Origin of the sequence: Nocardioides euryhalodurans (assembly GCF_004564375.1) — a bacterium.
GTDB lineage: Bacteria > Actinomycetota > Actinomycetes > Propionibacteriales > Nocardioidaceae > Nocardioides > Nocardioides euryhalodurans.
The window spans coordinates 577,501-802,172 of sequence record NZ_CP038267.1 but is presented as its reverse complement, the minus strand read 5'-3'; the positions used below and the strand labels follow the sequence as shown (position 1 = coordinate 802,172).

The following is a 224,672-nucleotide window of genomic DNA, read 5'->3' as shown; positions in this document are numbered from 1 at the left end:
GCGGCTCGGAGCCCTTGTGAGCTCAGATGTCGTAGTAGAGCTCGAACTCGTGCGGGTGCGGCCGCAGCTGCACGGGCGCGATCTCCTGGGTCCGCTTGAAGTCGATCCAGGTCTCGATCAGGTCCGGGGTGAACACGTTGCCCTCGGTGAGGAAGTCGTGGTCGGCCTCGAGGTTGTCGAGCACGGCGTTGAGGCTGGTCGGCACCTGGTCGATCTCGGCCATCTCGTCCGGCGGGAGCTCGTAGATGTCCTTGTCGATCGGCTCGGCCGGCTCGATCTTGTTCTTGATGCCGTCGAGCCCGGCGAGCATCAGCGCGGAGAACGCGAGGTAGGGGTTCGCCGACGGGTCGGGGAAGCGGGTCTCGACCCGCTTCGCCTTCGGGTTGGCGCCGGTGATCGGGATCCGCACCGAGGCGGAGCGGTTGCGCGAGGAGTAGACCAGCGAGATCGGCGCCTCGAAGCCGGGCACCAAGCGGTGGTAGGAGTTCACGGTCGGGTTGGTGAACGCCAGCAGCGACGGGGCGTGCTTGAGGATGCCGCCGATGTAGTGGCGGGCGGTGTCGCTGAGGCCGGCGTACCCGGTCTCGTCGTAGAAGAGCGGCTCGCCGTCCTTCCAGAGCGACTGGTGGACGTGCATGCCTGAGCCGTTGTCACCGAAGATCGGCTTCGGCATGAAGGTGACCGACTTGCCCTGCTCCCAGGCGGTGTTCTTGATGAGGTACTTGAACTTCATCACGTCGTCGGCGGCCTTGAGCAGGGTGTCGAACCGGTAGTTGATCTCGGCCTGGCCGGCGGTGCCGACCTCGTGGTGGGCACGCTCGACGAGGAGCCCGCTGGCCTCGAGGTTCTTGACCATGTCGGCGCGCAGGTCGCTGTAGTGGTCGTACGGCTCGACCGGGAAGTAGCCGCCCTTGAACCGGGTCTTGTAACCCTTGTTGTTGTCGTCCTCCTTGCCGGAGTTCCACCACCCCTCCTGGGAGTCGATGTGGTAGAACCCCTCGTTCTCGGAGGTCGAGTAGCGCACGCTGTCGAAGATGTAGAACTCCGCCTCGGGGGCGAAGAAGGCGGTGTCGGCCACGCCGGTCGACTCGAGGTAGGCGAGCGCCTTGCGGGCGATGTTGCGCGGGTCGCGCGAGTACGCCTCACCGGTGATCGGGTCGTGGATGAAGAAGTTGACGTTGAGCGTCTTCGACTTCCGGAACGGGTCGAGGTACGCCGTCGTCGGGTCCGGGAACAGCGACATGTCGGACTCGTTGATCGCCTGGAAGCCGCGGATCGACGAGCCGTCGAAGTTGAGGCCGTCGTCGAAGACGGTCTGGTCGAAGGAGGACACCGGGACGGTGAAGTGCTGCATGATCCCCGGCAGGTCGCAGAACCGGACGTCGATCATCTCGACGCCCTCGTCCCTCACGAACTTCAGCAGCTCGTCGCTGTTTGCGAACATTCGTCCTCCTCGGCCTGCCCGACGGGGCAGCCTGTGCGATTTCAGTGCGGAACAAGATCCCGGTGCGGCGCTGCATCGGTTGGCCCGAACCTAGGCGCAACCGGTTTCCCGACCGTATCCCGTTTGTTTCAGCCGTGTAACGGGTGTCCGGGGCCGACGTCTACGCTGGCGCGGTGATCGAGACCGCGTCCTGGGCCCGTCGCGCCCTTGCCCTGGCCGTCGACTGGTTCGCCTCGACCTTGGCGGTCATCGCCCTGATCGGCCCCGCCGGCTGGCTGGACGACCCGAACTCCGGCTTCTACGTGATGGGCGTCTTCGCCCTCGAGTCAGCCGTGCTCACCTCGCTGGCCGGTGGCTCCTTCGGCAAGCTCGCCACCCGGCTCCGGGTCGTGCGCAGCGACGGCAGCGGACGGCCGGTCGACCTCCTGCGCAGCCTCGCGCGGGCGCTGCTGGTGTGCCTCGTCGTGCCGCCGCTGGTCTTCCGACCCGACGGGCGCGGACTCCACGACCTGGCCGCCGGGACTCAGACCGCGCTGCTTCAGGACCTGCGGGGCGCCTGACCCTCGGCGCGCACGGTCGGCGGGCGGACCCGCTCGGCGACGCCGCGTCGGGCCGCCGACGCGAGCACCCGGACCACCACCCCGAGCACCACGAGGTCGAGCAGCATCTGCGCGGTGACCAGCAGCCGCATCGGGTTGGTGTCGGCCACGATGTCCCCGAACCCGACGGTCGCGAAGCAGGTGACGGAGAAGTAGAGCGCCCCGGTCCGGTCGAGGACCTCGGTGAAGGACGACGGGTCGCTCAGGGACGCCGACAGGTAGGCCCGCGCGAAGACGAGCAGGAAGGTCGGCACCGCGAGCGCGAGCGTCTCCGTGGCACGGATGACGGGGTGGGGGGAGCGCACGATGATCGGCACCTGGATGCCGACCACCACGGCGAAGACGGCCAGCGCGAGGAGCAGCCACGGCACGTCCGAGCCGGCGCGGTAGTCCCGTGCCGGGATCAGGTAGTACGCCGCGAACAGGGCGGTCAGCGACAGCGTGATCCGCAGCCCGGTGAGGAGTCCGAGCCGCCACGGCCGCGGCCGGTGGAGGAGGGCGTCGTCTGGCTGCGGCATCCGGCCACGCCCCTCACTGCCGGGCGATGGCGACGCGGAGCAGCTCCTCGGGGGAGAGGTGGTGGTCGGCGTCCCGGGCGTCCTCGCCGACGTCGATCTCCACCCAGTGCACCTCGCCGGTGAACTGGTTCGGGGTCGGGTAGTCCTCCGCGACCAGGGCGCCGTCCTCGCGCCCCACGTCGCAGGTGTCGTCCGCGGAGAAGATCATGGCGGCGGTCGCCGCCACCGGGCCCTCGCCGACCTGGACGCCGTCCACGAACAGGGTCACGGTCCCGCCCTTGCCGAGGCCCGGGCCGTCGTACGCGAACTCCATGCGCACCTGCCGGGTCCCCGGCTCGAGGACGGCCTCGGAGCCGACGTAGAACCGCTGCACCCCGAAGAGGTTGTAGCAGTAGCGCAGCCGGCCGTCCTTCACGTAGAGGCTCCAGCCGCCGATCGACCCGCCCTGGGCGATGACCACGCCCTGGGCGCCGCCGTCGGGCACCGTCAGCTCGGCCGTGACGGCGTGCGAGGCGTTCTTGATGCTCACCACCGAGTGCTCCGAGAGCCGGCCCATCCCGGCGTACAGGCGCTGCCGGTTGCCGGTGACCAGCTGTGGTCGACCGCTCACGACGGGGTCGATCCGCTCCGCGGCCCGGTCGTCGAGGGGCAGCACGTTGTTGCGCGCAGCCTCGATCAGGAACAGCCGCTGCAGCTCGTGAAGCTTCTGCGGGTGCGTCGCCGCCAGGTCCTCGCTCTGCGACCAGTCGTTGTCGGTGTCGTAGAGCTCCCAGACGTCGTCGTCGAAGGCAGGCACGTCCTCGCCGACCAGGAGCCACGGGGTCTTGTGGCGGGTCACCGCCGTCCAGCCTCGGTGGTAGACGCCCCGGTTGCCGAACATCTCGAAGTACTGCGTCTCGTGGCGCTCTTCGGCCTCCTCGTCGTCGAAGGAGTAGCGCATGCTGACGCCCTGCATCGGCGTCTGCTGGACGCCGTGGACGTACGTCGGCTCGGGCAACCCGGCCGCCTCCAGGATCGTGGGGGCGATGTCGATGACGTGGGCGAACTGGTTGCGCATGCCGCCCCGCGAGGTCATCCCCCGGGGCCAGTGGACGATCGCCCCGTTGCGGGTGCCGCCGAAGTGGGAGGCGACCTGCTTGGTCCACTGGTACGGGGTGTCCATGGCGTGCGCCCAGCCCACGGAGTAGTGGTTGTAGGAGTCGGGCCCGCCGAGTCCGTCGAGCGTGGCCAGCAGGAACTCCGGCGTCTCGAGCGCGGCCGCGCCGTTGAAGTTGATCATCTCGTTGTAGGTGCCGTTCATCGTCCCCTCGGCCGAGGCGCCGTTGTCGCCGATGACGTAGTAGACGAGGGTGTCGTCGAGCACGCCGAGGTCCTCGAGGGCGTCGAGCAGCCGCCCGACGTGGTGGTCGGTGAACTCCAGGAACGCGGCGTACACCTCCATCTGCCGCCGCAGCACCGGCTTCAGCTCCTCGGGCATCTCGCTCCAGGCGGGGATCTCGGCGGGGCGGGCCGTCAGCTTCGCCTCGGGCGGGATCACGCCGAGCTGCTTTTGCCGGGCGAAGATCTCCTCGCGCAGGGCGTCCCAGCCCTCGTCGAAGCGTCCCGCGTATCGGTCGATCCAGTCGGCCGGGACGTGGTGGGGAGCATGGGTCGCGCCGGGTGCGAAGTAGGCGAAGAACGGCTTGTCGGCCATCAGCGACTTCTGGCGCCGGACCCAGCCGATGGCCTTGTCGGTCATGTCGCCCATGAGGTGGTAGCCCTCGGCCGGGGTCCGGTCCGGCTCGACCGGCGTCGTCCCCTCGTAGAGAGCCGGGTAGAACTGGTGGGCCTCACCGCCGATGAAGCCGTAGAAGTACTCGAAGCCGCTACCGGTCGGCCAGTTGTCGAAGGGCCCCAGCGGGCTGGTCTCCCAGACCGGCACCTCGTGGCACTTCCCGAACTGGGCGGTCGAGTAGCCGTTGAGCTTGAGGATCTCCGCCAGTGGCGCGCAGGTGTTCGGGCGGCGCGAGTCGTAGCCCGGGGCGGACGTGGCGATCTCGGTGATGCCCCCCATGCCGACCATGTGGTGGTTCCGGCCACTGAGCAGCGCCGCCCGGGTCGGCGAGCAGAGGGCCGTGGTGTGGAACCGGTTGAACTTCAGCCCCGACGCCGCCAGCCGCTCGGCGTGAGGCGTGTGGATCACCCCTCCGAACGCGCTGGAGGCGCCGAACCCGACGTCGTCGAGCAGCACGACCAGCACGTTGGGCGCCGATTCAGGGGGCCGTACGGGCGTGATCGCCGGAAAGGTGGTGTCCGGGTCCTTCGCGTCGTACGTGACGAGGCCACCCGGCGGGCGGTCCGGGACCGGCAGCACGTCGCGCCGGGCAGTCTCGTGCGGTGTCGCCATGGTGCGAGGTCCCTCCGTCGGTGGCGCGGTTGCTCACATCTGGCCGAGGATCTTGGCCTTCTGGGCAGCGAACTCCTCGTCGGTGAGCGTCCCCGCGTCGTGCAGCCGGCCGAGGTCGGTCAGCAGCGCGATCGGGTCCTGGGCGGGTGCTGCCGGTGGCGGTGCCGCCGGCGGCGGGGCAGCCGCCTGCTGGGGTGGCGGAGCCTGCTCCGCCCACCTGCTGGCCTGTCGGCGCGACACCCTGTTGGAGACGGCCGTCGCGGTCCCGGCGACGACCGCGGTCCTGGCGACGCCCCTGATGAGTCCCGGCATGGTTCCACTCCCTCTCGTGCGTGTGTGGTGCGACGTGGGTCGGGCCGGTCTCAGCCGGCTGCCTCCGCGAGGTCGAGTGCCTCGGTCAGCTGGTCGTGGGGGACGTAGCCGGCGGCCACGAGCTCGGCGCCCGACCGGCGCAGGGCGCTGACCATGGGCGCCGCCCAGGTGTTCTCGAAGAGCAGCACGGCCGCCGCGCTGTCGGCAGCCAGCGCGCCGCCGGCCTCCTCGAGGTCGTCGGGCCCGAGAAGGTCGGAGGACGCGCCCTCGAACACCATGAGGTCCAGCTCCCCGTCCCCGTCGATGTCGGAGATGTCGAGGGCGGTCACCGTGCCGTCGGCGCCCTTCATGACGAACGCCAGGTCCAGCACCCGTACGGTTCCCTGCTCGGTCAGCCGCACCAGCTCCTGCAGCCCCTCGCCGGTCATCCGTGCGCCGGGGAACTCCACGACCAGATAGCTGATGGGTCCCAGCTCGGCCTCGTCCATGACGACCCTTCCTCTCCTCGGTGGCCGCCCGCGCGGCCCGGTCCCGTACACCCGCCACGCTAGGAGCCCGCGCGGCGCCTTCCCTCATCCCCTGCAGACGAAAGAACCGGCTCCGACCGCGCGGCCGACGGACTCCATTTCGTCTGCCCGTGACGATGTCCGGGAGCCTCGGGTCGAGCAGACTCCCGTCACCGGAGTGCGACGGGGACCCCGCGGTGAGGGATGGCGGATGATGGAGGAAGACCAAGTGTTCGAGGTCCGGGTCACCGGGACCGTCCCGGACGACGTCCTGGCCGAGCTCGCGCCCGTGGACGTCACGGACCAGGAGATGCGGACCTCGCTCCGGGGGCACTTCCGCGACCAGGCCGAGCTGCACGGCTTCCTCGCGCGCCTGCGGGCGCTGGGCCTCGACGTCGTCGAGGTGCGCCGGCTCCCGCAGGAGGGCGGCTCCGACCACGAGGAGGTGTCCGGCCCGTGAGCCGAGCGCCTGAGCGCGGGGGAGCGGACTTCGAGCTGACGGTCCACGGTCGGCTCGGTCCGGTGCTGCGCAGGGCGCTGCACCCGAGCAGCGTGGTCGAGACGAGGACCTGCACGACCATCCGGTCGGTGTCGAGCGCGGACCTGCCCGACCTCGTCCGGTTGCTCGACTCCCACGGTCTGCGGATCGAGGGCGTGTGGCGGGTCCCGCGAGGCCGACCTGGCGCCGGCTGAGCGTGGGACTCACCCGTTGGGGTGGGAGTTTCACACGATTCGCGTGAGATCTCGGCTGCCCAGGCGTCCTACCGTGCCACCCGTGAGGGAGAGCCACGTGGACTCGACGAGCGCGCACGACGGTCAGGGCGACGGTCCTGAGGACGACGTACCGCTCGGCACGGCTGGCTGGGCGGGCATCCCGGACCGGCCCCGACAGTTCCTCAGTCGGCCGCGGCTCCTGGACCTCCTCGACCGTGACGACCGGTGTCGCCTGCTGCTGGTGAGCGCTCCCGCCGGGAGCGGCAAGACGGCGCTGGTGGTCGACTGGGTGAGCGACCGGCCGACCGAGCGCATCGAGTGGATCACCTTCGACGGTGACGACCCGTTCTGGCCCGGCTTCGTCGGCTGCCTGGAGCGGCTCGGCGTCCCCGTGCCGCCGACGACGGCCCTGCCGACCGACGCGGTCGGCCTCGACCTGCGGGTCAGGCGGAGGATCGCCTCGGCGCTGGCGTCCGAGCCGAGCGACGTGACCGTGGTCCTGGACGGCTACGAGGTGGCCTCGGCCGGAGTGGGGGCCGACCTCGACTACCTGCTCCGGCACGCGGGCAGGCGGCTGCGGATCGTGCTGGTCACCCGGGCCGACCCCGTCATGCCGCTGTACCGGTACCGCCTGGAGGAGGCCGTGACCGAGGTCCGGATGTCCGACCTCGCCCTGTGCGACCGGGAGGCCGGTGACCTGCTGAGCATGATGGGGGTCGCCCTGGCCCCGGAGTCGGTGACCAGGCTGAACGCGCGCATCCGGGGCTGGGTCACCGGGCTGAGGTTCGCCGGCCAGATGCTGGCCGACCGCGACGACCCCGACAGCGCCGTCGAGCAGGTGGCCGGTGACCGGGGCAGCATCGCCGAGTACCTGATGGGGGAGGTGCTCGCCTCCCACCCGCCGGAGGTCCGCGAGCTGCTCATGGCGACGAGCATCCCCGACACCATCCTGCCGGGCCTCGCCGAGGCGCTCGGCGGACGGTCGGCCGCCCGGACCCTGGCCCTGCTGGTGCACGTCAACGTGTTCATCGAGCAGGTCCCCGGTCATGCCGATCACTACCGCTACCACCCCTTCTTCCGTGAGCTGCTGCGGGCCGAGCTGGCCTACGGCCAGCCGGAGACGATGCGGACCCTGCAGCGGCGCGCCGCCGAGTGGTTCGCCGGGCACGGCCAGCTGGTGCCGTCCGTACGCCACTTCGCCTCGCTGGGCGCCTGGTCCGAGGTCACCCACCAGGTGGTCGCCAACCTGGCGGTGGGCCAGCTGATCCTGGACCAGGGGTCGGGTGCGCTGTCCCGGACGCTGAAGGACCTGCCTCCCGAGCTGGAGGACCCGGCGGCCACCGTGGTGCGGGCCACCCTGGCCCTGGTGGACGGGGACACCGAGCTGTTCAGCGAGCAGCTGGCCCGGGTCCAGGAGCAGCTCGATGCCACGACGCCCGACGACGCCGCGGCGATCGCCCTCGCGGTCGCGGTGCTGCTCGCGATCCGCGCCCGGTCCTCCGGGGACGCGGCCGAGGCCCAGGTGCTCGCCGAGGCGGCCGGGGCGGCCCTGCGCGGTCAGGAGACGCGACGACGGATGGAGGCGCACCCGGAGCTCGTCGCCCTGGTGCTCACGGCCAGGGGGATCGCGGCCATCCGCCAGGGCCACCTCGACGAGGCCGAGGAGACCTTCCGTGCCGGCTCCGAGGCGGCGACCGAGGCGAACGCGGACTCGCTCGTCGTGGAATGCCTGGGCAACCTCGCGGTCCTGGCCTGCGTGGCCGGCGACGTCGCCCGGGCCGAGGGCCTGGCGAGCCGCGCGCTGCGGGTGGCCGACGAGGCGGGGATCCCCGTCGGCGACCGCTCGACCGCAGCACAGGTTGCCCTCGCGTGGGTCGACATGGAGCGCTACGAGCTGCGAAGCGCCGCCGAGCACGTCCGCTCCGCGGAGCAGTCCGTCCTCATCCTCGGAGACCCCGTCCCGCGCACCCTGCTCGCCCTCGTCAAGGGGCGGCTGCAGATGGCCCACGGCGACCGTGCCGGCGGGCTGGCGCAGGTCGACGAGGCGGCCGTCGCGATCGTCGAGCCGGACAGCTGGCTGGTCGGGCGGCTCCGGGTCGAGACCGGCCACCTCGAGGTGGCCGGCACCGAGCAGGAGGAGCCGGCCTCCGAGGACCTCGTACGTCACTCCTCCCCGGCGGTGCGCGCCTGCGGCATGCTCGTCGACTGCGCCCGGCAGCTGCGGCTGGGGGCGACGAGCCAGGCGCGCGAGACGCTGCGCACCGCGTTGCAGCTCGCAGCTCCTGCCCGGCTTCGGAGACCCTTCCACGAGGCCCCTGCCCAGGTCCGCCAGCTGCTCGTGCAGGACCGGCTGCTGGCGACGGAGCACGCGTGGCTCTTCGAGGTCACCGGGACGGGGATGCCCCGTCCCCGGCCGCGGAAGGTGGCGGCCGTGGTGGCCACGCCACGGACGACGCCGGTCGAGAAGCTGACCGAGAAGGAGCTCGAGGTGCTCGGTCACCTCGCGGATATGCTGACGACCGAGGAGATCGCCGCTGTCATGTACATCTCGGTCAACACCGTGAGGACCCACGTCCGCAACATCCTGCGCAAGCTCGGGGTGTCGCGGCGCAACGCCGCGGTCCGCGCGGCCCGCGAGTTCGAGCTGCTGCCCACGTGAGCGGGCGGTGCTGTCCGTGAGCGACGCGGGTTCCTCCCCGTGCTGCGCCCCGGGGGCCGCCGCGCGTCCCGGACCACGGCCGGAGGCCGACCCACGACGTCGCGCGACGCCCCGGGAGGTGGAGCAGGTCCGGGTGCCCGGGGGAGTGGCCTTGCTCGGTGACAGCTTCGGCGAGGGCGTCCCCGGAGACGGCGAAGGGCCGGTGCACGAGGTGCACGTGCGCGACTTCACGCTCGACGCGACCGCGGTCACCAACGCCGCGTTCGCCGCGTTCGTCGGTGCGACCGGCCACGTGACGGACGCCGAGCAGCTGGGGGTCTCCGCGGTCTTCCACCTGCTCTACCGGGGGAGTGCACGCCACGTGGTGGGCAGCGCCGACGGCGCGCCCTGGTGGCTCGCCGTGGAGGGGGCCACCTGGCGCTCCCCCGAGGGACCGGGTTCGGACCTGTCAGACCGCTCGGACCACCCGGTCGTCCACGTCTCGTGGTTCGACGCGCAGGCCTACTGCGCCTGGGCCGGGACCCGGCTCCCGACCGAGGCGGAGTGGGAGTACGCCGCGCGGGGCGGACTCGACCGGGCCCGATACCCGTGGGGTGACGACCTGCTGCCCGACGGGCGGTGGCCGCTCAACATCTGGCAGGGCACGTTCCCGGTCGTCAACCACCTCGACGACGGCTACCTCGGGACCGCACCGGCGCGGTCGTTCGAGCCCCACGGCTTCGGGCTGTGGAACATGGCCGGCAACGTGTGGGAGTGGTGCGCCGACTGGTTCGACCCCGGCTACTACCGCACCGCTCCGCGGGACTCGCCCCCCGGTCCGGAGCGGGGGACGGCGCGCGTGATGCGCGGCGGGTCGTACCTGTGCCACGACTCCTACTGCAACCGCTACCGGGTCGCAGCCCGCTCGGGCAACACCCCGGAGTCGGCCACCGGCAACCTCGGCTTCCGGTGCGCCGGCGTCCAGGTCGGCTGAGGAACCTCAGCGGCCGCGCATCTGGCCGCGCATGCCCTTCATGCTGGTCGGCACCGGTCCCTTCGGGATCGGCAGGTTCGACCTGTTGGCGTCGATCGCGCGGAGCCGACTCAGCAGGTCCGTGAGCTCCTGGCCCTTGACCGACTTGCCCAGCTTGCTGACGTGCTTGACCAGCTTGCGCAGCGGCACCTGGCCCTCGCCGTCACCCACCAGCACCTGGTGGATCGGGACCTCGGAGGCGACCCGGGCGTGACGGCGCTCCTCGGCGGCCATCAGCCCGCGCAGCCGGTTGGGGTTGCCCTCGCCGACCAGCACGATGCCCGGAGGGCCTACGACCCGGTGGACCATGTCCTGCTGCTTGTTGAACGCGATCATCTGGTCGGTCTTCCACCCGCGGCGCAGCGTGGACAACGCCCGCGCGCCGCCACCGATCTGCCCCTCCATCTGGTCGTACGCCGACTTCTGCGCGCGGCGGCCGAAGAGGACCACGGTCGCGAGCAGGCCGAGCATCAGCGCACCGACGATCGCCAGGACAAGGCTCAGCACGCCCGACCCGGGCAGCAGCGTGAACAGGGCGTACCCGACGGCTGCGCCGAGCACGAAGGCTCCGAGCAGCCAGAGACCGATCCGCGGGTCGGTCCGCTTGGTCATCTGGTACGTGGCCACCATCTGCTGGCGGCGGGACATCTCCGAGGGGTCAGGCGTGGACATCCGGTGCTCTCTGTCGTGCTCTCTGTGGAGGTCGGTCAGCGGTGGTCAGCTGGTGGCGCGCGCGGTTCGGCGCTCCACGGCCTGACGGTACAGCCGCCCGGCCCGGTAGGACGAACGGACCAGCGGTCCCGACATCACCCCGGCGAAGCCGATCTCCTCGGCCTCGGCCGCGAGCTCGACGAACTCCTCGGGCTTCACCCACCGCTCGACGGGGTGGTGCCGCACCGAGGGGCGGAGGTACTGGGTGATGGTGATCAGCTCGCAGCCCGCGTCGTGCAGGTCGTGCAGCGCCTGGCTGACCTCGTCACGGGTCTCACCCATGCCGAGGATCAGGTTGGACTTGGTGACCAGCCCGAAGTCACGGGCCTGGGTGATCACGTCGAGCGAGCGGTCGTAGCGGAAGGCCGGCCGGATCCGCTTGAAGATCCGCGGCACCGTCTCGACGTTGTGCGCCAGCACCTCGGGCCGCGACTCGAAGACCTCCTGCAGGAGCTCGGGCTTGCCGTTGAAGTCGGGGATCAGGTTCTCGACCCCGGTGTCGGGGTTGAGCTCGTGGATCACGCGCACCGTCTCGGCGTAGAGCCAGGCACCGCCGTCGGGCAGGTCGTCGCGGGCGACGCCGGTGATGGTGGCGTAGCGCAGCTGCATCTTCTGGACCGACTCCGCCACCCGGCGGGGCTCGTCACGGTCGAGCGGCTCGGGCTTGCCGGTGTCGATCTGGCAGAAGTCGCACCGACGGGTGCACTGGTCGCCGCCGATGAGGAAGGTGGCCTCGCGGTCCTCCCAGCACTCGAAAATGTTGGGACAGCCGGCTTCCTGGCACACGGTGTGCAATCCCTCGCCCTTGACGAGGTTCTGCAGCTCCTTGTAGGCCGGGCCCATCTTCGCCCGGGTCTTGATCCACTCCGGCTTGCGCTCGATGGGCGTCTCGGCGTTGCGGATCTCGAGACGGAGGAGCTTCCGGCCTTCAGGTGCGGGGGCGGTCGTCACGTCAGCAAACACTACGCCGAGGTGGGTGACCGCCCGAATCGGCCGGTCACGGCACGTCGCGACGGCGGAAGGACCACACGGACGCCGCGATCGCCGCCACGAGCAGCACGCCGAGGTTGCGCACGCCCTGCCACACCGTGAGCGTCTCGAACTCCCGGCAGTCGACGCCCTCGGGCGGCCGTGGGCCGGCGAAGCAGACGTCCGGCGGGTAGGCGTAGTAGCGGGTCCCGTCCCAGATCACGGCGCCGAGGTTCTTGTTGGGGAACCAGGCCTCGCTGATGCCGAGCATCGCCATCACGATCGTGGCGCCCACGACGACCGCGAACATCGCACCGAGGGTGAAGACGGTGCTGCGGACGAGCATCGTGACGGCGTACGCCCCGAACGCGGCAGCGCCGATCAGGAGCGCGGCCCGCCAGGAGCTGCCCCAGACGAGGTCGACGACCTCGGGCAGGGTGCTGATGTCGCGGCTGGCCGCGAGCCAGGACATCGCCGCCCAGAAGGCCCCGAGCATCGCCGCCGCGGTGACGACCGCGGCGGTCACGACCGCCGCCGCCTTGGCGAACCACACCCGCGTCCGGCGGGGCTCGAAGAGGAGTTGGTTGCTCATCGAGCCGGAGTTCCAGTCGGCGCCGGCGAACGTGGTCCCGGCGAGCATCAGCAGCCCCATCAGCACCGTGATCAGGCCCAGCCCGGAGCTGCGCAGCGCCTCGCCCATCCGCAGCTGGGGTCGGCCGAGGAACCACTCGACCCGGGGGCCGACGCTCGTCGCGCAGGCGGCCGAGTCGCGCGCGCCGTAGCGGTCGGGGTTGCGCTCGCAGCGGGCGATCTGCCGCTTCATGTAGGGCTGCGCGAGCTCGCGGTCGACCTGCTCCTGTGCCTGCTGCAGCTCCGCGTCGGAGACCGGCCGGGTGCTCCAGGCGGTGCCGGCGAAGATCACGACCGTCGCGAGGACGCAGGCGAGGAGCAGCAGCACGATGGCGCGGCGCGAACGGAGCCGGGTGAGCTCGGCGAGGTAGAGCCTCATCGGTCACCGCCCAGGGTCTCGTCGCGGGTGAGGTCGAGGAAGAACGACTCGAGGTCGGGCCGTACGGGCGTCAGCTCGGAGAGCCACAGGTCGTGACGGGCCAGCTCGCGGGTGATCGTCTCGGGTGGTTGCTCGGTCTCGACGAGGAGCCCCCGGGGCTCGCGGGTGACCGCGAAGCCCGCCGCCTCGAGGTGGCCGACGGCGGTGTCGGGGTCGGGGACCGCCACGCGGTAGCCGGTGCCGGAGCCCGCGAGGAGCTCGTCGACCCGGCCCGAGGCGAGCATGCGTCCGCTGCCGATGATGGTCGCGGAGGTGCACACCTGCTGCACCTCCGCGAGGATGTGGGAGCTGAGCAGCACGGTCACCCCGGACTCGCCGAGGGAGCGGATGGTGTCGCGGATCTCGCGGATGCCGGCCGGGTCGAGGCCGTTGGTGGGCTCGTCCAGGATCAGCAGCTGGGGGTCCTTGAGGAGCGTCGCCGCGATGGCGAGGCGCTGCTTCATGCCCAGCGAGTACGACTTGTAGCGGTCCTTGTCGCGTCCGGTGAGGCTCACCGTCTCGATGGCGGCGTCGATCCTCGAGGACGGGATGCCGCGGGACCGGGCCAGCATCGCGAGGTTCTGCCTGCCGGTGAAGTTGGGCGCGAACTTCGGCATCTCGACGACCGCGCCCACCCGGTCGATGACGGCGGGCAGCCGGGCGGGGACGGGCTCGCCGAAGAGCGACATGGTGCCCTTCGTGGCGCGTGCCAGCCCCAGCAGCATCCGGATGGTCGTGGTCTTGCCCGACCCGTTGGGCCCGAGGAAGCCGTGGACACCCCCGGCCGGCACGGCCAGGTCCAGTGACTGCACCGCCACCCGTCGGCCACCGCGCCGGTTCCGGAACTCCTTGCGCAGCCCGGACGTCTCGATCACCAGGTCCCCCGTCATGGATACGGAGTATGTAGTACCACCTCGCCGGCGGGGTCGCGACACGCTCAGGCGAGCAGCAGCCTGACCAGCGAGTCGGCCCACCACCTCTCGACCCTGTCCGGAGTCCAGCCCCGCTCGCGGGTCAGCACCAGGTAGACGTCGACGTTGCAGAGCGCGGCGAAGGTGTCACGGGCGTCCTGCGGTGTGACTCCCTCGCGCAGCGTCCCCGGCGGCCAGGCGTCGAAGACCGCCACCCGCAGCTTCTCGCCGCGCCCGCGCCCCTTGGCGATGACCTCGGCCACCTCCGGCTTGGAGGAGGCGGCCTCCCGGATCACCAGGATCGCGTCCGCGCCGTGCTCGAAGAGGCGCCGGTCGAAGGCCGCCATCGCGGTGAGCTGGCCCGCCGGGTCGCCGCGTGCGGCCCTGACCTCCGCGACCTGGCGGGGGACGTCGGCGGCGCCCTCGAGGGAGTCGAGCAGCGCGGTGACCAGTCCCGCCTTGCTCCCGTAGACGGCGTAGACGGTCGGCTCGGAGACGCCTGCCTCCCGGGCGACGTCCTTGACCCGGGTCCCCGCCCAGCCCTTCTCCATGAAGAGCCTGCGTGCGGCATCGGCGATCAGGCGCCGGGTCTGCTGCGCCTGGGCGCGCCGGGTGGGGGAGTCGTAGGCACGGCTCTTGCCAGATTCGCTGAGTCCATCTATATTCATTGAGTCAGCCTAAACCAAAAGTGTGGGAGCGTCACCATGAACCTGTCGTCCATCCGCGTCGGCGGCCTCGCCGGTCTCGGATTCGTGCTCGTCGTCGTCACCGTCAACCTGATGCTCGGGAGCGCCGGCCAGCCGCGCGCCGGCGCGTCGCCGGAGGAGGTGCAGGCGTACTTCGCCGGGAGCCCGGTCGCCGTCGACGTCGCCTCCGCCCTCGCGCCGCTGGCCTGGATCTGCCTGCCGCTCTTCGCCGGGGGTGTGCTTGCGGCCACCCGCGCGCGGTCCGCCGAGCGCAGTGACGCGTGGCCCTGGATCGGCCTCGGTGCCGTGTTCATGCAGAACGCCGTCTTCACCGGGGTCGCCGCCACCCAGGTCGCCCTCGACGCCGGTGGTCTCTCGCCGGAGGTGACCTGGGGACTCTGGCAGCTGCACAATGCGCTCTTCGTGCTGAACCTGGCCGGGCTGTCGATCATCATGCTGGCGCTCACCGTCGCCGGTGTCCGCACGGGACTGGTCGCCCGTCCGCACGCCCTGGTCGGCGCGGCTGCCGCGACCCTGACCGCGACGGCGGCCGTGACCACCTCAGCCGGCATGGCCGGGGGACCGGTCGAGCTCGTGGGTCTGGCCGGGTTCGTGCTGTGGCTCGGCTGGCTGACGACGTACGCGGTGGTGCTGCTGCGCGCGTCACGTCCGGTCGCGGTGGCCGCCGTGGCTCCCGTCGAGCGGGTGACCCAGCCGGCCTGAGCGTGGCCGATCACCCGGTCAGGCGCCGGCCGGCGTGACCAGCCGGATGCGCCCCGGCTCGGGCCGGGGCTCGTAGTCGGGGGTGGCGTCGTAGGGCCCCCAGGCGAGGTACGCCGACAGGTGCTGCTCGACGAGCGGGAGCACCTCCTCGACCGTCACGTCCCGGCCCAGCTCGGCCGACAGCGTGGTCACCCCGGCGTCGGCGATCCCGCAGGGGACGAACCGGTCGTACCACCCGAGGTCGACGTCGCAGTTGAGGGCGAAGCCGTGCATGGTCACTCCGCGGCTGACCCGGATGCCGAGGGCCGCGATCTTGCGCTCCGGTCCGCGGTCGTCGGCCTGCAGCCAGACGCCGCTGCGGCCGGGGACCCGGGCGGTGGTGACGCCCAGGTCGGCGCAGACGCGGATCAGGGCCTCCTCGACGCGGCGGACGTAGTCGACGACCTTGACGTGGTCGGGGAGCGTCACGATGGGGTAGCCGACCAGCTGGCCGGGGCCGTGGAAGGTGATCTTGCCGCCGCGGTCGACGTCGATGACCGGCGCGCCCCCGGGGTCGAGCGGCTTCTCGTGCTCGTCGGTGCGCTTTCCGCAGGTGAAGACCGGTGGGTGCTCCAGCAGCAGCACCGTGTCGGGGGCGCCGTCGACGACGGCCGCGTGGACGTCGCGCTGGAGGTCCCAGGCTGCGAGGTAATCGACCGCCCGGTCACCCAGGCCTGCGATGCGGTAGTCCGGAGCCACGCCTCGCAGCGTACCCCTGTGGAGGAGCGCCGCCGCCGGAGCCGCGGACGCGGTAGGAACGAGGGGTGCTCGCCGTCACCGCCCATCCTCTCGCCCGCCGCCCCTTGGTGCTCGGCGTGCTGCTGGCCGGGGCGCTCGTCCTCACGGCCCTGCTCGTGCCCGCCGGCCCGGAGCCGGTCGCGCCCCCGGGCCGCGCCCTGGCCGCGGACCGGACCGCGCCGCTGGAGGTGCTCCGGGGCTGGGACCGTGACCGCGCCCGGGCCTGGCGACGAGGTGACGGGGAGGCGCTGGCGGAGCTCTACGTCCCGGGTTCGCGGGCCGGGCGGGCCGACGCCGCGCTGCTCGAGGCGTACGCCGGCCGCGGGCTGCGCGTGACCGGCGTCCGGATGCAGCTCGCGGCGGTCGAGGTCGTTGCCCGGACCGGCGACCGGCTCGAGCTGCTGGTGACCGACCGGCTGGGGCGGACCGTGGCGCGGGGTGGGGGCGGCAGCTTCAGCCTGCCCGGGGACGACTGGTCGCGACGCCGGGTCGTGATGGTGCGGTCCGGGACGCGGTGGCAGGTCGCCGAGGTCCGGGACCGGGCTCAGGCCAGGCCCGAGGCAAGCACCGCCGACACGTCCGGGTCCTCGAACCGGTAGCCCAGCGAGAGCAGCGCCGCGGGTCGCAGGTCGAGCGAGCGAAGGAGCTCGGGGGCCGCCGGTCCCGCGCCGACGGAGAGCACTCGGCGAGGCGCGGCGAGGAACGCCGGTCGGTGCACCGAACGGGCAAAGGTCGCCGTGAACTCCGCGTTGGTCGGCGTCACCGGGCTGCACAGGTTGATCGGCCCGCTGGCAGTCGGGTGCTCGGCGAGCATCGCGACCGCTGCGACCCAGTCGCGTCGCGAGATCACGGGAAAGAACTGCTCACCCCTGCCCAGACGCGCGCCGAGTCCCAGCTTGAAGAGAGGCTCCAGCAGCTTCATGGTCTCGCCGCCGCGCGACATCACGGGCGCAGTGCGCAGGACGCAGACCCTCGCTCCCGCCTCGAGGGCGGGGTCGGCGGCGGCCTGCCAGTCCCGCGTCACCTGCGTCATGAACGCGTCGCCGCGCGAGTCCGAGTCCTCGGTCACGGGGTCTGCGCCGTGGTCGCCGTACCAGGAGCTGCCGTTGCCGGCCAGGAAGGCGGGCGGCTCGTCGGCGCGGGCGATCGCCTCCGCCAGGACCCGGGTGGTCACGATGCGGCTGTCCCGGATCGACCGCTTCCACTTCTCGGAGTGGGGGTTGCCGAGGAGCCCCGACCCGGCCACGTTGACGACCACGTCGGCCTGTCCGATCACCCCTTGGTCGAGGCGACCGCCGTAGGGGTCCCACGTCGACTCCTGCTCGCCCCCGGACGCCCGGCGTGTGAGCACCGTGACCGTGTGTCCACGGTCCCGCAGGTGAGCAACCAGGGGGGACCCGAGGAAGCCGGACCCCCCGGCGACGACGACGCGCATCAGACCTCGTCAGACTTCAAACTGACCGGACTCCAGGCGCTGCTTGACCTCGCGCAGGAAGCGGCCGGCGTCGGCGCCGTCCACGAGCCGGTGGTCGTAGGTGAGCGACAGGTAGACCATGTGGCGCACGGCGATCGTCTCGCCGAGGTTCGGGTCGTCGATGACCACGGGCCGCTTCACGACGGCACCGGGACCGAGGATCGCCACCTGCGGCTTGTTGATGATCGGGGTGTCGAAGAGCGCCCCGAAGCTGCCGAGGTTGGTGATCGTGAAGGTGCCGCCCGACAGCTCGTCGGGGCCGATCTTGTTGGTCCGGGTGCGCTCGGCGACGTCCGCGATCTTCTTGGCCAGACCTGCGATCGAGAGGTCGCCGGCGTCCTTGACCACCGGCGTGAGCAGGCCCTTGTCGGTGTCGACGGCGAAGGCGACGTGCTCGCGGTCGTAGTAGGTGACCTCGCCCGCCTCGGTGTCGATGGTCGCGTTGAGCGCCGGGTGCTGCTTGAGCGCGTCGATGGCGGCCTTGGCGAAGAACGGCAGGTAGGTCAGCTTTACGCCCTCGCGCGCCAGGAAGTCCGCCTTGGCGCCCTCGCGCATCCGCGCGATCCGCGTGACGTCGACCTCCATCACCTGGGTGAGCTGGGCCGAACCGTGCAGCGACTCGACCATGCGCGAGGCGATGATCTTGCGCAGCCGCGACATCGGCTCGGTCTTGCCGCGCAGCGGGGACGGGCTCGCGGGGGCCGGGGTGGAGGCCGCCGGTGCGGCCGCGGCGGGAGCCTCGGCCGGGGCGGCCGCCTGCTTGGCCTTCTCGGCCGCGTCGAGGACGTCCTGCTTGCGGATCCGGCCGCCGACCCCGGTGCCGGTCACCGACGCCAGGTCGACGTCGTGCTGGGCGGCCATCTTGCGGACGAGCGGGGTGACGTACGTCGACGGCTCCTCGCGGTCCTTGGCGGGCGCCGGCGGCTCCTGGGCGGCCGGCTCGGGCTGCTTCGCGGGCTCCGGCTCCTTCTCCGGCTCGGGCTCGTCCTTCTCGGACTCAGGCGTCTCGTCGCCGGCGGGGAGGTCGCCCTTCTCCTCGGCGATCTCCTGCTCCTGCTCGGCCTTCTTCTCGGCCTGCTCCTCGTCGGCGGGCTGTGCCTCGGGCTCGGCCTGGGCGGGCGCGTCCCCGCCTGCGTCACCGGACCCGATGACCGCGAGCTCGGCGCCGACCTCGACCGTCTCGTCCTCGGCGACCTTGACCTCCAGCAGGGTGCCGGCGACGGGGGAGGGGATCTCGGTGTCGACCTTGTCGGTGGAGACCTCCAGCAGCGGCTCGTCGACGGCGACCTCGTCGCCGACCTGCTTGAGCCAGCGGGTGACCGTGCCCTCGGTGACCGACTCGCCGAGTGCCGGCAGCGTCACCGACGTGCCTGAGCCACCACCGGACCCGGAGCCGCCCGAGGAGTCATCGGAGGAGGGGTGATCGTCCGCCGGCTCCTGCTCCGAGGGTGCCTCGCCGCTGGAGTCCTTCTCCTCGGCCTCGGCCTCGGCCCGCTCCTGCTCGAGGTCCTCGCCGCCACCGCCGCTCTCCTCGGTCTCGTCGCCGGACTCCTCCTGCTCGTCCTGGCCGGAGTCCTCGCTGCCGGAGTCGCCACCGGACTCGCCCTCGTCACCGACCAGCGCCAGCACCGCGCCGACCTCGACGGTGTCGTCCTCGTTCGCCTTGATCTCCAGCAGGGTGCCGGCGACAGGAGAGGGGATCTCGGTGTCGACCTTGTCGGTGGAGACCTCCAGCAGCGGCTCGTCGACCGAGATGGTGTCGCCGACCTGCTTGAGCCAGCGGGTGACGGTGCCTTCGGTGACGGACTCGCCGAGTGCCGGGAGGGTGACTTCGGTGGCCAATGGACTTCCTTCGCTCGCGGTGTCGATGAGGGGTCGGGTCAGGAGTGGGCGTGCAGCGCCTTGCCGGCGAGGGCCAGGTGGGCCTCGCCGAGCGCTTCGTTCTGGGTGGGGTGCGCGTGGACCAGCGGGGCGACGTCCTCCGCGTACGCCTCCCAGCTGTAGATCAGCTGCGCCTCGCCGATCAGCTCGCCCACGCGGTCGCCGACCAGGTGGACACCCACGACGGGGCCGTCCTTGCGGCGGACCAGCTTGACGAAGCCGGAGGTGGCGAGGATCTGGCTCTTGCCGTTGCCGCCGAGGTCGTAGGTCAGCGACTCGACCTGGTCGACGCCGTACTGCTCGGTGGCGGCGGCCTCGGTCAGCCCGACGGAGGCGACCTCGGGGTGGGAGTAGGTGACGCGGGGGATCCCGGTCTCGTCGATCGGGGTGGGATCGAGACCGGCGATGTCCTCGGCCACGAAGATGCCCTGCTGGAACCCCCGGTGGGCCAGCTGCAGGCCCGGCACGATGTCGCCCACGGCGTACAGGCCGTCGACCCCGGTACGGCAGCGCTCGTCGGTGACGACGAAGCCACGGTCGAGGGTGACGCCCTGCTCGGCGTAGCCGAGGCCGTCGGTCACCGGGCCGCGACCGACGGCGACGAGCAGCAGCTCCGCCTCGATCACGTCGCCGCCCTCGACGGTGACGGCGACCCCGGACTCCGTCGTCTTCACGCTCTGGAAGGGCGTGCCCGTGCGGAAGGCGATCTTGCGCTTGCGGAAGGCCCGCTCGAGGGCCTTCGAGCTGGCCTCGTCCTCGGCCGGGACCAGTCGGGGGAGCGCCTCGAGGATCGTGACGTCGGCGCCGAAGCTCTTCCAGACGCTGGCGAACTCGCAGCCGATGACGCCGCCGCCGAGCACGATCACCGACTGCGGGACGTGCTCGAGGCGCAGCGCGTGCTCGGAGGTGATGACGCGCTCGCCGTCGACCTCGAGGCCAGGCAGCGAGCGGCTGTAGGAGCCGCTGGCCAGCACGACGTGGCGCCCGGTGTGGGCGGTCCCGTCGACGGTGACCTCGCGGGGCCCGGTCAGCCGGCCCTCGCCCTCGATGACGGTGATGCCGCGACCCTTGATCAGGCCGGTGAGCCCCTTGAAGAGCCGGTTGACGACCCCGTCCTTGTAGGCGTTGACGCCGGGGACGTCGATGCCCTCGAGCGAGGCCGTGACGCCGAACTTCGCGGAGTCGCGCGCCGAGTCGGCGACCTCGGCCGCGTGGAGGAGCGCCTTGGTGGGGATGCAGCCGACGTGGAGGCAGGTGCCTCCGAGCTTGCCCTTCTCGACCAAGCCGACCTTCAGCCCGAACTGGGCGGCGCGGAGGGCACATGCGTAGCCTCCGGAACCGGCCCCGAGAATGAGTACGTCGTAGTCGGCCTCGGCCACTGTGCTCCCTCCGGGTCGCGGGTCGCGCCGTTGCGACCGCGGCTCCATCTTTGCACTTCTCGTGCACGAGTCGACACCACCCCGTGAGGCGACCGGGCACACTGGGGGCATGGGGTTGCTCGACCGGTTCCGCAGACGACCGAAGATGCGCCGTCCGTCACGGGACGCGACACGCACCGGCTCGACGACCGTGCGTGCGTCCGACCGCACGGACGAGGCGCACCTGCGCACCTTCGTCACGAGCAGGCGCGGGGTGGAGGGCTTCGTGGAGCCGCGCACGGCCGTCAGCGACGTGACCCTGCTGCTCGTCGCCCACGACGGCGAGTGGACGCGGCGGCGGGTGCCGTCGGTGCAGTGGGCGCACGAGTTCGCCAACAAGCACCACGTGCCGTCGTACGACGCGGCCGTCGTCGGCGTGCCGCAGCGGATGCGTGACTACAACCGGCGGAAGAAGAGCGGCGAACTCTGAGGCCCGCTCACTCCAGCAGGCCGCGACGCCGCGCCACGGTCGTGGCCTCGGTCCGGCTGGCCGCGTCGAGCTTGGCGAGGATGTGGGACACGTGGACCGAGACCGTCTTGGTGCTGATGAACAGCTCGGTGCCGATCTGGCCGTTGGTCCGGCCCTCGGCGACCAGGGCGAGGATCTCGCGCTCGCGCGGGGTCAGTGAGGTCGGCGACCCCGGGGGAGAGGCCCCGTCGAGCAGGACGTGGGCCTGACGAGCCACCTCCTCGACGTCTCGCACGATCGGCGCCGCACCGAGACCGGCGGCGACGTCCTTCGCGTGCCGCAGCGCCGAGGCGGCGTCCGCGCGGGACCCTCGCTCCGCCAGCAGCGCCCGGCCCAGCTGGTACGACGCCAGCGCCTCGTGCCACACCATGCCTGCCTCGGCGCACGTCGTCACGGCCGTGCGCCACAGGTCGGCGGTGTCGGTGTCGCCGTGGCACCGGGCGCGGTCGGCAGCGAAGAGGGCGCCCCGCGCCGGGTGGACGAGGTCCTCGGGGCCGGTGCACTCGAAGCCCGGGTGGTCCGGCCCCCGCAGCTCCACGATCTCGTCGAGCAGGGAGATCGCCTCCGCGCGCCCGCGCGGGTCCTCGCCCAGGTCGCCGGCCGCTCGGGCCGCGATGACGAGGAGCTCGTCGGCATCCATCGGAGTGGCGCTCACCTGCGCTGGCATCAGCCGGGCGGCGAGCGTCAGCGCCTCCCGTGAGTCCCGCAGGTCGGCGAGAGCCTCGATCTCCAGGAGCTCCAGGATGTCGCCGGCGGCACCGTGCCGAGGCCGCAGCTCCCGTGCCCGGGTCAGGTGGCTGCGGCCAGCGGCGGCGTCACCCGTCCGGACAGCCATCAGTGCGGCCACACCCCGGGTGACAGCACCCATGGCGGCGGAGAGTCGATGGCTGAGCAGCAGGCGGAGCACCTCACGGGTCTCCTCCCACCGTCCGAGCTCGAGCAGGTACGCCGCGCCGTAGGCAGGGCTGGCGTGCATCGCGTCGTGGACCGAGCCTGCGGCGACGAGGTGCCGGAACGTCGTCAGCAACACGTCGCACACTTCTTCGTCGCGACCGACCACGCCGAGGCGGTTGGCCAGCCTGGTGGCGGCCCAACCCGTGAGCCGGGGGTCGCCGACCTGGTGGGCGAGATCGAAGGCGCGGGTCGCGTCCTCGAGGGCACGGTCCCAGGGTGGAGTCTCCGACCGCATGGCGAGAGCCCAGGCGAGCGCCTCGGTCGATCCGGTGCGACGCGCCATCTTCACGGCGGTGGCCGCGTGCTGGACAGCTCCCCAGTCCTGGACCCATGCCTCGGCGTGCACCAGGAGGGCGAGCGCCTGCACGTGTTCCGGCGACCCGGGGCAGCGCGCCTCGGCCAGCTCCACGACGCGGCGCCTGTCCTCGACTCCGTCCCGGGCATCGAGCCCGCAGCCGATCCGCCACTCGGACAGGGGCAGCCGCAGCCGCATGGCCAGGACCGGGTCGTCGCCCTCGTCCTGACGGAGGATCGCGTCCTCGCGAAGGCGGATGGCGAGCAGGTGCTCGCCGGCACTCCACTCGCTGTTGCTGGCGCGGAGCCACAGGTCGGCGCGTCGACCAGCCCTGCCGCGCGCCTCCTCACCGACCTCCTCCCAGAGCCCGCAGGCGCGGTGCAGGTGCTCGAGCTCCTCGGCGTACCCGCGGACCGCTGCCGCCTCGTCCGCGGCCCGCAGCGACCACACGAACGCGTCGTCGTGATCGCCGGCTCCGTGGTGGTGGAGAGCGAGGTGCGATGCGCGCGACGCGGTCGCGAGATCCGCGGAGGACTCCAGCACCTCGACGTACTCACGGTGCACCCGGGTGCGTGCCTCGGTGGTGAGCGTGCCGGCGACCACCTCCGCGACCAGCGGGTGGTGGAACCAGGCCTCCCCACCGGTCGCCACGGTCGTCAGTCCGGACGCCGTGGCCTCGGCCAGGGAGGGCGACACGCTGTCGGGGTCACCGCCGCGGGCGGCGACGAGTCGTTCGAGGACGTCCACGGCGACCGGACGCCCGCCGATCGCCAGCAGCTGCAGCAGCTCGCGGCCTTCGGGCCCGAGGCGGTGCCACGAGCCGAGCAGGACCTGCTGCAGGCCCTCGACCTGTCCACCACCGGGGTGGTCGGCGGCGCCGTGGACCAGGAGCTCGGTGTAGTACGGGTTGCCGCGCGCCTCGTCGAAGATCCGGTCGACCAGCGGCCCCACGGCGACCTCGCTCCGCAGCCGGATCACCAGCTCCTCGACGTCGGCGAGCCCGAGCCGCTCCAGCCGCATCGTGGAGACCGAGGGCAGACGCGCCACGTCGGCCAGCCAGCCGTGGAGACGGTGGCCCTCACCGAGCTCGGTGTCGCGGTAGGTCGCCACCACGCACAGCCGCTGCCCCTCGCCGAAGCCCGCGACCAGGTAGGCGAGCAGGTCCAGCGACGAGCCGTCGGCCCACTGCACGTCGTCGACGACGAGCACGACGGGTCCCGCCTCCGCGATCCGGTCGACCACGGCCGCGACCAGCGGCACGATCCGGGAGGCATCGGCCTGCCCCGTGGTCGCGCCGACGGCGGGCGCGATGGTTGCGAGGTGCTCCGCGCCGGTCAGCACCCGCGCCTTCTCGGACGGCTCCGCCCCACGGCACCACTGCGCCAGCAGCTGCCCGATGGGGAGGTACGGCGAGGAGTCTGCCGCGAACCGCATGCAGTGACCCCACAGCACCTGGTGGCCCGTCGCGGCCGGCCCCGAGGTCGCCTCGGCGACCAGGCTGGTCTTGCCGATCCCGGCCTCGCCGCTGACCAGGACCGCGCGAGGACGCCCCGCCGCCGAGTCGTGCAGGGCGGAGGCCAGCTCCTCCCGTTCGGGACGCCGGCCGACCTGGAGGCCTGCGGCTCCCACGGAGCCATTGTGCACCCCGTCAGCCCTCGGGGATTCCGTCCTCCGGAGGGTACGCGCGGTTCACGGCCCACGAGCCCGACGGCCTCGGCCCCACCACCGCCGCGAGCCGATCTGAGGGGTGTCGTGCGTGCATCTGAGGGGTGCTGTCCGATGCCCGGACGCCCGTGGGCCGCGACGCTGGAGGAGTCAGCCACCACCGTCTGGAAGGAGCCGGTCACCATGAACACCACGACCCGCACGATCCTCTCGACCACCGCTGCGGCAGGCATCCTGTCGCTGGCCGCCGTCGCGCCCGCCTCCGCCGAGCCCGACTGGGGCGTCCCCGGGAGCAGCGGGACCGCCACCTCGACGAGCGGCCAGGGTCCGCAGACAGTGATCCGCGAGGTCTTCGTCGACGACGACTCCCTGGAGTACCTCCAGATCGGACTGGCCGCGCTGGCTGGCATGGCCGTCGCGGGAGCCGCGGCGGTCGGGGTGCGACGTCACGAGCACCACGCGGCGCACCCGGCGTGACAGGGGCCCAGGGGGCGACCCGGGCATGGGTCTACCCTGCGGCCTGCGGTCACGGGCGCCGGCGTGCCAGCTCGGCGAGCTCGACGCGACTCGACGTACCGGTCTTGCGGAGCAGGTTCGACACGTGGACACTGACAGTCTTCTCGCTGATGAAGAGCGCGGCCGCGATCTCGGCGTACGTGCGCCCCGCCAGCAGGGGTGACAACACCTCGCGCTCGCGCGGTGTCAAGGCAGGGAACGCGTCCGGCCACGGATCGACCGACTCGATCGGTGGCGGTTCCACGAGAACGACATGCGCCTGCTGGGCCAGGGCCTCGATCGCGCCGAGGACACCAGTGGCCCCCAGGCCGGTCGCGACCTGAGCGGCGTGCCGGAGGACCGATGCGGCCTCCCTACCTCCCCCTCGACTCGACAGCAGGGCCCTGGCCAGCTGGTGGGACGAGAGCGCCTCGTCCCACACCAGACCGGCCGCCCGACAGGCCGCCACCGCAGAACGCCACAGAGGGGCCGGGTCGGGCTCATCGTCACAGCGGGCGCGTTCCGCTGCGTAGATGCGGCCCCACGCGGGGTGGAGCAGATCATCCGGAACGGCAGGCGTGAACCGGTCGGGCTCGGTCCCGCGGACCCGCTCGACACGGTCCAGCAGCGTCTGCGCCTCGGTCCTCCTCCCTGGCTGTTCGGCGAGGTCAGCGGCGATGCGCGCAGCGACCGGGAGGAGCTCGTCGCCGATGGTCGCGTCAACCTGGGTCAGGTCCTTCATCAGCACGGTTGCCCGAGAGAGCGCCTCTGGGAAGTCCCTGCCGACCCACAGTCCCTCGATCTCGGCCCAAGCGAGCAGGTCCTTGAACTCCGGCAGACCGGGCAGCAGCTCGTGGGCTCTGGCCAGGTGCGCATGACCGGCGGCGAGACGCCCGCTGCGGAGAGCGAGAGTCGCTGCTTGGCCGCGGACATCGGCTGCGTGGCTCGGCGGGTATCGACGGCTGAGCAGCTCGTGGAGCATGTCGCCCGCCTCGTCCCATCGTCCCAGCGCGATGAGCAAGGCTGCACCGAAGCTCGGGTTGGCCCACATGGCGTCGTGGGCCGATCCGCTGCCGAGCAGTCGACGGAAGGTCGTGAGCAGCAGCTCCGCGGCATGGACGCGTCGGCCGAGCCGCTCGAAGCTGTTCGCGCCCTGCCCCGCGGCTACACCCATGAGCTCCGGGTCTCCCACGTGGTTCGCGAGGGTGACGGCTTCCAAGGCCTCGGTGAGAGCCGCCTCGGCGTCGAGGCGGGTCTCCGACCGCACGGACAGGGCCCAGGCGAGTGCCTCCGTCGACCCGGTGCGGGTGGCGATACTCACCGCTTCCGAGGCATGCCGGGCTGCGCTCGCCTGATCGTCCCCCGAGAGCTCGGCGAAAGCCAGACGAGCGAGTGACTGCGCGTGCTCGGGAGTCCCCGGGCACAGATGGGTGGCGAGGTCCGCGACCCGGCTGGCTGACTCCGTCAGGGCGGCACCAGCCTCGAGCCCACTGGCCTCGCGCCAGTGGGGAAGGGGCAGACCGAGGCGGACGGCTCGCACCGGGTCGACGCCTGGGTCGACCCTGGTGACTGCCTCCTCTCGGAGGCGAACGGCCAGGACGTACTCACCGGCGCTCCAGGCGCTGTCACTCGCGCGACGCCACAGGTCGACGCGGTCGCCCGCCAGAGCACGGATGTCGTCACCGACGTCGTCCCAGAGTCGACAGGCGCGGTGCAGGTGCTCGCACGCCTCGGCGTACCCCCGCACCGCGACCGCTTCATCCGCTGCCATGACCGACCAGACGAAGGCTGGGTCGGCGTCCCCGGCGCCATCGTGGTGCAGGGCGAGGTGCGCGGCCCGCGACGACAAGGGAAGGTCGACGGCGGCCTCGAGAACCTCGACGTACTCCTCGTGGACGCGGCGCCGTGCGGTTGGCGTGAGGGTGGAGGCGACGACCTCGGCGATCAGGGGGTGGTGGAACCAGGCGTCGCCGTCTCCCATCAGGTACACCATCCCCGCCCCGCTCGCCTCGGCAAGGGAGACGGACGCCTGGTCGGGCGTGCCCCCGCGGGCCCGAACGAGTCTCGTGAGGACCTCGACCGCGACAGGACGGCCGCCCACGGCGAGCAGTTGCAGCAGCTCTCGAGCGTCCACGCCGAGGCCGTGCCAGGAGCTGAGCAACGCCTGCCTGAGGGATCCGTCCCGCTCGGTTCTGAGCCCGGCGTTCGCGTCCCGGACCAGCAGCTCGGCGTAGTAGGGGTTGCCCGAGGACTCCTCGTAGACCGCAGCGGCGTCGTCGCCCCCGCTCGCACCGGTCAGCCGTGAGCAGAGCTCCTCGACGTCCGCGAACCCGAGACGCTCGAGCCGCATGCTGCTGACGGAGGGAAGCCGCAGGACGTCGGCGAGCCATCCGTGCAGCCGATGACCCTCGGCAAGCTCCGTGTCCCGGTAGGTGAGCAGCAAGGCCAGCCGCTGGCGGTCGAAGCCGGCCAGCAGGTAGGCCAGCAGGTCCAGGGAGCTGCCATCGGCCCACTGCACGTCGTCCACCACCAGCACCAACGTCGCATGCTGCGTCATTCGATCGAGCGTTGCGGCGACGAGCGGCAGCATCCGGTTGCTGTCCGCTGGTCTCGTCGGTACACCGAGCGAGGGCGCGATCGTGCTGAGGAGATCGGCGCCCTCGAGCACCCGACGACGTTCGGCCTCCTCGGCCTGTCGGTGCCACTGCGTGAGGATCTGGCCGAACGGCAGGTACGGCGTGGAGTCGGCCCCGAACCGGAGGCAGCGCCCCCACAGGACGAGGTGGCCTTCCGCAGTCGGGCGGGAGATCGCCTCGGTCACAAGGCTGGTCTTGCCGATGCCGGGTTCGCCGGCCACCAACAATGCCGAGGGCCGGCCGGCTGCGGCGTCACGCAGCAGGACCCCGATCCGCTCGAGCTCGGGATCACGTCCGACGAGGCCCCCCGCCTCCATGGAGGCATTGTGCACCCGAGTGCGGGGTGGGGGCGGGCTCAGCTGGCGCTCAGCCTCCGGGCGTACGCGACCAGGGTGGTGACCGCGAAGCCGGTGCCGCCCGGGGTGACGTGCCCGTACGCCGAGCCGGAGTGGAACGACGGCCCGGCGATGTCGAGGTGGGCCCACGGGAGGTCGTCGGTGAACTCGCGCAGGAACGCGCCGGCGTAGAGACCGCCGCCCCAGCGCACCCAGTCGTGCTGGAGGAGGTCGGCGATCTTGCTGCTGCGGACCCGCTCGGTCATCTGCTCCGGCAGCGGCATCGGCCAGTGGGACTCGCCGGCCTCGCCGGCCGCGGCCAGGACGGCGTCGACGACCTCGTCGCTGCCCATCACGCCCCCGACGCGGTCGCCCAGCGCCAGCACCATGTGGCCGGTGAGCGTCGCGACGTCGAGCACGACGTCGGGCTTGGACTCGGTGGCGCGGACGAGGGCGTCGGCGAGGATCAGCCGGCCCTCGGCGTCGGTGTTCATGATCTCGACGGTCTTGCCGCCGTACATCCGCAGCACGTCACCGGGTCGGGTGGCCGAGCCGGACACCATGTTCTCGGCCATCGGGACGAAGGTGCTGACCTTGACCGGGAGCCGCAGCGCGGCGATCGCCAGCGTCGCCTGGACGACGGCGGCGGCGCCCGCCATGTCGGACTTCATGTCGGACATGCTCTGGGCTGGCTTGATCGACAGCCCGCCCGAGTCGAAGGTGATGCCCTTGCCGACCAGCGCGAGGTGGGTCCTCGCGCCGCGCGGGCTGTAGGACAGCTCCACCAGCCGCGGGGGAGCGTCGGAGCCCTGGCCGACGCCGAGGATGCCGCCGCAGCCGAGCTCGGCGAGCTGCTTCTCGTCATGGACGGTGACCTTCACCTTGGCCTTGCCGCGGCCCTTGCTCGCCTCGGCGGCCGCGTCGGCGACGGCGTCCGCGAAGGCGGGCGGGCGCAGGTCGCCCGGTGGCGTGTTGACCCAGTCGCGGGTGGTCGCGACCGCCCGGGCCAGCACCTGGGCGGACTCGAAGGCCTCGCTCGCCTCGTCCTTGCGGGCGATGCTGCTGAGCACGGTGACGGTCCCGGGCGCGGTGCTGCCTCCGGAGTCCTTCTTGTACGTCGTGAACGTGTAGCCGCCGAGGTGCCATCCCTCGGTCACGGCGCGGACGAGCGCCGGCGTACCGGCCGGCAGGGCCAGCGCGACGGAGGCGGCGTTGGTGACCGACCGGGCCGCGGCGCCGGCGGCACGCCGGACGGAGACCTGGTCGGCCTCCTCGCCGAGCCCGACGAGCACCAGCAGCGGGGAGGAGAGGGTGCCGCCGGACGGCACCTTGTGCACCTCGCCGGCCTTGCCGGTCACACCCAGGGAGGCCAGCAGCGGACGGAGCTTGCGGCCGTACGCCTTGGCGACGTCGTCGCCCCCCTCGGCCAGCTGCGCCCCCGACTTGTGCTCGAGGACGCCGACGACGACGGCGTCGGCGCGGGTCTTGGCGGGGTTGGCGGAACGCAGCTGGTAACTGATCACCGACGCAGGATAGCCACCCGGTCACACGCCACCGCTGCGGTAGGTTCGCCCGCATGAGCGAGACCGACCTGCGGCAGTCGCCCCTCCACGAACGACACGTCGCCCTCGGGGCGAAGCTCGCCGCGTTCGGGGGCTGGTCGATGCCTGTCGAGTACCCCTCCGGCACCGTCAGGGAGCACACCGCGGTGCGGACCGCGGTCGGCGTCTTCGACGTCAGCCACCTCGGCAAGGCGATGGTGACCGGTCCGGGGGCCGCGGCCCACGTCAACGCGACGCTGACCAACGACCTCGGCCGCATCGGCCACGGCCGGGCGCAGTACACGCTGTGCTGCGACGACGCCACCGGCGGCATCGTCGACGACCTGATCGCCTACTACCAGGACGACGAGCACGTGCTGCTCGTCCCGAACGCCGCCAACACGGCCGAGGTCGTGCGCAGGCTGCGCGCCGACGCGCCCGAGGGCGTCCAGGTCATCGACCACCACACCGAGTACGCCGTGCTCGCCGTCCAGGGCACGAAGTCCGACGAGGTGCTGACCCGGGTCGGGCTGCCGGCCGGCCACGACTACATGTCCTTCATCGAGGGCACGTTCCAGGACGCGGGCGTCGTGGTCTGCCGCACCGGTTACACCGGCGAGCGGGGCTACGAGCTGATCGTGCGCAACGAGGCCGCCGGCGCGCTCTGGGACGCGCTGCTGGCGGCGGGCGAGGAGTTCGGGATCCTCCCGTGCGGCCTCGGCTCGCGCGACACGCTCCGCACCGAGATGGGCTACCCCCTCCACGGCCAGGACATCACCCTCGACGTGACCCCGGTGCAGGCCCGGCTCGGGTGGGCGGTCGGGTGGAGGAAGGACCGCTTCTGGGGCCGCGACGTGCTGCTCGCCGAGAAGGAGGCAGGCCCCCAGCGGCTCCTCCGCGGCCTGGTCGCGACCGGACGGGGCATCCCACGGCCCGGCATGCGGGTCTCGCTCACCCACGACGTCCCGCTCTGCGAGATCACCTCGGGGACCTTCAGCCCGACGCTCAAGAAAGGCATCGGCCTCGCACTGGTGCCCACCATGGTCGATGCCGACGCGGAGGTCGGCGTCGACGTGCGCGGGCGCCGCGAGGTCTTCCAGCTCGTCAAGCCCCCGTTCGTCGACACCAGCGTCCGGGAGGCCTGATGTTGCCCGACCAGCCACCCACCTTCCGCCAGCCCGACCCGGCCGAGCGGCCGTGGTGGTGGCGCCTCGAGGACTCCGCCGGCAGTGAGGTCGAGGTGGCCGGCGAGCTCGCGGGGCAGCGCTTTCCCAGCCAGGCGGACGCCGAGTCGTGGGTCGGGGAGATCTGGGCGGACCTGGCAGCGGAAGGTGTCGACCAGGTGACGCTCTTCGAGCAGGACCGGCAGGTCTACGGCCCGATGTCGCTGCACGCCTGACCCGGTCGTCCCACATCCGGACCGGCTGCGGCTCCGAAGCCCTCAGGACCGCGACCCGCGAGGCCGGGACACGGCTGTGCCGGCAGGGTGAGGATGGGAGACATGCGCCGAGGACGTGAGTTCGCCAGCTGGCTGGTGGCCCGGTGGCCGGCGCTGGTGCGGACCCTGGTCTTCCTCGGGCACCGGCAGGCCGAGGCCGAGGAGATCGCGGTCGAGGGCCTGGCCCGGGCCCTGCCCGGGTGGGAGCGGGAGCAGCGCGACGGCGACGTCGAGGTGCACGTCTACCGCGCCGTCCTCGACGCCCGGGCCCGCGTGCTCCGCCGTTCCGGCGACCGGCCGGTCCCCGATCCCGAGCCGGTGGAGCTGCCTCCCGGGCTCACCGACCGGCTCGAGCGGCGCCGGGCGCTGGAGACCTGGCTCGCCGAGCTCTCACCGGAGGACCGGACCCGGCTGGTGCTGCTCCACGTGGCCGAGCTGTCCGAGGACGAGGTGGACGACGTCGCCGGCGGTACGGGCCCGCTCCCGCCGATGCCGTTCCCCGGGCCCGACGTGCGCGACGCCTGCGAGGCCGTGCCCGTCCCTCCCGCGCCGGTCGCCGTCGTCGCTGCGCGGGCGCGTCGACGGCGCCGGGACGCCTGGACCCGGGGCCTTGCCGCCGCCGCCGTGCTCGCCGTGGTGGCCGGGGCCGTCACCTGGTGGGCGGCCCGGCCCGCCGAGGACGGCCAGGGCGACGTACGGCCGGCGAGCAACCCGCTGCCCCTCCCGTGGTACGCCGACGGGACCCTCCACCTGGCCGACGTGGTCGTGGAGACTCCCGAGGTGCTGCAGCTGGCCGACGTGCCGGACGGCGTGGTCCTCAGCGACGCCGACGGCCACGTCGTCCACGTCGACGGGTCCGGCGACCAGCAGCGGATCGGCGAGACCGTCGCCGGCTCGCGGCTGGCGGTGGACCACGACAACGGCTGGGTGGCCTGGGCCGACCCTGGCGACGGCGACCCCCAGCTGGTCGTCCACGACACGCTCGCCGGCGAGGAGGTCGGTCGCCGCTCCCTGGCCGGGTCGGCCGACGGCGGTGGTCAGCCCGTGGGCGACAGCGAGCCGATCGCCCTCGAGGGCGAGCGCGTCTACTACAGCTCGCCCGACGGCGACTTCGCCTGGGAGCCGCTGCTCGACATCTCCTTCGCGCTGGCGGGGAGCATGGTGGACACCGCCGAGGGAGCCCGCATCTCCCGCTTCGACGACCAGCTGCGGATGACGCCGATCCCGCTGGGCAGCGGCGTGGTGGTCGACGCCGAGGACGCCCGGCTCACCCCTGACGGTCGCTACGCGTTCGTGGTCAGGGACGGGCAGCTCGCGGTCTACGACGTGGCCACGGCCGAGCCCATCGACCGGATGTACTCCCCGAGCGACGAGGCCGTCTCGTGGGCGTACCGCGAGGGCACCTTCGTCTTCGCCGTGCTCCACATGCTGCAGGACAAGACCTACCAGGACATGCTCCAGATGCCGTCCGAGGGCAACTACCGTCTCTACGCCTGTCGACCGGAGCTCGCCACCCCTTGCCGGAAGCTGGGCGAGGTGCCGGAGGAGGTTCCCGACCCGCCCGTCTTCGCACAGTGACCTCGACGGACTCCACTAGCGTGGACCCGTGCGCAGCTTCCGGCAGGTCGACGTCTTCTCCCACGTCCCCGTGGGCGGCAACCCCGTGGCGGTCGTCCACGACGCGGAGGGGCTCGACGAGGCCCGGATGCAGGCCTTCGCCCACTGGACGAACCTGAGCGAGACGACCTTCCTGCTGCCGCCGACGACCCCCGACGCCGACTACCGGCTGCGGATCTTCACGCCGGCGGAGGAGCTCCCGTTCGCCGGCCACCCCACGATCGGCTCCGCGCACGCCTGGCTCGAGGCGGGCGGTACGCCGGCCTCGTCGGACCGGGTCGTCCAGGAGTGCGGCGCGGGCCTGGTGACGGTGCGGCGGTCGGGCCGGCTCGCCTTCGCAGCACCGCCGCTGACCCGGTCGGGCCCGGTCGACCTCGCCGACCGCGCGCGCATCGCCGTCGCGCTCGGGGTCGACGAGTCCGAGCTGCTCGAGCTGGCGTGGATCGACAACGGCCCCGGCTGGGTGGGCGTGCTGCTGCGCGACGACCGCGCTGTCCTCGACCTCGATCCCGACTGGAGCCTGTTCGGCGAGCTCAAGATCGGCGTGGTCGGCCCGCGCGCCGAGGGCGACACGGCGTGCGAGGTGCGCGCCTTCTGCCCCGGGTACGGCATCCCGGAGGACCCGGTCACGGGCAGCCTCAACGCCGGCATCGCCCAGTGGCTCGCCGGGACCGTGCTGCCGACGGCGTACGTCGCCGCCCAGGGGACGGTCCTCGGGCGCACCGGGCGGGTCCACGTGGAGCGTGACGGCGACACGGTCTGGATCGGCGGCGACGCGCGGACGGTCGTCCGGGGCGACGTCTCGCTCGACTGAGCCGGCTGCGGAGCCGCGGCTTCCTCCTGGTCTGCAGCGAGGGGCATGCGACTGAGTGGGTCGATGGGGCCACGCGACGCAGCAACGTGGCGCCAACGACCCACTGGCCCAGAGGTGGGTGGTGGCGGGCGGTGGGTGGTCCCTGCGTTCATCCGTGCCCGCGGCAGGGGAGCCAGGCCCGGCGAGGGCATGCGTTGGACTGCGTCGATGGGGCCACGCCACGCAGCGAGGTGGCGCCACCGACCCACCGGCCGGAGCGGCCCAGCGGGAACTTCTCGCCGAACGAGGCGACCTGCCGAGCCGCGTCGCGGACTCCCGCGTGGCGCTCGACTAGGCTCGACACATGCAGGCGTACCTGGACCTCCTCCAGCGGATCCTCGACGAGGGCGCCGACAAGGGAGACCGCACCGGCACGGGCACGCTGAGCGTCTTCGGCCACCAGATGCGCTTCGACCTCACCGAGGGCTTCCCGCTGGTCACGACCAAGAAGGTCCACACGCGGTCGGTCTTCGCCGAGCTGCTGTGGTTCCTGCGCGGCGACACCAATGTGAAGTGGCTGCAGGACCGCGGCGTGACGATCTGGGACGAGTGGGCCGACGAGGACGGCGACCTCGGCCCGGTCTACGGCTACCAGTGGCGGTCCTGGCCGACGCCCGACGGCCGCCACGTCGACCAGGTCGCCCAGCTCGTCGACAACCTGCGAGCCGACCCCGACAGCCGGCGCCACATCGTCTCGGCCTGGAACGTCGCCGACATCCCCCAGATGGCGCTCGCCCCGTGCCACGCGTTCTTCCAGTTCTACGTCGCCGAGGGCCGACTCTCCTGCCAGCTCTACCAGCGCAGCGCCGACGTCTTCCTCGGCGTGCCGTTCAACATCGCCTCGTACGCCCTGCTCACCCACATGGTCGCGCAGGTCACGGGGCTCGAGGTCGGTGACTTCGTCCACACCCTCGGCGACGCCCACCTCTACACCAACCACCTCGACCAGGCCCGGCTGCAGCTCACCCGGGAGCCGCGGCCGCTGCCCCGGCTGGTGCTCGACCCCACCGTGACCGACCTCGACGGCTTCGACCTCGAGCACATCGCGGTCGAGGGCTACGACCCCCACCCCGGCATCAAGGCGCCGATTGCGGTCTGAGCAGCGGGTCGTCCTGATCGCGGCGGTCGCCGCCAACGGGGTGATCGGTGACGCCGGCTCCATCCCGTGGCACCTCCCCGCCGACTTCGCCCACTTCAAGGCGACCACGCTCGGCCACACGCTGGTCATGGGCCGGGCGACGTACGACTCCATCGGGCGCCCGCTCCCGGGTCGCACCACCGTGGTGCTGACGCGTGACCCGGCCTGGTCTGCCGGTGACGAGCGGGTGCTCGTGGCCGGCTCGCTGGAGGAGGCGCTCCGGCTCGCCGCCGACCTGCCGGGGGACGTCTACGTCGCCGGTGGGGCGCAGGTCTACGCCGCGGCCCTCCCGCTGGCGGACGCGCAGGTCCTCTCGGAGGTGCACGCCTCGCCCGAGGGCGACACCGTCTATCCCTCGTTCGACCGGGCGGAGTGGCGGGAGGCCTCCCGCGAGCCGGGGGACGGGTTCGACGTCGTCCGCTGGGAGCGCAAGCCGTAGGGTCCGCCCCATGCCTGCCAGCCAGCCGACGATCCTCGCCACCTCGGGCGGCTACGTCGTCCCGGAGCGGGGCGACCTGGCCTTCGGCGGTCTGGTCCACCACGCCGTCGCGCTCGCGCAGCCGACGGGGGAGCCCCGGATCTGCCAGGTCGGCACGGCCTCGGGCGACCAGCGGTGGTGGAACGCCCGTTTCGACGAGGCCGCCTTCCGGGCCGGCTACCGCGCCAGCCACCTCAACCTCTTCCCGATGCCCGGCTACGACGACGTCGAGGCCCACCTGATGGCGCAGGACGTGGTCTGGGTCAACGGCGGCTCGGTGGTCAACCTGCTGGCGGTCTGGCGCGCCCACGGCCTCGACGAGATCCTCCGCCGGGTCTGGCAGGCCGGGGTGGTGCTGGCCGGGATCAGCGCCGGCTCCATCTGCTGGTTCGAAGGCGGAACCACCGACTCGTACGGCCCCCGGCTCGACGCGGTGACCAACGGCCTGGGCTTCCTGCCCTACGGCAACGGCGTCCACTACGACGTCGAGGAGCGGCGCCGTCCCCTCGTGCACCGGCTGGTGGCCGACGGCACGCTGCCGACGACCCACTGCACCGACGACGGCGTCGGTCTGGTCTACCGCGGGACCGAGCTCGTCGAGGCGGTGGCCGAGAACGGCCGCGGCTGCGCCTACGTCGTCAGCCGCGGCCCGGACGGCCGGGCCGTCGAGGAGCCGCTCGAGACCCGGCGGCTGTGACCCGGACGGTGCGGTGCGTCAGGCTCGAGCGCGGGTCACGACACGGCAGCCGGCGCCAGGCACGCAGAGGGTGGGCCCGGCCCTGCGGCCGCTCCACCGTCCGTGGGGGAGGTCCCGGCCGCTGACGACGTCGCGGCCCCAGGCGAGGCTGCGCAGGTCGAGCTCGGTGCACACGGCACGGTCGTCGACGTTGCGGCAGAAGGCGACCCCGCGCGGTGCGGAGACGAACGCCCGCGACAGCGGGTCGCCGGGGCGGGTGCGCGGCTCCGTGGTGCGGGTCCTCCAGCCCCGCTCGACGAGCGTGGCGCAGGAGGCCCGGTCACCGAGGGTGCCGCAGCGTGAGGGCCCCACGTCGGTCGCGACCCAGGTGGCGTACGCCGGCTGCTCCCGACGTGCGTCGACCCGGTCGAAGCCCCAGCTCCGCGTGGCGAGGTCGAGCGGGACGCAGGCGGTGGCGCTGGTCCCGCCGGGCAGGACCCTGCAGAACCAGACGCGCCCCTGGTCGTCGGGGAGGAACGTGCGGGTGCCCTCGAGGCCCCACGGCACGTGCCGCCCGGTCCGGACGGTGTGCCAGCCGTCGAGGGTCCGCAGCCGGCAGCCGACGCGCTGGTCGCGCTCGGTGCCGAGGCGCCCGCAGACGGCAGTGCTGTCCCCGGCCGCGACGACGACGCCGCTGCCGTCGAGGAAGCGGCCCTGCATCCGGCGCGACGCGGGTTCGCCCTGGGAGCGCGCCGCCGTGGCAGGCCCGGAGACGTTGCCGGCGGCGTCGAGCGCAAGCACGGTGTAGGTGTAGGCGTGGTCGGGGGAGGCCTGCCGGTCGACGTACGCCGGAGCTTCCGTCTCGGCGACCTGCACGCCGTTGCGCAGCACCCGGTAGCCGGTCACGCCGATGTCGTCGGCGGGGACCTTCCAGGTCACGGCCACGGCGTCGTCGGCCGAGACGGCCCGCACCGGTTCGGGTCGGTCCGGCGCGGTGTAGTCGACGGGGACGATGTCGGCGAGGTGGAGGAACTTGTCCGGCCAGCTCGAGTCGCCCGGATAGACGGTGGTGACGTGGAAGCCGTTGTGGCCGTCGGTGTTCATCTCGGAGATGACGACGCTGCCGTCGCTGTTGACGTCCTCGACGTAGGACACGTGGCCGCGGGCGTACCAGCCGACCGCGCCGACTGCCGGGACCTCGTTCGGCTTGTAGCCCTGGCCCCGGGCGACCTTCGCCCACTCCGAGGCGTTGCCCCAGTGCCGGCCCTCGAACCAGTTGCTGAAGGCGAGCCCGTTGCGCTGCCCGAGCCGGTAGGCCACCCACGAGGTGCACTGGCCCTGGAAGAACCCGAGGCCGTCGTTGACGCAGCCGCCCGAGCCGACGTCGCTCTCGTCGCAGTCGGGAGCGGCCGGCCAGGGGTAGCCGTAGCTGTCATGGGCGAGGTTGGTGCCGGGCACGCCGGTCCACACCGGCTCCTTCTCGGGCTTCTGGTCGGCCGGGCCTGCCTGCCCGGGCTGCTTCGGCGGGGTGGGTGCCGCCGGCGCCGGCGGCACCACCAGCAGCAGCGCCGCCGTCACGACGAGGAGCGCGAACGGCGTGCGCCACCGACGCGAGTCCGTGTGGTGGTTGGCCACGATGTCCCTCCCGCAGAGCCGGAGCGCCCGTCCTGCCCCGTGACCACGGGCGCTGCGCCATCGTCAGCCAGGCCGGACGGGGCGCGGAGCCGAACGGCGAAACATGACCCAGACGGACTACTCGGGCGTGGTCAGCGGATACCCTGACCGCATGAGTGCCGCACCCGCCCCCGAGGTTCCGTTCGGCCGGATGCTCACCGCGATGGCCACGGCCTTCCACGCCGACGGCTCGGTCGACCTCGAGCAGACCGCGGCGATCGCGTCCCACCTCGTCGACCACGGCCACGACGGGGTCGTCGTGAGCGGCACGACGGGGGAGTCGGCCACCACCTCGGACGTCGAGAACGCCGACATCCTGCGCGCCGTGCGCGACGCCGTGGGCGGCCGGGCGAGCGTCGTGGCGGGGGTGGGCACCAACGCCACCCCCCACTCGGTGGAGCTGGCGCGACAGGCCGAGAAGCTCGGCGTCGACGGGCTGCTCCTCGTGACTCCCTACTACAGCAAGCCCTCCCAGGCCGGCGTCCTTCACCACTTCACCGAGGTCGCCCGCGCCACGGAGGTGCCGGTGATGCTCTACGACGTGCCCGGCCGGACCGGCACCACGATCTCCCTGGCGACCTACGAGGGGGCAGCGGCCCTCGACACGGTGGTCGCGGTCAAGGACGCCACGGGCGACTTCGCGCGCGGCGTACGCCTGCTCGACCTGGGCTACGCCGTCTACTCCGGCGACGACCACGCCCACCTCGGCTGGCTCGCCCACGGGGCCTGCGGCTTCGTGTCGGTCGCCGGCCACGCCTGCGGCCGTGAGCTGGCGTCGCTGGCCGAGTCCTTCCTCGCCGGCGACCACACCGGGGCGCTGGACCTCTACCGCCGACTGCTCCCGACCTTCGACGCGATGATGTCGGTGCCCAACTACGGGGCCACCACCGCCAAGGCTGCCCTGGAGCTGCTCGGCGTGATCGACAACCGCCACGTGCGGTCCCCCCTGCTCCCCCTGGACGAGACGGAGGTCGCCGCCCTGCGCGACGGCCTCGCGGCGTCCGGGCTCCTCTGACGGAAGCGAACACATGTCCCACCCCCATCCCGAGCTGACCGCGCCCGCCGACCTCGCACCCGGAGGCCTGCGGATCACCCCTCTCGGGGGGCTCGGCGAGGTCGGCCGCAACATGACGGTCTTCGAGTACGACGGACGGCTGCTGGTCGTCGACTGCGGCGTGCTCTTCCCTGAGGAGCACCACCCGGGCGTCGACCTGATCCTTCCGGACTTCGAGCCGATCCGTGACCGGCTCGACGCGATCGAGGCCCTCGTGCTCACCCACGGGCACGAGGACCACATCGGCGCCACGCCCTTCCTGCTGCGCGAGCGGGGTGACATCCCGCTCGTCGGCTCGGAGCTGACGCTGGCCCTGCTCGACAGCAAGCTGCGCGAGCACCGGCTGCGCGAGACCGTCCACCACAAGGTCAAGGAGGGCGACCGGATCACGTTCGGGCCCTTCGACCTCGAGTTCGTCGCGGTCAACCACTCGATCCCCGACGCCCTGGCCGTTGCGATCCGCACGGGCGCCGGCATGGTGCTCCACACCGGCGACTTCAAGATGGACCAGCTCCCGCTGGACGGACGGATCACGGACCTGCGCGCCTTCGCGCGGCTCGGCGAGGAGGGGGTCGACCTCTTCCTCACCGACTCGACCAACGCCGAGGTGCCGGGCTTCACGACTTCCGAGAAGGAGATCTCGCCGGTCCTGGAGCGGGTCTTCCACGAGAGCCGCCAGCGGATCATCGTCGCCTGCTTCGCCTCCCACGTGCACCGCGTGCAGCAGGTGCTCGACGCCGCCGTCGAGCACGGCCGCAAGGTCGCGTACGTCGGCCGCTCCATGGTCCGCAACATGGCGATCGCGCGCGACCTCGGCTACCTCACCGTGCCTGCCGGCGTGCTGGTGGACGCCAAGGAGCTGGCCGACCTCCCACCGGAGCGTCAGGTGCTGATCTCGACCGGCAGCCAGGGGGAGCCGCTGAGCGCCCTGAGCCGGATCGCCCAGCGCAACCACAACTTCGTGCACATCGAGGAGGGCGACACCGTCGTCCTCGCGTCCTCGCTGATCCCCGGCAACGAGAACGCCGTCTTCCGGGTCATCAACGGGTTGGCCCGCTGGGGGGCGAACGTCGTCCACAAGGGCAACGCCCTGGTGCACGTCAGCGGCCACGCGTCGGCCGGCGAGCTCCTCTACTGCTACAACATCGTCAAGCCGCGCAACGTGCTCCCGGTCCACGGCGAGATCCGGCACATGCTGGCCAACGCCGCGCTGGCGCGCGCCACCGGCGTCCCCGCCGAGAACGTCGTGCTCGCCGAGGACGGCGTGGTGGTCGACCTGGTCGACGGCCGCGCCCGCGTGGCGGGCAAGGTCGAGTGCGGTTACGTCTTCGTCGACGGCTCCTCCGTGGGCGACATCACCGAGTCCGACCTCAAGGACCGGCGAATCCTCGGCGAAGAGGGGTTCATCTCTGTCATCGTGGTCGTCGACTCCGTCACCGGAAAGGTGGCGGGCGGTCCGGAGATCCATGCCCGGGGATTCGCGGAGGACGACTCGACCTTCGACGACATCCGGCAACCGATCATCGACGCACTGGACCGCGCCGTGGCCGACGGGGTCGCCGACTCCTACCAGCTGCAGCAGACGGTGCGGCGGGTCGTGGGTCGGTGGGTCAGCAACAGGCATCGTCGTCGGCCGATGATCATCCCCGTGGTGATCGAGGCCTGAGCAGGGCGGGAGGGGACATGGCGCGGTCCGACACGTTCCACGCCGACGGAGTCCGACGCCTCTACGAGGTCACCCGCCGCGTCATCGGCTCGACCGACCTCGCCGAGGTCCTCGAGGAGATCGCGCAGGGGGTCGTCGAGGGGCTGGGCTACGGCGTGGCGGCGATCGCCCGGCTCGAGGGCGACACGCTGGTGATGACCGCCTGCGCGGGACCTGAGGACGTGCGCGAGCAGATCATCGGCCGGCGTACGCCCGCGTCGCTCATCCTGGAGGAGTTCCGGATGGCCGACCACTGGGGGATCCTGCGCTTCCTGCCCCACGAGCGGCTCCCGTCGGAGACGGTCGAGAGCCTGTGGGTCCCGTCGCTCTCGGTGAGCCCGGACCCCGAGGCGTGGCACCCGCTCGACACGCTCTACGCCCCCCTCTACTCCTCCAACGGCGAGCTCCTCGGCAACATGGCCGTCGACCTGCCGCCGGGCAACAAGGTTCCCGACCAGCAGGGTCGCGAGCTGCTCGAGATGTTCGTCGTCCAGGCAGGTCTGGCCCTGGAGCACGCGCAGCGCCGCGAGCAGCTGAGCCGCCAGGTCCGCCTCGGCGAGGCGCTCAAGACGCTGGCGTTCTCGGTCCACCGCGACCTCGACGACGGACTCCGCGGTGCGGCGCAGGCCCTGTCCGAGGCCCTGGACTCACCGCAGGTGACGGTGCGGTGCTTCGCCGACAACGCCGCCGACCCGATCGAGTCCTCGGCCGGCTTCCCCGACGACCCTCGCGCCCCGGCCGGGACGGTCGAGGCGATCCGGTCCGCGCTGACGCGCCGGGCGGGGGAGGGGCTGGTGCGCCCCTACACGATCGCGGCGATGCCGGAGCCGGGCGAGGAGGGTGACGCCGCCGTCGACGTCGTTCGCCCCCACCTCGCGGCCCACCACTGGGGTGGCTGCCTGCTCGCGCCGATCGGGGTCGACCGCGAGGTGCTCGGCTACCTCGTCGTGCTCCGCCGGCCCGACCAGTCGCCCTTCGAGGAGGAGGAGCTCGACGCGGTCCACGAGGCCGGTCGCGAGCTCGGCCGCCTGGTGCGCGACGCCCGGCTGCGGCGGACCGAGCTGCGGCTGGTCTCCGAGCTGCGCGAGCTCGACCGCTACAAGGGCGAGCTGATCGCGACCATCAGCCACGAGCTCAAGACGCCGCTCACCTCGATCATGGGCCACACCGAGCTGCTCGCCGACGCGGGCGTGCAGCCCACCTCCGTCGACGCCATCGCCCGCAACGCGGCGCGGCTCGACCGGCTGGTGACCAACCTCCTCAACTACTCCCGCATCCAGAGCCGACGTGAGATCGAACGCGTCCCCGTGGACCTTGCCGAGCTGTGTCGCGCGGCCGCGGAGATGCTCCGGGTCCAGGCCGACGGCGCCGGGGTCGAGATCCGGCTGGAGCTTCCGGAGGCTCCGGTGGTGGTCCTGGGCGACCGGGAGGACCTCCCCAAGGTCGTCGACAACCTCTGCAGCAACGCCGTCAAGTACACCCAGCGCGGCGGGCAGGTGACCATCCTGGTCCACGCCGACGACGGGGCGGCGCGGGTGGTGGTGAGCGACACCGGGCTCGGGATCTCGCGCCAGGACCAGGTCCACCTCTTCTCTGCCTTCCACCGCTCGACCAACCCCGACGCCCTCACCATCCCGGGCACCGGGCTGGGGCTCGCCATCTCCCGGACCATCGCCGAGGCGCACGGCGGGACCATCGAGGTCGAGTCCGACCTGGGCAAGGGGAGCACCTTCGTGCTGACCGTGCCGCTGGCCGGGGAGTGAGCCCGCAGCCGACACGCATCGTGTGGTCCGTGTGACTGGTGTGACTGTGGCCTAGCCTTCACACCATGGCGACCCGTACGTCTTCCCCGCCGGGGTCGCGGAGCAAGAGCACGTCCTCGTCCCGGTCCTCCGGGAGCTCACGAGGCGGCTCGACCTCCCGACCACGGAGTACCCGCAAGGGCACCAGCAGCCGCAGCGCGTCCTCGTCCAGGAGCGCGGCGGCCAAGAAGCGCACCTCGACGAAGAAGCGCCGTCCCGCTCCTCGTGCCGTCCGCTCCGGGCAGGGCCCGGTCTCGCGGGGCTTCGGCGCGCTCGGTCGGGGCGTCGCGGCGACCTGGATGGCCGCCGCCCACGGCGTCGGCGCCGGCGCGCGCCGGATCGGTGGTGCCGCCCGTGACCTCGAGCCCGAGCAGCGCCGCGACGGCGTCGGGCTCTTCCTGATCGGGCTGGCGGTCGTCGCGGCGGCCGCCGTGTGGTGGCAGCTTCCCGGCGGCGCCATGGACGTGGCCCGGACGGTCGTCTCCGGCTCCGTCGGCAAGGTCGGCTGGCTGGTCCCCGTGATGCTGGTGCTGATCGGCTGGCGCAACATGCGCGACCCCGAGCACAACGGTCCTGCCGGACGGCAGGTGATCGGCTGGCTCGCGCTCGCCTTCGGCTCCCTCGGGATAGTCCACATCGCCAGCGGCAACCCGCAGCCCGAGCTCGGTGACGCCTCGCAGCTCCAGTTCGGCGGCGGGGCGGTCGGCTTCGTCGTGTCCAGCCTGCTGCTCGACCTGCTGCGCTCTCCCTACGTCGTGGTGCCGCTGCTGGTGCTGATCGCGGTCTTCGGCGTCCTGGTCATCACCGCGACGCCCGTCTACCAGGTGCCGGTCCGGCTCGCCGAGCTGCGCGACCGGATGCTCGGCCGTACCCCCGTCGAGGAGCCCGGAGCCGACGACACCACCCAGCCGATGCGCACCCGGCGCGGGCGGGCGCTCGACGACGTCGACCCCGAGATGGGTGACCCGGCCTACGACTCGCCCGTGCTCGAGGAGCGCGAGCGGAAGTCCCGCCGCAAGAAGGTCGAGCCCCTCGCGGAGGAGCCGCCGACCGAGCCGACCCCGGTCGTCGACCCGCGCGCCGACCTCGAGCCGCCGCCCCACACGCCGATCCCGCAGCGGGTGGAGCAGCTCGCCCTCTCCGGTGACATCACCTACTCGCTGCCCGACAACGCGATCCTCAAGCCCGGGTCCGTCCACAAGGCGCGCTCCAAGGCCAGCGACGCGGTCGTCGACCGACTCACCCAGGTCCTCGAGGAGTTCGGGATCGACGCCCAGGTCACGGGCTACACCCGCGGACCGACGGTCACCCGCTACGAGGTCGAGCTCGGACCGGCGGTCAAGGTCGAGAAGGTCACCGCCCTCTCCAAGAACATCGCCTACGCCGTCGCCTCCGCGGACGTGCGGATCCTCAGCCCGATCCCCGGCAAGTCGGCGATCGGCATCGAGATCCCCAACCTCGACAAGGAGATCGTCTCCCTCGGCGACGTGCTCCGCTCCGGCGTCGCGCGCGGCGACCACCACCCGATGGTGGCCGGCCTCGGCAAGGACGTCGAGGGCGGGTTCGTGGTGGCCAACCTCGCGAAGATGCCCCACCTGCTGGTGGCCGGCGCGACCGGCTCCGGCAAGTCGTCGTTCATCAACTCGATGATCAGCTCGGTGCTGGTGCGCTCCACGCCCGACGAGGTGCGGATGATCCTGGTCGACCCCAAGCGGGTCGAGCTCAACGCCTACGAGGGCATCCCGCACCTCATCACCCCGATCATCACCAACCCCAAGAAGGCCGCCGAGGCGCTGCAGTGGGTCGTGCGCGAGATGGACATGCGCTACGACGACCTCGCCAACTTCGGGTTCCGCCACATCGACGACTTCAACAAGGCGGTGCGCGGGGGCAGGGTGGAGCTGCCGGCGGGGAGCGAGCGCGAGCTGTCGCCCTACCCCTACCTGCTGGTGGTCGTCGACGAGCTGGCCGACCTGATGATGGTCGCCCCGCGCGACGTCGAGGACTCGGTGGTCCGGATCACCCAGCTGGCCCGTGCGGCCGGCATCCACCTGGTGCTCGCCACGCAGCGGCCCAGCGTCGACGTGGTGACCGGCCTGATCAAGGCCAACGTCCCGTCGCGGCTCGCCTTCGCCACCTCCTCGCTCGCCGACAGCCGGGTCATCCTCGACCAGCCGGGTGCCGAGAAGCTGGTCGGCCAGGGTGACGGGCTGTTCCTGCCGATGGGCGCCTCCAAGCCGGTGCGCGTCCAGGGCTCCTGGGTGACCGAGGCCGAGATCCACCAGGTCGTCGGCCACTGCAAGCAGCAGCTCGAGCCGACGTACGTCGACGAGGTGACCGCTCCGGCGCAGGCCAAGCGCGAGCTCGACGACGACATCGGCGACGACATGGAGCTCGTGGTGCAGGCCATCGAGCTGGTCGTCTCCACGCAGTTCGGGTCGACCTCGATGCTGCAGCGCAAGCTCCGGGTCGGTTTCGCGAAGGCGGGCCGGCTGATGGACATCCTCGAGAGTCGCGGGGTGGTCGGACCCAGTGAGGGCTCCAAGGCCCGTGACGTGCTCGTGAAGCCCGACGAGATCGACGGCGTGATCGCCACTGTGCAGGGGGAGGCCTGATGAGCAGCCTGGAGTCCGCACCTGTCCTCGACGACAGGGCAGACGGGAACGACGAGACCGAGGACGGCAACCGGACGGCGCTGACGCTGGCCCCCGACGCCGTCGAGGTACGCCGCAACGCCGGCCTCGCCGCGCTGGTCGGTGGCCTCGCGTCCGCGGTGGCCATCGCCTACCTCGCCCGGGCCTCCGCCACGGGCGCGACGCTCGACTGGGTGCTGGCCGGCGTGCTGGGCCTGCTCGGGGTCGCACACCTGGTGGCGCTGGTCGACGCCCGTACGCCCCTGCTCGTGGCCGACGCCCAGGGCGTCCGGTTGCGGCTCGGTCGTGACTGGCGCGGCCTGCCCTGGGGCGCCCTGAGCCGGGTCGAGCACACGCCGCGCCGCGGACTGCTGCGCGACGGGCGGCTGGCGATGGTGGTGCACAACCCGGCCCGCCTGGTCGAGGAGCTCGACCGCAGCGGCCGGCGCCAGTCGCGGCTGAGCCAGCGGCTCTACGGCGCGCCGTTCGCCGTGCCGCTCGGGCTGACGACGCGCGTCACCGGCGCCGGTGACGACCTGACCGCGGCGCTGGCCGTCCTCTCCGGAGGCACCAGCCGCGTGGTCGAGATCGCCCCCGCGTCGACGACCGAGGAGGAGGTCACCGACGAGCCCCAGGGTGCGGTCGCTGCTCCCGCCGAGGTGGCTCCGGTCCCGGAGCCCGAGGTCGCGGTTCCGGTCGAGACGGTGCCCGACGACGCCGGGGCCGAGGCGTTCGAGGGGCACGACGGGGAGCCGCTGCCGACGTCCGGTCCGCGACCCCGGATCGCCCACGCCATCTTCCGGGTCTCCGGCTGGCGCCAGCGTCGCCGTGACGAGCAGGACGCGGAGCTCGACGACGTCGAGCCCGTCGACGAGGTGGACGAGCCCGCGGAGCCGGAGGGCCCGGTCAGCGCCACGCCCAGCCCGCTGCGCGAGCACACCCCGGCGGTCCGCGCCGAGGTCCGTCGTGAGGCCGAGACCGAGGACGAGGAGCTCGCCGGGCGCGAGCAGCGCCGGCCCGGCAGCGTCAGCCTGGTCGAGGACACCGTGGTCTGGGGCGAGCGGGTCTCGCCGATCGCCAGGGCCGGCCACGCGGTCGAGCCGCTGCTGATCAGCGACCCCGGCGTGGAGCCGGCCGAGGACCCGGTCATCGGACCGGAGTTCGCGGCCGCCCGGACCCGGCTCGGGCTGACGGTCGACCAGCTGGCCGACCGGACCCGGATCCGTCCCCACGTCATCGAGTCGATCGAGGTCGACGACTTCGCCCCGTGCGGCGGTGACTTCTACGCTCGCGGCCACCTGCGCACGCTCGCCCGGGTGCTCGGCGTGGACGTCGCCCCGCTGCTCTCGACGTACGACGACCGCTACGCCGACGCCCCGATCAACCCCCGCCGGGTGTTCGAGGCCGAGCTCGCCACCGGTGCCCACGGCTCGATCCGCGGCACCCGCGGCGGACCGAACTGGTCGGTGCTCGTCGCCGTGGTGATGGCACTCGTGCTCGCGTGGTCGGTCGTGCGCCTGATCACCGACAGCCCGGTCGAGCTGCGCAGCGACACCCCGGTGCTCAACGGCTCCGCGGGCGTGGACAACGGGCAGGGGAGGGCGGCGCCGAAGGTGCCGGTGCTGCTGACCGCCGAGGGCGGCGGCGCCCAGGTCGTGCTCCGCGACGGGACCGGCACGGTCGTCTTCGACGGCGGCCTGGCCTTCGGGGAGAGCCGCACGTTCCAGGTCTCGCCGCCGGTGAGGATCCAGACGTCCGACGGTTCGCTGACCGCCACCGTGGACGGCGAGGAGCGGGGCGCGCTCGGCGTGACGGGGGAGCGGGCGACCGACATCTTCACCGTCACGGGGTGACCAGGGTCACCGGCCGGACCCGCCGAGGCGGGGTTGCCGGGCCGGAGGCGGCATACTCGTGAGGAGCATGAGCACTCCCACGCGCCGTCCCGAGCCCGCCTCCCTCCCCGACCAGCCGCTGTCGGTCGCCCTGGTGACCCTCGGCTGCGCCCGCAACGAGGTCGACTCCGAGGAGCTCGCCGGGCGGCTCGCCGCCGACGGCTTCATGCTCGTCGACGACGCCGGGAGCGCCGACACGGTCGTGGTCAACACCTGCGGGTTCGTCGAGGCGGCCAAGAAGGACAGCGTCGACACGCTGCTCGAGGCGGCCGACCTGAAGGCCGCCGGGACCACCCAGGCCGTCGTCGCCGTGGGCTGCCTCGCCGAGCGCTACGGCAAGGACCTGGCCGAGTCGCTCCCCGAGGCCGACGCCGTGCTCGGCTTCGACGACTACCCCGACATCGCGGCCCGGCTGCGGTCGATCGTCGCGGGCGAGACGCACCACCCCCACACCCCGCAGGACCGGCGCAAGCTGCTGCCGATCAGCCCCGTCGACCGTGCGACCTCCGTCGACGACATCAGCGTCCCGGGGCTGGGTGGGCCACGTGCCGTGCGCCGGCGGCTCGACGGCGGACCGATGTCGCCGCTCAAGCTGGCGAGCGGCTGCGACCGGCGCTGCTCGTTCTGCGCCATCCCCAGCTTCCGCGGCTCGTTCGTGAGCCGTCGCCCCTCCGACGTGCTCGGCGAGGCGGTGTGGCTGGCAGGCCAGGGCGTCCGCGAGGTGTTCCTCGTGAGCGAGAACTCCACGTCGTACGGCAAGGACCTCGGTGACCTGAGGCTGCTCGAGACGCTGCTGCCCGAGCTCGCCGCGGTCGAGGGGATCGACCGCGTGCGGGTGTCCTACCTCCAGCCCGCCGAGACCCGGCCGGGCCTGGTGGAGGCGATCGCGACCACGCCCGGTGTCGCCCCGTACTTCGACCTGTCGTTCCAGCACGCGAGCGCCGACGTGCTGCGCCGGATGCGCCGCTTCGGCGACCCGGAGTCCTTCCTCGGGCTGCTCGACCAGGTGCGTGCGCTCGCGCCGGACGCGGGCGTGAGGTCCAACGTGATCGTCGGCTTCCCCGGGGAGACCGAGGCCGAGCTGCAGACGCTGTGCGACTTCCTGGTCGCGGCGCGGATGGACGTCACCGGGGTCTTCGGCTACTCCGACGAGGACGGCACCGAGGCCGCGTCCTACGGCGGCAAGCTGGACGAGGACGAGATCCGGGCCCGGACCGAGCACGTCACCAACCTCGTCGAGGAGCTCACCGCCCAGCGGGCCGAGGAGCGGATCGGCGAGACGGTCGAGGTGCTCGTCGAGCACGTCGACGACGACGAGGTGGTCGGTCGGGCCGCACACCAGGGGCCGGAGGTCGACGGGTCGACGTACCTCGTGGGGTCCGCCGCCCGGGTCGGCGACCTGGTCAGGGCCGAGGTCGTGGCCACCGAGGGCGTGGACCTGCACGCGAAGGAGTCGCCATGAGCGGCAGCAACAGCCTGGCCGGACGACAGCGGGGCAACCTGAACCTGCCCAACATCCTCACCGCGCTGCGCATCGTGATGGTGCCGTTCTTCGCGTGGGCGCTGCTCCAGGACGGTGGCGACTCGATCACCTGGCGGCTGGTGGCCTTCGCGATCTTCGTGGGCGCCATGATCACCGACAAGATCGACGGCGACCTCGCCCGCAAGCACGACCTGGTGACCAACTTCGGCAAGATCGCCGACCCGATCGCCGACAAGGCGATCACCGGCATGGCCTTCATCGGGCTCTCGATCGTCGGCGACATCTGGTGGTGGGTGACCATCGTGGTGCTGCTCCGCGAGTGGAGCGTGACGTTGCTGCGGCTCTCCGTCCTGCGCCACGTGGTGATCGCCGCGGCCAACAGCGGGAAGATCAAGACCACCCTGCAGGCCATCGCGCTCGCCGGCCTGACCCTGCCGCTGCCGCACGGCGACGCCCACGGGGGCGCCTTCGACCAGTTCGGCGTCGCCGGCGAGATCCTCTTCTACGCCGCGCAGCTCGCCCTCGCCGGTGCCGTCGTGATGACCCTGTGGTCGGGCTACGAGTTCTTCCGCGACGTGTGGCGCCAGCGACACCAGATGGGCTCCGAACGCACCGGCAACTGATCACAAGATCGTCACCGGATCTTCATCATGTCCTGACGCAGGACCGGCCAGACCCCGGGTTAGGGTGACCGCGCTTCCCCGCATCTGTCGCCTGGATCACTGACCCAGAAGGGGCCTTACCGCACCGTGTTCTCAACTCCATCACGCCGACGCCGGGGTCTGATCTCCGCCAGCGTCCTCGCGCTGACCGCAGCGCCACTCGCCGTCCTCACCGCCGCGCCGGCCCAGGCCGCACCGGTCACCGTCACCATCCTGGGAACCAACGACTTCCACGGCCGGCTGCTGCCGGACCGTGACATCCCCGGCGCTGCCGAGTACGCAGGGGCCGTCGAGCAGCTCAGGTCCGAGAACCCCAACACCCTCTTCGCCGCTGCCGGCGACCTGATCGGGGCGACGACCTTCGAGTCCTTCATCCAGGACGACAAGCCGACCATCGACGTCCTCAACGAGATGCAGCTCGATGTCTCCGCGGTGGGCAACCACGAGCTGGACAAGGGCTACGACGACCTCGTCAACCGGGTGATGGCCCCCGAGTCCGAGGCCAACCCCCGTGGCGGAGCCGAGTGGCAGTACGTCGCCGCCAACATCGACGAGCCCGCTGGCGCCGACCTGATCCCGCCGTCCTACACCCAGGACGTCGCAGGCGTGACCGTCGGCTTCGTCGGCGCGGTCACCGAGGACCTTCCGAGCCTCGTGTCGCCCGACGGCATCGAGGGCCTGACCGTGACCGACATCGTCGACGCGACCAACGCCGAGGCCGACCGGCTGGTGGCGGAGGAGGGCGCCGACCTGGTGGTGATGCTGGTGCACGAGGGCGCTCCCGCGACCGACTGCACCACCATGGCCGACCCCGACACGGCGTTCGGAGCGATCGTGAACGGCGTCGACGACGACGTCGACGCGATCATCTCGGGCCACACCCACCTGGCCTACAACTGCGCCCTGCCCAAGCCCACTGCCGGCACCCGGCCGGTGGTCTCCGCAGGTCAGTACGGCGCCAACCTGAACAAGCTCGACTTCGTGGTCGACGACGTGACCGGTGAGGTCTCCGGGGTCACCCAGAGCCTGATCAACCTCAACACCGCGGTCTACGAGCCGGACGCGGAGGTCGCGGCCATCGTCGAGACTGCCCGGATCGAGGGCGACGAGCTCGGCGCCGTCGAGCTCGGCGAGATCGGTGGGGCCTTCAAGCGGGCCGAGCGTCCTGCGCCCACCACGGAGGACCCGGACGCCGTCGCCGAGAACCGGGGCGGGGAGTCGACGCTGGGCAACGAGGTGGCCGAGGTCCAGCGCTGGGCGACCGACACCCAGATCGCGTTCATGAACCCGGGCGGTCTCCGGGCCGACATGGTCGGGAACCCGGTGGACCCCGAGGCCGAGGAGCCGGTCTTCGACTACCCGACCGAGCTCACCTACAAGCAGGCCGCCGTGGTGCAGCCGTTCGCCAACACGCTGATCACGATGGACATGACCGGTGCCCAGCTCAAGACCCTGCTCGAGCAGCAGTGGCAGCCGGGCCAGTCGCGGCCGTTCCTCAAGCTCGGCGTGTCCGACGGGTTCGAGTACACCTACGACCCGGCGGCTGCCCAGGGCGAGCGCATCGACCGGATCATGCTGGACGGCCAGGAGGTGGCGGCCGACGAGACGTACTCGGTCACCGCGAACTCCTTCATCGCCAGCGGTGGTGACAACTTCGCTGCGTTCACGCAGGCGACCAACAAGCGCGACAGCGGTCAGGTCGACCTCGAGGCGATGGTGGACTACATGGAGGAGTTCGCCTCCTCCTCGCCGCTGCGGCCCGACTTCGCGCAGCGTGCGGTGGGCGTCGACTGGCCCGAGGACGCTCCGTCGTCCTACGGCACCGGTGACACGGTCTCCGTCGACCTGTCCTCGCTCGCGATGACCGGGCCCGGGGACGTCCAGGACCGGGCGCTGCGGATCCTGTTCGCCGGCAAGCGGATCGGCTCGACCCCGGTCGACAACACGGTGGCCGACAACCAGGCCTTCGACGAGTCCGGCACGGCCTCGGTCGAGGTGGTCCTGCCTCGCTACGCCGGCAACCCGAGCCAGATCACCTTCGTCGGGCGCCGGACCGGCACCCGCCTGACCCTGCCGCTGGCGACGCGGACCCAGTCGAAGTCGTCGGCGACGATGACGCTGGGCGTCCGGCCGGACCGCGTCGTGCGCGACAGGACCCGGCCCCGCATCATCGTGCGGGTCCGCGCCGACGGTGAGCCGGCGGCCGGACGAGTCCTGCTGCGCGGCGCCGGCCAGACGGTCGTCACGAAGCTCGACGACCGGGGTCGTGCCGTGGCCCGCTTCGCCCCGATCCGCAGCCTCGGCCGGAAGACGGTGCGTGCTCGTTACCTCGGTGACGACGCGACCCGCGAGGTCGGCCAGCAGATCAGCTTCCGCGTCTTCAGGAAGTAGCAAGCAGCCGTGAGGGGCCTGTCCAGGCAGGCCCCTCACGACCGCACCGTCACCCCCAACCCGCCCCACTCCGTCCGGAGGCACCACGCATGCGAACCTCCCGTCCCGCCGCCCTGATCGGCGGCCTCTCCCTCGTGGCCGGCGGCCTCTCGGCCGCCCTCATCGCCACGCCCGCCGCCGCCGTACCCGGCGCAGGCTCAGCCGTGTTCGTCAACGAGATCCACTACGACAACGACGGCACCGACGCCGGCGAGTTCATCGAGATCGCGAACCCCGCCGGCGCCGATCTGACCGGCTGGAGCGTCGTGCTCTACAACGGCAGCAACGGCGCGACGTACGACACCGACGCCCTCAGCGGCACCGGCCAGGTCCAGGCGCTGACCTACGCCGCCAACGGGATCCAGAACGGCTCTCCGGACGCCGTGGCGCTGGTAGATGCGGCGGGCAGCGTCGTGCAGCTCCTCTCCTACGAAGGCACCCTGACCGCGACCAACGGACCCGCGGCCGGCCAGACCAGCACCGACATCGGGCTCAGCGAGGCGGGCTCGGAGCCGCTCGGCCAGTCCCTGCAGCTGACCGGCACCGGGGCGACGTACGGCGACTTCACGTGGACCGGGCCCGCTGACGACAGCCCCGGGACAGCGAACACGGGTCAGACGTTCACCGGTGGCGGTGGGCCGGCCCAGCCGGTCGCCGACTGCGGTGACGGCCCCCTCGCCGTCGACACCGACGCGAGCGGGTCCCGCGAGGTCTCCGCCGTCGACGCCGACAGCCGGATCGTCACGGCCGAGATCACCTCCGACGCGGTCCAGGGCATCTCCCTGGACGGATTCACCGCCTCCGCCGCCGACGGCGAGCCGGCGACCGCCACGCTGAACGTCGCCGACACCACGCCGGACGGCACCTACGAGGTGGACATCGAGCTCACCACCGACGACGACCCGGCTCAGACCGCCACCTGCAGCGTCACCGTCGTGGTCAGCGACCAGGACGCGGTCACCCCGATCAGCACCATCCAGGGGGACGGTGACGCCTCGACGCTCGTCGGCGAGCGTGTGAACGTCGAGGCGGTCGTGACCTCGGTGATCACCGCCAACGACGTCACCGACGGCTTCTTCCTCCAGGAGGAGGACGCCGACGCCGACACCGACCCGGCTACCTCCGAGGGCATCTACGTCTTCTGCCGGAACGCCTGCCCGGATGACCTCGCGGCGGGTGACCGTTACCGGGTCTCCGGCGAGGTCGCGGAGTTCAACACCACCACCCAGGTCGCAGCAGCCTTCGGCGACGGGAGCTTCGAGCTCCTCGAGTCCGGTGCGCCCCTGCCGACCGCGGCGGTCGTGGAGCTCCCGGCGGACGCCTCGACCGAGGACCCCACGACGTTCGAGGACGTCGAGGGCATGCGGACGACGATCTCGACCACGCTGGCCGTGAGCGAGTACTTCAACCAGGCCCGGTTCGGCGAGATCGTGCTGACGGCCGAGGAGCGGCCCTACCAGTTCACGCAGCTGAACGAGCCCAGCGAGGCCGGGTACGCCGCCCACCTCGCCGACGTGGCGACCCGACAGATCATCCTGGACGACGACAGCAACAGCCAGAACGCGGCGACCTCCGGCCCCGAGAACAACGAGCCGTACTACTACCCGACCCCGGGCCTGAGCACCGGCAACTTCTTCCGGGGTGGCGACACCATCACGGAGCTCACCGGCGTCTTCGAGTACGCCTTCGGTGCGTGGAAGGTGCGTCCGGTCGCCGGCGCTGACTACACGTTCGAGAGCGCCAACCCACGGCCGGCCGGCCCCGACGAGGTCGGCGGACGGATCCAGGTCGCGTCGTTCAACGTGCTCAACTACTTCACGAGCATCGACGACGGCGCCGACACCTGCGGCCCCGCGGCCGACCAGGAGTGCCGCGGCGCGGACTCCCAGGCCGAGCTGGACAACCAGCGCGCCAAGATCGTGGACGCGCTCGCCCGGATCGACGCCGAGGTGGTGGGTCTGATCGAGATCCAGAACGACGGCGACGACGCCTCCGTGGCCGACCTGGTCGCGGCCCTGAACGAGCGGGAGGGAGCCGGCACCTACGCCTACGTCGCCACCGGTTTCATCGGGACGGACGCGATCAAGCAGGCCTTCATCTACCAGCCTGCTGCCGTGCAGCCGGTCGGCGACTTCGACCTGCTGACCAGTGCCGACGACCCGCGCTTCGACGACGAGAGCAACCGGCCGGCCCTGATCCAGACCTTCGAGGAGGTCGAGACCGACGAGCGCCTCACGATCGCGGTCAACCACCTCAAGAGCAAGGGCTCGGGTTGCGGGGCGGGCGACGACTCGCCGCTGGACGGGTCGGGCAACTGCGACGGCACCCGCACCGCGGCGGCGCAGGCACTGGTCGACCACCTCGCGAGCGACCCCACCGGCAGCGGTGACCCGGACACCCTCATCATCGGCGACCTGAACTCCTACGCCATGGAGCGGCCGATCAGCACCTTGCGCGAGGCCGGCTACACCGACCTCCTGCAGCGGTTCGAGGGCGACGACGCCTACGGCTACCTGTTCGACGGACAGCTCGGCACGCTCGACCACGGGCTGGCCACCGCCACCCTCGACGAGCAGGTCACCGGCGCCGGCGGCTGGAAGATCAACGCCGACGAGAACCCGCTGTTCGACTACAACGACACCGTGCACGACACGGCGGGCGAGCCGGACTTCGAGCGCAAGTCGACTGCCCTGCCGCTCTTCGAGCCGAACGCCTTCCGGTCCAGCGACCACGACCCGGTGGTCATCGGGCTCGACCTCGGCGACCCGCGCGAGACGGTGCAGATGGACATCGACCTGAGGCCGGGCAAGGTCGAGGTCGGCAAGACCCGCCCGCGGCTCGTGGTCGAGGTCGAGGACGACGACGACCGCCGCCAGGTCGTCTCGGGAGTGGTCCAGGTCTCCTTCGAGGACGAGGTCCGCACCGAGACGTTGCAGCGGGGCAAGGCGCTGTTCGAGCTCGGGACCTTCGACACGCCGGGTGAGGTGGTGGTGACCGTCGAGTACCTCGGGAGCCAGACGCACGCCCCGAGCACCGAGACCTTCACCTTCGAGGTCCGCGAGGGCAAGAACCGCGGCAGCGACTGAGCCTCAGAGCTGGTGCAGGCGCAGAGCCGCCTGCACCAGCGCGAGGTGGCTGAACGCCTGCGGGAAGTTCCCCGCCATCCGCTGCCCGGCGACGTCGTACTCCTCCGCGAGGAGGCCGACGTCGTTGGGCAGCTCGCACAACCGGGTCATCAGGGCGTGGGCGTCGTCGGTCCGCCCGGCGGCGGCGTACGCCGAGACCATCCAGAAGGAGCACGCCAGGAACGGGTGCTCGTCGCCGGCGAGCCCGTCGACCCCGGTCTCGGTCCGGTAGCGGAGCAGGAACCCGTCGCGGACCAGGTCCTCCTCGATCGCGCGGATCGTCCCCAGCACCCGTTCGTCGTCGCCCGGGAGGAACCCCACCAACGGGATCATCAGCAGGCTGGCGTCGACCTCGGTCGTGTCGTAGTGCTGGGTGAAGGTGCCGCGCGCCGGGTCGAAGCCCTTCTCGAGCACCTCCTCGCGCACCTGGTCGCGCAGCTCCCGCCAGCGCTCCACCGGCCCCTCGTGACCGTGCACCTCGACCGCGCGCACCGCGCGGTCGAAGGCGACCCACACCATCACGCGGGAGTGGGTGAAGTGGCGCTGCGGCCCGCGGATCTCCCAGAGGCCGTGGTCGGGCTCCTGCCAGTGCTCGGCGAGCTCCTCGACCAGCGCGCGCTGCAGCGACCAGGTGTGGCGGTCCTCGTGGATGCCGGCCGCCCGGGCCTCGTCGAGGGCGACCATCACCTCGCCGAGGACGTCGGCCTGCCGCTGCCCGGCCGCGCCGTTGCCGATCCGGACCGGACGGCTGTCCGCATAGCCCGGCAGGTGGTCGAGGGTGCGCTCGGCGAGGTCACGGCTGCCGTCGACCGCGTACATGATCTGGAGGTCGCCGGGGTCACCCGCCACCGCCCGCAGCAGCCAGCCGCGCCACTCGCGGGCCTCCTCGGTGAACCCCGCCGCAAGCAGCGACTCCAGGGTGAGGGCGGCGTCGCGGAGCCAGCAGTAGCGGTAGTCCCAGTTGCGCTCGCCGCCGAAGTCCTCGGGCAGGCTGGTCGTGGGCGCCGCGACGATCCCGCCGGTCTCGACCAGCGTCATCATCCGGAGCGTGACCAGGCTGCGGATCACGTGGTCGGCGTACGGGAGGTCGTCGCTGCAGAGCGAGGCCCACTCCTCCTGCTCGACCCGGGTGGCCTCGATCCGCTCGTCCCAGCCGATCGGCTCGGGCAGCCCTCGCCACGACTCGTGCCACGTCGTCGCAAAGGTGAGCTGCTCCCCCTCGGAGACGTCGAACTCGTCCTGGTGGCGCCCGTCGACCGCGTGCGGGAGCCGCGGCCCGCGCAGCATCAGCTGGTCGGGGCCGGCGACGGCCACGATGACCTCCACGCCGGCGAGCCGGCGGCGGGTCACCCAGGGCCGGACCTTCCCGTAGTCGCACCGGACGATCCACTCGTGACGCATCCTGACGGTGCCGGAGACGCCCGTGACCCGGCGTACGACGTCGGCGCGGCCGTCGCCGGTCGGCATCACGTCGAGCAGCGTCACGCTGCCGGTGTCGGTCGTGAACGTCGTCTCGAGCAGGCTCGTGCGACCGACGTAGCGGCGCGTCACCCGCGCCTCGTCCCGCGGCCCCAGCAGCCAGCGTCCGTTGGTCTCGTCGCCGAGCAGCGCGGCGAAGCACGCGGGGGAGTCGAAGCGCGGCAGGCACAGCCAGTCGATCGACCCGTCCTTGCCCACCAGGGCGGCGGTGTGCCGGTCGCCGACCAGCGCGTAGTCCTCGATCGGCAACGGCATGCGCTCCATCATGACCTACGGTCGGTGACATGGACCTGCCACTGCTGCTCGACACCCTGGCCGGGCGAGGAGACACGCTCGCCACGGCCGAGTCGCTCACCGGGGGTCGGCTGGCGGCGCTGGTGACAGGGGTGCCGGGTGCCTCGCGCGTCTACCTCGGCGGGATCGTCGCCTACGCCACGGAGGTCAAGCAGGGGCTGCTCGGTGTCCCGGAGGAGCTGGTGGCGCAGCACGGCGTCGTCTCCGCGGCCTGCGCCCGTGCCATGGCCGAGGGCGTGCGCGCCGGCCTCGGGTCGACCTGGGCAGTGGCCACGACCGGGGTGGCCGGGCCCGACGAGCAGGAGGGCAAGCCGGTCGGGACGGTGTACGTCGGCCTCGCCGGCCCGGACGGGAGCACGGTCACCGCGCTGGAGCTGGTCGGGGACCGCGCGGCGATCCAGGAGCGGACCTGCCGCGAAGCCGTGTCGGCTCTTCGCGCAAGACTGCACGGGGAAGAACCTGCCCTCGGGTAGCGTTGGGCCCCACAGGTCCGACGGGTCAGGAAGGGAGACGCTCATGGTGCTGTTCCGGCGACTGCTCGGCGACGTGCTGCGCGCCAAGCGGATGCAGCGGGGCATGACGCTGCGCGAGGTCTCCGCCGAGGCCCGGGTCTCGCTGGGCTACATCTCCGAGATCGAGCGCGGCCAGAAGGAAGCCTCCTCCGAGCTGCTGGCCTCGCTGTGCGCGGCGCTCGACGTGCCGCTCTCCGAGATCCTCCACGACGTCTCGTCGCTGGTCGCGCTCGAGGAGACCGCCACGCTCACCACGACGAGCGGACCCGAGGTCGTCGCCTCCGCGGCCTGACCCGGTCCGGCTCAGCGACGCGGCTGGCACGAGGGGCACCAGTACGACGCCCGCTCCTGCCCGGGCTCGCCCCGCATCGCGACCTCCACGGTGGTGCCGCACCGCAGGCAGGGCTGCTGGTCGCGCCGGTAGACCCACATCCGACGTCCCTGCCTCAGGTCGCCGGTGGTGGTCTGCTGGGACCGGTCCTTGTTGAGGTCCAGCATCTGCTGCGCGCGGCGGACCAGGCGCGTCAGGTCGGCCACCTCGCCCACCGGCGTCGTGGGGTGGAGCCCGGCCACGAAGCACAGCTCGGCCATGTACATGTTGCCGATGCCGGCGAGCATGGTCTGGTCGAGCAGCGCCTCGGACAGCGGGCGGTCGGGGTCGGTCTGCAGCCGGCGTACGGCCTCGGCCTCGTCCCAGTCAGGGCCGAGCAGGTCGGGGCCGAGGTGGCCGACCACCTCGTGCTCGTGCTCGCGTGGGAGGAGCTCGACGATGCCGAGCGAGAAGCCGACGGCGATCCGGTCGGCGGTCGTCAGCACCACGCGCGCCGTGTGGGGCGGCCGCCGCCACCGCTGGCCGGGGAAGTAGCTCTGCCACGACCCCTCCATCTTGAGGTGCGTGTGGAGCGTCCACGGCCGGGAGGCGTCGATGCGCGTCAGCAGGTGCTTGCCGCGCGACCAGGTGCCGAGCACCCGGCCGCCGGTGAGGTCGGTGGTGGCGAGCTGCGGCACCCGGAAGTCACTGCTGCGCAGCTCGTGGCCGGCGAGCGTCCGGTCGAGCAACCGCGCCGCGCGGAAGACGGTGTCGCCCTCAGGCACGGAGCCTCAACCCCCGGGGCGTCGCGACGAAGCCGGCCGCCGCCAGAGCCTCGCGCAGCGGCGTCTGGCCGGAGCCGAGCAGCTGGGCGCCGTCGGCCTTCTCGACCGTCAGCCGGCCGAGCTGTCCACGCCGGGCGGCGGTGGCGAGCGCCTCGGTCGCCGGCGTGAGCAGGTCGGTGTCGTCGGTCCAGGTGAGGAGGGTGCGGCCGCCGCGCTCGACGTAGAGGGTGAGGTCGCCGTCGACCAGGACCACCATCGCGCCCGCCTTGCGCCCTGGCCGGTGTCCCTCGCCCTCCGGCCACGGCAACGCGGCGCCGAACGGGTTGGCGGGGTCGGTGGCGGCCAGCGCGGTCGCGACCGGCTTGTCGTCGGGTCGGGTGTCGGCGTACGTGCGGAGCCGGTCGACCGACCCGGCGGTGCCGAACTGTGCGGCCCCGAGACCCTCGACGAAGTAGCCGCGCCGGCAGCGCCCGGAGTCCTCGAAGGCGGAGAGCACCTTGTAGACGGCTGCGAAGCCCCCCGGGGTGCCCTCGCTCTGCACCGCGCCGCGGGTGACGACGCCGTGGCGGTCGAGGAGCCGCTCGGCGGCCGCGTGGGCTCGACGCGTCGGGTCGGTGTCGAGATCGGGGAGCAGCGCCCAGCGCCCGGCGGTGTGGGGTGGTCCGCTGCGGAGCACGCGGGGGCCGGGCCGGCGCGACTTGTGGCTGCCGCGGCCGGTGCTGACAAGCGAACGGAGCGGGGCGAGGGTGTCGTTGCCCACCCGTCCCGCCCAGACGAGGTCCCAGAGCGCGCCGGCGAGGGCGGCGTCGGTGGGGTGGCCGACCGCCTGCCCGAGCTGGCGGAAGAACCACGCCCCGCCGGGCGCCAGCGCGTCGAGCACCGCCTGGTGGAGCTCGGAGTGCTCGAACGGCGTGTGGTCGGGCAGCGTCAGCGGCGCCTGGTCGGCGAGGTGGAGTGAGACCCAGCCGTCGGTTCCGGGGAGCGCACCGTGGCCGGCCCACAGGACCTCGCCGGTGCTGGTGAGCTCGTCGAGGTACGACGGCTCGTAGTCGGCCACCCGCGAGCCGAGCACCAGCGGCTCCAGGGCGCTCGCGGGGACCGGGCAGCCGGCGAGCTGGCTGATCACGGTCAGCACGCCGTCGACGCCGCGGGGACCACCGCCGCGCTGGGTCGAACCTGACGGGACCACGTGCTGCCACGACCCGAGGAACCGGGCCAGGGCCTGCGGCTCGACCGGCTCGATCTCCTGGCGGAGCCGGGCCAGCGACCGGCGCCGCAGCCGGCGCAGCACCTCGGCGTCGCACCACTCCGTGCCGGAGCCGGCAGGTCGGAACTCGCCGTCGAGGACGCGGCCCTGGGCGGCCAGCCGCTCGAGCGTGTGGCGGACGACGGCCACGCCCAGGCCGAGCCGGGCGGCGACCTGCTCGGTGGTGAACGGCCCGTGGGTGCGTGCGAAGCGCGAGACCAGGTCGGCGAGCGGGTCCTCGACCGGGTCGGCGAAGACCTCGGGGGTGCCCGGCGGGACCGGGACGCCGAGCCCGTCGCGCAGCCTGCCGACGTCCTCGACGACCGCCCAGCGCTCCACGCCGGCGACGCGCACCTCGACGATCCGCCGGGTGTCGGCGAGGCTGGCCAGCCAGCCGCTGACGTCGGCACCGTCCACGGCGCGCTCGCGGACCTCCTCGGTGGAGAGAGGGCCGATGGTCCTCACCAGGTCGACGCCGCCCTCGGCGTCCCTGGCTCGGCGGTCGGGGGCCACGCGCTGCAGCTCCGCCTCGACCTCGGCCAGCACCTCCGGGTCGAGCAGCTCGCGCAGCTCGGCGCGGCCGAGCAGCTCGGCGAGCAGGCCCTGGTCGAGGCTGAGCGCGGCGGCGCGACGCTCCGCCAGCGGTGAGTCGCCCTCGTAGACGAACTGGGCGACGTAGCCGAACAGCAGGCTCCGGGCGTACGGCGACGGCTGCGTCGTGGCCACGTCGACGACCGCGACCTCGCGCCGGTCGACCCGGCGCATCAGGCCGACCAGCCCCGGCAGGTCGTAGACGTCCTGGAGGCACTCGCGGACCGCCTCGAGCACGATCGGGAACGAGGGGTAGCGGGCAGCGACCTCGAGCAGCTGGGCCGACCGCTGCCGCTGCTGCCACAGTGGGGAGCGGCGTCCGGGGTCGCGGCGGGGGAGGAGCAGCGCCCGCGCGGCGCACTCGCGGAAGCGGCTCGCGAAGAGCGCGCTCCCACCGACCTCGGTCGTGACGATCTCCTCGATCTCGTCGGGCTCGAAGGCCACGATCTCGCCGGTGGGTGCCTCGGCGTCCGTGTCCGGGATCCGCACCACGATGCCGTCGTCGGAGGCGACCGCCTGGCCGTCGATGCCGTAGCGCTCACGGAGCCGGGCGTTGATCGCCAGCGCCCAGGGCGCGTGGACGGGCGTGCCGTAGGGGGAGTGGACCACCAGCCGCCAGTCGCCCAGCTCGTCGCGGAACCGCTCCACGAGGACGGTCTGGTCGCTGGGGAGGGTGCGGGTCGCCTCGACCTGCTCGGTGAGGTAGGTGACGAGGTTGCTGGCGGCGTACGCGTCGAGGCCGGAGGCGCGGGCGGTGCGCTCGGCCTCGGCCGGCGGCATCGCGGCGAGCTCCCGGGTGAAGGCGCCCACGGCCTGGCCGAGCTCGGCGGGCCGGCCGAGCGCGTCCCCCTTCCAGAACGGCAGCCGGCCCGGGATGCCGGGCGCGGGGGTGACGATGACGCGGTCGTGGGTGATGTCCTCGATCCGCCAGCTGGTCGCGCCGAGCGCGAACACGTCGCCGACGCGCGACTCGTAGACCATCTCCTCGTCGAGCTCGCCCACCCGGCGGCCGGTGCCCTCACCCACGAGGTAGACGCCGAAGAGGCCGCGGTCGGGGATGGTGCCGCCGCTGGTGACGGCCAGTCGCTGGGCGCCGGGGCGGCCGGTGAGCCGACCCGTCACGCGGTCCCAGACGATCCGGGGTCGGAGCTCGGCGAACTCGTCGGAGGGGTAGCGCCCGCTCAGCAGGTCGAGCGTGGCGTCGAAGGCGCTCCGGGGGAGCTGTGCGAACGGTGCGCTGCGGCGGACGAGCGCGTGGAGCTCGTCGACGTCCCAGGCGTCGATCGCCACGGCGGCCACGACCTGCTGGGCGAGGACGTCGAGCGGGTTGGCCGGGATCCGCAGGCTCTCGATGGCACCCTCGCGCATCCGGTCGACGGCGACCGCGGTCTGCGCGAGGTCTCCGCGGTGCTTGGGGAAGAGCACCCCGCGGCTGGTCTCGCCCACCTGGTGGCCGGCGCGGCCGACCCGCTGCAGGGCGCTGGCCACGCTCGGGGGCGACTCGATCTGGACGACGAGGTCGACGGCGCCCATGTCGATGCCGAGCTCGAGGCTGCTGGTGGCGACCACGGCCGGCAGCCGTCCGCGCTTGAGGTCGTCCTCGATGAGGGCGCGCTGCTCCTTGGAGACCGAGCCGTGGTGGGCCATCGCGAGCACCGTGGGCGCGCCGTCGGAGCGGCCCGACTGCGCCATGACCTCGGCCGGCGGGGCGCCGTCGTCGCCGGTGTCGACGCCGGCCCGGTCGGCGGCGATCTCGTTGAGCCGGGCGGTGAGCCGCTCGGCGAGCCGCCGGCTGTTGGCGAAGACGATGGTCGAGCGGTGCTGCTCGATCAGGTCGGCGACGTGCTCCTCGACGTGGGGCCAGATCGACTGGCTCCGGCCCGGGTCGCCGTCGGTCTCGTCGTAGTCCTCGGGTGCGGTCATGTCCTCGACCGGGACGACCACCCGCAGGTCCCACGCCTTCTCGCTGGGCGGCGACACGATCTCGACGGGAGCCTGGCCGCCGAGGAAGCGGGCCACCTCCTCGTGGGGACGCACCGTCGCGCTGAGCCCGATCCGCTGCGCCGGCCGGTCGAGCAGCGCGTCGAGCCGCTCGAGGCTGAGGGCGAGGTGGGCGCCGCGCTTGGTCCCGGCCACCGCGTGGACCTCGTCCACGATCACGGTCTCCACGCCGCGCAGCGACTCACGCGCCTGGCTGGTGAGCATCAGGAAGAGCGACTCGGGCGTGGTGATGAGGATGTCGGGCGGGGTGGTCGTGAGGCGCCGCCTGTCGGCCGCGCTGGTGTCCCCGCTGCGGAGCCCGACCGTCACCTCGGGCAGGGAGGTGCCGAGCCGCTCGGCGGTGTGGCGGATCCCCGTGAGTGGCGCCCGCAGGTTGCGCTCCACGTCCACGGCGAGCGCCTTGAGGGGTGAGACGTAGAGGACCCGGCAGCGTCGCCGCTTCTCGGGCGGGTCGCTGGTGAGCAGGCGGTCGAGCGACCAGAGGAAGGCACTCAGCGTCTTGCCCGACCCGGTCGGAGCGACGACGAGGGCGTGGCGTCCACCGCTGATCGCCTCCCACGCACCGGCCTGGGCGGCGGTGGGCTGCGCGAAGGCTGCCCCGAACCACTCGCGGGTCGGTGCGCTGAAGCGCTCGAGCGGGTCCACCGGGACATCCTTGCACCGCCGGGTGACACGTGCCCCGGCACAAACCCGGTGGCAGGGCGGCTCGGGGGGGCCGACAGACTGTGCCGGTGCGATTCCCCGACGACGTCCCCACCCTGACCGACGGCACCGTGACGCTGCGAGCCCACGCCGTGCCCGACCTGCCCCGGATCGTCGAGCAGTGCCGCGATCCCGAGTCGATCGCGTGGACGACCGTGCCCACGCCGTACGACGAGCAGGACGCCCGTGACTGGATCGGGACCGTGGTCCCGGCCGGCTGGGAGGGCGACTCGACGTACTGCTTCGCGATCGAGCACGACGGCTGCTTCGCCGGTTCGGTGGACCTGCGGATGAAGGGCGGGGGAGAGGGCGAGCTCGGCTTCGGGCTCCACCCGGACGCCCGCGGCGACGGGCTGATGCGGCGCGCGCTCATGCTGCTGCTGGACTGGGGTTTCGAGCGTCACGGTCTCGCCGTCGTGCAGTGGCGGGCGTTCACGGGCAACTGGGCCTCGCGCCGGACCGTGTGGGGGCTCGGGTTCTCCTTCGGCCCCACCGTCCCGCAGCTGCTGCCGCACCGCGGTGAGCGCCGCGACGCCTGGACGGGCTGGATCGGTGCCGCCGACGCACGTGAGCCGGTCGAGCCGTGGCTGGTGCCCCCGGTGCTCGAGGCGGACGGGGTGCGGCTGCGGGCGTGGTGCGAGACCGATGGGCCGGGCCTGGTCGAGGCGGCGAACGACCCGACCGTGCGGCAGTGGATCCCCGACTCCCCGTTGCCCCGGGAGCCCGGCGAGGTGCCCGGCTACCTGCTCCGGGTCCACCAGGCTGCCGCCACCAACGCGCGCATGGCGTGGTGCGTCGCCGATGCCGAGAGCGACGCACCCCTCGGCAACGTGGCGCTCTTCGAGTTCGAGGAGGACGGCGACGACCTCACCGCGCAGGTCGGCTACTGGTCGCTGCCGGCCGGGCGGGGACGCGGTGCGATGACCACGGCCTTGCGGACGGCGACCGACTGGGCGCTGCGTCGTCGCGGGGACGGCGGCTTCGGCGCCCGGCGGCTCTACCTGCTCACCTCGCCCCGCAACCTGCCGTCCCGGGCGCTGGCCGAGCGCGCCGGCTTCACCCACGTCGGGACCGAGCGGGGCTCCGGACCGCTCGCCGGCGGCGGGTACGAGGACAGCGCTCTCTACGACAGGCTGCGCGACGCTCCGGAGGGGTGACCGCAGTTCCGCCGTCCTGGGGGTGACAATCCACCATGACCGGGACCTGGGAGCTCGTCGGCGGCGACGTGACCATCGTCGACGACCTCGTGCTGAGGCCCGCGCGACCCTGGACGGCCACCGTCCACGCCCTGCTCGCCCACCTGTGCGCCGAGGGCCTGGACTGCGTCCCCGAACCGGTCGGCATCCGCGACGGGGTGGAGGCGCTGACCTGGGTGCCCGGCGACGCGGGCCCCGAGGCCTGGCGCCACCACGTGGACCTCGACGGGCTGCGGTCGGCCGCCGCACTGCTGCGCCGCATCCACGACGCCACCGAGGGGTTCGTCCCGCCCGAGGGTGCCGACTGGGCGTTCCCGCCCGTGCCCGGCGCCACGGTCGTCACCCACGGCGACCCCGGGCCCTGGAACTTCGTCTGGCGGGAGGGCGTCGCCGTCGCCCTCATCGACTGGGACTACGCCTCACCCGCGCCCGCGATGGACGACGTGGCGTACGCCCTCGAGACCTTCGCTCCCTTCCGGCCCGACGAGGAGGCGATGGAGTCGCACGGGTTCGTCTCGCCCCCCGACCGCGCCGAGCGGGCCCGCGCGTTCTCCGAGGCGTACGGCCTCGGTGGCACCGCGGGGCTCGTCGACCGGGTGGCCGGCCGGCAGGAGGTCACGGTCGACCGGATCGCCGCGCTCGCCGAGCGCGGGCTGGAACCCTGGGCGGCCTGGGTGCGCGCGGGCTACCTCGACGAGCTGCGGGGTCGGGTGCGCTGGACGCGGGGGCACCGGCAGCTGCTGGAGTGACCTCGCGTCAGGCGGGGCGGTTCGGGTCCTGGTAGGGCGGCGGGTAGCCGTAGTCGTAGCCGTGTCCGGGAGCGGGCGGGTGGCCCTGAGGCGTGTCGTACGGCCCGGGCTGCGGGTCGTGCGGCGAGGGTCCGTAGCGGTTGGGGCCGGGGGTGCTGGGCAGGCACATCAGCACGACGGTCGTGACGAGGGCACCGAGGCCGAGCACGATGTCCAGGCCGAACAGGGCCACCCACGCCTCACTGCGGCCGAGCACGGCGATCAGGCCGGCGAACATCAGGAGGATCGCCAGCACGATCGGGACGACGGTGGCCAGCAGCCACCACGCGGACCTGCCGGAGTCGTGGAGCCGTCGCACCGTGACGGCCAGCGACGGCAGGAGGAGCGCCAGGGAGGCCAGGTTGCTGAGCGAGTCCGTCCCCAGGGCCGATTCGAGGATCCCGGTCACGATGCTGACGAGGATCGTGAAGAGGTAGAACCACCAGTACTCCGAGCGGCTGGCGCGGCCGCGCCAGATGACGTACTGCCTCAACGAGCTCTGCACTGCGTCTGGGAACGACATCGGACTCCTCGAGAAGACTGGCCAGGCCCCCGTGGCCGCAGCGGCGGGAACCGTAGCAACGGGAGGGGCGCGCGGTCCGGGAGTTCGGGGGAATGACGGGTTGCTGCCCTGAGTGGATAGTCCGCCGCCGCATGCGCCACTTCCCGGGCAATCGAGACGCATCGGGCGGCGGACTATCGCACTCGGGCACCCTGAGCCCCACCGAAAACCGCTCGACAGCCACCCACGGACCCACGAGGCTCGCCCGCATGACCAGCAGTGACCTGTGGGACGAGGAGACCGCCCACGCTACGACGACCCCGCGGACCCGATGTTCACGCCGGAGGTCCTCGACCCCACGGTGGACCTCCTGGCCGAGCTGGCAGGCGAGGGCCGCGCGCTCGAGCTCGCCGTCGGGACCGGCCGGGTCGCGTGTCCGCTGCTCGCCCGCGGTGTGCCCGTCGCCGGCATCGAGCTGTCGGCGCCGATGGTGGCCCGGCTCCGGCGCAAGGCGGAAGAGCAGGTGCTGCCGGTGACCCTGGGCGACATGGCGACCACCCGGGTCGCCGGCGAGTTCTCGCTCGTCTACCTCGTCTACAACACCATCGGCAACCTCCGCACCCAGGACGAGCAGGTGGCGTGCTTCGCCAACGCCGCACGCCACCTGGCGCCCAGGGGCCGGTTCGTGGTCGAGGTCGGGGTCCCGCCGCTGCGGCGGCTGCCGCCCGGACAGGTCGCGGTGCCGTTCGACGTCAGCGAGGGCCACCTCGGCTTCGACACCTTCGACCTGGTCGGCCAGCAGGGCACCTCCCACCACTACTGGCCCGCCGACGACGGCACCACCCGCTACGGCGCCCACCACTACCGCTACGTCTGGCCCGAGGAGTGCGACCTGATGGCCAGGCTCGCCGGCCTGGAGCTCGAGGCCCGGTACGCCGACTGGGACCGCTCGCCGTTCACCGCCGACAGCGAGCGCCACGTCTCGGTCTGGCGCAGGCCCTGACTCACTTCGGCGGCAGCGAGCGCGCGACGTCGAGGCCGACCCGTACCCAGTCGCGCAGCCGGTTGTCCGTCTCGAGGGCCGGCGCGGTGACGTGCAGCCAGCCCGCCATCGACCGCCCACCCATCGCGAAGCGGGTCACCACGTCACCGTCGAGCAGCTCCTCCGCCCGGGCCGGTTCGGCGCGGAGCAGCAGGCCGCCCTGGCCGCTCGCGGCGACGGCCATGTGGCCGCCGACGAAGAACGCCAGGCCGCCGAACATCTGCTTCTCCGTGACGCCGGGCTCGTCGGCCAGCACGTCACGCACCCGGTCCGCGAGGGCGAGGTCGTAGCTCACGCAGACGATCGTGCCACCTCCGGATATCCAGTAGGAGTCTGTCGGTGGCAGTTCGTAGGATCGCCCATCGTGAGCGAAACGATGATCTCGGCCGTCGGACTGCGCAAGTCGTTCGGGGAGTTCGAGGCGGTCAAGGGCATCGACGTCGACGTACGCCGGGGTGAGGCGTTCGGCTTCCTCGGCCCCAACGGCGCGGGCAAGTCCTCCACCATGCGGATGATCGCCGCGGTGAGCCCGGTCGGTGGGGGAGAGCTGCGGATCCTCGGCATGGACCCCGCCACCGACGGCCCCGCGATCCGCGGCCGGCTCGGCGTCTGCCCCCAGGAGGACACGCTCGACAACGAGCTCAACGTCTACGACAACCTCTACATCTACGGCCGCTACTTCGGCATCGACAAGGCGACCGTGCGCGAGCGCACCGACGAGCTGCTGACCTTCGTGTCGCTGACGGAGAAGGCCAAGTCGAAGGTCGAGGACCTCTCCGGTGGCATGAAGCGGCGGCTGACCATCGCCCGCAGCCTGATCAACCAGCCCGACCTGCTGCTGCTCGACGAGCCCACCACCGGCCTCGACCCACAGGCCCGTCACGTCCTCTGGGACCAGCTCTTCCGCCTCAAGCAGGCCGGGGTCACCCTCGTCATCACGACCCACTACATGGACGAGGCCGAGCAGCTCTGCGACAGGCTGGTCGTGATGGACAAGGGCCTGATCGTCGCGGAGGGCAGCCCGCGGGAGCTGATCGACGCCCACTCCACCCGCGAGGTCGCCGAGCTGCGGTTCGGCGTCGGCGAGCACGAGGCGCTCGCCGCCAAGGTCGAGGACCTCGGCGACCGGGTCGAGGTGCTGCCCGACCGGTTGCTCGTCTACAGCCACGACGGCGAGGAGGTCATCGCCAAGGTCCACGAGCGGGGGCTGCAGCCCGCCGCGGTGCTGGTGCGCCGCTCCACGCTCGAGGACGTCTTCCTCCGCCTCACCGGCCGGACCCTGGTCGACTGATGGCGACCCTGACCCTCGGCGAGGCGGTCGGCCGCCAGTACGACTACTGGTGGACCGTCTACAAGCGCACCTGGAAGGCCAGCGTGGTCTCCAGCTTCGTGAGCCCGATCTTCTACGTCCTCGCGATGGGGGTGCTGCTCGGCGGGTTCATCGCGGGCGATCCCGACCAGCTCGAGGGCGCGACGAGCTACCTCGCGTTCGTCGTCCCGGGCCTGGTCGCCGCCCACGCCATGCAGACCGCCGTGAGCGAGACCACGTACCCCGTCATGGGCATGATCAAGTGGCAGAAGATCTACGACTCGATGGTCGCGACGCCACTGCGGATCCGCGACATCGTCGCGGCCCACCTGCTCTTCGTGCTGTTCCGCCTCGCGACGACCTGCGCGGTCTTCATGCTGGCGCTCGCGCCCTTCGGCGTCTTCGAGACCTGGTGGGGGCCGCTGCTGGCCTTCCTCTCGCAGGTGCTCTGCGGCATGGCCTTCGCCTCGCTCGTCTACGGCTGGAGCGCCAGGCTTCGCAGCGAGGCCGGCTTCGGTGTGCTCTTCCGGCTCGGCATCTTCCCGCTGTTCCTCTTCTCGGGAGCGTTCTTCCCGATCGCCAACCTGGGCGAGGCCGGTGCCTGGGCGGCGCGGCTGACGCCGCTGTGGCACGGCGTCAACCTCTCGCGGATGTTCTGCGTCGACAACGTCGACTGGCCGCTCGCCCTGGTCAACACGGCGGTGCTGGTCGCCCTGCTGGTGGTCGGGTGGTCCTGGTCGGTGACCGGCCTGACGAAGCGGCTGGTGAGCTGATGAGCACGGTCACGCCCCTCGGCCCGTTCCAGGCCCTCCAGGTGCTGGTGCTGCGCAACTACATCACCTACCGCACCGAGTGGAAGCTCTTCCTCACCGGCTTCCTCGAGCCGGTCTTCTACCTCTTCTCCATCGGCATCGGCGTCGGCCAGCTCGTCGAGGGCTTCGAGTTCAACGGCGAGCCGATCTCCTACGCCGCCTTCGTCGCGCCCGGCATGCTCGCGGTCTCGGCGTTCAACGGCGCGCTCATGGACTCCACCTTCAACGTCTTCTTCAAGCTGAAGTACGACAAGCTCTACGACCAGATGCTCGCCACCCCGCTCACCACCGCCGACATCGCCCGCGGCGAGATCACCTGGGGCCAGCTGCGTGGCGCGAGCTACTCCGCGGCCTTCCTGCTGGTGATGTGGGCGATGGGGCTGATCGGCTCCTGGTGGGCGCTGCTGGCGCTGCCCGCGGCGCTGCTGATCGGCTTCGCCTTCAGCGCGGTCTGCATGGCGCTGACGACCTGGATGAAGAGCTGGCAGGACTTCGACAAGATCACCCTCGCCCAGCTGCCGATGTTCCTCTTCTCGGCCACGTTCTTCCCGCTGACGGTGTTCCCGACCTGGCTGCAGTGGGTGGTGGAGGTGACCCCGCTCTACCGGGGTGTGGTGCTGTGCCGGGAGCTGACGACCGGCTCGATCACGTGGGCGAGCGGCGTCTCGGTCGTCTACCTCGTCGTGATGGGGCTGGTCGGCCTCGCCGTCGTGCGCCGCCGGCTCGACTCCCTGCTGCTGACGTGACCGGGCTGGTTGGATGTCAGCCATGACGATCGAGCCCGACACCAAGGACTGGACCTGGGTCCTGGAGCGCAGGTGCCCCGAGTGCGGCTTCGACGCCCCGGCGCTGGACCGGGCCGACGTCCCGCAGGCGATCCGCGACAACGCGACCCTGTGGGAGGTCGTGCTCCACACCGAGGACGCCGCGGTCAGGCCCTCGAGCAACGTGTGGTCGCCGCTCGAGTACGCCTGCCACGTCCGCGACGTCAACCGGCTCTTCGAGCAGCGACTGCGGCTGATGCTCGACCACGACGCCCCGGCGTTCGAGAACTGGGACCAGGACGCAGCCGCGCTGGCCGGTGACTACGGCAGCCAGGACCCTGCGGCGGTCGCGGCCGAGGTGGTCGCCGCGGCCGACGCGGTCGCCACGGCGTACGAACAGGTCGGCGCGAGCCAGTGGGAGCGGACCGGGCTGCGCGGCGACGGGGCGGCGTTCACCGTCGACACCTTCGCCCGCTACCACCTGCACGACCTCGTGCACCACGCCCACGACGTCTCCTGGGTCGAGCTCCCGTAGCACTCGCGACCCTGTGCCGCCATCGTCCGTTCGGGTCATGGCGAGATGGCCCGGACGGACCATACGGTGACGCCATCAGAGCCATACGGGGGGTTTGGCGATGGCGCCTCGCGCGCGTCCGGGACACACCGCCCCGGGTCCGGCGCGGGCCCGGTGGGCAGGCCTGGCTGCGCTGGTGGTCCTGGCCGGGGTGCTCGTGGTCGGTCCGTGGTCCGACGCCTGGAGCGCCTGCGACCGGCCGACCATCACCTTCCGCTGGGGCGGTGACCAGGACGCGGCCGGCGAGCCCGACCTGCGGTGGGAGAACCCCACCAACTGGGACGAGGGCAGGGTCCCGTCGACCACCGACCGGGTCTGCGTCCCGGACTGGCCCCACGGGGCACCGGAGGTCCACGGAGCCAGCGCCGGTGGGGTCATCGACGCCAGCCGCACCACCATCACGCTCCGGGGCGGGATCCTGACGGTGGGGGAGTCACTGGCCGCGCGGACGCTCGTCGTGCACGCCGGCGAGCTGCGTGGGCCGGGGACCCAGGACGTCGGGACGTTGCGGATCGCCGAGCCGGCCGTCCTCGACCTCGTGTCGGAGTCGGCCTGCCCGGGACCGGTCCTCCTCAGGTGTGCGTCGGACCCGGCTGGTTGGATGGGAGGCATGAGCACCCAGCCCGACCCCGGACGATGAGGCACACCGAGTTCTGGGCCCGGATGGAGGCGGCGCTGGGCCCGGCGTACGCCCGGACCTGGGCCACCCAGCACGTCATCGGCGCCCTCGGCGGCCGGACGCCCACGGAGGCGCTCGACGACGGGTGGTCGCCCAAGGAGGTCTGGCGGGAGGTGTGGCAGGTGCTCGAGCTCCCCGCGTCCCAGCGATGACCACCCAGGCACGCACCGCGCACGACGTGGCGGCCGTCCACCGGCGGACCGTCGTCACCCTCGTCGTCGCCCAGTCGATCGGAGCGATCGGCATCACGATCGGGGTCGCGACGGCCTCGCTGCTGGCGCGCGACGTGTCGGGCTCGGAGAGCCAGGCGGGGCTCGCGCAGACCACCCAGGTGCTCGGCGCGGCGGTGGCCGCGTACTGGCTCGCCCGCGTGATGTCGCGGCGGGGCCGACGCGTCGGGCAGGTGATCGGGCTGCTGCTCGGTGCCGCCGGGGCCGCCCTCGCGGTGGTGGCGGGCGTGATCGGGTCGATGGCGCTGCTGCTGGTGGGCGCCGGTCTTCTCGGCTTCACCTCCGCGGCCAACGCCGCCGCCCGCTACGCCGCGACCGACCTCGCCCCGGCCGGCAGCCGGGCCCGCTCGCTGTCGCTGGTCGTGTGGGCCACCACCGTCGGCGCCGTCGTCGGCCCCAACCTGAGCGGGCCCAGCGGTGCGCTGGCCGCCTGGTGGGGGATCCCCGAGCTGACCGGGCCGTTCGCGATCGCCGCGATCGGCATGCTGCTCGCGGCCGTGGTGATCGCGGTCTTCATGCGCCCCGACCCGCTGCTCCTCGCGCGCGCCTCGGCGGGCGCGGACGAGACGCCGCCGCCGGGGACCTCGTGGGGACGGGCGGTGGCCGCCCTCCGCGCCAGTCCGCCCCTCGCCGCGGCGGTCCTCGGGCTGGCGAGCGCCCACGCCGTCATGGTGTCGGTGATGATCATGACGCCGCTCCACATGGAGCACGGCGGGGCCGAGCTGAGGGTGATCGGCTTCGTGATCTCGGGCCACGTGCTCGGCATGTTCGCGTTCTCGCCGGTGATGGGGTGGCTGGCCGACCGCTGGGGCCGGCCCGCGATGCTCCTGACCGGCGCCGGCATCCAGCTGCTCGCGCTGCTGCTGGCCGGCGTCTCGCCGGAGGGCTCGTCCTGGCAGATCTTCGGCGGCCTGTTCCTGCTCGGCCTCGGCTGGTCCGCGGCCACCGTGGCCGCCTCGGCGACGGTCGCCGACCTGGCCCCCCTGGCGTCGCGCACGGACGTGCAGGGCGTCGCCGACATGGTGATGTGGCTGACCGCGGCCGGAGGCGGCGCGCTCTCCGGGCTGATCGTCGCCGGATGGGGCTATCCCGCACTCAACGGCTTCGCCGCGGTGCTCTGCGGCGGCGTCGTCCTGGCCGGCGTGGTGACCGCGGCGGCGACCGGCGACCAGGACACGCCTGACAAGGTGGAGGCATGACCGAGGCAGACATCGCCGTCATCGGCGGATCCGGCTTCTACTCCTTCCTCGAGGATGCCGAGGAGCGTCACGTCCCCACCCCGTACGGCGACCCCTCCGGACCGGTCGCCCTCGGGACCGTGGCCGGCCGCCGGGTGGCGTTCCTGCCGCGGCACGGCGCCCACCACGCCTTCCCGCCCCACCGCATCAACTACCGCGCCAACGCGTGGGCGCTGCGGTCCCTGGGCGTACGTCAGGTGCTCGCCCCCTGCGCGGTCGGCTCGCTCACCCCCGACCTCGGGCCGGGGACCGTCGTCGTCCCCGACCAGCTCGTCGACCGCACCCACGGCCGGGCGGCGACCTTCGTCGAGACCGGTGCCTGCCACGTCCCGTTCGCCGATCCCTACTGCCCGCGCGTCTCCGACGCCGTGCTCCAGGCGTCGCCGGACGCGACCCGCGGCGGGACGATGGTCGTGGTCGAGGGGCCGCGCTTCTCGACCCGTGCCGAGTCCCAGCACTACGCCGCGCAGGGCTGGAGCCTGGTCAACATGACCGGACACCCCGAGGCGGTCCTGGCCCGGGAGATGCAGCAGTGCTACGCCGCGGTCGCGCTCGTCACCGACCTCGACGCCGGCCTCGAGTCCGGCTCCGGCGTGTCGCAGGACGAGGTCTTCGCACTCTTCGCCGCCAACCTCGAACGGCTCCGGGGGATGCTCGCCGACGCGATCGCGACCCTTCCCGATCCCGATGGCTGCACCTGTGCCACCTGGGCCGACGGCATCGAGCTGACCTACGAGGTCCCGTGAGGGTCCTCGTCACCGGGTCGGCCGGGTTCATCGGGAGTGCGCTCACGGAGGCGCTGACGGCCCGCGGCGACGAGGTCGTCGGCGTCGACCTGATGCTGCCCGAGGCCCACGGGCCGGCCGACGCACCTGCCGGGACCCACCGGCTCGACGTGCGCGACGCCGAGGCGTGGAGCGACCTGCTCGCGGGGGTCGACGTGGTGTGCCACCAGGCGGCCCTGGTGGGGGCGGGGGTCCGGGTCGCGGACCTGCCCCACTACGCCTCCCACAACGACCACGGGACCGCAGCCCTCCTGGCCGCGATGCACGGCGCCGGCGTACGCCGCCTGGTGCTGGCGTCCTCGATGGTGGTCTACGGCGAGGGGCGCTACGACTGCCCCGACCACGGTCCGCGGCCGGTGCGGCCACGCAGCGTGGCCCGCCTCGAGGCCGGCGACTTCGAGAACCACTGCGACCTGTGCGACGCGGTCCTGCGGTGGCAGCTGGTCGAGGAGTCAGCGGCGCTCGACCCGCGCAGCGCCTATGCCGCCAGCAAGCTCGCGCAGGAGCACTACGCCTCGGCGTGGGCGCGGCAGGCCGACGGCGCCGTGGTCGCGCTCCGCTACCACAACGTCTACGGACCGGGGATGCCCCGCGACACCCCCTACTCAGGGGTCGCGGCGATGTTCCGGTCCTCCCTCGAACGCGGCGAGGCGCCGCAGGTCTTCGAGGACGGGGGCCAGGCCCGCGACTTCGTGCACGTCTCCGACGTGGCGCGCGCCAACCTGGCGGCCGTGCTCACCGTCGCCGGCGAGGCGACGGGCTCGCTGGCCGCCTACAACGTCTGCTCCGGGACCCCGGTCACCATCGGCGAGGTGGCTCGCCTGGTCGCCCGGGGGAGCGGCAGCGCGCTTGCGCCCGAGGTCACCGGTGGCTTCCGGCTCGGGGACGTACGCCACGTGGTCGCGTCACCGGAGCTGGCGCGGCGCGAGCTCGGCTTCACCGCGCAGGTCTCGCCGTCCGCCGGGCTGCCGGAGTTCGCGACCGCGCCGCTGCGCAGCTGAGACGGGCTCACCAGCTCGTGTAGAGCAGGTGCTCCAGCAGCAGTGCGGCGACCAGCTGGAGGGCCAGCCCGGGCCGTCGCCAGGACTCGGGCAGCAGGGCCGTCGACAGCAGCAGCCACGGCACGAAGGGCAGCCAGATCCGCTCCACCTCCGAGCGGCTCATCTGGGAGAGCGTCGCGATGAGCACGGCAGCGGCGGCCGCCGTCAAGAGGAGCGCGACGGCCGGGTCCGCGCGTCGCCGCAGCGCCATCAGGCGACCGAGGCCGGCGCCGAGCAGGGGGCCGGCCGACAGGGTCAGGGCAGCGAGGTTCGCCCACGTCCAGTACGCCCCCGGACGCTCCGAGGCCAGGCCGCGCCAGTAGCGCTCGTGGAGTGCCGGGTAGGCCTCCCACCACGCGAAGCCCAGCGCGGCGAAGCCGACCACGACGCCGAGGGCCGCCGTCGCGGCCAGCGGCAGCGGCCACCACGAGCGGGCCAGGGCCAGGACGGCCAGCGCGAGGAGCCCCAGCAGCGGCAGGCCGTAGGACATCATCACGCAGCACCCGAGCAGCACGCCGGCGAGCAGCGACCACGTCACGGTCACCCCACGGCCGGTCGAGGTCGCTGCCACGGCCAGCACGGCCAGTCCCCAGGCCGCGACCGCCGCGAAGACGGCGTCGGCCGAGACGGACATGAAGATCGCGGCCGGACCTAGCGCCAGGAACGGCGCGGCGCGGCGGGCGGCGCCCTCGGCCCCGAGCCGGCGCAGCGTGAACATCACGGCGGGCGCGGTGCTGGCTGCCACGACGGTCACGGCGAGGCCCATGGCCAGGTCGCTGCCCAGGCCCACCCGGGCGAGCCCGACGAAGAAGAGCAGCGCCAGCGGCGGGTGGCCGGCCACGTGGGTCACGAAGTTGTCGGGGTGGTCGGCATCGATGCGCGGCACCCAGGCCTCGAGCAACGCCGGCACGTCGGTCACGCCGCGCGCGGTGTCGCCGTAGTCGTAGCCGTGGGCCGTCACGTGCGCGATCCCCGACCAGCCGTCGGTGAGGGCCAGCGAGAGCGCCCACGCCAGCGCCACGGCGTACGACGCGAGCAGCAGCCGGCGCCAGGCGAGCCGGTCCGCCAGCCCGGTGGCCCAGCGCCACGACGCCAGGGCCAGGAGGATCGCGGGCAGCGTCCCGGGGCCGAGCCAGACCGGCGACCAGGTGCCGTGGAGCGGGGGGACCGCGATGCCGCCGGCTCCGGCCGAGCGCGAGCGGACCTCCCACCCGGTCAGGGCAGGGAGGAGCACGGCGAGGACCACCAGCAGCACCGCGACCACGAGACCGGTCCACGCCGACCGGGAGCCTGCGGGGACCGCTCGGGACATGCCGTGGACTCTAGGCCGGTGGCGGTGGCAGGGACGCTGGCACGCGCGGACACGTCAGCGATCCGTAAGGTGCCGAGACGCCCGTCGGCGCAGGTCAGGCACCTACTGTGAACGACGTGCCCCCGACCTGCGACCTGATCCTCCCGTGCCGCGACGAGGCCGCGGCCCTGCGGGACCTGCTGCCCCGGATCCCGGCGGAGTACGCCGTCATCGTGGTCGACAACGGGTCCCGCGACGCCACCGCGGAGGTGGCGCTCCGCCTGGGTGCCCGGGTCGTCCCGGAACCGGCTCCGGGATACGGCGCCGCCGTGCACGCGGGGCTGCTCGCCGCCACGTCCGACCTGGTGGCGGTCATGGACGGTGACGGCTCCTTCGACCCCGCCGAGCTGGGGACCCTCGTCGCCGACGTCGCCGAGGGCCGGGCCGACCTCGCCGTGGGCAGGCGGCGGCCGGTCACCGCCGGCGTGTGGCCCTGGCACGCCCGGCTCGGCAACGCGCTGGTGCTGGCCTGGCTGCGCCGCCGGATCGGCCTCGCGGTCCACGACATCGCGCCGATGCGGGTGGTCCGGCGCGCCGACCTGCTGGCGCTCGACGTCCGCGACCGCCGCTTCGGCTACCCCGTCGAGCTGCTCCAGAAGGCGACCGACGCCGGGTGGCGGGTGGTCGAGCGCGACGTCAGCTACCACCCCCGGGCCGAGGGCACCCGCTCCAAGGTGTCCGGATCGGTGCGGGGCACCACCCGGGCCGCGCGCGACTTCTGGCGGGTGCTCTCGTGACCCCGACCCGGCTGCTGGTGGTGGCCAAGGCTCCGCACCCCGGACAGGTCAAGACCCGGCTCGGCGCCGAGGTGGGTCACGAGGTGGCCGCCGACCTGGCGGCGGCCGCGCTGCTCGACACCCTCGCCGCCTGCCGTGGCGCGGTCGGTGGCGGTCGGTGCCACCTCGCGCTCGCGGGCGACCTCGCCGGCGCGGTCCGCGAGACCGAGCTGCGCGACGGCCTCGCCGGGTGGACCGTACGACCACAGCGCGGCACCGGACTCGCCGAGCGGCTGGTGCACGCCCACCGGGACCTCGGCCCCGGGCCGGTCGTCCAGATCGGGATGGACACCCCGCAGGTGGACGCGCACCACCTCACCGACGTCGCCGCAGGGCTCGACGCCGCCGACGCGGTGCTCGGCCCCGCCGTCGACGGCGGGTGGTGGGTCCTGGCGCTGCGGGACCCAGGGCATGCCCGGGTGCTGCACGACGTCCCCATGTCCCGACCCACCACTGGGCGCGACACCCGCGTCGCGCTGGAGACGGCCGGACTGGACGTCGCCGACGCCACCGAGCTGCGCGACGTCGACACGGTGGCGGACGCCGACCTCGTGGCCGCCGACGCACCCCACGGCGCCTTCGCCCGAGCCTGGCACGGGGTGCGGGCCCGATGACGGACGCCGCCTTCACCCAGGTCTTCGCCCGCGCGCTGCAGGGCCACCCCTGCCACGTCGTCGAGGTCGACGGGTACGGCGAGCCGCGCTCGCTGCCCGTCGCCGACTGGGCCCGGGCCGCCGACGAGGCGGACCACCTGCTCCTCGACCGCTGCGAGGGAGCCACGCTCGACATCGGCTGCGGCCCGGGTCGGCTCAGCGCCCGGCTGGCCGAGCTCGGCCACGTCGTGCTCGGCATCGACGTCGTCCCCGAGGCCGTGGCGCAGGCGATCGGCCGCGGTGCGACGGCGCTGCGCCGCAACGTCTTCGAGTCGCTGCCCGGAGAGGGCCGCTGGCGCACCGCGCTGCTGGCGGACGGCAACATCGGGATCGGCGGCGACCCCGCCGCGCTGCTGGGCCGGGCGCGCGAGCTGCTCGACCCGCGCGGGCGGGTGGTGGCCGAGGTCGCACCGCCGGGACTGGGCCTGCGCACCACGTGGGCGGTGCTGACCTGTGGCGACGAGCGGAGCCGGCCCTTCCGGTGGTCGGTCGTGGGGGCCGATGCGGTGCCGGGTCTGGCCGCCGGGGTCGGGCTGCGGCAGACCGGCCTCCACCGGGCCGGCGACCGGTGGTGCGTCGTGCTGGAGGAGGCGCCGTGAGGCCCCGCCCGCCCGCGCCGGAGCACTTCACCAGCCGCCTGCGCAGCCCGGCGGTCGCCAGCCGGGTGGGTGTGCTGCTCGGCATCTCCTTCGGCCTCTGCTTCCTCACCGGGCTGGTGAGCCACTACGCCCAGCTGCCGCAGCAGCCCGTCCCGTTCCCGGCCAGCCCGGCCTGGGGCTACCGGGTCACGCAGGGGCTGCACGTCATCAGCGGGACCGCCGCCGTGCCGCTTCTCCTGGTGAAGCTCTGGACGGTCTATCCGAGGCTGTTCCTGCGCCCGCCGCGCCGGCTCCGCGGGTTGCTCGTGGAGGTTGCCGAGCGTGGCTCCATCGCCGTGCTCGTCGCGTCGGCCGTCTTCCTGCTCGCGTCGGGCCTGGCGAACTCGACCGCCTGGTATCCGTGGGCCTTCTCGTTCCGGACCACCCACTACGCCCTGGCGTGGGTCGCCATCGGGGCGCTCGTGCTGCACGTGGCGGTCAAGCTGCCGCTGATCCGGCAGGCGCTGCGGGCCGACGTCGACGACACCGCGCTCGACCGGCCCACCGCCACCGAACCCGGGGCCCTGAGCAGGCGTGGCCTGCTGCGGACCACCTGGCTCGCGGCCGGCGTGGCGGTCGTCGCGACGGCCGGCAACAGCGTCGGCTGGCTGCGTGAGGTCTCGGTGCTGGCGGTGCGCTCCTCGGACGGCCCGCAGGGGCTGCCGGTGACCAAGTCCGCGCGAGCCGCCGGGGTCCTCGAGACGGCCACCAGCCCGGCGTACCGGCTCACCGTCGAGCACGCGGGCGAGCGGCGCACGTTCGGGCTCGAGGAGCTGCAGGCGCTGCCGCAGGTCACCGAGACGCTGCCGATCGCGTGCGTGGAGGGGTGGAGCGAGAACGCCGAGTGGACCGGGGTCCGGCTGCGCACGCTGCTCGACCTCGTGGGCGCCCCCGCCGGGAGCGCGGTGGTCTTCGAGTCGTTGCAGGAGTCGGGTGCGTTCCGGACCTCCGCTCTGCCCGGCCACTTCGCGGACGACGACCGCACGCTCGTCGCGCTGCGCGTCAACGGGGAGGTGCTGTCGCTCGACCACGGCCATCCCTGCCGGCTGATCGCCCCCAACCGGCCGGGCGTGCGTCAGACGAAGTGGCTGTCCCGGGTGGTGGCGACGTGACCGGCGTGCGCTGGACGCTGGGCGTGGTCGGCGTCGCCGTCGGGGTGTACGGCGGCTGGCTGCTGCTCACCCGCCAGGCCGGTGAGCAGCTGGTCTCCGCCGCCCAGTGGCTGGTCGCCGGGGTGGTGCTCCACGACGCCGTGCTGGTGCCGCTGGTGCTGGTCGTCGTGGCGCTGGCCGGGCGCGTGGCACCCCGGTCCGTCCGGGCGCCGGGCGCGGTGCTGCTGGTCGTGGTCGGTTCGGTGACGCTGCTGGCGGTCCCGGTCCTGGGGGGCTTCGGCCGGCGGCCGGACAACCCCTCCCTCCTCGACCGGGACTACACGGCCGGCTGGCTGGTGCTCGTGGCGACGCTCGTCGTGGCGGTGGCCGTAGGGTCGGTCGTCCAGCGGCGGAGGAGGGCCCGTGGCACAGATCCTGGTCGTTGACGACGACCCCACCGTCAGGGAGGTGGTCGTGTCCTACCTGCGGGCGAACCGGCACGACGTCCGTGAGGCCCGGGACGGCGAGACGGCGCTGGTGATGGCGGAGGAGCAGTCGCCGGACCTCGTCGTCCTGGACCTGATGCTGCCGGGGATCGACGGCCTCGAGGTCTGCCGGAGGCTGCGCGCGGTCGGGCCGGTGCCGGTCATCATGCTCACCGCGCTCGGGTCCGAGACCGACCGGGTGGTGGGGCTGGAGCTCGGCGCCGACGACTACGTCACCAAGCCGTTCAGCCCGCGGGAGCTGGCGCTGCGGGTCGACTCGGTGCTCCGACGTACGAGCGAGCCCGAGCCGGCCGTGCCTGACGTGCTCGAGGACGGCGACCTGGTGCTCGACTCGGTCCGCCACGAGGTGACGCGCGCCGGGTCCCCGCTGTCGCTGACCGCGCGGGAGTTCGACCTGCTCCGCTTCCTGCTCGCCCACCGCGGCGAGGCGTACTCCCGCGAGGACCTCCTGCAACAGGTGTGGGGCTGGTCGTTCGGCGACCAGTCGACGGTGACCGTGCACGTGCGCCGGCTGCGCGAGAAGGTCGAGGACGACCCGACCCGGCCCGAGCGGCTGGTGACGGTGTGGGGCGTGGGCTACCGCTGGGAGGAGAGCGCATGAGTGGTGACGAGCTGCAGGTCATCGGGGTGGCCGCGGCCAGCGCGGTCGGGGTCGGCGCCGTGGGGCTGGGTGTCGCCTGGCTGCTGCGTCGCCGCTCGATCCGCTGGCAGCTGTCGCTGGTCGCGGTCGTCGCGGCCCTCTCGGTGCTCGTGGGTGTCGTGGGTGCGGCGCAGCTGATGTTCATCTCGCAGCACGACTGGAGGGTCGTGGCCCTGGTGGCCGTGGTCGCGGGTGTCGTGTCGCTGGCCGTGGCCCTCGCGCTGGGTGCGGCGATCGCCCACTGGTCCGCATCACTGCGCGAGGACGCCCGCCAGCTCGCCCGGCCCGGTCCGTACGAGGCGCGAGGTCGTGGTCCTGCGGAGTTCCGGGAGCTGTCGGAGGAGCTGACGCGCACCAGCGAGAAGCTGGAGGAGTCGCGGGCGCGCGAGGCCCGGCTCGAGGGGTCGCGTCGCGAGCTGATCTCGTGGGTCTCCCACGACCTGCGGACCCCGCTCGCCGGGATGCGCGCCATGACCGAGGCGCTCGAGGACGGGATGGCTCCCGACCCGGAGCGCTACCGGACCCAGATCCGGGTCGAGGTGGACCGCATGGTGCGGATGGTCGACGACCTCTTCGAGCTGTCGCGGATCCACGCCGGCGTGCTGCGGATCGAGCCCGAGACGGTCCTCGTCGGCGACCTGGTCAGCGAGGCGATCGCCGGGGCCGACCCCGTCGCCCGGGCACGCAGCATCCGTCTGGGCGGCTCGGTGGAGGAGGGGATCGCCATCACCGCGGACCCGGCGGGCCTGTCGCGGGTGATCTCGAACCTGCTCATGAACGCGATCCGCCACACCCCGGCCGACGGCGTCGTCGAGATCCACGGCCGGACCGTGCCGGACGGGGTGGAGCTCAGCGTCACCGACGGCTGCGGCGGCATCGACGCGGCCGACATGGCGCGGGTCTTCGACGTCGCCTGGCAGGGCGAACCGGCACGCACCCCCGCCCAGGAGGAGGACGGGCGGGTGCGCGGGGCCGGTCTGGGGCTCGCGATCGTCAAGGGCATCGTGGAGGCGCACCGCGGCGTGATCGGGGTGGAGAACGTCGAGGCGGGCACCGTCCCGGTGGGCTGCCGGTTCCTCGTCCGGCTGCCGGCGTCCTAGGACGTGTCTCCCGGCTCCATGGCCTGCTGCGACGGCCGAGAACTGAGGGACACGCCCTAGCCGCGACACGCGGGAGGCGCGGATGACCTCGGTCGAACAGTTGTTCGGCTAGGGTTTCGTCCACAGGTGCGACGCGGAGCGAGTTGTCCACAGCCCCGTCCGGACCGGACCACGCTGTCAGTGGCTCGCCCTAGCGTCGAAGGCGCACCTGGACCACACGACACGGAAGGCAACCCACATGGCTGGTGGAGACCGCGAGAAGGCGCTCGACGTCGCTCTCGCCAACATCGAAAAGCAGTTCGGCAAGGGGTCGGTGATGCGGCTCGGCGACGAGGCGCGCGCACCGCTCGAGATCATCCCGACGGGCTCCATCGCGCTCGACGTCGCGCTCGGCCTCGGCGGGCTGCCGCGTGGCCGGGTGGTGGAGATCTACGGTCCGGAGTCCTCCGGCAAGACGACGGTCGCGCTGCACGCCGTGGCCAACGCCCAGCGGGCCGGCGGGATCGTCGCCTTCATCGACGCCGAGCACGCCCTGGACCCCGACTACGCGAAGGCGCTGGGCGTCGACACCGACGCGCTGCTGGTCAGCCAGCCCGACTCCGGTGAGCAGGCGCTCGAGATCGCCGACATGCTGGTCCGCTCCGGCGCGCTGAGCCTGGTCGTCATCGACTCCGTGGCCGCGCTCGTGCCCCGGGCCGAGATCGAGGGCGAGATGGGCGACAGCCACGTCGGCCTCCAGGCCCGTCTGATGAGCCAGGCGCTGCGCAAGATGACCGGCGCCCTCAACGGGTCCAACACCACGGCGATCTTCATCAACCAGCTGCGCGAGAAGATCGGCGTCATGTTCGGCTCGCCGGAGACCACGACCGGTGGCCGGGCGCTGAAGTTCTACTCCTCGGTGCGCCTCGACGTGCGCCGGATCGAGACCCTCAAGGACGGCACCGACATGGTCGGCAACCGGACCCGGGTCAAGGTCGTCAAGAACAAGGTGGCCCCGCCGTTCAAGCAGGCCGAGTTCGACATCATGTACGGCAAGGGCATCTCCCGGGAGGGTGGTCTGATCGACGTCGGCGTCGAGGCCGGGCTGGTGCGCAAGGCCGGCGCCTGGTTCACCTACGAGGGTGACCAGCTGGGCCAGGGCAAGGAGAACGCGCGCAACTTCCTGCGCGACAACCCCGACCTCGCCAACGAGCTCGAGAAGAAGATCCTCGAGAAGCTCGGGGTCGGACCGACCGTCGACGCGCCGAGCGACCTGTCCGACGAGCCCATCGGGATCAATGACTTCTGATCCCTGGCAGGGCGACGTCCGGCTGGGCGTCGAGGCATGGACGGGCCAGCCACCTCCCGAGGACGTGGAGGCGGCTGGCCCGGACGCCGACGCCGAGGAGGTGGCACGCAAGATCCTCCTCGACCAGCTGACCGGACGGGCCCGGTCGCGCAAGGAGCTGGCCGACAAGCTGGCCCAGCGCGGGGTGCCCGACGACGTCGCGACCAGGCTGCTCAGCCGCTTCGAGGAGATCGGCCTGGTCGACGACAGTGCGTTCGCCCACACCTGGGTGAGCGGTCGCCACTCGGCCAAGGGGCTCGCCCCGCGGGCGCTGGCCCAGGAACTGCGCCGCAAGGGCGTCGACGACGAGGTCGCCCGCGAGGCGCTCACGCTGATCGGGGCCGACGAGCAGGAGGAGGCCGCCCGCCGGCTGGTGCGCAAGAAGCTGCGCAGCCTCGAGCGCTTCGACGACGCGACCCGGACCCGACGCCTGGTCGGGATGCTCGGCCGCAAGGGCTACCCCCCCGGACTGGCGTTCGCCGTGGTCCGTGACGAGCTCGGGTCCGCGTCGGAGGAGACCGAGCAGCCGCTCGACTAGCCTCGGCCCCGTGGACGACGCCACGCACCTGACCATCCTCGACCGGGGACACGAGCTCAGCGGCGTCGTCCGACCGGGGGAGTCGTGGGCCGCGGCCGCCCGCCGTACCTGCGCCAGCCTCCACGTGGAACCGACGCCGGTCGACCTCTCCGGAGAGGTCAAGCGGTTCCAGGTCGACCACGACCTCCGGATCGCGCTGCGCGCCATGGGGCGCGGCGACCTCCCCGACGTCGCCCGCTGGCGGGCCAGCGAGCAGGTGCACCGCTGGTGGGCTGCCGACGGCGAGCCGACCCTGGAGCGGGTCACCGAGCAGTACGGACCGGCCATCGACGGCATGGAGAGGACCCGGATGTGGGTGGTCGAGGCCAACGGCCGCTCGGTCGGGTTCTGCCAGGACTACCGGATCCGGGACCACCCCGGCTTCGCGGTGCTGGTGCCCGACCCGGAGGCCGTGGGCGTCGACTACGCCATCGGCGAGCCCCACCTCCTCGGCCAGGGCATCGGCACCGCCATGCTCTGGGCCTGGGTGCGCAGCGCGCGCCACCGCTACCGCGACGTGACGACCTACTTCGCCGCACCGGAGCACACCAACCTCGCGAGCCTGCGGGTGCTCGAGAAGGTCGGCTTCGCGCCCGGCACCTGGTTCGACGAGCCGCGTGCCGACGGGTCGGTGGCGACCGTCGTGGGCTGCAGCCTCGACGTCGCCCGCGTCGTCGGGTGAGCAGCGCGACCGGCGAGACGACATGATGGCGCCATGAGCGAGCTGCGCCTGCCCCCCGGACCGGTCGACCTGCGGGGCCTCCCGTCCGACGCAACACCCGGGTTCACCGGCGACAAGGCCGATGGCCAGGAGGCGCTGGCCGCGCTCGGACCCGAGCTCGCCGACCTGCAGGAGCGGCTCTTCGCCGAGGGCACCACCGGGTCGCACCGACGCGTGCTGCTCCTCCTGCAGGGCATGGACACCTCGGGCAAGGGCGGGGTGCTGCGCCACACGGTGGGGCTGATCGACCCGCAGGGAGTGCGGATCACCAGCTTCAAGGCCCCCACCGAGGAGGAGCGGCAGCACCACTTCCTGTGGCGGATCAAGCGGGCGCTCCCCGAGCCCGGGATCGTGGGGGTCTTCGACCGCTCGCACTACGAGGACGTCCTGATCGGCAGGGTCCGGGGGCTGGCCGAGCCGCGGACCATCGAGAGCCGCTACGGACAGATCAACGACTTCGAGGCCGAGCTCGCCCGCGACGGGGTGGTCCTCGTCAAGTGCATGCTCCACGTCTCCGCCGACACCCAGAAGGAGCGGCTCGCCGAACGGCTCGCCAACCCCGAGAAGCACTGGAAGTTCAACCCGGGCGACATCGACGAGCGGGCCCTGTGGCCCGACTACCGGGCCGCGTACGAGGCGGCGCTGGAGCGCACCAACACCGAGATCGCCCCGTGGTACGTGATCCCCGCCGACCGCAAGTGGTACCGGAACCTGGCCGTCGGATGGCTGCTGCGCGACGCCCTGCACGGGATGAACCCGCAGTGGCCGCGCGCGGACTTCGACGTCGAGGCCCAGCAGCGCCGCCTCGAGCAGGAGGAGCCCGTCTCGTGATCCCGACCGTCGCGGTCACCCGCTACGTCACCCCGCTCCGCGAGGGCGGCTCGCTCCCCGGCATCGTCGAGGCCGATGACCTCGGGACCTACGTCTGCAAGTTCCGAGGTGCCGGGCAGGGGGTGCGCGTCCTCGTGGCCGAGGTCGTCGTCGCGGAGCTGGCGCGCCGGATCGGCCTGCACACCCCGCGGACCGTCGTGCTCGACCTCGACCCCGAGATCGCCCGCTACGAGGCGGACGAGGAGGTGCAGGACCTGCTGAAGGCCAGCGCCGGTCCCAACCTCGGCGTCGACTTCCTCCCCGGAGCCTTCGGCTTCGACGGCGAGGGCTCGCTGCAGCCGGGAGAGGCCGCGAGGGTGCTCTGGCTGGACGCCTTCTGCGCCAACGTCGACCGGAGCTGGCGCAACCCCAACCTGCTGGTGTGGCACGGCGACCTGTGGCTGATCGACCACGGCGCGGCTCTCTACTTCCACCACGCCTGGTCGGGCGGCGTCACCGACCCGGCGCGTTTCGCCGCCCAGCCCTGGGACGCCTCCGACCACATCCTCGGCAGCCACGCGCCCTCGCTCGGCGAGGTCGACGAGGTGCTGCGCGCGGAGCTCGGTCGCGAGGTGTTCGTGGAGGTGCTCAGCCAGGTGCCCGACGTGTGGCTCGAGCCCGTCCCGGGCGCCGACTCGCCCGACGCGCTGCGCGCGGCGTACGTCGACTTCCTGTCCGCCCGACTCGGCACCCGAGCCTGGCTCCCGGGGGAGGTGGCATGACCCGGCTGGCCTACCAGTACGTCGTCCTGCGCTGCGTGCCGCGGCCCGACCGCGAGGAGTTCGTGAACGTCGGTGTCGTGCTCTTCTGCGAGGCGACCGGATTCCTCGAGGTGGCCTGCCGGGTCGACCACGACCGTCTTCGCGCGCTCGACCCCCGGCTGGACCTCGCCCAGGTCGAGGCCGGGCTCGCGTTCGTCGTCGGGGTCTGCGCCGGCGACGAGCGCGGCGGCTCGGCCGCCCGGGCTCCGCTGGGGCAGCGGTTCGGCTTCCTCAAGGCGCCGCGGAGCACGGTCATCCAGCCGGGGCCGGTGCACGGGGGGCTGACCGCCGACCCCGCGCGACAGCTGGAGCACCTGCTGGAGCGCCTGGTCGGATGACCGGCCAGGTCGACCACGCCCTGGTGTCCGCCGTCCGCGAGGCACTGGCCGACCACGCCGATCCCGAGCGGGCGGTCCAGCAGCAGCGCTACATGAAGTCCGTCCTGCCCTTCCACGGGCTCTCCTCGGCCACGCTGAGGTCGGTGCTCCGCCCGCTGCTCGCCGCGCACCGGATCGACGACCGCGCGGTGTGGGAGGGCACCGCCCACGAGCTCTGGGACGGGGCCACCCACCGCGAGGAGTGGTACGCCGTCCTCGCGCTGCTGCGCCACCGGTACTACCGCGGCTGGCAGCAGCCTGACGTGCTCCCGCTCCACCTCCACCTGGTCCGGACCGGGGCCTGGTGGGACGTGGTCGACGAGATCGCGGCACACCTGGTCGGCGGGGTCCTCGCCGGGCACCGCGACGCGGTGACGCCGACGATCCGTGGCTGGGCCGTCGACGACCACCTGTGGGTGCGGCGTACCGCGATCCTCTCCCAGCTCCGCCACGGGGGCGGCACCGACGTCGCCCTCCTCGCCGAGGTGCTGGACCACAACCTCACCGACTCGCGCCACGGCGCCGACTTCTTCATCCGCAAGGCCGTCGGCTGGGCGCTGCGGCAGCACGCGCGCACCGACCCGGCCTGGGTCACCCGCTACGTCGCCGAGCGCGAGCCCCGGCTCAGCGGCCTGAGCCGGCGCGAGGCGCTCAAGCACCTGTCAGCCGAGGACACCTAGACGGGCACCAGCTCGACGGCGCCGACGGCGTACCGGGCCAGCACCGTGCGGGCGAGCTCCGGGTGGGCCCCCAGCGGGTCCGACACGGCCACGGCGCCGGCCTCGAGGGCCAGCTCGCGAGCGCGGTCGGGCAGGAAGCCCGGGGCGAGGAAGAGCGAGGCGACCGCGATGTGGCGCCGACCCTCGCCGCGGAAGGCGCGGACCGCCTCGCCGGTCGCCGGCGGCGCGGCCGAGGCGAAGGCCGCCGTCACCGGGAGCTTGTGGCGGGTGCCCCAGAGCCGGGCGAGCCGGGCGACGGCCTGGTTGGCCATCGCGTCGGAGGAGCCGGCGGCGGCGAGGACGAGCGCGTCGAGCTCGCGGACGCGGGACTGCTTGAGCGCCTCGCGCATCCGCAGGTCGAGGATCTCGAGCAGCCGCGGCTCGAGGCCGAGCACGTCCGTGGTCGTGATCCGGAGACCCTCGTGACGCGCGGTGGCCTCGGCGACGGCCCGGGGGACGTCGACCTTGGCGTGGTAGGCCTCGGTGAGGAGCAGGGGGACGACCACGATCTCGTCGTGGCCCTTGCGGACGAGCCGGTCGACGACCGTCTGGAAGGACGGGCGGGAGAGCTCGAGGAACGCCTTCTCGATGGTGAGGTCGGGGCGCATCCCCTTGACCTCGTCGACCAGCGCCGCGATCGTCTCCGCCGAGCGGGGGTCGCGGCTTCCGTGGGCGAGGGCCACCAGTGCCGGAGCAGTCATGTCAGTTCTTCCTTTCCCGGATCCTCAGTGGATCCCGCACTCGGTCTTGGACGTGCCGGCCCAGCGCCCGCTGCGCGGGTCGTCTCCCGGAGCGACCCTGCGCGTGCAGGGCCAGCAGCCGATCGAGGGATAGCCGTCGTGGACCAGTGGGTTGACGAGGACTCCGAAGTCCTCGACGTACTGCTCCACCTGCTCGTCGGTCCAACGAGCGAGCGGAGACACCTTCACCTTGCCCTTGCGGGCGTCCCAGCCGACGACCGGCGCGATCACCCGGTTGCGGGTCTCGGCACGGCGCAGGCCGGTGGCCCACGCGTCGTAGTTGGCCAGGGTCTTCTCCAGCGGGACGACCTTGCGCAGCCTGCAGCACAGGTCGGGGTCGGACTTGTAGAGGTCGGTGCCGTGGGTCGCGTCCTGCTCCGCGACGGTCTGCTCGGGAAGCACGTTGACGACCTCGACCGGCAGCGTCGCGGCGACGGCGTCACGGGTGCCGATCGTCTCGGCGAAGTGGTAGCCGGTGTCGAGGAAGACGACGTCGACCCCGGGCGCGACCGTCGACGCGAGGTGGGCGAGCACGGCGTCACCCATCGACGACGTCAGGCAGAAGCGGTCGCCGAAGGTCGCGACGGCCCACTCGATGATCACCTCGGCCGGCGCGAGCTCGAGCTCGGCGCCGACGTGGGACACCAGGTCGCGCAGCTCCTCGGGGGAGCGGCCGGCTGTCTCGGTCCCGCGGTTGGCACCCGCCAGGCGTGTGGTGGCGGCCGTCATCGGGCACCACCCCCGGGGCGGACCAGCCCGAGCATCTTCAGGCTGAACGCCCGCAGGCACGCCCGGCACTCCCACGACCCGTGGCCGGCCTCGGACGGCCAGAGGTCGGTCTCCCCGCAGTAGGGGCAGTGGAAGGGCACGGCACGCTCGCTCATGACGCGGCCACCGCCGGCGTCCGCTCGCCGCGCAGCAGCTCCTCGTCGGCACGCTGCACCCACTCGACGAACGACTCACCCTCGGTCCGGTCGGCGAGGTAGTTGGTCACCACGACGGTGACGTAGTCGTCGAGGCCGGCGCTGGTGACCTTGTGGGCACGGAGCTTGCGGCCGAAGTTGGCCAGCAGCCCGGTCGCGCCGCCCAGGTGGACCTGGAAGCCCTCGACCTGCTCGCCGTCGGACATCACCAGCTGGCCCTTGAGCCCGATGTCGGCGACCTGGGTCCGGGCGCACGCGTTGGGGCAGCCGTTGACGTTCACGGTGATCGGGACGTCGAGGTCGGGGAAGCGGCGGTCGAGCTCGGCGACCAGGTCGCGGGCACGGTCCTTGGTGTCGACGATGGCCAGCTTGCAGAACTCGATGCCGGTGCAGGCCATGGTGTTGCGGCGCCAGTTGGAGGGACGGCCGGACAGCCCGATCTCGTCGAGCCTGTCGAGCAGCGGCTCCACGGCGTCTGCGTCGACGCCGATCAGCACGATCTTCTGGTACGGCGTCAGGCGCGCGCCGGCGACGGAGTACTCGTCCATCAGGTCGGCGAGCTGCACCAGCAGGGTGCCGGACACCCTCCCCGCAGTCGGCGCGAGGCCGACGTACCGCTTGCCGTCCTGCTGCTCGTGGACGCCGATGTGGTCGCGGTGGCCGACCGGTGACCGGGGCGACTCGCAGCGCACCAGGGCGCGACCGAGGTACTCGTTCTCGAGCACCTCGCGGAAGGTGTCGGCGCCCCAGTCGGCGACGAGGAACTTCAGGCGCGCGCGGGAGCGCAGCCGCCGGTAGCCGTAGTCGCGGAAGATCCCGGCCACGCCCTCCCAGGCGTCGGCCACCTCCTCGAGCGGGATCCAGACACCGAGCTTCTGGGCGAGCATCGGGTTGGTGGACAGCCCGCCGCCGACCCACAGGTCGAAGCCCGGGCCGTGGTCGGGGTGGACGGTGCCGACGAAGGCGACGTCGTTGGTCTCGGGGGAGACGTCGTGGCTCGGGTGGCCGGTCAGGGCGGTCTTGAACTTCCGCGGCAGGTTGGAGTACGCCGGGTTGCCGAGCACCCGCCGCTTGATCTCGTCGAGCGCCTCGGAGCCGTCGATGATCTCGTCGGCCGCGACCCCGGCCACGGGGGAGCCGAGGAAGGGCCGCGGCGAGTCACCGCACGCCTCGAGGGTGCTCAGCCCGACCGCCTCGAGCCGTTCCCAGATCTCGGGGACGTCCTCGATCCGGATCCAGTGGAACTGGACGTTCTCGCGGTCCGTGACGTCGGCGGTGTCGCGGGCGAACTCCCGGCCGACGGTGCCGAGCGTGCGGACGGCGTCGGGGGAGAGCAGCTGCCCGTCGGAGCGGACCCGCATCATGAAGTAGGAGTCGTCGAGCTCCTCCTCCTCGAGCATCGCGGTCTTGCCACCGTCGAAGCCCGGGGCACGCTGCGTGTAGAGGCCGAGCCAGCGGAACCGGCCGCGCAGGTCGGCCGGATCGATGGAGGCGAAACCCCGCTTGGAGTAGATGTGCTGGATCCGGGCCTGGACGTTGAGCGGGTCGTCGTCCTTCTTGGACTGCTCGTTCTTGTTCAGCGGCTCGGTGTAGCCGAGCGCCCACTGGCCCTCACCGCGCTTGGGTCGCGGGATCTCGGTGCGGGTCGCGGGCTTCGCGGTGTAGCGGAGGTCCGACATGTGTGGGGGAGTCCTTCGGCTGAGGCCGCGCGCATCGTCGAGCGCGGAGGATGAAACGAGGGCGGCGTTTCAGCGAGGCCAACAGATCATGCTGCGCGTGCGCCCGAGGTCCACGTGGCGACGGGCCACGAGGTACGCATGGGTGACGGCGGAGACCATGTCAAGAAGTCTCAGGGGTTGGACACCGCTCCCACAAGGTGAAATCCCAATATGTGGGATTGCTGACCACGAAGTGAGACGCAGCCTCCGTGTCCACGCTCGGCGGCCCGCCGGGTGGGGCGCAGGTCACACGACTACGCTGACCCCCATGAGCGACGCGGTCATCAGCAGTGCCTACTCCCAGATCCTCGACGTGATCGGCTCGGTCGAGCCCCGGATCGCCGCGGCGACGCGCCAGGAGCTCGCCGACCAGCGGGAGTCCCTCAAGCTCATCGCGAGCGAGAACTACGCCTCGCCGGCGGTGCTGCTGACGATGGGCACCTGGTTCAGCGACAAGTACGCCGAGGGGACGATCGGCCACCGGTTCTACGCCGGCTGCCAGAACGTCGACACCGTCGAGACGGTGGCGGCCGAGCACGCGCGCGAGCTGTTCGGGGCGCCGTACGCCTACGTGCAGCCGCACTCGGGCATCGACGCCAACCTGGTGGCGTACTGGTCGATCCTCGCCCACCGCGTGGAGTCGCCGGGGCTGGCGAAGCTCGGCGCGAAGAACGTCAACGAGCTGTCCGAGGCCGACTGGGAGTCGCTGCGCCACGAGTTCGGCAACCAGCGGCTGCTCGGCATGAGCCTGGACGCCGGCGGCCACCTGACCCACGGCTTCCGGCCCAACATCAGCGGCAAGATGTTCCACCAGCAGCAGTACGGCACCGACCCGGAGACCGGGCTGCTCGACTACGACGCCGTCGCCGCCAAGGCCCGCGAGTTCAAGCCGCTCATCCTCGTGGCCGGCTACTCCGCCTACCCGCGCCGGGTGGACTTCGCGAAGATGCGGGAGATCGCCGACGAGGTGGGCGCGACGCTGATGGTCGACATGGCTCACTTCGCGGGGCTCGTGGCCGGCAAGGTGTTCACGGGCGACGAGGACCCGGTGCCGCACGCCCACATCGTCACGACGACGACCCACAAGTCGCTGCGCGGGCCGCGTGGCGGCATGGTGCTCGCCCAGGAGGAGTTCGCGGGCGACGTCGACCGCGGCTGCCCGATGGTCCTCGGTGGCCCCCTCTCGCACATGATGGCCGCCAAGGCGGTCGCGCTCGCCGAGGCCCGGACCGAGGAGTTCCGCGGGTACGCGCAGCGCATCGCCGACAACGCCAAGTCGCTGGCCGACGGGTTCCTCTCGCGGGGTGCCGACCTGGTGACCGGCGGCACGGACAACCACCTCGTGCTGCTCGACGTGTCGTCCTTCGGCCTCACCGGCCGCCAGGCGGAGTCGGCGCTGCTCGATGCCGGCATCGTCACCAACCGCAACTCCGTCCCGAACGACGCGAACGGCGCCTGGTACACCTCCGGCGTCCGCCTGGGCACCCCCGCGCTCACCACCCGCGGCTTCGGCCACGGCGAGTTCGACCGGGTCGCCGAGCTGATCGTCGACGTCCTCGGCTCCACCCAGCCGGGCACCACCAAGGCCGGTGGCCCCTCGAAGGCGTCGTACGTCACCGGCGACGGCGTCGCGGCCAAGGTCAAGGACGCGTCCTCCGAGCTGCTCGACAAGCACCCGCTCTACCCGGGTCTGAACCTCTCGTAGCGAGCGGAGCGAGCCACCGGCGTGGCCTTCGAGCTGACCTGACGGGTTCAGCCGATCGTCGGGGTGTGCCGCTCCACGATCGGCTGCAGGTCGGCCGAGGCGAGCGCGCCGTAGGTGCCGTCGTGTCCCTCGGCGAGCCGTGAGGCGCAGAAGGCATCGGCGACCTCGGCGGGGGCGAAGCGGACCAGGAGCGATCCCTGCAGACAGGCTGCCATCCGACCGGCGAGCCGGCGGGCCGAGCCCTCGTGCCCGGCGGTGTCCCCGAGCAGCGCGAGCGTGTCGTCGACCGCGCGGTCGAGGCGGGCGTCCCCGCCGCGGGCCAGCCCCACCTCGGTGATCCACGCGGCCAGCACCTCCGGCTCGCGGGAGAGCGCCCGGAGCACGTCGAGGGCATTGACGTTGCCGGAGCCCTCCCAGACGGAGTTCAGCGGCGCCTCCCGGTAGAGCAGCGGCATCCCCGACTCCTCCACGTAGCCGTTGCCGCCCAGGCACTCCAGGGCCTCCGCGACCATGCCCGGGGTCCGCTTGCAGACCCAGAACTTCGCCAGCGGCAGGGCGATCCGACGTAGCGCCGCCTCGTGCGGGTCCGACGCGTCGTCCACGGCCGCCGCCAGGCGTACGGCGAGCGCGGTGGCCGCCTCGGTCTCGACCGCGAGGTCGGCGACCACGTTCTGCATCAGCGGCTTGTCGGCGAGCAGCGATCCGAAGGCGGAGCGGTGGGCCACGTGCCAGGCGGCCTCGTTGAGGGACCGCCGCATCAGCGAGGTCGAGCCCAGCACGCAGTCGAGCCTGGTGGCGGCCACCATCTCGATGATCGTCCGCACGCCGCGGCCCTCGTCGCCGAGCCGGTGGCCCAGCGTGCCGTCGAGCTCGAGCTCGCTGGAGGCGTTCGAGCGGTTGCCGAGCTTGTCCTTGAGGCGTACGACGTCGAGGCGGTTGCGGCTGCCGTCCGGGAGGACCCGCGGCACCACGAAGCAGGTGACCCCGCCCTCGGCCTGGGCGAGCACCAGGAAGACGTCGTTCATCGGGGCCGACGTGAACCACTTGTGGCCGTGGAGGCTGTAGTCGCCGTCGGAGGAGGTCGGGACGGCGCGGGTGACGTTGGCCCGCACGTCGGAGCCGCCCTGCTTCTCGGTCATCCCCATGCCGGCGAGCGCGCCGCGCTTCTCGCCGGCCGGGCGCAGGCCCGGGTCGTAGCTGGTCGAGGCCAGCAGCGGGGTCCACTCCTTGGCCAGCGCGTCGTCGGCCCGCAGCGCCGGCACCGCGGCGTACGTCATGGAGATCGGGCAGCCGTGGCCGGGCTCGGTGTGCGACCACGCCATGAAGCCGGCCGCACGCCGCACGTGGGCGTGGGGGGAGTCGGACTCCCAGGGGGCGGCGGCGAGCCCGTGGCCGACCGCCCGCTCCATCAGCCAGTGCCAGCTCGGGTGGAAGGCGACCTCGTCGATCCGGTTGCCGTAGCGGTCGTACGGCGTCAGCGTCGGGTGGTGCTCGTTGGCGAGCATGCCGTGCTCGCGAGCCTCGGCGCTGCCTGCCTGGGCCCCCAGCGCCGCGAGCTCCTCGACCACCTCGGCCGACGCGTGGCGGGTGACGGCCTCCACCAGGGCCTCGTCGGCGGTGACCACGTTGTGCCCGACGAGCGGCGGGGCCTGGTTCGTGCTGGCGCGCAGCTCGCCTGCGAGGTTCGGGGCGGTCATGTGGATACCGTAGACACATGCGGGACCTGCTGTGGCGACTGATCGTCACCACGACCGGGTCGTGCATTCGTTACCGCGTCACGGGGCTGGCCGCGGAGGCCGCGTTCTTCGCGATCCTGTCGGTCCCGCCGCTGGTCTTCGCGCTCGCGGGCGCCATCGGTTACGTCAGCGAGCAGTTCAGCCCCGCCGAGATCGCCGAGGTGCGCCAGGCCGTGATCGACCTGTCCTCGCGGGCGCTCACCGAGGACGCCGTCAACCGGATCATCGTGCCGACCATCAACGACGTGCTGAAGCCCGGTCGCTTCGACGTGATCTCGCTCGGCTTCATCCTCTCGCTCTGGTCCGGCTCGCGCGCGCTCAACGTGTTCGTCGACACCATCACGATCATGCACGGGCTCGGCGGCCACCGCGGGATCGTGAAGACCCGCGCGCTGTCCTTCCTGCTCTACATCATGGCGATCATCACCGGCGTCTTCACGCTGCCGCTGGTCGTGGCCGGGCCGTCGCTGGTGCGCGAGATCCTGCCGCAGCGCTCCGAGTTCGTGATGCAGTTCTACTGGCCGACCGTGCTGGTGCTGACGATCTGCTTCCTGGCCACGCTCTACCACGTGTCGGTGCCCGTACGGACCAACTGGACCTTCAACCTGCCGGGCGCGGTGTTCGCGCTGGCCGCGTGGATCCTCGGCTCGTTCCTGCTGCGGTGGGTGCTCACCGCGACCGCGGCCGAGTCGGGCTCCATCTACGGTCCGCTCGCCGCGCCGATCGCCGTGCTGCTGTGGCTCTACCTGCTCTCCATCGCGGTCCTGATCGGCGCCGCGGTCAACGCCGCCTTCGACTCGATCTTCCCGCAGAAGGAGACCACGCGGGCCCGGCTCGAGCTGGTGCAACGCCTGCGGGACCGGATGACGCCCAAGCCTGCACGTACGGACTAGATTGCTGTCGTGGCCGACGACCTCCTCGACGACGCGGGCCGATCCCGCGGCAAGGTCTACCTTCCCGAGCGCACCCGGTCACCGTGGTGGGAGCTCGGACGTCGGCTGCTGATGGCCCTGGGCATCCTGGTCGGCACCGTCCTGCTGGTCTGGTTCGACCGTGACGGCTACGTCGACAACAACGACCTGCCTGACCGGACCGTGTCGTTCACCGACGCGATCTACTACACGACGGTCACGCTGAGCACGACCGGGTACGGCGACATCGCGCCGGTCACGACGACCGCGCGGATGGTCAACGCGTTCATCATCACCCCGGCCCGCATCGGCTTCCTGGTGCTGCTGATCGGCACCACCCTCGAGGTGCTCGCCTCGCAGGGCCGCGACATGATCCGGGTCTCCCGGTGGAGGAAGAACATGGGCGACCACGTCGTCGTCGTCGGCTACGGCACCAAGGGCCGCAGCGCCGTCGAGACCCTCATCAGCAACGGACAGGACCGCGAGCAGATCGTCGTCGTCGACACCGGCGCGGTCGCCCAGCAGGACGCCCACGCCGACGGGCTGGTGATCGTCAAGGGCGACGCCACCCGGCGCGGCGTGCTGCGCCAGGCCGGCGCCGCCCGCGCCAGCCAGGTCATCATCACGACCGACCGTGACGACTCCAACGTCCTCGTGACGCTGACGGTGCGCCAGCTCAACCCCGACGCGTGGATCGTCTCCGCGGTCCGCGAGCAGGAGAACGCACCGCTGATGAAGCAGTCGGGCGCCGATTCCGTCATCACCTCCTCCGACGCCGTCGGCCGCCTGCTCGGCCTCTCGACGCTGTCGCCCACGCTGGGCTCGGTGATGGAGGACCTGCTGACCTACGGGCAGGGGCTCGAGGTCGCCGAGCGGGACCTGCTCGTCTCCGAGGTGGGCCAGCAGCCGCAGTCATTGCCCGACCAGGTGATCGCCGTGGTCCGGGACGAGAAGGTCTACCGCTACTTCGACCCGGTCGTCACCCAGCTGGCCCGCGGCGACCGGCTGATCGTGGTCCGGCCGGCCAAGGAGCTCCCGTGGGCCCCGAGGCCGGGCACCCACGACGAGGACTTCGCCTCCGACGAGGTCTGACCCGCAGCGACCTTGACAGCCCCCCACCGGCGGAGCAGATTGGGGCGCACTCTCGGGCACTTCCATCAGCCGGCACGGCTCGACGGGGCCGCGCCGTACACGTACGGGGTCCGCGATGCACCGAGCAGTGTTGTCCGTCTTCACCATCTCCGCCCTCACGGCCGGCCTGCTGGCGGCGACGGGCACGGCCGGGGCAGCGCCTCGTGCCCCCGGCGCCGGGGACCGGCTCGACGTCTACGTCGGTGAGCTGAGTGCCGGTCAGGTCTCCGAGGTCGTGGACCTCGGGATCGACCGCCACGAGCTGAAGCTCACCCCGGTCGCGGGCGAGGACGGGGCGAAGGCCCAGGTCCGCGTCGAGGCGATCATGAGCAAGGCGCAGGCCAACCAGCTGCGGCGCGAGGGCGTCGAGATGGAGACCAAGCTGGTCGAGGGCGGCCAGACGGTCGCCCAGCGGGCGACGACGCTGGCCGCCGAGGGCTTCGAGGTGTGGAGCATGTACGGCGGTCCCGGCGGCCTCAAGGAGCAGTACGAGCAGCTCGCCGCCAAGAACCCCGGATCACCAAGCTGGTGAGCATCGGCCGGACGGTCAACCAGCAGGACATCATCGCGCTCAAGATCAGCAAGAACGCCGCCCGGCAGAAGGACGGCAGGAAGCCGTCGGTCCTCTACCTGGGTGCCCAGCACGCACGCGAGTGGATCACGCCGGAGATGAACCGCCGGCTGGCGACGTACCTCCTCGACGGCTACGGCAGCGACCCGGCGATCACGAGGCTGCTGAACGAGAACGAGCTGTGGTTCGTGCCGGTGGCCAACCCCGACGGCTACGACTTCACCTTCACCCCCGGCCAGCGCCTGTGGCGCAAGAACCTCCGCGACAACAACGGTGACGGTGTGATCACGACTGCGGACGGCGTCGACCTCAACCGCAACTTCGCCACCAAGTGGGGCTACGACAACGAGGGCTCCTCACCGAACCCCGCCAGCCAGACGTTCCGCGGTGAGGGTCCGAACTCCGAGCCGGAGTCGCAGGCCCTCGAGGACTTCGTCGGACGGGTCGGCTTCGAGTTCTTCGTCAACTACCACTCCGCGGCCGAGCTGCTCCTCTACGGCACCGGCTGGCAGGTGGCGACCCCGACGCCGGACGACGTCATCTACGAGGCCATGGCCGGCGACGACGAGAACCCGGCCGTGCCCGGCTACGACCCGGACATCTCCGCCGAGCTCTACACCACCAACGGGGACACCGACACCCACATGACAGAGCTGTTCGGGACCCTGGGCTTCACCCCCGAGATGTCGACCTGCGAGGCCGCCTCCGACTCCGTGCCCGACGACGAGTGGGAGGCCGTCGACTGCGGGAGCGGCTTCGAGTTCCCTGACGACGAGGAGCTGGTCCAGGCCGAGTTCGAGAAGAACATCCCCTTCGCCCTGTCGGTCGCCGAGTCGGCCAGCGACCCCGACGACCCGGTCTCCACGCTCGGGCTCACGGCCGAGGACTTCCGGGTCGACTCCTTCGACGTCTCCTACGGCGACCCGCAGACGGTCGCGGTGTGGGCCAAGCGGGCGCTGCGCAACCTGCGGATGCACTACCGCGTCGACGGTGGCCGGACCGTGGTCACCAACGCGCCGGAGTGGGCCGGCGGCGAGCGCTACGGCGACGAGAACGACGACTACTACGCAGAGTTCCGCGGCAGGGTCCGCGGCGCCGACGAGGGCGACGAGGTCGAGGTCTGGTTCCGGGGCGTCAAGCCCGGCACCGGACCGGTCACCAGCGAGTCCTTCACCTACACGGTGGAGGCCGACACCGACGACGACGTCCTCGTGATCGCCAACGAGGACTACACGGGGGTCAACCCGACGTACCCGGCCGGGACCGACGCGCCGAAGTACGCCGGCGCCCACGTCGCGGCGATCGAGTCGGCGGGTTACTCCACCGACGTGTGGGACGTGGACGCGCAGGGGGTCCCGCACGACCTCGGCGTCCTCGACCACTACGACGCGGTGCTCTGGTACCTCGGCGACAACCGGATCACGATGGACCCGGAGGACCTGCTGACCAGCACGCCCTTCGGCCAGCTCCCGGACATCTCCGTGGCCGAGCGGCAGCAGTACCTCACGCTGGCGGTGCGCGACTACCTCAACGCCGGCGGCAAGCTCGTCCACGCCGGTGAGACCGCCCAGTACCAGGGGCTGCCGGGCATCAGCGACGCGGTCGGCGGCCTCTACTACGGGCTCAACGGCGACCCGGAGGCCGAGTGCGTGATCTCCCCGCGAGTCGGCGGCGGCACGGACGGGTTCTTCGAGGACTGCCTGATCCTGGCCGACGACTTCCGGCAGTACTACCTCGGCGCGTTCACCAGGACCGACATCGCCGACCCGACGGCCGTCGAGGGGATCGCGGACCCGCTGACCGGCTACACCGGGAGCCTCGGTGGTCCGGTCGTCGCCGGCGACAACCCGCTGGACGAGGCGGGCGCGCTCCAGCCGACCAGCGACGTGCTGCCGGCGGACGAGTTCCCGCAGTTCACCAGCCAGGGCGCGGCGCGCTACCCGCTCGAGGCGGGAAGCCCGTTCGCCCCGATCGAGGGTGAGCAGTACGCCGGCGCGGTGCACGCCGACTCGTCGTACGTGCGGCTGACCCGCACCGTCGACGTGCCGGCCGGGACGACCGCTGCGGAGCTGCAGTTCCAGCTGTCGGCCAACATCGAGCCCGACTACGACTTCGTGCTCGTGGAGGCCCGGACCGCCGGGGGCGACGACTGGACGACGCTGCCGGAGCTCAGTGGCCTGACCTCGACCGCCTCGCCGGCCGAGTGCGTCGACGAGGGCTCGTTCCTCCTCGCCCTGCACCCGTTCCTCACCACCTACCTGGGCACCGACTGCCAGGGGACGGGCGCGACCGGCGACTGGAACGCGATCCTGGAGAGCACCGGCGGGTGGACCGAGGCGGCCTACGACCTGTCCGGCTTCGCCGGCTCGCAGGTCGAGGTGTCGATCACCTACGTCACGGACCCGTCGACCGGTGGGGTCGGCACCTTCGTCGACGACACCCGCGTGGTCATCGACGGGGCGGAGGACGCCGACGGCTTCGAGGGCGCCACGAGTGTGTGGACCCCCGGTGGCCCGCCGGCCGGTTCCCCGCCGAACGCCGGCGCCTGGGAGATCGGTGGCGTGCTGTTCGAGTCGTTCGCCGGGACCTCGACGGAGGACACGCTGCTGCTCGGGTTCGGGCTCGAGCAGCTGTCCACGGACGAGGAGCGCGCCGACCTCGTCGGCCGGGCCCTGGACGGCCTCATCGACTAGGGGAACAGCCGGTCGGCGGCCGGGCTCACCCGGCCGCCGCGCCGGCGAGCGCAGGCAGCCCGGCTCCCCAGGCGCGCGCACGCCCCTGCTCGTCGGGGGGAAGGGGTCCCTGCACGTCGCCGACGTAGAAACTCGTGCGGTCGACGACGGGGAAGCCCTGGGCCCGCAGGGCGCGGGCGGCCCGCTTCGCGGCCGAGCCGGGAAGGTGCCGCACCTTGTCGACGCGGGTGTCGAAGGCGGCCACCGACGGTCGGGAGGACCGTGACGGGAACGCGGCGTCGAGGGTCGCCAGCCACTCCCGCACACCGGTGATCGCGCGGCTCGCCTCGGCGCCCTGGCGCACCGCGTCCTCGCGGGTGCCCGGGCGGCTGAGGGAGAAGGCGTGCGTGGGCGCGCCGACGACGAGCAGGTCGCAGCCGGACAGGTCCTCCGGACGTGCGTCGCGTACGTCGGTCACGAGGACCTCGGCCCCGGACGCCCGCAACCCGTCGGCGACGTCCGCCGCCAGCCTTTCGGTGTTGCCGAACATCGACTCGTAGACGATCACGCAGCGCACCGGACGTTCACCCCCTGGTCCTCGGCACGGTCGGCACGACAGCGACCGGGCAGGAGGCGTGCTCGACGACGAAGGAGGCCACCGAGCCGAGCAGGACCTCCGAGGCGACCCCGCCGTGGTGGGAGCCGACGACCACGAGGTCCATCCGCTCGGCCATCTCGACCAGCCGCTCGCCGGGGTAGCCGGCCGTCAGCTCGCTGTGGATCGGCACGTCGGGGTACTTCTCGCGCAGCCCGCCGACGGTCTCCCCGAGCAGCAACAGCCCCTCCTCCTCGTCGTGGCGGCCGTGGGGGAGCAGCTGCGCGTGCACGACCGTGAGCGGCAGGCCGCGCTGCGAGGCCTCGCGGCAGGCCAGCTCGAGCGGGTCGCGCGAGCGCTCGGTCCCGTCGACGCCCACGAGCACGCCGAGCCGCACGATCCCGTGCCGGGTCGGCCGCACGACGACGACGGGGCACTCGGCGTGCCGGGTCACGGCGATGCCGACCGAGCCCAGCAGCAGGCTGCGGACCGGTCCGCGACCGCGCGAGCCCAGGACCAGCAGGTGGGCGTGGCGGGCGACCTCGATGAGGGTGTCGCGCGAGTCCGCGACCCGGAGCAGCTCACGCACCTCCAGGTCGGGTGCCTTCCCGTGCGCGACGGACCTGGCGGCCGTGAGGACAGCCTGCCCACCGGCCTCGGCGGCCTCCAGCGCGATCTTCGCGTACTGCGCCGCCTCGGGCGCCACGGCGGCATACGGCGCCACGGCGTGGACCAGGGTCAGTGCCCGCCCGGTCGCCGTTGCCTCCTCGACCGCCCACGTGAGCGCGTGGTCGGAGGACGTGGACCCGTCCACTCCGACGGCCACCGTCCCGACCGTGATCTCGTCGAACTGCATGATCCACCACTCCTTCACTCGCCCTCTTCCTCCACGGTGTCGCGGGGGAGCGGTGGCCGGCAGGGGCCGAGGAACCGGGCCCATGGGTCCAAGGTCCCGTGGGGGACGCCCAACGACCCTGCCCCGGCTTCCGCCGGCAGGCGGACGATGACGGTGGAGAGTCGACGGAGGGAGCCGGACATGGACGACGAGCTGGTCGGGGGAGTGGTCGTCGGGACCGACGGGTCCGCCCAGGGCGGTGCCGCTCTGGAGTACGGCGTCCGCGAGGCGCAGCGACGTGGGACGTCGCTCACCGTCGTGCACGTGGCCACGGACTACGTGCCGGTCGCGCCGATGATGCCGCTCGTCCCGGAGGACCTGAAGGCACTGGGGCGCACCATCCTCGACGAGGCGCTGCAGACGGTGACCGGGTTGGTCCCGGAGCTGGACGTACGCACCGTGCTGCGCTCGGGTGCCGCGGTGCCCGAGCTCGTCCGCGTCTCCGCGGAGGCGTCCGTGCTCGTCCTCGGGCACGAGATGACCCCGGCGTGGCAGCGCCTGTTCACCGGCGCGGTCACCGTCGGCGTGGCCGAGCAGGCCCGCTGCCCCGTCGTCACCGTCCCGACGGCCTGGGAGCCGGCAGCGGCACGTCGTGAGGTCGTGGTCGGCCTCAAGAGCCTGGAGCACGCTCCGGGGCTGCTGTCGCACGCCGTCGCCACCGCCGCGGACAGGGGATCGTCCCTGACCGTGGTGCACACCTGGGAGCTGCCCGTCCGCTACGACGACATCATCGTGCGGCGCACCCACGAGACGGACTGGAACCGGGCCGCGCGGGACCGGGTCGTCCCGCTGGTCGAGGAGGCGCGGGCCTCGCACCCGGAGGTCGAGGTCGCGGTCCGCGTCGAGCACGCGCAGGCCGCAGCCGTGCTGAGGAACGCCTCGGCGAGCTGCGAGCTGCTGGTGCTCGGACGGCGTACGAGGGGCCCGGCCGTCCTCCACCTCGGTGGGACGGGGCGCGCCCTGTTGCACGCCGCGGAGTGCCCGGTCGAGATCGTCCCGCCCGTTCGTGCCGAGGAGCAGGCCCGGCGCCCCGTCCATGCACACGAGACGTCCTCATGAGCGCCACGACGAACCAGGACCTGGCGGCGGCGCCCCCGGGACCGGAACCCGGCCGGCGGGAGTGGGGTGCTGGCCGGGTGACCGCGCTCGTGGTCGGCGTGCTGCTCGTGGTCGTCGGGCTGGGACTGTTGGCCGGTGCAGCGGCGGTACGGGTGACCGACACGGTGTTCCGCGACTCGACCGGCTACCTGATGAGCACGGCGGTCCAGCTCTCCACGTCCCGCCACGCGCTGGTCTCCGAGGACGCGCACCTCGAGGACGGGGTGCCGGCCGTCGACCTGCAGGGACGTTGGCTCGGCACGGTGAAGGTCGAGGCCAGCACGTCTGACCGCGACGGGGTGTTCGTGGGGATCGCGAGGAGCGCCGACGTGGACGCGTACCTCGACGGGGTCGGCCACTCCGTGGTGCGCGAGCTGGTGGACACCGGCGGGGGCTCGCCCCGGCTGGACACCGTGCCGGGTGGGCCGCCCGCGGCCGCCCCGGGAGAGCGCGCCATCTGGGTGGCGTCGGCAGAAGGACCCGGCACCCGCACCCTCACCTGGCCGGTGCAGGAGGGCGAGTGGACGCTGGTGGTCATGAACGCCGACGCAGCCGCACCGGTGGAGGCCGAGGTGGCCGTCGGGACCACCGCCCCGGCCCTGGAGGACCTCGCATGGTCGCTGCTCGTGGCCGGGATGCTCGTGGCGTGCGCGGGGCTGGTGGCGCTGACCGCGGCCCTCGTCCGCCGACGCTGACGTCCGAGCCCATGACCGAGAGGACCGCCTCGATGCTCGACCAGCCTGCCGGGACCGCCGCGGCACCGCCACCTGCCCACCTCCTCCCCGGTGCCATCGACCAGTACCTCTCGACCCGGGTGCCGGTCTGCCTCGCGGAGGAACGAGCCAGCGACATCCGCGCACGACTGGTCGGCAAGGACCACGAGGTGGCGGAGGACGTCGCGGTCTGCGACCGCCTCGAGCCACCGCACCGGCTGGTCGGGCTGATCCCCGTCAGTCGGTTGCTGGCCGCTGACGGCGAACGACGGGCGGCGGACCTCCTGGACGCCGACCCACCCGTCGTGGTCGAGGGGCTGGACCGTGAGCAGGCCGCGTGGAAGGCCGTCCAGCACGGCGAGTCGAGCCTGGCCGTCGTCGCTACCGACGGCGCCTTCCGTGGCCTGGTGCGCTCCCCGACGCTCCTCGGGGTGCTGCTGCGGGAGCACGACGAGGACTTCGCCCGGCTCGGCGGCTACCTCGCCTCCACCCGGTCCGCCCGGCTCGCGGTCGAGGAGCCTGTGGCGCGGCGGCTCTGGCACCGACTGCCGTGGCTGGCCCTCGGGCTGGCCGGCGCCGCCATGTCCGCGTGGCTGGTGGGGCTGTTCGAGGGACGCCTCGTGGCCGACGTACGGCTGGCGTTCTTCATCCCCGGCGTGGTCTACCTCGCCGACGCCGTCGGCACCCAGACCGAGGCGCTGGTGGTCCGCGGGCTGTCGGTCGGCACGCCGGTCCGGACGGCGCTGCGGCTCGAGACCATCACCGGGCCTGCGCTGGGGCTGCTGCTCGGGCTGGTCAGCCTGCCGGCGATCTGGGCGGTGATGGGCGACGTACGGCTCGCGGCCACCGTGTCGATCGCCCTCGTCGCCGCGTGCAGCGTCGCCACGCTGGTCGCGGCCGGCCTGCCGATCCTGCTCGCACGGACCGGGCGGGACCCGGCGTTCGGGAGCGGACCGCTGGCCACCGTGCTCCAGGACCTGCTGTCGCTGGTCATCTACTTCGCCGTCGCGGTGCTGGTGCTGGGGGAGGTGCACCCATGACCGAACCGACCCTGACCTTCCTGGGAGCAGCCGGCACGGTGACCGGGAGCCGTTTCCTCCTCGACAGCCCGCACGCGCGCGTCCTCGTCGACGCCGGGCTCTACCAGGGGGTGCCCACCCTGCGACAGCGCAACTGGGCACCGTTCCAGGTCGACCCCGCGACCATCGACGAGGTCGTCCTCACCCATGCGCACCTCGACCACACCGGCTACCTGCCCAGGCTCGTCCGCGACGGGTTCCGCGGCCGGGTGACGTGCACGGCCGAGACGGCCGCGCTGGCGGCGATCGTGCTCCGGGACAGCGCCCACCTGCAGGAGGAGGACGCGGCGTACGCCAACGAGCTGGGGTTCTCCAAGCACCGCCCGGCGCTTCCGCTCTACGGCGCGGGCGACGTCGAGGACACGCTGCCGCTGTTCGAGCCGCTGCCGCTGCGCACGGCGCGGCGGATCGCGGCCGACACGTTCGTGACGCTGCGACCGGCCGGCCACATCCTGGGGTCGTCGACGGCGACCCTCGAGCTCGACGGCCACCGGGTCCTCTTCAGCGGGGACCTCGGTCGGCGCCACCACCCGTTGCTGCGACCTCCGGCCGACCCGCCCCGGGTGGACACCATCGTCGTCGAGTCGACGTACGGCGACCGCACGCACCCGACCCCGGATCCGTCGATCCTGGCCGACGCCGTGCGCCGTACGGTCGAGCGTGGCGGCAGCGTGCTGATCCCCGCCTTCGCCGTGGACCGCACCGAGCTCGTCCTGCTGGAGCTGCGGCGGCTGATGGAGGCCGGCGACATCCCGCGCGTGCCGGTCTTCGTCGACAGCCCGATGGCGCTAGCCGCCCTCGACGTCTACCGCAGGGCGCTGACGTCGGGCAGCGAGCAGCTCCGCCCCGAGATCCTGGGCCGGCGCGACGTCTTCGACGCCGGCGACCTCCGCGTCACCCGGACGGTCGAGGAGTCACGACAGCTCAATCGGCCGGCCTATCCCAGCATCGTCGTGTCCGCCTCGGGCATGGCCGCCGGCGGCCGGGTCGTCCACCACCTCGCCGAGCAGCTCCCCGACCACCGCAACACGGTCGTCCTGACCGGCTTCCAGGCCGAGGGCACCCGCGGCCGCAGGCTGCTCGAGGGAGCACGGGAGGTCAAGGTCCACGGCCGCTACGTGCCGGTGAACGCCGACGTCGTCTCGGTCCCGGACTTCTCCGTCCACTCCGACGCCGACGAGACCCTCGGCTGGCTACGACGTGCCCCCGCCGCCCCGCGGACGGTCTACGTCGTCCACGGCGAACCCCGCGCCTCCTCCCGGCTCGCCGACCGGATCCGCTCGGAGCTCGGCTGGGTCGCCGTCGTACCGGAGCAGGGAGAGAAGCTGCTGCTCGACTGAGTGCCGCGCCTTGGACAGGCCCTGTCAGAGCAGGTGGTGGTCCCTGATCCATTCGGCAAGGTCGGGGACGTCCAGGTCGCCCGCTGCTGCGTCGAGCATGAGCCGCTCGGCGTCGTCCACGGTGTAGGTCAGGTCGCGCCCGTTGAGGAGGCAGAAGACGCGCGTCGCGGCCCAGGCCAGCCGCTTGTTGCCGTCGACCAGGGCGTGGTTGCGCACCAAGGAGTGCAGCAGGGCTGCTGCCTTCTCCCGGAAGGAGGGGTACGCGTCCTCGCCGAACACCGTGACCTGGGGCCGTCCGGCTGCGGCAGCGAGCAGGCCCGCGTCTCGTACGGGCACCTCACCGAGAACCCCTGCCGCGATCTCGAGCAGATCGTCGACTGTCAGGTGGTCGATGTCCTCCTTGGTCACTTGCTCAGTCGGTCGAGGAGCTCGGCGTCCTCGACCTGTACCCGGTCGATGGCCGCCCGCAGGCGGGCCGGGCGGTCAGCGACGTACTGGGAGATCGCAGTGCGGGCCACCTCCTGCATCGACCGGCCCTCCTGCTCGGCCTTCGCACGCAGCGCCTCGGTCTCGGCTTCGGTGAGTCGGAGATTCATCGCCATCGCGCCATGGTACCGGTCCGGTACCGTCGACGGCCTCTTGATCAATGCGTGACGCCCCCGGCCCATGGTGGCCGAGGGCGTTGCGCAGGTGACTCAGAAGGTGTCGTTGATGGTGATCTTGTCGTAGCTCCTGGGGAGCTTGTCGGCCGCCAGGCAGTCGACCTGCGTGGTCGTGCCGACCTCGATCGGCTCCGTGGTGCAGTCGGTCAGGGCCAGCACCTCTGAGCCCTTCCAGAACTTGATCTCCACCAACGCGCTGTCGCTGCTCTCGCGGTTGTTGGTCACCTTGAGCTTGGACACGTTGATGTAGCCCATGGCGTCCTTGCCGACCCGCCAACCGGCGGCATACTCGAAGCCGCGCACCTCGAAGGCCTCGCCCTCGGTGATCGTGACGGGATTGCTCCGTCCGCCCGCTTCGTTCTCTCCGCGCTCGATGGCCTTGCTGACTTCGTTCGCAGCCGTGCCGACGATGGCCAAGCACCCGCCAACGAAGAGGACGAAGACGGCCGCAAGGATCAGGAGCACGTTGCGAACGGTGTGCTTCTTCTTCGGCGGGGGAGCCTGCTGGTAGCCGTACCCCTGCTGGGGGTGGGGCTGACCCTGGAAGTCTCCCTGGGCGGGGGCGGGGTACTGGGCGGGGGGCTGATGATCAGACACGTGTTGTCAATCCTCGAGAGGTGGTGTGATTGGGGCGGCGTCAAGGTCTCATTCACAGGGAGTCCTGTCCCGGGTTTCGTCCAAGACGCGAGGTGACGGTGGTCTCATGCGGATGCTGGGCCAGACCTGCGGCCGGCCTTGGGTCCACCCGGTCCTCCAGACATGCGAAGGCCCCCGATCCGCGTCTCCGCAGTTCAGGGGCCCTGTGTGCTGGTGGGCGATACTGGGTTTGAACCAGTGACCTCTTCCGTGTCAAGGAAGCGCGCTACCGCTGCGCCAATCGCCCGTGGGTGTTCAGTTGTCGGTGGGTGTTGGAGGTGGGTACGGGATTTGAACCCGTGTACACGGATTTGCAGTCCGTTGCCTCGCCTCTCGGCCAACCCACCATGGAGGCCATTCATCGGGAGAGACCTCTCCGAGCGGACGACGAGGCTCGAACTCGCGACCTCAACCTTGGCAAGGTTGCGCTCTACCAACTGAGCTACGTCCGCTTGCGACCAGGCCCGGGGGCTCGGTGCGGTCAGAACAGTAGCCCATGCCCCGGACGGGTCAAAATCCACCCTGCGCGAGCGTGTCCGCCTCCCTAGAGTGGCTCCATGCGAGCCTGGCTGAACGGTGAGATCCTCTCCGACCCGACCGGCCCCGCCGTCGCGGTCAACGACCACGGCCTCACGGTCGGGGACGGCGTCTTCGAGGCGATCAAGGTGGTGGACGGGCAGCCGTTCGCGCTGACGCGCCACCTCGACCGGCTGGCCACCAGTGCTGCCGGGCTCGGCCTGCCGACCGTCGACGACGCCTTCGTACGCCGCGGGGTGGCCGCCGTCCTCGAGGGTGAGCCGATGGCGCTCGGCCGGATCCGGATCACCTACACGGCCGGGCCGGCGCCGCTCGGCTCCGGCCGGGTCGACGGCCGCCCGACGCTCGTCGTCGTGGCCGCACCGATGGAGCCCGCGTCGCCGACGACCACCGTGGTCACGGTGCCGTGGCCGCGCAACGAGCGGGGGGCGCTGGCCGGGCTCAAGACCACCTCGTACGGCGAGAACGTCCGGGCGCTGGCCGTCGCCGCCGAGGCCGGGGCGACCGAGGCGGTCTTCGGCAACCTTGCCGGCCACCTCTGCGAGGGCACCGGCTCCAACGTCTTCTACGTCGTCGACGGCGAGCTCCGCACGCCCACGCTCTCCAGCGGCTGCCTCGCCGGAGTCACGCGCAAGCTCGTGCTCGAGTGGTTCGGTGGCGAGGAGGTCGACGAGCCGATCGAGGTGCTGGCCGAGGCCAGCGAGATCTTCCTCGTCTCCACCACCCGCGACGTCCAGGGCGTCTCCCGGTGGGACGACCGCGAGCTGCCCGCGCCGGGGCCGGTGACCACGGAGGCGGCCGAGACGTGGCGGACCCGCGAGGCGCAGGACATCGACCCGTGAGACGTGTGCACGGCACCGGGCGGGATGGGGGAGCCCCCAGTAGGCTCGTGCCTGTGGACCGAGGCGAGGGGGGCGGCCGGTGAGCGTACCGGGCGGAGGAACGGCCAAGCGAGTGGTCTTGGAGACCCTCGGCTGGCTGCTGCTGGTGGTGGGGATCGCGGCCCTCGTGCTGCCCGGGCCCGGCCTGCTCGGGGTCTTCGCCGGTCTCGCCCTGCTCTCCCAGCAGTACGACTGGGCCGAGCGTCGCACCGAGCCCGTCAAGCGCCGCGCCCTGCAGGCTGCCGCCGAGGGCGTGGAGACGTGGGTGCGGATCATCGCCTCGCTCGCCGGCGCCGTCGCGCTCGCGGCCTGTGGCGTGCTGTGGATCCTCAAGCCACCGGCCCCGGTCTGGTTCCCGCTCTCGGACACCTGGTGGCTGCCCGGGGGAGTGTGGACCGGCGTCACCCAGGTCGTGTCGGCCTTCATCGCCGTCGGCCTGATCGTCTACAGCTACCGCAAGTTCCACGGCCACCCGGAGGAGGTCGCGAAGGTCCGGCACGCGGTCGACGAAGCCGATGCCGACGCCAAGGAGGCCGTCAAGCGCGACGTCCACCGCGCTTCCTGAGGTCGGTTTCGCCGTGGCGAGCGGCGCCATGTACGGTATGACCGCTCAGGGCGATTGGCGCAGTGGTAGCGCGCTTCGTTCACACCGAAGAGGTCACTGGTTCGAACCCAGTATCGCCCACCCGCTGAGGCTCACGTCCGCTCCTCGCCCGTCTCCGGGATCTCGTGGCCGCCGGTCGATCCCGGTGGTGTCGAGCCAGACCTCGTGAAACCCCGGCGACGGGTCGGCAGAGGACGTATGGTCGTCCTGCTCGGACCGTCACCACACTCGGGGGAACCAATGAAGCGTCGACTTGTCACCGTCCTGATCGCCCTGACCGGCTTCGCCGTCGTCGCGCCGATGGCCCCGGCCACCGCCGACACGCCCTCCTGCGTGAGCCGCTCGGAGTTCCGCAAGGTGCGCCAGAACATGTCCAAGGCGAAGGTGCACCGCATCTTCGACGTCGACGGGCGACGGGAGGCGATCTCCCACTCCGGCGCCTACCACGCCCAGGTCCGGTCCTACAAGGGCTGCGGGCAGGGGAGCTACGTCTCGGTGGCCTTCGACAAGGCGGGGGCGAACCCCTGGAAGCTCTCGGCCAAGTCCGCCTCCTGGGGATGATCGCGGCGCTCGGCCTCGCCCTGGCACCCCACCGGATATCGGGGTGAGGGTGCCCGACGCCGACCGTTAGGCTCAGCGGGGTCAGCCCGACCACCAGCGAGGGAGTCCCCGTGTCCGAGATCAAGATCGCCGTGCTCGCCGCCGATGACGCGCGCGAGGAGCGGACGGTCACGACCGGCACCAAGGTCTGGGAGCTCTTCACCGACGACACCGACGTCGTCGCCGCGCGGGTCGGCGGGGAGCTGCGCGACCTCGCCCACGAGCTCGCCGACGGTGACGAGGTCGCGGCGGTGGCCATCGACAGCCCGGACGGACGCGACATCCTGCGCCACTCCACCGCTCACGTGCTCGCCCAGGCGGTGCAGCAGCTGTGGCCCGAGGCGAAGCTCGGCATCGGCCCGCCGGTCGAGAACGGCTTCTACTACGACTTCGACGTCGAGACCCCCTTCCACCCGGAGGACCTCGGCAAGCTCGAGACCGCGATGCGCAAGATCATCAAGGAGAACCAGCGGTTCGAGCGCCGCGTCACCACCGACGCCGACGCGCTGGCCGAGCTGAAGGACGAGCCCTACAAGGTCGAGCTCATCGGGCTCAAGGGCGGCAGCGGGGTCGAGGACGCGGAGGGCGCCAGCGTCGAGGTCGGCGCCGGCGAGCTGACCATCTACGACAACGTGCGTCGCAACGGCGACGTCGCCTGGTCCGACCTGTGCCGTGGGCCGCACCTGCCGACCACCAAGCGGATCCCCGCCTTCAAGCTGATGCGCACCGCCGCGGCGTACTGGCGGGGGGACGAGAAGAACAAGCAGCTGCAGCGGATCTACGGCACCGCGTGGGAGTCCAAGGAGGCGCTGGCCGAGCACCTCCACCGACTCGAGGAGGCCGAGCGGCGCGACCACCGCAAGCTCGGGCGCGACCTCGACCTCTACTCCTTCCCCGACGAGCTCGGCTCCGGCCTCGCGGTCTTCCACCCGCGCGGCGGGGTGATCAAGCGGGAGATGGAGGACTACGTCCGTCGCCGCCACATCGAGGAGGGCTTCCAGTACGTCGGCACCCCCCACATCTCCAAGGACGGGCTGTTCCACACCTCCGGGCACCTGCCGTACTACGCGGACACCATGTATCCCCCCATGAAGATGGAGGGTGCCGAGTACCGCCTCAAGGCGATGAACTGCCCGATGCACAACCTGATCTTCCAGAGTCGTGGGCGGTCCTACCGCGAGCTGCCGCTGCGGCTCTTCGAGTTCGGCGGCGTCTACCGCTTCGAGAAGTCCGGCGTGGTCCACGGCCTGACCCGCGTCCGCGGCATGACCCAGGACGACTCGCACTCCTACGTCACCAAGGAGCAGGCGCCCGACGAGGTCAAGCACCTGCTCGGCTTCGTGCTCTCGCTGCTCCAGGACTTCGGCCTCGACGACTACTACCTCGAGATGTCGACCCGCGACGACAAGAACAAGGACAAGTTCATCGGCTCCGACGAGGACTGGGCCGACGCGACCCGCGTGCTCGAGGACGTCGCCAGGGAGACCGGCCTCGAGCTGGTTCCCGACCCCGGCGGCGCGGCGTTCTACGGCCCCAAGATCTCGGTGCAGGCTCGCGACGCGATCGGCCGGACCTGGCAGATGTCGACCATCCAGTACGACTTCAGCCAGCCCAAGGGCTTCGGCCTCGAGTACCAGGCGGCCGACGGCTCGCGCCAGCAGCCGGTGATGATCCACTCCGCGAAGTTCGGCTCCATCGAGCGGTTCATCGGCGTGCTCGTCGAGCACTACGCCGGCGCGTTCCCCCCGTGGCTGGCGCCCGTCCAGGTGCAGGGCATCCCGATCGCGGAGCGCCACCACGACTACCTCTACGAGGTCGCCGACCAGATGCGGGTGCTCGGGATCCGGGTCGAGGTCGACGACTCCGACGACCGGATGCAGAAGAAGATCCGCAACGCGCAGGTCCAGAAGGTCCCGTTCATGGTGATCGCGGGTGACGACGACGTCGCCGCCCACGCGGTGTCGTTCCGCTACCGCGACGGCCACCAGGAGAACGGCGTCCCCGTGGACGAGGCGATCCAGCGGGTCGTCAACGCGGTGGCGAGCAAGGGCCAGGTCTAGCGAGGCCCGGTCGGCGCCCCGACGACGTCGAGCATCGCCAGCGACCACCGGTGCACGCGGTCCAGCCCGGCGGCGAACTCCGGGTTGACCTGGGCCGTGCCCGTGAACCAGAGGTCGAAGGCGATCTGCCGTACGGCGATGAAGTCGTCGAGGTGGGTGACGTCGACGTCGCGCTGCGACCGGTAGCCCGCGAGCAGCGCGTCCCGGTAGGGCCCGTAGTCCGGCTCGTCCCGCAGCTCCCACAGGGCGACGGCGAGGTCGTAGAGGCGGTGGCCGTGTCCGCAGTCGTCGAAGTCGATCAACCGGATGCCTCCCCGGTGGAACAACGCGTTGCCGAGGTGGAGATCGGCGTGGATGAGCCCCCAGTCGTCGGACCGATCCATGAGGTCGGCCGTCCGCGCCGCGACCGACTCGAAGCGGGTACGGACGTCGGCGGGCAGGAGCGCCCAGCAGCCGGCGGCCGAGGTCTCGCCGTAGACCATCACGTCACCGAAGAAGGTCTCGTGGTCCCAGCGGATCCGGACGAAGTCGGGTGGCGGCGTCCACCGGTCGGCCTGCTGGTGGAGGCGCGCCATCGCCTCGCCGAGCCGGTGCAGGTGGACCGGGCGGGCGGACCCCTCGTGGATCCTGCCGTCCATCCAGCGCAGCACGGAGCAGACCCGCGTCACGCCGGCCGCGGTGGCCTCGACGACCAGGGCGCCGTCGGCGGCGGCGAGCGGTTCGGGGACCGCGAGGTCGGTCTCGTCCCGAATCGCGAGCAGCCACGCGATCTCCGACCGGATGGCCACCGCCGAGTCGACGTGGCGTCCGTGCCGCTGCGGGCGGTGCACGCGGACGAGGTACGTCCCGGCGGTGCTGTCGTGCCGGAAGGTGGTGTTCTCGCCGTGCGTCACGAACCTGAGCCGCCCCTCCGGCAGGTCGTAGCGGGCGATGGCGGCGACCGCTACGCGCCGGAGCCGGCCGATCTGCGCGAGCCGCGACGTCATCGTCCCGCGGACCGGGAAAGGAACCGGCGTACGGCCTCGCGGGCGCCGTCGCGGATCTCCGGGCCGTGCGTGAAGGCCGCCACCTCGTAGTCCAGCTCGCCCAGCCGGTGGGCTGTCCGCTTCGTCATCGCGAAGTCGGTGCAGAAGGCCTTGACCGGCCAGCGCGGTCGCAGCACGTTGAAGATCGCGTCTCCGGTCACGAGGACGCCCGACTCCTCGTGGAGGAAGGAGCAGTGGCCGGGGGAGTGGCCGGGCGTGTGGACGACCCGCAGTCCGCCGCCGACCGGGATCACCATCTCGTCGGTCAGCTCCTCCGCGACGGGAACGGCGTCGAACCCGGGCTGGGCTCCGAACCGGCGGAGCACCCGGCCGACCCGTGACGACGGGTCGCCCGGCGGTACCTCGCCGTCGCGGGCGTACGCCGCGTCGTCCTCGTGCACCCCGAAGCCGTGTCCGGTCTCCCGCGCGACCAGGGCCGCTCCGCCGGCGTGGTCGGCGTGCGCGTGCGTGAGCAGCAGGCGCGTCACGTCGGTCGGTCCGGAACCGATGCTCCGGAGCGCGGCGAGCACCTTCGGTCCGTGGCGCTCGAGCCCCATGTCGAGCAGCGTGACCTGTCCATCGGAGTCGCGGAAGGCGAACCCGTTGACCCAGTCGCCCAGAAGCGGGAGTCGCCACACGCCGGGGGCCAGCTCCACGGTCGGCGTACGGGCCATCGAGGGCTCCTCGGGTCTGGGCTCCTAGAGTGCGTCCATGGCCGATGATGCCGTCACGCAGGACGGAGCGGGAGCGCCCGACCAGCTGGAGAGACTCTGGACCCCCTACCGGATGGCCTACATCCGGGGCGAGGAGCGGCCCAGCAGCGAGGACGCGGAGCAGTGCCCGTTCTGCAGGATCCCCGGGCTGCCCGACGAGGAGGGCCTGGTCGTCCACCGCGGGGACACGGCGTACGTCGTCCTCAACCTCTTCCCCTACGCGGCCGGCCACCTGATGGTCTGCCCCTACCGCCACATCCCGGACTACACGGACACCTCCGTCGAGGAGGCGGCCGAGATCGCCGCGCTCACCAAGCGGGCGATGACCGTGCTCCGGTCGGTGTCGAACGCGGAGGGCTTCAACCTCGGGATGAACCAGGGGCAGGCGGGTGGCGCCGGGATCCGCGCCCACCTCCACCAGCACGTCGTCCCCCGCTGGCTGGGCGACGCCAACTTCATGCCGATCATCGGCCGGACCAAGACCATGCCGCAGCTGTTGGGGGAGACCCGCCGGCTGCTGGCCGACGCCTGGGCCTGACGCACGAAAATCAGGTGCGTCCCCGACGACGCGGGAGTAGCGTCACGAGACATCTCGGTCGGCCGCCGCACCGGGTGGTCATGGGGGGTCTCCGACCGAACGTGGCAGGGGGGACTCCCATGAGAAGCAAGCACGTGTTGACGCGCGCCGCCGTCGCAGGCGGACTGGCGTGCTGGGCGCTGGTGCCGGCGGCGCCGGCCGACGCCGTCAAGCCCCACAAGGAGCACATCAGCGAGCCGTACGCGTTCGTCGCCGAGGACTACTGCGGACTCGAGGACGTCGTGGAGATCGAGGGCCTCTTCGAGGCGGACCTCCAGATCCACAACCGTCGGGGGCTGGACTACTACATCGAGCACCAGGTGATCACCGAGACCCACACGCTCGGCGACGTCACCCTCACCCGTGTGTCGAAGCCGATGTTCAAGGACCTCAAGGTCGTGGACCTCGGGGACACGGTGAGGATCACCGTGCTCGGCACCGGCCCGGAGTCGACCTACGGGCCGGACGGCAAGGCGATCGCTCGTAACCCGGGTCAGTTCCGCTTCCAGGTGGTCATCGACGAGGCCACCGGCGAGGAGCTGTCCTTCGAGGTGCTCAAGGAGTCGACGGGCCGGACCGACGACTTCTGCGCCATCGTCCTGCCGGTGCTCATGGGCTGAGCTGGTCCGGCGGACCCGCCCTGCCGCGTCAGTCGACGACGCGGTGGGGCGGCGCCTCCGCGCGTCCCTGGAAGGCGAGGATCGCCGGGTTGACCACGACGCCGTCGCGGATCTCGATGGCGCGGGAGAGCGTCTCGTCGGCGTCCCACGCGCCCGACCCCTCGAGCACCGGTCGCAGGAACGGGATCAGGGCCAGGCTGTTCTCCCACGTCGCCGAGTCCCAGAGGTACGACGGGCTGTGGTCGACGCCGTAGTAGTCGACGTTCCCGACGGGGAACATGGGGTCGTCGAAGGTCGTGGGACGGGCCCACTCGAAGCCCATGCCCTCGTCGCACGACACGTCGACGACCAGGCTGCGCGGCCGGAAGAGGGAGGTGTCGGCCGTGCTCAGGTAGGTCAGCGGCGCGGCGGTGTCCTGCAGGGTGCAGTTGACGACGACGTCGCGCTCGGCGAGGAAGGGCGCGATCGGCACCCGCCCCCGCTCGGTGATCACGTGGCTGAGGTGACGGGCGTCGTCGGGGTCCTGGTCGAACTGCAGGATGCGCACCGAGTGGATGGGGGAGCCGACCGCGGCGACCTCGCGGGTCGTGAGCACGCACACGTCGTGGATGCCGTGGGCGTTGAGCGCGGTGACCGCGCCGCGGGCGGTCGCCCCGAAACCGATCACGACCGCCCGCAGCCGACGGCCGTAGTCGCCGGTACGGCCGGTGAGCTGCAGCGCCTGCAGCACCGAGCAGTAGCCGGCGAGCTCGTTGTTCTTGTGGAAGACGTGGAGGCCGACGTTGCCGTCCCGGGTCCAGTGGTTCATCACCTCGAAGGCGATCAGCGTCAGCCGCCGGTCGATGGCGAGCTGGGTCAGGACCGGGTCCTGGACGCAGTGCGGCCAGCCCCAGAGCACGGCGCCCTCGCGGAGCAGGGCGAGGTCGGCGTGCTGCGGCTTGGGCAGCAGCACCACCTCGGACCGGGCGAGGATCTCCTCGCGGGAGGCGAAGCCCGCCACGACCTCGGCGAGGTCGGCGTCCGGGACACCGAAGCGCTCGGCGTACCCGTGCTCGAGCGTGATCCGTCCCCGGAGGTCCGCGTCGAGGCCGGGGAGGTGCTCCGGGTGGAGCGGCAGGCGGTGCTCGTTCTCCTTGGCGGACGTGCCGATGACGCCCAGGTCGAGCAGCGTCACTTCACTTCTTGCCGTCGAGCTTGACGGGAGCCGAGGCCTGGTCCGCCTTGGTGCGCTTCTCGGCGCGCTTCTCCTTGATGGACTTCCCGGACTTCTTCGACATCTGCTGCCGCGGCGACTTGTCGCTCATGGGGCTCCCTGCTCGGAAGCCTGACTGGCTTCGTACCGCCACAGTACGCCGCTGGGTGAGCCGGTAGCCTCGGCGCGTGCTCGACCGGTTCAAGGCCTTCTGGCAAGGCGTCGTCCTCGCCCCCGTCGTCAGGCTCTTCCTGCGCCTCGGCATCAGTCCCGACGCGGTCACGCTCGTCGGCACCCTCGGGGTCGCCGCGGGCGCGCTGGTCTTCTTCCCGCAGGGGATGCTGTGGGAAGGCGTCGTCTTCATCACCTGCTTCGTCTTCAGCGACCTCGTCGACGGCCAGATGGCGCGGGTCAGCGGCCGGGTCTCCACGTTCGGCGCCTTCTGGGACTCCACCCTCGACCGGCTCGGCGACGGTGCGATCTTCGGTGGCCTGGTGCTCTACTTCGCCGGGCCCGGCGACGACTACCTCTATCTCTGCCTGGCCCTCTACTGCTTGGTCATGGGCTCGGTCACCTCCTACTCCCGCGCCCGCGCCGAGTCGCTCGGGATGGACGCCAAGGGCGGGATCGCGGAGCGTGCCGACCGGCTGGTGGCGATCCTCGTGCTCACCTTCTTCGGAGACGTCCTGGACCTGCCGATCCTCTACGAGCTCACGCTGTGGGTGCTGGCCGTGGCGAGCACCTACACGGTGGCCTTCCGCGTGCTCAAGGTCCGACGTCAGGCGCTGGCCGCGGGACCGCTCCCCGAGTAGGGGAGCCCGGGCGTGTCGCCGTAGGATTGGCGGCATGGCCGAGACCACCGACACCACCGCCGAGCCCACTCCGCAGACCGGCACCTCGCGCGTCAAGCGCGGCATGGCCGAGATGCTGAAGGGCGGCGTGATCATGGACGTCGTCACGGCCGAGCAGGCCAAGATAGCCGAGGACGCCGGCGCGGTCGCGGTGATGGCGCTGGAGCGGGTCCCCGCCGACATCCGCGCCCAGGGCGGCGTCTCCCGGATGAGCGACCCCGACATGATCGACGGGATCATCGAGGCGGTCTCGATCCCGGTCATGGCCAAGGCCCGGATCGGTCACTTCGCCGAGGCGCAGGTGCTGCAGTCGCTCGGCGTCGACTACATCGACGAGTCCGAGGTGCTGACCCCGGCCGACTACGCCAACCACATCGACAAGTGGGGCTTCACCGTCCCCTTCGTCTGCGGTGCCACCAACCTGGGCGAGGCGCTGCGCCGGATCACCGAGGGCGCGGCCATGATCCGCTCCAAGGGCGAGGCCGGCACCGGCGACGTGTCCAACGCCGTCACCCACATGCGGACCATCCGGGCCGAGCTGCGCCGCCTGCAGTCGATGGAGCCCGACGAGCTCTACGTCGCGGCCAAGGAGCTGCAGGCGCCGTACGAGCTGGTCAAGGAGGTCGCCGCGGCCGGCAAGCTGCCGGTCGTCCTGTTCACCGCCGGCGGCATCGCCACCCCGGCCGACGCGGCCATGATGATGCAGCTCGGGGCCGAGGGGGTCTTCGTCGGCTCCGGCATCTTCAAGGCCGGCAACCCGGCCGAGCGTGCCGAGGCGATCGTCAAGGCCACCACGTTCTTCGACGACCCCGACGTCGTCGCCAAGGTCTCGCGCGGCCTGGGGGAGGCCATGGTCGGCATCAACGTCGACGACATCCCGGTGCCCCACCGTCTCGCCGAGCGGGGCTGGTGACCGCTCCCACCGTCGGGGTCTTCGCGCTCCAGGGTGACGTCCGGGAGCACCTGCGGATGCTGGAGTCGCTCGGCGTCCGGGCCCTCGGCGTACGCCGGCCGGCCGAGCTCGACCAGTGCGACGCCCTCGTGCTGCCGGGCGGCGAGTCGACGACCATGGCCAAGCTGGCCAGGACGTTCGAGCTCTTCGACGCGATCCGCAAGCGGATCGCCGGCGGCATGCCGACGCTCGGCACCTGCGCCGGGATGATCCTGCTCGCCGACCGGATCGTCGACGGTGCGGCCGGCCAGGAGACCTTCGGCGGGCTGGACGTGACCGTCCGGCGCAACGCCTTCGGCCGGCAGGTCGACTCCTTCGAGGGCGACATCGCGTTCGAGGGCATGGCCGGCTCCGTGCACGCCGTGTTCATCCGGGCGCCGTGGGTGGAGCAGGCCGGTCCCGGGGTCGAGCCGCTCGCCCGGGTGGCCGACGGCGCGGCCGCCGGTAGGATCGTGGCGGTCCGGCAGGGACACCTGCTGGCGACGTCCTTCCACCCGGAGGTGGGCGGCGACGCACGGGTGCACCGTCTGCTCGTGGACCAGGTCCGGTCTCGACCGGGCTCGACCGACGACTGAGAAGGAACGCATGTCCGGCCACTCCAAATGGGCGACCACCAAGCACAAGAAGGCGGTCATCGACGCCAAGCGCGGCAAGATGTTCGCCAAGCTGATCAAGAACATCGAGGTCGCGGCCCGCATGGGCGGCGGTGACCCCGGCGGGAACCCCACGCTCTACGACGCCATCCAGAAGGCGAAGAAGTCCTCGGTCCCCAACGACAACATCGACCGCGCGGTCAAGCGCGGGTCCGGGGCCGAGACCGGTGGCGCCGAGTACCAGACGATCATGTACGAGGGCTACGGACCCTCCGGCGTCGCGATGCTGATCGAGTGCCTCACCGACAACCGCAACCGCGCCGCGATGGAGGTCCGGACCGCGATGACCCGCAACGGCGGGTCGCTCGCCGACCCGGGCTCGGTGTCGTTCCTCTTCAACCGCAAGGGCGTCGTCATCGTCCCCGTGGACCAGGAGGGTCGGACGGTCGACGAGGACGACGTGCTGGAGGCGACGCTCGAGGCGGGCGCCGAGGACGTCAACGACCTGGGCGAGTCCTACGAGGTGATCTCGGAGCCGACCGACCTGGTCGACGTACGCACCGCCCTGCAGGCCGCCGGCGTCGACTACGACTCCGCCGAGGCGCAGTTCGTCCCCGACATGCAGGTCGAGCTCGACGCCGACGCCGCTGCGAAGGTCTTCCGCCTGATCGACGTCCTCGAGGACCTCGACGACGTGCAGAACATCTACGCCAACTTCGACGTCTCCGACGCGGTGATGGCGGAGCTCGACGCCTGAGCCAGCGCCCACTGCGCCGCGTGTGCCTGAGAACGGTCTGACGGCCGGTCTCAGGCACACGCGGCCAAGGTTCTCAGCGCTCGTACACCACCACCACCGACGGACGCGGGAAGCCCTCGCGGTTCGGCCAGGTGCTCGACGGGGTCTCGAAGGTCGCGCCGTTGGTCTCGCCCGGGTGCTGCGGGGCCAGGAACACCGACTTCCCGTCCGGGTGGATGAACGGGCCGCAGCACTCGGCCCCGAACGGCACGGTCGCGAACTGCTGCACCCGGCCGCGCTCCGGGCCCCGGACCGGCACCCGGAACAGGCCGTCGTTGGAGCCCAGCACGTTGCCGTCGGTGGAGATCCAGAGGTTGCCCTCGGGGTCGAAGGCCACGTTGTCGGGGCAGCTGATCGGGCTGACCTGCTCCTTCGGGAAGCCTGCGAAGTACGTCTCCGGGGCAGCCGGGTCGCCGCAGACCAGCATCAGGCTCCAGAAGAAGTCGCGGCCGGCGTGGTTGTCGTTGCCCGGCGTCATCTCCAGGACGTAGCCGTTGCGGTTGCCGCCCTGCGTCACGAGCGGAGCGCCCAGCGACGGGCGGGTCTGGGACTGGAAGAGCGGGTTCGCCTCGTCGGTCTCCTCCGGGGTGTCGCGGTTGGCGTTGTTGGTCAGCGCGCAGTAGACGCGGCCGTTGACCGGGTTGACCTCGATGTCCTCGGGGCGGTCCATCTTGGTCGGCGCGACCTGGTCGGCAGCGAGCCGCGTGTCGATGAGGACGTCGGCCACGCTGAAGCCCTCGACGAAGGACTCGGTGTCCGATGCCAGCGGGATCCAGGTGCCGGAGCCGTCGTAGCGCTCGTCGTCGAGGCCGTCCCCGTCGAAGCGGGCGACCGAGAGCGTGCCGGTGGTGAGAAGCCGAAGGTTGCGGCGACGCGCCCGCCGGGTGCCGGAGGGGTCGTAGGTGCCGGCGGAGACGAACCGGTAGATGTAGTCGAACCGCTCGTCGTCACCCATGTAGACGACGACCTTCCCGTTGTCGGCGATGGTGACGTTGGCGCCTTCGTGCTTCATCCGGCCGAGCATGGTGTGCTTGCGCGGCGTCGAGTCCGGGTCGTACGGGTCCAGCTCGACGATCCAGCCGTGACGGAACGGCTCGTGGGGCTCGACGGCGAGGTCGAAGCGCTCGTCCACCTCGTTCCAGCCGCGGCCGGTCCCGCTGATGCCGTAGCGGGCGTACGACGCGGTGTAGCGCGCGTCGAGCGGTCCGGAGGCGTCGAAGTAGCCGTTGAAGTTCTCCTCGCCCGAGAGCACCGTGCCCCAGGGGGTCAGGCCGCCGGCGCAGTTGTTGAAGGTGCCCAGCACCTCGCGCCCGGTCTCGTCCGCGGCCGTGCGGAGCCGCTCGTCGCCCGCTGCGGGGCCGACGAGCTGGAACTGCGAGCCGACGTGGAGGCGACGGTTGAGGGTGGTCTTGCGCAGCTTCTGCACGTTCCAGGAACCCGCCTTGCTGCCGCGGACGAGCTCGACGACCGACATGCCGTGCGAGGCCATCGCGATCCGCTTGATCGTCGCGGAGTCGTAGCGACCGGTCGGGAACATCAGCTGCTCGTCGGTGTACTCGTGGTTGGTGACGAGCACCCCGCCGCGCCTGTCCTCGGGGTGGGGGAGCACCCCCACGTAGTCGTTGTTGTAGCCGAACTGCTTCGCCGCCGCCTCGGGCGTCTGGTTGTCGACGTCGAAGCGCGGTGCCCCCTTCTCGACCGCGTCGCCCCAGCTGATGAGCACGTCGGCCCTGAACCCCCGGGGCACCGTGACCCGGTCACGGTTGTTGGGAGCGACGGGCTCGAAGCGCCACGTCCCCGCCGTGCGGCCGGCGACCGCGGCCGCCGCCAGGGGCGCGCCGCTCGCCAGGCCCGTGACGGTGAGCGCGCCGGCCCCGGCGCCGATCTTGAGCAGCGAGCGCCGGGCCAGCGCCCGCTCGGCCACCACGTGGAAGTCGGGGTTGTCGGTCGGGTTGGGCACCGGCTGGTCGCAGGCGTTGCCGCAGCGGTACTGGCAGGTCAGGTGGCTGCGGCTGCCGTGGCGCGTGACCGGCGTGATCGGCAGCAGCGTCCGCGCACCGGTGGGGCGGGCAGGAGTGATGGTCATGGGTCCTCCGAGGACGTCAGGGCTGGGCGGTTCCTCCCGCACTGTTGCCACGGCAGGGGGAGAACCGGTGACCTCGAGGTGAACGACACGGGAACGTGTGGCGGGGAGCGGGGGGACCCGCCGGGTCGGCGTGTCGTACGCCGATCGCGCCCCGGTCCACCTAGCGTGGACACGAACACCTGTTCGGACACCCGGCGCGGAAGGAGCGGTGCATGCGCGTGCTCGGGATCGACCCCGGTCTGACCCGCTGCGGCATGGGGGTCGTCGAGGGCTCGGTCGGTCGGCCGCTCCACCTCGTCGACGTCAACGTGCTGCGCACCTCCGCCGACCTCCCCGTCGCCCAGCGGCTGGTGACGATCGAGAAGGGCATCGACGCCTGGCTCGACGAGCACGCCCCCGATGCCGTCGCGGTCGAGCGGGTCTTCGCCCGCTCCGACTCCAGCACCATCATGGGGACCGCGCAGGCCAGCGGCATCGCCCTGGTCGTCGCGGCCCGCCGCGGCCTCCCGGTCGCCACCCACACGCCGAGCGAGGTCAAGGCCGCGGTCTCCGGGAGCGGCCGCGCCGGCAAGGCCCAGGTCGGTGCCATGGTGACCCGGATCCTGCGGCTCGACGCACCCCCCAAGCCGGCCGACGCCGCCGACGCGCTGGCGCTGGCCATCACCCACATCTGGCGGGGCGGAGCCCAGGCCCGGATCGAGGCCGCCGTCGCGGCAGCGAGGAGCAGGTCATGATCGCCTTCGTCCGCGGTGAGGTCGCCGAGGTGGGGCTGACCTCCGCCGTAGTCGAGGTCGGGGGAGTGGGCCTCGAGGTGATGTGCACCCCCGGCACCCTCGCCACCCTGCGGCCCGGCCGCAGCGCGACGCTGCCGACGAGCATGGTGGTCCGGGAGGACTCGCTGACGCTGTTCGGCTTCCTCGACGCCGACGAGAAGACCACCTTCGAGCTGGTGCAGACCGCCTCCGGCGTCGGCCCCAAGCTGGCGCAGGCGATGCTCGCCGTGCTGAGCCCGGACGACCTCCGCGCCGCGGTGGCCTCCGAGGACGTCAAGACGCTGACCCGGGTGCCCGGCATCGGCCAGAAGGGCGCGCAGCGGATCATCCTCGAGCTCCGCGACCGGATCGGCGCCCCGGTGGGCAGTGCCCGCCCCGCCGGCGCTCCCGCACCGGCCGCCGACTGGCGGACGCAGGTCCAGCAGGGCCTCGTCGGCCTCGGCTGGTCGGCCAAGGAGGCCGACAAGGCCGTCGACGCGGTGGCCGACCAGGCGGGCCCGGCGCCCGACGTGGGGTCGCTGCTCCGCTCCGCGCTGCAGACGCTGAGCAGGGCGTGAGGTGAGCATGGACCACCGCTTCGACGCCGCGACCGACGAGCTCTCCGCAGCCGAGGAGGCCCACCTGCAGCGGCTCACGGCCGCGGAGGCCGAGGGCGACGAACGCGTCGTGGAGGCCGCCCTGCGGCCCCGGTCGCTCGACGAGGTGATCGGCCAGTCGCGCGTCCGCGACCAGCTCGGCCTGGTCCTCGAGGCCGCCCGCCAGCGCGAGCGGGCGCCGGACCACGTGCTGCTCTCGGGACCCCCCGGCCTCGGCAAGACCACGCTGGCGATGATCATCGCCAGCGAGATGTCGACGCCGCTGCGGCTGACCAGCGGACCGGCGATCACCCACGCCGGCGACCTCGCCGCGATCCTGTCCGGCCTCAACGAGGGCGACGTGCTCTTCGTCGACGAGATCCACCGGATGTCGCGGCCGGCCGAGGAGATGCTCTACGTCGCGATGGAGGACTTCCGGGTCGACGTGGTGATCGGCAAGGGGCCGGGGGCCACGGCGATCCCGCTGGAGATCCCGCCGTTCACGCTGGTGGGTGCGACGACCCGCGCCGGCCTGCTGCCCGGCCCGCTGCGCGACCGGTTCGGCTTCACGGCCCACCTCGAGTTCTACGAGCCCCACGAGCTCGACCGGATCGTACGTCGGTCCGCGGGACTGCTCGACGTGGAGCTCACCGACACCGGCTCGACCGAGATCGCCTCCCGGTCACGCGGTACTCCCCGGATCGCCAACCGGCTGCTGCGCCGGGTCCGCGACTTCGCCCAGGTCCGGGCCGACGGGGTCGTGACCCTCGACGTCGCCCACCAGGCGCTCGACCTCTACGAGGTGGACCAGTCCGGGCTCGACCGGCTGGACCGGGCCGTCCTCGACGTGCTGTGCCGCAGGTTCGGCGGCGGACCGGTCGGCGTCTCGACCCTCGCCGTGGCGGTCGGCGAGGAGCGCGAGACGGTCGAGGAGGTGGCCGAGCCGTTCCTGGTGCGCAGCGGCCTGCTGGCCCGGACCCCGCGTGGCAGGGTCGCGACCCGGGCCGCGTGGGAGCACCTCGGGATGGCGCCGCCGCAGGGCGTCACCGCCGACCAGTCGCTCTTCGAGGAGTGATGACCGGCCGCCGCCTGGCGGTCGTTACACTTCAGCCTCGGCGGCAGCCCCTGTGCGCGGCCGTGTCCCCTGATCGTGTGTGAGAGGTTGTTGTCCCGTGAACGAGCTCGTCTCGCTCCTGCCCATCGTCGGTATCGCCCTGCTGTTCTGGTTCCTCATCATCCGGCCCCAGTCGAAGCGGCAGAAGGCGCTCGTCGCGCTCCAGTCCTCGCTCACCGTGGGCAACGAGGTGATGCTGACCTCCGGCATCTTCGGCGTCGTCGAGGCCCTCGACGACGAGCGGGTCACGCTGCGGATCAGCGACGGCGTCTCGGTCCACGTCGTGCGCGGCGCGGTGGCCAACGTGGTCCCGCCGGCCGAGCCGGAGACCCCGCCCGCGACGACGGAGGCCTGAGCCCCGTGCCGGAGACCAGCCCGGCGACCGCGCGGGCGACCGAGGCCCTGCAGCGGCTGGTCGTCGACGTCCCGGACTTCCCCGAGCCGGGGATCGTCTTCAAGGACATCAGCCCCCTGCTGGCCGACCACGACGGCTTCGTCGCGGTCATCGAGGCGCTCGCCTCCCACGGGCGCGACGGCGCCGGCGCACCGGTCGTCGACAAGGTCATCGGCATGGAGGCGCGCGGCTTCATCCTCGCCGCCCCGGTCGCGCTGTCGCTGCGCTGCGGCTTCGTCCCGGTCCGCAAGGCCGGCAAGCTGCCGCGGGAGACCCACGCGGTCTCCTACGCCCTCGAGTACGGCGAGGCGACCCTCGAGCTGCACCGTGACGCCATCGAGCCCGGGGAGCGGGTGCTGCTCGTCGACGACGTCCTCGCCACCGGCGGCACCGTCCGCGCGACCGCCGAGCTGGTCGAGCGCTGCGGCGGCGTACCCGTCGGGGTGGCGGTCCTCATGGAGCTCGGTTTCCTCGACGGACGCAGCCTCGTCGGCGACCTGCCGGTGACGAGCCTGATGACGGTCTGAGGGCCTCGCCCCCGGCCGTAGACTGACCAGATGAGCGAGGAGCGGACCACGGCCGTCGAACCGGTCACGACCGCCCGCAGCATGCGCTCCCGGCTGGCCCGGATGGGGACGCGGAGCCAACCGCAGAACCCGGTCCTGGAGCCGCTGTTCCGCGCGGTCCGCACCAACCACCCGAAGGCCGACCTCGCACTGCTCGAGCGTGCCTACCTCACGGCCGAGCGGCTGCACGCGACGCAGACCCGCAAGAGCGGTGACCCCTACATCACCCATCCGCTGGCGGTGACGACGATCCTCGCCGACATGGGCATGACCGAGCCCACCCTGGTGGCGGCCCTGCTCCACGACACGGTCGAGGACACCCCGTACACGCTCGCGGAGCTGACGTCCGACTTCGGCGAGGAGGTGGCGCTGCTCGTCGACGGCGTCACCAAGCTCGACAAGGTGAAGTACGGCGACTCGGCCCAGGCCGAGACGATCCGCAAGATGATCGTCGCGATGTCGCGCGACATCCGGGTGCTGGTCATCAAGCTCGCCGACCGGCTCCACAACATGCGGACGCTGCGCTACGTCAAGCGCGACTCCCAGGAGCGGACCGCCCGGGAGACCCTCGACATCTACGCCCCGCTGGCCCACCGGCTGGGCATGAACACCATCAAGTGGGAGCTCGAGGACCTGGCCTTCGCCACCCTCCACCCCAAGATCTACGACGAGATCGTGCGGCTGGTCGCCGAGCGCGCCCCCTCGCGTGGCCAGTTCCTCGGCCAGGTGATCGCCCAGGTCGAGAAGGACCTCAAGGACGCCAAGGTCAAGGCCAAGGTCACCGGACGGCCGAAGCACTACTACTCGATCTACCAGAAGATGATCGTGGGTGGCCGGGAGTTCTCCGACATCTACGACCTCGTCGGCATCCGGATCCTCGTCGAGGACGACCGCGACTGCTACTCCGCCCTCGGCGTCCTCCACTCGCGCTGGAACCCGGTCCTGGGCCGGTTCAAGGACTACGTCGCGATGCCGAAGTTCAACATGTACCAGTCGCTCCACACGACCGTCATCGGGCCGCAGGGCAAGCCGGTCGAGCTGCAGATCCGGACCTTCGCGATGCACCGTCGCGCCGAGTACGGCGTCGCCGCGCACTGGAAGTACAAGGAGGACGGCCGCAACGGCGTCGACACCGACCGCGCGGGCGACGTCGACGACATGGTGTGGATGCGGCAGCTGCTCGACTGGCAGAACGACGTCGAGGACCCGGGGGAGTTCCTGGAGTCCCTGCGCTTCGAGATCAACCGCGCCGAGGTCTACGTCTTCACGCCGCGCGGCGACGTCGTCGCGCTCCCGACCGGGGCCACCCCGGTCGACTTCGCGTACGCCGTCCACACCGAGGTCGGCCACCACACCATCGGCGCACGGGTCAACGGCAGGCTCGTGCCGTTGGAGTCCACGCTCGAGAACAGCGACGTCGTCGAGGTCTTCACCTCCAAGTCGCCCACGGCCGCGCCCTCACGCGACTGGCTGACCTTCGTGAAGTCCCCGCGGGCGCGCTCCAAGATCCGCCAGTGGTTCACCAAGGAGCGGCGCGAGGAGGCGATCGAGACCGGCAAGGACCAGATCGCCAAGCTGGTCCGCAAGGAGGGCCTGCCGCTCAAGCGGCTGCTCTCCCACGAGACGCTGACCCTGGCGGCCATCCACTTCAAGCTGGCCGACGTGACGGCGCTCTACGCCGCGGTCGGCGAGGGCAACCTCAGCGCCCAGGCCGTGGTCCGCAAGGTCATCGACCTGCACGGCGGCGACGACGGGGCCGCCGAGGACCTCTCGGAGGCCGTGACCATCACGGGTCGCTCCCGCAGCACCGCGGCTCCCGGTGACGCCGGCGTGATCGTGCGCGGCGCCGCCGAGGTGTGGGTGAAGCTCGCGAAGTGCTGCACGCCGGTCCCGCCCGACGACATACTCGGCTTCGTCACCAAGGGTGGCGGGGTGTCGGTCCACCGCAAGGACTGCACCAACGCCGCCAGCCTGCTGAGCCAGCCCGAGCGGCTGCAGGACGTGGAGTGGGCCCCCACCGGGCAGTCGATGTTCCTGGTCAACATCCAGGTGGAGGCGCTCGACCGCGCCCGGCTGCTCTCCGACATCACCATGGCGCTCTCCGACGCCCACGTGAACATCCTGAGCGCCCAGCTCACGACCACGCGTGACCGGGTCGCCAAGAGCCGCTTCAGCTTCGAGATGGCGGAGTCCAAGCACCTCGACAATGTGCTCCGCGCGGTGCGCTCCGTGCCGGGCGTCTTCGACGCCTACCGCGTCACCCAGTAGCCCCTCCGGGTGGGCACCACCGCCGATCGGCCACACCTGCGTCGTTCCGCACCGCGCACCGGTCCCGGCTCCCTAGGGTCAGGAGTGCTCGACCACTGACGTGGGGGCGGGCGGTACGGCGGCGCGGGGTGCCGGCGTACCGCCGGTCGGGTCAGCCGGAGAAGTCCGCCGAGGCCCGCCGGGCCATGTCGAGGAACGACTGGCGCGAGGCGAGGTTCTCCTCGAGGTCCTTGACCAGCTTCTCGTTGCCCGCCGCGCGGGCGGCGTCGAGCTCGGCCTGGATGTCGGCGATCGCGGACTCCAGCTTGGAGACCATGTCGTCGGCACGGGCCGACTTCTCCGGGTCCGTGCGCCGCCACTGCTCCTCCTCGACGGAGCGGATCTCCTGCTCCACCTTGCGCATCCGGCCCTCGAGCTCCTTGATGCGGTCCCGCGGAACCTTGCCGGCGGCCTCCCAGCGCTCGGCGATGTCGCGCAGCCCGCGCTTGGCCGCGGCGAGGTCGGTCACCGGCAGCAGCGCCTCGGCCTCGACGAGCAGCGCCTCCTTGACCTCCGCGTTGGCTGCGAACTCCTGGTCCTGCTCGGCCTGCGCGGCGTCGCGGGCACCGAAGAAGGTGTCCTGCGCGCCCCGGAAGCGCTGCCAGAGCCGTTCGTCCACGTCGCGGGGGGCGGGTCCGGCGGCCTTCCACTGGCGCATCAGGTCGCGGAAGGCTCCCGCGGTCCCACCCCAGTCGGTCGAGTCCGCGAGCGCCTCGGCCTGGGTCGCCAGCCGCTCCTTGACGACCCGGGCGGACTCGCGCTTCTCGCTCTGCTCGGCGAAGTGCGCCTTGCGGCGCCGGGTGTACGTCGTGCGCGCGGACGAGAACCGCCGCCACAGCGCGTCGTCGGAGGCCCGGTCGATGCGGGGCAGCGCCTTCCACTGGTCGAGCAGGTCGCGCAGCTTGTTGGCGCCGTTGCGCCAGTCGTTGCCCTCGGCGATCCTCTCCGCCTCGGCGGCGATGCCCTCCTTGGCGTCCCTGGACTCGGCGGCCTTCTGGGCCTTCTCCTCCTTGCGCGCCTTGCGCTGGCTCGCCAGCACGGGGGAGAGGGCGTCGAGTCGCCCCGAGAGCGAGCCGAGGTCACCCACGGCGTTCGCCTCGACGACCTGGCCGCGGACGGTCTTGATCGCCTCGACCGCCTCGTCGGGTGACAGCACGCCGGCGTTGACCCGCTGCTCGAGCAGCTGGACCTCGAGGGCGAGCGCGTCGTAGCGCCGGGTGTAGAACGCCAGGGCGTCCTCGGGAGAGCCCTCGGGATACTGGCCGACGGCACGTTCGCCGTCAGCGGTCCTGACGTAGACCGTGCCGTCCTCGGCGACTCGTCCCCACTCGTGGCTGGTCACGTGAGTTCCTCTTCGTTCAGTTCGATCCGTGTGATCTCCGGGCGCAAGCCCCCATGCTAGTCACGCGCCGGACGCCGATGCGTCGCCGCTCCACCCTGCTCGATAGTGTGCGGGGGTGTTCATCGCCGGCTTCCCCGCAGGTCCGTGGGGCACCAACTGCTACGTCGTGGCCACCGGCGCAGGCCAGGAGTGCGTCGTGGTCGACCCCGGCAAGGACGCCGCCGAGGGGGTCGCCCAGGTCGTGCGCGAGCACGGCCTCAAGCCGGTGGCGGTGGTGGCGACCCACGGCCACCTCGACCACATCTGGTGCGTCACCCCCGTCTCCGGCGCCTACGACGCGACCGCGTGGATCCACTCGCGCGACCGGCACCTGCTCACCGACCCGCTGGCCGGCATGAGCGACGACACGCGGGCGATGATGCCGCAGCTGCTCGGTGGGGCCGAGCACCAGTGGCTGGAGCCCGACGACGTCCGCACGCTCGACGACGCCAGCACGCTGGAGCTCGCCGGCGTGACCTTCACCGTCGACCACACCCCCGGCCACACCGAGGGCTCGGTCACCTTCCGGATGCCCTACGACGGCGAGGTGTCGCAGGTGCTGTTCTCCGGCGACCTGCTCTTCGCGGGGTCGATCGGGCGTACCGACCTGCCCGGCGGCGACCACCCGACGATGCTGCGCAGCCTGCGCGACAAGGTGCTGCCGCTGGCCGACGACGTCGTCGTGCTGCCCGGGCACGGGGAGCAGACCTCGATCGGGCGCGAGCGGACCACCAACCCCTACCTCCTCGAGCTCGCCGACAGCGGCGAGGCGGGACGAGTCACCCGAGGACTGTGACGCACGCATGGCCACCAGGATCAGCCCGCTGAGCGGGTTCCCCGAGCTGCTGCCCTCGCAGCGCGCCGTCGAGCGCGAGGTGATCGCCTCGCTCTCGCGCACCTTCGAGCTGCACGGTTTCGCCAACATCGAGACCCGGGTCGTGGAGCCGCTCGACCGGCTCGCCAAGGGCGGCGAGATCGACAAGGAGATCTACGTCCTGCGACGGCTCCAGGCCGAGGACGCGGGCGACGACACCGGTCTGGGCCTCCACTTCGACCTCACGGTGCCCTTCGCCCGCTACGTGCTGGAGCACGCGGGTCACCTCGAGTTCCCGTTCCGCCGGTTCCAGGTCCAGCCGGCCTGGCGCGGCGAGCGCCCGCAGGAGGGTCGCTACCGCCAGTTCACGCAGGCCGACGTCGACATCGTCGGCCGTGACGTGCTGCCCTTCCACCACGACGTCGAGGTGATGGGCGTGATGGTGGCGGCGCTGGCCGCGCTGCCGCTGCCGCCGGTCTCCTTCCAGTTCAACAACCGCAAGCTGATCCAGGGCTTCTACCGCGGTCTCGGCATCGCCGACGTCACCGAGGCGATCCGGGTCATCGACAAGCTCGACAAGCTGCCGGCCGAGGAGGTCGCCACCCAGCTCGTCGAGCGGGTCGGGGCCACGCCCGAGCAGGCGCAGCGCTGCCTGGACCTGGCGACCATCCGGGTCCCCGACACCTCGTTCGTGGAGCGGGTCCGGGCGCTGGGCGTCGAGGACGAGCTGCTCGACGAGGGCCTGGCCGAGCTGGCCGCCGTCGTCGAGGGGTGCGCCGCCGGAGCCCACGGTGGTGTGAGCGTCGAGGCGAACCTGCGGATCGCGCGCGGGCTGGACTACTACACGGGCACCGTGGTCGAGATCTTCATGAGCGGTTACGAGCGGCTGAAGTCCGTCGGCGGCGGGGGCCGGTACGACGCTCTCGCGAGCGACGGCAGGACGACGTACCCGGGAGTGGGCGTGTCGTTCGGCGTCTCCCGCACGCTCGTCCCGCTGATCGCCGACGGCGTGCTCTCCGGGAGCCGGCCGGTCCCGAGCGCCGTGCTGGTGGCGCTCACCGACGAGGACGCGCGTCCCGCGAGCGAGTCCGTCGCCCGCTCGCTGCGGGCCCGCGGCATCCCCTGCGAGGTCGCCCCGGCGCCGCAGAAGTTCGGCAAGCAGATCCGCTTCGCCGAGCGGCGCGGCATCCCCTACGTCTGGTTCCTCCCCGTGGCCGGGGGAGAGGGCCACGAGGTGAAGGACATCCGCAGTGGCGACCAGGTCGCCGCCGATCCCGACACCTGGTCACCCCCGGCCGAGGACCTCCGTCCGACCATCGTCACCACCGAGGAGCAGCAGTGATCCGCACCCACGACGCCGGCACGTTGAGTGCCGCCAACGTCGGAGAGACCGTCACCCTGGCCGGCTGGGTCGCGCGCCGCCGCGACCACGGCGGCGTCGCGTTCCTGGACCTCCGTGAGGCCAGCGGCGTGGTGCAGGTCGTCGTGCGCGACGAGGCCGTCGCCCACAGCCTGCGCAGCGAGTTCTGCCTCAAGGTCACCGGGGAGGTCGGCAAGCGCCCCGAGGGCAACGCCAACCCCAACATCCCCACCGGCGAGATCGAGGTCGTCGCCACCGACGTCGAGGTGCTCAGCGCGGCGGCGGCGCTGCCGTTCCCCATCGACGAGCACGTGGAGGTGGGGGAGGAGGCGCGGCTCAAGCACCGCTACCTCGACCTGCGTCGCCCCGGCCCTGCCGCTGCGCTCCGGCTCCGGAGCAAGGTCAACAAGGCCGCGCGGGACGTCCTCGACGGCCACGGCTTCGTCGAGATCGAGACCCCGACGCTGACGCGCTCGACCCCCGAGGGCGCGCGCGACTTCCTGGTGCCGGCACGGCTGCAGCCCGGCAGCTGGTACGCCCTCCCGCAGAGCCCGCAGCTGTTCAAGCAGCTGCTCATGGTGGCCGGCATGGAGCGCTACTTCCAGATCGCCCGCTGCTACCGCGACGAGGACTTCCGGGCCGACCGTCAGCCGGAGTTCACCCAGCTCGACATCGAGATGAGCTTCGTCGAGCAGGACGACGTGATCGCGCTGTCCGAGGAGATCTTGACCGCGCTGTGGCGGCTCGCCGGCCACGAGATCACCACCCCGATCCCGCGGATCACCTACGCCGACTCGATGGCCCGCTACGGCTCGGACAAGCCCGACCTGCGGATGGGCCAGGAGCTCGTCGACTGCACGGCGTACTTCGCGAACACCCCGTTCCGGGTCTTCCAGGCCGACTACGTCGGCGCCGTCGTGATGCCGGGCGGGGCGTCGCAGCCCCGCAAGCAGCTCGACGCCTGGCAGGAGTGGGCCAAGCAGCGCGGCGCGCGCGGGCTGGCGTACGTCCTGGTGCAGGAGGACGGCGAGCTCACCGGGCCCGTCGCCAAGAACATCACCGACGAGGAGAAGGCCGGGATCGCCGCCCACGTGGGGGCGCAGCCCGGCGACTGCATCTTCTTCGGTGCCGGCGCCGTGAAGTCGAGCCGGGCCCTGCTCGGGGCGGCGCGGCTGGAGATCGGTCGGCGCTGCGGCCTGATCGACGAGAGCGCCTGGTCGTTCGTGTGGGTCGTCGACGCGCCGCTCTTCGAGCCGACGGGTGACGCCACCGCTGCCGGGGACGTGGCCGTGGGCAGCGGTGCCTGGACGGCGGTGCACCACGCGTTCACCTCGCCGCAGGACGTCGAGACCTTCGACTCCCAGCCGGGCGAGGCGCTCGCCTGGGCCTACGACATCGTCTGCAACGGCAACGAGATCGGCGGCGGGTCGATCCGTATTCACCGCGAGGACGTGCAGAAGCGGGTCTTCGAGGTCATGGGCCTGGGTGCCGACGAGGCGCAGGAGAAGTTCGGCTTCCTGCTCGACGCCTTCAAGTACGGCGCCCCGCCGCACGGCGGCATCGCCTTCGGGTGGGACCGGATCGTGGCGCTGCTCGCCGGCACCGACTCGATCCGCGACGTCATCGCCTTCCCCAAGTCCGGCGGCGGGTTCGACCCGCTGACCGCGGCGCCGGCGGCGATCACGCCCGAGCAGCGCAAGGAGGCCGGTGTGGACGCCGAGCCCGCTCCCCGCGAGGCTGGCGCCGAGGGCTGAGGACGGCCTCAGGAGCTCCCGAGGACCTCGTCGAGGAGGGCCTGCCGCTGGTCGGACCAGCGCTGCCAGTGCTGCGCCTCCTGCACCTGCAGGGAGCGCAGCTCGGCGAGCGTGGCCTGGTCGGGGGAGGGTCCGGCGTCGCCCCACAGCCGGAACCGGGTGATCGCTGTCTCGACCCCGAGCTGCGCCTCCCGGTGTGCCGCGACGAGGCGCTCGTCGCCGAGCGCGACCTCACCGAGCTGCTCGGAGAGATCGGCCAGCGGAGCCACGACCAGCGCCTCCATCGAGGCCGCGCGGGTGGTGTCGTCCAGGTTCGGGTCGGCCGTGATCTGCTGGGCCTGAGCCGCGGCCCGGGCATAGGTGTCCAGCAGCTGCGGCACGGTCTCCGACTCGTACGCGACCAGCTCGGTCCGGAGCGCCTCCGGCCGCTCATCGGCGGTGGGGTCGGCCACGGTCAGCAGGCCGGCGGGATCCGCGGGGCCGACCAGCACGTCACGTCCTGCGACCGCCGTCGCGCCCCCGGCCAGGGCCAGGGGTAGGCAGAGCGCCAGCGCCAGCAGCGGGAGCGGTCGGGGCGCCGGTGACGCGTCCGGCCGGCGGCGACGTACGGCCGAGGCGACCAGCGCGGCGACCGGAGCCGTGAGCAGGCACGCGTAGAACCCCAGCACCGCCGCGGGACGCAGGAACTCGGCGGCCAGCCGGCCGTCGACCGGCCCGCCGAGGGCGGTGTTGAGGGTCATGAAGCCCAGGAGCGCGCAGAGCACCGCCACCGGGGCGCCCAGCAGCGCCGCACCGGCGCCACGGGTCCGTGCGGCGAGCACCAGCGCCACCAGCACCGCCGCAGCACTGAGTGCGGCCGACCACTGGTAGGCCAGGAACCGCTGGAGCGTGGCCTGGTCGCTCGCCGCGGGGCCGGCGGCGACCCGGTAGGCCACGACCGTCGTGGCGGCCGCGGAGCCGGCCAGCGCGCCGACCAGGAGCGTCCGGACCGCGAGCGAGGGCGCCTCGGGCCACGCCGTCGCCTCGCCCTCCACCAGCCAGCGGGGGGCGGGGCGACCGCCGGGGCGCAGGCCCATCGCAGCCGCCGCCGCGACGGCCAGCACCCCGACGACCGCGACGGCCCACCAGGGGGACAGCGTCGACATCAGTGCCTCGCGCCCGAGCGCCCAGCCGCCGAGGTCGACGGCGCTCTGGAAGACGCTGCAGGCCCACAGCACGGTGCTGAACAGCAGCGAGTTCACGACCAGCGCGACCAGCCAGGCCGGCCGGGCGCGCGGGACGCGGGGGGCGGCGTCGGCCCACAGGTGGGCGAGCCCCGCGCTGACGAGCACCGCGCCACCGCCGGCCAAACCGGTGACGAGCAGCCAGCCGGGGGCGTCCACCCCGGTGAGCGTCCCGATGCCCGCCTGCTGCAGCGAGACCGCCTGGCCCAGGACCAGCCCGACGCCGGTGCCGACCGCCACCCCCGTCGTCGACACGGGCCGCTCCTCGAGGACCCCGTAGAGGATCGCCCGCCACACGCCGAGTCCGACGGAGCCGGCCAGCATCGGGCCGAGGAGGGCAGCGGCGAGCAGGTAGCCGACGACCACCTGCCCGGAGCCGGCGAGTGCAGGGGTGAGGGCAGCCACCAGGAGCGGTAGCGCGGCGGCGGACAGGAACCCGCCGGTGAGGCCGTCGAGCAGTCCGGTCCGGGTGACGAGGGTGGGCGCCTCCAGGGCGGCCACCCTTCTCGGGGGATCGGGATGCTTCGCCAGCAGGCGGCCGAGCGTCGACCCGGTGTGCGGGCGCAGCCGGCGTACGAGCCCCAGGACGGCGTCGGGCCCGTCGAGGAGCTGGGCGGCGCGCAGGTCGGCGTCGTGCTCACGGGTGCGCAGGAGCTGGCTGGAGAGCAGCGCGACGACCACGACCAGCAGGCCGACCCGCCACACGTAGCTGCCCAGGATCGAGTAGTCCTGCACCACGAGGCCGACGACGACGGGCAGTGCCAGCAGCGGGGCCAGCGCCCACCACACGAGGCGGGTCAACCAGGCGAGCGGGACGTCCCGGTGCCGGACGTGCGCCAGCTCGTGGGCCACCAGGGGGTCGAAGACGGCCGGGTCGCGCCAGCGCACGGCCGCCGCGGGCGGAAGCGCCACGCGGTAGTGGCCGGGTGCTCCGAACGTGAAGCCGTCCCGCTGGTCGGTCGCGCCGAGCACGGGGACCACGCGCGCCGTGACGCCGGCGGCACCGGCCAGGGCGGCGAACCGTTCGGCCGCGCCCCCGAGCGCGGGCGGGAACGGCCGCAGTCGACGCCGGCGTACGACCACCAGTGGTGCCAGCCACATCAGGGCGACGGCGGCGGCCGCGACCGTGACCGCACCCAGGGCCGTCACCGCGGCGCGGGTGCGCTCGACGTCGGCGGTGCAGGCGCTGAAGGCACGGCTGCTCGTGACCAGGTCGGTGGAGGTCTCGAGGCCGCTGGTGCGGTTGAGGCAGACCGCCACCGTCTCCTGCCACGAGTCGCCCCACACCATGGTGTGGACGTAGTTGCCCACGAACAGGCCCGATGCGAGCAGTGCGGCCACGAAGACGAGGTAGCGCGACGTCGTGGGGCTGGGATAGCCGAGCACGTCGGGGCGGGCGCCCTCCGGAGCGTCCGGGGGGCGGGTCTCGGCGACCATGGCGCGGCGGTGTCAGGCGGCGGTGACCAGGCCGCCGACGACGGAGTCCGCGAGCAGGCGCGCCTGGTCCTCGGGCAGGCCCAGGTCGCTGGCTCGGGCCAGGGCGACCTCGCGGACCCGTCGTGCCTGCTCGGGGGTGACCGGCGGCACGGTCGGGGCGTCCTTCGGCTCCTCGCTCCGGCCGGCCCGGAACAGCCGCCGGACCAGGTCCGTGATGACCGGCGTCGCCTCGGCCTTGGCGGTGGTGGCCACCGTCTGGACGAGGAACGCCAGGACCGGCGTCGCGACGGCCAGCACGTACGGCGTGAGCAGGGCCAGGTCGAGGCCGAAGCCGACGGACTCGTCGCGGCGGGCGGGGTCGAGGACGGCGTCGGGGTCGCGGAAGTAGTCGGCGGCGGTCTGGTCGAAGAGGACGAGCTCCTCGGGAGCGGCCTGCTCGAGCACCGTCCGCGCGAAGTCGCGCACCAGGTCCTCGTCACGGGCGGGGTCGACGGGGGGAATCTCGGCTGCCACGAGCACCACCTCCGTGGTGTGTCGCTGTGGCGGCCCCGAGCGGGTCGCTCCTCGAGTGTCCCACCGCGGGCCGTGGCGCGCGAGCCTCGTAGGCTGCTGGTCGTGGAAGGCCTCTTCGACGTCCCGGGCGTGCCGGACTCCCGCCAGGGACCCGGGAGCGGATCGCTCGGCGTCAACACCCACTCCTCGGCGCCGTTGCCGGTACGGATGCGACCCCGGACGCTCGACGAGCTCGTCGGGCAGGAGCAGCTGCGGGCCCCCGGCTCGCCGTTGCGGCAGCTGATCGAGGGCGACCAGGCCACCTCCTTGCTGCTCTGGGGGCCGCCGGGGACCGGCAAGACCACGATCGCCGCCATCGTGAGCCAGCAGACCGACCGCCGGTTCGTCGAGGTCTCGGCGGTGTCGGCGGGCGTGAAGGAGGTGCGCGCCGCGATCGACGCGGCCCGCGCGGAGCTGAGCCGGGGCGGCAGCGAGACGGTGCTGTTCGTCGACGAGGTGCACCGCTTCAGCAAGGCGCAGCAGGACGCGCTGCTGCCGGGGGTCGAGAACCGCTGGGTCACGCTGGTGGCGGCCACGACGGAGAACCCGTTCTTCTCGGTGATCTCGCCGTTGCTGTCCCGGAGCCTGCTGCTGCGGCTGCAGCCGCTGACCGACGACGGCGTCCGGGCCGTGATGGAGAACGCGCTGGTCGACGAGCGGGGGCTGGCGGCGGAGTACCAGCTCGACGAGGACGCCCGCGAGCACCTCGTACGACTGGCCGGTGGCGACGCCCGTCGCTCCTTGACCTACCTCGAGGCGGCAGCCCGGGCCGCCGGTGCCCGTGGTGCCGCGACGATCGACCTGGAGTCGGCGGAGGCGGCCGTCGACCAGGCGGCCGTGCGCTACGACCGCCAGGGGGACCAGCACTACGACGTGGTCAGTGCGTGGATCAAGTCGATGCGGGGATCCGACGCCGACGCGGCGCTGCACTACCTGGCGCGGATGATCGAGGCGGGGGAGGACCCGCGCTTCATCGCGCGCCGCCTGGTCGTCCACGCCAGCGAGGACGTCGGGCTCGCCGACCCGACCGTGCTCCAGACCGCCGTGGCGGCCGCGCAGGCCGTGCAGCTGATCGGCATGCCCGAGGCGCGGATCAACCTCGCCCAGGCGACCATCGCGCTCTCGGTCGCTCCGAAGTCGAACGCCGTGATCAAGGCGATCGACCAGGCGATGGCGGACGTCCGGGCGGGCAAGATCGGCACGGTGCCGGCCCACCTGCGCGACGCCCACTACGGCGGGGCCGGCGACCTCGGCCACGGCAAGGGGTACGTCTACAGCCACGACGCGCCGTACGGCATCGCCACCCAGCAGTACGCCCCCGACGCGGTGTCCGGCGCGCGGTACTACCAACCCACCACCCTGGGCGCCGAGGCCGCCGTCGCCGAGCGGTGGGACCGGATCCGCAAGCTGGTGCGGGGCGAGTAGGTCACGGTGCCTGGGCGGCTGGGCGCCGGGCGGGTACTCCCCGAACCTCGTGTCGTCTCCGGTGACGATCAGCGACCGAAGATCCGGGGACTACGCACAAGGCCCACCAGACCGGACCGCCCGCGAATCGCCCGATAGGGTCGGACCCCATGACGTGGGAGTGGCTCGTGCTCGGTGGGCTGGCGCTGGTCGCGCTCGGCCTGCTGGTGGCGCTGGCCCGCCTCCGCGCCCGGACGACCCGCGAGCTGGACCTGGCCCGGGCCGAGGCCGAGGAGCTCCGTCGCCGGCTCGACCGGCTGGAGCTCGAGCGGAGCCGGCCGATGGCCGACGAGCAGGAGTTCCGGATCACCAGCGTCGGTGGTCTCGAGCCGGGAGCAGCCACCAACGAGCCGTCGGAGCCGGTGCAGCTGGAGCGCGCGGTCTTCGCCGACCTGGTGCTGCGGGAGAGCGTCATCAGGCTCGGCTCGCTGGCCCACGGCGTACGCCGGGCGCTGGCTCCCGAGGCACGCCACCGGATCCGCTTCGAGATGAAGCGCGAGGTCAAGCGAGCGCGCAAGCAGCGTCGGACCGAGATGCGCGCCGCCCACCGCGAGTGGCAGGCGCGGCAGCGCGAACAGCTCACCGACGACGACGTCAAGGAGTCGGCATGAGCCGCGGGCTCTGGTTCGTCGCCGGCGCCGGCGCGGGGATCTACGGCATGGTGCGGGGCCGCCGCGCTGCGGAGGCGTTCACCGCCGACGGGCTCCAGGACCGGTTCAACGCGTTGTTCCTCGGCGCCCGGCTCTTCCGCGACGAGGTCGCCCAGGGTGCCGCCGACCGCGAAACCGAGTTGCGGGAGCGCTTCGGCGTCCTGCCTCATGGGACACCACAGCTGCCCACACCGGGACGCTCCCCTTCCGAGCGCTCCACCCCCCAAGAGACTGGAGAGGTCACCACCTGATGGACACCGCGGAGATCCGCCGCCGGTTCACGGCCCACTTCGAGCGCGCCGGCCACACCCCGGTCGCCTCGGCGTCGTTGCTGCTCGACGACCCCAACCTGCTCTTCGTGAACGCCGGCATGGTGCCCTTCAAGCCGTACTTCCTCGGCCAGGAGACCCCGCCCTACGACCGGGCGGTCAGCGTCCAGAAGTGCGTGCGCACCCCCGACATCGAGGACGTCGGCAAGACCACCCGCCACGGCACCTTCTTCGAGATGTGCGGGAACTTCTCCTTCGGCGACTACTTCAAGGAAGGGGCCATCGAGCTCGCGTGGGACCTCGTGACGAAGTCGCGGGACGACGGCGGCTGGGGGTTCGAGGAGGGCCGGCTCTACCCCTCCATCCTCGACGGTGACGACGAGGCGCTCGGGCTCTGGAAGAAGGTCACCGGGCTGCCCGACGACCGGATCATCCGGCTCGGCCCCAAGGAGAACTACTGGTCCATGGGCGTGCCCGGGCCGGGTGGGCCGTGCTCGGAGATCCTCTACGACCGCGGTCCTGCGTACGGCCCGGACGGCGACTTCTCCGCCGAGGACCGCTACCTCGAGTTCTGGAACCTCGTCTTCATGCAGGACGAGCTCAGCGCGGTGAGGTCCAAGGAGGACTTCGACATCTCCGGCTCGCTGCCGAAGAAGAACATCGACACCGGCATGGGCCTCGAGCGGGTCGCCTTCCTGACCCAGGGCGTCGAGAACATGTACGAGATCGACGTCATGTTCCCCGTCATCGAGAAGGCGATGGAGCTGACCGGACGTCGCTACGGCGCCGACCACACCGACGACGTCCGGTTCCGCGTCGTCGCCGACCACGTCCGCTCCTCGATGATGCTGATCAGCGACGGCGTCTCGCCCGGCAACGAGGCCCGCGGCTACGTCCTGCGCCGGCTGCTGCGGCGTGCCGTCCGCTCGATGCGGCTGCTCGGCTTCGAGGACCGCGCGCTGCCCGAGCTGCTGCCGATCTCCCGCGACCGGATGGCGGAGACGTACGCCGACCTCCACCGCGACTGGGAGCGGATCTCGACCATCGCGTACGCCGAGGAGGACACCTTCCGGCAGACCCTGCGCGCCGGCACCGCGATCTTCGACCTCGCGACCACCGAGGTGAAGCAGTCGGGCGGCGCCCAGCTCTCCGGGGCCAAGGCGTTCAGCCTCCACGACACCTACGGCTTCCCGATCGACCTCACCCTCGAGATGGCGTCCGAGCAGGGCCTCAGCGTCGACGAGGAGGGCTTCCGGCGGCTGATGACCGAGCAGCGCGACCGCGCCAAGGCCGACGCGCGTGCCAAGAAGGGCCAGCACCGCGACGCCAGCGCCTACCGCGCGATCGCGGACGGCATGGGCCGCTCCGTGGAGTTCACCGGCTACGCCGAGGTCGTGTCCGAGGGCTCGGTGCGCGGCATCGTCTCGGCCGGCGGCGCCGTGGAGTCCGCGCGCGAGGGCGACGAGGTCGAGCTGGTCCTCGACCGGACACCCTTCTACGCCGAGGGCGGCGGCCAGCTCGCCGACCAGGGCGTGATCGAGCTCGAGAACGGCGCCCGGATCGAGGTGCGCGACGTCCAGTCGCCGATCAGCGGCCTGATCGTCCACCAGGCGAAGGTGCTCTCGGGCGAGGTGGCGCTCGGCGTGGGCGCCCAGTCGCTCGTCGACGTCGAGCGGCGGCGCTCGATCTCGCGCTCCCACACCGCGACCCACATGGTCCACAAGGCCTTCCGGGAGGCGCTCGGCGAGACCGCGACCCAGGCGGGTTCGGAGAACAGCCCGGGCCGGTTCCGGTTCGACTTCTCCGCCACCGGGTCCGTCCCGGCCTCGGTGATGGCCGACGTCGAGGCGCGCGTCAACGCGCTCGTGCTCGACGACCTGTCGGTCCACGCCGAGCTGATGACGCAGGAGGAGGCGGTCAAGTCGGGGGCGATGGCCCTCTTCGGTGAGAAGTACGGCGACCAGGTGCGGGTGATCTCGGTCGGCGACTGGGCCCGCGAGCTCTGCGGCGGCACCCACGCAGGCCGCTCGGGCCAGCTGGGCGTCATCAAGCTGCTCGGCGAGTCGTCGATCGGCTCGGGCGTACGCCGGGTCGAGGCCCTGGTCGGCGGCGACGCCTACCAGTTCCTCGCCCGCGAGCACGTCCTGGTCGCCCAGCTCTCCGAGGCGCTCAAGGTCCGTCCCGAGCAGCTGCCCGAGCGCGTCCACGACATCGTCGAGAAGCTCCGGGTCGCCGAGAAGGAGATCGAGAAGGTACGCGTCCAGCAGCTGCTCGGCGCCGGCGCCCAGCTGGCCGAGGCCGCGGCCGACGTGGCCGGCGTCAAGGTCGTCGCGCACCGCGCCTCCGGCGCCGGGGGCGGCGACGTCCGCCAGCTGGCGCTGGACGTGCGCGGTCGGCTGCCTGCCGACCAGCCCGGCGTGGTGGTCGTGATCGGCACTCTGCAGGACGAGGGGGGCGCCGGCAAGGTCGCGGTCGTCGCGGCGGTCAACGACGCCGCCCGGGGGCGTGGGCTCAGCGCCAACGCGCTCGTGGGCGCGATCGGTCCGCTCGTCGGTGGTCGTGGCGGCGGGAAGGACGACGTCGCCCAGGGCGGCGGCAGCGACACCTCCCGGATCGACGAGGCGCTCGCCCTCGTCCCGACCGAGGTCGGCCGCACTGTCGGCGCCTAGGACGGCTTGATGCGCCACGGCGTACGGCTCGGGATCGATCCCGGTGACGCCCGCATCGGCGTCGCGCGGAGCGACCCGACGGGCTTCCTGGCCACGCCGGTCGAGACCGTGCGGCGGGGCAAGGGCGACCTGGCCCGGATCGCGCGCCTGGTCCACGAGGAGGAGGCGGTCGAGGTGGTCGTCGGGCTGCCCCGCTCGCTCTCGGGCGGGGAGGGCCCTGCGGCGGCCAAGGTGAGGGACTTCGCGGGTCGGCTGGCCCAGCGGGTCGACCCGGTGACGGTGCGTCTGGTCGACGAGCGTCTGACGACGGTTTCCGCTGAGGCTATGCTGCGCGACCGGGGGAAGAAGGGACAGCAGCGTCGGGCCGTCGTCGACCAGGCCGCCGCCGTGATGATCCTTCAGCACGCACTGGACACCGAACGTGCCACGGGAGTGCCCCCCGGGGAACCCGTCGAGAGGGATGGATGAGCGAGATCGACCAGCAGGCGGAGACTCCCGAGGAGGAGTACTACGAAGGCGGTGCGCGCCGACGCAAGAAGCGACGCAGCCTCCCGGGCTGCCTCGCCGTCCTCGTGGCGCTCGCGATCGTGGTGGGCGGTCTCTACTTCGCGGTGAGCAAGGGCGTGGACCTGATCCGCGACCAGTTCGCCGACCCGGAGGACTTCGCCGGGCCCGGTCGCGGCAAGGTCGTCTTCGAGGTGCAGGAGGGTGACTCCGTCGCCGAGATGGGCCGCGGGCTCAAGAACGCGGGAGTGGTCGCGTCCGTCCAGGCCTTCCTCAACGCCGCCACCGCCGAGGGCGAGGCCGCCAACGCGATCCAGGTCGGCTTCTACCAGATGAAGAAGCAGATGGCCGCGGCCGACGCCGTGGACGTCCTGGTCGATCCCGAGAACATCCTCCGCAACTCCGTCACCGTGCCGGAGGGGCTGCGCGTGGACGACATCATCGAGGTCCTCGCCAAGGAGACCGACTTCTCCGCCGCCCAGTACCGCAAGGTGCTCGACAACCCCGCGAAGATCGGCCTCCCCGACTACGCCGAGGGCAACGCGGAGGGCTACCTCTTCCCGTCGACCTACGACTTCGGCCCGAAGGAGACCCCCACCTCGATCCTGCGCACCATGGTCGAGCGCTGGCAGCAGGCCGCGGACGAGAACGACCTCGAGGGGGCGGCCGCCGAGCTCGGCTACACCCCCCACGAGCTGATGACGGTCGCCAGCCTGATCGAGGCCGAGGCCAGCCGTGAGGAGGACCGCGGCAAGGTCGCCCGGGTGATCTACAACCGCATCGAGAACCCCGGCACCGCCGGCACGGTGGGGCTGCTCCAGATCGACGCGACCATCAACTACGCCCTCGACCGCGACCTCGGCTTCGCGATCTCCCCGGAGGACCGCGCCTTCGAGTCGCCCTACAACACCTACGTCAGCGAGGGGCTGCCCCCGGGACCGATCGAGGCCCCGGGTGACGCGGCCATCGCAGCGGCGGGCAACCCGACCGCGGGCGACTGGTACTACTACGTCACGGTCAACCTCCGGACGGGCGAGACGAAGTTCGCGGAGACCTACGACGAGTTCCTCACCTACGACGCGGAGTTCGAGGCCTACTGCGAGACCTCCGACGCCTGCTGAGGCGGCCGGACCATGCGCTGCGCCGTCGTCGGTGACCCCATCGGGCACTCGCTGTCGCCGATCCTCCACCGGGCGGCGTACGCCGCCGTCGGCCTGGACTGGGCCTACGACGCCCACCGGGTCGTGGCGGGCGGGCTCGCGGGGTTCGTGGCGGGTCTCGACGAGACGTGGCGCGGGCTCTCGGTCACCGCACCGCTCAAGCGGGAGGCGCTGGCGCTCGGGGACGTGGTCACCGACCGGGCACGTCTGGCCGGCGGTGCCAACACCCTGCTGCGGAGGGACGGGAGCTGGACCGCGGACAACACCGACCTGCCCGGGGCGGCGGCCGCCGTGCGCGAGCGTTGGGACGGACCGGTCGCGACCGTGACGGTGCTCGGCGGCGGCGCCACGGCGGCGTCGGCGGCACTGGCGATGTGCGACCTCGGGGCCACCTCGGTCCGGCTGCTGGTCCGCTCGGCCGCGCGTGCCGCCGAGACGGCCGCCGCCATCGGCCGGCACCCCTCCGCCCCGGACGTGGAGGTCGGCGACCTCGGTGATGCGGTGGTCGGCGAGGTCGTGGTCTCCACGGTGCCCGTGTCGGCCCAGGACGCGGAGCTGGTCAGCCGCTGCGCGGCCGCGCCGGTGGTCTTCGAGGTGCTCTACGACCCGTGGCCCACCCCGCTCGCCGCCGCCGCAGCCGGTCGGGTCCTGGTCTCCGGACTCGACCTGCTCGTCCACCAGGCTGCCCTCCAGCTGACCCTGTTCACCGGGGAGCCGGCGCCCCTCGCGGAGATGCGTCGGGCGGGGGAGGCGGCACTGGCCGCCCGGGGGAGCAGCGCGTGACCCCGACGATCGTCCTGGGCGCCGCGCTCGCGGCCGGCCTCGGTGGGCTGCTGGTCCCGCGGCTGATCGCGCTCCTGCCCGAGCCCGACCTCGCCGAGGACGCCGAGCCCAAGCCGCCGTACGCCGAGATCGGCGCCCGTCCCGGCCTGGCCTGGCGCGCCGCGCTCGCGTGCACGCTCGCCGGCGGTCTGCTGGGTGCCTCGGTCGGTCGCGACTGGTGGCTGGCGGTGCTGGTGCTGCTCGTCCCGGTCCTGGCCGCGCTGTCGGTCGTCGACTGGCACACCAAGCTGCTGCCGTCGCGGCTGGTGCTCCCGGCGACGGCGTTCGCCGTGGTCGCCGCGCTCGCCGGCTGGGGCGTCACCGGCGACACCGACGACCTCGTCCGGGCCGGCCTGGGCCTGGTCATCGCCCGGTCGCTCTTCTGGGTGCTGTGGTTCGTCCACTCGGCCGGCATGGGCTTCGGCGACGTCCGCCTCGCTGCGCTGCTCGGCATCGCGCTGGGCCACCTCGGCTGGGGCGAGCTGGCGGTCGGCGTCTACTCCGGGTTCCTCGTCTTCGGCATCCCCGGGCTGGTCCTGGCCGTCGTGCGCCGGGACCGCCGGCTGCTCCGCGCCGCCTACCCGTTCGGGCCGTTCATGGTGCTCGGGGCGCTGGTGGGGGTGCTCACCGGGCCGTGGGTCGCCTCGTATCTCGGCTGGGGCTGACCCGCGCAGCCGCGCGGAGGGAGCGTGAAAGACTGGGCCCATGCTGCGCTGGTTGACCGCGGGTGAGTCCCACGGCCCCTCCCTGGTCGCGATCCTCGAGGGGCTGCCCGCCCATGTCGAGGTGACCTCCGACGACCTCGTCGACGCCCTCGCCCGCCGCCGCCTCGGCTACGGCCGCGGCGCCCGGATGAAGTTCGAGCAGGACGAGGTCACCATCACCGGGGGCGTCCGGCACGGCCGGAGCCAGGGTGGTCCGGTCGCGATCACGATCGGCAACACCGAGTGGCCGAAGTGGGAGAAGGTGATGTCCGCCGACCCCGTCGACCCCGTCGAGCTCGAGGCGCTGGCCCGCAACGCCGCCCTCACCCGCCCCCGGCCCGGGCACGCCGACCTGGTCGGCATGCAGAAGTACGCCTTCGACGAGGCCCGCCCGGTGCTCGAGCGCGCCTCGGCACGCGAGACCGCAGCCCGGGTGGCGCTGGGCAGGGTCGCGAGCAACTTCCTCGAGCAGGCGGTCGGGGCGAGCGTCGTCTCCCACGTCGTGGAGCTCGGCGGGGTGCCCGCGCCGTCGGGCGTCGTGCCCGGACCCGACGACGTGGCCCGGCTCGACGAGGACCCCGTCCGCTGCCTCGACCCCGAGGCCAGCGCCGAGATGGTGGCCGCCATCGACCGCGCCCACCAGGAGGGCGACACCCTCGGCGGGGTCGTCGAGGTGGTCGTCCACGGGCTGCCGCCGGGCCTCGGGTCGCACGTCCACTGGGACCGTCGCCTCGACTCCCGTCTCGCCGGCGCGCTGATGGGCATCCAGGCGATCAAGGGCGTGGAGGTCGGTGACGGCTTCGAGCTGGCGGCGACGCCCGGCTCGCAGGCCCACGACGAGATCGTCCCGACCGACGAGGGCCTGCGCCGTACGTCGGGCCGCTCGGGCGGCACCGAGGGTGGCATGTCCACCGGGGAGGTGCTCCGCGTCCGTGCGGCCATGAAGCCGATCGCGACCGTGCCGCGGGCGCTGCGCACCGTCGACGTCGCCACGGGCGAGGAGACCAGGGCCCACCACCAGCGCTCCGACGTCTGCGCCGTCCCCGCGGCCGGGATCGTCGCGGAGGCGATGGTGGCGCTGGTGCTCGCCGACGCGGTCGTCGAGAAGTTCGGCGGCGACTCGGTGATGGAGACCCGTCGCAACGCCGAGAGCTACCTGGACACGCTGAGGTACCGGTGACCCCGGCGGGCGGCCCGAGGGTCGTGCTGGTCGGGCCGATGGGGGCGGGCAAGACGACCGTCGCCGGGCTGCTCGGCGACGCGTGGGGCGTCCCGGTCCGCGACACCGACACCGACATCGAGGCCGCCGAGGGCCGCAGCATCTCCGACATCTTCGTCGACGACGGCGAGGACCACTTCCGGGTGCTCGAGGCCGCCGCGGTCGCCGAGGCGCTCGCCGACCACGACGGCGTGCTCGCTCTCGGCGGCGGGGCGGTGCTCGACGAGAGGACCCGGCGGCTGCTGGCCGGCCACCGCGTGGTCTTCCTGCGGGTCGGGCTGTCCGACGCGGTCAAGCGCGTCGGGCTCGGGGTCGGCCGGCCGCTGCTGCTCGGCAACGTCCGGTCCCGCATCAAGGGTCTGCTCGACGAGCGGACCCCGGTCTACGAGGCGGTCGCCAGGCACGTCGTCGACACCGACGGCCGGACGCCCGAGGAGGTCGCCGCCGACGTACGGCGGCTGCTGGAGGAGGGAGCCTGATGTCCGACACCGTCCTGCACGTGGCAGGGCCGTCGCCCTACGACGTGGTCGTGGGCCGTGGGCTCGCGGACCGGCTCGCCGGGATGCTGGGGGAGTCGGTGCAACGGGTGGCCGTGCTCTTCGCCGACCCGCTGGCCGAGCGGGTGCAGCCTCTCGTCGACGGGCTCGTCGACGACCACGACGTGCTGGCCCTCGGCCTCCCCGACGGCGAGGCCGCCAAGACCGCGTCGGTCGCCCACGAGTGCTGGGACGCCCTGGGCGAGCACGGCTTCACCCGGTCCGACGCCGTCGTGACCTTCGGCGGCGGCTCGGTCACCGACGTCGGCGGGTTCGTCGCGGCGACCTGGCTGCGCGGCGTGCGGGTCGTCCACGTCCCGACGACGCTGCTCGCCATGGTCGACGCGGCCGTCGGCGGCAAGACCGGCATCAACACGGCCGCCGGCAAGAACCTCGTCGGCTCCTTCCACGAGCCGGCCGGGGTGCTCTGCGACCTGGCCGCCCTCGACACGCTGCCCCGCGCCGACCTCGCCGCCGGGCTGGCGGAGGTCGTGAAGTGCGGCTTCATCGCCGACCCCCGGATCCTGGAGCTGGTCGAGCAGTCCGACCCGGCCGACCTCACGCCGGGCTCGCCGGTGCTGAGGGAGCTGGTCGAGCGTGCCATCCGGGTCAAGATCGACGTCGTGGTGGGTGACCTCCGCGAGACAGCGGCCGCGGGGGGTGTGGGTCGCGAGGTGCTCAACTACGGCCACACCCTGGCCCACGCGATCGAGCGGGCCGAGGGCTACCGGATGCGCCACGGCGACGCGGTCGCGATCGGCTGCGTCTATGCCGCCGAGCTCGCCGGGATCGCGGGCGTGCTCGACGACGCCGGTGTCGCGCGCCACCGGGCGGTCCTGCAGCGGGTCGGCCTGCCGACGACGTACGCCAACGCCGGTTTCGACGAGCTGCACGAGGCGATGAAGGTCGACAAGAAGGCCCGCGGCTCGCAGATCCGGTTCGTGGTGCTCCGTGGCCTCGGCAGTCCGGAGGTCCTCGAGCCGACGGAGGCCGACCTCCGCGCCGCCTGGGAACGCATCGGAGGCGGTGCGGCATGAGGGTGCTGGTGCTCAACGGCCCCAACCTGGGCAGGCTCGGCCGGCGGCAGCCGGAGATCTACGGCACGACGACGTACGCGGAGCTGGTCGAGCTGTGCGCGGGCTGGGGGCGCGAGCACGGGCTGGAGGTCGAGACCCGGCAGACCAACCACGAGGGCGAGCTCCTCGACTGGCTCAACGAGGCCGCCGACGCCGGCACCCCGGTCGTGCTCAACGCCGCCGCCTGGACCCACTACTCCCTCGCGCTCTACGACGCGTGCGCCCAGCTGACGGCTCCGCTGGTCGAGGTGCACATCTCCGACCCCCAGCAGCGCCCGGAGGAGTTCCGGCACACCTCGCTCGTCGAGCCGTACGCCGTCGCGACCATCGCCGGGCACGGGATCGACGGCTACCGTCTCGCGCTGGAGCGGCTGAAGCCCTCGACCTAGGAGGGCGCTGCTGCCACACTCCCCGGTACGAAAGAGGGGGGTGGCGGACGTGACGGTGACGGCTGAAGGACCGCGGGGAGTCGCGGAGGGGCTGCGTGAGGACGCGCTGCCGGCGGCCCGCACGCTGGCGACGATCACGCTGGTCGGTCTGGTGTGCGGCTGGCTGGTGGCAGGCGTGCTCTCGCGACTGGCCATGTTGCTCCTGGTCGAGCTCAACCCGGTCGCCGACGGGGTCACGAGCGACGACGGCTTCATCATGGGGCGGTTCACGCTGAGCGGCTCGCTCAACCTGATGTTCGTCGTCGGGACCTTCCTGGGCCTGCTCGGTGCGGCCTTCTACGTGGCGCTGCGCGGGCTGCGGATCGGGCCGCCCTGGTTCCGCCTGCTGTCGATCTCGATCGGCGGAGGCGTCGTGGTCGGCGCCGGGCTGGTGCACACCGACGGGGTCGACTTCCGGCTGCTCGAGCCGGTGTGGCTGGCGGTCGCGCTCTTCGTGGCGGTCCCGGCGACGTACGTCGCGCTGCTGAGCCTCGTCTCCGAGAGGCTGCTCGCCCGCGACCGACCCCTTCCCACCGTGCTCCTGGTCGTGGGGGTCGGGGTCTGGGTGGTGTTCATCCCGATGCTGCCGATCATGCTCGCGCTCGTCGCCGGCTGGCTCATGCTCCGTCTGCTCCGCGGGACCGCCGCGGGGGCGCGGGCACTCGACTCCCCGGTGGGTCCCTGGGTGCTCCGCGGTTGGCTGGCGGTCGTCTTCGCGCTGGCGGTGGTCGACATCGCCCGCGACGTCGCCGTGCTGACCTGATGGCTCGTACGCTGGCGCCATGAGCAGGATGGCGTGGCTGGCCCTGGTCCTGGTGGCCACCGCCTGCGGGGCGCCCGAGTCCGCGACCGACGCGGCGGGAACGCCGACTCCGACCCCTACCTCCTCCGCATCCTCGTCGCCGTCACCGGAGGAGCCGAGCCCGTCGCCGAGCCGCTCACCCCGGCCCGAGAAGCAGCCGGAGCCGGGCACCGTGGTCACGGTGGGGCCGAGCCCCTTCGGGCAGATGCTCTTCGACGACCGCCGGCAGGCGGTCTACCTCTTCGAGCCGGAGGCCGACGGCCGGCCCGCCTGCTACGGCGCCTGCGAGGAGGCCTGGCCGCCGGTGCTGACCGACGGGCCGCCGGTCGCCGACGGAGCCGTGGAGGACCAGCTGCTCGGCGTCGTACGCCGACGCGACGGCAGCCGGCAGGTGACCTACAACGGCTGGCCGCTGTACTTCTACGCCAACGAGGGGCCCGGCGAGGTGCTCTGCCACGACGTGGTGCTCAACGGCGGGCTGTGGCTCGCGCTCGGGGCTGACGGGCGGGCGCTGCCGACCTGAGCGGGTCAGTCCTCCGGCGTGGTGATCGAGGCAAGGCGACGCAGCTCGGCGAGGTGACCGGCGAACGCCGTACGCCCGGCCGTCGTCAGCCGCGCCCACGTCCGAGGTCGACCGCTGAAGCCGCGCTTGGTCATCCGTACGTAGCCCGCCCCCTCGAGTGTCTTCAGGTGCTTGCTGGTCACGGAGTCGGCGATGCCGATCGTGTCGCGCAAGGTCGAGAACTCGGCCTCGGTCACCGCCGCCAGGATCCCGCAGATCTGGAGCCGGGTCGGTTCGTGGATGACGGCGTCGAACTTCGCCTGGGTCACCGCTCGTCCTCGAAGACCACCCGCTGCGTGCGGTGCGCGAACGCAGCGAGCGCCACGGTCGAGACAGCGGCGGTCGTGGAGATCAGCCATGGCTCGTCGTTGCGGATTCCGGTGTAGATGAGGGCGCATTGCGCCAGGAGGAGCGGGGTCACCACCAGCCACTCCGTGAGCGTGGGCCAGGTCAGCGGCGGCCGACGCACCCTGACCCGTCGACGGGAGGAGGCGACGAGCAGCACGGCGAGGAGGAGGAACTGGCCCAGGCCGATCCACCAGCGCGGAGGATCGGGGATCACCGCGATCAACCCCCACCAGTTGCAGGCCAGCGACCAGGCGGCCCAGTACCAGAACGGATAGGCCGCACGCCCGCGCAGGGCTTCCCGGTCGGCAACCAGCAGGTCAAGCTGCTCCTGCGGTGAGGACCGGCTTTCCATGGCGGAAAGCTACAGGATCGTTTCCGCAACGGAAAGCATCAAGGAACCGATCGCCGATCCGCTCCGTCACAGCAGGCATGGAGCGAACAGTCACGGTCAGCGTCAGGGGACTGCTGGTGGCGGGGGTGGCGCTGCTGGCGCTGGTGACCGCGTACCTCCTCGGCGGAGCAGGCGGCGCACCCCCCGCACCTGCCCAGGCATCGACGGCCGCGCCCCAGCCCGCGGTGGAGGGCGACGCCCGCACCCTGCGGATGGTCGGGTCGGGGGAGGCGACGGTGGTGCCGGACCAGCTGACCTTCGCGCTGAGCGTCACCGACCAGGAGGTCGCCCTCGACCAGGCCCTCGCCGACTCCAGCGACACCATGAAGCGGGTGCTGGCCGCCCTTGAGCCGCACGGGGTCCGGGCCGCCGACGTGCAGACGACCGCCCTGCAGATGTACCCGGAGTACGACTACCCGAGCTACGGGCCGCCGGTCCTCACCGGCTACCGGGTGACCCAGCGAGCCCGGGTGACCGTCCGCGACCTCGCCGCCGGCGGCAGGGCCGTGAGCGCCGCCGTCGAGACCGGCGGCAACGGCGTCCGCGCGAGCGACATCCGGCTCGGGGTCTCCGACCCGCAGGCCGGGCTCGCGAGGGCGCGGGACGCGGCTGTCGCGGCGGCGACCGCCAAGGCCGAGCAGTACGCCGCCGCCACCGGGCAGTCCCTCGGCGACGTGCTGGGGCTGCGCGAGCTCGGCGGCGACCGCCCCGTCCGCAGCCGCGACGTGGCCTACCGCGCCCAGGCCGCCGAGCTCGACGCGCTCGCGACGCTCCCGGTCCGGGCCGGCAAGGAGGACCTCACCGTGCGGGTCGAGGTGTTGTGGGCCTTCGAATAGGAGACCGGCGCGGCGGCCCGATATCCTCCGCCCCATGGCGACGACGAACGACCTCAAGAACGGCATGGTGCTCAAGCTCGACGGCCAGCTCTGGCAGGTCATCTGGTTCCAGCACCACAAGCCCGGCAAGGGCGGCGCGGTGGTCCGCACCAAGCTCAAGAGCGTCGAGAGCGGCAAGACCGTCGACAAGACCTTCAACGCCGACGTCAAGGTCGAGGTCGCCTCGGTCGACAAGCGGACGATGGAGTACCTCTACAACGACGGCACGTCGTACGTCTTCATGGACACCGGCACCTACGACCAGCTCGAGATCGCCCCCGACATCGTCGGTGACGCCAAGAACTTCCTGCTCGAGAACCAGGAGGCGATCGTGGCGACCAACGAGGGTCGCGTCCTCTACCTCGAGCTGCCCGCCTCGGTCGAGCTCGAGATCACCTTCACCGAGCCCGGCCTCGCCGGCGACTCGGCGACCGGCCGCACGAAGCCGGCGACCCTGCAGACGGGTCACGAGATCCAGGTGCCGCTGTTCATCACCCAGGGCGAGAAGGTGAAGGTCGACACGCGCGACTCCTCCTACCTCGGCCGTGTGAAGGGCTGACGACCGCTCGTGCCTGCCAGGAGCAAGGCCCGCAAGCGGGCCCTCGACGTCCTCTTCGCCTCCGAGCTGCGGCGTGAGGACCCTGTCGTGGCGCTGGAGCGTGCCATCGCCGAGGGCGAGGGCCCGACCAACGACTACACCGGCTTCCTGATCCGAGGCGTCGTGGAGCACCGCGCCCGCATCGACGAGCTCCTCGAGACGTACGCCGAGGGGTGGTCGCTGGCCCGGATGCCGGCCGTGGACCGCAACGTGCTGCGGATCGGGCTGTTCGAGATGCTGTGGGTCGATGACGTGCCCGACCCGGTCGCGGTGACCGAGGCGGTCGCGCTGGTGCGCGACCTGAGCACCGACGAGTCGCCCGGGTTCGTCAACGGCGTGCTCGGCGGACTGCTGCGCAACAAGGAGTCCCTGAAGGGGTGATCCGTTCGCTCCGGTGTGGCCCTATGGTCAGCACATGACCGACGTGAAGCGCGCCGCGGGCAAGGCGGAGAACAGTGATGCCCTCGACCTCGTGATCCGGGGTGGACTGGTCGCCTACGGAGTCATCCACATCCTGATCGGGTGGCTGGCGGTGCAGATCGCCCTCGGCGAGAAGTCGAAGGAGGCGTCGGGCACCGGAGCGCTCGAGTACCTCGCCAAGCAGCCGCTCGGCGGGGTGCTGATCTGGGTGGTGGCGGTCGGCATGGTCGCGCTGGTGGTCTGGCGGCTGCTCGAGGCGTGGCAGGCCTACCAGCGCGAGGACGGTGCCGACCAGGTCAAGGGCGTCGCCAGCCAGCTCTTCAAGGGTGTGCTGTACGGCCTGCTCGCCTACTCGGCCCTGCAGGTCGCCGCGGGTCAGTCCGGCGGCGGGGGCGGGACCACCAGCATGACCGCCGACCTGATGAAGATGACCGCCGGGCAGCTGCTGGTCGGCGCGGTCGGCGTCGGCGTGCTGGTCTACGGCGCGTACTACGTCTACCAGGGCTGGACCGAGAAGTTCCTCGAGAAGCTCGACGGACGGCCGCAGAACGCCGAGACCAGCTCGGCCTACCGCTGGCTGGGGAAGGCAGGGTTCATCTCCAAGGGGATCGCCATCGCGGTGATCGGTGGCCTGTTCCTCTACGCCGCAGCGACCCACGACCCGCAGAAGTCCGGCGGCCTCGACCAGGCCCTCCAGGAGATCGCCCAGCAGCCCTTCGGACAGCTGCTGCTGACGCTCGTCGGCGCCGGGATCGCCTGCTACGGGCTGTTCGCCTTCGCCCGCGCCCGCCACCTGTCCCGCTGACTCACACCAGCTGCGACACCGCGCCCACCGCGGCCTCCACGTCCGCGGGCGTGGTGACGATGCTCGGGCCGAACCGCAGGTGGGACTGCTGGTACGGCGTGGCGCTGGCCACCACGCCGAGCTCGCGCAGCGCCAGGACGGCGTCGGCCGGGAGCATCCCGCCCACGTCGACGCACACGATCCCGGCCGAGACCTCCGGGGCGGACGGCGTCACGACCGTGACCCCGTCGATACCGGCCAGCCCGTCCTTGAGCGCCGTCGCCTGCTCGACCGTGCGCGCGACGACCCGGCGCCGGCCGATCCGCTCGTGGAACCTGAACGCCTCCGTGAGCGCCCAGCGGTGCTCGAAGTCGTGGTAGCCGCCGGGGGAGAGTCGCGCCCCGCCCTGGGTGCCGGAGAAGGTCGGGATCAGCTCGGTGAGTGGTTCCCAGTCGCGGGCCCACACCAGACCGGTCCCGCGCGGGCCGAAGAGCCACTTGTGGGTGCCGGCGGCGAGGAAGTCGCAGCCGAGGTCGGGCAGGTCGACGTCCACGGCACCGAAGCCGTGCACGCCGTCGACGCAGAGCAGCACCCGGTCGGCCGGGTCCCGACCCCGGTTGAGGTCGGCGAGCGCGGCGCCGTACTCCGCGACCGGCAACCGGACGCCGGTGCTCGAGTGGACCCACGTCACCGCGACGACCCGGGTGGCGGGACCGATCGCGTCCAGCAGCCGTGACGTGAGCTGGTCGACGGTCGCGGCGGACGGGTCGTCGTAGAGGGTGACCCTCCGGACCGTGGCGCCGGTCCGGAGCGAGACCAGCCGCAGCGCGTCGTCGGTGGAGAAGAAGTCGTGGGTCGTGGTCAGGACCTCGTCGCCAGGGCGCAGGTGGAGCCCGCCGTACATCACGGAGATGCCCATCGTGGTGCTGTCGGTCAGCGCGACCTGGTCGGCCGTCCCGCCGGCGTACGACGACGCCGCCCGCCGGACCGCCCCCTCGAGCTGATAGCCGTCGTGCAGCGCCGCGTCGGTGTCGCCGTCGAGGCGGGCGCGGTGGTGGTCGATGGCCGCCGAGACCTGGGCCGTGTGCGGCGACAGCACGAACGCCGCCAGCTGGGCGAGGTCCGTGGTGAGCGGGAACTGGGCGCGGACCGAGGCCCAGTCCCGGGGGTCGAAGTCGGGCACGACGAGGTCGCCGGCAGCAGGGACCGCCGTCTCCGACTCCGTCGGCGACGACGAGGGTGAGGGCGTGGCCCCGACCGGGTCGCTGCGGGAGGTGCAGCCGGCGACGGCTCCGGCGCCGCCGGCCAGTCCGAGGCCGAGCACGGTCCGGCGGCTGGTGGTGGTCATGGCCCATGGTCGCCCAGCCGGCGGATCTTGACGAGGCTGGCAGGGTGAACGCCATGGCGACGCACGAGGTGGACGTGGTGGTGGTGGGTCTCGGGCCCGGCGGTGAGTACGCCGCCCAGAAGCTCGCCGAGGCTGGCCTGGACGTCGTGGGGATCGACCGTGACCTGGTCGGGGGCGAGTGCCCGTTCTACGGCTGCATCCCGTCGAAGATGATGATCCGGGCCGCGGACGCGCTGGGGGAGGCCCGGCGGGTCGACGAGCTGGCCGGCTCGGCCGAGGTCAGTCCCGACTGGAGTGCGGTCGCCACCAGGATCGACAAGCAGGCCACCAACCACTGGCAGGACGACTCCCACGTGGAGCGGCTGGAGGAGGCGGGGGTCCGGATCGTGCGCGGCGACGGCGTCCTCGACGGCCCCGGCACGGTCCGCGTCGGCGAGGACCGGTACGTCGGCGCTCGCGGCGTCGTGCTGAACGTCGGCACGTCGCCCGCGACGCTGCCCATCGACGGGCTCGCCGAGACGCCGTACTGGACCAACCGCGAGATCGTGAAGGTGACCGAGCTCCCCGCGTCGCTGGCGGTCATCGGCGGTGGGCCGATCGGCTGCGAGCTGGCCCAGGCGTTCGCCCGGTTCGGCTCCGCGGTGACCGTGCTCGAGGTGGCCGACCGGCTGCTGCCGCCCGAGGAGCCCGAGTCCGGCGAGCTGTTGGGCCGGGTGTTCCGCGACGAGGGGATCCGGGTCGAGACCGGCATCACGATCGAGCGGGTCGAGCACGACGGCGGCTTCACGATCACCACCGACCGCGGCGAGATCGAGGCCGACCAGCTGCTCGTCGCCGCCGGCCGGCGGCTCAACCTGCACGGCCTCGGCCTCGACACCGTGGGCCTCGACCCCGAGGCCCGGTCGGTGCCGACCGACGAGCGGATGCGCGCCGGTGAGCGGCTCTGGGCCGTCGGCGACATCACCGGTCACGGCCAGTTCACCCACGTGTCGATGTACCAGGGCGACATCGCCGTGCGCGACATCCTCGGCCAGGACGGTCACGGTGCCGAGTACCACGCGGTCAGCCGCGTCACCTTCACCGACCCGGAGGTCGGGTCGGTCGGGATGAGCGAGCAGCAGGCACGGGACGCGGGGATCGACGTCCGGGTCGGCCACGCCGACCTGGCGGCGTCGAGCCGTGGCTGGATCCACCAGCTGGGGGCCGACGGACTGATCAAGCTGGTCGCCGACGCCGACCGCGGCGTGCTGGTCGGAGCCTCCTCGGTGGGTCCCTCGGGTGGTGAGGTGCTGGGCATGCTGGCGCTCGCCGTGCACGCCGAGGTGCCGCTCGACCGGATCGCGTCGATGCACTTCGCCTACCCGACGTTCCACCGTGCGGTGGACGTCGCGGTCGCCTCGATCGTGGCGCCCTGAGCCGGAATCGGTAGTCTGCCGGGGAAGAACACCCTGCCCCCCGGTGCTCTGGAGGTACCCCCCATGTCCTACCTGCCTGCCGATGACGGCCCGAACCATCGCGCGGAGCTGCGCCCACCCACCGACGACCCGCTCGGCGGACCGCTGACCCGCCCGCTGCGTCAGGCCCCGGCGGAGCCCCCGGCCCACCGGACGGTCGAGCCGACCGCGCCGGAGCCCGCGGCGGCGGCAACGGAGCCCGAGCCGGACCGCCCGAGCGACGTACCGTCCGCGCCACGGGTCACCTCGGCCACCGACTTCCTGGAGCGCCGTGCCGAGCACACCGACCACGGGCCGGCGACCTGGGGCTGGCGCGGCAAGGTCCGCAAGTGGACCGGCGGCACCGTGTCGCCGCAGATGGGTCCGGCCGAGATGCAGTACGCCCGCGACCGGCGCGCCATCCAGCGCGACTTCGACGGCCCCCGCACGATCGCCTTCCTCAACCCCAAGGGCGGCGCGGCCAAGACCACCGGCGTGCTGGTCGCCGGCTACACGTTCGGCACCGTCCGCGGCGGCGGCGTGGTGGCGTGGGACAACAACGAGACCCGGGGCACGCTCGGGATCCGCGGCCAGCGCGGAGGCCACACCAACACCACCCGCGAGCTGCTCGAGGACCTCGAGCGCTTCAACGACGTCTACCAGGCGCGGATCGGCGACCTCGGGTCGTTCGTACGCTCCCAGGGCGACGCCCACTTCGACGTGCTCGCCTCCGACGAGCGTCCCGACGTCACCGGCACCATCAAGGCCGCCGACTTCACGGCCGTCCACGGGCTGCTGGAGCGCTTCTACCGGCTGATCCTCGTCGACACCGGCAACAACATGAGGGCCGAGAACTGGCTGGCCGCCGCCGAGACGGCCGACCTGCTGGTCGTCACCACGACCGTCCGCGAGGACACCGGCTACAGCGGCCTGTGGATGCTCGACGCGCTGCAGGACGCGGGCTACGAGGACCTCAAGCGCAAGACGATCACGGTGATCTCGGAGCCGTCCTCCCACGTCGACGAGCAGCTGGCCGAGGACCTGGTCGAGGTCTACGAGCAGCGGACCAAGGCGGTCTTCCGGGTGCCGTACGACCCGGCGCTCGTCCCCGGGTCCGTGGTGCCCTACGAGCAGCTCACCGACGCCACCCGGATGGCGTGGGTGCAGGCCTGCGCCGCGATGGCCTCCCAGCTCTGATTCCCGCCGGCTGCTAGGGTCGCCTCGATCGACATCCTTTAACGAGCCGTCCCGTGAGGCGGAGAAGGAGGTCCGGCAGCCGTGTCACCCGAGCCTGCCCGCCCCGCCGGCGACCCCGGTCAGAGCGACGGACGCACCGTCCTCGACGACACCGACATCGCGCGGGCGCTGACCCGCATCTCCCACGAGATCCTCGAGCGCAACAAGGGTGCGCGCGACCTCGTGCTGCTCGGCATCCCCAGTCGCGGGGTCCCGCTCGCGGAGCGGGTCGCATCGCGGATCGCCTCCGTCGAGGGCTACGACGTCCCCGTCGGCTCGCTCGACGTGACGATGTACCGAGACGACCTGCGCCTCAAGCCCGCTCGGCCGCTGCTGCCGACCGAGATCCCCAGCGGCGGGATCGACGGCCGCACCGTGGTCCTGGTGGATGACGTGCTGTTCTCCGGCCGCACCATCCGGGCCGCCCTCGACGCCTTGACCGAGATCGGCCGGCCCGCGGCCGTGCGCCTCGCGGTGCTGGTCGACCGCGGCCACCGCGAGCTGCCGATCCGGGCCGACTTCGTCGGGAAGAACCTCCCCACCTCGCTGGTCGAGCGGGTGCGGGTCACGGTCGCCGAGATCGACGGCACGGACGCGGTCACGATCGAGGGAACCCCGGCCGAGAGGAGCCCGGCATGAAGCGCCACCTGCTGTCAGCGGCCGACCTGAGCCGCACCGACGCCGAGCTCGTCCTCGAGACCGCGGCCGAGATGCTCGCCCTCGCGGACCGGCCGATCAAGAAGCTGCCGGCGCTGCGCGGACGCACGGTCGTCAACCTGTTCTTCGAGGACTCCACGCGCACCCGGATCTCGTTCGAGGCCGCGGCCAAGCGGCTCTCGGCCGACGTCATCAACTTCGCGGCCAAGGGCTCCTCGATCTCCAAGGGCGAGTCGCTCAAGGACACCGCGCTGACGCTCGAGGCGATGGGCGCCGACGCGGTCGTCATCCGGCACGGCGCCTCCGGTGCACCGCACCGGCTGGCCCACTCGGGGTGGGTGCACTCCAGCGTCGTCAACGCCGGCGACGGCACCCACGAGCACCCCACGCAGGCGCTGCTCGACGCGTTCACGATGTGGCGGCACCTCGGCAACCTGGACGGGCGACGCGTCGCCATCGTCGGCGACGTCCTCCACTCGCGGGTCGCCCGCTCCAACGCACTCCTGCTGCAGACCCTGGGCGCCGAGGTGACGCTGGTCTCGCCGCCCACCCTCGTGCCGGTCGGCGTGGAGGCGTGGGGCGTGGAGACGTCGTACGACCTCGACGCGGTGCTGCCGAAGGCCGACGTGGTGATGATGCTGCGCGTCCAGCGCGAGCGGATGCAGGGCGGCTTCTTCCCGACGCCGCGCGAGTACTCGCGCCGCTACGGCCTCGACGCGCGCCGGATGGCGACGCTGCAGGACCACACGATCGTGATGCACCCCGGCCCCATGGTGCGCGGCATGGAGATCACCGCCGACGTGGCCGACTCCGACCGCTCGGTGATCGTCGAGCAGGTCACCAACGGCGTCGCCGTCCGGATGGCGGTGCTCTACCTGCTGCTCAGCTCCGACTCCCAGGAGGACACCTCCCTGTGAACAGCCCCACCCACCTGATCACGAACGTCTCCGTCCTCGGCGGGGAGCCGACCGACCTGCTGCTGCGCGACGGTGTCGTCGCGGCCGTCGGCCAGATCTCGATCGCCGAGGACGCCGAGGTCGTCGACGGGACCGGCCTGGTCGCCCTGCCTGGCCTGGTCGACCTCCACACGCACCTGCGCGAGCCCGGGCGCGAGGACGCCGAGACCGTGCTCAGCGGCACGCGGGCGGCGGCCAGGGGCGGGTTCACCGCGGTGCACGCGATGGCCAACACCGAGCCGGTCGCCGACACCGCCGGCGTGGTCGAGCAGGTGTGGCGGCTGGGCCGCGAGGGCGGCTACTGCGACGTCCACCCGGTCGGCGCGGTGACCGTGGGGCTGGCGGGGGAGCGGCTCGCCGAGCTGGGTGCGATGGCCGACTCGGCCGCGCGGGTCCGCGTCTTCTCCGACGACGGGCACTGCGTCAGCGACGCGGTGCTGATGCGCCGGGCGCTGGAGTACGTCAAGGCGTTCGACGGCGTCGTCGCCCAGCACGCCCAGGAGCCGCGGCTCACCGAGGGCGCCCAGATGAACGAGGGCGAGCTGTCCGGGCGGCTCGGGCTCGCCGGCTGGCCGGCCGTCGCCGAGGAGGCGATCATCGCCCGCGACTGCCTGCTGGCCGCCCACGTGGGCTCGCGGCTGCACGTCTGCCACGTCTCGACCGCCGGGTCCGTCGAGATCGTCCGGCAGGCCAAGGAGAAGGGCTGGAACGTCACCGCGGAGGCCTGCCCCCACCACCTGCTGCTGACCGACGAGCTGGCGGCGACGTACGACCCGATCTACAAGGTCAACCCGCCGCTGCGCGGTGCCGCCGACGTCGAGGCGCTGCGCGCCGGGCTGGCCGACGGCACCATCGACATCGTCGCCACCGACCACGCACCCCACCCGCACGAGGACAAGGACTGCGAGTGGGCGGCCGCGGCCTTCGGCATGCTCGGCCTCGAGACCGCGCTGTCGATCGTGCAGGAGACGATGGTCGACCCCGGGCTGCTGACCTGGGAGGGCGTGGCGGAGCGGATGTCCTACGCACCGGCGCGGATCGGGCGCGTGGCCGACCAGGGCCAGCCGATCGTCGAGGGCGCACCGGCCAACGTCGTGCTCTACGACCCGTCCGTGCGCCGCACGGTGGAGGCCTCCGAGACCGCGTCGCTCTCCCGCAACACCCCGTACGCCGGGCGCGAGCTGCCCGGCCGCGTCGTGGCGACCTTCCTGCGGGGCCGGCCGACGGTGCTCGACGGAAAGCTCTGTTGAGGGCCGACGGCACTCCCCGCTACCGGGCCTCCGCCTATGTCTGCGGAGCCCTCGGTGCCGCGGACCCCGAGGCGCTGCGGCGACTCGTGGCGGCCTCGCCCTCCCCGCTGGTCGAGGTGGTGTCGACCGCTGACGTCCGCCTGAGTGCCACCCACCGGCTCCGGGCCTGGGGTGAGGGGGAGCCGACCGGCGGCCACCTCTGGAACGCCCTGGCAGAACCGGGCACGGCCGTCGACTCCGCAGCGGCGGCGGCGAACGGGTGGATGGCGGCCGGTCTGACACGTGAGCCCGGGGCAGCCACGCTGCACACCGACGGTCTGGGTCTCGCGGAGGTCTACACCCGCCGCGTCGGGGACGCGGTCTACTTCGCGACCCGGATCGACCCGCTCACACGGATCGTGGACGCACCCCTCACCCAGGACGAGGACGCCTGGGCGAGCCTGCTCGCCCTCGGCGCCCCGGTCGGTGGGGCCACGCCCTTCGAGGAGATCCGGCGGCTGGGGCCCGCGGAGTCGCTCACGGTCCGGGCGGACGGCCACGTACGCCGGACCACCGGCGAGCCGGACTGGCTCGCGACCGACGGCCACGCACCCGAGCCCGGCGAGGTCGTGGAGCTGCTGCGCGCGGCCATCCCGACCGGGGACGACCTGTCCGTCACGCTCTCGGGCGGCTGGGACTCGCGGCTGCTGGCGGTGCTCGCCGTGGGGGAGTCCCGCGACCGGCTGCAGGCCTGGACCACTGACGCGGACACGGGGAGCGACCTCGACCTGCGCCTCGCCCAGCCGGTGGCGCACGCGCTGGGTGCGGAGCACACGGTGGTCCGGCCGGGGCCGCGGGCCTGGGCCCGGCACGCGCCCGCGGCGCGGCGACGGATGCAGTTCCAGTCGTGGATGCACACCTGGCTGATGCCGCTGGCGGGACGGCTGCACGGCAGCCGGCGTACGGTGCTCGACGGCCTCGCGGGTGACGTTCTCCTCAAGAGCCTGTTCGTCGACCGCGTGATCCTGGACGCCCCCGACCCCGCCGCCGCGCTCTGGCACCGGCTCGGCGGGTGGCGGCTGGACCGCGGGTCGCTGCTGGCCCCCGGCACGGCGGTCGAGATGGCGGCTCGCAGCCGCGACGACGTCCGCGCCCTCGTGGCGCCGTACGCCGGCCACCCCGCCGCGGCCGCGCTCTCTGTCCTCGCCACCCGGACCAGCCGGGTCGTCGCCGCCTCCCCGGTGCTGCTGTTCGGCCCCGAGGTCCCGGTGAGCGTGCCCTTCGTGGACCCCCGCGTCCTGGCCGCGGGCCTGCGCGTGCCCGTCGACCAGAAGCTCGGCGGCGAGTTCTACCGCCGGGTCCTGGCCACGGCCGCTCCGGCCGGCGTCACCGGGCTTCCGTCCACCAACGACGTCGCCACCCCGCGGGCCCCCCGGCGTCGCCGACAGGTCCACCCGGCTGCCATCGCCCGGCTGAGCCGCGAGGTCGGCGCGGACCCCGACGTCGTGCGCCGACTGGGCGAGCCGCTGCGCGCACGCATCGACGAGCCGGCCGCCCTGCGGCGGCTCGTGGCCGGTCGCGCCGCACCCCTGGCCGTGCTGCAGTGGGCCGCCCTGATGGCGCAGTGGCGGTCGGACTACCGCGACGTGCTCGTGGCCTGAGCGCCGCTCAGTCGATCACCCCGCAGGCCACGCGCGCGCCGGCGTCCCCCGTGGCCAGGGTGGCCGCGTCCGGACCCGGGACTCCTGCGGCGGAGTAGCGGGTGGGGATGTTGGCGAGGTTGTCGGGTCCGGCGTGCACCATCACGGCCGAGCCGTCGAGGTCGCGCAGCTCGGCCAGTCCGAACCGGTCGGTGACGAACTGGGCCGAGGCCTCCCCGTCGTCCATCACGAGCAGCGGCGGCATGTCGCCCGCGTGGTTGCCGTGGGTGGTGTCGCCCCCGGTGTAGTGACCGCCGGCGCTGGTGAAGGGTCCGGCCGCGGCGGCCGGGTCGCAGATGCCGATGGCGTGGATGTGGAACCCGTGGAAGCCCGGCGTCAGCGCCTCGGCCCGGCCCTTGACGACGACTGTGTCGCCCGTCTGCTTGAGCGTCACCTTGCCGACCTTGCTCCCGTCGGTGCCCCGCAGGACCACCTGCAGGACCGCGTGCCCGTGGCCGGTCGCGTGCTGGTGGGCGGCACCGGCCCCTGTGGTGCCGCTGCTTCCTGCGGAGCTCGTGGCCGCCGTCGCGGCCGCGGCCGTGCAGAGCACCAGGGCTCCTGCGGCTGCGAGCGTGCGTGATCGCGTACGTGTGAACATCTGTCTTCCCCCTCGCCCGAATGGTCGGTGTCCCGGAGGAGCAGCGGTCGCCGACGGGGTCCGCCCCGCGGGGCGGCCGGTGGCTCCCGGACCTCTCGACGTTCCACCTCCCGGGCGGCCGTGTCAAGGGTCGTCGGCGTCGCGGGCGGTCAGACGCGCAGGCGCAGCGCGTGCAGCCGCTCGTACGCCGGCCGGCAGGCCCCCGCCACCGCGGCGTCGTGGGCGCTGAGGTCGGTCTCGCGGGGACGCCACGCGGCGAAGCCGGTCGAGGCCCGCACCGCGTCGTACCAGTGGGGAGCCCAGACGCCGTCGGAGTCGCGCGGCCCGGCCGGCCAGGAGAGCATCCGGTCGGTGAAGGGGATGCCCAGCCAGTCGCACAGCCACCGCAGGTGCGCCTCGGGGTCGCGCAGGAAGTCGCCGGCGTCGATCACCGGCGGCTGCTCGTCCAGCGCGTCGAGCAGCCACACCTGCTGCAGCAGGCCGATGTCCTCGGGCTCGCAGGCCTCGCGGGACCTCACGTAGGACGCCACCACCTCGGCCGGGTCGCGGACCAGCAGCACGGTCCGGAAGTCGCGCACCCACCCGAGGTCCTGGCCGGCGTCGAGGTGGTGGGTCATGTGCTTGGCGTAGTGGACCGTCCGGCCCTCGGGCAGCGGCTCCCGCAGCTGCGCCACGACCTCGTCGGGGTCGGTCGGCTGCGAGGCGATGACCTCGTCGCGGGCGGGGTGGTCGAGGCCGGTCCGGAGCAGGTACGCCGCGTAGAGCGGCTCGTCGACCACGACCGTGTCGGGCCGGTTCTCCCACGCCCGCATCATCGCCGTGGAGATGTTGCGCGGGCCGGACCACATCGCCACGCGGACGGTCACGGCGCGACCCGTCCGGCGACGTCAGCCGTGACGTGCTCGGCGTACAGGCCCTGCAATCGTTCGACGACGGGTCCGCGGGAGCCCGTGCCGATGGTGCGGCCGTCGACGCTGCGGACCGGGACCAGCCCGGCGAAGGTCCCGGTCACGAACGCCTCCCGCGCGCTGTAGACGTCGGTGAGGCTGAAGGTCGTCTCCCGCGCGGTGATCCCCGCGTCGCGGCACACCTCGAGGACGTTGCCGCGGGTGATCCCGCCGAGGCAGAACCGACCGTCCGAGGTCCAGACCTCGGGCTCCTCGGGCGGACCGAGGACGACGAAGAAGTGCGTGGAGTTGCAGGTGGCCACGAAGCCGTGGGGGTCGAGCATCAGGGCCTCGTCGGCGCCGGCGGTGTAGGCCTGGATGCAGGCGGTGATGTCGTTGAGCTTGCTGTGGGCGTTGAGCTTGGGGTCGAGCGTGTCGGGGGTGGCGCGCCGTACGTGGGTGGTGAACAGGGTGATGCCCTCGGAGACCGTCGCCGGCATCGGTTCCTTGTGCTCGGCGATGATGACGACGGTCGCGGGTCCGATCGTCATCCGCGGGTCCTGGTAGGGCGTCGACTTCACGCCCCGGGTCACCATCAGCCGGACGTGCACGCCGTCGTGCATCCCGTTGGCGGCGAGCGTGTCGTAGAGGGCCCGGGTCAGCTCCTCGCGGGTCATGCCGATGTCGAGCATGATCGCGGTGGCGCCCTGCCAGAGCCGGTCGAGGTGGCGCTCGAGGAACGCGGGGTGCCCGTGGTGCACCCGCAGGCCCTCCCAGACCCCGTCGCCGAGGACGAAGCCGGAGTCGAAGACCGAGACCACCGCCTCGGCGCGCGGTCGTAGCCGGCCGTCGACCCAGACCAGGATCTCGTGGTTGCGCGGGTCGTCCGCGTGGTCGTGGGTGCCGGTGGCCATGGGCCCACCCTAGGACGACGGAAGGCACCTCGCGGGTGCCTCCATCTCCAAGGTATAGCGCCCCCGGGGGCTTGCGGCAAGGCCCCGGTCGAGCCTCACCATGGTGCGTCGTGACCACCGTCTTCGCCCTTCCCGACCGTCTGGCTGCCAAGTCCGATCCAGCGCTGATCGCCGGCGACGAACGCCACTTCGCGGCCATCGACACCTCCCTCGAGCACTCCGTCGCCGACCTCGCCGAGCGCCTCGACGCCGCCCGCAAGCAGGCCGGCGGCACCGGTCAGGCGGCCCTGGACCGCGACCAGGAGGTCCACCGGCTCACGTCCCGGCTGCGCGCCCTGCGCCGGTTCGGGCTGGACCTGTGCCTGGGGCACATGGTCGGTGAGGACGACCCCGAGCCGGTGTACGTCGGCCGCCTCGGGCTCACCGACCGGACGGGTCGCCGGCTCCTGGTCGACTGGCGGTCCCCGGCGGCCGAGCCGTTCTTCGGCGCGACCCACGCCGACCCGATGGGCCTGGTCAGCCGTCGTCGCTACCGCTGGACCCTGGGCCGGATCAGCGACTACTGGGACGAGGTGTTCTCCGCGGAGGGGATGGTGGGCCACACCGCCTCCCTCGACGACCAGTCCGCCTTCATCGCCAGCCTGGGCAGCAGCCGCTCACCGAGGATGCGCGACGTGCTGGGCACCATCCAGTCCGACCAGGACGCCGTCATCCGCGCCGGCTCCCGGGGTGCGCTCGTCGTCGACGGTGGCCCCGGGACCGGCAAGACCGTCGTGGCGCTCCACCGGTCGGCGTACCTCGTCTACTCCGACCCGCGGCTGGGCCACCACCGGGGCGGGGTCCTCTTCGTCGGTCCCCACCAGCCCTACCTCGCCTACGTCTCGGACGTGCTGCCCAGCCTGGGTGAGGAAGGCGTGCAGACCTGCACCCTGCGCGACCTCGTCCCCGAAGGAGCGGCGGCGGGCGAGGAGGACGACCCGGACGTGGCGCGGCTCAAGGCGTCCGCGGCGATGGTGAGCGCGATCGAGCCGGCCGTCCGCCTCTACGAGGAACCGCCCACCGAGGGCATGGAGGTCGAGACACCGTGGGCCGACCTGTGGCTCAGCGCCCGCGACTGGGCCGAGGCCTTCGAGTCGCCCGATCCCGGCACCCCGCACAACCTGGCCCGCGACCAGGTCTGGGAGGAGCTCGTCACCATCCTGCTCGACAAGGTCGACGACGAGGAGGTGCCCGACTCTCTGTTGCGCAAGGCGCTCGCCCAGAACGAGGCGCTCGCCGACACCTTCCGCCGCTCGTGGCCGCTCATCGAGGCGACCGACCTCGTGGGAGACCTGTGGGACGTGCCGGCGTACCTGCGCCGGTGCGCCCCCTGGCTGGCGCCCGAGGACGTGCGGCGGCTGCAGCGAGCCGACCCGCAGGCGTGGACGGTCTCGGACCTGCCGCTCCTCGACGCTGCCCGGTTGCGGCTGGGGGACCCGGGCGCCTCGCGACGGGAACGTCGACGCGCCGCGGCGCTCGCGGCGCAGCGGGAGGAGATGTCCCGGGTGGTGGACCACCTGGTCGCGACCGACAACTCCGAGATGCAGGTGATGTCGATGCTCCGTGTCTCCGACGCCCAGAGCATCATCATCGACGAGAGCACCCTCGAGGCGGCCGACCCGGACCTGCTGGCCGGTCCGTTCGCCCACGTCGTGGTGGACGAGGCGCAGGAGCTGACCGACGCCGAGTGGCAGATGCTGCTCCGTCGCTGCCCCACCCGCAGCCTCACGATCGTCGGTGACCGCGCCCAGGCTCGCCACGGCTTCACCGAGTCGTGGGAGGAACGCCTGGCGCGGATCGGGCTCGACCGGGTCACCGTCGCGACGCTCCGGATCAACTACCGGACGCCGGAGGAGGTGATGGCCGAGGCCGAGCCGGTGATCCGGGCCGCGCTCCCGGACGTCAACGTGCCGACGTCCGTCCGCAGCACCGGCGTCCCCGTGCACCACGGTCCGGTGACCGACCTGCCCGAGGTCCTCGACGCGTGGCTCGAGGAGCACGACGACGGGATCGCCTGCGTCATCGGCGTGGGGGAGCCCGGCGGGACATCGCTCCCGGAGAGCGCTCGCGTGCGGTGGCTGACGCCCGAGCTGGCGAAGGGCCTGGAGTTCGACCTCGTCGTCCTGCTCGACCCGGACACGTTCGGCTCCGGTGTCGAGGGAGCCGTCGACCGGTACGTCGCGATGACGCGCGCCACCCAGCGCCTGGTGGTCCTCACCGGTGCTCGCGGGTGACCTGGGGTCAGGCGGCGCGCCGGGCGATCGGGTTGCCGCACCGGGGGCAGTGCCGGCCCGAGCAGGTTTCCAGCGGCTGGCCGCACGGGCAGGTGTCGAGGGTTCGCGACTCGGTCGCGTCGGCGAGGTGCAGCGTGGCCCAGGCGTGTCGTTCACCGGTCATCGTCGTCACCTTCCTCCGGTAGTCGTTCGGTGCGCCGGGCCCAGAGGATTGGACCCGCTGCGTGGGGCAGACTCATCGGCGTGAGCCAGCCCGACGCCCGCCCGGTCGCCGATGCGCTCGTCATGGTCGACGTCCAGCGCGGGCTCGTCTCCGGGCCGCACGCTGTCGGGGGCGCCGAGCCCTTCCTCGACCGTGTCTCCGCGGTGCTGCGCGCCGCCAGGGCCGCCGGCGCGACGGTCGTCCACCTGCAGGACGAAGGCACCGACGAGGGTTCCCTGATCCCGAGGGGGTCGGTCGGCTGGGAGCTGGCCCTGCCGGTGCGCCAGGACGAGGTGGTGGTGCAGAAGGCCCGCGACGACGGCTTCGACAGCACCGACCTCGAGGCGACCCTCCGACGAGCGGGCGCGACCCGGCTGTGCCTGGTCGGGATCCAGTCGGAGATGTGTGTCGCGGGCACGGCTCGCGGGGCCCTGGCCCGCGGCTACACCGTCGTGCTGCCGCGCGACACGCACACGACGTACGACGTCCCCGCCGACGGCGCCGCTCCGGCGGTGCCGGCGCGCCTCGTGGCCCGGGTCGCCGAGTGGTCGTTGGGTGACGGCGTGGTGGCACCGGACCGGGCCTCGGAGGTGGAGTTCGTCGGGGCACAGGGCTGATCCGGGCGACGTCTCGGGGGGCGCGGTGGGTTGCGCTGGGTCATTGGGTCCGGACGTGTGGGCGTCTGGTCCCAGCGCGCCGCTCGCGAAACTCGATCGACCGGCCACGCACCGCGACCTAGGATGGACCCACCATGTGGATCCCTGCCTGACCCGACTCGCGTCCGCGGCCCCGCCCGGCGAGTCCCGTCCAGACCTCCGGACAGGCCCTCCCATGACCGCACCCCTGCAGCCCCTCGTCGTCTCCGACCTCACCGTCGGCTTCCGTGACCGCACCGTCCTGCGCGGCGTCGACCTGCTCGCCCAGCCCGGGCGGCGGATCGGCCTCGTGGGGGAGAACGGCGTCGGCAAGTCCACCCTGCTCCGCGCCGTGGCCGGGCGACTCCCGTCGCGGGCGGTCGTCACCGGGACGATCGAGGCACCGGCAGACCTCGTGCACCTCGGGCAGGAGCCCCCGTTCCCGGACGGGGCGACCGTGGCGGAGGTCCTGGAGGCGACCCTCCGGCCGCTGAGGCAGGCGGTGCGCGACGTGGAGGAGCTCGCGGCACGACTCCCCGGTGCCGAGGAGGCGTACGCCGCCCGGCTCGACTGGGCGCTGGCCCAGGACGCCTGGGACGCCGACCGGCGCGCCGAGGTGGCCGCCCACCGGCTCGGCCTCGAACGGATCGACCCCGGTCGCCGGGTGGGCACGCTGTCAGGAGGACAGCGGACACGGCTCGCGCTGGCCACGATGATGACGACCCGGCCGACCTGCCTGCTGCTCGACGAGCCCACCAACCACCTCGACGACGAGGCGATCGACCTGCTCTCCGGCTTCCTGCGCGACCTGCCCGGTGTGGTGCTCCTCGCAAGCCACGACCGGGTGCTGCTCGACGACGTCGCGACCGACCTCGTCGACCTCGACCCGACCGTCGACACGGCGGACGGCCGGGGGAGTCGCAGGTTCGGCGGCGGGTGGAGCGCGTACGAGGCTCACCGGCGGGAGGCCCGACGGCGGTGGGAGGAGACCTGGGAGGCGCAGCAGGAGGAGCTCGGCCGGCTCCGCGCCGCCACCCGCATCGGCGCCGGGGCGATCGCCCACGGCCGGGGACCACGCGACAACGACAAGTTCGTCCACGCCTTCAAGGGAGCGCGCGTCGACCAGGCGCTGGCCCGTCGGAAGAAGCAGGCTCACCGCCAGCTCGAGGTCGCCGAGCGGGAGCAGGTGCGCAAGCCGCCCGTACCCCTCCGGCTCCGGACACCGCTGACCGGGTCAGGAGCGACCGGGCGGATCGCCCTGGTCCGCGACCTCCACGTGGCCGGCCGGCTTCACTTGGACCGGCTCGACCTCGCCGCCGGTGAGCACCTGCTGGTCACCGGTGCCAACGGTGCGGGCAAGTCCACCCTGCTCGGCGTGCTCGCCGGGCGGCTGGCCCCCACGACGGGCACCGTGCAGGTGGCAGCACGTCGGGTGGCCGAGCTCGCCCAGGACGTGTCCTTCGCCGACCCGCGCCTCGGAGCCGAGCGGACCTACCGGCGGGAGGCGGGTGACGAGGTCGCGGACCTCGCGCCGCTGCAGTCGCTCGGGCTGCTGCATCCCCGCGACCTGGGGCGACCCGTCGGACTGCTCTCGGTCGGCCAGCGACGCCGGCTGGCGCTGGCGGTCGCGGTCGCCGCGGCGCCGGACCTGCTGCTGCTCGACGAGCCGACCAACCACGTCTCCCTGGCGCTGGCCGGGGAGCTGGAGGAGGCCCTGGCGGCCAGCCCCGGGGCGGTCGTCGTGGCCACCCACGACCGGTGGCTGCGCCGCCGCTGGGACGGGGGAGTGGTCCCGCTCAGCCCCGCGAGTGCACCCTGACGTCGTTGCGCGCACCGCGGTCGCGGACCTCGGTCACGCCGACCCTCACCCGCACCTGGTTGCGGTCACCGGTCACGGCGACCTCCTCGAGCCGGCGGAAGGAGGCGACCGTGCGGTCGCCGGCGAGCTCGGCCCGGAAGCCCGTGCCCGCGCGGACCGTGTGGCCGGAACCCTCGACCCGGAGGATGCTGACCTGGTCGGCGCGCAACGTGGCTCCGGAGCGGCCCAGGCGGGCCGACTCGACGAGGCCGTCGACGTCGACGACCGAGCGGGGGGACGCGAGGCGCAGCCGCTGGACCGACACCGGGCGCACGTCGTGACCGCGGCCGCGGACCACGAGCTCGGCGACGGGCTTGGCCACGATCGTGTTGCCGCGGCCGGCGACCACCAGACGTACGGCGGTCGGCATCGACACCGTGGCGTCGTCGGCGGTGACGCGCACCAGCCCGCAGTTCCCGTCGAGGTCGTAGGTCACGTCGTCCCACGCGAGCGTGACCGGGCCGCTGGAGCAGTCGACAGGGATCGCGAGGGTCGCGCGGGCCGGGACGACCGCGGTCGTGGTCGCGGCGAGCAGTCCGGCGGCGACGGCGGCCAGCACGGCGGTGGTGAGGCGGGCGGACGGGCGGAGCGGGCGGGGCACGGAGCACCTCCGGATCGATGGCGTACTGACGGTACGTACTGTCAGTATGCCGAGATCGTGCCCGGCTGTCGTGCTCCGGCGCGGTGACCTCACCCACACCCGGGTGGCTCGCCGGAGGTCAGGCCTCGGTGGCCTCGGTCAGCGGCGCAGCGTCCTCGCCGCCGAGCAACAACGCGTACGTGATCCCGGCGACGGCCCCACCGATCAGGGGAGCCAGCCAGAACGCCCACAGCTGCAGGATCGGGTCAGGACCGGCGAAGAGGGCGGGGCCGGTGGACCGGGCCGGGTTCACCGAGGTGTTGCTCACCGGGATGCTGATCAGGTGGATCAGGGTGAGCCCCAGGCCGATCGCGATCGGGGCGAAGCCCTTGGGAGCACGGGTGTCGGTGGCGCCCAAGATGATGTAGAGGAAGAACGCGGTGAGCAGGACCTCGATGACCAGCACCGACAGGAGCGAGTAGCCGCCCGGCGAGCGGTCGCCGTAGCCGTTGGTGGCGAAGCCCGACTCCTCGGCGCTGAAGCCGGCCACCCCGTCGGCGACCACCCACAGCACCGCGGCCGCGGCGACGGCCGCGGCCACCTGCGTGATCACGTAGGACGGCACGTCCTTCCAGGCGAAGCGGCGCGCCGCGGCGAGCCCGACGGTGACCGCCGGGTTGAAGTGCCCGCCGCTGACGTGGCCGACGGCGTAGGCCATCGTCAGCACCGTGAGGCCGAAGGCGATCGCCACGCCGAGGTACCCGACGCCGACGTCCGGCACCCCGGCAGCCAGGACCGCGGTGCCACACCCCCCGAAGACCAGCCAGAACGTGCCGAGGAACTCGGCTCCCAGTCGCTGCGTCACCGTGTGTTCCCGCATGACACGTCTCCCCTGTGCGTGAGGCGATCCCTGCGGTCATCGTCCTCCTCGAGCCGTGCGGAGGGAAGAGGCACGACCGCTGTCCGCGGGGCCGCCCCTCTGGCAGACTCGTCTCACGTATCCCAGACCGGAGGTGGCGCCATGCGCACCCGTTTCCTCCTCGGCACCGCGCTCACGGCGCTCCTCTTCCCGATGCTGGCCGCCTGTGGCGGCGACAGCGCCGACGACTCCGGCGGCGACGAGCCTGCCGCGTCGGGCGAGGGCGTGTGTGCGGGCGAGACCACCGACCTCCTCGCCGAGATCTGCGAGGAGGGGGTGCTCACGGTCTCCACGGACCCGGCGTACCCGCCGCAGTCCCGGCTGAACGAGCAGACAGGTGACTACGAGGGCTTCGACATCGACGTCGCCACCGAGATCGCCAGCCGGCTCGGCGTCGAGGTCGCGTGGGAGACCCCCGCGTGGGACGTGATCACCGCCGGCAGCTGGAACGGTCGCTGGGACACGACGGTGGGCTCGATGACGCCCACCAACGACCGGCAGGAGGTGCTCTTCTTCACCGAGCCCTACAACTACGTCCCTGCCGTGGTCGTGGTCGGGGCCGACAACGACGACGTCTCCGACATCAGCACCGACCTCGACGGCGCGGCCATCGGGGTCTGCACCGGGTGCACCTACGACCAGTTCCTCAACAAGGAGCTCGACATCGAGGGCTACACCTTCGACTTCGTCATCGACGACGCCGAGGTCTCCGGCTACGACACCGACACCACCGCGCTGCAGGACCTCGCCAACGGTCGGCTCGACGCGGTGATCACCTCGGTCACGACCGCGCAGGGCTACATCGACGAGGGGAACCCCGTGAAGATCGTGGGGGAGCCGGTCTTCAACGAACCCCTCGCGGTGGGCTTCGACCGGAGCGCCGACCCGTCCTCGGAGAGCCTCTACGAGGCGGTCGACGGGATCGTCGCCGAGATGCACGAGGACGGCACCCTCTCCGCCCTGGCGGAGGAGTGGTACGGCCTCGACACCACCAAGCAGGAGTGACGACGCGCATCGTGGACGGGGGGAAGGGGCGCGACGAGGCGCCATGAGCGACGTCTGGGAACGGGTGCAGCTCGCGTCCGCACGGGTGCCCTTCCGGGTGAAGACCGGCGCCGTCTGGGTCGTGCTCTTCGCGCTGCTGGGCTTCTTCGGCAACGCCGCCGGCTTCGACGTGCAGTGGATCCGCGACAACATCCGCTACATCCTCGGCGGGCTGCCCTACACGGCCGCCATCGCCGTGGGCGGCATCGCGCTCGCGATCGTGATGGCGCTGCTCGGCGCCCTGGCGCGGCTCTCGCGCAACCCGGTCCCGTTCGCCGTCGCCGGGTTCTACGTCTCGTTCTTCCGGGGCACGCCGCTGATCGTGCAGATGTTCCTGATCTACCTGGCGCTGCCCCCGGTCGGGCAGAACCTCGCCGAGAAGTACACCTGGCTGCCCGAGGGCTTCGACCAGGCGCTGATCCTCGAGGCCGCGACCGCCGGCACCATCGCCCTCGGCCTCAACTACGGCGCCTACATGACCGAGATCTTCCGGGCCGGCATCCAGTCGGTCGCGGGCGGCCAGGGCGAGGCCGCCGACGCGCTCGGGATGACGTACGGCCAGAAGATGCGCAAGGTGGTGCTGCCGCAGGCGTTCCGGGTGATCATCCCGCCGACCGGCAACGAGTTCATCGCGATGATGAAGGACACCGCCCTGGTGTCGTTCCTCGGGGTGACCGCGGCCAGCGCCGAGATCTTCCGCCGCTCCCAGCTGGTCGGCAAGGCGGACTTCAAGAACCTCGAGGCCTACATCGCCGTCGCCCTCGTCTACTGGGGCCTCACCGTGCTGTTCACGTTCTTCCAGACCCGGCTCGAGGCTCGCGTGGGCCGGGGCTACGACCGTGCCCACGTGGCGCGGGCGATGCAGGCGGCCGGCGAGCACGGCCAGCCGCACGGCGGCGGAGTGCCGGGATGAGCGACCGCGACGTCGTGGTCCGGCTGGACGGCCTGCACAAGAGCTTCGGGCGGCTGGAGGTCGTCCGTGGCGTGGACATGGAGGTGCACCGCGGCGAGGTGGTCGTGGTCTTCGGACGCTCGGGGTCCGGCAAGTCCACGGTGCTGCGCTGCGTGAACTTCATCGACGACCCCAGCGCGGGATCCGTCGAGGTCGCCGGCATCCGGCTGGAGGGCGGGCACCGGACCCGGCGCAAGCGCGAGCAGATCCGCCAGCTCCGGCTGCACGTCGGGATGGTCTTCCAGCAGTTCAACCTGTTCCCGAACATGACGGTCCTCGACAACGTCACCTGCGCACCGCGCTGCGCCGGACGCGGCACCGGTGACGAGATCGTCGAGCGGGCCCGGGACCTGCTCGACCGGGTCGGCCTGTCCGACAAGGCGGAGGAGCACCCGATCCGGCTCTCCGGCGGCCAGCAGCAGCGGGTGGCGATCGCGCGGGCGCTGGCCATGGAGCCCGACGTGATGCTGTTCGACGAGCCGACCTCGGCCCTCGACCCCGAGCTCACCGGCGAGGTGCTGGCGGTGATGAAGTCGCTCGCCACCGAGATGCGGATGACGATGATCGTGGTGACCCACGAGATGGGCTTCGCCCGCGAGGTCGCGGACCGGATGGCGTTCTTCCACGAGGGCCGGATCCTCGAGCAGGGCCCGCCCGACCAGCTGATCACCTCGCCGGCCCACCCGGAGACGCGCGCCTTCCTGGACGCGGTGCTCTGACCACGTGGCGGGTGACCGGTGGGGCGGGCCGGTGCGCTGATAGGGTCGGCCACGCTCGACATCCTTTAACGATCCGTCCCGTGAGGCGGAGAAGGAGGTACGACGCGTGTCCCTGTCTGCACCCAGTGCACAGCACGCTCCCACGCCGGCCCTGCTGGTCCTCGAGGACGGCCGCACCTTCCGCGGCGAGTCCTACGGCGCTCCCGGGGAGACCTTCGGCGAAGCGGTCTTCTCCACCGGCATGACCGGCTACCAGGAGACGCTCACCGACCCCAGCTACCACCGCCAGGTGGTCGTGATGACGGCTCCCCACGTCGGCAACACTGGAATGAACGACGAGGACATGGAGTCCTCGCGGATCTGGGTGAGCGGGTACGTCGTCCGCGACCCCGCCCGGATCCCCTCCAGCTGGCGTTCCCGCCGCACCCTCGACGACGCGCTGCGTGAGCAGGGCGTGGTCGGCATCGCGGGGGTCGACACCCGCGCGCTCACCCGTCACCTCCGGGAACGGGGCGCGATGCGGGTCGGGATCTCCACCACCGAGTCCGACCCCGAGGCCCTCCTGGCACGGGTCCGCGGATCCGGCGAGATGGCGGGTGCCAACCTCTCCGAGGCGGTCTCGACGGGGGAGGCGTACGTCGTCCCCGCTGTGGGCGAGAAGCGGTTCACCGTCGCCGCGGTCGACCTCGGCATCAAGGCCAACACCCCGCGGATGATGGCCGAGCGCGGCATCGAGGTGCACGTGCTGCCTGCGACGGCCACGCTCGAGCACGTGCAGGCGATCTCGCCCGACGGGCTGTTCTTCTCCAACGGCCCGGGCGACCCGGCTGCGACGACCGCGCAGGTCGAGCTGCTGCAGGGGGCGCTCGCGGCCGGCATCCCGTACTTCGGGATCTGCTTCGGCAACCAGCTCTTCGGCCGTGCGCTCGGCTTCGGCACCTACAAGCTGAAGTACGGCCACCGCGGGATCAACCAGCCGGTGATGGACCGCACCACCGGCAAGGTCGAGGTGACCGCCCACAACCACGGCTTCGCGGTGGACGCCCCGCTCGAGGGCAGCACCGCGACGCCCCACGGCGTGGCGACCGTCAGCCACGTCTGCCTCAACGACGACGTCGTCGAGGGGCTCGAGCTGCGTGACGAGGCCGGCGCGCTGCGCGCCTTCTCCGTCCAGTACCACCCGGAGGCCGCGGCCGGACCGCACGATGCCGCCTACCTCTTCGACCGGTTCACCGACCTGATGGAGGCCGCCCGATGACGCAACGGTTGAGATGGGCCGCTGCAACCGTCGAGGTGGGCTTGCGCAACGTCTTGGGCGTTGCAGGGGCCCATCTCAACGTCCCGGTCTCCCGGAGCAGGGCGCGTCAGGGAAGGAGCGTGGCTGATGCCGCGGCGGGATGACATCCAGTCCGTGCTGGTGATCGGGTCCGGCCCGATCGTGATCGGGCAGGCCTGCGAGTTCGACTACTCCGGCACCCAGGCCTGCCGCGTGCTGCGCGCGGAGGGGCTGCGGGTCGTGCTGGTCAACTCCAACCCGGCCACGATCATGACCGACCCGGAGTTCGCCGACGCGACGTACGTCGAGCCGATCACCCCCGAGTTCGTCGAGAAGGTGATCGAGAAGGAGCGACCCGACGCGCTGCTCGCCACGCTGGGCGGGCAGACCGCCCTCAACACCGCCATCGCCCTCGACGAGAGCGGCGTGCTGGAGAAGTACGGCGTGGAGCTGATCGGCGCCTCGATCGAGGCGATCAACCGCGGCGAGAACCGCGAGTCGTTCAAGCGCATCGTGGAGAAGCTCGGTGGCGAGGTGGCGACGTCGGTCATCTGCCACACCATGGAGGACCTGCTCGCCGGTGCCGACCAGCTCGGCTACCCGCTGGTGGTCCGGCCCTCGTTCACGATGGGCGGCTCCGGCTCCGGCATGGCCTACGACGAGACCGACCTGCGCCGCATCGGCGGCGGCGGGCTCGCGGCCTCGCCGACCAGCGAGGTGCTCCTCGAGGAGTCGATCCTCGGCTGGAAGGAGTACGAGCTCGAGGTGATGCGCGACCGCGCCGACAACGTCGTGATCGTCTGCTCGATCGAGAACGTCGACCCCATGGGCGTCCACACCGGCGACTCGATCACGGTCGCGCCCGCGATGACGCTCACCGACCGCGAGTACCAGCACCTGCGCGACCTCTCGATCGGCATCATCCGCGAGGTCGGCGTCGACACCGGTGGCTGCAACATCCAGTTCGCCGTGAACCCCGAGGACGGCCGGGTGGTCGTCATCGAGATGAACCCGCGGGTCTCGCGCTCCAGCGCCCTGGCCTCCAAGGCGACCGGCTTCCCGATCGCCAAGATCGCGGCGAAGGTCGCCATCGGCTACACCCTCGACGAGATCCCCAACGACATCACCCGGGAGACGCCGGCGAGCTTCGAGCCCGCCCTGGACTACGTCGTGGTCAAGGTGCCGCGGTTCGCCTTCGAGAAGTTCCCCGGCGCCGACCCGACGCTGACCACCCACATGAAGTCGGTGGGCGAGGCGATGGCGATCGGGCGCAACTTCACCGAGGCGCTGCAGAAGGCGCTGCGCAGCCTGGAGAGCACGGACGCGCCCTTCGACTGGAGCCACCGTCACGTCGACCTCGACAAGCAGCGGCTGCTGGCGGAGGCGGCCACGCCCCACGACGGCCGGCTGCGGGTCGTCATGGACGCGATCCGGGCCGAGGCGACCCCCGACGAGGTGCACGCCGCCACCGGGATCGATCCGTGGTTCGTCGACCAGCTGTGCCTCCTGAACGAGGTCGCGCAGGCGCTGATCAACGCTCCCGAGCTGACGCCGGACCTGCTGCGCCTGGCCAAGCGGCACGGGTTCTCCGACCCGCAGCTGGGGCGGATCCGTGACATGAGCGAGGCGGTCGTCCGAGGCGTACGCCACGCGCTCGGCATCCGGCCGGTCTACAAGACCGTCGACACCTGTGCTGCGGAGTTCGCTGCCCAGACGCCGTACCACTACAGCTCCTACGACGAGGAGACCGAGGTCGAGCCGCGGGACCGGGCGGCCGTCGTGATCCTCGGGTCGGGGCCGAACCGGATCGGCCAGGGCATCGAGTTCGACTACTCGTGCGTCCACGCCTCGCTGGCGCTGAGCGAGGCCGGCTACGAGACGGTCATGGTCAACTGCAACCCCGAGACGGTCTCGACCGACTACGACACCTCCGACCGGCTCTACTTCGAGCCGCTCACCCTGGAGGACGTGCTCGAGGTCGTGCACGCCGAGCGGGCCGCCGGCCCGATCGCCGGCGTGATCTGCCAGCTGGGCGGCCAGACCCCGCTGGGGCTGGCGCAGGGGCTGGCCGACGCCGGTGTGCCCATCGTCGGGACCACGCCGGAGGCGATCCACCTCGCCGAGGAGCGTGGCGCCTTCGGCCGGGTGCTCGCCGAGGCCGGGCTCCCGGCGCCCAAGCACGGCATGGCCGCCTCCTTCGAGGAGGCCCAGGGGATCGCCCACGAGGTGGGCTACCCCGTGCTCGTCCGCCCGTCGTACGTCCTGGGCGGCCGCGGGATGGAGATCGTCTACGACGACGGCGCACTCGAGTCCTACATCGGTCGCGCGACCGCGATCAGCCCGGAGCGGCCGGTGCTGGTCGACCGGTTCATCGACGACGCGGTCGAGATCGACGTGGATGCGTTGTACGACGGCCACGAGCTCTACCTCGGGGGCGTCATGGAGCACATCGAGGAGGCCGGTATCCACTCGGGCGACTCCTCGTGTGCGCTGCCGCCGATCACGCTCGGCGCGACCGAGATCCGCCGGATCCGCGAGGCGACCGAGGCGATCGCGCGCGGCGTGGGCGTACGGGGACTGATCAACATCCAGTTCGCGCTCGGCTCCGACGTGCTCTACGTCCTCGAGGCCAACCCGCGCGCCTCGCGCACCGTGCCGTTCGTCTCCAAGGCCACCGCGGTGCCGCTGGCCAAGGCGGCGGCCCGGGTGATGCTGGGCGAGTCGATCGCCTCGTTGCGCAGCGCGGGCGTGCTGGCCGCCGAGGGGGACGGTGGCGACCTGCCGCCCGACGCCCCGATCGCGGTCAAGGAGGCGGTGATGCCCTTCAACCGCTTCAAGACGCCCGACGGTCAGACCGTCGACACGGTGCTCGGCCCCGAGATGCGCTCCACGGGCGAGGTGATGGGCTTCGACCGCATCTTCGGCCGCGCCTTCGCCAAGTCGCAGGCGGCGGCCTATGGTCCGCTGCCCACGAGCGGCCGGATGTTCGCGAGCATGGCCAACCGCGACAAGCGGACCATGATCTTCCCGATCAAGCGGCTCGCCGACCTCGGTTTCGAGGTGCTGGCGACCCAGGGGACGGCCGAGGTGCTGCGGCGCAACGGCATCGACGCCCGGGTCGTTCGCAAGCACTTCGAGGGAACCGGTCCGGCGGGCGAGCCGACCACCGTGCAGCTGATCGCGGACGGCGAGATCGACCTCATCGTCAACACCCCGGCCGGCACGGGCACCGGAGGGTCGGCGCGGACCGACGGCTACGAGATCCGGACTGCCGCCGTGCTGGCCAACGTCCCCTGCATCACGACCGTGCAGGGCCTCGGCGCGGCGGTGCAGGGCATCGAGGCCATGCGCGCCGGCCAGATCGGGGTGCGCTCGCTCCAGGACTGGGCACGCCTCGGTGGCTGAGCTGGTCCAGGTCCGCGTGCCGTGCGCTGGACCGGTGGTCGAGGTGCGAGCCGCGCCGGTGGTCGAGGTGCGAGCGCAGCGAGCCTCGAGACCCCTGCACCCGTGCCGGGCGTTGACCACGGTGGTCCGGGCACGGCCCCCGGTTACGGGGTCTCGAGGCTCAGGCCCGCGGGGCCTTCGCACCTCGACCTCCGGGCGGGGCCTGAGTACCTCGACCTCCGGCGGTGGCACCAGATGACGGCGTACGACCTGCTCTTCCGGCACGCACTGACCCGGATCGACCCCGAGCGCGCCCACCACCTCGGGTTCGCGGGCGTCCGCGCCGCACGGCCGGTGCTCGGGCGGTTGTCCCGGCCCGGGCGGCCGGTCACCGCGATGGGGATCACCTTCCCCAACGCGCTCGGGCTGGCGGCCGGCTTCGACAAGAACGCCGTCGGGATCGACGGCCTGGCCGCGCTCGGCTTCGGCCACGTCGAGGTCGGGACCGTCACCGGCCGACCCCAGCCGGGCAACCCGAAGCCGCGGCTCTTCCGCCTCCCCGACGACCACGCGGTCGTCAACCGGATGGGCTTCAACAACGACGGCGCCGCCGTGGTCTCGCAGCGGCTGGCCGCCTGGCGCAGCGGCGACCGGCCCCGGCCGGTGCTGGGGGTGAACATCGGCAAGACCAAGCTCGTGCCCGACGACGACCAGGCGGCGGTCGAGGCCGACCACGTCACGAGCGCCACGCTGCTGGCGCCGTACGCCGACTACCTCGTCGTCAACGTCTCCTCGCCCAACACCCCGGGGCTGCGCGACCTGCAGTCCGTCGAGCGGCTCGGGCCGCTGCTCGACGCCGTGCGTGCGGCCGCGGACCGGTCGACACCCGAGCGCCGGGTCCCGCTGCTGGTCAAGATCGCGCCCGACCTGGCCGACGACGACGTGCTGGCGGTGGCCGACCTCGCCCTCGACCGCGGCCTGGACGGCGTGATCGCGACCAACACCACGATCTCCCGGGACGGACTCCGCAGCGACCCGGCGGCGGTGGCCGCGATCGGCGCCGGCGGGCTGTCGGGTCGGCCGCTGCGAGAGCGGGCCACCGAGGTGGTCCGGATGCTGCGGGAGCGGGTCGGCCCCGACCTCACCCTGATCGGGGTCGGCGGACTCACCACCGTCGAGGACGCCAGGGCCAGGCTCGACGCCGGCGCCACGCTGTTGCAGGCGTACACCGCCTTCGTCTACGAGGGCCCTCTCTGGCCGCGCCGGATCCTGCGGGGCCTGCCGTGAGCGCACCGGCCCCCGAACGGACGCCCCTGCACGTGACGGGCGAGCTGCTCGCGAGCCGCCGCATCGGCGCCCACCACCACCTGACCCTGGTCGCGCCCGGGATCGCCGAGCGGTTCCGCCCGGGGACCTTCGTGGCCCTCGACACCGGACCCGAGCGGCTGGCCCGACGCGCGTTCTGGATCCACAAGGTCAAGACCACCGGCGGCTACGGCGCCACCCTCGAGCTGGTCGTGGAGGCGCGCGGGGCCGGCACCGAGTGGCTGGTCTCCCAGCCGGCCGGCACCCGGCTCGCCGTCACCGGGCCGCTCGGCCGGGCGTTCTCGCTGCCCCGGGAGACCGTGCCCTGCCTGCTCGTGGGGGAGGGCTACGCCGCGGCTCCGCTGTTCCCGCTCGCCGAACGGCTGCGCGAGCGCGACTGCGCGGTGAGCCTCCTGGTCGCGGGGGAGGACGAGGCCCACCTGCTCTCGGCGCTGGAGGCCCGCCGCTCGGCCCGGTCGGTGACGGTGGTGACCCGGGACGGCACGGTCGGCCAGCGGGGCAGCGTCGCCGACGTGGTCGACGAGGTGCTGCAGCGCTCGGGTGCTGCGGTCGTCTACGCCGCCGGCAGCACCCCGACCCTCCACGCCGTGGCGCAGGCGGCCGAGCGAGCCGGCGCGTGGAGCCAGGTGGCGTTGGAGCAGCCGCTCACGTGCGCGACCGGCCTGTGCGGCGGCTGCCCGGTGCCGGTCGTGGGCGAGAGCGGCTCGGCGAGGCTGGTGCGAGCCTGCGCCGACGGCCCCGTGCTGCGCGGTGACCGGGTCCTCTGGGACCAGCTGGCGGGTGCCTCGTGACCCTCGCCCTGACCAGCCCCGTCATGGTCGCCTCCGGCTGCGGCGGGACCGGCCGCGAGCTGGCGGCGTACGGCGCCCTCGCCGACCTGGGCGGCTTCGTCACCCGGTCGATCACGATCGCGCCCCGCGCGGGCGGCCCCGCACCGCGGATCCTGGAGACCCCGTCCGGGCTGGTCCACGCCGTGGGCCTGCAGAACCCCGGCATCGACCAGTTCCTCGCCCTCGAGCTCCCGTGGCTGCTCCAGGAGGGCGCGCGCGTCTTCGTCTCGGTCGTCGGCCGGTCGCTCGGTGAGTACGGCGAGCTCGCCCGCCGGCTCGGGCGGACCCCCGGCATCGCCGGCGTCGAGGTCAACCTCTCCGCGCCCGACGTCGAGGACGGCAGCGTGTTCGACGCGCGCGAGCCCTTCCACGCGGCCTCGGTCGTGGCCGCCGTCCACCGAGACCTGCCGCGCGGCACCCCGGTCCTGGCCAAGCTGCGCACCGACGTGCTGCGCGTCGCCGAGGTGGCTCGGGCGGTGCTCGACGCCGGCGCCGACGCGGTGGTCGTCGGCAATGCGCTCCCCGCGGCGATGCCAGACGGACGGCCGGCGGGGCTGAGCGGGCCCGCGACCGGGCCGCTGGCGCTGCGTTGCCTGACCGAGGTCGTGGCTGCCGCTCCGGGGGCGACCGTGGTCGCCAGCGGTGGGATCGCCACCGTCGACGACGTCCGTAGCGCGCTGCGCAACGGCGCGACCGCTGTCCAGGTCGGCACCGCCCTGCTCCACGACCCCACGACCGCCCACCGGCTGCACGCCGGGATCGGAGAGGATGAGGCATGACCAGCGAGACCTTCGGGGCCCGCGTCCACCACGCCCTGGCCACCCGCGGCCAGTTCTGCGTCGGCATCGACCCCCACGCCGGGCTTCTCGCCCAGTGGGGGCTCCCTGACGACGTGTCCGGCCTGGAGCGGTTCGCGATGACGGTGGTCGAGGCGGTGGCGCCCAGCGCGTCGGTCGTCAAGCCGCAGTCGGCGTTCTACGAGCGCTTCGGCAGCCGCGGCGTCGCCGTCCTCGAGCGGGTCATCGCCGAGTCCCGTGCGGCAGGCGCCCTGGTCCTCCTCGACGTGAAGCGCGGCGACATCGGGTCCACCACCCAGGCGTACGCCGACGCCTACCTCGACCCCGCCTCGCCGCTCGCCGCCGACGCGATCACCGCCAGCCCCTACCTCGGTTTCGGCTCCCTCGACCCGATGGTCGACACGGCCCGCCGCCACGGCGCCGGCGTCTTCGTGCTCGCGCTGACCTCCAACAAGGAGGGGCCGGAGGTGCAGCACGCGCGTGCCGACGACGGCGGGACGGTCGCCGGAGGGGTGCTGCGCCGGCTGGGCGAGCTCAATGCCGGGGCCGAGCCGCTCGGCAGCTTCGGCGCCGTCGTCGGCGCGACCATTGGGGAGACCGACGAGTCCTTCGCCATCAACGGCCCGCTGCTCGCACCCGGCTTCGGCGCCCAGGGCGGCACCCCGGCCGACCTGCGCCGGATCTTCGGGAGCGCGGCCGGCGCGGTGCTGGCCAGCTCCTCCCGGGAGGTGCTGCGGCTCGGTCCGGAACCGCAGGCGATGACCGACGCCGTACGCCGCGGCAACGACGAGCTCGCCGAGGCGCTCGCGTGAGGCGTGCCGCCTGGGCAGCGGCGGCGTTGCTGCTGCCGCTCGGCGCGGCGTGCAGCAGCGACCAGGAGGTCTACTGCGAGGCGGTGCGCGACCAGCAGACCCGGCTCAGCGACATCCTGGCCGGGGGAGAGCCCGACGCCCTGCTGCGGGCGCTGCCGGCCTACCGCCAGCTGCAGCAGGCGGCCGTGTCCGACATCCGCGACGACTGGGCGGTCGTCGTGGACGCCCTGGAGGACCTCGACCAGGCGCTCACCGACGCCGGCGTCGACCCTGCGACGTACGACCCGGCGAAGCCGCCGGCAGGGGTCACGGAGGAGCAGCGGGCCGCGATCGAGCGTGCCGCGGCGGGCCTGCTCGACCCGCGCACCGAGGAGGCCTTCGCCGCCGTCGACCAGCAGGCCAGGGACGTCTGCGGCACTCCCCTGAACCAGTGAGGGAGAGCACCACCGCGACGCGCCCGCCCGATTGCCGCGGGACTCGCTCCGTGACTAGATTGGGCCGCTGACCGCCGACGTCCCTTCCAAAGGAACAACTGACCCGTGGCACTGCCTCCCCTCACACCCGAACAGCGTGCCGCGGCGCTCGAGAAGGCTGCGGCCTCCCGGCGGGAACGAGCCGAGGTGAAGAACCGCCTCAAGCACTCCGGAGCCTCGATCGCGGACGTGCTCAGCGAGGGCGAGCACAACGAGGTCATCGGCAAGATGCGGGTCCTCGACCTGCTGCAGGCGATGCCCGGCCTCGGCAAGGTGCGGGCCCGGCAGCTGATGGAGCGGCTCGGGATCGCGGAGAGCCGCCGGGTGCGCGGACTGGGGGCCAAGCAGGTGGCCGCGCTGCACCGGGAGTTCACCCCGCGGGAGTCCGACGGACGTGAGTGAGTCCGGCCGGCGACCGTCGCGGCTGGTCGTGCTCGCCGGGCCCACCGCGGTCGGCAAGGGCACCGTCGCCGCCGCGGTCCGCGAGCAGCACCCCGAGGTCTGGATCTCGGTCTCGGCGACCACCCGCCCGGCGCGTCCGGGTGAGGTCGACGGCGTCCACTACCGGTTCGTCTCCGACGCCGATTTCGACCGGATGGTCGGTGAGGGCGCGCTCCTCGAGTGGGCCACCGTCCACCAGGTCGCCCGCTACGGCACGCCGCGACGGCCCGTCGAGGAGGCGCTGGCCGAAGGACGCCCGGCGCTGCTCGAGATCGACCTCCAGGGCGCCCGGCAGGTCCGCGCGACCATGCCCGAGGCGCTCTTCGTGTTCCTGAAGCCGCCGTCCTGGGAGGAGCTGGTCCGCCGGCTGACCGGCCGGGGCACCGAGAGCGCCGAGGACCAGGCGCGGCGGCTCGTGACCGCGCGCGAGGAGCTGGCGGCCGAGCCGGAGTTCGACGTGACGATCGTCAACCACGAAGTTCACGCTGCTGCGGAGGAGTTGGTAGCCTTGATGACAACTCATCGGGAGCGCGACCGCTCCTGATCCCTCAACCGATCCAGCGAGGCTTCCGCGTGTCTGCACCCAACATCGCCGCCGAGGGCGTCACCAACCCCCCGATCGACGAGCTGCTCACCAAGACCGACAGCAAGTACAAGCTGGTCCTCTACAGCGCCAAGCGTGCCCGCCAGATCAACGCCTACTACTCGCAGCTCGGCGAGGGCCTGCTGGAGTACGTCGGCCCGCTCGTGGACACCCACGTGCAGGAGAAGCCGCTCTCGATCGCGCTGCGCGAGATCAACGACGACCTGCTGACCTGCGAGGACGTCGACCCCGCCGAGCTGGCCGCCGAGGAGGAGGCCCGCAAGCAGGCGTCGCTGGAGGCCTCCTTCACCCCGGGCACCACCACCGCCGAGTAGTCCCGTGGCCTCGGTCGTCCTCGGTGTGGGCGGCGGTATCGCCGCCTACAAGGCCTGCGAGCTGCTGCGGCTGTTCACCGAGTCCGGGCACGACGTGACGGTGGTGCCGACCGAGGCCGCCCTGCAGTTCGTCGGCGGCGCCACCTGGTCGGCGCTCTCGGGGAAGCCGGTCCACACCGGCGTCTGGGACGACGTCCACGAGGTGCCCCACGTCCGGATCGGGCAGTCTGCCGACCTCGTCGTCGTCGCCCCGGCGACGGCCGACCTGATGGCGAGGGCCGCCCACGGCCTCGCCGACGACCTGCTCACCAACACGCTGCTCACGGCCCGGTGCCCGGTCGTCCTCGCGCCGGCGATGCACACCGAGATGTGGGAGCACCCCGCCACCACCGCCAACGTCGCCACGCTGCGCGAGCGCGGCACCCTCGTGATCGAGCCCGCCGAGGGCCGGTTGACCGGCGCCGACACCGGCAAGGGCCGCCTCCCAGAGCCGGACGAGATCTTCGAGACCTGCCTGGAGGTGCTGGCGCGGGGCGCCCTGCGCCCTGATCTCGTGGGCCGCCACGTCGTCGTGTCGGCCGGCGGCACCCGTGAGCCGCTCGACCCGGTCCGCTACCTGGGCAACCGCTCCTCGGGTCGGCAGGGGTACGCGCTGGCGCGCGCTGCGGTCGCCCGCGGCGCCGAGGTCACGCTGGTCAGCGCCAACGTCGAGCTGCCCGACCCCGCCGGCGTCAAGGTCGTCCGCGTGGAGACCACCGGCCAGCTGCGCGACGCCGTGGTCGGCGCCGCTGCGGCGGCCGACGCGGTCGTGATGGCAGCAGCGCCCGCCGACTTCCGCCCGGTGGCGGTGAGCGAGGCCAAGATCAAGAAGGCCGGTGACGGCTCCGCCCCGGCGATCGAGCTCGAGCAGAACCCCGACGTCCTCGCCGAGATCTCCCACGACCGGCCGCGTCCCGGTGCCGTGGTGGTCGGCTTCGCGGCCGAGACCGGCGACGACACCGGGTCGGTGCTCGACCTCGCCCGCGCCAAGCTGGCGCGCAAGGGGTGCGACCTGCTCGTGGTCAACGACGTCAGCGGCGGCGCGGTGTTCGGAAGCGCCGACAACCAGGCGGTGATCCTCGGGGCCGACGGTGCCGAGGTCGACGTACCCCGGGGGAGCAAGACGGCCCTCGCCCACGTGGTCTGGGACGAGGTCCTGCGACGATTCGGCGGCTGAGACCGGCGTCTTGCATGCTGGTCGCCCGATAGGGTGGACCTCACCTGTCGTGGACCAGAGAGCGAGTTCGACTGTGCCTGGACGTCTCTTCACCTCGGAGTCGGTGACCGAGGGTCACCCGGACAAGATCGCTGACCGGATCAGCGACACCGTCCTGGACTACCTGATGGAGCACGACGCCGACCGCGAGAACCTGCGGACCGCCGTCGAGACGCTCCTCACGACCGGTCTGGTCGTGGTCGCCGGGGAGGTCCGGACCAACGCGTACGCGCCCGTCGCGGAGCTGGTGCGCGCGGCCATCCTCGAGATCGGCTACGACTCCTCCGAGAAGGGCTTCGACGGCACCAGCTGCGGCGTCCAGGTCGCGATCGGCGCCCAGAGCATCGACATCGCCGCCGGCGTCGACGCCGGCCACGAGTCGCGCGTCGGGTCCTCCGAGGACGAGCTCGACCGCCGCGGAGCCGGCGACCAGGGCCTGATGTTCGGCTACGCCAGTGACGACACCCCCGAGCTGATGCCGCTGCCGATCATGATCGCCCAGCGGCTCGCGCAGCGGCTGACCGAGGTCCGCAAGGACGGCACGCTCGACTACCTCCGCCCCGACGGCAAGACCCAGGTGACCATCGAGTACGACGCCGAGGACCGCCCCGTCCGCGTCGACACCGTCGTGCTCTCCACCCAGCACGCCGAGGAGATCGACCACCCCACGCTCGAGGGCGACATCAAGAAGCACGTGATCGACGCCGTGCTCGAGGGCTTCGACATCCCCTCCGCCGACTACCGGCTGCTGGTCAACCCCACCGGCAAGTTCGTGGTCGGCGGCCCGATGGGTGACGCCGGCCTGACCGGCCGCAAGATCATCGTGGACACGTACGGCGGCATGGCCCGCCACGGCGGCGGCGCCTTCTCGGGCAAGGACCCGTCCAAGGTCGACCGCTCCGCGGCCTACGCCATGCGGTGGGTGGCCAAGAACGTCGTCGCCGCCGGGCTCGCCCGCCGGTGCGAGGCCCAGGTCGCGTACGCGATCGGCAAGGCAGCCCCCGTGGGCGTCTTCATCCAGACCTTCGGCACCGGCGTGGTGTCCGACGAGGAGATCCAGCGCGCGGTCCTCGAGGTCTTCGACCTGCGCCCCGCCGCGATCATCCGCGACCTCGACCTGCTGCGGCCGATCTATGCGCAGACCTCGGCGTACGGCCACTTCGGCCGTGAGATCCCGGACTTCACCTGGGAGCAGACCGGCCGCGCGGACGCGCTGCGGGCGGCGGTCGGGGTCTGAGGGTCGGCTGTCGGTTGGGGACGTGGTTTCCCCGGCCGGCCGGGGAAACCCCGGGTTCGTCACGGAGACAACCGTGACGAACCCAGGGACTCGCCCACCAGGTCCGGTCCGTCACCGCCCGCTGGTAGACAACAGCCATGCCCAGCCCCGAGGGAGAGTCCGACATGCTGCCCGGCCTCCGGGCGACGGTCGCGGACTCCCGGGCCAAGGCGGCGGCCACCCGCAAGCGACGGGCGGCGGAGGTCGAGGCCGCCGAGCGTGACCCGGTCGCGCGGGTCCTCGTCGACCTTCCCCTGGCCCACCTCGACCGCCCCTTCGACTACCTCGTCCCCGCCAAGGACGCGGAGTCGGCGGTGCCGGGGGTCCGCGTCAAGGTGCGCTTCGCCGGCCAGGACGTCGACGCGTACGTCGTCGAGCGCGCCGCCGAGTCCGACCACCCGGGTCGGCTCGCCCCGTTGCGCCGGGTGGTCAGCCCGGAGCCGGTGCTGGCCCCCGAGGTGGTCGCCCTCACCGGCGCCGTCGCCGAGCGGTACGCCGGGTCGCGGGCCGACGTGCTCCGGCTGGCCGTGCCGCCCCGTCACGCCACCACCGAGGCGAAGCCGTCGGCGCCGGCCCCCGAGACCGCGTCCGCGGCCACCCGGGAGGCCTGGACCGGCCACGAGCCGGCTGCCGCGTTCCTGGCCCACCTGACCGACGGCGGCTCCCCGCGGGCGGTCTGGTCGGCCGCCCCCGCCACCGACTGGGCCGCCGCGCTGGCCGAGGCCGCCGCCGCGACGTACGCCTCGGGCCGTGGGTCGCTCCTGGTCGTGCCCGACCGGCGTGACGTCGACCGGGTCGATGCTGCCCTGACCCAGGTGCTCGGCGAGGGGCACCACGTCGTGCTCACCGCCGATGCCGGCCCGGCCGCCCGCTACCGCGACTTCCTGGCCGTCTCCCGGGGCGCCCGCCGGATCGTCCTCGGGACCCGCGCGGCTGCGTTCGCGCCCGTCCGCGACCTCGGGCTAGTGGCGATCTGGGACGACGGCGACGACCTCCACGCCGAGCCCCGCGCCCCCTACCCCCACGCTCGTGAGGTGCTGCTGCTGCGTGCCGACCTCCAAGGGTGCGGGGTGCTGGTGGGCGGCTTCGCACGCACGGTCGAGGCCCAGCAGCTGCTCCGGACCGGCTGGGCCCGTGAGATCACCTCCCCGCGGGAGGTGCTCCGAGCGCGGGCCCGGGTGTCCGTCGTCGAGGCGGGGGAGCGGGAGCACGGCGCCCGCGTCCCGCGCGCCGCCTACGACGTGCTGCGCTCGGCGACCGCCGAGGGCCCGGTCCTCGTCCAGTCGCCGCGTGCGGGCTACCTCCCCAGCCTGGCCTGCGAGCGGTGCCGGACCCCCGCGCGCTGCGCCGCCTGCACCGGCCCGCTGCAGCTCTCGGGCCCCACCGACCCGCCCCGCTGCCGCTGGTGCGGCCAGCAGGCGCGCGACTGGGCCTGCGGGGAGTGCGGTCACCGGGGGCTGCGTGCTCCGGTCCTCGGCGGAGCCCGTACCGCCGAGGAGCTCGGCCGCTCGTTCCCGGGGCTCCCGGTGCTGGTCTCCGGCGGCGACCAGGTCCGCGCGACGGTGCCCGACCGGCCCGCCCTCGTCGTGGCCACGCCCGGGGCCGAGCCCCTCGCCGCGGTCGGCTACGCCGCGGTGGTGCTGCTCGACTGCTGGCTGCCCCTCGCCCGCGCCGAGCTGCGGACCGATGAGGAGGCGTTGCGCCGGTGGGCCAACGCGGCCGGGCTGGTGCGGCCCGGGGGACACGTGGTCGCCGTCGGGCCGGCCGAGCACCCCGCCCTCCAGGCACTGGTCCGCTGGGACCCCGCGGGCTTCGCCGAGCGGGAGGCGGCCCAGCGCTCCGAGGCGCACCTGCCGCCGGCGTCCCGGATGGCCACGATCATCGGCACGCCGGGGGCGGTCGACGACATGCTGACGCTCTTCTCGGGCCCGGAGGGGACCGAGGTCCTCGGGCCCGTCCCCGTCGGAGACGACGAGGACGAGGTCCGCGCGGTGGTCCGGGTGCCGCGCCGACTCGGCGCTGCCCTGTCGGGCGCGCTCGGCGAGGTGCAGCGGCTCCGCTCGGCCCGCAAGCTCGAGGCGGTCCGGGTGCAGGTCGACCCTTTCTCCCTGTGACCCCGGCGCAGGTCGCCCAGGCTGCCGCCATGTTCGGGATCGGGGGCGTCGAGCTCGTCGTCGCGGGGGCGGTCGTCGTGGCGGCGATCCTGGTGCTGCGCTTCGCGCGTCCAGGTCAGTGGGTCAGGGTCGACGAGGTCCACCACGTCGCCGTGGAACCCACGGCCCTCGAGATCCCGCTCGCCCGCCTGCTCAGCGACCTGCCGTCGACCGAGCTCCACGCCGGTGGCCCCGCGACCTGGACCCTCTCGGTCCGTCGCGCGCAGCCTTGGACCCTCGTCCCGGCCGTGCTGCTGTTCCGGCTCGGCCTGCTGTTCCTGCTCTTCCGGGAGCACGCCGCCGTGCTGGCGGTCCTGCGGTCCGCGCCGGGCGGCTCCGAGGTGCACCTCCTCGGCACCACACGGGTGGCCGTCCGCACCACCCTCCAACGGGCACTCGCCGAGCTGCCGGCCGCCGCGGCCACGCGTCCGGACGCCACCACCACCTCGTGAGCCGCCCTCACTAGACTCGCCCGGTGGCCATCCAACCCATCCGCCTCTTCGGCGACCCCGTGCTGCGCAAGCCCGCCGTCGAGGTCGTCGACTTCGACCGCGAGCTCCGCACCCTCGTCTCCGACCTCACCGACACCATGCTGGCCGCACCTGGCGCCGGTCTCGCCGCGCCCCAGATCGGCGTCGGCCTCCGCGTCTTCACGTGGTACGTCGACGGCGAGGTCGGCCACCTCGTCAACCCGGTCCTCGACCTCTCCGAGGAGCAGCAGGAGGGCCTCGAGGGCTGCCTCTCGATCCCGGAGCTCACCTTCGAGTGCCGCCGCGCGCTCTCGGTCGTCGCCCGTGGCCGCGACATGTACGGCGAGCCGGTGACCGTCGAGGGCAGTGCACTGCTGGCCCGCGCGATCCAGCACGAGACCGACCACCTCGACGGGGTGCTCTTCGTCGACCGGCTCGACGGCGAGACGCGCAAGGCGGCGATGAAGGCGATCCGCGAGTCGGACTGGTTCGGCCTGGAGAAGCCCACCGTGAAGGTGAGCCCCCACGCCACGCACGGGCTGGGGTTCTGATGCGCCTCGTCTTCGCCGGCACCCCCGAGGTCGCGGTCCCGTCGCTCGACGCGATCGCTGCGAGCGACCACGACCTGGTCGGGGTCGTCACCCGGCCCGACGCCGCTGCGGGGCGGGGGCGCAAGCTGGTCGCCAGCCCGGTCGCCCAGCGTGCCGAGGAGCTGGGCGTACCCGTCCTCAAGCCCGAGCACCCCCGGGACCCCGACTTCCAGGCCGCGCTGCGCGCGCTCGCGCCGGACTGCTGTCCCGTGGTGGCGTACGGCGCACTGCTGCCTCAGAGCGCGCTCGACATCCCGCCGCACGGCTGGGTCAACCTCCACTTCTCCGTGCTGCCCGCGTGGCGCGGCGCCGCCCCCGTGCAGCACGCGCTGTGGGCCGGCGACGAGGTCACGGGAGCGACGACGTTCCGGATCGTGAAGGCGATGGACGCGGGTCCGACCTTCGGCGTGATGACCGAGACGATCCGGCCGACCGACACCGCCGGCGACCTGCTCGCCCGGCTGGCCGAGGGCGGCGCCGGCCTGCTGGTCGCCACCCTCGACGGTATCGAGGACGGCAGCATCGAGGCCCGCGAGCAGCCCGTCGACGGCCTCAGCCTCGCCCCCAAGATCACCGTCGACGACGCCCGGGTGGACTGGAACCACGCCGCCGCCGCGGTCGACCGCCTGGTGCGGGCCTGCACCCCGGCGCCGGGCGCCTGGTCGACCCACGAGGGGGAGCGGATCAAGCTCGGCCCGGTCGTGCCCGAGCCCGGCCACGCCGGCCTGCCGCCGGGGGAGCTCGAGGTCACCAAGCGGGCGGTCCTCGTCGGGACCTCGACGGTGCCGGTCCGGCTCGGACAGGTGAAGGCGTTCGGCAAGAAGGAGATGCCGGCAGCCGACTGGGCCCGCGGTGTACGCCTGGAGTCCGGCGCCCGCTTCGCGTGACCCGGGTCACCCGTGGGTTAGGGTGACGGCGGCTCGTTGAACCTTGGACCGTCTCGGGAGGTACCCATGGCCGTGATGAGCGTGCTCGACCGCGAGCACACCGTCGCCCCGCACACCTACAACCGCTGGCTGATCCCACCGGCGGCCCTCGCCGCCCACCTGTGCATCGGCCAGGCGTACGCCACGAGCGTCTACAAGAACTCGATGGTCGAGCACTTCGGCACCTCGCAGACCTCGATCGGGTTCGTGTTCTCGATCGCGATCGTGATGCTGGGGCTGTCGGCCGCACTGTTCGGCACCTGGGTCGACCGGGTCGGCCCCCGCAAGGCGATGTTCACCGCCGCCTGCTGCTGGGCGTCGGGCTTCCTCGTCGGCGCGGCCGGCATCGCGACCGGTCAGCTCTGGCTGCTCTACCTCGGCTACGGCGTGATCGGCGGCATCGGCCTCGGCATCGGCTACATCTCACCGGTGTCGACGCTCATCAAGTGGTTCCCCGACCGGCCCGGGCTCGCGACCGGCATGGCCATCATGGGCTTCGGCGGCGGGGCGATGGTCGCCTCGCCGGCCTCGCGCCAGCTGATGGGCTTCTTCGACAGCGACTACGACCCGGCCGACGCGGCGTCGCTCGCCGACGGAGGAGCGCTCACCGGGCTGTTCGTCAGCCTCGGGGTCCTCTACTTCCTGATCATGATGATCGGCGTCGCCAACATCCGGGTGCCCCCGCCGGGCTGGAAGCCCGATGGCTTCGACCCCGCCCAGGTCAAGGAGAAGCCGCTCGTCACCGACGCCGACGTCTCGGCCGCCAACGCCCTGCGTACGCCGCAGTTCTGGCTGCTCTGGACCGTGCTGTTCTGCAACGTCACGGCCGGCATCGGCATCCTCGAGCAGGCCGCCCCGATGATCCAGGACTTCTTCCGAGACGGGGTCGGGGGCGCGTCCGCGGTGACCGTGGCTGCCGCCGGCGGCTTCGTCGGACTGCTGTCGCTGTTCAACATGGCGGGCCGGTTCGTGTGGTCCAGCACCTCGGACTACATCGGCCGCAAGCCGATCTACATGGTCTACCTCGGCGTCGGGATGGTGCTCTACGTCTTCCTGGCGCTCAGCGGGTCGACGACCATGGCGGTCTTCGTGCTCATCGCGGCGATCATCATCTCCTTCTACGGCGGCGGGTTCGCGACCGTGCCGGCCTACCTGCGCGACCTCTTCGGCGTCTTCCAGGTCGGTGCCATCCACGGCCGGCTGCTGACGGCCTGGGCGGCGGCCGGTGTGGCGGGCCCACTCATCATCAACGGCTTCCTCGACCGCGCCGGCGGTGCGGGCACGCTCACCGCCGACGCCTACCGGCCCGCGCTCTTCACGATGGTGGGCGTGCTGGCGGTGGGCTTCGTCGCCAACCTGCTGATCCGGCCGGTCGACGCGAAGTACCACGAGGACCTCACCGACCGCCACGCCCAGGCCGAGACCGACCGGCAGGCCGGTCTCGACGCCGAGGCGGAGCTCAGCCCGTCCAGCACCCGCGTGCGGCTGGTGCTGTCGTGGGGTGTCGTGGGCGCGCTGCTGCTGTACGGCGTCTCGCAGACCCTGGTCACCGCGCTCAACCTCTTCTGAGGGCCTCGCTAGCCTGAGCGCATGGGCAGGCCAGCGACCCCGGAGGACGTCGACCGGATCTGCGGGGAGCTCCCGGAGACCGAGCTCGGCATCTCGTGGGGCGACCGGCCGACCTGGAAGGTCCCGCGCGGTGAGAAGGGCAAGGGCTTCCTGCTCTACCGGATGCCCCACCCCACCGCGGTCGACGCCGAGACGGGCGAGATGTACGACGACCTGATCGTGATCACCACGCCCACGGCGGTCGAGAAGCAGGCGCTGGTCGAGGACGGGACCACGCCGTTCTTCACGATCGACCACTTCCGGAACACCGACGCCGTGCTCGTCCGGCTGTCGCGGCTCGGCGAGGTCGACGTCGACGAGCTCCACGGCATCATCACCGACGCGTGGGCCCGGCGCGCCCCGAAGCGGCTGGTGCGGGAGCACCTCGGCGATGACGGCTGAGGCGGGCGGGCGGCGCCCGTCCCGCACCACGGCCGACCCCGCCCGGCTCGCGGCGTACGACGTGCTGCGCGCCGTCCGCACCGAGGACGCCTACGCCAACCTGGTGCTGCCGCAGGTGCTCGCGAAGCACCGGCTCTCGGGGCGCGACGCCGCCTTCGCCACCGAGCTGGCCAGCGGGACGCTGAGGCGCCAGGGAACCTACGACGCCGTGGTCGACGCGTGCCTCGACCGCGGCCGGGTGCAGGGCCGGATCCGTGACGTGCTGCGGCTGGGGACCCACCAGCTGCTGTCCATGCGAGTGGGCACGCACGCCGCGGTGAGCGCCACCGTCGACCTGGCCCGGACCCGGACCGGCCCCCGCTCGGCGGGCCTGGTCAACGCCGTGCTCCGCAAGGTCGCCGCCCACGACCTCGCGACCTGGGTCGCCAGGGTGGCGCCGGACGCGACCGCGGACCCGGTCGGGCACGCCGCGGTCGCCCACAGCCATCCCCGCTGGGTCGTCGAGGAGCTCGCCCTGGCGCTCGGTCCCCGGCGCGACGAGCTCGAGAGGCTGCTGGTCGCCGACAACGCCTCGCCGTCCGTGGTGCTCGTGGCGCGGCCGGGCCGGGCCGAGGTCGCCGAGCTGCCGGGGGAGCCCACCGTGCTCTCGCCGTACGGCGTCGTGCTGCCCGGCGGCGACCCCGGCTCGGTCCCCGCGGTGGCCGAGGGGCGGGCCGGCGTGCAGGACGAGGGGTCGCAGCTGGTCGCGCTGGCCCTGGCCGCCGCCCCGGTGGACGGGGAGGACGGGCGGTGGCTCGACCTCTGCGCCGGCCCGGGCGGCAAGGCCGCGCTGCTGGCGGCCCTCGCAGCGCAGGCCGGGTCCTCCCTGGTGGCCGCCGAGCGGCAGCCGCACCGGGCGGCGCTGGTGGCCCGCGCGCTGGCCGGAGCCGACGGCGTCACCGGCATCCTCACCGCGGACGGGACCACCCCGGCGTGGCGCCCCGGGACCTTCGACCGGGTGCTCGTCGACGCACCGTGCTCCGGTCTGGGCGCCCTCCGGCGCCGACCCGAGTCACGCTGGCGTCGCCAGCCGGGCGACGTCGAGGACCTGGTGCCGCTCCAGCGGTCGCTGCTCGCCTCCGCCCTCGACAGCGTGCGCCGCGGTGGCGTCGTGCTCTACGCGACCTGCTCGCCCGTCGTCGCCGAGACGGTGGGGGTGCTCGAGGCGGTCCTGGCCGAGCGCCCGGACGCACGGCTGGAGCCGGTGCCGCTGGACCTGCCCGACGCCGAGGGTCCGCTCCCGGGAACGGTGCAGCTCTGGCCCCACCGGCACGCCACCGATGCGATGTTCCTGGGGCTGGTGCGACGGGTGTGACCAGTGGGTCGACGGGTGCCTGAAGACTCCGTGAGGATCCCGGGCCCGCCATGGACACGGTCCTGAGCCCTGCGGTGCAATGAAGGACGTGCGGCCCGGCTCGGCGGGCCGACGGGGAGGTAGCGATGCGACGCGTCACCACCACGGTCCTGCTGGCCCTCGCGGGCCTGCTGCCGCTGTCGACGCCGGCCCACGCCGACGAGGTCGTCGTGGTGCCCGGGACCAGCTTCCCCAGCGGTGACACCTACCTCAGCTGGTTCGGCTGCGACGACCTGTTCACGCCTGCGGTCGGCGGCCCGCGGGCCACGATCGGTCTCGAGGAGGCCGCGCCGCTGGGAGCGCGGGCCACACGCCTGGCGCTCGCCGGCGGTGGCACGGCATCCGGGCCGGTCGGCCGGGTCGGGTCCGTCGCCGACGCCACCTGGTCCTGGTGGGTCCGGCCGGTCTCGGGCGGGCAGGGCGTCGCCCACGTCTGGTACGTCTCGAGCGAGCTCGAGGACGGCGAGGTCTGGGTGGGCCGCGCCGACCTCGGCGCCACCGCGGGCAGCTGGCAGCAGGTCGAGCCCGCAGCCGCAACCTTCACGTGGACCAGGCACGTCGCCGCGACCGGCGAGTCGCTCGGGAGCGAGGGCGCCGCCACGGTCGACGCCTTCACGGCCGAGCACGGCGACGGGCCGGGCTACCTGCTGTCCGGCTTCGGCTGCGACGGGGCCGGGTTCGCGGTGGACGCCATCAGCGTCGGCGACCCGGGCAGCGTGACCACCTACGACCTCGAGGGCGTGCCGGTGACGACGACGATCGGGGCCTCGGCCGACCGGGTCGCCGAGGGAGCCGAGGTCGTCCTCACGGGCTCGACGATCGACTCCGGGCAGCGAGCGACCGGGGCGCCGCTGCGGCTGGAGGCCCGCCCGGAGGGCGCTGCCGACTTCGCGCCCGTCCGGGAGGTCGACCCGGCCGGCCCCGACGGTCGGGTCGTCGCAACCGTCTCCCCGGGCCGGACCACCGCCTACCGCTGGTTCATGCCGGCGACCGGCTACGCGGACGCCACCTGGTCGCCGGCCGTCGAGGTACGGGTGACCCGGCAGGGCGACTGAGCCCTCACCGGGCGTCGCGCACCCGGATCGTCTCGGTGCCGATCACGCCGAGCCTGCGGCTGGAGTAGACGCCGCGGACCTCGGCCCGGATCACCTCCACCCCTTCCCGCACGCCGTCGGTCCGTACCGGGATCCGGACCCGCCTGGTCAGCCGGCCGGCCGCGAGGAAGGTGGGGATCCGGGTGCGGTAGCCACCGAGCTCGCGCCCGGGCGGCACGGGGCCGAAGTGCCGCATCGCCCACCGGGCGTTCAGGTCGCCGACCTCGGCCACGTCCTGGCCCGGCGCCTCGACGAAGCGCAGCTGCAGGGAGTAGTAGCGGTCGGAGGCCGCCGAGGCGCGGATCACCCACGCGGCGCGCTCACCCTCGGTGATGGTGCGCGCCGCCGGCTCCAGCGTGAGGGTGGGCGTCGGGTCGTCGTCGCGGATCCGCAGCTCGCCGAGGCTGGAGCTGGGCATCACGTCGCTCACCGGCCGGGCGTCGAGCAGCAGCGACCGCAGGCGTACGTCGTCACGGGTGTCGGACTCGTAGGTGACCGCCAGCGTGCCGCCCGCCTCACCCGGCGCCAGCTGCACCAGCTGGGGCTCCGGCTGCTCGAGCCAGGCCTCGGGGTCCATCACCGTCACCGCGAAGACGGCCGGGCGGGTCAGCGTGCCGTGCACGGTGAAGGGCACGTCCACCTGCTCGGTGCCGTCGCCGTCACCCTCGGGGACGGTCAACCTGCCCATCTCGATCGTCGGGATCCGCTGCGACGGTGGCGGCGGGAGCGTGGCCGGCACCGCGGCGACGTCGAGCAGGAACAGGCCGCCGGTGGGACTGGCGCCGACCAGCTCCACCTCGGTGACCCGGCTCGGGTCGATGCCCGTGAGCGCTTGCGTGGGCACCCGGATGCTCTGGGCGTAGCCGACCGCGGTCCTGCGGTCGGTGGTGGCACCGAAGCGGTCGAGGCGTCGGCCGTCGAGCGGGTCGACCTCCACGGAACGACCGTCGGCGTCGGAGACCCGCACCCGGACCGCGCTGCGCCCCTCGCGGACGTCGCTGATGACGCGGAGGTCGAGCGCGGGCGAGGCGGTGAGGTCGAGCGGGGTGCCGAACGCCAGCCCGCCGGACCCGCCCGTCTGGTCCCACGTGAGGTGGAGCTGCCGGGAGAGCTGCTGGCCCGGCGAGGGCCAGCTCGCCCACGAGGGGGAGGACAGCCTGCTCCGTCCCCCGCAGCCGGCCGCTCCCTGGCCGGAGGCGGCCACGCAGACGCGGGCGCTCGCGTCGACCGCGGGCGTCGGCGTGGCGGCGCTGGTGCCCCGTCCCCCGAGCGCACGCATCGCGCGGCCGCCGTTGACAGCGTGGCTGCGGGCCGGGTTGTCGCCGGTGGAGGCGACGTGGCCGAGCGTGCCGTCGAAGAGGTCGAGGGCGTCGGGCTCGTGCCCGGTCATCAGCCACACCGCGCCGCCGACGTACGCCGTCCCCGCGGCCTGCTGCTCCCGCTTGGTGAGCCGTGTCGGGGTGCCGCGGCCGCAGACGCCCTCGCCGTAGCTGTCGTCCCACGACGGCGCTTGCGAGAGGCCCGGCGTCCACTCGGTGTTGAAGTAGTTGTGGTTGGCGTAGGGGATCAGCACCGAGGACTTGAGCGCGGTGTCGTCGGTGGTGACGTCGCGGGCCACGTCGACGAAGGACTGGCCCTGCAGGTCGGAGACGTCGCCGTCGCAGCCGGGCAGGAGCGTCACCGCCGGCAGGTAGGACGCGGTCTGCGTCGCGAAGTTGGTCGGCGCGATGTAGACCAGCCCGCTGAGGGTGATGTCGGGATCGCTGCCGAGGTCCTGGGCAGCGCGGTTGACCCCCTCGCCGCCCCGGCTGTGGCCGACCAGCACGACGTTGTCGGTGTCCACGGCGTACGTGCCCGAGGCCGACCAGCCCGCCCAGAGGTCGAGGTGGTGACGGACCAGCAGGCTCCGGGCGTCGGCGCCGCCGTCGGCGCTGCGGTAGTCCAGGCCGTTGATCGCGTTGGCGTCGATCGACACGGTGACGAAGCCCTGGCTCGCCAGGGTCTGCTGCAGGTAGTCGTAGCCGAGGTGGCTGGGGATCGGGAGCTCGTCGGGACCGCACGGCCAGCCACCGCCACCGCCCCCGTCGGGGGAGTAGCACACGGAGTGCCGCCCGTGGAGGAACAGCACCAGCGGCCGGTCCCCGGCGACCTCACCGTCGGCCGGGCGGACGACGTGGCCGCGAACCTCCATCGGGGACGGGAACCCGGGGAAGGGGAGGGTCCCCTCGTCGTACTCCTCCGTGACCGTGGCGTACGGACCGGCGACGCCGGGGTCCACGTCGTACGCCGGCCCGAGGTCGAGCGGGGGAGCCGCGGCCGGGACGGGCCCGCGCAGGCCGGCGTCCGGGTCGTCCGAGCGGTCGAGCACCCGCTCGCCCAGCAGCACGTCGAGGGTCCGGGGGTCCGGCCGTCGGGCCGTGGTGACGCTGACGCTGTCGCGGGTGAGCGTCACCGTCCCGACCGGGACGCCGTCGCGCACCACGACGGGAGTGGCTCCGGTGAGGGGCAGCGGGCCGGGCGAGGTCCAGGTGGCGACCCAGCCGGCGGCGGCAGGCACCACGCTCCACCCCTCCGCGAGGCCGCCGGCCGCCCGCGGCGACGCCGGACCGGGCTCCCGGGGGCGGGGTCGGCGGCGGCGCCGAGCGGTGCGACCACCAGCAGGGCGACCAGGGCCGCCACCGTGCTCGTCAGGGTCCTGTGCGACATGCGTGCCCCCTCGTGCTCCCCGGGGTCGGCGACCCCCCTCTCGAAGATAGACGCCTGCCGGGGCCGAAAGGTTTTCCTCCCTCGCTGGGCTCTTCGCTAGGTTGCCGGAGTGGCCTCTCCCTTCACCGAGATCGAGGTGGACGACCGCGTCGTCAAGGTGACCAACCCCGACCGCGTCTACTTCCCGGAGTCAGGGGCAACCAAGCTCGACCTGGTGGAGTACTACCTCGCCGTCGGCGACGGCATCGTCAACGCGCTCTTCGAGAGACCGTGCATGCTGCACCGGTTCCCCAAGGGGCTGGCCGGCGACAAGGTGCACCAGAAGCGGATTCCCGCGGGTGCGCCGCCCTGGGTGGAGACGGTCCGGCTGCACTTCCCCCGCTGGAACCGCACGGCCGACGAGCTGTGCGTGACCGAGCTGGGGGCGGTGATCTGGGCCGTGCAGATGTCGACGGTCGAGTTCCACCCCTGGAACAGCCGGCGAGCGGACACCGAGTCACCCGACGAGTGGCGGATCGACCTCGACCCGGGGCCGCTGTCCGACTTCGCCCAGGTGCAGCGCGTCGCCGGCGTCGTCCACGAGGTGCTCGACGAGCTCGGCGCGGTCGGCTACCCCAAGACCAGCGGCAGCAAGGGGCTGCACGTCTACGTCCGCATCCACCCCGACCACGGCTTCCAGGACGTACGCCGGGCGGCGCACGCCTTCGCCCGGGAGGTCGAGCGGCGGGCTCCCGAGGACGTCACGACCGAGTGGTGGAAGAAGAACCGCGACCCGCACCACCTGTTCGTCGACTACAACCAGAACACCCGGGACCACACGATCGCGGCGGCCTACTCCGTCCGGGGGCTCCCGGACGCCCGGGTCTCGACCCCGGTCCGCTGGGACGAGGTCCCCGACTGCGACCCCCACGACTTCACGATCTTCACCGTGCCGCAGCGCTACGCCGAGCTCGGCGACCTGCACGGGGACATCGACGGGCACGTCTTCGACCTCGCCCCGCTGCTGGAATGGGCGGACCGGGATGCCGCCGAGGGGGCGGCACCTCCTGCCGACCCGGAGGCGGCACCCTAGGATCGCGGCCGTGGGCATCCAGATCACGCCGAGCATCCTCAACGCCGACTTCGCCGCCCTGGGCGCGGAGGTGGCGCGCATCCCCGGTGCCGACTGGGTGCACGTGGACGTCATGGACAACCACTTCGTCCCGAACCTCACCTTCGGACCGACGATGGTGGAGGCGCTGTCCCGGTCGACCGACGTCCCGCTCGACGCGCACCTGATGATCGAGAACCCCGACCGTGAGGCCCTGGCCTACGTCGAGGCGGGCTGCGGCTCGGTGACCTTCCACGTCGAGGCCGCGGCTGCCCCGGTCCGGCTGGCCCGCGAGCTGCGCAGCCACGGCGCCCGGGCGAGCATGGCCCTGAAGCCGGGCACGCCGGTCGAGCCGTACGAGGACCTGCTCCCGGAGCTCGACATGTTGCTGCTGATGACCGTGGAGCCCGGCTTCGGCGGCCAGAAGTTCCTGGACCTGGTGCTCCCCAAGATCAGGCGGGCGCGGGCGCTGCTGGACCGTCACGGCGTGGAGACCTGGCTGCAGGTCGACGGCGGCATCTCCCTGGAGACGATCGAGCGCTGCGCGCAGGCCGGGGCGGACACCTTCGTCGCCGGCTCCGCGGTCTACAGCGCCGACGACCCGGACGCGATGGTCACCGCGCTGCGAGACGCCGCCGCGGCTGCTCGCTGACGCCCACCCTGCGGGCTCCTCGGACGGGTGTGGGAGACCTCACGCAGCCGGCACGGGGACTCTGTGGCAGGCTGGTCACTGCAAGAGCCACTGTGAGAACAGTGCTCGCGTGCTCTGGGGGCGGTGGAACTCCGCACCGGCGGTCACAGTCCGCGACCCGGACGCAGCCAGCGTCCGGTTGACCAGGTGGAACTCCTGGACCGACGGTCATAGTCCGGATGAGAAGACGCACGCAGCGACGACCCCGCCCACCGGGGGCGTCGTCGACGACCTGCCCCGGAGCCCGTGAGCACCGACCGGAGCGAGGGCAGGCCGCCATGACCGTCACACCCGCCGAGAAGGCGGCGATGCGCCGTGCCCTCGAGCTGGCCGCGACGCCCGGCGTCCCGGCCGGTCCCAACCCGCGGGTGGGGTGCGTGATCCTCGGCGCCGACGGCGCCGCGCTCGGCGAGGGGTTCCACCGGGGGACCGGCACCGCCCACGCCGAGGTCGACGCGCTGAGGTCGGCCGGCGAGGACGCCCGCGGCGCGACCGCGGTGGTCACCCTCGAGCCCTGCAACCACACCGGCCGGACCGGACCGTGCGCGCGGGCGCTCGTCGACGCCGGCATCCGGCGCGTGGTCTTCGCACAGGGCGACACGAGTCCCGTCGCCGCGGGCGGCACCGCCACCCTGCGCGCCGCCGGCGTCGAGGTCGAGTCCGGGCTGATGGCCGAGGAGGCCCGGGCACTCAACCGGGCCTGGACGTTCGCCGTCGAGCACGGGCGTCCCTACGTGACCTGGAAGTTCGCCACCACCCTCGACGGCCGCAGCGCGGCCGCGGACGGGACCAGCCGCTGGGTGTCCAGCCGAGCAGCCCGCCGCGACACCCACCGGCTGCGCGGCGAGTGCGACGTGATGCTCGTCGGCAGCAACACGGTCGCCGTCGACGACCCCGAGCTCACCGTGCGCGACGAGGTCGACGAGCCGCTCCCGCACCAGCCGCTGCGCGTGGTGGTGGGGGAGCGGGACCTGCCGACCGACCGGCGGGTCTTCAACGACCGCGCGGAGACCCTCCAGCTGCGGACCCACGACCCGCGCGAGGTGCTCGACGAGCTCTTCGCCCGCGGTCGGCAGCACGTGTTCCTCGAGGGCGGCCCGACCCTGGCGGCGGCGTTCCTGGCCGCCGACCTCGTCGACGAGGTCGTCGCCTACGTCGCCCCCATGCTGCTCGGCGCGGGGCGAGCTGCGGTCGCCGACCTGGGCATCACCACCATCGCCGACGCGGTGCACCTGCCCGTGGCCGACGTGCACGTGCTGCAGGGGCACGACGGCGAGGACACCAACGTCCGCGTGACCATGAGGAGGAGCTGAGTTGTTCACCGGCATCATCGAGGAGCTCGGCACCGTCGCCGGCGTGGAGGACCAGGGCGACGCGGTCCGGCTGACCATCGAGGCGGGAACCGTGCTCGAGGGCACCGTCCCCGGCGACTCGATCTCGGTCAACGGCTGCTGCCTGACGGTGGTCGAGCACGACGGCAGCCGCTGGAGCGCCGACGTCATGCAGGAGACCCTCGACAAGACCTCCCTCCGCGGCGCCGCCCCGGGCGACCGGGTCAACCTCGAGCGGGCCGTCACCGTCGACAAGCGGCTGGGCGGCCACGTCGTGCAGGGGCACGTCGACGGCGTCGGCACGGTCCTGGGCCGGACGCCGAGCGAGCACTGGGAGGTCGTCGAGATCTCCCTCCCCGACGACCTCGGGCGCTACCTGGTCGACAAGGGCTCGATCACCGTCGACGGCGTCAGCCTCACGGTCGTCACGGCCGGCCGCGACCTGTTCACGGTCAGCCTGATCCCCGAGACGCTCGCCCGCACCACCCTCGGGAGCCGGGCGCCCGGCGACCGGGTCAACCTCGAGGCCGACGTGATCGCCAAGCACGTCGAGCGCCTGCTCACCTGGAAGGACGACGCATGAGCACCCGGATCCGCCTCGACCCGGTGGAGCGCGCGATCGCTGACATCGCGGCCGGCAAGGCCGTCGTCGTGGTCGACGACGAGGACCGCGAGAACGAGGGCGACATCATCTTCGCGGCCAGCAAGGCGACGCCGGAGCTGATGGCCTTCACGATCCGCCACTCCAGCGGTGTCATCTGCGTCCCGATGCCGGCCGACATGCTCGACCGGCTCGAGATCCCGCTGATGACCCCGCACAACAAGGACAAGCTGCGGACCGCGTACACCATCTCGGTGGACGCCCGGGACGGCGTCTCGACCGGGATCTCCGCGGCCGACCGAGCCCACACCGCCCGGGTGCTGGCCGACTCGGCGACCGAGCCGTGGGAGATCACCCGCCCCGGCCACGTCTTCCCGCTGCGCTACCGCGAGGGCGGCGTGCTGGTGCGCCGCGGTCACACCGAGGCGGCCGTCGACCTGGCCCGGCTGGCCGGGCTGACCCCGGCGGGCGTGCTGGTCGAGGTGGTCAACGACGACGGGACCATGAAGCGGGGTCCCGAGCTGCGGGAGTTCGCCGACGAGCACGGTCTCGCGATGATCTCGATCGACGACCTGGTCCGCCACCGCCGGCGCCACGAGGTGCTGGTGGAACGGGTCGCGGAGACCCGGCTGCCGACGCGGTTCGGCGACTTCACGGCGTACGGCTACACGATCTCCGTCGACGACGGGGAGCACATCGCGCTCGTCCACGGCGACCTGTCCGGCGACGAGCCGGTCCTGACCCGCGTCCACTCCGAGTGCCTCACAGGCGACGTCTTCGGCAGCCGGCGCTGCGACTGCGGGCCGCAGCTCGAGGAGGCGCTCGAGCGCATCGTGACCGAGGGCCGCGGCGTCGTCATCTACCTCCGCGGGCACGAGGGCAGGGGGATCGGCCTGGTCGCGAAGCTGCAGGCGTACGCCCTCCAGGACGGCGGGCGGGACACCGTCGACGCCAACCTGGACCTCGGGCTCCCTGCCGACGCCCGTCACTACGGGGCGGCCACCCAGATCCTGCGCGACCTCGGGGTGGGCAGCGTCCGGCTGCTCACCAACAACCCCGACAAGTCCACCTCCCTCGAGGAGTTCGGCATCCCCGTCGCGCAGCGGGTGCCGCTGACGCCCCGCCCCAACGACCACAACCTCGCCTATCTGCTCACCAAGCGTGACCGGATGGGCCATGATCTTCCCGACCTGATGGAAGGAACCACCCCGTGAGCACTGCAGGAGCACCCGACCAGAAGCCGTTCGACTGCCACGAGCTGCGGGTCGCCATCGTGGCCTCGAGCTGGCACGACACCGTCATGGACGGGCTGGTCGACGGTGCCCAGCGCGCCTGCCGCGACCACCAGGTGGAGGCGGCCTCGCTCGTCCGCGTCCCGGGCGCCTTCGAGCTGCCCGTGATGGCGCAGGCGCTGGCCGCGCAGGGCTACGACGCGGTGATCGCGCTCGGCGCCGTCATCCGGGGCGACACCCCGCACTTCGACTACGTGTGCAGCGCGACGAGCGACGGGCTCGCGCGGGTCGCGCTGGACCACCAGACGGCCGTCGGCTTCGGCCTGCTCACCTGCGACACCGAGGAGCAGGCCCTCGACCGGGCCGGCTACCTGCAGTCCCGCGAGGACAAGGGCTACGAGGCCACGGCGGCCGCGCTGTCCACGGCGGCCACCCTCAAGGCGGTCAAGCGAGGCTACGTCTAGGCTTTCGGCACGTGAAGACGTTCGAGGAGCTGTGGACCGAGCTGTCCGGGAAGGCCGAGACACGACCGGAGGGCTCGGGCACCGTCCGGCAGCTCGACGCCGGGGTGCATGCCATCGGGAAGAAGCTGGTCGAGGAGGCCGCCGAGTCCTGGATGGCGGCCGAGCACGAGACCCCCGAGCGGGCGGCCGAGGAGATCAGCCAGCTGCTCTACCACGCGCAGGTGCTCATGCTCGCCTGCGACCTGACCCTCGACGACGTCTACGCACACCTCTGAGGACCTGACATGACCGCCACCCCCACCGACCCGCTGCTGCGGGTCGCGGTCCCGAACAAGGGCTCGCTCTCCCAGTCGGCCTCGGAGATGCTGCGCGAGTCGGGCTACCGGCAGCGCCACGACTCCAAGGAGCTGACCCTCCTCGACGCCGAGAACGGCGTGGAGTTCTTCTACCTCCGCCCGCGCGACATCGCGCTGTACGTCGGCGAGGGCACCCTCGACGTCGGCATCACCGGCCGCGACCTGCTGCTCGACTCCGGGGCCAAGGCCGACGAGGTCATGGAGCTCGGCTTCGGCGGCAGCCGCTTCCACTTCGCCGGCCCGGCCGGCCGCTACGCGGGTCTCGACGACCTCGCCGGCAAGCGGATCGCCACGTCCTACACCGGCATCGTCCGTGACTTCCTCCAGCAGCGGGGGATCGACGCGAGCGTCACCCGGCTCGACGGCGCGGTCGAGACCAGCATCCAGCTGGGCGTGGCCGACGTCATCGCCGACGTGGTCGAGACCGGCAGCACGCTGAAGGCGGCCGGTCTGGCCACGTTCGGCGAGGTGATCCTCGACTCCGAGGCGGTGCTGGTCACCCGCGGTGGCGAGGCGCCGGCCGGCTTCGAGGTCTTCTGCCGTCGCCTCGAGGGCGTCCTGGTGGCGCGGACCTACGTGATGATGGACTACGACATCCCGTCCTCGCGCGTCTCCCAGGCCGTCGGCCTCACGCCCGGCATCGAGAGCCCGACCGTCTCCCCGCTGCACCGCGAGGGCTGGGTCGCCGTCCGCGCGATGGTGCCGCGCAACGGCTCGCAGCGGCTGATGGACGAGCTCTACGAGATCGGCGCCCGCGGCATCCTCCTCACCGACATCCATGCCTGCCGTCTCTGAGCCCGCACTGCCCCACACGTGGCGACCACTGGGCGTCCGCATGGCCGGCATCCTCTTCGGAGGCATGCTGCTGGTCGTCTGCGCGGTCGCGTGGTTCAGCTTCGACGCCGAGGTGCGGGCTCGCTTCACGCCCTTCCAGCGCGGCACCCTGGTCGCCCTCGGGCTGATGTTCTTCTCGGCCGGCCATGCCCTCGCGCGCTCCCGCGTGGTCGCCGAGACCGAGCGGCTGGTCGTCGTCAACGGCTACCGCCGCCGGGAGTACGAGTGGGCCGAGGTGCTCGCCGTCCACCTGCCGCCTGGCGCCCCGTGGGCGACCCTGGACCTCGCCGACGGCACCAGCCAGCCGGCGATGGGCATCCAGGGCTCCGACGGCGCCCGGGCACACCGGGCCGTGGCAGAGCTCCGGCTGCTGCTCAGCCACCCGGCCGGCTGAGCAGCCGACCGTCCGCGTCGACGAGCAGGTCGGCGCGCTCCCGGGTGCGGTCGCCGTCGTGCTGCGCTGCCTCGTCACGCAGCCAGCGCTCCTGGTGGGGGAGCATCGCCTCCCCGTCACGGACCCGCCAACGCTCGAGCCGGACGTCGTCCGGGGCCTCCACCCACACCAGCACGGTCGTGAGGTCGGCGTACGCCGGTGAGCCGCTGCCGACGCCGTCGAGCACCAGCAGCCCGCCCGGCGTGACCTCCTGCCAGTCGCCCCAGCCGTCGGCGTACCAGTCCCAACGGCGCCAGCGCCCGGTCTCGTCCCTGGCCAGCGGCCGAAGCAGCGCATCGATGCTGCCCGCCAGCCCCGGCAGGCCCCGCCAGCCCTCGAGCAGGTCGTCGACGTGCAGCAGCCGCGCGTCGGGGAGCAGACCGGCGACCCGGCGCGCGAGGGTGGTCTTGCCCGAGCCGGCAGGCCCGTCGACGCACACCAGCCGCCCGCGGCCCAGGGTCGGCGGACGGCCCAGCGCCAGGTCGACGACCGCGCGCGCGGTCGCTCCGGCCTCGTGCGACATGCCGATCAGGATAGGGCCGAGATGCCGGACGCGGCCGCGGCCGGCGACCTAGACTCGGCGCTCCGGTGCGAGCCCAGTCCCCGTCGAGCGGTGGCGCCGTCGTCCTGTCACCCGAGTCCTCAGGAGGGACCCACCCCATGCTCGCCCACCGCACGCGCCTGGCCGCTGCCGCTGCCGTCCTCGCGCTCGCCGCACCGCTGACCGCCGTCTCGACCGCCGATGCCGGGACCCAGGAGCCCCAGGAGACCCGCACCGTCACCATCAAGGGCATCGAGCCCAACCCGGGTCGGTTCTTCGCCAAGGGGAAGGTCATCCCGCAGTACGCCGAGCGCGGCGCGATCATGCAGCGCAAGCTCCGCAGCCAGTCCCGGTGGCGTGACGACTTCCGCTTCGAGACCAGCGCCACCAGCCGCTACCGCCAGCGGATCAAGCCGCTGCGGCGCGTCGGCACGGTCTGCTACCGGGTGAAGGTCAACGCCAGCAACGGGTTCCGCACGTCGTACTCCGAGCGGGTCTGCATCCGGACCTTCCGGGGCTGACGGATCAGAAGGCCAGGTCGAGGCCGCGGTAGGTCTCGACCTGGTCGACGAACGCGTCGCCCTCGAGCAGGTGAACGGTCCGGGTGTGCTCGAAGACCTCCCCTGACTTGGCGTGTCGGAACCACACCAGGTCGCCGATCCGCAGGTGTGCGGCGCCCGGTCCCGTCAGCGGCGTCTGCACCTCGCCGGCGCCCTCGAGACCGGTGAGGTGCAGGCCCGGGGGCAGCCACGGCGTCGGCAGCCGGTCGCGGCCCGCCGGGCCCGAGGCGACGAGGCCGCCGCCGTGGACGGTCGCGACCTGGGGCGAGGGCCGACGCACGACCGGCAGCGCGAAGAACGCCGCCGGCCGGGGCTCGAAGGAGCGGTAGTGGTCGAACAGCGTCGGCACCAGCAGCCCGGAGCCGGCGGCCACCTCCGTGACGACCGGGTCGGCGGCGGTGGTCTCGACCGATCCCGACCCGCCGGCGTTCCAGAGCTCGAGCTCGACCTCGCGGGCGAGCGCCTCGGCGACCTCACGGCGCCGGACCTGCAGCTGCGACTGCGAGGCCTGCTTGAGGCCGCGCACCACCAGCGACCGGACCTTCTGGGACGGGACGACGTCCTGCAACCCGGCGACCTGGCCCTCGTAGGTCATCACGCCGACCAGCCTGAAGCCCCGGCGCTGCATCACGGCCCGGGCCAGGGCGACCACGTCCTCCGGGTCGTGCAGGGGCGAGCGCTTGGGACCGACGTGCTGGCCGCCGACCCGCAGCCCGGCGTCGACGTCGATCGCGACCCGGACCGGGACGGCCAGCGACCGGCGTACGGAGTCGACGACGTCGAGGTGGGCGACGTCGTCGATCATGAGCGTGATCGCCGCGGCCGCGGCCGGCGAGGCCACCAGCTCGCCCAGCGCGGTCCGGTCGACGGTCGGGTAGGCCATCAGCAGGTCGTCGCTGAGGCCGTGCTCGTGCAGCCAGAGGGCCTCACGGAGGGCGAAGGTGAGCACCCCGGAGAAGGCGTCGTGGCGCAGCACGCGCCGGAGCAGGGCAGGGACCCGGACCGACTTGGACGCCACCCGGATGGGGGTGCCGGCCGCCCGGCGGGCCAGGTCGTCGGCGTTGGCGTCGAAGGCCTCGAGGTCGACCGCCATCAGCGGGGTCGGGAGGGGGCCGGACTTCGCCAGGGCAGCGGCCAGACGGCGCGCCAGCCGGCCGCGCTCCTGGGATGGTGGGGGCATGGCGCTCAGGTGATCCCGCGGCGCTTCAGGATCGCCTCGATGTCGGCGAGGTCGTCGTCGATGACCGGCTCGCCCTTGGTGCCCTTCGACGGCGGGAGCTCGCCTGAGCCCTTCCGGCCGCGGACCTCGCCGCTGCCGGGCTCCTTCGCCCCGCCGGCCGCCCGCTCGCGCAGGGCGGCAGAGGTCCCGAGGAGCACCACGGAGATCCCGGCCAGGACGATGCCCGCCCACACGACTGGGCTGAACACGATGCTGGTGGCCCAGTCGACGACCGAGCTGCCGATCTCGGTGAACATCTCCATCGTCCCGGTCATCCAGGCGGCCGGGGGGAGCAGCGTGAGTCCGGCTCCGCGCAGCCCGGAGGCGGCACCGCGGTTGCGGAACGCGTAGAAGGTCCATGCCGCACCGATGGCGGTCAGCACCGCGGTGAGTGCGGCCCAGGTCACCTCGTCCACGGGTTCAGCGTGGCACATCCGTGGTGGGTCGTCGTCCAGGTGGGAGGATCCGTGGCATGTCGGACTTCGAGGGCGCCCGCATCCCCGACCCCGGGTTCTCCGGCGACGACGGTGCCGCCGACCCCGCGCTGGCGCAGGCGCTCACGGCCTACGCCGCCGACCCGGGCACGTACGTCGACCTCCTCATGGCCCTGCAGGACTGCCGGGTCCTGGTGCCGGTGGTGGCGGTCCTCGGCGAGGTGGAGCTCGACGAGCAGGGGCTCGCCCACGACAAGTCCAGCGACATGGCGGCCGTGCTGATGGCCCGCCCGGACGGCCGGCGGGGACTGCTGGCCTTCACCGGCCTCGCCTCGCTGGCCGTGTGGGACGCCGACGCGCGCCCCGTCCCCGTGACGACGCGGCTCGCAGCCCAGGCAGCGGTGCAGGAGGGCGCCGACGCCCTGGTCCTCGATGTCGCAGGCCCGGTCCGCGTCGCGGTAGAGGGCGACGACCTGCGGGCGCTGGCCTCGGGCTGGGAGCTGGCCCGGGTGGGGGAGCGTGCGGGGTGGATTCGACCGGCGGGGGAATGAGCCGCTAGAGTTCTGCGTTGACCGATCAGTTCGCCGTGCCCGGATCCTCGGGTGCGAGGAACAGATCCTGCAAGCGGAGACCAGCAGCATCACGTCTCCCACCCGCATCGACCGCACCAGGTCGTCGGGTCCGGTCATCGGATGTCACGCCGGTCCGCCGTCGTGGCCCCCGAGGACACCCCGCCGTGGGCGAGGTGCCGCGACTGGCTTCCGCTTGTTGTTCAGCGGGAGCCTTCGTTGATTTCGGAGCCGATGAGCCAGTCGGGTGCCGGAGGTGGCGCAGTGACTCCCGGACGTGGAGAAAACTGGAGGACACATCAGCACCGAGCTGCGCATCAACGACCGGATCCGGGTACCCGAGGTCCGGCTCGTGGGTCCCAACGGGGAGACCGTGGGGATCGTGCCGACCGACCAGGCGCTCAAGCTGGCGCAGGAGGCTGACCTCGACCTCGTCGAGGTGGCCCCGATGGCCCGCCCGCCCGTCTGCAAGCTCATGGACTACGGGAAGTTCAAGTACGAGAACGCCCAGAAGGCCCGTGAGGCACGTCGGAACCAGACCAACGTGGTCATCAAGGAGATGAAGCTCCGGCCCAAGATCGACAAGCACGACTACGAGACCAAGAAGGGTCACGTCGTGCGGTTCCTCAAGGCCGGGGACAAGGTCAAGATCACGATCATGTTCCGTGGTCGCGAGCAGCACCGCCCCGAGCTGGGCTTCCGCCTGCTCCAGCGCCTCGCCGAGGACGTCACGGAGCTGGGCTTCGTCGAGAGCTCGCCCAAGCAGGACGGCCGCAACATGACCATGGTGCTCGGCCCCCACCGCAAGAAGGCCGACGCCAAGGCGGAGGCGCGCGTGGAGAAGGAGAGCCGCGCCGCCGAGCGCGCCGCGTCGGAGGCCGAGGAGGCCGAGTTCCGCGCGGCCCACCGGCCCGGTGGCAAGAAGGAGCGGGGTCGCTCCGAGAACCTCGACCCCGAGATCGAGGCCTGAGACCCGGGCGACCGGCACCACCGGTCGCGTACGACCGCACGACGAGAGAGAGAAGGCACATGCCCAAGAACAAGACGCACTCCGGTGCCAGCAAGCGCTTCCGCGTGACCGGGTCCGGCAAGATCCGTCGCCAGAAGGCGGGCCTGCGCCACAACCTGGAGAAGAAGCCGTCGAAGATGACGCGCCGCATGTCCGGGACCACCGAGGTCGCCAAGGCCGACGTCAAGCGCGCCCGCAAGCTGCTGGGTCGCTGACCCGACCAACCCCCACCGGTGGTCGGACCCGGCCACGAACAGTTTTGAGCAAGGAGTAACGACATGGCACGCGTCAAGCGCGCAGTGAACGCCCACAAGAAGCGCCGTACCACCCTCGACCGGGCCTCGGGCTACCGCGGTCAGCGCTCGCGCCTCTACCGCAAGGCCAAGGAGCAGGTCACCCACTCGCTGGTCTACAGCTACAACGACCGCCGCAAGAACAAGGGCAACTTCCGTCGCCTGTGGATCCAGCGGATCAACGCGGCCGCGCGTGCCCAGGGCATGACCTACAACCGCTTCATCCAGGGCCTCAACCTCGCTGGTGTCGAGGTGGACCGCAAGATCCTCGCCGACCTCGCCGTCAACGACGTGGCCGCGTTCAACGCCCTCGTCGAGACCGCCCGGGCCGCGCTGCCCGAGGACGTCAACGCGCCCAAGGCCTCCTGAGGCTTGACGCAGCACCAGCCCCTGGCCGCGAGCAATGCTCGGGTCAAGGAGGCACGCAGGCTCAGCCGCCGCCCGGAACGAACCGAGCGGCGGCTGTTCCTCGCCGACGGCCCGAAGGCCGTCGAGGGCGCGCTGTCCGTGCCCGGGTGCGTGGTCGAGGTCTTCGCCACCGCGGCTGCCACCGACGAGCTCGCGACCCTGCGCGCCGAGGCCGAGGCGGCCGGCGCCGTCTGGACGCCGGTCGTCGACAAGGCGCTCGCAGCGCTGAGCGAGAGCGTGACGCCTGCGGGCGTGGTCGCCGTGTGCCGCTTCCTCGACCGTCCGGCCGCCCACGTGCTCGACGGCCTCGACCTGGCCGTGCTGTGCGCCGACGTCCGTGACCCGGGCAACGCCGGCACCGTCATCCGTACGGCCGACGCCGTGGGCGCCGGCGGCGTGGTGCTGGCCGGCCACTCGGTCGACGCCTACAACGCCAAGACCGTCCGGGCCAGCGTCGGCAGCATCTTCCACCTGCCGCTGGCCGTCGCCGCGGACCCCGCCGAGGTGGTCGGGCAGGCCCGGGGCGCGGGGATGACCGTGCTGGCCGCGGACGGGGTCGGCGAGGTCGACCTGTTCGACGCCGACGAGCTCCTGCGAGGTCCCGTCGCCTGGCTGTTCGGGAACGAGGCGTGGGGCCTCCCGGCTGAGCTGGCCGCCCTCGCCGACCACCGCGTCGCCATCCCCATCCCCGGGCGCGCCGAGAGCCTCAACCTGGCCACCGCGGCCGCGGTCTGCCTGTACGCAACGGCGCGCGTGCGTGGCTAGCGGCACGGCTTAGGGTGGCGGCGTGCCCTCGCCGCCTGTGACCAGCCGCATCGACCGGTCGAGGGGACGGCTGCGCCAGCTGGCCGACGCCTATCCGGACGGCATCCTCGGCGCCACCTCGGACGGCGTGGTCACGATGCTCAACGAGCAGGCCGCGCGGATGCTGGACGTCCACGTCGACGACGCCGTCGGGGCGCCGCTGGCCGACGTGCTGCGGCTGCAGGACAACGACAGCCGGTCGTGGCTGGAGGTCAACCAGCCCTTCGCCCGCTTCTCGATCCGCCGGGGCGTGCCCGAGCAGAGCTGGCTGACGCCCAGGGGCGAGGAGGTGCTGACCACCGCCAAGCTGCTCCGCGACGAGGCGAGCGGTGAGATCAACGGCCTCGCCGTCAGCATCCGCAGCGGCCGTGGACGCGCGCGGCTCGACCGCGACCGCTCCGACCTGGTCGCCACGCTCGCCCACGAGCTGCGCTCGCCGCTGACCGGCGTGAAGGGTTTCGTGCAGGCGATGCTCAACCGCTGGGACAAGCTCAGCGACGACCAGAAGAAGCTGATGCTCACGACCGTCCACGCCGACTCCGACCGGCTGAGCAGGCTGATCACCGAGCTGCTCGACGTCGCCCGAATCGACACCGGACGGCTCTCGCTCCACCAGCGCCCCAGCGACGCCCACGTGCTCGTGGGCCGGGTCGTGGAGTCGGTGCGCGCCGGGACCGCCCGCCCGATCGAGCTCGACGCGGCCCCGGACCTGCCGCCGGTGGCGGCCGACCCCGACAAGTTCACCCAGGTGGTCACCAACCTCGTCGAGAACGCGGTCCGCCACGGCTCGGGGACGGTGTCGGTCACCCTCGAGCCGCTCGGCCCGGACGCCGACCACGACGGCGTACGCCTGGTCGTCGAGGACGAGGGCGGGGGGATCCCGGAGGAGATGCGGCGCCGGGTCTTCACCAAGTTCTGGACCAGCGGGGTCCGCGGCGGGTCCGGTCTCGGCATGTACCTCGTCAACGGCCTGACCCGGGCCCACGGCGGCAGCGTCACGATCGGCGACGCCGACGGCGGGGGAGCGCGGGTGGTCGTGGACTGGCCGGCCGCGCAGGCGCCGGGCTGACCCAGGGCGAGCGCGGTCGGTGGGTCGTGCCAACCGGGGCCTCGTGCCCGCAGCAACCGTGACGAACCCGGAGACTCGCGGACGAGGCTCGGTCCGGGCGTCACGGTCAGCGGGTCACCGGCGGGGCGTCCGGTCGCCCGGGTACGTGGTAGAGCCGGCCCTCGCGTGACTTGACGGTCGCGACCAGCACGAAGCTCATCGACACCAGCAGTGCCCACGACCCGATCTTGGAGGTGTGCACCGCCTCCCACACCTCGACCTGGCCAGGGTAGGTCCAGGCGCCGAGGAAGGTGGCGACGTTCTCCGCCAGCCAGAGGAACAGCCCGATGAGCAGGAACGCGAGCGGCAACGGCATGCGGTAGCGCGCGTCCCCGACCGTGTAGTGCACCCGGCAGCGGCGCAGCACCAGCAGCATGGCGGCGGCGAGCACCAGCCGCAGGTCCCACCAGTAGTGGTGGGTGAAGAAGTTGGCGTAGATGCCGACGGCGACCACGGTGGTCGGCACCGGCGCGTAGTGCGACACCCGCAGGTCCAGGTTGCGCCAGGCCTGGCAGATGTAGGACCCGACGGCGGCGTACATGAAGCCGGAGAAGAGCGGGACGCCGGCGACGACGAGGACGCCGTCCCCCGGGTAGGACCACGAGCCCTGGCTGACCTTGAAGACCTCCAGCCCCAGGCCGAGCAGGTGGAAGGCCAGGATGACGAGGACCTCGCGCCAGGACTCCAGTCCGAGCGCCCAGAAGCCGAGCGTCAGAGCGACGCACCAGACCAGCAGGAAGTCGTAGTCGGCGACCGGCAGCGGCACGAGCCAGGCGATCGCGAGCCCCGTGAACACGCCGGCCGCGAAGACGCACGATCGCGCCTCGAGCCACGCGAACCGCAGCAGCTGCTCGGTGAACCGGGTGGCCGACATCCGGCGGAGCGTAGCCCGGCACGACATCCGGTTCGTGCCGGGGCGCCGTCGCTTCCTAGACTGCCACCCATGTCCGGACCCAACACCGACTACGACCCCGTGCAGGTCACGCCGCTGGACGAGGAGAACGTCGTCGCGATGCGCGACGCGGCCCTCGCCGCGATCGAGGCCGCCGGGGACCTCGCAGCGCTCAAGCAGGTACGCCTCGAGCACGCAGGGGACCGGTCGCCGCTCGCGCTGGCCAACCGCGAGATCGGCGCGCTGCCCCCGCAGGGACGCAAGGAGGCAGGGCAGCGGGTCGGTCAGGCGCGGGGAGCGGTCAACCAGGCGCTGGCCGCCCGGACCGCGGCGCTGGAGGCCGAGCACGAGGAGCGGATGCTGGTCGAGGAGGCCGTCGACGTGACGCTGCCGGTCGACCGGGCGCCCCGCGGCTCGCGGCACCCGCTGACCACCGGCGCCGAGCTGATCGAGGACATCTTCGTCGCCATGGGCTGGGAGGTCGCGGAGGGTCCGGTCGTCGAGGCCGAGTGGCTCAACTTCGACGCCCTCAACCTCGGCGCCGACCACCCCGCCCGCACCATGCAGGACACCTTCTGGGCCGAGCCGGCCGACCACCACCTCGTGCTGCGCACCCACACCTCACCGGTGCAGGCGCGCACCATGCTCACCCAGGCTCCGCCGATCTACGTGGTCTGCCCGGGCCGCGTGTTCCGGACCGACGAGTACGACGCGACCCACAGCCCGATGTTCCACCAGGTCGAGGGACTCGTCGTCGACGAGGGCATCACCATGGCCCACCTCAAGGGATCGCTCGACCACTTCGCCGGGCGGATGTTCGGCGAGGGCATCGCGACCCGGTTCCGGCCGTCGTACTTCCCCTTCACCGAGCCGTCCGCCGAGGTCGACCTGCGCTGCTTCGTGTGCCGGGGCGTCGACTCCGCGGCGTGCCGCACCTGCAAGGGGGAGGGCTGGATCGAGTGGGGCGGCTGCGGCGTCGTGAACCCCCGCGTCCTGACCGCCTGCGGCATCGACAGCGAGCGCTACACCGGCTTCGCCTTCGGGATGGGCATCGACCGGACGCTGATGTTCCGCACCGGTGCCGCCGACCTGCGCGACTTCTTCGAGGGCGACGTCCGCTTCTCGTCCTCCTTCGGAACGGAGATCTGACCCCGTGCGTGCCCCCGTGTCGTGGATCCGCGACTACGTCGACCTGCCCGACGACCTCGACCCTGCGACGCTGGCCGACGCGCTCACCGACCTCGGCCTCAAGCTCGAGTCGCTGGAGCGACCCGGAGAGGCGATCACCGGCCCGCTGGTGGTGGGCCGCGTGCTCACGATGGAGCCGGAGCCGCAGAAGAACGGCAAGACCATCAACTGGTGCACCGTCGACGTTGCGGACGCCAACGGCACCGGAGAGCCGCAGGGCATCGTGTGCGGCGCCCACAACTTCGCCCCCGGCGACCTCGTCGTCGTCGTGCTGCCCGGTGGGGTGCTGCCGGGCGGCTTCGAGATCTCCGCGCGCAGGACCTACGGGCACGTCTCGGCGGGCATGATCTGCTCCGCCGCCGAGCTCGGGCTCGGCGAGGACCACGACGGCATCATCGTGCTGCCCGCCGACGCCGGGAAGCCCGGAGACGACGCACGGCCGGTGCTCGGGCTCGACGACACGGTCCTCGAGTTCGAGATCAACCCCGACCGCGCCTACGCGCTGTCGCTGCGGGGCGTCGCGCGCGAGGCCGCGCTGGCCTGCGACGCGACCTTCCACGACCCGGTGCTGCGGGAGGTCCCCCCGGCCGACGCTGCCGGCCACCCGGTCCACGTCGAGGACCCCACCGGCTGCCCGGTCTTCGTCGCACGCACCGTCTCGGGCTTCGACGCCGCCGCGCCCACGCCCGACTGGCTGGCCCGGCGGATCCAGCAGGCAGGCATGCGTCCCATCTCGCTGGCCGTCGACGTCACCAACTACGTGATGCTCGAGACCGGTCGCCCGATCCACGGCTACGACGCCGACAAGGTCCGCGGCGCCATCGGCGTACGCCGGGCCCGTGACGGCGAGCGCCTGACCACCCTGGACGGCGCCGACAGGGCGCTGTCGGTCGAGGACCTCGTCGTCACCGACGACTCCGGGATCATCGGGCTGGGCGGCGTCATGGGCGGCGAGGACACCGAGATGTCCTCGACCACCAGCCGGGTCCTGGTCGAGGCCGCCCACTGGGACGCGGTCTCGATGTTCCGCACGGGCCGCCGCCACAAGATCACCTCCGAGGCCGGCAAGCGCAACGAGCGCGGGGTCGACCCGACGATCTGCGAGGCGGCCGCCGACCGCGTGGTCGAGCTGCTGACGACGTACGGCGGAGGCTCGGCCGATCCGGGGGTGACCGTGGTCGGCGAGCCACCGGAGCGGACCCGGATCACGATCCCGTCCGACCTGCCTGCCCGGATCACGGGCATCGACATCGACGCCGACACCGTCGTGGCCGACCTGCGCGCGGTGGGATGCGACGTCATCGAGGACGGTGAGTGGGTGACCGCGACGGTCCCGCCGTGGCGTCCCGACCTCGGCGACCCCTACGACCTCGTCGAGGAGGTCGCCCGCATCGTCGGCTACGACAAGGTCCCGTCGGTGCTGCCCCCGGCCCCCTCCGGACGCGGACTGACCCGTCGCCAGAAGCTGCGCCGCCGGGTGGGCCGCACCCTGGCCGGTGCGGGGCTGGTCGAGGTCGTCAGCTTCCCGTTCGTGGGCGTGCCCGAGCTCGACGCCCTCGGGCTCCCGGAGGACGACGAGCGCCGCACGCTGCTGCGGCTCGCCAACCCGCTCTCGGCCGAGAAGCCGGCCATGACCACGACCCTGCTGCCCGGGCTGCTCGAGGCCGTGGCCCGCAACACGGGGCGCGGCACGAGCGACCTGGCGCTCTTCGAGCTGGCGACCGTCACGCTGCCGCACACCGGGGGCGGCACCACGATCCTGCCCGTCGACCGGCGCCCCACCGACGGGGAGCTGGACGACCTGGTCAAGGCCGTCCCGGACCAGCCCCTCCACCTGGGCGTGGTCGCGGCCGGCGAGCGGGTCCCGTCGGGCTGGTGGGGGGCCGGCCGTGCCGTCGCGTGGTCCGACGCGATCTCCGTGGTACTGGAGGTCGCTGCGTCGGTCGGCGTCGCGGTGGACGTCCGCGCCGCTGCCCGCGCTCCCTGGCACCCCGGTCGCTGCGCGGAGGTCGTGGCCGGCGACGCCGTGCTCGGCTGGGCCGGCGAGCTGCACCCGCGGGTCTGCACCGCGTACGGCGTCCCGGCCCGGACCGTCGCGGCCGAGATCGACCTCGAGCGGCTGCTCGCGCTGGCCCCGGAGGAGACCCGGGCGCCGTCGTTCTCCGACTACCCCGTGGCCAAGGAGGACGTGGCCCTCGTGGTCGACGAGTCCGTCCCGGCCGCGGCGGTCGAGGCCGCGCTGCGCGAGGGGGCCGGTGAGCTGCTGGAGTCCGTACGGCTCTTCGACGTCTACACCGGCGACCAGGTCGGCGGGGGCCGGAAGTCGCTGGCCTTCGCCCTGCGCTTCCGTGCCGCCGACCGCACCCTCAAGGAGGGCGAGGCCGCGGCTGCCCGGGACGCCGCGGTGGCTCTGGCCGCCGAGCGCTGCGGGGCTGTCCAGCGCACCTGACCCGGCTCAGCCGCCGTCGGGTGGGAGCATCCGGCGGACGACCCGGACGAGCCGGGTCGGTGGCGGGGCCCAGGGCTCGCGGTCCCGCGGGTCCCAGGCGTACGTCGGGGTGCGGCCGTCGACGAGGTCGGCCAGCCCCGGGAGGCCCAGCTCGTCGGCCGACCACCGGTAGAGCTCGCCCAGGCGGGGCGTGATCACGCCCAGGTCGAGCACCCGGCCGACGGTGTGCTCGCGGGCGACGTAGCGGTCCAGCTCCTCGGGCAGCGGGTAGCTGTCCGGCAGGACGCGTGACACCGAGAGGAAGAGCCCGGTCATCGCCCGACGCGGGTCGCCGAGCCAGGGCGCCACGGGAGCGAGGCGGCCGAGCGCGAGCCGCGGGGCAGCGACCAGGGCGTGGGCGTAGAGCAGGCGGAGCAGCACCAGGTTGAGGAAGAAGCGCTCGACCCTGAGCTCCTGCTCCGCGAGGTCGCGATGCTCGAGGTAGGCCGACACGATGGTGGTGTTGTGGGCGAGGTACCACGCCCGGGAGGACGGCTCCTCGGCGAACCTGACCGACGCCTCGACGCTGGCCGACGAGGCAGGGCCGGGATGGCCGAGGACGCGCAGCCGGGCCTCGCAGGTGTCCCGCAGCAGCCGCTCGTTGACGGCGCGCCACCACGGGCTGCCGGGCTGCTCATCCTCCAGCGGAGCGAGCAGGCCACGGCGTACCTGCCAGCCCATGAAGGCCATCGCGGCCCGGCGGTAGCGCCGGTGCAGCGGGGGACCACCCGGCAACGGGTCGTAGGAGGAGGAGAGCAGCTCGAGCCGTGCCTGCGGCCGGTCGACGACCTCGGCGACCCGCTCGGCCGCGAGCGTCGCCGCAGGGCCACCGTCCATCGCGTCAGACCTCCTCGGGGAGCTCCAGCGTCTCGCAGACCCAGCGCCACGTCCGGTCGACCTGCCCGGGCGTGCTCCGCGTCTTCGACGTGAGGGCGACCGGTCGGACCCGGCGGTCGTGCCAGAGCGAGCCGCCGGCGGGCGCCGGGCGGACCGCCGAGAGCCAGACGGTGGTGTCGACGCCCTGGTGCAGGTCGCGCAGCACCGGGCTCGTGACCTTGTGGAAGGTCGGCAGCGACTCGAGCACGCCCGGCGTGTCCGCCCAGCCGGGATGGGTGGCGTAGACGTGCAGCCCGGCCCCGGACCAGCGCCGCTGCAGCACCGGCAGCAGCTCGACCTGGACGCGCTTGCTCCGGGCGTACGCGGTGGTGCCGGAGTAGTCGCCGGTGAGGTACTCCGGATCGTCGTCGCGCAGCGGCTGCGCGTACATCCCGCCGGAGGTCACCAGGACGACGCGGGTCGCCTGCCCGGCGAGGTGTGGGAGCAGCCGCTCGGTGAGCAGCACCGGTGCGAGCACGTGGAGCGCCATGCTCAGCTCGTGGCCCTGGGGAGACTCCGTGCGCGTCGCGGGCAGCGCCCCGGCGTTGTGGACGAGCGCCGCGAGCGGGAGCTCCTCGGCGGCCAGCTCGTCGGCCAGCCGCGCCACCGCCTCGAGGTCGCCGAGGTCGCAGGTCCGGAGCGTGAACACCTCGCCCAGCTCGGCCGCCAGCCCGGCCCGCACGGCCTCGCCCTTGGCGCGGTCGCGGACCACCAGCTGCACGTGGGCGCCGAGGGCGGCCAGCTCGCGGGCGGTCTGCGTGCCCAGCCCGGACGACGCGCCGGTGACGAGCACGTGGCGGCCGGCGAGCGCACCCGGCTCGGGGTCCTCCGGCCAACCCGGGAGGCGGCTCCGCACGGCGTACCCGACGCGGCTGTAGCCCGGGGCGATGGTGCGGTCGAGCGCGGTGTCGACCGCACCCGCGAGCCGCCCGGCGAGGCTCATCGGGCGGTCCGGCCGCGCAGCACGGTGCCGTCGGTGTAGGCGACCATCCGGTTGAACACCGACGTGGCGGCCCGGGCGGAGGCAGCCCGGGGCGGCGGCGCCTCCTCGAGGATCTGCAGCAGGTCCCGGGACGAGCCGGACCCGAGGGCGGCGCCGACCTCGGCCGTCAGGACGGCCGTGTCGCGCACCACCCGGCCCTCGACGGTCCACACCGCCTCGAACTGGCGGCCGGCCTCGGTGACGTCGTGCTGACCGGGCAGCTCCCAGGCGACGAGGGCGGCCGTGAGCCCGGGGCCGTCGCAGGCCACGATCCACTCGCGCAGCAGCGGGGAGTCGGGCGGCAGCGCCACCCGGGCAGGCGCCGGAGCGTCGTCGTGCGCCTCGAAGTCGGCCATCACCAGCGCCGCGCGCGCCGTCCGGGCCAGGTCGGCCCACCGGGCCGCGGACTGCCCGAAGTAGCGCTGCTTCTGGAAGGTGCCGACGAGCACGGCGCGGCTGGCCAGTGCGAGGCACTCGTCCTCGATCGCCCACGACAGGGCCAGCAGCGTGCGCTTGGTGAGGGTGTACGTCGCCAGGTCCGGGTGCCGTGCGCACAGCGAGGCGTAGACGGATCCGGAGTCGGCGGCGTTGCCGGCCCGGCGCGCCGCCTCGATCGCGTGCTCGAGGCGGACCCCCCGGTCGCGCTCGGCCAGCACCCGCTGGACGGCGCGCACGTCGTCGTCGGTGTAGCGGCGGTGACCGCTCGGCAGGCGGGTCGGCTCCGGGAAGCCGTGGCGGCTCTCCCAGGTCCGCAGCAGCTCGGGCGTGAGCCCCGTGTGGGCGGCCAGCTCGCCGATGGTGAGCAGCGTGCCGGGCGCGAGGTCGGGGGGTTGCGTGAGGATCGGAGCCGTGCGCATACTTCAACAATAACCTAGACAGGCCGTTCAGGTACGCCGAATCGGCCGGGACACGCAGGAGGCGCACGATGAGCAGCAGCACGGGCGAGACGACGAGCGGAGCCCAGCAGGTCGTCGACTGGAGCGACCTCGGCCGGGAGATGTGGTCCTTCCTGACCGGGCGCCGCGCTGCCATCAACTACGAGTTCGTGGACATGGCGGTCGAGGTTCCGCGTGACACCGGCCCCCGCGCCCCCCGCGCGGTGTGGAAGATCGACGGGACGCTGCGGATCTCGACCGAGGACGACGCCACGCGGGGCGCCGCGTGACGCGACTCCGCACCCAGGTCGCCGCGGACCTCACGTTCCGCATCGAGCTCCCCGGACGCGAGCCGGTGACCGGCGAGCTGAGCGGCAACGGGAGCGACCTGACCCTCTCGGTGAGCGACCCGGCGGCCTTCGCCGGTGGCGCGGACGCGGCGTCCCTGCGCTGGGTGGCCGACGAGCTCGCCGACGTCGGCGTACGCCTGGAGGTGACCGACCCGGCCGGCGTCGCCCTCGTGCGGATCGGGGACGTCCGCGCTCCCTGGTGGCAGCGCCCGTTCACGCGCAGCCCACACCTCCGGGTCGCCGGGGTGCGGGGGCTGCTGGCCGCGGGTCGCGGTCGGATGCGCGACGGCGCCGGCACGCTGCCGGACGCCGGGCTGGTGCCGCCACCGTCGCCGTACCCCCTCGCTCCGACCTTCCTCCGCCGGCCCGTCAAGCGGGTCACCACCACGCACGACCCGGGGCGCGGGGGGCGACCGCGCCTCGTCGAGCTGCCGTCGGCGACCGTGAGGCGCTCCGACCACCCGACCCACTGGCTGCAGCAGGAACGCACCACCATCGGGAGCGACCCGGGCTGCGACCTCGTGCTCCCCGACCTGGCGCCGCTGCACGCGGAGGTGGTCCACGACGAGCAGGACGAGTTCGTCCTCCTGGCCCACCACGTCGACGTCCGGGTCCACGGCCGGCGGGTCACCGAGCAGGTGCTCCGCACCTCGTCCAGGATCGAGCTCGGCGAGCGGCAGCTGACCTTCGTCCGGGAGGAGTACGCCGACCACGGCCGCCCCTACGGCGGCCGGATCGGTGGCGAGCTGGGTCGGCAGCGGCCGCAGCCGCCGCGACCGTCGGGCCCAGGACCCCGGGACTGGGCCGCCCCGGGCAACCCCTAGTTGATCGGCTGGTGCACGACCTGCCGGAACCGGTCGACGATCTCGAGGTTGCCGGCCAGACGGGTGTCACCGCCGTCGCCGCGGCGCCAGAGGCGGAGCAGCAGGTCCTGCGCGGTCCCGCTGATCACCGCGTCCGGCTCGGCGTCCGGGTCGTCGACGACCGAGATGTCGTCCTCGTCGTAGGACGTGCCGCTCTCCGGGTCGGTGCCGGAGAAGCGCCCAAGCCGCACCCAGACCGACTCCCCGGTGTCGGTGGTGTCGACCCGGAGCAGGTGGGGGAGCGGGCTGAAGGTCCCCCAGTCGGGGCAGCCGCCGTACATCACGTCGAGCACCTCCTCCACGCCGTCGGTGGCCAGGGCGGGGTCCAGCGGCGAGGAGACCCCGGCGGTCTGCTCGGCGTCGACCCGGTGCACGAGCGCCTCGAGCGACTGCCGCCGGTAGGTGAACCCCACGGTCTGCTCGGGGGCCCAGCTCCACGCCGCCTCTCCCGGGTCGGCCTCGCCGAGCGCGGTGACCAGCGCAGCCGCGTGCTCGTCGAAGAGCGTGAGCAGGTCGGCGTACGACGTCGGGCGGGCCGGCTCGTCGTAGCCGTCGCGGGGGCTCGCCGGCCGGTGGGCAACGACCCAGGCCCAGAACCCCTGCACCTCGCCGAGGTGCCAGAGCAGGTCGGCGGCGTCCCAGGCGGGGCACCCGGGGACGCGGGCCGCGGGATCGCAGTCGGCGAGCACGTCGCGGAAGCGTCGTGACTCGGTCTCGAGGAGGGCCAGGTAGCGGTCGAACGGGAGCCGGCTCATGCCCTCGAACCTAGTCATCGCGGAGCGACGGCGCACGTGTCCTACGGTGGTCGTGCGGCCCCGGACCCGGGTGGCATGAGGATACGCTCGTCTGTATAGTCATGCACATGTCAGTCACCGTCGCCGTCGCCGGCGCGAGCGGGTACGCCGGAGGGGAGGTGCTGCGGCTGCTGCTGGGTCACCCCGACGTGGAGATCGGTGCCCTCACGGGCGGATCGAACGCGGGGGAGACCCTCGGCGTGCTGCAGCCGCACCTCGGCCCGCTCGCCGACCGCGTCCTCGAGCCCACCACCCCCGACACCCTGGCGGGTCACGACGTCGTCGTGCTCGGCCTGCCCCACGGCCAGTCCGGACCGCTGGCCGCCCAGCTCGGTGACCAGACCGTGGTCATCGACTGCGGCGCCGACTACCGCCTCGAGGACCCGCGGCTCTGGGAGCAGTTCTACGGCGGTGACCACGCCGGCTCGTGGCCCTACGGGCTCCCCGAGCTCCCCGGCCAGCGCGAGCGGCTGCGCGGCGCGACCCGGATCGCGGTGCCCGGTTGCTACCCGACCGTCTCCACCCTCGCGACCGTCCCGGCGGTCGCGGCCGGCCTGGTCGAGCCCGACGTGGTGGTCGTGGCCGCCTCCGGCACCAGCGGCGCGGGCAAGGCCGCCAAGCCGCACCTGCTCGGCAGCGAGGTGATGGGCAACGCGAGCGCCTACGGCGTCGGTGGCGTCCACCGCCACACCCCCGAGATCATCCAGAACCTCTCCCGGGTCGTCGGCGGCGACGTCAGCGTCAGCTTCACCCCGACGCTGGTCCCGATGTCGCGCGGCATCCTCGCGACGTGCTCGGCCCCGCTGCGCGGTGGCGTCAGCGCGGCCGACGCGCGCGCGGCGTACGAGAAGGCCTACGCCGACGAGCCGTTCGTGCGGGTGCTGCCCGAGGGCCAGTGGCCGCAGACGCAGTCGGTCCTCGGCTCCAACGCCGTCCACGTCCAGGTCACCGTCGACGAGGCCGCGCGCCGGTTGGTCGCGGTCGGCGTCGTCGACAACCTCGCCAAGGGCACCGGCGGCGCAGCCGTCCAGTGCCTCAACCTCGCGCTCGGCCTCGACGAGACCACCGGGCTCACGACCGTGGGGCTGGCTCCATGAGCGTCACGACCCCCCAGGGCTTCCGCGCCGCCGGCGTCGTCGCCGGCCTGAAGAGCACCGGCGCCAAGGACGTGGCCCTCGTCGTCAACGACGGTCCCCGCCACGACTCCGCGAGCGTCTTCACGAGCAACCGGTGCAAGGCCAACCCGATCCTGTGGAGCGAGCAGGTCGTCCGGGACGGCGTCGTCCGCGCCGTCGTCCTCAACTCCGGCGGCGCCAACTGCTACACCGGTCCCGACGGGTTCCAGACCACGCACGCGGTCGCGGAGCAGGTCGCGGCCCACCTCGCGATCGGCGCCGGCGACGTGGTCGTCTGCTCGACCGGCCTGATCGGGCTCGCCAACGACCGGGCCGCCGTGCTGGCCGGCGTCGACGCGGCGTACGCCGGCCTCGACCCGGAGGGCGGTGGCGACGCGGCCGCGGCGATCATGACCACCGACTCGGTCAGCAAGCAGGTCGTCGTCGACGGCGGCGGCTGGAGCGTCGGCGGCATGGCCAAGGGCGCCGGCATGCTGGCCCCCCAGCTCGCCACGATGCTGGTCGTCCTCACGACCGACGCCGTGGTGCCGGCCGAGGACCTCGACCGGGCGCTGCGCGCCGCGACGCGGGTCAGCTTCGACCGGCTCGACTCCGACGGCTGCATGTCCACCAACGACACCGTCACCGTGATGGCCAGCGGCGCCAGCGGGATCACGCCGACGCTCGAGGACTTCACCGAGGTGCTCACCCGCGCGTGCACCGACCTGGCGATGCAGCTGCTCGCCGACGCCGAGGGTGCCGACCACGAGATCGCGATCAGCGTCCTCAACGCCGCGACCGAGGACGACGCCGTCGAGGTAGGCCGCAGCATCGCCCGCAGCAACCTCTTCAAGGCGGCCGTCTTCGGCAAGGACCCCAACTGGGGCCGCGTGCTCGCCTCGATCGGCACCACGGGGGCGGCGTTCGACCCCGCCGACCTCGACGTGGCCATGAACGGCGTCTGGGTGTGCCGGCAGTCGACCCCGTCGGCCGACCCGACGACCGTCGACCTCAGCGGCCGGGAGGTGAGCGTGACCGTCGACCTCAAGGCCGGCGACGCCCGCGCCACGATCTGGACCAACGACCTGACCCATGCCTACGTCCACGAGAACAGCGCGTACTCATCATGACCGTGAACCACGTCGGCAGGACCGACCCCCCCGACCCCGCCAAGGCCCGCACCCTCGCGGCCGCGCTGCCCTGGCTGATGGCCTACCACGGCCGGACGATCGTCGTGAAGTACGGCGGCAACGCGATGACCGACGACACCCTCAAGCGGGCGTTCGCCGAGGACATCGCCTTCCTCCGGTACGCCGGCTTCAAGCCGGTGGTCGTGCACGGCGGTGGTCCCCAGATCTCGGCCATGCTCAAACGGCTCGACATCGAGTCGGAGTTCCGCGGCGGCCTCCGGGTGACCACGCCCGAGGCGATGGACGTCGTCCGGATGGTGCTCGTCGGCCAGGTGCAGCGTGAGCTGGTCGGCCTGATCAACGAGCACGGCCACATCGCGGTCGGCCTCTCCGGTGAGGACGCCGGCCTCTTCACGGCGACCGCCGTGGGGACGGTCGTCGACGGCGAGGAGGTCGACCTCGGACTCGTCGGCGAGGTGAGCCGGGTGCGGCCCGAGGCCGTGCAGGACCTGGTGGAGGCCGGCCGGATCCCGGTGATCTCCAGCGTGGCTCCCGACGAGGACGGCACCGTCCACAACGTCAACGCCGACACCGCCGCCGCGGCCCTCGCGGTCGCGCTCGGTGCGGCCAAGCTGCTCGTCCTCACCGACGTCGAGGGCCTGTACCGCGACTGGCCCGACAGCGACGACGTGATCCAGGAGATCAGCCCGGAGGCGCTGGCCGAGCTGATGCCCTCCCTCGCCTCGGGGATGGTCCCCAAGATGGGGGCGTGCCTCAAGGCCGTGCAGGAAGGGGTCCCGAAGGCCACGGTCGTCGACGGCCGCAAGCCGCACGCGGTGCTGCTCGAGATCTTCACCGACGAGGGTGTCGGCACCCAGGTGCTGCCCGGGGTCGAGACCAAGATCAGGACCGCCCACGAGTCACCGGGAGGATCGTCGTGACCACGACCTGGCAGGAGCGCTACGCCGCCTCGCTCATGAACGCCTTCGGACCGCCCAAGCTGATGCTGGTGCGCGGCGAGGGCAGCCACGTCTGGGACTCCGACGGCAACGAGTACGTCGACCTCCTCGGTGGCATCGCCGTCAACGCGCTCGGCCACGCCCACCCGGCGCTGGTCGACGCGGTGTCCGACCAGCTCCGGACGCTCGGACACGTCTCGAACTTCTTCACCAGCGAGCCGCAGGTCCGGCTGGCGGAGCGGCTGCTCGCCCTGCTGGGCGGCACCGGCGGGAAGGTCTTCCTCGCCAACTCGGGCTCGGAGGCCAACGAGGCAGCCCTCAAGCTCACCCGGCGCACCGGTCGCACGAAGCTGGTCGCGGCCGAGGGCGCCTTCCACGGCCGCACCATGGGCGCGCTCGCACTGACCGCCAAGGCCGCCTACCGCGAGCCGTTCGAGCCGCTGCCCGGCGACGTCACCTGGGTGCCCTACGGCGATGTGGAGGCCCTCCGCACGGCCGTCGACGACGAGACCGCGGCCGTCGTGCTCGAGCCGATCCAGGGCGAGGCCGGCGTGGTGCTGCCGCCCGACGGCTACCTCGTGGCGGCACGGGAGATCACCCGCGACCAGGGCGCCCTGCTCTGGGTCGACGAGGTCCAGACGGGGATCGGCCGGACCGGCCACTGGTTCGCCCACGACCCTGACTGCGAGCCCGACGTGGTGACGCTCGCCAAGGGGCTGGGCGGTGGGGTCCCGATCGGGGCGTGCGTGGGGCTCGGCGCGGCCGGCGAGCTCTTCCAGCCCGGCAACCACGGGACGACCTTCGGCGGCAACCCGGTCGCCTGCGCGGCCGCGCTCGCCGTGCTCGAGACGATCGAGGCCGACCAGCTGCTCCAGCACGCGGCCGCGGTCGGGACGCAGCTGCGCGAGGGCCTGGCCGCCGACCCGCGCGTGACCGACGTACGCGGGAAGGGGCTGCTGGTCGGCCTGACCCTGGCCGGCGATCACGCCGCCGCGGTCGTCGGGGCCGCCCAGGACGCGGGCTTCATCGTCAACATGCCCGGCCCCGACCTGATCCGGCTGGCGCCTCCGCTGGTGCTGGCAGCGGACGACGCCGCCGCGTTCCTGGCTGCCTGGCCCGGTATCCTCGACACCGCGTTCGGGGAGGGCTCGTGAACCGTCACTTCCTGCGCGACGACGACCTGTCCCCGGCCGAGCAGGCCGAGGTGCTGGCGCTGGCCGCGGACATGAAGCGGGCACCCTACGACCACCGGCCGCTCGCGGGTCCGCTCACGGTCGCGACGATCTACGACAAGCCGACGCTGCGCACCCAGGCGTCGTTCTCCTCCGGGATCGCCGAGCTCGGCGGCCACTCGATGCTGGTCGACGGGCGGCTGGCCGGGATCGGCGAGCGCGAGTCGGTCGCCGACGTCGCCCGGGTGCTGGGCCGGCAGGCCGCGGCGATCGTGTGGCGGACCTTCGCCCAGGCGGCGATCGAGGACCTGGCACGCCACGCCGGCGTCCCGGTCGTCAACGCGCTGACCGACGACTTCCACCCCTGCCAGCTGTTGGCCGACCTGCTCACGCTGCAGGAGCACACCGGCGCGCTGGCCGGCCGCACGGTCGGCTTCGTCGGCGACGGAGCCTGCAACATGGGCAACTCCTGGGTGCTGGCCGGCGCCACCGCCGGCATGCACGTCCGGATCGGCGCTCCGACCGGCTACGAGCCGGACGCCACCGTCGTCGAGCGCGCCCGCGAGGTCGCGGCCGGCACCGGCGGCTCGGTGACGCTGACCGCCGACGCCCGCGAGGCCGTCGCCGACGCCGACGCGGTGGTGACCGACACCTGGGTGTCGATGGGCAAGGAGGAGGAGGCCGCGGCTCGGACCGAGGTGTTCTCGCCGTACGCCGTCACCACCGAGCTGTTCGCCCACGCGGCGCCCGACGCGATCCTCCTCCACTGCCTGCCGGCCTACCGGGGCAAGGAGGTCGCCGCCGAGGTCATCGACGGCCCCCGCAGCCTGGTCTGGGACGAGGCCGAGAACCGCCGCCACGCCCAGAAGGCCGTGCTGACGTGGTTGCTCGAGCGAGAGGGGAGCGGTCATGAGTGACGCCGCCCTCCGCCCCACCACCAAGAACGCCCGTCACCAGCGGATCGTGGAGCTGGTGACCACCCGCGAGGTCCGTTCCCAGACCGAGCTGGCCGACCAGCTCGCCGACAGCGGTCTCCACGTCACGCAGGCGACCCTCAGCCGCGACCTCGTCGAGCTGCAGGCGGTCAAGGTGCGCGGCGCGTCCGGCGCCCTGGTCTACGCCGTCCCGGGCGAGGGCGGTGACCGACGACCCTCGGCGCCCGGTGCGAGCGCCGCCAGCACCCAGCGCCTGGCCCGGCTGTGCAACGAGCTGCTCGTGAGCGCCGAGGCCACCGGCAACCTGGTGGTGCTGCGGACCCCACCGGGTGCCGCCCAGTTCCTGGCCAGCGCGTTCGACAAGAGCGAGCTCCCCGAGGTCCTCGGCACGATCGCCGGCGACGACACGCTCCTCGTGATCGGCCGCGACCCGGCGGGGGGAGCAGCGCTCGCGCGGCGCTTCCTCTCCCTGGCCAACGACCACCCGCCTGCCGGCTGACGCGGCAGCACCCCCGAACCCCGAAGGAATCCACTGTGAGCAAGGTCCTCACCTCCCTCCCCACCGGCCAGCGGGTCGGCATCGCGTTCTCCGGCGGCCTCGACACCTCGGTGGCGGTCGCCTGGATGCGGGAGAAGGGGGCGATCCCGTGCACCTACACCGCCGACATCGGCCAGTACGACGAGTCCGACATCGAGGGGGTCCCCGGTCGTGCGCTCGAGTACGGCGCCGAGCTGGCACGGTCGGTGGACTGCAAGCCCGAGCTCGTGCAGGAGGGTCTCGCCGCGCTGGCGTGCGGGGCCTTCCACATCCGCTCGGCCGGCCGCGCGTACTTCAACACCACGCCGATCGGGCGCGCCGTCACCGGCACCATGCTGGTGCGGGCGATGCACGAGGACGGCGTCAACATCTGGGGCGACGGCTCGACCTTCAAGGGCAACGACATCGAGCGGTTCTACCGCTACGGCCTGCTCGCCAACCCCGACCTGCGGATCTACAAGCCGTGGCTCGACGCCGACTTCGTCCACGAGCTGGGCGGCCGGACCGAGATGAGCCAGTGGCTCACCGAGCGCGACCTTCCCTACCGCGACAGCGAGGAGAAGGCGTACTCCACCGACGCCAACATCTGGGGCGCCACCCACGAGGCGAAGACGCTCGAGCGGCTCGACGCCTCGCTCGAGGTGGTCGAGCCGATCATGGGCGTGCGCTTCTGGGACCCGGCGGTCCACATCGAGACCGAGGACGTCCGGATCCGCTTCGACCGCGGTCGCCCCGTCGCGATCAACGGCCAGTCCTACGACCCCGTCGCCCTGGTCCACCAGGCCAACCTCATCGGTGGCCGGCACGGGCTCGGCATGTCCGACCAGATCGAGAACCGGATCATCGAGGCGAAGTCGCGCGGCGTCTACGAGGCGCCGGGCATGGCACTGCTGTGGATCGCCTACGAGCGGTTGCTCAACGCGATCCACAACGAGGACACGATCGCCACCTACCACCAGCAGGGCCGGCGGCTCGGCCAGATGCTCTACGAGGGCCGCTGGCTCGACCCGCAGGCGCTGATGCTGCGGGAGTCGATCCAGCGGTGGATCGCCTCGGTCGTGACCGGCGAGGTCACCCTCCGGCTGCGTCGCGGCGAGGACTACACCGTGCTGCGCACCGACGGCCCGGCGTTCTCCTACCACCCCGACAAGCTGTCGATGGAGCGCACCGCCAACGCGGCCTTCGGTCCGACGGACCGGATCGGCCAGCTGACGATGCGCAACCTGGACATCGCCGACTCACGGGCGAAGCTCGAGCTGTACGCCGAGCAGCCGCTCGACCAGGGCCAGGTGCTCGTCGAGCACGGGGTGCTGCTGGGCGAGCTCCCGGCCGGCGGCGCCGCGCGGATCGCGCAGCGGCCCGAGGCCGAGGGCGACCCGGACGACCGCGCGCTCGACGACGCCGCGATGGAGTTCGGGACCGACTGATGGCCGAGCACGAGGGCACCAACCAAGGGATGCTGTGGGGTGGCCGGTTCGCCGGCGGCCCCTCGCCCGAGCTGGAGGCGCTGTCCCGGTCGACGCACTTCGACTGGCGGCTGACGCCGTACGACCTGGCCGGCTCGCGCGCCCACGCCAACGCGCTCCACGCTGCCGGGCTGCTGAGCGAGGAGGACCACGCCGAGCTGCTCCGCGGCCTGGGGGCGCTGGGGGAGCGCCATGCCGCGGGCGAGCTGCAGCCGGCTCCCGGCGACGAGGACGTCCACGGCGCCCTGGAGCGACTGCTGCTCGAGGAGGTCGGCACCGACGTGGGGGGCCGGCTCCGCGCGGGGCGCTCCCGCAACGACCAGGTCGCCACGCTCTTCCGGGCCCTCCTCCTCGACCACGCCCGGACGGTTGCGGCCCTGGTCCTCGACCTGGCCGAGGCGCTGGCCCAGCAGGCACGGGCGCACCTCGACGTGATCATGCCGGGACGGACCCACCTCCAGCACGCCCAGCCGGTGCTGCTCGCCCACCACCTGCTGGCCCACGCCTGGCCGCTCGTGCGGGACGTGCAGCGGCTCGACGAGTGGGCTCGCCGTACGGCTGCCGAGTCGCCGTACGGCTCGGGTGCGCTGGCCGGGTCCAGCCTCGGCCTCGATCCCGAGGCCGTGGCCCGCGAGCTGGGGTTCGCCAGGTCTGCTGCCAACTCCATCGACGGCACCGCGTCCCGTGACTTCGTCGCCGAGTTCGCCTACGTCACCGCGCAGATCGGGATCGACGTGAGCAGGCTGGCGGAGGAGGTCATCCTCTGGGCCACCCGGGAGTTCGACTTCGTCGAGCTCCACGACTCCTGGTCGACCGGGTCGAGCATCATGCCGCAGAAGAAGAACCCCGACATCGCGGAGCTCGCACGGGGCAAGGCGGGCCGCCTGGTCGGCAACCTCGCGGGCGTGATGACCACGCTCAAGGCACTGCCGCTGGCCTACAACCGGGACCTGCAGGAGGACAAGGAGCCGGTCCTCGACTCCGTCGACACCCTCGAGGTGCTGCTGCCCGCGGTCACCGGCATGGTGGCGACCCTCCGGTTCAACGCAGCCCGGATGGCAGAGCTCGCTCCCCAGGGCTTCTCGCTCGCGACCGACGTCGCCGAGTGGCTGGTCCGCGAGGGCGTGCCGTTCCGCGTCGCCCACGAGGTGGCCGGCAGCTGCGTGCGTCGCTGCGAGGAGCTGGGGGTGGAGCTGGGAGACCTCACCGACGAGCAGTTCTCGGAGATCTCACCCGACCTCACGCCGGCCGTTCGCGAGGTGCTGAGCGCCGAGG

220 protein-coding genes, 4 tRNA genes and 1 riboswitch (1 of these 225 running past the window's edge) are annotated in these 224,672 nt (G+C 72.8%); of the genes, 160 read left to right on the top strand and 64 right to left on the bottom strand.

Annotation, left to right across the window (positions count from 1 at the left end):
- Positions 1-22 precede the first annotated feature (22 nt).
- The gene (gene glnA / locus EXE57_RS03790) at positions 23-1,444 is read right to left on the bottom strand and encodes a type I glutamate--ammonia ligase (protein WP_135074147.1); all 1,422 of its coding nucleotides are present in this window, start codon (positions 1,442-1,444) and stop codon (positions 23-25) included.
- 173 nt (positions 1,445-1,617) lie between these two features.
- Between glnA and EXE57_RS03785 the strand changes: the two genes are divergently transcribed.
- Positions 1,618-2,004 carry an RDD family protein gene (locus EXE57_RS03785; protein WP_244246980.1) on the top strand — a complete coding sequence of 129 codons (387 nt, stop codon included), beginning with the start codon at positions 1,618-1,620 and terminating at the stop codon, positions 2,002-2,004.
- Here the strand turns inward: EXE57_RS03785 and EXE57_RS03780 are convergent.
- The 4 genes from EXE57_RS03780 to EXE57_RS03765 are packed head-to-tail and all read right to left on the bottom strand — an operon-like array spanning position 1,983 to position 5,747.
- Positions 1,983-2,561 carry a potassium channel family protein gene (locus EXE57_RS03780; RefSeq protein WP_135074143.1) on the bottom strand — a complete coding sequence of 193 codons (579 nt, stop codon included), beginning with the start codon at positions 2,559-2,561 and terminating at the stop codon, positions 1,983-1,985. The genes EXE57_RS03785 and EXE57_RS03780 overlap by 22 nt on opposite strands.
- Before the next feature lie 13 nt (positions 2,562-2,574).
- Positions 2,575-4,947, bottom strand: coding sequence for an arylsulfatase (locus EXE57_RS03775; RefSeq protein ID WP_135074141.1), 2,373 nt, complete (start codon positions 4,945-4,947; stop codon positions 2,575-2,577).
- Between the two features lie 33 nt (positions 4,948-4,980).
- The gene (locus EXE57_RS03770; RefSeq protein ID WP_135074139.1) at positions 4,981-5,259 is read right to left on the bottom strand and encodes an SHOCT domain-containing protein; all 279 of its coding nucleotides are present in this window, start codon (positions 5,257-5,259) and stop codon (positions 4,981-4,983) included.
- Positions 5,260-5,309: 50 nt separating this feature from the next.
- Positions 5,310-5,747, bottom strand: a complete 438-nt coding sequence (locus EXE57_RS03765) for a DUF6325 family protein (RefSeq protein ID WP_208542957.1) — start codon at positions 5,745-5,747, stop codon at positions 5,310-5,312.
- A 229-nt stretch (positions 5,748-5,976) separates the two neighbouring features.
- On the opposite strand from EXE57_RS03765, the gene EXE57_RS03760 reads away from it, so the two are divergent.
- From EXE57_RS03760 to EXE57_RS03745, 4 genes are all read left to right on the top strand, one after another.
- Positions 5,977-6,225, top strand: a complete 249-nt coding sequence (locus EXE57_RS03760) for a hypothetical protein (RefSeq protein WP_135074137.1) — start codon at positions 5,977-5,979, stop codon at positions 6,223-6,225.
- On the top strand, positions 6,222-6,458 hold the full coding sequence (locus tag EXE57_RS03755; protein WP_135074135.1) for a hypothetical protein: 237 nt from the start codon (positions 6,222-6,224) through the stop codon (positions 6,456-6,458). The genes EXE57_RS03760 and EXE57_RS03755 overlap by 4 nt, the downstream gene beginning before the upstream one ends.
- 82 nt (positions 6,459-6,540) lie before the next feature.
- Entirely contained in the window at positions 6,541-9,138 is a 2,598-nt protein-coding gene (locus EXE57_RS03750; protein ID WP_135074133.1) for a winged helix-turn-helix domain-containing protein, read from the top strand.
- A gap of 10 nt (positions 9,139-9,148) precedes the next feature.
- The gene (locus EXE57_RS03745; protein ID WP_135080589.1) at positions 9,149-10,111 is read left to right on the top strand and encodes a formylglycine-generating enzyme family protein; all 963 of its coding nucleotides are present in this window, start codon (positions 9,149-9,151) and stop codon (positions 10,109-10,111) included.
- A gap of 6 nt (positions 10,112-10,117) precedes the next feature.
- On the opposite strand, the gene EXE57_RS03740 is transcribed toward EXE57_RS03745, so the two are convergent.
- From EXE57_RS03740 to EXE57_RS03720, 5 genes are read right to left on the bottom strand one after another with little or no spacing between them, the layout of a single operon-like run.
- Positions 10,118-10,822, bottom strand: a complete 705-nt coding sequence (locus EXE57_RS03740; RefSeq protein ID WP_135074131.1) for a DUF4191 domain-containing protein — start codon at positions 10,820-10,822, stop codon at positions 10,118-10,120.
- Between the two features lie 45 nt (positions 10,823-10,867).
- Positions 10,868-11,812 carry a lipoyl synthase gene (gene lipA / locus EXE57_RS03735; RefSeq protein ID WP_135074130.1) on the bottom strand — a complete coding sequence of 315 codons (945 nt, stop codon included), beginning with the start codon at positions 11,810-11,812 and terminating at the stop codon, positions 10,868-10,870.
- 46 nt (positions 11,813-11,858) lie between these two features.
- The gene (locus EXE57_RS03730; protein WP_135074128.1) at positions 11,859-12,839 is read right to left on the bottom strand and encodes a hypothetical protein; all 981 of its coding nucleotides are present in this window, start codon (positions 12,837-12,839) and stop codon (positions 11,859-11,861) included.
- Complete coding sequence (locus EXE57_RS03725) at positions 12,836-13,768, bottom strand: ABC transporter ATP-binding protein (protein ID WP_135074126.1); 933 nt, start codon at positions 13,766-13,768, stop codon at positions 12,836-12,838. Before EXE57_RS03725 ends, EXE57_RS03730 begins: the two co-directional genes overlap by 4 nt.
- 47 nt (positions 13,769-13,815) lie before the next feature.
- Complete coding sequence (locus tag EXE57_RS03720; RefSeq protein WP_135074124.1) at positions 13,816-14,457, bottom strand: TetR/AcrR family transcriptional regulator; 642 nt, start codon at positions 14,455-14,457, stop codon at positions 13,816-13,818.
- Positions 14,458-14,493: 36 nt separating this feature from the next.
- On the opposite strand from EXE57_RS03720, the gene EXE57_RS03715 reads away from it, so the two are divergent.
- Positions 14,494-15,198 (top strand): hypothetical protein, encoded by a 705-nt coding sequence (locus EXE57_RS03715; RefSeq protein WP_135074122.1) that lies wholly within the window; start codon positions 14,494-14,496, stop codon positions 15,196-15,198.
- A gap of 18 nt (positions 15,199-15,216) precedes the next feature.
- On the opposite strand, the gene lipB is transcribed toward EXE57_RS03715, so the two are convergent.
- Complete coding sequence (lipB, locus tag EXE57_RS03710; protein ID WP_208542956.1) at positions 15,217-15,936, bottom strand: lipoyl(octanoyl) transferase LipB; 720 nt, start codon at positions 15,934-15,936, stop codon at positions 15,217-15,219.
- 65 nt (positions 15,937-16,001) lie between these two features.
- Here lipB and EXE57_RS03705 point away from each other — a divergent pair, with 65 nt between their 5' ends.
- On the top strand, positions 16,002-16,574 hold the full coding sequence (locus EXE57_RS03705; RefSeq protein WP_135074118.1) for a hypothetical protein: 573 nt from the start codon (positions 16,002-16,004) through the stop codon (positions 16,572-16,574).
- Here the strand turns inward: EXE57_RS03705 and EXE57_RS03700 are convergent.
- The 3 genes from EXE57_RS03700 to lpdA are packed head-to-tail and all read right to left on the bottom strand — an operon-like array spanning position 16,520 to position 20,709.
- Positions 16,520-17,410, bottom strand: a complete 891-nt coding sequence (locus EXE57_RS03700) for a TIGR01777 family oxidoreductase (RefSeq protein WP_135074116.1) — start codon at positions 17,408-17,410, stop codon at positions 16,520-16,522. The genes EXE57_RS03705 and EXE57_RS03700 overlap by 55 nt on opposite strands.
- Before the next feature lie 9 nt (positions 17,411-17,419).
- Positions 17,420-19,291 carry a 2-oxoglutarate dehydrogenase, E2 component, dihydrolipoamide succinyltransferase gene (gene sucB / locus EXE57_RS03695; RefSeq protein WP_135074114.1) on the bottom strand — a complete coding sequence of 624 codons (1,872 nt, stop codon included), beginning with the start codon at positions 19,289-19,291 and terminating at the stop codon, positions 17,420-17,422.
- Between the two features lie 38 nt (positions 19,292-19,329).
- On the bottom strand, positions 19,330-20,709 hold the full coding sequence (gene lpdA / locus EXE57_RS03690) for a dihydrolipoyl dehydrogenase (RefSeq protein WP_244246979.1): 1,380 nt from the start codon (positions 20,707-20,709) through the stop codon (positions 19,330-19,332).
- Positions 20,710-20,818: 109 nt separating this feature from the next.
- Between lpdA and EXE57_RS03685 the strand changes: the two genes are divergently transcribed.
- Positions 20,819-21,178, top strand: a complete 360-nt coding sequence (locus EXE57_RS03685; RefSeq protein WP_135074110.1) for a hypothetical protein — start codon at positions 20,819-20,821, stop codon at positions 21,176-21,178.
- A gap of 7 nt (positions 21,179-21,185) precedes the next feature.
- Here the strand turns inward: EXE57_RS03685 and EXE57_RS20305 are convergent, their stop codons facing one another.
- Positions 21,186-24,095 carry a helix-turn-helix transcriptional regulator gene (locus EXE57_RS20305; protein WP_167305808.1) on the bottom strand — a complete coding sequence of 970 codons (2,910 nt, stop codon included), beginning with the start codon at positions 24,093-24,095 and terminating at the stop codon, positions 21,186-21,188.
- Between the two features lie 150 nt (positions 24,096-24,245).
- Here EXE57_RS20305 and EXE57_RS03675 point away from each other — a divergent pair, with 150 nt between their 5' ends.
- Complete coding sequence (locus tag EXE57_RS03675) at positions 24,246-24,608, top strand: hypothetical protein (protein ID WP_135074105.1); 363 nt, start codon at positions 24,246-24,248, stop codon at positions 24,606-24,608.
- Positions 24,609-24,657: 49 nt separating this feature from the next.
- On the opposite strand, the gene EXE57_RS20300 is transcribed toward EXE57_RS03675, so the two are convergent.
- Both EXE57_RS20300 and EXE57_RS03665 read right to left on the bottom strand, forming a co-directional pair.
- Positions 24,658-27,579, bottom strand: coding sequence for a helix-turn-helix transcriptional regulator (locus EXE57_RS20300; protein ID WP_135074103.1), 2,922 nt, complete (start codon positions 27,577-27,579; stop codon positions 24,658-24,660).
- A 38-nt stretch (positions 27,580-27,617) separates the two neighbouring features.
- Entirely contained in the window at positions 27,618-29,120 is a 1,503-nt protein-coding gene (locus EXE57_RS03665; protein WP_244246978.1) for a leucyl aminopeptidase, read from the bottom strand.
- A gap of 53 nt (positions 29,121-29,173) precedes the next feature.
- Here EXE57_RS03665 and gcvT point away from each other — a divergent pair, with 53 nt between their 5' ends.
- The 7 genes from gcvT (at position 29,174) to EXE57_RS03630 (ending at position 35,359) form a co-directional block, all read left to right on the top strand.
- The gene (gcvT, locus tag EXE57_RS03660; RefSeq protein WP_135074101.1) at positions 29,174-30,283 is read left to right on the top strand and encodes a glycine cleavage system aminomethyltransferase GcvT; all 1,110 of its coding nucleotides are present in this window, start codon (positions 29,174-29,176) and stop codon (positions 30,281-30,283) included.
- Positions 30,283-30,537: a hypothetical protein gene (locus EXE57_RS03655; protein ID WP_167305807.1), complete on the top strand. Its 255-nt coding sequence runs from the start codon at positions 30,283-30,285 to the stop codon at positions 30,535-30,537. The genes gcvT and EXE57_RS03655 overlap by 1 nt, the downstream gene beginning before the upstream one ends.
- A gap of 102 nt (positions 30,538-30,639) precedes the next feature.
- Positions 30,640-32,154: a SigE family RNA polymerase sigma factor gene (locus tag EXE57_RS03650; protein WP_135074099.1), complete on the top strand. Its 1,515-nt coding sequence runs from the start codon at positions 30,640-30,642 to the stop codon at positions 32,152-32,154.
- Between the two features lie 28 nt (positions 32,155-32,182).
- Positions 32,183-33,007 carry a PhzF family phenazine biosynthesis protein gene (locus EXE57_RS03645; protein ID WP_135074097.1) on the top strand — a complete coding sequence of 275 codons (825 nt, stop codon included), beginning with the start codon at positions 32,183-32,185 and terminating at the stop codon, positions 33,005-33,007.
- A 343-nt stretch (positions 33,008-33,350) separates the two neighbouring features.
- Entirely contained in the window at positions 33,351-34,145 is a 795-nt protein-coding gene (locus tag EXE57_RS03640; protein WP_135074095.1) for a thymidylate synthase, read from the top strand.
- Positions 34,135-34,623 carry a dihydrofolate reductase gene (locus EXE57_RS03635; RefSeq protein ID WP_135074093.1) on the top strand — a complete coding sequence of 163 codons (489 nt, stop codon included), beginning with the start codon at positions 34,135-34,137 and terminating at the stop codon, positions 34,621-34,623. Before EXE57_RS03640 ends, EXE57_RS03635 begins: the two co-directional genes overlap by 11 nt.
- A 10-nt stretch (positions 34,624-34,633) precedes the next feature.
- A complete protein-coding gene (locus EXE57_RS03630) occupies positions 34,634-35,359 on the top strand; it encodes a Type 1 glutamine amidotransferase-like domain-containing protein (protein ID WP_135074091.1) in 726 nt (241 codons plus the stop codon).
- 18 nt (positions 35,360-35,377) lie between these two features.
- Here EXE57_RS03630 and EXE57_RS03625 read toward each other — a convergent pair whose 3' ends face one another.
- Entirely contained in the window at positions 35,378-36,973 is a 1,596-nt protein-coding gene (locus tag EXE57_RS03625; protein ID WP_167305806.1) for a CHAP domain-containing protein, read from the bottom strand.
- A gap of 151 nt (positions 36,974-37,124) precedes the next feature.
- On the opposite strand from EXE57_RS03625, the gene dapA reads away from it, so the two are divergent.
- Genes dapA through EXE57_RS03610 form a run of 3 tightly spaced genes read left to right on the top strand, consistent with a single transcriptional unit; the run spans position 37,125 to position 41,534 of the window.
- Complete coding sequence (gene dapA / locus EXE57_RS03620; protein ID WP_135074087.1) at positions 37,125-38,027, top strand: 4-hydroxy-tetrahydrodipicolinate synthase; 903 nt, start codon at positions 37,125-37,127, stop codon at positions 38,025-38,027.
- Positions 38,028-38,040: 13 nt separating this feature from the next.
- The gene (locus tag EXE57_RS03615) at positions 38,041-39,732 is read left to right on the top strand and encodes a ribonuclease J (RefSeq protein WP_135074085.1); all 1,692 of its coding nucleotides are present in this window, start codon (positions 38,041-38,043) and stop codon (positions 39,730-39,732) included.
- 17 nt (positions 39,733-39,749) lie between these two features.
- Positions 39,750-41,534, top strand: a complete 1,785-nt coding sequence (locus tag EXE57_RS03610) for a sensor histidine kinase (protein ID WP_135074083.1) — start codon at positions 39,750-39,752, stop codon at positions 41,532-41,534.
- A gap of 58 nt (positions 41,535-41,592) precedes the next feature.
- On the opposite strand, the gene EXE57_RS20090 is transcribed toward EXE57_RS03610, so the two are convergent.
- Positions 41,593-41,760, bottom strand: a complete 168-nt coding sequence (locus EXE57_RS20090; protein ID WP_244246977.1) for a hypothetical protein — start codon at positions 41,758-41,760, stop codon at positions 41,593-41,595.
- Between the two features lie 112 nt (positions 41,761-41,872).
- On the opposite strand from EXE57_RS20090, the gene EXE57_RS03605 reads away from it, so the two are divergent.
- The 6 genes from EXE57_RS03605 (at position 41,873) to EXE57_RS03580 (ending at position 53,759) form a co-directional block, all read left to right on the top strand.
- Positions 41,873-44,188: an FtsK/SpoIIIE family DNA translocase gene (locus EXE57_RS03605; protein WP_244246976.1), complete on the top strand. Its 2,316-nt coding sequence runs from the start codon at positions 41,873-41,875 to the stop codon at positions 44,186-44,188.
- Complete coding sequence (locus EXE57_RS03600; RefSeq protein WP_135074079.1) at positions 44,188-46,059, top strand: helix-turn-helix domain-containing protein; 1,872 nt, start codon at positions 44,188-44,190, stop codon at positions 46,057-46,059. The genes EXE57_RS03605 and EXE57_RS03600 overlap by 1 nt, the downstream gene beginning before the upstream one ends.
- 118 nt (positions 46,060-46,177) lie before the next feature.
- Entirely contained in the window at positions 46,178-47,560 is a 1,383-nt protein-coding gene (gene rimO, locus EXE57_RS03595) for a 30S ribosomal protein S12 methylthiotransferase RimO (protein WP_208543050.1), read from the top strand.
- Positions 47,557-48,204 carry a CDP-diacylglycerol--glycerol-3-phosphate 3-phosphatidyltransferase gene (gene pgsA / locus EXE57_RS03590; protein WP_135074075.1) on the top strand — a complete coding sequence of 216 codons (648 nt, stop codon included), beginning with the start codon at positions 47,557-47,559 and terminating at the stop codon, positions 48,202-48,204. The genes rimO and pgsA (EXE57_RS03590) overlap by 4 nt, the downstream gene beginning before the upstream one ends.
- A gap of 126 nt (positions 48,205-48,330) precedes the next feature.
- The gene (locus tag EXE57_RS03585; RefSeq protein WP_244246975.1) at positions 48,331-50,634 is read left to right on the top strand and encodes a bifunctional metallophosphatase/5'-nucleotidase; all 2,304 of its coding nucleotides are present in this window, start codon (positions 48,331-48,333) and stop codon (positions 50,632-50,634) included.
- Positions 50,635-50,723: 89 nt separating this feature from the next.
- Positions 50,724-53,759 (top strand): ExeM/NucH family extracellular endonuclease, encoded by a 3,036-nt coding sequence (locus tag EXE57_RS03580; RefSeq protein WP_135074071.1) that lies wholly within the window; start codon positions 50,724-50,726, stop codon positions 53,757-53,759.
- Between the two features lie 3 nt (positions 53,760-53,762).
- Here the strand turns inward: EXE57_RS03580 and EXE57_RS03575 are convergent, their stop codons facing one another.
- The gene (locus EXE57_RS03575) at positions 53,763-55,532 is read right to left on the bottom strand and encodes a glycoside hydrolase family 15 protein (RefSeq protein ID WP_135074069.1); all 1,770 of its coding nucleotides are present in this window, start codon (positions 55,530-55,532) and stop codon (positions 53,763-53,765) included.
- Between the two features lie 29 nt (positions 55,533-55,561).
- Here EXE57_RS03575 and EXE57_RS03570 point away from each other — a divergent pair, with 29 nt between their 5' ends.
- Together EXE57_RS03570 and EXE57_RS03565 are read left to right on the top strand one after the other, a co-directional pair.
- Positions 55,562-56,044: a CinA family protein gene (locus EXE57_RS03570; protein WP_135074067.1), complete on the top strand. Its 483-nt coding sequence runs from the start codon at positions 55,562-55,564 to the stop codon at positions 56,042-56,044.
- 43 nt (positions 56,045-56,087) lie between these two features.
- A complete protein-coding gene (locus tag EXE57_RS03565; RefSeq protein WP_135074065.1) occupies positions 56,088-56,375 on the top strand; it encodes a helix-turn-helix domain-containing protein in 288 nt (95 codons plus the stop codon).
- Between the two features lie 11 nt (positions 56,376-56,386).
- Here the strand turns inward: EXE57_RS03565 and EXE57_RS03560 are convergent, their stop codons facing one another.
- Both EXE57_RS03560 and EXE57_RS03555 read right to left on the bottom strand, forming a co-directional pair.
- Positions 56,387-57,178 (bottom strand): Fpg/Nei family DNA glycosylase, encoded by a 792-nt coding sequence (locus EXE57_RS03560; RefSeq protein ID WP_135074063.1) that lies wholly within the window; start codon positions 57,176-57,178, stop codon positions 56,387-56,389.
- On the bottom strand, positions 57,171-61,661 hold the full coding sequence (locus EXE57_RS03555; RefSeq protein ID WP_135074061.1) for an ATP-dependent helicase: 4,491 nt from the start codon (positions 61,659-61,661) through the stop codon (positions 57,171-57,173). The genes EXE57_RS03560 and EXE57_RS03555 overlap by 8 nt, the downstream gene beginning before the upstream one ends.
- A gap of 86 nt (positions 61,662-61,747) precedes the next feature.
- On the opposite strand from EXE57_RS03555, the gene EXE57_RS03550 reads away from it, so the two are divergent.
- A complete protein-coding gene (locus EXE57_RS03550) occupies positions 61,748-62,875 on the top strand; it encodes a GNAT family N-acetyltransferase (RefSeq protein WP_167305805.1) in 1,128 nt (375 codons plus the stop codon).
- 35 nt (positions 62,876-62,910) lie between these two features.
- Entirely contained in the window at positions 62,911-63,663 is a 753-nt protein-coding gene (locus EXE57_RS03545) for a phosphotransferase (RefSeq protein ID WP_135074057.1), read from the top strand.
- A gap of 7 nt (positions 63,664-63,670) precedes the next feature.
- On the opposite strand, the gene EXE57_RS03540 is transcribed toward EXE57_RS03545, so the two are convergent.
- Positions 63,671-64,225, bottom strand: coding sequence for a DUF805 domain-containing protein (locus EXE57_RS03540; protein WP_135074055.1), 555 nt, complete (start codon positions 64,223-64,225; stop codon positions 63,671-63,673).
- 265 nt (positions 64,226-64,490) lie between these two features.
- Between EXE57_RS03540 and EXE57_RS03535 the strand changes: the two genes are divergently transcribed.
- Positions 64,491-65,207 (top strand): class I SAM-dependent methyltransferase, encoded by a 717-nt coding sequence (locus EXE57_RS03535; RefSeq protein WP_244246974.1) that lies wholly within the window; start codon positions 64,491-64,493, stop codon positions 65,205-65,207.
- Between the two features lies 1 nt (position 65,208).
- Here the strand turns inward: EXE57_RS03535 and EXE57_RS03530 are convergent, their stop codons facing one another.
- Positions 65,209-65,541: a TfoX/Sxy family protein gene (locus EXE57_RS03530; RefSeq protein WP_135074053.1), complete on the bottom strand. Its 333-nt coding sequence runs from the start codon at positions 65,539-65,541 to the stop codon at positions 65,209-65,211.
- A 69-nt stretch (positions 65,542-65,610) separates the two neighbouring features.
- Between EXE57_RS03530 and EXE57_RS03525 the strand changes: the two genes are divergently transcribed.
- From EXE57_RS03525 to EXE57_RS03485, 9 genes are all read left to right on the top strand, one after another.
- Entirely contained in the window at positions 65,611-66,537 is a 927-nt protein-coding gene (locus EXE57_RS03525; RefSeq protein ID WP_425271700.1) for an ABC transporter ATP-binding protein, read from the top strand.
- On the top strand, positions 66,537-67,328 hold the full coding sequence (locus EXE57_RS03520; RefSeq protein WP_135074050.1) for an ABC transporter permease: 792 nt from the start codon (positions 66,537-66,539) through the stop codon (positions 67,326-67,328). The genes EXE57_RS03525 and EXE57_RS03520 overlap by 1 nt, the downstream gene beginning before the upstream one ends.
- The gene (locus tag EXE57_RS03515) at positions 67,328-68,113 is read left to right on the top strand and encodes an ABC transporter permease (protein WP_135074048.1); all 786 of its coding nucleotides are present in this window, start codon (positions 67,328-67,330) and stop codon (positions 68,111-68,113) included. Before EXE57_RS03520 ends, EXE57_RS03515 begins: the two co-directional genes overlap by 1 nt.
- Positions 68,114-68,135: 22 nt before the next feature.
- Positions 68,136-68,666 carry a DinB family protein gene (locus EXE57_RS03510; RefSeq protein ID WP_135074046.1) on the top strand — a complete coding sequence of 177 codons (531 nt, stop codon included), beginning with the start codon at positions 68,136-68,138 and terminating at the stop codon, positions 68,664-68,666.
- Between the two features lie 100 nt (positions 68,667-68,766).
- Entirely contained in the window at positions 68,767-69,345 is a 579-nt protein-coding gene (locus EXE57_RS03505) for a hypothetical protein (protein ID WP_135074044.1), read from the top strand.
- Entirely contained in the window at positions 69,342-69,536 is a 195-nt protein-coding gene (locus tag EXE57_RS03500) for a DUF3046 domain-containing protein (protein ID WP_135074042.1), read from the top strand. The genes EXE57_RS03505 and EXE57_RS03500 overlap by 4 nt, the downstream gene beginning before the upstream one ends.
- Positions 69,533-70,813 (top strand): MFS transporter, encoded by a 1,281-nt coding sequence (locus EXE57_RS03495; protein WP_135074040.1) that lies wholly within the window; start codon positions 69,533-69,535, stop codon positions 70,811-70,813. The genes EXE57_RS03500 and EXE57_RS03495 overlap by 4 nt, the downstream gene beginning before the upstream one ends.
- Positions 70,810-71,598, top strand: a complete 789-nt coding sequence (locus tag EXE57_RS03490) for an S-methyl-5'-thioadenosine phosphorylase (protein ID WP_135074038.1) — start codon at positions 70,810-70,812, stop codon at positions 71,596-71,598. The genes EXE57_RS03495 and EXE57_RS03490 overlap by 4 nt, the downstream gene beginning before the upstream one ends.
- A complete protein-coding gene (locus tag EXE57_RS03485; protein ID WP_135074036.1) occupies positions 71,595-72,638 on the top strand; it encodes an NAD-dependent epimerase/dehydratase family protein in 1,044 nt (347 codons plus the stop codon). The genes EXE57_RS03490 and EXE57_RS03485 overlap by 4 nt, the downstream gene beginning before the upstream one ends.
- 7 nt (positions 72,639-72,645) lie before the next feature.
- On the opposite strand, the gene EXE57_RS03480 is transcribed toward EXE57_RS03485, so the two are convergent.
- Positions 72,646-73,989 carry a hypothetical protein gene (locus tag EXE57_RS03480; protein ID WP_135074034.1) on the bottom strand — a complete coding sequence of 448 codons (1,344 nt, stop codon included), beginning with the start codon at positions 73,987-73,989 and terminating at the stop codon, positions 72,646-72,648.
- A 116-nt stretch (positions 73,990-74,105) separates the two neighbouring features.
- Between EXE57_RS03480 and EXE57_RS03475 the strand changes: the two genes are divergently transcribed.
- From EXE57_RS03475 to EXE57_RS03410, 14 genes are all read left to right on the top strand, one after another.
- Positions 74,106-74,765 (top strand): glycosyltransferase family 2 protein, encoded by a 660-nt coding sequence (locus EXE57_RS03475; protein WP_135074032.1) that lies wholly within the window; start codon positions 74,106-74,108, stop codon positions 74,763-74,765.
- Complete coding sequence (locus EXE57_RS03470) at positions 74,762-75,418, top strand: TIGR04282 family arsenosugar biosynthesis glycosyltransferase (protein ID WP_135074030.1); 657 nt, start codon at positions 74,762-74,764, stop codon at positions 75,416-75,418. The genes EXE57_RS03475 and EXE57_RS03470 overlap by 4 nt, the downstream gene beginning before the upstream one ends.
- Positions 75,415-76,056 (top strand): methyltransferase domain-containing protein, encoded by a 642-nt coding sequence (locus EXE57_RS03465; protein WP_135074028.1) that lies wholly within the window; start codon positions 75,415-75,417, stop codon positions 76,054-76,056. Before EXE57_RS03470 ends, EXE57_RS03465 begins: the two co-directional genes overlap by 4 nt.
- Positions 76,053-77,207, top strand: coding sequence for a molybdopterin-dependent oxidoreductase (locus EXE57_RS03460; RefSeq protein ID WP_208542954.1), 1,155 nt, complete (start codon positions 76,053-76,055; stop codon positions 77,205-77,207). Before EXE57_RS03465 ends, EXE57_RS03460 begins: the two co-directional genes overlap by 4 nt.
- Positions 77,208-77,212: 5 nt before the next feature.
- Entirely contained in the window at positions 77,213-77,632 is a 420-nt protein-coding gene (locus tag EXE57_RS03455) for a hypothetical protein (protein WP_167305804.1), read from the top strand.
- The gene (locus EXE57_RS03450; RefSeq protein WP_135074024.1) at positions 77,610-78,293 is read left to right on the top strand and encodes a response regulator transcription factor; all 684 of its coding nucleotides are present in this window, start codon (positions 77,610-77,612) and stop codon (positions 78,291-78,293) included. The genes EXE57_RS03455 and EXE57_RS03450 overlap by 23 nt, the downstream gene beginning before the upstream one ends.
- Positions 78,290-79,432 carry a sensor histidine kinase gene (locus EXE57_RS03445; protein ID WP_135074022.1) on the top strand — a complete coding sequence of 381 codons (1,143 nt, stop codon included), beginning with the start codon at positions 78,290-78,292 and terminating at the stop codon, positions 79,430-79,432. The genes EXE57_RS03450 and EXE57_RS03445 overlap by 4 nt, the downstream gene beginning before the upstream one ends.
- 238 nt (positions 79,433-79,670) lie before the next feature.
- Positions 79,671-80,720: a recombinase RecA gene (recA, locus tag EXE57_RS03440; RefSeq protein ID WP_135074020.1), complete on the top strand. Its 1,050-nt coding sequence runs from the start codon at positions 79,671-79,673 to the stop codon at positions 80,718-80,720.
- Positions 80,710-81,297 (top strand): regulatory protein RecX, encoded by a 588-nt coding sequence (locus EXE57_RS03435; RefSeq protein ID WP_135074018.1) that lies wholly within the window; start codon positions 80,710-80,712, stop codon positions 81,295-81,297. Before recA ends, EXE57_RS03435 begins: the two co-directional genes overlap by 11 nt.
- 10 nt (positions 81,298-81,307) lie before the next feature.
- A complete protein-coding gene (locus EXE57_RS03430; RefSeq protein WP_244246973.1) occupies positions 81,308-82,018 on the top strand; it encodes a GNAT family N-acetyltransferase in 711 nt (236 codons plus the stop codon).
- A 33-nt stretch (positions 82,019-82,051) separates the two neighbouring features.
- Positions 82,052-82,888, top strand: coding sequence for a PPK2 family polyphosphate kinase (locus EXE57_RS03425; protein ID WP_135074016.1), 837 nt, complete (start codon positions 82,052-82,054; stop codon positions 82,886-82,888).
- A complete protein-coding gene (locus EXE57_RS03420) occupies positions 82,885-83,649 on the top strand; it encodes a HipA family kinase (protein ID WP_135074013.1) in 765 nt (254 codons plus the stop codon). The genes EXE57_RS03425 and EXE57_RS03420 overlap by 4 nt, the downstream gene beginning before the upstream one ends.
- A complete protein-coding gene (locus tag EXE57_RS03415; RefSeq protein ID WP_135074011.1) occupies positions 83,646-84,026 on the top strand; it encodes a DUF3037 domain-containing protein in 381 nt (126 codons plus the stop codon). Before EXE57_RS03420 ends, EXE57_RS03415 begins: the two co-directional genes overlap by 4 nt.
- Positions 84,023-84,745: a DNA alkylation repair protein gene (locus tag EXE57_RS03410; RefSeq protein ID WP_135074009.1), complete on the top strand. Its 723-nt coding sequence runs from the start codon at positions 84,023-84,025 to the stop codon at positions 84,743-84,745. Before EXE57_RS03415 ends, EXE57_RS03410 begins: the two co-directional genes overlap by 4 nt.
- Here EXE57_RS03410 and EXE57_RS03405 read toward each other — a convergent pair.
- Genes EXE57_RS03405 through EXE57_RS03395 form a run of 4 tightly spaced genes read right to left on the bottom strand, consistent with a single transcriptional unit; the run spans position 84,742 to position 88,126 of the window.
- Positions 84,742-85,485: a sirohydrochlorin chelatase gene (locus EXE57_RS03405; protein WP_135074007.1), complete on the bottom strand. Its 744-nt coding sequence runs from the start codon at positions 85,483-85,485 to the stop codon at positions 84,742-84,744. The genes EXE57_RS03410 and EXE57_RS03405 overlap by 4 nt on opposite strands.
- Positions 85,486-85,509: 24 nt before the next feature.
- Entirely contained in the window at positions 85,510-86,253 is a 744-nt protein-coding gene (locus tag EXE57_RS03400; RefSeq protein ID WP_135074005.1) for a phosphoadenylyl-sulfate reductase, read from the bottom strand.
- Entirely contained in the window at positions 86,250-86,408 is a 159-nt protein-coding gene (locus tag EXE57_RS19590) for a hypothetical protein (RefSeq protein WP_167305803.1), read from the bottom strand. Before EXE57_RS19590 ends, EXE57_RS03400 begins: the two co-directional genes overlap by 4 nt.
- The gene (locus EXE57_RS03395) at positions 86,405-88,126 is read right to left on the bottom strand and encodes a nitrite/sulfite reductase (RefSeq protein ID WP_135074003.1); all 1,722 of its coding nucleotides are present in this window, start codon (positions 88,124-88,126) and stop codon (positions 86,405-86,407) included. Before EXE57_RS03395 ends, EXE57_RS19590 begins: the two co-directional genes overlap by 4 nt.
- A gap of 307 nt (positions 88,127-88,433) precedes the next feature.
- On the opposite strand from EXE57_RS03395, the gene EXE57_RS03390 reads away from it, so the two are divergent.
- Positions 88,434-89,870 (top strand): glycine hydroxymethyltransferase, encoded by a 1,437-nt coding sequence (locus EXE57_RS03390; RefSeq protein ID WP_135074001.1) that lies wholly within the window; start codon positions 88,434-88,436, stop codon positions 89,868-89,870.
- Positions 89,871-89,917: 47 nt separating this feature from the next.
- Here the strand turns inward: EXE57_RS03390 and EXE57_RS03385 are convergent, their stop codons facing one another.
- Positions 89,918-91,567 (bottom strand): acyl-CoA dehydrogenase family protein, encoded by a 1,650-nt coding sequence (locus EXE57_RS03385; RefSeq protein ID WP_135073999.1) that lies wholly within the window; start codon positions 91,565-91,567, stop codon positions 89,918-89,920.
- Between the two features lie 17 nt (positions 91,568-91,584).
- On the opposite strand from EXE57_RS03385, the gene EXE57_RS03380 reads away from it, so the two are divergent.
- The 4 genes from EXE57_RS03380 to EXE57_RS03370 all read left to right on the top strand — a co-directional run bounded on the left by EXE57_RS03380 (position 91,585) and on the right by EXE57_RS03370 (position 96,912).
- Entirely contained in the window at positions 91,585-92,499 is a 915-nt protein-coding gene (locus EXE57_RS03380; protein WP_135073997.1) for a YihY/virulence factor BrkB family protein, read from the top strand.
- 111 nt (positions 92,500-92,610) lie between these two features.
- Complete coding sequence (locus EXE57_RS03375) at positions 92,611-93,609, top strand: potassium channel family protein (protein WP_135080576.1); 999 nt, start codon at positions 92,611-92,613, stop codon at positions 93,607-93,609.
- A gap of 115 nt (positions 93,610-93,724) precedes the next feature.
- A complete protein-coding gene (locus tag EXE57_RS19910) occupies positions 93,725-94,180 on the top strand; it encodes a hypothetical protein (protein WP_208542953.1) in 456 nt (151 codons plus the stop codon).
- Positions 94,177-96,912: a M14 family metallopeptidase gene (locus tag EXE57_RS03370; protein ID WP_208542952.1), complete on the top strand. Its 2,736-nt coding sequence runs from the start codon at positions 94,177-94,179 to the stop codon at positions 96,910-96,912. The genes EXE57_RS19910 and EXE57_RS03370 overlap by 4 nt, the downstream gene beginning before the upstream one ends.
- A 25-nt stretch (positions 96,913-96,937) precedes the next feature.
- On the opposite strand, the gene EXE57_RS03365 is transcribed toward EXE57_RS03370, so the two are convergent.
- Positions 96,938-97,459: a flavodoxin family protein gene (locus tag EXE57_RS03365; RefSeq protein WP_208542951.1), complete on the bottom strand. Its 522-nt coding sequence runs from the start codon at positions 97,457-97,459 to the stop codon at positions 96,938-96,940.
- Positions 97,460-97,475: 16 nt separating this feature from the next.
- Complete coding sequence (locus EXE57_RS03360; protein WP_167305802.1) at positions 97,476-98,360, bottom strand: universal stress protein; 885 nt, start codon at positions 98,358-98,360, stop codon at positions 97,476-97,478.
- Positions 98,361-98,522: 162 nt separating this feature from the next.
- On the opposite strand from EXE57_RS03360, the gene EXE57_RS03355 reads away from it, so the two are divergent.
- The 4 genes from EXE57_RS03355 to EXE57_RS03340 are packed head-to-tail and all read left to right on the top strand — an operon-like array spanning position 98,523 to position 102,611.
- The gene (locus EXE57_RS03355; RefSeq protein WP_167305801.1) at positions 98,523-99,440 is read left to right on the top strand and encodes a universal stress protein; all 918 of its coding nucleotides are present in this window, start codon (positions 98,523-98,525) and stop codon (positions 99,438-99,440) included.
- The gene (locus EXE57_RS03350; protein ID WP_135073989.1) at positions 99,437-100,174 is read left to right on the top strand and encodes a hypothetical protein; all 738 of its coding nucleotides are present in this window, start codon (positions 99,437-99,439) and stop codon (positions 100,172-100,174) included. Before EXE57_RS03355 ends, EXE57_RS03350 begins: the two co-directional genes overlap by 4 nt.
- Positions 100,175-100,185: 11 nt before the next feature.
- Entirely contained in the window at positions 100,186-101,232 is a 1,047-nt protein-coding gene (locus EXE57_RS03345) for a magnesium transporter (protein ID WP_208542950.1), read from the top strand.
- Entirely contained in the window at positions 101,229-102,611 is a 1,383-nt protein-coding gene (locus EXE57_RS03340; RefSeq protein ID WP_135073987.1) for an MBL fold metallo-hydrolase RNA specificity domain-containing protein, read from the top strand. Before EXE57_RS03345 ends, EXE57_RS03340 begins: the two co-directional genes overlap by 4 nt.
- Before the next feature lie 24 nt (positions 102,612-102,635).
- Here EXE57_RS03340 and EXE57_RS03335 read toward each other — a convergent pair whose 3' ends face one another.
- From EXE57_RS03335 to EXE57_RS03310, 6 genes are all read right to left on the bottom strand, one after another.
- Positions 102,636-103,019, bottom strand: coding sequence for a type II toxin-antitoxin system death-on-curing family toxin (locus tag EXE57_RS03335; protein WP_135073985.1), 384 nt, complete (start codon positions 103,017-103,019; stop codon positions 102,636-102,638).
- Complete coding sequence (locus EXE57_RS03330; RefSeq protein WP_135073983.1) at positions 103,016-103,213, bottom strand: ribbon-helix-helix protein, CopG family; 198 nt, start codon at positions 103,211-103,213, stop codon at positions 103,016-103,018. The genes EXE57_RS03335 and EXE57_RS03330 overlap by 4 nt, the downstream gene beginning before the upstream one ends.
- A 93-nt stretch (positions 103,214-103,306) precedes the next feature.
- Positions 103,307-103,870 (bottom strand): hypothetical protein, encoded by a 564-nt coding sequence (locus EXE57_RS03325; protein ID WP_135073982.1) that lies wholly within the window; start codon positions 103,868-103,870, stop codon positions 103,307-103,309.
- A 211-nt stretch (positions 103,871-104,081) separates the two neighbouring features.
- A tRNA-Val gene (locus tag EXE57_RS03320) sits at positions 104,082-104,156 on the bottom strand.
- Positions 104,157-104,182: 26 nt separating this feature from the next.
- Positions 104,183-104,256, bottom strand: a tRNA-Cys gene (locus EXE57_RS03315).
- Between the two features lie 32 nt (positions 104,257-104,288).
- Positions 104,289-104,361: transfer RNA gene (locus EXE57_RS03310), tRNA-Gly, on the bottom strand.
- A 105-nt stretch (positions 104,362-104,466) separates the two neighbouring features.
- On the opposite strand from EXE57_RS03310, the gene EXE57_RS03305 reads away from it, so the two are divergent.
- From EXE57_RS03305 to thrS, 5 genes are all read left to right on the top strand, one after another.
- Positions 104,467-105,288, top strand: coding sequence for an aminotransferase class IV (locus EXE57_RS03305; protein WP_135073980.1), 822 nt, complete (start codon positions 104,467-104,469; stop codon positions 105,286-105,288).
- Positions 105,289-105,400: 112 nt separating this feature from the next.
- Entirely contained in the window at positions 105,401-105,892 is a 492-nt protein-coding gene (locus EXE57_RS03300) for a PGPGW domain-containing protein (RefSeq protein ID WP_244246971.1), read from the top strand.
- Positions 105,893-105,940: 48 nt separating this feature from the next.
- Positions 105,941-106,012: transfer RNA gene (locus EXE57_RS03295), tRNA-Val, on the top strand.
- 159 nt (positions 106,013-106,171) lie between these two features.
- The gene (locus EXE57_RS03290; protein ID WP_135073976.1) at positions 106,172-106,492 is read left to right on the top strand and encodes a hypothetical protein; all 321 of its coding nucleotides are present in this window, start codon (positions 106,172-106,174) and stop codon (positions 106,490-106,492) included.
- 110 nt (positions 106,493-106,602) lie between these two features.
- A complete protein-coding gene (thrS, locus tag EXE57_RS03285; protein WP_135073974.1) occupies positions 106,603-108,591 on the top strand; it encodes a threonine--tRNA ligase in 1,989 nt (662 codons plus the stop codon).
- Here the strand turns inward: thrS and EXE57_RS03280 are convergent.
- Together EXE57_RS03280 and EXE57_RS03275 are read right to left on the bottom strand one after the other, a co-directional pair.
- Complete coding sequence (locus EXE57_RS03280; protein ID WP_135073972.1) at positions 108,588-109,577, bottom strand: phosphotransferase enzyme family protein; 990 nt, start codon at positions 109,575-109,577, stop codon at positions 108,588-108,590. The genes thrS and EXE57_RS03280 overlap by 4 nt on opposite strands.
- Positions 109,574-110,290 carry an MBL fold metallo-hydrolase gene (locus EXE57_RS03275; protein WP_135073970.1) on the bottom strand — a complete coding sequence of 239 codons (717 nt, stop codon included), beginning with the start codon at positions 110,288-110,290 and terminating at the stop codon, positions 109,574-109,576. Before EXE57_RS03275 ends, EXE57_RS03280 begins: the two co-directional genes overlap by 4 nt.
- Before the next feature lie 37 nt (positions 110,291-110,327).
- On the opposite strand from EXE57_RS03275, the gene EXE57_RS03270 reads away from it, so the two are divergent.
- Entirely contained in the window at positions 110,328-110,867 is a 540-nt protein-coding gene (locus tag EXE57_RS03270) for an HIT family protein (protein WP_135073968.1), read from the top strand.
- A gap of 119 nt (positions 110,868-110,986) precedes the next feature.
- Entirely contained in the window at positions 110,987-111,526 is a 540-nt protein-coding gene (locus tag EXE57_RS03265; RefSeq protein WP_135073966.1) for a hypothetical protein, read from the top strand.
- 28 nt (positions 111,527-111,554) lie between these two features.
- Here the strand turns inward: EXE57_RS03265 and EXE57_RS03260 are convergent, their stop codons facing one another.
- Positions 111,555-112,700, bottom strand: a complete 1,146-nt coding sequence (locus EXE57_RS03260; RefSeq protein ID WP_135073964.1) for a N(5)-(carboxyethyl)ornithine synthase — start codon at positions 112,698-112,700, stop codon at positions 111,555-111,557.
- A gap of 1 nt (position 112,701) precedes the next feature.
- Positions 112,702-112,830, bottom strand: a complete 129-nt coding sequence (locus tag EXE57_RS20295) for a hypothetical protein (RefSeq protein ID WP_279633189.1) — start codon at positions 112,828-112,830, stop codon at positions 112,702-112,704.
- Positions 112,831-112,906: 76 nt separating this feature from the next.
- On the opposite strand from EXE57_RS20295, the gene pgsA (EXE57_RS03255) reads away from it, so the two are divergent.
- From pgsA (EXE57_RS03255) to EXE57_RS03240, 4 genes are read left to right on the top strand one after another with little or no spacing between them, the layout of a single operon-like run.
- Positions 112,907-113,530 carry a phosphatidylinositol phosphate synthase gene (gene pgsA, locus EXE57_RS03255; protein WP_135073962.1) on the top strand — a complete coding sequence of 208 codons (624 nt, stop codon included), beginning with the start codon at positions 112,907-112,909 and terminating at the stop codon, positions 113,528-113,530.
- Positions 113,531-113,564: 34 nt separating this feature from the next.
- A complete protein-coding gene (pdxS, locus tag EXE57_RS03250; protein ID WP_135073960.1) occupies positions 113,565-114,482 on the top strand; it encodes a pyridoxal 5'-phosphate synthase lyase subunit PdxS in 918 nt (305 codons plus the stop codon).
- The gene (gene pdxT / locus EXE57_RS03245) at positions 114,476-115,096 is read left to right on the top strand and encodes a pyridoxal 5'-phosphate synthase glutaminase subunit PdxT (protein WP_135080572.1); all 621 of its coding nucleotides are present in this window, start codon (positions 114,476-114,478) and stop codon (positions 115,094-115,096) included. The genes pdxS and pdxT overlap by 7 nt, the downstream gene beginning before the upstream one ends.
- 10 nt (positions 115,097-115,106) lie before the next feature.
- The gene (locus EXE57_RS03240) at positions 115,107-115,871 is read left to right on the top strand and encodes a YebC/PmpR family DNA-binding transcriptional regulator (protein WP_135073958.1); all 765 of its coding nucleotides are present in this window, start codon (positions 115,107-115,109) and stop codon (positions 115,869-115,871) included.
- A 73-nt stretch (positions 115,872-115,944) separates the two neighbouring features.
- On the opposite strand, the gene EXE57_RS03235 is transcribed toward EXE57_RS03240, so the two are convergent.
- Entirely contained in the window at positions 115,945-117,996 is a 2,052-nt protein-coding gene (locus tag EXE57_RS03235) for a PhoX family protein (protein ID WP_135073956.1), read from the bottom strand.
- A 212-nt stretch (positions 117,997-118,208) separates the two neighbouring features.
- Between EXE57_RS03235 and ruvC the strand changes: the two genes are divergently transcribed.
- The 6 genes from ruvC to EXE57_RS03205 all read left to right on the top strand — a co-directional run bounded on the left by ruvC (position 118,209) and on the right by EXE57_RS03205 (position 123,686).
- Positions 118,209-118,730: a crossover junction endodeoxyribonuclease RuvC gene (gene ruvC / locus EXE57_RS03230; RefSeq protein WP_135073954.1), complete on the top strand. Its 522-nt coding sequence runs from the start codon at positions 118,209-118,211 to the stop codon at positions 118,728-118,730.
- Positions 118,727-119,326: a Holliday junction branch migration protein RuvA gene (gene ruvA / locus EXE57_RS03225; RefSeq protein ID WP_135073952.1), complete on the top strand. Its 600-nt coding sequence runs from the start codon at positions 118,727-118,729 to the stop codon at positions 119,324-119,326. Before ruvC ends, ruvA begins: the two co-directional genes overlap by 4 nt.
- Before the next feature lie 7 nt (positions 119,327-119,333).
- The gene (ruvB, locus tag EXE57_RS03220; protein ID WP_135080570.1) at positions 119,334-120,419 is read left to right on the top strand and encodes a Holliday junction branch migration DNA helicase RuvB; all 1,086 of its coding nucleotides are present in this window, start codon (positions 119,334-119,336) and stop codon (positions 120,417-120,419) included.
- 97 nt (positions 120,420-120,516) lie between these two features.
- Positions 120,517-120,813, top strand: a complete 297-nt coding sequence (gene yajC, locus EXE57_RS03215) for a preprotein translocase subunit YajC (protein WP_167305800.1) — start codon at positions 120,517-120,519, stop codon at positions 120,811-120,813.
- A 5-nt stretch (positions 120,814-120,818) separates the two neighbouring features.
- On the top strand, positions 120,819-121,379 hold the full coding sequence (locus EXE57_RS03210) for an adenine phosphoribosyltransferase (RefSeq protein ID WP_135073948.1): 561 nt from the start codon (positions 120,819-120,821) through the stop codon (positions 121,377-121,379).
- 81 nt (positions 121,380-121,460) lie between these two features.
- A complete protein-coding gene (locus tag EXE57_RS03205; protein ID WP_135080568.1) occupies positions 121,461-123,686 on the top strand; it encodes a RelA/SpoT family protein in 2,226 nt (741 codons plus the stop codon).
- Between the two features lie 151 nt (positions 123,687-123,837).
- On the opposite strand, the gene EXE57_RS03200 is transcribed toward EXE57_RS03205, so the two are convergent.
- Positions 123,838-125,067, bottom strand: a complete 1,230-nt coding sequence (locus EXE57_RS03200; RefSeq protein WP_135073946.1) for a DUF349 domain-containing protein — start codon at positions 125,065-125,067, stop codon at positions 123,838-123,840.
- Between the two features lie 115 nt (positions 125,068-125,182).
- Here EXE57_RS03200 and EXE57_RS03195 point away from each other — a divergent pair, with 115 nt between their 5' ends.
- The 3 genes from EXE57_RS03195 to aspS are packed head-to-tail and all read left to right on the top strand — an operon-like array spanning position 125,183 to position 129,034.
- Positions 125,183-125,902 carry an MBL fold metallo-hydrolase gene (locus EXE57_RS03195; RefSeq protein ID WP_135073944.1) on the top strand — a complete coding sequence of 240 codons (720 nt, stop codon included), beginning with the start codon at positions 125,183-125,185 and terminating at the stop codon, positions 125,900-125,902.
- A 7-nt stretch (positions 125,903-125,909) separates the two neighbouring features.
- On the top strand, positions 125,910-127,262 hold the full coding sequence (hisS, locus tag EXE57_RS03190) for a histidine--tRNA ligase (protein WP_135073942.1): 1,353 nt from the start codon (positions 125,910-125,912) through the stop codon (positions 127,260-127,262).
- Entirely contained in the window at positions 127,259-129,034 is a 1,776-nt protein-coding gene (aspS, locus tag EXE57_RS03185) for an aspartate--tRNA ligase (RefSeq protein WP_135073940.1), read from the top strand. Before hisS ends, aspS begins: the two co-directional genes overlap by 4 nt.
- Before the next feature lie 8 nt (positions 129,035-129,042).
- Here aspS and EXE57_RS03180 read toward each other — a convergent pair whose 3' ends face one another.
- Positions 129,043-131,694: a M48 family metalloprotease gene (locus tag EXE57_RS03180; RefSeq protein WP_135073938.1), complete on the bottom strand. Its 2,652-nt coding sequence runs from the start codon at positions 131,692-131,694 to the stop codon at positions 129,043-129,045.
- 12 nt (positions 131,695-131,706) lie between these two features.
- Positions 131,707-132,207: a hypothetical protein gene (locus EXE57_RS03175; protein WP_135073936.1), complete on the bottom strand. Its 501-nt coding sequence runs from the start codon at positions 132,205-132,207 to the stop codon at positions 131,707-131,709.
- 96 nt (positions 132,208-132,303) lie between these two features.
- On the opposite strand from EXE57_RS03175, the gene EXE57_RS03170 reads away from it, so the two are divergent.
- The 14 genes from EXE57_RS03170 to EXE57_RS20085 all read left to right on the top strand — a co-directional run bounded on the left by EXE57_RS03170 (position 132,304) and on the right by EXE57_RS20085 (position 145,072).
- A complete protein-coding gene (locus EXE57_RS03170) occupies positions 132,304-133,671 on the top strand; it encodes a replication-associated recombination protein A (RefSeq protein ID WP_425271709.1) in 1,368 nt (455 codons plus the stop codon).
- Positions 133,672-133,820: 149 nt separating this feature from the next.
- Entirely contained in the window at positions 133,821-134,321 is a 501-nt protein-coding gene (locus EXE57_RS03165) for a hypothetical protein (protein WP_135073934.1), read from the top strand.
- On the top strand, positions 134,318-134,611 hold the full coding sequence (locus EXE57_RS03160) for a DUF6167 family protein (protein WP_208542949.1): 294 nt from the start codon (positions 134,318-134,320) through the stop codon (positions 134,609-134,611). The genes EXE57_RS03165 and EXE57_RS03160 overlap by 4 nt, the downstream gene beginning before the upstream one ends.
- Complete coding sequence (alaS, locus tag EXE57_RS03155) at positions 134,611-137,298, top strand: alanine--tRNA ligase (protein ID WP_135073932.1); 2,688 nt, start codon at positions 134,611-134,613, stop codon at positions 137,296-137,298. Before EXE57_RS03160 ends, alaS begins: the two co-directional genes overlap by 1 nt.
- Before the next feature lie 9 nt (positions 137,299-137,307).
- The gene (gene ruvX / locus EXE57_RS03150; RefSeq protein WP_135073930.1) at positions 137,308-137,766 is read left to right on the top strand and encodes a Holliday junction resolvase RuvX; all 459 of its coding nucleotides are present in this window, start codon (positions 137,308-137,310) and stop codon (positions 137,764-137,766) included.
- The gene (gene mltG / locus EXE57_RS03145) at positions 137,763-138,923 is read left to right on the top strand and encodes an endolytic transglycosylase MltG (RefSeq protein ID WP_135073928.1); all 1,161 of its coding nucleotides are present in this window, start codon (positions 137,763-137,765) and stop codon (positions 138,921-138,923) included. The genes ruvX and mltG overlap by 4 nt, the downstream gene beginning before the upstream one ends.
- A gap of 12 nt (positions 138,924-138,935) precedes the next feature.
- A complete protein-coding gene (locus EXE57_RS03140) occupies positions 138,936-139,745 on the top strand; it encodes a shikimate dehydrogenase (protein WP_135073926.1) in 810 nt (269 codons plus the stop codon).
- Positions 139,742-140,449: a prepilin peptidase gene (locus tag EXE57_RS03135; protein ID WP_135073924.1), complete on the top strand. Its 708-nt coding sequence runs from the start codon at positions 139,742-139,744 to the stop codon at positions 140,447-140,449. Before EXE57_RS03140 ends, EXE57_RS03135 begins: the two co-directional genes overlap by 4 nt.
- 40 nt (positions 140,450-140,489) lie before the next feature.
- Positions 140,490-141,668, top strand: a complete 1,179-nt coding sequence (gene aroC / locus EXE57_RS03130; RefSeq protein ID WP_135073922.1) for a chorismate synthase — start codon at positions 140,490-140,492, stop codon at positions 141,666-141,668.
- Positions 141,665-142,186 (top strand): shikimate kinase, encoded by a 522-nt coding sequence (locus EXE57_RS03125; protein WP_425271699.1) that lies wholly within the window; start codon positions 141,665-141,667, stop codon positions 142,184-142,186. Before aroC ends, EXE57_RS03125 begins: the two co-directional genes overlap by 4 nt.
- Positions 142,186-143,280 carry a 3-dehydroquinate synthase gene (gene aroB / locus EXE57_RS03120; protein WP_135073920.1) on the top strand — a complete coding sequence of 365 codons (1,095 nt, stop codon included), beginning with the start codon at positions 142,186-142,188 and terminating at the stop codon, positions 143,278-143,280. Before EXE57_RS03125 ends, aroB begins: the two co-directional genes overlap by 1 nt.
- The gene (locus EXE57_RS03115) at positions 143,277-143,708 is read left to right on the top strand and encodes a type II 3-dehydroquinate dehydratase (protein ID WP_135073918.1); all 432 of its coding nucleotides are present in this window, start codon (positions 143,277-143,279) and stop codon (positions 143,706-143,708) included. The genes aroB and EXE57_RS03115 overlap by 4 nt, the downstream gene beginning before the upstream one ends.
- 40 nt (positions 143,709-143,748) lie before the next feature.
- On the top strand, positions 143,749-144,510 hold the full coding sequence (locus tag EXE57_RS03110) for a hypothetical protein (protein WP_135073916.1): 762 nt from the start codon (positions 143,749-143,751) through the stop codon (positions 144,508-144,510).
- A 19-nt stretch (positions 144,511-144,529) separates the two neighbouring features.
- Positions 144,530-145,072 carry a COG4315 family predicted lipoprotein gene (locus tag EXE57_RS20085; RefSeq protein ID WP_135073914.1) on the top strand — a complete coding sequence of 181 codons (543 nt, stop codon included), beginning with the start codon at positions 144,530-144,532 and terminating at the stop codon, positions 145,070-145,072.
- A 5-nt stretch (positions 145,073-145,077) separates the two neighbouring features.
- On the opposite strand, the gene EXE57_RS03100 is transcribed toward EXE57_RS20085, so the two are convergent.
- The gene (locus EXE57_RS03100) at positions 145,078-145,380 is read right to left on the bottom strand and encodes a transcriptional regulator (protein ID WP_244246969.1); all 303 of its coding nucleotides are present in this window, start codon (positions 145,378-145,380) and stop codon (positions 145,078-145,080) included.
- Positions 145,377-145,811, bottom strand: a complete 435-nt coding sequence (locus EXE57_RS03095; RefSeq protein ID WP_135073910.1) for a hypothetical protein — start codon at positions 145,809-145,811, stop codon at positions 145,377-145,379. Before EXE57_RS03095 ends, EXE57_RS03100 begins: the two co-directional genes overlap by 4 nt.
- Positions 145,812-145,888: 77 nt before the next feature.
- Here EXE57_RS03095 and EXE57_RS03090 point away from each other — a divergent pair, with 77 nt between their 5' ends.
- Genes EXE57_RS03090 through EXE57_RS03075 form a run of 4 tightly spaced genes read left to right on the top strand, consistent with a single transcriptional unit; the run spans position 145,889 to position 148,548 of the window.
- Complete coding sequence (locus EXE57_RS03090) at positions 145,889-146,686, top strand: SIMPL domain-containing protein (RefSeq protein ID WP_135073908.1); 798 nt, start codon at positions 145,889-145,891, stop codon at positions 146,684-146,686.
- 34 nt (positions 146,687-146,720) lie between these two features.
- A complete protein-coding gene (efp, locus tag EXE57_RS03085) occupies positions 146,721-147,284 on the top strand; it encodes an elongation factor P (RefSeq protein WP_135073906.1) in 564 nt (187 codons plus the stop codon).
- 9 nt (positions 147,285-147,293) lie between these two features.
- On the top strand, positions 147,294-147,704 hold the full coding sequence (nusB, locus tag EXE57_RS03080) for a transcription antitermination factor NusB (RefSeq protein WP_135073904.1): 411 nt from the start codon (positions 147,294-147,296) through the stop codon (positions 147,702-147,704).
- A gap of 34 nt (positions 147,705-147,738) precedes the next feature.
- Positions 147,739-148,548 carry a DUF1206 domain-containing protein gene (locus tag EXE57_RS03075; RefSeq protein WP_135073902.1) on the top strand — a complete coding sequence of 270 codons (810 nt, stop codon included), beginning with the start codon at positions 147,739-147,741 and terminating at the stop codon, positions 148,546-148,548.
- A 1-nt stretch (position 148,549) separates the two neighbouring features.
- Here the strand turns inward: EXE57_RS03075 and EXE57_RS03070 are convergent, their stop codons facing one another.
- Positions 148,550-149,875 (bottom strand): aminotransferase class V-fold PLP-dependent enzyme, encoded by a 1,326-nt coding sequence (locus EXE57_RS03070; protein WP_135073900.1) that lies wholly within the window; start codon positions 149,873-149,875, stop codon positions 148,550-148,552.
- A 53-nt stretch (positions 149,876-149,928) separates the two neighbouring features.
- Between EXE57_RS03070 and EXE57_RS03065 the strand changes: the two genes are divergently transcribed.
- The 6 genes from EXE57_RS03065 to EXE57_RS03040 all read left to right on the top strand — a co-directional run bounded on the left by EXE57_RS03065 (position 149,929) and on the right by EXE57_RS03040 (position 157,047).
- Positions 149,929-151,290 carry a dihydrolipoyl dehydrogenase family protein gene (locus EXE57_RS03065; RefSeq protein ID WP_135073898.1) on the top strand — a complete coding sequence of 454 codons (1,362 nt, stop codon included), beginning with the start codon at positions 149,929-149,931 and terminating at the stop codon, positions 151,288-151,290.
- Between the two features lie 63 nt (positions 151,291-151,353).
- On the top strand, positions 151,354-152,505 hold the full coding sequence (locus tag EXE57_RS03060) for a MinD/ParA family ATP-binding protein (RefSeq protein WP_244246968.1): 1,152 nt from the start codon (positions 151,354-151,356) through the stop codon (positions 152,503-152,505).
- 81 nt (positions 152,506-152,586) lie between these two features.
- Positions 152,587-153,183 (top strand): bifunctional pyr operon transcriptional regulator/uracil phosphoribosyltransferase PyrR, encoded by a 597-nt coding sequence (gene pyrR, locus EXE57_RS03055; protein ID WP_135073895.1) that lies wholly within the window; start codon positions 152,587-152,589, stop codon positions 153,181-153,183.
- Positions 153,180-154,118, top strand: coding sequence for an aspartate carbamoyltransferase catalytic subunit (locus EXE57_RS03050; protein WP_135073893.1), 939 nt, complete (start codon positions 153,180-153,182; stop codon positions 154,116-154,118). Before pyrR ends, EXE57_RS03050 begins: the two co-directional genes overlap by 4 nt.
- The gene (locus EXE57_RS03045) at positions 154,115-155,407 is read left to right on the top strand and encodes a dihydroorotase (protein ID WP_135073891.1); all 1,293 of its coding nucleotides are present in this window, start codon (positions 154,115-154,117) and stop codon (positions 155,405-155,407) included. Before EXE57_RS03050 ends, EXE57_RS03045 begins: the two co-directional genes overlap by 4 nt.
- On the top strand, positions 155,404-157,047 hold the full coding sequence (locus EXE57_RS03040; protein ID WP_135073888.1) for an asparagine synthase-related protein: 1,644 nt from the start codon (positions 155,404-155,406) through the stop codon (positions 157,045-157,047). Before EXE57_RS03045 ends, EXE57_RS03040 begins: the two co-directional genes overlap by 4 nt.
- 7 nt (positions 157,048-157,054) lie before the next feature.
- On the opposite strand, the gene EXE57_RS03035 is transcribed toward EXE57_RS03040, so the two are convergent.
- The 3 genes from EXE57_RS03035 to EXE57_RS03025 all read right to left on the bottom strand — a co-directional run bounded on the left by EXE57_RS03035 (position 157,055) and on the right by EXE57_RS03025 (position 159,485).
- A complete protein-coding gene (locus EXE57_RS03035; protein ID WP_135073886.1) occupies positions 157,055-157,684 on the bottom strand; it encodes a superoxide dismutase family protein in 630 nt (209 codons plus the stop codon).
- A gap of 149 nt (positions 157,685-157,833) precedes the next feature.
- Positions 157,834-158,550 (bottom strand): sulfotransferase-like domain-containing protein, encoded by a 717-nt coding sequence (locus tag EXE57_RS03030; RefSeq protein WP_167305799.1) that lies wholly within the window; start codon positions 158,548-158,550, stop codon positions 157,834-157,836.
- Entirely contained in the window at positions 158,547-159,485 is a 939-nt protein-coding gene (locus EXE57_RS03025) for an aminotransferase class IV (RefSeq protein WP_135073884.1), read from the bottom strand. The genes EXE57_RS03030 and EXE57_RS03025 overlap by 4 nt, the downstream gene beginning before the upstream one ends.
- Positions 159,486-159,595: 110 nt before the next feature.
- Between EXE57_RS03025 and helR the strand changes: the two genes are divergently transcribed.
- On the top strand, positions 159,596-161,758 hold the full coding sequence (gene helR / locus EXE57_RS03020; RefSeq protein WP_208542948.1) for an RNA polymerase recycling motor ATPase HelR: 2,163 nt from the start codon (positions 159,596-159,598) through the stop codon (positions 161,756-161,758).
- Between the two features lie 7 nt (positions 161,759-161,765).
- Here the strand turns inward: helR and EXE57_RS19585 are convergent, their stop codons facing one another.
- Positions 161,766-161,930: a hypothetical protein gene (locus EXE57_RS19585; protein WP_167305798.1), complete on the bottom strand. Its 165-nt coding sequence runs from the start codon at positions 161,928-161,930 to the stop codon at positions 161,766-161,768.
- A gap of 71 nt (positions 161,931-162,001) precedes the next feature.
- On the opposite strand from EXE57_RS19585, the gene EXE57_RS03015 reads away from it, so the two are divergent.
- Both EXE57_RS03015 and EXE57_RS03010 read left to right on the top strand, forming a co-directional pair.
- Positions 162,002-162,577 carry an isochorismatase family protein gene (locus EXE57_RS03015; protein WP_208542947.1) on the top strand — a complete coding sequence of 192 codons (576 nt, stop codon included), beginning with the start codon at positions 162,002-162,004 and terminating at the stop codon, positions 162,575-162,577.
- Positions 162,578-162,791: 214 nt separating this feature from the next.
- Positions 162,792-164,414: an ATP-binding cassette domain-containing protein gene (locus EXE57_RS03010; protein ID WP_135073881.1), complete on the top strand. Its 1,623-nt coding sequence runs from the start codon at positions 162,792-162,794 to the stop codon at positions 164,412-164,414.
- Here EXE57_RS03010 and EXE57_RS03005 read toward each other — a convergent pair.
- Entirely contained in the window at positions 164,392-165,054 is a 663-nt protein-coding gene (locus EXE57_RS03005) for a hypothetical protein (protein ID WP_135073879.1), read from the bottom strand. The genes EXE57_RS03010 and EXE57_RS03005 overlap by 23 nt on opposite strands.
- A gap of 118 nt (positions 165,055-165,172) precedes the next feature.
- Entirely contained in the window at positions 165,173-165,898 is a 726-nt protein-coding gene (aqpZ, locus tag EXE57_RS03000; protein WP_244246967.1) for an aquaporin Z, read from the bottom strand.
- A gap of 156 nt (positions 165,899-166,054) precedes the next feature.
- Between aqpZ and EXE57_RS02995 the strand changes: the two genes are divergently transcribed.
- The 23 genes from EXE57_RS02995 (at position 166,055) to EXE57_RS02885 (ending at position 190,052) form a co-directional block, all read left to right on the top strand.
- Complete coding sequence (locus EXE57_RS02995; RefSeq protein ID WP_135073875.1) at positions 166,055-166,957, top strand: transporter substrate-binding domain-containing protein; 903 nt, start codon at positions 166,055-166,057, stop codon at positions 166,955-166,957.
- Between the two features lie 43 nt (positions 166,958-167,000).
- Positions 167,001-167,909, top strand: a complete 909-nt coding sequence (locus EXE57_RS02990) for an amino acid ABC transporter permease (RefSeq protein ID WP_135073873.1) — start codon at positions 167,001-167,003, stop codon at positions 167,907-167,909.
- Positions 167,906-168,667, top strand: coding sequence for an amino acid ABC transporter ATP-binding protein (locus tag EXE57_RS02985; RefSeq protein ID WP_135073871.1), 762 nt, complete (start codon positions 167,906-167,908; stop codon positions 168,665-168,667). Before EXE57_RS02990 ends, EXE57_RS02985 begins: the two co-directional genes overlap by 4 nt.
- A 106-nt stretch (positions 168,668-168,773) precedes the next feature.
- Positions 168,774-169,925 (top strand): glutamine-hydrolyzing carbamoyl-phosphate synthase small subunit, encoded by a 1,152-nt coding sequence (gene carA, locus EXE57_RS02980; RefSeq protein ID WP_244246966.1) that lies wholly within the window; start codon positions 168,774-168,776, stop codon positions 169,923-169,925.
- Between the two features lie 126 nt (positions 169,926-170,051).
- Positions 170,052-173,348 carry a carbamoyl-phosphate synthase large subunit gene (gene carB, locus EXE57_RS02975; protein WP_135073869.1) on the top strand — a complete coding sequence of 1,099 codons (3,297 nt, stop codon included), beginning with the start codon at positions 170,052-170,054 and terminating at the stop codon, positions 173,346-173,348.
- A 234-nt stretch (positions 173,349-173,582) separates the two neighbouring features.
- A complete protein-coding gene (locus EXE57_RS02970; RefSeq protein WP_135073867.1) occupies positions 173,583-174,614 on the top strand; it encodes a quinone-dependent dihydroorotate dehydrogenase in 1,032 nt (343 codons plus the stop codon).
- Entirely contained in the window at positions 174,611-175,444 is an 834-nt protein-coding gene (locus EXE57_RS02965) for an iron-sulfur cluster-binding protein (RefSeq protein WP_167305797.1), read from the top strand. The genes EXE57_RS02970 and EXE57_RS02965 overlap by 4 nt, the downstream gene beginning before the upstream one ends.
- Positions 175,441-176,262: a nitronate monooxygenase gene (locus EXE57_RS02960; RefSeq protein ID WP_135073865.1), complete on the top strand. Its 822-nt coding sequence runs from the start codon at positions 175,441-175,443 to the stop codon at positions 176,260-176,262. Before EXE57_RS02965 ends, EXE57_RS02960 begins: the two co-directional genes overlap by 4 nt.
- Positions 176,259-177,092, top strand: coding sequence for an orotidine-5'-phosphate decarboxylase (pyrF, locus tag EXE57_RS02955; protein WP_135073863.1), 834 nt, complete (start codon positions 176,259-176,261; stop codon positions 177,090-177,092). The genes EXE57_RS02960 and pyrF overlap by 4 nt, the downstream gene beginning before the upstream one ends.
- Complete coding sequence (locus tag EXE57_RS02950) at positions 177,089-177,526, top strand: hypothetical protein (RefSeq protein ID WP_135073861.1); 438 nt, start codon at positions 177,089-177,091, stop codon at positions 177,524-177,526. The genes pyrF and EXE57_RS02950 overlap by 4 nt, the downstream gene beginning before the upstream one ends.
- A gap of 105 nt (positions 177,527-177,631) precedes the next feature.
- Positions 177,632-177,967, top strand: a complete 336-nt coding sequence (mihF, locus tag EXE57_RS02945) for an integration host factor, actinobacterial type (protein WP_135073859.1) — start codon at positions 177,632-177,634, stop codon at positions 177,965-177,967.
- A complete protein-coding gene (gene gmk / locus EXE57_RS02940; protein WP_135073857.1) occupies positions 177,960-178,550 on the top strand; it encodes a guanylate kinase in 591 nt (196 codons plus the stop codon). Before mihF ends, gmk begins: the two co-directional genes overlap by 8 nt.
- A 29-nt stretch (positions 178,551-178,579) precedes the next feature.
- Positions 178,580-178,924 (top strand): DNA-directed RNA polymerase subunit omega, encoded by a 345-nt coding sequence (gene rpoZ, locus EXE57_RS02935; RefSeq protein ID WP_135073856.1) that lies wholly within the window; start codon positions 178,580-178,582, stop codon positions 178,922-178,924.
- Positions 178,925-178,928: 4 nt separating this feature from the next.
- The gene (coaBC, locus tag EXE57_RS02930; protein WP_135073853.1) at positions 178,929-180,140 is read left to right on the top strand and encodes a bifunctional phosphopantothenoylcysteine decarboxylase/phosphopantothenate--cysteine ligase CoaBC; all 1,212 of its coding nucleotides are present in this window, start codon (positions 178,929-178,931) and stop codon (positions 180,138-180,140) included.
- A gap of 73 nt (positions 180,141-180,213) precedes the next feature.
- Positions 180,214-181,416: a methionine adenosyltransferase gene (gene metK / locus EXE57_RS02925; protein WP_135073851.1), complete on the top strand. Its 1,203-nt coding sequence runs from the start codon at positions 180,214-180,216 to the stop codon at positions 181,414-181,416.
- A 137-nt stretch (positions 181,417-181,553) separates the two neighbouring features.
- Entirely contained in the window at positions 181,554-183,569 is a 2,016-nt protein-coding gene (locus tag EXE57_RS02920; RefSeq protein WP_135073849.1) for a primosomal protein N', read from the top strand.
- Positions 183,566-184,060, top strand: coding sequence for a hypothetical protein (locus EXE57_RS02915; RefSeq protein WP_167305796.1), 495 nt, complete (start codon positions 183,566-183,568; stop codon positions 184,058-184,060). The genes EXE57_RS02920 and EXE57_RS02915 overlap by 4 nt, the downstream gene beginning before the upstream one ends.
- A gap of 23 nt (positions 184,061-184,083) precedes the next feature.
- The gene (def, locus tag EXE57_RS02910) at positions 184,084-184,629 is read left to right on the top strand and encodes a peptide deformylase (protein ID WP_135073845.1); all 546 of its coding nucleotides are present in this window, start codon (positions 184,084-184,086) and stop codon (positions 184,627-184,629) included.
- Positions 184,629-185,555, top strand: a complete 927-nt coding sequence (gene fmt, locus EXE57_RS02905; protein WP_135073843.1) for a methionyl-tRNA formyltransferase — start codon at positions 184,629-184,631, stop codon at positions 185,553-185,555. The genes def and fmt overlap by 1 nt, the downstream gene beginning before the upstream one ends.
- Positions 185,556-185,621: 66 nt before the next feature.
- Positions 185,622-187,163, top strand: a complete 1,542-nt coding sequence (locus tag EXE57_RS02900; RefSeq protein WP_208542946.1) for an OFA family MFS transporter — start codon at positions 185,622-185,624, stop codon at positions 187,161-187,163.
- Between the two features lie 21 nt (positions 187,164-187,184).
- Positions 187,185-187,604: an MmcQ/YjbR family DNA-binding protein gene (locus EXE57_RS02895; protein ID WP_135073841.1), complete on the top strand. Its 420-nt coding sequence runs from the start codon at positions 187,185-187,187 to the stop codon at positions 187,602-187,604.
- Positions 187,594-188,958 carry an RsmB/NOP family class I SAM-dependent RNA methyltransferase gene (locus EXE57_RS02890; RefSeq protein ID WP_135073840.1) on the top strand — a complete coding sequence of 455 codons (1,365 nt, stop codon included), beginning with the start codon at positions 187,594-187,596 and terminating at the stop codon, positions 188,956-188,958. The genes EXE57_RS02895 and EXE57_RS02890 overlap by 11 nt, the downstream gene beginning before the upstream one ends.
- A gap of 125 nt (positions 188,959-189,083) precedes the next feature.
- Positions 189,084-190,052 (top strand): hypothetical protein, encoded by a 969-nt coding sequence (locus EXE57_RS02885; RefSeq protein WP_135073839.1) that lies wholly within the window; start codon positions 189,084-189,086, stop codon positions 190,050-190,052.
- A 4-nt stretch (positions 190,053-190,056) separates the two neighbouring features.
- On the opposite strand, the gene EXE57_RS02880 is transcribed toward EXE57_RS02885, so the two are convergent.
- Positions 190,057-192,651, bottom strand: coding sequence for an alpha/beta hydrolase (locus EXE57_RS02880; RefSeq protein WP_135073837.1), 2,595 nt, complete (start codon positions 192,649-192,651; stop codon positions 190,057-190,059).
- Positions 192,652-192,906: 255 nt separating this feature from the next.
- On the opposite strand from EXE57_RS02880, the gene ligD reads away from it, so the two are divergent.
- From ligD to EXE57_RS02835, 9 genes are all read left to right on the top strand, one after another.
- Positions 192,907-193,869, top strand: a complete 963-nt coding sequence (ligD, locus tag EXE57_RS02875; protein ID WP_135073835.1) for a non-homologous end-joining DNA ligase — start codon at positions 192,907-192,909, stop codon at positions 193,867-193,869.
- 10 nt (positions 193,870-193,879) lie between these two features.
- Positions 193,880-194,539, top strand: coding sequence for a ribulose-phosphate 3-epimerase (gene rpe, locus EXE57_RS02870; RefSeq protein WP_135073833.1), 660 nt, complete (start codon positions 193,880-193,882; stop codon positions 194,537-194,539).
- Positions 194,540-194,644: 105 nt separating this feature from the next.
- Positions 194,645-194,775, top strand: a riboswitch (FMN riboswitch).
- Positions 194,776-194,856: 81 nt separating this feature from the next.
- Positions 194,857-195,891: a bifunctional diaminohydroxyphosphoribosylaminopyrimidine deaminase/5-amino-6-(5-phosphoribosylamino)uracil reductase RibD gene (gene ribD / locus EXE57_RS02865; RefSeq protein ID WP_244246965.1), complete on the top strand. Its 1,035-nt coding sequence runs from the start codon at positions 194,857-194,859 to the stop codon at positions 195,889-195,891.
- Between the two features lies 1 nt (position 195,892).
- On the top strand, positions 195,893-196,492 hold the full coding sequence (locus EXE57_RS02860) for a riboflavin synthase (RefSeq protein ID WP_135073831.1): 600 nt from the start codon (positions 195,893-195,895) through the stop codon (positions 196,490-196,492).
- Complete coding sequence (locus EXE57_RS02855; protein WP_135073829.1) at positions 196,489-197,724, top strand: bifunctional 3,4-dihydroxy-2-butanone-4-phosphate synthase/GTP cyclohydrolase II; 1,236 nt, start codon at positions 196,489-196,491, stop codon at positions 197,722-197,724. The genes EXE57_RS02860 and EXE57_RS02855 overlap by 4 nt, the downstream gene beginning before the upstream one ends.
- Positions 197,721-198,206 carry a 6,7-dimethyl-8-ribityllumazine synthase gene (ribH, locus tag EXE57_RS02850; protein WP_135073827.1) on the top strand — a complete coding sequence of 162 codons (486 nt, stop codon included), beginning with the start codon at positions 197,721-197,723 and terminating at the stop codon, positions 198,204-198,206. Before EXE57_RS02855 ends, ribH begins: the two co-directional genes overlap by 4 nt.
- 11 nt (positions 198,207-198,217) lie before the next feature.
- On the top strand, positions 198,218-198,481 hold the full coding sequence (locus EXE57_RS02845; protein ID WP_135073825.1) for a phosphoribosyl-ATP diphosphatase: 264 nt from the start codon (positions 198,218-198,220) through the stop codon (positions 198,479-198,481).
- Between the two features lie 9 nt (positions 198,482-198,490).
- The gene (gene hisG / locus EXE57_RS02840) at positions 198,491-199,357 is read left to right on the top strand and encodes an ATP phosphoribosyltransferase (RefSeq protein WP_208542944.1); all 867 of its coding nucleotides are present in this window, start codon (positions 198,491-198,493) and stop codon (positions 199,355-199,357) included.
- Positions 199,341-199,790: a PH domain-containing protein gene (locus tag EXE57_RS02835; RefSeq protein WP_135073823.1), complete on the top strand. Its 450-nt coding sequence runs from the start codon at positions 199,341-199,343 to the stop codon at positions 199,788-199,790. The genes hisG and EXE57_RS02835 overlap by 17 nt, the downstream gene beginning before the upstream one ends.
- On the opposite strand, the gene EXE57_RS02830 is transcribed toward EXE57_RS02835, so the two are convergent.
- A complete protein-coding gene (locus EXE57_RS02830) occupies positions 199,771-200,352 on the bottom strand; it encodes a uridine kinase family protein (protein ID WP_135073821.1) in 582 nt (193 codons plus the stop codon). The two genes, EXE57_RS02835 and EXE57_RS02830, sit on opposite strands and share 20 nt — an antisense overlap.
- 137 nt (positions 200,353-200,489) lie before the next feature.
- Between EXE57_RS02830 and EXE57_RS02825 the strand changes: the two genes are divergently transcribed.
- On the top strand, positions 200,490-200,891 hold the full coding sequence (locus EXE57_RS02825; protein WP_135073819.1) for a hypothetical protein: 402 nt from the start codon (positions 200,490-200,492) through the stop codon (positions 200,889-200,891).
- Positions 200,892-200,895: 4 nt separating this feature from the next.
- On the opposite strand, the gene EXE57_RS02820 is transcribed toward EXE57_RS02825, so the two are convergent.
- The gene (locus EXE57_RS02820; protein ID WP_135073817.1) at positions 200,896-202,110 is read right to left on the bottom strand and encodes an amino acid deaminase/aldolase; all 1,215 of its coding nucleotides are present in this window, start codon (positions 202,108-202,110) and stop codon (positions 200,896-200,898) included.
- Between the two features lie 5 nt (positions 202,111-202,115).
- Complete coding sequence (locus tag EXE57_RS19900; RefSeq protein ID WP_135073815.1) at positions 202,116-202,565, bottom strand: cellulose synthase; 450 nt, start codon at positions 202,563-202,565, stop codon at positions 202,116-202,118.
- Positions 202,566-202,621: 56 nt separating this feature from the next.
- Here EXE57_RS19900 and EXE57_RS02810 point away from each other — a divergent pair, with 56 nt between their 5' ends.
- The 6 genes from EXE57_RS02810 (at position 202,622) to EXE57_RS02785 (ending at position 206,735) form a co-directional block, all read left to right on the top strand.
- Positions 202,622-203,134 carry an SseB family protein gene (locus EXE57_RS02810; RefSeq protein ID WP_135073813.1) on the top strand — a complete coding sequence of 171 codons (513 nt, stop codon included), beginning with the start codon at positions 202,622-202,624 and terminating at the stop codon, positions 203,132-203,134.
- A gap of 295 nt (positions 203,135-203,429) precedes the next feature.
- On the top strand, positions 203,430-204,122 hold the full coding sequence (gene infC / locus EXE57_RS02805) for a translation initiation factor IF-3 (RefSeq protein WP_135073811.1): 693 nt from the start codon (positions 203,430-203,432) through the stop codon (positions 204,120-204,122).
- Between the two features lie 59 nt (positions 204,123-204,181).
- The gene (gene rpmI, locus EXE57_RS02800) at positions 204,182-204,376 is read left to right on the top strand and encodes a 50S ribosomal protein L35 (protein WP_135073808.1); all 195 of its coding nucleotides are present in this window, start codon (positions 204,182-204,184) and stop codon (positions 204,374-204,376) included.
- Positions 204,377-204,439: 63 nt separating this feature from the next.
- Positions 204,440-204,823, top strand: a complete 384-nt coding sequence (rplT, locus tag EXE57_RS02795) for a 50S ribosomal protein L20 (protein WP_135073806.1) — start codon at positions 204,440-204,442, stop codon at positions 204,821-204,823.
- 3 nt (positions 204,824-204,826) lie between these two features.
- Positions 204,827-205,627: a TrmH family RNA methyltransferase gene (locus EXE57_RS02790; protein ID WP_135073804.1), complete on the top strand. Its 801-nt coding sequence runs from the start codon at positions 204,827-204,829 to the stop codon at positions 205,625-205,627.
- Positions 205,628-205,649: 22 nt separating this feature from the next.
- Positions 205,650-206,735, top strand: a complete 1,086-nt coding sequence (locus EXE57_RS02785) for a sensor histidine kinase (RefSeq protein ID WP_244246964.1) — start codon at positions 205,650-205,652, stop codon at positions 206,733-206,735.
- A gap of 106 nt (positions 206,736-206,841) precedes the next feature.
- Here the strand turns inward: EXE57_RS02785 and EXE57_RS02780 are convergent, their stop codons facing one another.
- On the bottom strand, positions 206,842-207,648 hold the full coding sequence (locus tag EXE57_RS02780; protein ID WP_135073802.1) for a DUF817 domain-containing protein: 807 nt from the start codon (positions 207,646-207,648) through the stop codon (positions 206,842-206,844).
- 69 nt (positions 207,649-207,717) lie between these two features.
- Between EXE57_RS02780 and pheS the strand changes: the two genes are divergently transcribed.
- Positions 207,718-208,815: a phenylalanine--tRNA ligase subunit alpha gene (pheS, locus tag EXE57_RS02775; RefSeq protein WP_135073800.1), complete on the top strand. Its 1,098-nt coding sequence runs from the start codon at positions 207,718-207,720 to the stop codon at positions 208,813-208,815.
- Positions 208,816-208,819: 4 nt separating this feature from the next.
- On the top strand, positions 208,820-211,303 hold the full coding sequence (gene pheT / locus EXE57_RS02770; RefSeq protein WP_135073798.1) for a phenylalanine--tRNA ligase subunit beta: 2,484 nt from the start codon (positions 208,820-208,822) through the stop codon (positions 211,301-211,303).
- A gap of 6 nt (positions 211,304-211,309) precedes the next feature.
- On the opposite strand, the gene EXE57_RS02765 is transcribed toward pheT, so the two are convergent.
- From EXE57_RS02765 to EXE57_RS02755, 3 genes are read right to left on the bottom strand one after another with little or no spacing between them, the layout of a single operon-like run.
- Positions 211,310-212,179 (bottom strand): hypothetical protein, encoded by an 870-nt coding sequence (locus tag EXE57_RS02765; protein WP_135073796.1) that lies wholly within the window; start codon positions 212,177-212,179, stop codon positions 211,310-211,312.
- A gap of 4 nt (positions 212,180-212,183) precedes the next feature.
- Complete coding sequence (locus EXE57_RS02760; protein ID WP_135073794.1) at positions 212,184-213,161, bottom strand: SDR family NAD(P)-dependent oxidoreductase; 978 nt, start codon at positions 213,159-213,161, stop codon at positions 212,184-212,186.
- The gene (locus tag EXE57_RS02755; protein ID WP_135073791.1) at positions 213,158-214,057 is read right to left on the bottom strand and encodes a DICT sensory domain-containing protein; all 900 of its coding nucleotides are present in this window, start codon (positions 214,055-214,057) and stop codon (positions 213,158-213,160) included. Before EXE57_RS02755 ends, EXE57_RS02760 begins: the two co-directional genes overlap by 4 nt.
- Positions 214,058-214,125: 68 nt before the next feature.
- Between EXE57_RS02755 and EXE57_RS02750 the strand changes: the two genes are divergently transcribed.
- Positions 214,126-214,365, top strand: a complete 240-nt coding sequence (locus EXE57_RS02750; RefSeq protein ID WP_135073789.1) for a hypothetical protein — start codon at positions 214,126-214,128, stop codon at positions 214,363-214,365.
- Positions 214,362-215,249, top strand: coding sequence for an FHA domain-containing protein (locus tag EXE57_RS02745; RefSeq protein WP_135073787.1), 888 nt, complete (start codon positions 214,362-214,364; stop codon positions 215,247-215,249). The genes EXE57_RS02750 and EXE57_RS02745 overlap by 4 nt, the downstream gene beginning before the upstream one ends.
- On the opposite strand, the gene EXE57_RS02740 is transcribed toward EXE57_RS02745, so the two are convergent.
- Positions 215,246-216,043, bottom strand: coding sequence for a maleylpyruvate isomerase family mycothiol-dependent enzyme (locus EXE57_RS02740; RefSeq protein ID WP_135073785.1), 798 nt, complete (start codon positions 216,041-216,043; stop codon positions 215,246-215,248). The two genes, EXE57_RS02745 and EXE57_RS02740, sit on opposite strands and share 4 nt — an antisense overlap.
- Before the next feature lie 101 nt (positions 216,044-216,144).
- Here EXE57_RS02740 and argC point away from each other — a divergent pair, with 101 nt between their 5' ends.
- The 8 genes in view from argC to argH are tightly spaced (at most 35 nt apart) and all read left to right on the top strand, a layout consistent with a single transcriptional unit that may run on beyond the window.
- Entirely contained in the window at positions 216,145-217,179 is a 1,035-nt protein-coding gene (gene argC, locus EXE57_RS02735) for an N-acetyl-gamma-glutamyl-phosphate reductase (RefSeq protein ID WP_244246963.1), read from the top strand.
- Positions 217,176-218,327, top strand: a complete 1,152-nt coding sequence (argJ, locus tag EXE57_RS02730; RefSeq protein WP_135073781.1) for a bifunctional glutamate N-acetyltransferase/amino-acid acetyltransferase ArgJ — start codon at positions 217,176-217,178, stop codon at positions 218,325-218,327. The genes argC and argJ overlap by 4 nt, the downstream gene beginning before the upstream one ends.
- Positions 218,324-219,268, top strand: a complete 945-nt coding sequence (argB, locus tag EXE57_RS02725) for an acetylglutamate kinase (RefSeq protein WP_135073779.1) — start codon at positions 218,324-218,326, stop codon at positions 219,266-219,268. Before argJ ends, argB begins: the two co-directional genes overlap by 4 nt.
- A gap of 35 nt (positions 219,269-219,303) precedes the next feature.
- A complete protein-coding gene (locus EXE57_RS02720; RefSeq protein ID WP_135080547.1) occupies positions 219,304-220,440 on the top strand; it encodes an acetylornithine transaminase in 1,137 nt (378 codons plus the stop codon).
- On the top strand, positions 220,437-221,375 hold the full coding sequence (gene argF, locus EXE57_RS02715; protein ID WP_135073777.1) for an ornithine carbamoyltransferase: 939 nt from the start codon (positions 220,437-220,439) through the stop codon (positions 221,373-221,375). The genes EXE57_RS02720 and argF overlap by 4 nt, the downstream gene beginning before the upstream one ends.
- Positions 221,368-221,892 carry an arginine repressor gene (locus tag EXE57_RS02710; RefSeq protein ID WP_135073775.1) on the top strand — a complete coding sequence of 175 codons (525 nt, stop codon included), beginning with the start codon at positions 221,368-221,370 and terminating at the stop codon, positions 221,890-221,892. Before argF ends, EXE57_RS02710 begins: the two co-directional genes overlap by 8 nt.
- Positions 221,893-221,927: 35 nt before the next feature.
- On the top strand, positions 221,928-223,358 hold the full coding sequence (gene argG / locus EXE57_RS02705; RefSeq protein ID WP_135073773.1) for an argininosuccinate synthase: 1,431 nt from the start codon (positions 221,928-221,930) through the stop codon (positions 223,356-223,358).
- Positions 223,358-224,672, top strand: partial view of an argininosuccinate lyase gene (gene argH, locus EXE57_RS02700; RefSeq protein WP_135073770.1) — the 5' portion only. It continues 110 nt past the right edge of the window; 1,315 of the gene's 1,425 nt are visible here — the first part of the coding sequence; the start codon lies at positions 223,358-223,360; its stop codon lies off the right edge, out of view. Before argG ends, argH begins: the two co-directional genes overlap by 1 nt.

What these genes read in the sequence shown, in the direction of transcription:
- ruvC (WP_135073954.1), top strand. Translation starts at nt 118,209, where the DNA reads ATGCGCGTGCTCGGGATCGACCCCGGTCTGACCCGCTGCGGCATGGGG.
- EXE57_RS02835 (WP_135073823.1), top strand. Translation starts at nt 199,341, where the DNA reads ATGCCTGCCGTCTCTGAGCCCGCACTGCCCCACACGTGGCGACCACTG.
- rplT (WP_135073806.1), top strand. Translation starts at nt 204,440, where the DNA reads ATGGCACGCGTCAAGCGCGCAGTGAACGCCCACAAGAAGCGCCGTACC.
- EXE57_RS03390 (WP_135074001.1), top strand. Translation starts at nt 88,434, where the DNA reads ATGAGCGACGCGGTCATCAGCAGTGCCTACTCCCAGATCCTCGACGTG.
- EXE57_RS03570 (WP_135074067.1), top strand. Translation starts at nt 55,562, where the DNA reads ATGGACCTGCCACTGCTGCTCGACACCCTGGCCGGGCGAGGAGACACG.
- EXE57_RS03480 (WP_135074034.1), bottom strand. Translation starts at nt 73,989, where the DNA reads ATGTCCCGAGCGGTCCCCGCAGGCTCCCGGTCGGCGTGGACCGGTCTC.
- EXE57_RS03565 (WP_135074065.1), top strand. Translation starts at nt 56,088, where the DNA reads ATGGTGCTGTTCCGGCGACTGCTCGGCGACGTGCTGCGCGCCAAGCGG.
- EXE57_RS03505 (WP_135074044.1), top strand. Translation starts at nt 68,767, where the DNA reads ATGGCGCCTCGCGCGCGTCCGGGACACACCGCCCCGGGTCCGGCGCGG.
- EXE57_RS03380 (WP_135073997.1), top strand. Translation starts at nt 91,585, where the DNA reads ATGCGGGACCTGCTGTGGCGACTGATCGTCACCACGACCGGGTCGTGC.
- EXE57_RS02780 (WP_135073802.1), bottom strand. Translation starts at nt 207,648, where the DNA reads ATGTCGGCCACCCGGTTCACCGAGCAGCTGCTGCGGTTCGCGTGGCTC.
- EXE57_RS03720 (WP_135074124.1), bottom strand. Translation starts at nt 14,457, where the DNA reads ATGAATATAGATGGACTCAGCGAATCTGGCAAGAGCCGTGCCTACGAC.
- EXE57_RS03435 (WP_135074018.1), top strand. Translation starts at nt 80,710, where the DNA reads ATGACTTCTGATCCCTGGCAGGGCGACGTCCGGCTGGGCGTCGAGGCA.
- EXE57_RS02825 (WP_135073819.1), top strand. Translation starts at nt 200,490, where the DNA reads ATGCTCGCCCACCGCACGCGCCTGGCCGCTGCCGCTGCCGTCCTCGCG.
- EXE57_RS03070 (WP_135073900.1), bottom strand. Translation starts at nt 149,875, where the DNA reads ATGACCACCACCAGCCGCCGGACCGTGCTCGGCCTCGGACTGGCCGGC.
- ribD (WP_244246965.1), top strand. Translation starts at nt 194,857, where the DNA reads ATGACCGTCACACCCGCCGAGAAGGCGGCGATGCGCCGTGCCCTCGAG.
- mltG (WP_135073928.1), top strand. Translation starts at nt 137,763, where the DNA reads ATGAGCGAGATCGACCAGCAGGCGGAGACTCCCGAGGAGGAGTACTAC.
- EXE57_RS02810 (WP_135073813.1), top strand. Translation starts at nt 202,622, where the DNA reads ATGTCGGACTTCGAGGGCGCCCGCATCCCCGACCCCGGGTTCTCCGGC.
- EXE57_RS02895 (WP_135073841.1), top strand. Translation starts at nt 187,185, where the DNA reads ATGGGCAGGCCAGCGACCCCGGAGGACGTCGACCGGATCTGCGGGGAG.
- EXE57_RS03240 (WP_135073958.1), top strand. Translation starts at nt 115,107, where the DNA reads ATGTCCGGCCACTCCAAATGGGCGACCACCAAGCACAAGAAGGCGGTC.
- EXE57_RS20300 (WP_135074103.1), bottom strand. Translation starts at nt 27,579, where the DNA reads ATGGAGGCGGGGGGCCTCGTCGGACGTGATCCCGAGCTCGAGCGGATC.
- EXE57_RS03330 (WP_135073983.1), bottom strand. Translation starts at nt 103,213, where the DNA reads ATGGCGATGAATCTCCGACTCACCGAAGCCGAGACCGAGGCGCTGCGT.
- EXE57_RS02990 (WP_135073873.1), top strand. Translation starts at nt 167,001, where the DNA reads ATGAGCGACGTCTGGGAACGGGTGCAGCTCGCGTCCGCACGGGTGCCC.
- EXE57_RS03780 (WP_135074143.1), bottom strand. Translation starts at nt 2,561, where the DNA reads ATGCCGCAGCCAGACGACGCCCTCCTCCACCGGCCGCGGCCGTGGCGG.
- EXE57_RS02890 (WP_135073840.1), top strand. Translation starts at nt 187,594, where the DNA reads ATGACGGCTGAGGCGGGCGGGCGGCGCCCGTCCCGCACCACGGCCGAC.
- recA (WP_135074020.1), top strand. Translation starts at nt 79,671, where the DNA reads ATGGCTGGTGGAGACCGCGAGAAGGCGCTCGACGTCGCTCTCGCCAAC.
- EXE57_RS03180 (WP_135073938.1), bottom strand. Translation starts at nt 131,694, where the DNA reads ATGGTCGCCGAGACCCGCCCCCCGGACGCTCCGGAGGGCGCCCGCCCC.
- EXE57_RS03035 (WP_135073886.1), bottom strand. Translation starts at nt 157,684, where the DNA reads ATGTTCACACGTACGCGATCACGCACGCTCGCAGCCGCAGGAGCCCTG.
- ruvB (WP_135080570.1), top strand. Translation starts at nt 119,334, where the DNA reads ATGGACCACCGCTTCGACGCCGCGACCGACGAGCTCTCCGCAGCCGAG.
- EXE57_RS03540 (WP_135074055.1), bottom strand. Translation starts at nt 64,225, where the DNA reads ATGTCGTTCCCAGACGCAGTGCAGAGCTCGTTGAGGCAGTACGTCATC.
- EXE57_RS02985 (WP_135073871.1), top strand. Translation starts at nt 167,906, where the DNA reads ATGAGCGACCGCGACGTCGTGGTCCGGCTGGACGGCCTGCACAAGAGC.
- gcvT (WP_135074101.1), top strand. Translation starts at nt 29,174, where the DNA reads ATGAGCGAGACCGACCTGCGGCAGTCGCCCCTCCACGAACGACACGTC.
- pheS (WP_135073800.1), top strand. Translation starts at nt 207,718, where the DNA reads ATGTCCGGACCCAACACCGACTACGACCCCGTGCAGGTCACGCCGCTG.
- EXE57_RS03415 (WP_135074011.1), top strand. Translation starts at nt 83,646, where the DNA reads ATGACCCGGCTGGCCTACCAGTACGTCGTCCTGCGCTGCGTGCCGCGG.
- hisS (WP_135073942.1), top strand. Translation starts at nt 125,910, where the DNA reads ATGGCCACCAGGATCAGCCCGCTGAGCGGGTTCCCCGAGCTGCTGCCC.
- pyrF (WP_135073863.1), top strand. Translation starts at nt 176,259, where the DNA reads ATGACCAGCGAGACCTTCGGGGCCCGCGTCCACCACGCCCTGGCCACC.
- EXE57_RS02900 (WP_208542946.1), top strand. Translation starts at nt 185,622, where the DNA reads ATGGCCGTGATGAGCGTGCTCGACCGCGAGCACACCGTCGCCCCGCAC.
- EXE57_RS03515 (WP_135074048.1), top strand. Translation starts at nt 67,328, where the DNA reads ATGAGCACGGTCACGCCCCTCGGCCCGTTCCAGGCCCTCCAGGTGCTG.
- EXE57_RS03445 (WP_135074022.1), top strand. Translation starts at nt 78,290, where the DNA reads ATGAGTGGTGACGAGCTGCAGGTCATCGGGGTGGCCGCGGCCAGCGCG.
- EXE57_RS02885 (WP_135073839.1), top strand. Translation starts at nt 189,084, where the DNA reads ATGCGACGCGTCACCACCACGGTCCTGCTGGCCCTCGCGGGCCTGCTG.
- ruvA (WP_135073952.1), top strand. Translation starts at nt 118,727, where the DNA reads ATGATCGCCTTCGTCCGCGGTGAGGTCGCCGAGGTGGGGCTGACCTCC.
- EXE57_RS03465 (WP_135074028.1), top strand. Translation starts at nt 75,415, where the DNA reads ATGACGGACGCCGCCTTCACCCAGGTCTTCGCCCGCGCGCTGCAGGGC.
- EXE57_RS03165 (WP_135073934.1), top strand. Translation starts at nt 133,821, where the DNA reads ATGACGTGGGAGTGGCTCGTGCTCGGTGGGCTGGCGCTGGTCGCGCTC.
- EXE57_RS03650 (WP_135074099.1), top strand. Translation starts at nt 30,640, where the DNA reads ATGCGCCGAGGACGTGAGTTCGCCAGCTGGCTGGTGGCCCGGTGGCCG.
- EXE57_RS03405 (WP_135074007.1), bottom strand. Translation starts at nt 85,485, where the DNA reads ATGACTGCTCCGGCACTGGTGGCCCTCGCCCACGGAAGCCGCGACCCC.
- EXE57_RS03495 (WP_135074040.1), top strand. Translation starts at nt 69,533, where the DNA reads ATGACCACCCAGGCACGCACCGCGCACGACGTGGCGGCCGTCCACCGG.
- EXE57_RS03160 (WP_208542949.1), top strand. Translation starts at nt 134,318, where the DNA reads ATGAGCCGCGGGCTCTGGTTCGTCGCCGGCGCCGGCGCGGGGATCTAC.
- fmt (WP_135073843.1), top strand. Translation starts at nt 184,629, where the DNA reads ATGCGCCTCGTCTTCGCCGGCACCCCCGAGGTCGCGGTCCCGTCGCTC.
- EXE57_RS03090 (WP_135073908.1), top strand. Translation starts at nt 145,889, where the DNA reads ATGGAGCGAACAGTCACGGTCAGCGTCAGGGGACTGCTGGTGGCGGGG.
- EXE57_RS03580 (WP_135074071.1), top strand. Translation starts at nt 50,724, where the DNA reads ATGCGAACCTCCCGTCCCGCCGCCCTGATCGGCGGCCTCTCCCTCGTG.
- EXE57_RS03265 (WP_135073966.1), top strand. Translation starts at nt 110,987, where the DNA reads ATGAGAAGCAAGCACGTGTTGACGCGCGCCGCCGTCGCAGGCGGACTG.
- rpmI (WP_135073808.1), top strand. Translation starts at nt 204,182, where the DNA reads ATGCCCAAGAACAAGACGCACTCCGGTGCCAGCAAGCGCTTCCGCGTG.
- EXE57_RS03500 (WP_135074042.1), top strand. Translation starts at nt 69,342, where the DNA reads ATGAGGCACACCGAGTTCTGGGCCCGGATGGAGGCGGCGCTGGGCCCG.
- EXE57_RS03410 (WP_135074009.1), top strand. Translation starts at nt 84,023, where the DNA reads ATGACCGGCCAGGTCGACCACGCCCTGGTGTCCGCCGTCCGCGAGGCA.
- dapA (WP_135074087.1), top strand. Translation starts at nt 37,125, where the DNA reads ATGAGTGCCGCACCCGCCCCCGAGGTTCCGTTCGGCCGGATGCTCACC.
- carB (WP_135073869.1), top strand. Translation starts at nt 170,052, where the DNA reads ATGCCGCGGCGGGATGACATCCAGTCCGTGCTGGTGATCGGGTCCGGC.
- EXE57_RS02750 (WP_135073789.1), top strand. Translation starts at nt 214,126, where the DNA reads ATGAGCAGCAGCACGGGCGAGACGACGAGCGGAGCCCAGCAGGTCGTC.
- EXE57_RS03010 (WP_135073881.1), top strand. Translation starts at nt 162,792, where the DNA reads ATGACCGCACCCCTGCAGCCCCTCGTCGTCTCCGACCTCACCGTCGGC.
- argC (WP_244246963.1), top strand. Translation starts at nt 216,145, where the DNA reads ATGCACATGTCAGTCACCGTCGCCGTCGCCGGCGCGAGCGGGTACGCC.
- alaS (WP_135073932.1), top strand. Translation starts at nt 134,611, where the DNA reads ATGGACACCGCGGAGATCCGCCGCCGGTTCACGGCCCACTTCGAGCGC.
- EXE57_RS19910 (WP_208542953.1), top strand. Translation starts at nt 93,725, where the DNA reads ATGCACCGAGCAGTGTTGTCCGTCTTCACCATCTCCGCCCTCACGGCC.
- EXE57_RS03640 (WP_135074095.1), top strand. Translation starts at nt 33,351, where the DNA reads ATGCAGGCGTACCTGGACCTCCTCCAGCGGATCCTCGACGAGGGCGCC.
- EXE57_RS02740 (WP_135073785.1), bottom strand. Translation starts at nt 216,043, where the DNA reads ATGAGCCGGCTCCCGTTCGACCGCTACCTGGCCCTCCTCGAGACCGAG.
- EXE57_RS03060 (WP_244246968.1), top strand. Translation starts at nt 151,354, where the DNA reads ATGTCCTACCTGCCTGCCGATGACGGCCCGAACCATCGCGCGGAGCTG.
- EXE57_RS03305 (WP_135073980.1), top strand. Translation starts at nt 104,467, where the DNA reads ATGCGAGCCTGGCTGAACGGTGAGATCCTCTCCGACCCGACCGGCCCC.
- EXE57_RS03610 (WP_135074083.1), top strand. Translation starts at nt 39,750, where the DNA reads ATGGCGCGGTCCGACACGTTCCACGCCGACGGAGTCCGACGCCTCTAC.
- EXE57_RS03600 (WP_135074079.1), top strand. Translation starts at nt 44,188, where the DNA reads ATGAGCAGCCTGGAGTCCGCACCTGTCCTCGACGACAGGGCAGACGGG.
- EXE57_RS03730 (WP_135074128.1), bottom strand. Translation starts at nt 12,839, where the DNA reads ATGAGGCTCTACCTCGCCGAGCTCACCCGGCTCCGTTCGCGCCGCGCC.
- EXE57_RS03270 (WP_135073968.1), top strand. Translation starts at nt 110,328, where the DNA reads ATGGCCGATGATGCCGTCACGCAGGACGGAGCGGGAGCGCCCGACCAG.
- EXE57_RS03615 (WP_135074085.1), top strand. Translation starts at nt 38,041, where the DNA reads ATGTCCCACCCCCATCCCGAGCTGACCGCGCCCGCCGACCTCGCACCC.
- EXE57_RS03760 (WP_135074137.1), top strand. Translation starts at nt 5,977, where the DNA reads ATGATGGAGGAAGACCAAGTGTTCGAGGTCCGGGTCACCGGGACCGTC.
- EXE57_RS03290 (WP_135073976.1), top strand. Translation starts at nt 106,172, where the DNA reads ATGAAGCGTCGACTTGTCACCGTCCTGATCGCCCTGACCGGCTTCGCC.
- EXE57_RS03700 (WP_135074116.1), bottom strand. Translation starts at nt 17,410, where the DNA reads ATGCGCGTCGTCGTCGCCGGGGGGTCCGGCTTCCTCGGGTCCCCCCTG.
- EXE57_RS02710 (WP_135073775.1), top strand. Translation starts at nt 221,368, where the DNA reads ATGAGTGACGCCGCCCTCCGCCCCACCACCAAGAACGCCCGTCACCAG.
- aroC (WP_135073922.1), top strand. Translation starts at nt 140,490, where the DNA reads ATGCTGCGCTGGTTGACCGCGGGTGAGTCCCACGGCCCCTCCCTGGTC.
- ruvX (WP_135073930.1), top strand. Translation starts at nt 137,308, where the DNA reads ATGCGCCACGGCGTACGGCTCGGGATCGATCCCGGTGACGCCCGCATC.
- EXE57_RS03715 (WP_135074122.1), top strand. Translation starts at nt 14,494, where the DNA reads ATGAACCTGTCGTCCATCCGCGTCGGCGGCCTCGCCGGTCTCGGATTC.
- EXE57_RS03545 (WP_135074057.1), top strand. Translation starts at nt 62,911, where the DNA reads ATGACCGGGACCTGGGAGCTCGTCGGCGGCGACGTGACCATCGTCGAC.
- EXE57_RS03350 (WP_135073989.1), top strand. Translation starts at nt 99,437, where the DNA reads ATGAGCGCCACGACGAACCAGGACCTGGCGGCGGCGCCCCCGGGACCG.
- EXE57_RS03235 (WP_135073956.1), bottom strand. Translation starts at nt 117,996, where the DNA reads ATGACCATCACTCCTGCCCGCCCCACCGGTGCGCGGACGCTGCTGCCG.
- EXE57_RS20295 (WP_279633189.1), bottom strand. Translation starts at nt 112,830, where the DNA reads ATGAGCGACAAGTCGCCGCGGCAGCAGATGTCGAAGAAGTCCGGGAAG.
- EXE57_RS03075 (WP_135073902.1), top strand. Translation starts at nt 147,739, where the DNA reads ATGACCGACGTGAAGCGCGCCGCGGGCAAGGCGGAGAACAGTGATGCC.
- EXE57_RS03675 (WP_135074105.1), top strand. Translation starts at nt 24,246, where the DNA reads ATGCCCGGACGCCCGTGGGCCGCGACGCTGGAGGAGTCAGCCACCACC.
- EXE57_RS03575 (WP_135074069.1), bottom strand. Translation starts at nt 55,532, where the DNA reads ATGCCGTTGCCGATCGAGGACTACGCGCTGGTCGGCGACCGGCACACC.
- EXE57_RS03385 (WP_135073999.1), bottom strand. Translation starts at nt 91,567, where the DNA reads ATGACCGCCCCGAACCTCGCAGGCGAGCTGCGCGCCAGCACGAACCAG.
- efp (WP_135073906.1), top strand. Translation starts at nt 146,721, where the DNA reads ATGGCGACGACGAACGACCTCAAGAACGGCATGGTGCTCAAGCTCGAC.
- EXE57_RS03205 (WP_135080568.1), top strand. Translation starts at nt 121,461, where the DNA reads ATGCGCTCCCGGCTGGCCCGGATGGGGACGCGGAGCCAACCGCAGAAC.
- EXE57_RS02830 (WP_135073821.1), bottom strand. Translation starts at nt 200,352, where the DNA reads ATGTCGCACGAGGCCGGAGCGACCGCGCGCGCGGTCGTCGACCTGGCG.
- EXE57_RS03605 (WP_244246976.1), top strand. Translation starts at nt 41,873, where the DNA reads ATGGCCGCCGCCCACGGCGTCGGCGCCGGCGCGCGCCGGATCGGTGGT.
- hisG (WP_208542944.1), top strand. Translation starts at nt 198,491, where the DNA reads ATGACCGCCACCCCCACCGACCCGCTGCTGCGGGTCGCGGTCCCGAAC.
- EXE57_RS03775 (WP_135074141.1), bottom strand. Translation starts at nt 4,947, where the DNA reads ATGGCGACACCGCACGAGACTGCCCGGCGCGACGTGCTGCCGGTCCCG.
- EXE57_RS02765 (WP_135073796.1), bottom strand. Translation starts at nt 212,179, where the DNA reads ATGGACGGTGGCCCTGCGGCGACGCTCGCGGCCGAGCGGGTCGCCGAG.
- EXE57_RS02970 (WP_135073867.1), top strand. Translation starts at nt 173,583, where the DNA reads ATGACGGCGTACGACCTGCTCTTCCGGCACGCACTGACCCGGATCGAC.
- EXE57_RS03520 (WP_135074050.1), top strand. Translation starts at nt 66,537, where the DNA reads ATGGCGACCCTGACCCTCGGCGAGGCGGTCGGCCGCCAGTACGACTAC.
- EXE57_RS03355 (WP_167305801.1), top strand. Translation starts at nt 98,523, where the DNA reads ATGGACGACGAGCTGGTCGGGGGAGTGGTCGTCGGGACCGACGGGTCC.
- EXE57_RS03345 (WP_208542950.1), top strand. Translation starts at nt 100,186, where the DNA reads ATGACCGAGAGGACCGCCTCGATGCTCGACCAGCCTGCCGGGACCGCC.
- EXE57_RS03375 (WP_135080576.1), top strand. Translation starts at nt 92,611, where the DNA reads ATGGCCCTGGGCATCCTGGTCGGCACCGTCCTGCTGGTCTGGTTCGAC.
- pdxS (WP_135073960.1), top strand. Translation starts at nt 113,565, where the DNA reads ATGGCCGAGACCACCGACACCACCGCCGAGCCCACTCCGCAGACCGGC.
- EXE57_RS03770 (WP_135074139.1), bottom strand. Translation starts at nt 5,259, where the DNA reads ATGCCGGGACTCATCAGGGGCGTCGCCAGGACCGCGGTCGTCGCCGGG.
- argJ (WP_135073781.1), top strand. Translation starts at nt 217,176, where the DNA reads ATGAGCGTCACGACCCCCCAGGGCTTCCGCGCCGCCGGCGTCGTCGCC.
- EXE57_RS03510 (WP_135074046.1), top strand. Translation starts at nt 68,136, where the DNA reads ATGACGATCGAGCCCGACACCAAGGACTGGACCTGGGTCCTGGAGCGC.
- EXE57_RS03280 (WP_135073972.1), bottom strand. Translation starts at nt 109,577, where the DNA reads ATGACGTCGCGGCTCGCGCAGATCGGCCGGCTCCGGCGCGTAGCGGTC.
- EXE57_RS02755 (WP_135073791.1), bottom strand. Translation starts at nt 214,057, where the DNA reads ATGCGCACGGCTCCGATCCTCACGCAACCCCCCGACCTCGCGCCCGGC.
- EXE57_RS03095 (WP_135073910.1), bottom strand. Translation starts at nt 145,811, where the DNA reads ATGGAAAGCCGGTCCTCACCGCAGGAGCAGCTTGACCTGCTGGTTGCC.
- EXE57_RS03140 (WP_135073926.1), top strand. Translation starts at nt 138,936, where the DNA reads ATGCGCTGCGCCGTCGTCGGTGACCCCATCGGGCACTCGCTGTCGCCG.
- EXE57_RS03025 (WP_135073884.1), bottom strand. Translation starts at nt 159,485, where the DNA reads ATGGCCACCGGCACCCACGACCACGCGGACGACCCGCGCAACCACGAG.
- EXE57_RS03490 (WP_135074038.1), top strand. Translation starts at nt 70,810, where the DNA reads ATGACCGAGGCAGACATCGCCGTCATCGGCGGATCCGGCTTCTACTCC.
- EXE57_RS03630 (WP_135074091.1), top strand. Translation starts at nt 34,634, where the DNA reads ATGCCTGCCAGCCAGCCGACGATCCTCGCCACCTCGGGCGGCTACGTC.
- EXE57_RS03765 (WP_208542957.1), bottom strand. Translation starts at nt 5,747, where the DNA reads ATGGACGAGGCCGAGCTGGGACCCATCAGCTATCTGGTCGTGGAGTTC.
- pgsA (WP_135074075.1), top strand. Translation starts at nt 47,557, where the DNA reads ATGAGCGGCAGCAACAGCCTGGCCGGACGACAGCGGGGCAACCTGAAC.
- EXE57_RS03115 (WP_135073918.1), top strand. Translation starts at nt 143,277, where the DNA reads ATGAGGGTGCTGGTGCTCAACGGCCCCAACCTGGGCAGGCTCGGCCGG.
- EXE57_RS19590 (WP_167305803.1), bottom strand. Translation starts at nt 86,408, where the DNA reads ATGAGCGAGCGTGCCGTGCCCTTCCACTGCCCCTACTGCGGGGAGACC.
- EXE57_RS03395 (WP_135074003.1), bottom strand. Translation starts at nt 88,126, where the DNA reads ATGTCGGACCTCCGCTACACCGCGAAGCCCGCGACCCGCACCGAGATC.
- EXE57_RS03685 (WP_135074110.1), top strand. Translation starts at nt 20,819, where the DNA reads ATGGGGTTGCTCGACCGGTTCCGCAGACGACCGAAGATGCGCCGTCCG.
- argB (WP_135073779.1), top strand. Translation starts at nt 218,324, where the DNA reads ATGACCGTGAACCACGTCGGCAGGACCGACCCCCCCGACCCCGCCAAG.
- EXE57_RS02720 (WP_135080547.1), top strand. Translation starts at nt 219,304, where the DNA reads ATGAACGCCTTCGGACCGCCCAAGCTGATGCTGGTGCGCGGCGAGGGC.
- EXE57_RS02920 (WP_135073849.1), top strand. Translation starts at nt 181,554, where the DNA reads ATGCCCAGCCCCGAGGGAGAGTCCGACATGCTGCCCGGCCTCCGGGCG.
- EXE57_RS03065 (WP_135073898.1), top strand. Translation starts at nt 149,929, where the DNA reads ATGGCGACGCACGAGGTGGACGTGGTGGTGGTGGGTCTCGGGCCCGGC.
- aroB (WP_135073920.1), top strand. Translation starts at nt 142,186, where the DNA reads ATGTCCGACACCGTCCTGCACGTGGCAGGGCCGTCGCCCTACGACGTG.
- EXE57_RS03340 (WP_135073987.1), top strand. Translation starts at nt 101,229, where the DNA reads ATGACCGAACCGACCCTGACCTTCCTGGGAGCAGCCGGCACGGTGACC.
- EXE57_RS03655 (WP_167305807.1), top strand. Translation starts at nt 30,283, where the DNA reads ATGTTGCCCGACCAGCCACCCACCTTCCGCCAGCCCGACCCGGCCGAG.
- EXE57_RS02760 (WP_135073794.1), bottom strand. Translation starts at nt 213,161, where the DNA reads ATGAGCCTCGCCGGGCGGCTCGCGGGTGCGGTCGACACCGCGCTCGAC.
- EXE57_RS03400 (WP_135074005.1), bottom strand. Translation starts at nt 86,253, where the DNA reads ATGACGGCCGCCACCACACGCCTGGCGGGTGCCAACCGCGGGACCGAG.
- EXE57_RS03725 (WP_135074126.1), bottom strand. Translation starts at nt 13,768, where the DNA reads ATGACGGGGGACCTGGTGATCGAGACGTCCGGGCTGCGCAAGGAGTTC.
- glnA (WP_135074147.1), bottom strand. Translation starts at nt 1,444, where the DNA reads ATGTTCGCAAACAGCGACGAGCTGCTGAAGTTCGTGAGGGACGAGGGC.
- EXE57_RS03425 (WP_135074016.1), top strand. Translation starts at nt 82,052, where the DNA reads ATGAGCGAGCTGCGCCTGCCCCCCGGACCGGTCGACCTGCGGGGCCTC.
- EXE57_RS03275 (WP_135073970.1), bottom strand. Translation starts at nt 110,290, where the DNA reads ATGGCCCGTACGCCGACCGTGGAGCTGGCCCCCGGCGTGTGGCGACTC.
- EXE57_RS20085 (WP_135073914.1), top strand. Translation starts at nt 144,530, where the DNA reads ATGAGCAGGATGGCGTGGCTGGCCCTGGTCCTGGTGGCCACCGCCTGC.
- EXE57_RS02855 (WP_135073829.1), top strand. Translation starts at nt 196,489, where the DNA reads ATGAGCACCCGGATCCGCCTCGACCCGGTGGAGCGCGCGATCGCTGAC.
- EXE57_RS03740 (WP_135074131.1), bottom strand. Translation starts at nt 10,822, where the DNA reads ATGTCCACGCCTGACCCCTCGGAGATGTCCCGCCGCCAGCAGATGGTG.
- EXE57_RS02995 (WP_135073875.1), top strand. Translation starts at nt 166,055, where the DNA reads ATGCGCACCCGTTTCCTCCTCGGCACCGCGCTCACGGCGCTCCTCTTC.
- EXE57_RS03050 (WP_135073893.1), top strand. Translation starts at nt 153,180, where the DNA reads ATGAAGCGCCACCTGCTGTCAGCGGCCGACCTGAGCCGCACCGACGCC.
- EXE57_RS02820 (WP_135073817.1), bottom strand. Translation starts at nt 202,110, where the DNA reads ATGCCCCCACCATCCCAGGAGCGCGGCCGGCTGGCGCGCCGTCTGGCC.